Below are 229,765 nucleotides of genomic sequence, written 5' to 3' on the forward strand. Positions count from 1 at the left end.
TAATAATATAACATTAACAGTAGATGAAACTGAAGGAGTGGATTCTCCAGCAGATGATAATGGAGATAGATCTTCAAAAGCAGATTTCTCAAGCCTATTCTCAACAGTTTTAGTTGGTGGAGTATCAACAGCAAACTATGGAACAGATGGAGCAGGAAGTGTATCTTATTCATTAAGCTTAACTAACTCAGCAGGAACAATTTTAACACTTGGGTCAGGATTATATGCACTAGATGCAACTGATACAGTTACTACAGATGGTGATGAAATCGGACAAGGTGATGAAATCATTATGTCTGTAAATGCATCAGGAGTTATCGAAGGTAAAGCAAATGGTGAAGTTTATTTTACAATCAGTACAGATGCAAATGGAGTAGTAACATTTACTCAAACTAAAAATATTTGGCATGATGATACAAGTGATCATAATGATGCAGAAGGTATTGCATTATCTAAATTAGCTAATGAAGATGTATCAATAGTATTAACACAAACAGTAACAGATGCAGATGGAGATACAGATACAGCATCAGTTAAATTAGTGTCAAGTGAAGATACAGAAGATGTAGCACAATTTAATATCTTAGATGATGGACCAAGTGCAAATATGTTAAAAGGTGATGACTCAAAAGTTATTTTAAAAACAGATGATATAGATACAAAAGGTGCTGCTTCTGATACAGATGTAACAACAGCTAGCTTTAGTGGAGTATTCAGTGTTTCTCCAACTTCTGGTTATGGAACAGATGGGGCAGGTAAAACTGAGATAGAATATAAATTAGAAGCTGTAGACGGAACAGATTCAGGATTAACAAGTCAAGGTGTAGCAATTACTCTTAGTCTTGTAAATGGGGAAGTAGTAGGAACTGCTGGTTCAATAGAAGTATTTACAGTTTCTGTAAATAAAACTACAGGACAAGTAACACTTACTCAAAATGAACCAATTGATCATGTAGATGAAAATGCAGATGGTGATGCAACAAACAACGATGCGAATCTTGCAACATTAACTGATAACTTAATTAAACTTAGTGCAACAGTTGAAATTACAGATGCAGATGGAGATACTGCAAGTGATACAGAAACAGTAAATATTGGATCAAATCTTAAATTTACAGATGATACACCAAGTGCGAGTGACACTGATTTAGATGTGAAATTAGATGTAGATCCAGTAATTACAAACTTAACAATCGTACTTGATATTTCAGGAAGTATGTCAGGACAAAAACTTGAGATTCAAAAAACAGCTGCACAAAATTTAATTGAAGAGTATTCAAAACTTGGACAAGTAAATGTTAAAATTGTAACATTTAATGCAGGTTCTTCAAGTGAAGCTTGGATAACAAATGATGTTCAAGGTGCAAAAGATGCAATCACAAATATTACAACTGCAAGTGGAAATACAAACTATGAAGCAGCTTTAGATGAAGTAATGACTAGTTATGATACGGTAGGCGATCCAGAGCCATCTTCAACTCAAGATGTATTCTACTTCTTATCAGATGGAGTACCAACAGTAGGTGATGCTGATAATAATATTAATGCTTGGAAAGATTTTGCAAATGCAGAGTTTGATGATGTATTTGTAATTGGAATGGGTGCAAATGCTGATTTAGATGGAAATGATAGAGGGAGTTTAGAAGATATTACAAATGTAGTTGGTGATGCAGATACTACAGGACATCCAGCTGTAAAAGTAATTGACTTCTCTGATTTATCAGATACATTAATTTCAACAGTAAATACAAATGTAACAGTTATTCACACTGGTGGAACAAATACATTAGATTATGATTTTGGAGCTGATGGACCAGCTGATGGAACAGGAATTAATCCAGATGCAGATAAGTTATCATTTGTATGGGGAACAGCAACTGGAACAGATTCAAATGGAGCTGCTTTAACATTAACATGGGAAGTTTCTTCAGATGGTAAAACATTAATTGGTAAAGATGGAACAGATACAGTTATTAAGATAGAAGCAAACTTAAGTACTAAAACTTATGATATTGTAGAGATTTCTCCTACTTTAGATATTGCGACATTAGAGATTCCATTTACTGTAACAGATGCAGATGGAGATAGTACTACTTCAAAAGTTACTATTGATATCGTACCTGATGGTAATCCAGAAATTATTGGAGATAAAAATACAGTATATGAAAAAGGATTAGATGATCCAATTGATAATAGTGAAAAAGATACAGGAGTAGTTAAAGTTAAATCTCCAGATGGTATTGCAACTATTACAATCGGTGGAGTTGTATTCACAGAAGCAGAACTTCTTGCTACAAATACAACGCCATCAAGTCCAATTGATACTGTTGAAGGTCTAATGGTTATTACTGGTTATGACAAAGCATTAGGTGAAGTTTCTTATGAATATACATTAAAAGATAATTTACCTCATACAACTGCACCAGGACAAATAATTGTAGATACTATTAGTTTAGAAATAAAAGATCCAGATGGAGATACAAGTACTGGAACAGTTATTGTTGATATTATAGATGATGTACCTACAGTAGATGTGACTAAAACAAATGCAATAGAGCCAACATTAACAGTAGATGAGACAGACTTAACAGTAGATGCTAAAGCAAGTTTTGCAGGAATGTTTACTTCAACAGAAGATGCAGGAGCAGATGGAAAAGATGCTTCAAAATCAAGTACTGAATATACATTAGATGTAAAAGCAGTAAATGCAGATACAGGATTAGTAGATATTGCAACAGGTGAAAAAGTTGTATTAACAGAAAATGCATCAGGAGTAGTAGAAGGTAGAACAGAAACTACAGGTGAATTAGTATTTACAGTATCTGTAAATGAAACAACTGGTGAAGTTACACTTGATCAAAAAAGAGCATTAACTCATCCAGATGCAACAAATCCAGATGATGAAGTAAGTTTAACAGCAGATGATTTAGTTACATTAACAAGAACAGATGTATTAACAGATAATGATGGTGATAAAGCTACAGATTCTGAAAGTATTGATATTGGTAAGAACTTATTATTTAAAGATGATGGACCAGCAGTAGATGTGACTAAAACAAATGCAATAGAGCCAACATTAACAGTAGATGAGACAGACTTAACAGTAGATGCTAAAGCTAATTTTGCAGCAATGTTTACTTCAACAGAAGATGCAGGAGCAGATGGAAAAGATGCTTCAAAATCAAGTACTGAATATACATTAGATGTAAAAGCAGCAAATGCAGATACAGGATTAGTAGATATTGCAACAGGTGAAAAAGTATTATTAACTGAAACAGTATCAGGAGTAGTAGAAGGAAGAACAGAAACTACAGGTGAATTAGTATTTACAGTGTCTGTAGATGCTACAACTGGTGAAGTAACACTTGATCAAAAAAGAGCATTAACTCATCCAGATGCAACAAATCCAGATGATGAAGTAAGTTTAACAGCAGATGATTTAGTTACATTAACAAGAACAGATGTATTAACAGATAATGATGGTGATAAAGCTACAGATTCTGAAAGTATTGATATTGGTAAGAACTTATTATTTAAAGATGATGGACCAGCAGTAGATGTTAAGAAAACAAATATTACTGAACCAACATTAACAGTAGATGAGACAAACTTAACAGTAGATGCTAAAGCTAATTTTGCAGGAATGTTTACTGTAATGAGTTCTGATGCAGGAGCTGATGGTGAAGATACATCAAAATCAAGTACTAAATATACACTAGATGTTAAAGCAAATGGAGCAGATAGTGGATTAGTCGATGTTGCAACAGGTGAAAAAGTTGTATTAACAGAAAATGCATCAGGAGTAATTGAAGGTAGAACAGAAACTGGTGGTGTATTAGTATTTACTGTATCTGTAAATGAAACTACAGCAGAAGTAACACTTGATCAACAAAGAGCATTAAAACATCCAGATGCAACAAATCCAGATGATGAAGTAAGTTTACAAGCAGATGATTTAGTAACATTAACTAGAACAGATGTATTAACAGATAATGATGGTGATAAAGCAGAAGATAGTGCTACATTAGACATTGGTAAAAATCTAGTATTTAAAGATGATGGACCAACAGTAGATATTTATTCTAAAAATGAAGAACAAGTTATTTTAAGAACAGATGATGTAGATACTAAAGGTACTGCTTCTGATACTGCTTCATCAACATATAATTTTGGTGCAACGTTTATCCAAACTTTACCTTCAGGTCAAACTGCGGGAGAAGATGGATTAGCAAAAGCAGAAACAGAATATAAATTAGAAGCTGTAAATGGAACAGATTCAGGATTAACAAGTCAAGGTGTAGCAATTACTCTTAGTCTTGTGAATGGTGAAGTAATAGGAACTGCTGGTTCAACAGAAGTATTTAAAGTATCTGTTGATGCAAATGGTGTTGTAACACTTAAACAAAGTGAAACAATTGACCATGTAGATGAAAATGCAGATGGTGATGCAACAAACAATGATGCGAATCTTGCAACATTAGTTGATGACTTAATTAAATTAAGTGCGACAGTAACTATTACAGATAAAGATGGTGATACAGCTAGTGATACAGAAACAATAAATATAGGTAGTAATCTTCAATTTACTGATGATACACCTGATGCAAGTTCTACAGATTTAGATGTTAAAGTAAATGTAGATCCAATTATTACAAACTTAACAGTAGTATTAGATATTTCAGGAAGTATGCAGGGGCAAAATCTTGAAATCCAAAAAACTGCAGCACAAAATTTAATAGAAGAGTATTCGAAACTTGGACAAGTAAATGTTAAAATTGTAACATTTAATGCAGGTTCATCAAGTGAAGCTTGGATTTCAAACGATGTTCAAGGTGCTAAAGATGCAATTGATAATATTACAACTGCAAGTGGAAGTACAAACTATGAAGCAGCATTACAAGAAGTAATGGATACATATGATACAGCAGGTGATCCAGAGCCATCATCAACTCAAGATGTATTCTATTTCTTATCTGATGGAGTTCCAACTTCAGGAGATGCTGATAATAATATCAATGCTTGGAAAGATTTTGCAAATGCAGAATTTGATGATGTATTTGTAATTGGAATGGGAGCAAATGCAGATCTAGATGGAAATGATAGAGGAAGTTTAGAAGATATTACAAATGTAGTTGGTGATGCTGATACTACAGGACATCCAGCTCAAAAAGTGATTGACTTCTCTGATTTATCAGATACATTGATTTCAACAGTAAATACAAATGTAACGGTAACACATACTGGTGGAACAAATACACTAGATTATGACTTTGGTGCAGATGGTCCAGCTGATGGAACGGGCATTAACCCAGATGCAGATAAATTATCATTTGTATGGGGAACAGCAACTGGTACAGATTCAAATGGAGCTGCTTTAACTTTAACTTGGGAAGTTTCTTCTGATGGTAAAACATTAATTGGTAAAGATGGAACAGATGTAGTCATTAAAATAGAAGCGGATTTAACTACTAAAACTTATGATATCACTGAGATTTCTCCTACTTTAGATGTAGCAACATTGGATATTCCATTTACTGTAACTGATGCAGATGGAGATAGTACTTCTTCAAATGTTACTATTGATATTACAACAGATAGTAACCCAACAGTTCTTGGTGATACAAACACTGTATATGAAAAAGGTTTAGATAATCCAAGTGATGATAGTGAAATTGCAATAGGTAAGTTTAAAGTTACTTCTCCTGATGGTATAGCAACTGTTACAATAGGTACAGTTGTATTTACAGAAGCAGAACTTCTTGCTACAAATACAACACCATCAAGCCCAATAGATACAGTTGAAGGTAATCTTGTAATTACAGGATATGATCAAACAACAGGTGAGGTAAGTTATGAATATACATTAAAAGATAACTTAGATCATACAACGGCACCAGGTGTTGAAATCATTGATAATATTAATTTAGAATTGAAAGATTCTGATGGAGATATTACTAATGGTTCATTAAAAATTAAAATTATTGATGATACGCCAGATGCTAAAGCAGATGAAAATTCTATAGATGAAAATAGCTTAACTGTAAGTGGTAATGTAGTTACTGGTGGTTCTGCAAATGATGTTGCAGATGACAGTGGTGCTGATAAACATGGTGTAAATGATACTGTGGTTGTTGGTGTAGAATTTGGAGGTACTGCTGGTACAGTTGGAAGTGAAATTCAAGGTTTATATGGAAAGCTTATCTTAAATGATGATGGTAGTTATACATATGAATTAGATAATACGAACCCAACTGTGGATGCATTAACTGATGGAGATAAACTAGAAGAAGTATTTAACTATACAATTGAAGATAAAGATGGAGACCAAGATAGTACAACTTTAAAAATTACTATTAATGGTAAAACAGATGCTTTATCTATTGATGTTGAGAATACACAAGTAGATGAAGACTTTATCCCTAATGTAGGAAATCAAACTGACCCAGATACTGATGCTGTAGCAAATCAAAATGTTGATACAGGAGATATTACTACTGTAGGTGCAGATACTATTACATTTAAAGACGGACAAACTACGACTTTAACTTCTGAAGGTGATTCAATAGATTTAGTTTATAGTAACTCTGACAAAACTATAACTGGTATGGCAAATGGTGAAGCAGTATTTGTAGCAACAATCGCTGCTGATGGGAAATCTTATACTTTTGAACTAAAAGGACAAGTTGATCATCCAGTAATGAACTCAGAAGATACAGTTAATCTTCCATTAGTAATTGAAGTATCAAATTCTGAAAAAACAATTACTGATACATTGAATGTAACAATTGCAGATGATATTCCTTCTGCAGCTGATGCTTCTGCAACTATTGATTTAAACCCAGATCCTGTAAATCTTGTATTTACATTAGATGTATCTGGAAGTATGGGTGAAGAAGTAAGTGGTACTGGTAAAGATAGATTAACTATAGCAAAAGAAGCAATGGAAGATCTAGTTGCTGAATATAAAAACTTAGGACATGATGTTTTAGTTCAAGTTAATACATTTAGTACGACTGCAAGTGGAACTGGTGCTTGGATGACTGCATCTGAATTAGAAACATTCTTAAATACATTATCTGATGGTGGATGGACAAACTATGAAGATGCTCTTCAAACAACAGAAGCAAACTATAGTGTTTCTCCAAATGGTGGAAAAACTTATGCATACTTCTTATCTGATGGAAACCCAACAGTAGAAATGGATGATTCAACTACAACTCCTGATGATGTAACAGCTGGTGATACGCAAGATGGCATTGATGACTTTATTGATACTTCATATGAAAATAGTTGGAATGCATTTGTTAATAATCCAACAAATAACATTGCAGGTACATATGCTGTAGGAATTGGTACAAATGTAAGTACAACTTATCTTTCACAAGTTTCTTCAAATGTAATTGAAGTTGATAATCCAGCAGATCTTTCTGCTACATTACAAAATACAGTTGTATTTGAAACTGGAAGTTTAGACTTTGACTTTGGTGCAGATGGAGCAGCAGATGGAACTAATGTAAAACTTGATGGTGATAAATTAGCATTTACTTGGGAAACTCCAACAGCAACTGATGCAAACGGTGCTACAGTAGCTGTAGTATGGGTAGTTTCTTCAAATGGTAAAGTATTAACAGGTACGATTGCAGGTGAAACAGTAGTTAAACTAGAAGCAAAAGATATCTTATCAGATAATCCAAAATATGAAATTACACAATTAGATAAAGATAGTGGAATTGAAGATATTAAAGTACCATATACTGTAACTGATGGTGATGGTGATAGTGTAACAGCAAATCTAAATATTGATGTAGTTGTTCCTGTAAATGATACTCCAACAATTGATATTGCTGGACCAGTAGAAGTTGATGAAGATAAATTAATTGATACAGCTGATACTGATGGATATGCAAATAATGAAGTTGTTACTAAATCTTTAAATGTAGACTTTGGTAATGATGGAGCTGGAACTGTAGAATTTGTTTCAGGTCAAACAACTGATTTAACATCTCAAGGTAAAGATATAACTATCGAGTTAAGTAACAATGGTCAAACTATGACAGGTGTTTCTTCTGATGGTAGAGATGTATTTACTATTGAATTAGATGTTGCAAATGATACATATACTTATACATTACTAGATGTAGTTGATCATCCTCAAATGGATGTTGAAGATAGAATTGACAATAACACATTTGATATGCATTATGAAGTAAAAGTAACAGATTCAAATGGTGATTTTGAAACTGATTCTATAAAAGTTAAAATTGCTGATGATATTGCCGAATCTGATGATACTTGTTTAACTATTCATACAACTGCACTTGAAAATCCAGTTAATCTTGTATTTACAATAGATGTATCAGGAAGTATGGATAGCAATGTATCTAATGGAAATAGTAGATTAGATATTGCAACAGATGCAACTATAGATTTAATTAACGAATATGTAAATAACAACCAAGATGTTATGGTTCAAATTAACACATTTAGCACATCAGCAGAAAGTATCAATATTGCAGGTAATGCTGATGGTTGGATGACAGCTTCTCAAGCAATTACTTATTTAAATAGTTTAAATGATGGAGATGGATATACAAACTTTGAACATGCATTAGCTATTACAGAAGATAACTATGAAACAGGAACTGTTCCAAATCCAGGTGCAGAATCGTATATGTACTTCTTAACAGATGGTAATCCAAATAGAGGTATTAATCTAAATGGTGACGATGTAGAAGTTGATAGTAATGGAAATCCTGTTATTGTTAATCAAGGACCAATTGATGCAGCATCTCAAGCTAAATGGGAAGCATTTGCATCAACATTTGATGATGTATATGCAATTGATATTGGTGGAAGCATTGATACTGATAAGTTATCGCCAATAACATTAACTGATGATGCAGACCATATTTTAGATGTATCAGATATTAATAACTTACCTCAAGTTTTAGTTAATACTGCAACTCCAAAAGTATTTGAAGGTCAATTAGACTTTACATTTGGTGCAGATGGAGCAGCTGATGGTACAGGTGTAAAACTTGATGGCGATAAATTAGCATTTACTTGGAATACAAATGATATCAAAGTAAATGGTGTAACAAATGCAGCAATTATTTGGACTGTATCTGCAAATGGATTAGAAATTGTTGGTAAAGATGCATCAAATAAAGTTGTTGCTAAATTAGAAGCTCAAGATATTGAGACTAATAATCCAACTTATGAGATTAGTAAGTTAGCACCAAATTCAGGAATTGATAGTATTGAATTACCATTTACAGTAAGTGATGCTGATGGAGATACTGCAACTTCAAATGTAAAAGTTGTAATAGTAGAAACTGATTCATTATCTATTGATATTGAAATTGGTAATCCAACAGTTTGCCCTTCAAATTGTCCAGATCCATTAGGTATTTGGAAACTTGGAGATACAGTTGGCTCTACTAAATTAGATGACATCTCTACAAATGATAATGATGGTACATATTATGGTGGTTATAAATTAAATCAAGCGGGAATAGATGGAAGTAGTACAGCTACTCACTTCTGGAAATCAGGACAAGGGTATGGTGTAATTGACCATGATAATGCTTATGAAGTAGATAATGGTACTGTTTCATTTTGGTTTAGAGATACAGGACATATTGGTGATGCTGGATTGTTCTCAAAAGATTCATCAGGATATGATGATGGTGGACATTTAAATATTAAAACTTTAAGTGATGGAAGAATTGAAGTAAGATTACAAAGTGATAATAATGAATACTATGTAAGAACTGATGCAAATTCATTCCAATTAAATGAATGGCACCATGTATCATTTAGTTTTGGTTCAGAAGGAATGAAATTATACTTTGATGGTGTTTTAGTTGATACTAACTCTTATACTGGTGGTATTGCAAATAATGAAGAACCTATTACTTTAGGAATTGCACAAAATCAAAGTGGAGATCAAGTTGCAAATAACTTAACAAATCCATATTCTGGTGATATGGATGATGTATCATTATATGGTTGTGAATTAAGTGCAGATCAAATCCATACAATGTACACAACTAAAAATGATATCATTCAAAATACTGGTTCAACAGGATATACGTACCCTGTTACTATTGACGTTGATTTAATTGATACTGACAATAGTAGTGCAAATACTGTTTCTGATATTACATTATCAAATGTACCAAATGATGGTATTTTAAGTGCAGGTACTAAAAATGTAGATGGAACTTGGACATTAGATGATACACAGTTAACGGATTTAACATTAACTATGCCAGATGCAACTACGCCAGACTTTGATATTACTGCAACAGTTTCATTTACTAATAGTACAACAGGTGAAGATGTTATCGCTGTTGATAATTCAATTATCGAAAACTATGCAGCATCTGATGATGATACTATTGATTTAACATCTGCAATTAACAATAACAAAGCGGATGTAATTGATATGACAAACGGTGAATCAAATACACTTAAACTTGATCTTCAAGATATTGTAGATTTAGATGATAGTGCAAATGCAGAGAAAGAATTAAAAATCTTCGGTGAAGATGGAGATGAAATTGTTCTTGAAGGTGGAGATGCAGCTTGGGATAAAGCTGGAACAGAAACTATAAATGGTGAAACATTTAATGTTTACAAAGGTGGAACAGCTGGAACTTCAAATATCAAGGTATTAATTGATGAAGATGTTTCTGTAGACCCAGACCTTTAATATTTAATTTAAGAAGAAAAGGAGTTTTTCCTTTTCTCTTAAAATCTTTCTAATTTACTTCAAAAACTATTTAACAATTTTTAGCTATAATCGCAACAATATATAACACACACAATCCACAATAATTAGGAAAATTATGTCAAAACAACTTCTTCAAAAACAAGCAGATACAATTAGGTTTCTAGCTGCTGATATGGTTCAAAAAGCAAACTCAGGACATCCGGGTGCACCAATGGGAATGGCTGATATTGCAACAGTATTAAGTTCTCATTTAAACTTAAACCCTGCAAATGAAAAATGGCTAAATAGAGATAGACTTGTATTTAGTGGTGGACATGCTACTGGTTTAGTTTATTCTTTATTACATCTTTGGGGATTTAATGTAAGTTTACCTGATATGAGAGAATTTAGACAATTAAATTCTAAAACTCCAGGTCATCCTGAATATGGACATACTCATGGTATTGAAATTACAACTGGACCTTTAGGTCAAGGTATCTCAAATGCAGTTGGTTTTGCAATGGCTGCAAAATATGCACAAAACACTTTAGGTAAAGATGTTATCAATCACAAGGTATATTGTTTATGTGGAGATGGAGATTTACAAGAGGGAATCTCATATGAAGCTTGTGCAACAGCAGGGCATTTAAAATTAGATAACTTAGTAGTAATTTATGATTCTAATAATATTACAATTGAAGGTGATACATCTATTGCATGGAGCGAAAATGTTAAGAAAAGATTCCAAGCAATTGATTTTGAAGTATTTGAAATTGATGGACATAATTTTGATCAAATTGATAAAGCAATAGTTGCAGCAAAAGCTTCTTCTAAACCAGCACTAATTATTGCAAATACTGCAATTGGAAAAGGTGCTGCAAGTATGGAAGGAAGTCATCATACTCATGGTGCGCCATTAGGTGAAGATGAAATTAAAGCTTCGAAAATCAAAGCTGGTTTTGACCCTGAAGAAACATTTGCAGTTCCTTATGACATAAAAGGTGCATTTGATAAATTAATCAAAGGTGTTGAAGCAGAAAATGCATGGACAAATTCTTTAAGTGCTGAGTCAAAAGCAAAAATTGAAGAGTTACAAAACCCTGATTTTGACTCTATTGTTTATCCAGAGTTTGAAGCAGATTCATCTGTTGCAACAAGAGATTCAAATCATAAAATCTTAAATGCAATTGCAACTGCAATTCCTGGTTTCTTAGGTGGTTCAGCGGACCTTGCTCCATCAAATAAAACAGAACTAAAAGGTATGGGTGATTTTCCAAATGGAAAAAATATCCATTTTGGTATCAAAGAGCATGCAATGGCAGCAATGACAAATGCGATGAACTTATATGGACTATATAGAGTATTCTCTGCTACATTTTTTGTATTCTCAGATTATTTAAAACCAAGTGCAAGAATTGCAGCCTTAGCTTCTATTCCACAACATTTTGTTTGGACACATGATTCTATTGGTGTTGGTGAAGATGGACCAACTCATCAACCAATTGAACACTTATCTCAATTTAGAGCATTACCAAATTTCTATACATTTAGACCAGCTGATGCGACTGAAAATGTAGAGTCATGGAAAGTTGCATTAAAATTAAATGCTCCTTCTGCTTTTGTATGTTCTAGACAAGGTCTTAGAGTATTAAAAGATACTAAAGAAGTAGGAACTGTTGCAAATGGTGGATATTTAATTAAGAAAAGAGAAGGTGCTACAGTTACAATTATGGCATCTGGTTCTGAACTTATGTTAGCTATGCAATCAGCTTGTAAATTAGAAGATGCAGGAATTAAAGCAAATATTGTTTCTGTTCCTTGTTTTGACTTACTTGTTGAACAAGATAGAGAGTATATTGATTCTATTATTGATCCAAATACAAAAGTATTTGCAGTTGAAGCAGCACGTGGTATGGAATATTATAAATTTGCAGATGTAGTTTATGGTATGGATACATTTGGAGCTTCAGGTCCTGCTGGAGACTTATTTAAAGAGTTTGGATTTACTATTGAATCATTAGTAGAAAGAATTAAAAACGATTTATAGAATTAAAAATAAAAAAAGTAGAATAGAGTTTTCTTATTCTACTTTTTTTATAAATTATATATCAATATATCTTGATATATAAAAAGTATTCTGCTATACTTTTAAAAATCAAAGGAAAAATTATGGATATTTTTTTAAAATCTGTTTCTGCATTGAATGATGAGACTAGAGTAAAATTACTAAAATTTATAAATATTCATGGTAAATGTTGTGTATGTGATTTAGAACACTCTTTTGATATGATTCAATCAAGATTATCTAGACATCTAAAGATTTTAAAAGAAGCTGGGTTTTTAAGAGTTGATAGGGAAGGTCGTTGGGCTTATTATTCTGTTAGAACTCCTCTTGATGAATTTAGAACAGTATCAATTAAAGAAATTATGACTCTTGATATAGAGTTACCAAATATAATAAAGGCTTGTACTACAAAATGACAGAAACACTTTTTGTTTATGGAACATTAATGCCAAATTGTCCAAATGGACATGTTTTGGAAGAGGTTGTAGGTAAATTTGTACCAGCAACAGTAAAAGGAAAGCTTGTTCCAGTAGGTTGGTCAGCTTCTATGGGATATCCTGGAATAAAACTTGATGGAGAAGATACTGTACATGGTTATCTTTTTTATTCATCAAATTTGATAAATCATTGGGATAGATTAGATGAATTTGAAGGTGCTGAATTTCAACGATATCCAGTTACAGTAGAGCGTTATGATGAGCTTGATGTTGATACTTATATATATGTATTAAAAGCAAGTGTAGAAGAAGTAGAAGAGTAAGCAATAGCTTTCTCTTTTTTTGAAAGATATATCAATATATCTTGATTTATTAAAATGTAAAAGGAAAATATAGAATGATTTTAGCAAGTGGAATTTTTATTATTACACTTATTTTTGTGATTTGGCAACCACGAGATTTACAAATAGGAACAACAGCAGTAATTGGAGCAATTGTTGCGCTAATTGCTGGAGTTGTAAGTTTTTCAGATGTCCTGATTGTAACAGATATAGTTTGGGATGCAACTCTATCTTTTATAGGAATTATTATTTTATCTATGGTTTTAGATGAAATAGGCTTTTTTGAATGGGCAGCTCTTAAAATGGCAAAGTTCTCAAATGGTGATGGTTTGAGGATGTTTGTTTATTCTATTTTATTAGGAGCGTTTGTTTCAGCTTTATTTGCAAATGATGGTGCAGCACTAATATTAACACCAATTTTACTTGCTAAAATGAGAATATTAAATTTAAATATGAAGTCAATTATTGCTTTTTTATTAGCAGGTGGTTTTATTTCTGATAGTGCATCTTTACCACTTGTATTTTCAAATCTTACAAATATTGTAACTGCAAACTATTTTAATATAGGATTTGCAGATTATATTTCAAATATGATTATTCCATATATTGTTAGTGTATTTGCATCAATTGTTTTTTTATGGCTAATATTAAGAAAAGACATTCCAAAAAAAGTTGATATTTCTTTATTAAAAGAGCCAGAAAGTGCAATTAAAAATAAAACACTGTTTAATATATCTTGGGTATTTTTAGCTGTACTACTTGCCGGATATTTTGTAGGAGATGCATATGATTTACCTGTTGCTGTATTTGCACTTGGTGGTGGAGTTTTATTTTTAGTTATTGCAACACTATTTAAAACAGTAGAGCCTGTACATATTATAAAAGAGGCACCTTGGCAAGTTGTTTGGTTTAGTATTGGATTATATATAGTTGTATATGGATTAAAAAATGCAGGACTTACAGACTATTTAACAATTATATTAAAAGATCTAGCTACACGTGGGGATACAGTTGCAATAATTGGAACAGGATTCTTATCAGCCTTTTTATCAGCAATTATGAATAATATGCCAACAGTTATGATTATGGATATTGCTCTTGATAATATGGGTGATATACCAAATCAAACCTTAGCTTATGCAAATATTATTGGATGTAACTTAGGTCCTAAAATGACGCCATTTGGTTCTTTAGCAACTCTTCTATGGCTTCATGTTTTAGCTAAGAAAGGTGTAAATATTTCATTTGCACAATATAGTAAATTTGGTTTAATTATAACACCGCCTGTGTTATTAATTGTGTTATTAGCATTATAAAAAATTAAAAAGGAAAAAAATTATGAATGAAAATGGAATTTTACCTGAAGATAAAAAAGTTTTAATTTTATGTACAGGGAATAGTTGTAGAAGTATTATCGCTGAAGCTCAAATCAATGCTTTTATTGATGGTGTAAGTAGCCATAGTAGTGGTGTAAAAGCTAGTGGAAGAGTAAATTTAAATGCTAAAAAACTATTAGAACAAAAAAAGATTTGGAAAGATGAATATCATTCAAAAACTATTGATAAAGTAATAGATAATGAATATGATTTAGTAATAACAGTTTGTGATAATGCTAATGAAACTTGTCCAATGTTTCCTAAAGCTACAAAGGTTATTCACGTAGGTTTTGAAGATCCTGATGGAAAAGAGTTTGATGCATTTTTAAATACATATGATGAAATATATGAAACTTTATTACCAAGAGTTAAAGAAGAATTAGGTTTATAATGTTTATCTATTGGGAAAAATTTGTTGACTATTTGATTTACAGTTTAATAGGGCTAGATAAAACAACTCACTTAGCACAATCAATTCATTTTTTTATTTATGACACTGTAAAAATCTTTATTTTACTTATTGGTATTATTTATTTAGTAACATTTTTAAGAAGTTATTTCCCTGTTGAAAAAATAAGAGATTACTTGCAAGGGAAACATAAACTTTTAGGACATATCTTTGCGGCATTTTTTGGTATTCTAACACCTTTTTGTTCATGTAGTGCTATTCCACTTTTCTTAGGGTTTTTACAAGCTAGAATTCCTTTAGGAGTAACTTTTTCTTATTTAATATCTGCACCTTTAAGTGATGCAGTTGTAATTGCACTTCTTTTTTCTCTTTTTGGATATAAAATTACTTTATTATACATAGGGTGTACATTATTAATAGCAATTGTTGCAGGTTTAATAATAGGAAGTTTAGATCTAGAAAAAGAAGTATTAATAGATATAAAACCATCTTCTTGTTGTGGAAATAATACAAATGAAAAGAATAGTTTTAAAAATCATTTAAACGAAGCGTGGGAAGGAACAAAAGATATCTTTAATAAGATTTACCTTTATGTAATTGTAGGTATTGCAATAGGTGCATTTATTCATGGATATGTCCCTGCTGAAACGATTGCACATTATGCAGGAGGTAACTCTTGGTATGCACCTTTAATCGGTGTAGTTATGGGAATACCAATGTATTCAAGTGCCGCAGGAATGATTCCTCTTATAGAAGTACTTACTTCAAAAGGAATGTTATTAGGAACTGCTTTATCATTTATGATGGCAGTAGTAGCCCTAAGTTTACCAGAAGCTATGATTTTAAAAAGGGTAATGTCTTTAAAATTAATAAGTATATTTTTTGGTATAGTAGGAAGTGCTATTTTATTAGTAGGTTATATTTTTAACGCAATTTTATAAAAGGGTAAATTTATGAAAATAGAGATTTTAGGAACAGGTTGTAAAAAATGTGAAGCATTAACTGCAAATGCAAAAAAAGCTGTTGCCAATGCGGGTGTTTTTGCACAAGTTGAAAAAGTAGAAGATATGGTAAAGATTATGGAATATGGTGTTATGAATACTCCTGGTTTGGTAATAAATGGAGAAGTAAAATCTACAGGAAAACTTTTAAATAGTGAAGAAATAAAAGCATTTTTTTAATTTTAAAAAAGTAATTTTATTGCTCAAATTTTGCTACTTTTAGATATAGTTCGAGAAACATTATAAAGAGAAAATTTGAGTGAAAATAGATTAGGCCAAATATACGCAGTTTTAGCATTTTTATTTTGGGGAGCAATTGCCCCAATATATTTCAAACAAGTAGCATCAGTTGATCCTGTTGAAGTGTTGATTCATAGAATTATTTGGTCATGTATAATTTTAATACCACTTGTATTTATTACAAAACAATTTGATATTTTTAAGACTCTTATAAAAGATAGTAAAAAACTAAAATATTTAGCACTTTCAACTTTTTTTATCTCTATAAATTGGCTCGTATTTATCTGGGCTGTTGCAAATAATAGGATTATGGAAACTGCACTTGGATATTATATAAATCCCTTAGTAAATGTATTACTAGGATTTTTATTTTTTAGTGAAAGAATGACTAAAAACCAATATCTAGCTATTTTTATAGCTTTTCTAGCAGTTTTTTATCAGCTTATAACAATTGGTTCGATTCCTATTATTTCACTTATTTTGGCTTTTTCATTTGGTTTTTACGGAATGATTAGAAAAAAAATAAATGTAGGTTCAATTGTAGGCTTATTTGTAGAAACACTAATCTTGCTTCCTTTTGGATTAATCTATTTATATTATATTGTTTCAAATAATACAATCTCATTTTTAAACTCTACAGAATATATAAGTATTATGTTAAGTCTTGGTGGATTAATAACTATTATTCCTCTTCTTTTATTTAATGGTGCTGCAACTAGGATGAAACTAACTACTTTAGGCTTTTTCCAGTATATTGGACCTACTTGTGCTTTTTTACTAGCAGTGTTTATTTATAATGAAGAGTTTAATATGGACAAATTAATTACATTTTCGCTTATATGGATTGCTTTAGTGATTTTTTCACTTGATTCTTTACGAAAAAAAACTTCTAAATAATTACCAAATAGTTACAAAATTAAAAAGTAAAGAGTTGTACTCTTGACTTTTATTTATTTTTATTCTATAATTTCAAAAGTAAAGAGTTTGACTCTGTACTTTTAGTAAAAATTAGGAATTAAAAATGAAAATTATTGATGAAAAACCATATTATAAAATGAGTGAGTTAGTAGAAGAAACACAACTAAGTAACCACACAATTTCTTTTTATCATAAAAAAGGCTTACTTCCAAATACAGTAAATACTTCAAGAAATATGAAGTATTATCCAGAGATTACAATTACTGTATTAAATCTTATTAAATATTTCAAAGACAATCTTAGCTTTTCAATTGATTATATAAAAGAACTTTTTGATTATTATAAAATTGATTTTGATGATAGAGCTGAGCTTATTTTACAATCAATTCAAATGATTTCAAGTGAAATAAAAAATCCAGTATTTAAAAAAGATTTAGAAAAAGAACTTTTAGATGAAGCAATTAGACTTGATTTAGTAGATGATAGAGAAATATATTTTAAAACTGAAGTTGAAGTTTTAAAGGTATATAAAGAACTTAGAGCTTATGAAATTTCATCACAATTAATTGAAGAGTATGTACAAACAAGTAAAAAGCTTGCTTTATTAGAAAGAGAATTAAGTACAAAGGTTATTGAAAAAACTGGATACTTACCAGAAGTTTTAGTTCTTGATATTTTAAATTCTTTTAAACCTTATATTTTCAATCGTCATACGATTGAAGAATTTAAGAAGGATATATAATGCAAACTATAGATTTTCACTCTCATTTATTAAGTCCAAATGTCTCTTTTTCAAGACTATATGACAAAGTGGCACTTTCAATTTTTGCAAAAAAACTTGGGGTTGATAAAGATGATTTATTAAATAGAAAATACGATGCTTTTGTTGATGCTTATATAAATAATATTAAAACATCTAATTATGTAAAAAAATCTGTTGTTCTTCCTGTTGATGCAAAAATTGACTTAAGAGGAAAAGAGATTTCAAGAGATAAAACTGTTTGTTCTTCAAATGAAGATGTTTTAAGAGAGTACAAAAAATATCCAAATGAAATTATTCCATTTTTTTCAGTTAACCCAAATAGAGAGGATGCTTTAGATTTAATTGATAAATATGCACAAGAAGGTTTTAAAGGCGCAAAATTTTTACAAAACTATTGGGATATTGATATAAATGATAAAAGATATGTTCCTTATTTTGAGAAAATAAAATCTTATGATTTACCTATTATTATCCATACAGGAGGAGAACATGCTATTGAATCAAATCCAATGTATGAAAAAGTTGAAGTTGCAAATGGTGCAATAGAAGTTGGATGTAAAGTTGTTCTTGCACATTTTGGTGTAAATATGATTATGAATCAAGAGTTATCAAAACTTCATCATAATTTCTCTTTTGAAACTTCAAAGTTTGGAGAGGATTATTTCAAAACTATTGAGTATTTAGAAAAACACGAAAATGTATATGCTGACCTTTCAGCAATTGTTGCATTTTTTAGAACAAAGGTTGTAGAGGATTTAGCCAAAAATCAAAAACATATACATGATAAACTTTTGTTTGGTACAGATTATCCTGTTCCCTTTTCAATTATGTTTTCATACAATTCTTTAGGGTTAAAGAAAAGATTAGAGTTAGAAAAAATAGAAAACCCACTTGATAGATATATTGCCTTCTTTAATGAATACTTTGAAGAAGATTCACCTATTTATACAAACTGGCAAAAATTAATAAAGGAATAAAAGATGGAAAAGTTATCAAATTTATTAGTAATAAAATTAGCATTTTTATTTGTAGTGTTTTGTAATGCAGTTGTAGATGTATCTCATAAAGTACTTTTACAAAATATTGCATTTAAAATTTTTGATGGAAGTGAACAAGTAGTATGGATATCTATTATCAATGCAATGATAATTATTCCTTTTTTACTGTTATTTACTGTAAGTGGATATTTATCAGATAAATATAATAAAAAAGATATTTTAGTTTATGGTGCTGTGTCATCATTTATTTTATCTGTTCTTATGATATTTTCATATCTTTCTGGAAACTTCTATTTAACAATGTTTAACTTAATATTACTTGCTGTTCAAAGTGCTATATATTCTCCTGCAAAATTTGGAATTATTTTAGATGTTTGGGGGAAAAAGAATTTAGCAAAGGGAAATTCAGCACTTCAATCCGTATCTATTATTGCAATTTTATTTGCAATTGCAAGTGGATCTTTAATTTTTGAAAATTTTTATGATGCAAATAATTTAAGTGTTTTAACTACAAAAGAGGCTTTACTTGATGCAATATTACCTTTGACATATTATATTGTTCCTGTGGCATTTTTAGAAATGTTAGTTTCTATTTTTGTTTTAAAGAAATTAAAAACTTCATATAACTCAAACGATAAGCTTGAATTAGATAAAAAAGAATTAATGAAAGGAAAACTTTTAGGTAAAAATATTAAAACAATTTATTCAAATAATATCATCTTTTTATCTGTAATTGGCTTATCAGTTTTTTGGGCAATATCTCAAGGTCTTATGGCAGTTTTTCCATCTTTTGCAAAACAGTATTTAGGAATAAATGATGTCTTTGTTATAAATGGTGTGATTGCAGCTTCAGGTATTGGTATTGCTATTGGTTCAATTATTTATTCAAGAATATCAAAACACTATATAGAAATAGGAACTATTCCTTTAGCAGCTATTGGTATGGCAGTTATGATTTATATCTCGACAGTAGTACAGAGTGCATTTTTACTTGGAGCTACATTTTTAGTCTTTGGTATTTTTGGTGGTTTATTTGTAGTTCCCTTGAATTCACTTATTCAATTTAATGCAAAGAAAAAGATACTAGGTACAGTTTTAGCAGGAAATAATTGGTTTCATTCTTTAGCAATGTTTGCTATGCTAATGCTTACAACTGTTGTTTCTCTTTTAAACTTAGACCCACAAAATACAATTTATTTAATTTTGTTAATAACTCTTGGAGGAACTTTATATACGATTTATAAACTTCCTCAATCTTTGATTTTATTATTTTTAAAGTTTGTTGTTGGAATGAAATATAATTTAGAAGTTCAAGGAGTAAAAAATATCCCAACTTCTGGCGGAGTGTTATTACTTGGGAATCACGTATCTTGGATTGATTGGGCAGTAATTTTAATGAGTAGTCCCAGAGAAGTTAAATTTGTAATGCATAAACCAATATATGATAAATGGTTTTTAACTTGGATTTTAAAAATATTTAAAGCAATTCCCATATCAAATGCTTCAAGTAAGTCAACACTTCAAACTATTGCTAAAGAGTTGGATGAAGGTAATATGGTTGTATTATTTCCAGAAGGAAGTATTACAAGAAATGGTCATATGGGTGAGTTTAAAAAAGGTTTTGAGAAGATTTTAGAACTTACTAACAATGATGTTAAAGTTGTATCTTTTTATATCAGAGGCTTATGGGAATCTATGTTTAGCAGGGCTAATAAAAAATTTAAACAATCGTATAGAACAAACAGTGTTACTGTATCTTTTTCAAAACCGATTAATAAACAAAAAGCAAATACATTTGTTGTGAAAAATGAAGTAGTAAGATTATCAACCGAGTCTTGGAATGAACATATTAAAAATTTAGATACATTGAGTAATACAATTTTTGATAGACTAAAAGAGGTTGGTACAAATTTTATATTTGCAGATTCAACAGGTTTAGAACTATCAGGAAATAAGTTTTTAACAGTATCTATTTTATTTAAAAATTTATTGAAATCAAGGGTTAAGGGTCAAAATGTAGGATTGTTACTTCCTTCAACCGCAGCAGGAGCTTTTATAAATTATTCAGTACTTATGATGGGAAAAACAGCTGTAAATTTAAATTATACAGCTGAGATAAACTCTTTAAAAATGGCAGTAGAAAAGGCTGAAATAAAAACGATTGTAGCTTCTAAAAAATTTATTGATAAACTTGAAGGAAAAGGAATAAATATAGATGAACTTTTACAAAAAGTTGATGTGATATATGTGGAAGACTTAAAACCACTTATATCAAAAGTATCAGGGTTATTAACTTTATTAAGTGTTAAATTTATTCCTAGTTTTTTATTAAAAACTATTCATATAAAGAAAATAAAAAAAGATGATACAGTGCTTATTTTATTTTCTTCTGGAAGTGAAGGGACTCCTAAAGGTGTGGAACTTACAAGTGATAATATCTTAGGAAACACTCAACAAATAGCAGGTGTTTTAAATGCTAATGAAAATGATATTATAGTTGGTTCTCTTCCTATTTTTCATGCTTTTGGTATTACTGTTACTACTTTTTTACCTTTAATTGAAGGAATTAAATGTGTTGCTCATCCAGACCCAACTGATGGAGTTGGACTTGGGAAACTTGTTTCAAAATATAAAGCGACTATTATGTGTGGGACATCTACATTTTTTAGACTGTATACAAAAAATTCTAAGGTTCACCCTTTGATGTTTGAATCACTTAGATTTACAGTTGCAGGGGCTGAAAAATTAAGAGAAGATGTAAGAGCAGAATTTAAAAAGAAGTTTGGAAAAGATATTTTAGAAGGGTATGGAGTTACTGAGACTACTCCTGTTGCTTCTTGTAATTTACCAAATATGCTAGCTCCTGATTTTACAGTTCAAGTTGGAAGCAAGCAAGGTACAATTGGTATGCCTCTTCCTGGAACTATTGTAAAGATTGTAGACCCTGAAACTTTTGATGAACTTGAATCAGGACAAGAAGGAATGATAGTTGTTTCGGGAATTCAAGTTATGAAAGGTTACTTAAAAGATGACGAAAAGACTAAATCTGTTTTAAAAGAGATTGATGGACATACTTTTTATATAACAGGAGATAAAGGAAGAGTTGATAGTGATGGTTTTATTACTATTGTAGATAGATATTCAAGATTTGCAAAACTTGGTGGAGAAATGGTGAGTCTTGGTGCAATTGAAGAGAAGATTACGAAACTTATTTTAAATGATGAAGAGAGTGAAGTCGATTTTGTAGCTACATCATTACCTGATGAAAAAAAAGGTGAAAAAGTAATTTTACTTATTTCTGGAGCAAATGAAGAGTTTATTGAAAATCTAAAAAATGAGATGGTAAAAACTTTTGATAATAAATTGATGATTCCAAGTTTAATTAAAATAGTTGATGAGGTTCCCAAACTTGGAACTGGTAAAAAGGATTTTAAAGGAGCTAAAGCTTTAGCTCAAAGTTTATAGAAGAGAAAGCAGAGTTATTCTGCTTCTTCTTGTACACATAGTAAATTTGTTACTTCTTCTTGATTTATACAAAAGTTTCCATTTTTCTCAATTAGAATTAAATCTTTTGCAATTCCTTTTTTTACAGTAAGTTTTGCACTCTCAACTTCAACGCCAAAATCATCAAATACTTTTGCTATATGTGCAAATAAACCTTTTTGATCTTTTGCTGTAATATGCATAGAAGCTAGATATGCAGTATGGTTACAGTTAATCTCAATATTTTCTTTTTTGATAATTGGAGTTTTAACTTTTGTTGTTTTAGTCATATCAAAAGAGTTATGAATCACTTCTTCTATATATGGAATATCTTCTTCATGAACTTTTTCAGAAAAAGAGATATAAAATGCCTTTTTATCGTCATATAGTTTAAAGATATTCATAGAGGCAATGTTTAAAAACTCTAATTTTCCAAGTAAAAAACCAAGATTTAGAGGGGCTTTTCTAATAATTCTAATTGTTAAATGCGTTTCATTTACAATTTTATAAATGTAATTATTTACATTTTTTGCATGAATTGCAATGTCTAAAATATCTTCTGCTTTTAATTGTAAGAACATTTGATTTGAAGAAATATACATAATTTTTTTCTTCAATAAATTAGGTATTTCTTTATATCTTTTTAATTTTTTTATTGCTTCTTGTTTTGCAAGTCTTCGTGAGTTTTCATTTAAAAGTTCTTTGTGCTCAAATGCTGGACGAGATTGATTGAAAAGAGTTTTAAGTAATTGTGCGGTTGAACTTTTGTAAACGGTTTCTCCTACAGCAGAAATATCTGCATATGTTACAACGTAAAGCATTTTTAAATTTAGTTCATCTTTTACTAATGCCGTAAATTTCAATATAACTTTTTCAGAATAGATATCTTCGTTACTAGCAACAATACTCATTTTATTGTGATTTCTTACAAGTAAAGAACCTCTTTGAATGTGATTTTCATCAAATCCGAAAGATACAGCCATATTTTTGAATAGTTTTTCTCCTGAAATATGATGATCTACTATTCTTCCTTTTCCTACATCGTGGAAAAGAGATACAAGTCTTACTAGTGCTTTATCTTTTTCTTCTAAATTATCATAAACAGCTTTTACACTTTCATCTTTTATATCATTAACTTTTTTTAATGTTTTTATTGAATGTATATCAACTGGATGTTGATGATAGCCATCAAATTGAGGCTGATTTAAAATTTTTTTAGTAATAGGAAGTACTGCTTGAAATAGTCCTGCATTATATAAAAGTTTCATAACTGGATGTAAACTCTTTTTGTATAAAAGTGATTTTATTGATTTTTTTAGTTCTTTAGTTTGTTTGTTTGGTAATTTAGCTCTATTTGCAAAGTAAACATATGACCTATCAAAATATTTTGCCTCTTTAGGAAGTTCTATAAGTTCCTTTAATAGGCTATTTAAAGGTAAAGGTTTTCTATTAAAAGATGTAAATACTTTATCTTCACAGATATATAAATTTTTCTTAATTCTATGTTGTCTAAGTAAAGATATATTCTCTTTTTGGAAAATTGTAGATCTTGTAAATTTTTTCACCATAGAAGAAGAGAAAAAATGCACATTGTGCAATGACTCTAATAATTTAGCCATACATTGTCTCTCTTTGGTATGTCTTGGTTTATGTTTAAATCCAAGTTTTGAACTAACTTCAGGAAGAATATCAAAATTAAGAATATCAAGTTTTTTCTTTGCAGTATTATGTAGAGCATTTCTTACTTGAAAAATATATTCTAAGGAACCTCTATATTTTTTATATTCTTCTTCTGTAAACTCTTTTCCCATAAGATGTTTAATATCAGAGACCCCATAAATAACAGTTGCCATCCAAAAAATCATATTTGATTCTCTCATCCCTCCATAGCCATCTTTTATATTTGGTTCCATTTTAAGTGGGTTTTTTAAAAGTCTTTGTTTGTGTTCTTCTAGTTTTTCATAAATGAATTCTTTTTGATTTGTTTTTCTAATTTTATGAAGAACATTTTGATATCCATACCATAAATGTTTTGACCCATAAATCATTCTAGATTCTAAAATTGATGACTTAATTGTGATATCTTCTTTTACTTCTTCTTCAATTTCTTTAAGTTCATGTACTCTTGAACCAAGTTTTAAGCCACAATCCCATGCAAGAGTAATGAACTCTTCCATAATTTCTTTTAAGTTATAGCCTTTAATATCTTCAAATAAAATCATTAAATCAACATCTGAATAGATACATAATTGTTCTCTTCCATAAGACCCTAGTGCAATAAGTGTAATGGGAATTGAAGTACTCATAGGTTGATAATCTCCAAAATGTTTACGTAAAATATATTTATATAGAGATATTAGAAACTTATCAGTATGTTTGGTATGTTTTACAAAAAAATCTTTTCCTATTGTCGTATCAAGCGTTTCATCAATTGATTTTACGTAATCTTTAAAAGAGTTTCTAAATACTTTTGATATTTCAAAATCTTTTGCATTATTTGAAATAAGTTCTTCAACCTTTAGATTTACTTCAGTCATTTAAGAAGTCCTTATGCAAGTCAAGTTTTTTTCTAAGTGTTATTCTATTTAATCCTAAATGTTTAGCCATTTGTACTTGTGATTTATATTTTTTTGATGCAGCTTTTAAAATAGGTACTTCAAGAAGATATAAAAAATCTTTATAAGAATCTTCTCCTTGCATATTTGAGAACATATAATTTTCCATAAACATTAATATTTCATCTTCTCCAATTGTTTCGAAAAGATATGAAAAGTATATCGATTTTCTTAAACTATGTGCATTATTAGATATATTAATCATTAATTTAGAAGGTATAATTTGCTCTAAATCTAAAGTTGTACTAGCTTCTTTTGAGAATTTAGCAGTTAATGCTTTTACATCTTCTTCCCTATCTTTTAGTGGAGGAAGTTCTATTGTAATAGAGAATTGTTCACCTATTTTTGAATTTAGCTCTTCTTTTAATGTTGTTGCAATTACTCTAATTGAGTTTTCATTTATCCAATTTATAAGTAAATCAATATTTGTAATATTTTCTATTTTATCAATAATAATTGAACAGTCTTTTAAATCTATTACATTATCTATAATATCTTGTTGTAAACTTTTTGCTTTAAATACGGGTGCATTTGGAACAATATATTGTGATAATGATTTTTTACCAACTCCTGCTTCTCCAGATATTAATGCATTAACTTCAACACTTTGTAAAAGATGTGCAGAGTTTAAAATCTCTTTAGAGTTTTTTGAAATAGCTATGTAATCTTTCATTTTATACCTTGTTTTTAGTTAGTTTGATAAATACTGCTAGTGCAATAAGTATTAAAGAAATACCTGTAATTAAATATAAAGCATTTATCATTTTGTCGTAATCGTTTATGGCAATTTTAAATACAACAATAAGTGCTTCAATAGATAGAGCAATTATAATTGTAATTAAAAATTTTGTAATCATTTTTGTTTCAACTCTTGAATTTTTAGAATATGATTTAAAAAATACTTCTTGTTCTAAAATAGTTTTTGCTAAATCAAATATGGCTATACCTAGGGTTAACGCGATAATTGGTTTAAATATTATTTCTAATTCTATGCCGTCTTTAAATAGAACAAAAATTATAAAGTCATATAAAGAGTAAAGAATAATAAAAGTTGATAAAGCAATCATAGAAAATCCAGCTAACATATAAAAAAGCTTGGTAGCTTTATGGAAGGGTTTATGCAATTCTATAAGATTTAGTCTTTCAAGTAAAACATCAATTCTAAAATCTAAAAATATGATTGAATCATTTTCTTTTATTGTAACAGTTATACAGTTACTTCTAGTAGCACTACTAATATATGGAGTTGAAAAGGCTATATTAGTATCTTTAAACTCCAGTTTAGAGATTAGATGACTTCTATCTTTATTTTTAGCTTTATCATCTATTTTATTTTTATAAATATTAGGGGATATTTGATTTTTTGTAGTTTTATTCACTAAATATACAAGCTCAAGTGAAGGGAAAATATCAAATACTTCAGCAAATTTATTTTTTTCATAAATACTAATACTTCCAATATTCTTTAAACTTTCTTGTATAAAAAATTCAATTTTATCACGATTTTGGTCATAAATTTCCAAAAATTCTTTCATCTTATCTCCTAAAATTTTATTATATCACACTGTATATAAAATGTATGTATAAAAAATATACAAATAGTTAAAAAATAAAAATTTGTAAAATAAATATAAAAATAGGTAAAAATTAGAACATTTAAGCAAATAGCTTTAAAGTACTATATAATCGAAAGTAAAGATCTTTTAAAAATAAAAATAATAAAAAATATGTATAAAAAATATACAAATAAATAGAGCATTTAGTTTCTTATTTCTGATAAAATTTCACCATAATTATTTTTAAAAGGAAAAATATGGAAAATTTTAATGACTTAAAATACATATTAGATGGATTCTTATTTGTATTTTCTGGTGTATTAGTAATGTGGATGGCAGCAGGGTTTGCCATGTTAGAAGCTGGTCTTACAAGATCAAAAAATAATGCTACTGTATTAACAAAAAATATTGCACTATTTGCAATCTCTTGTATTATGTATTACTTTGTAGGTTATAACTTAATGTATGGTGATGGTTCATCTTTTATGGGTTCATTTTCAACTATTAGTATGGAAAGTGCAGCTGATGCAGCTTATCCTGCTGCTGCTGATTTCTTCTTCCAGGTTATGTTTGTTGCAACTGCAGCATCTGTAATCTCTGGAACAATTGCAGAGAGAATGAAATTATGGCCATTTTTAATATTTGTTGTTTTATTAAGTGGTGTTATTTATCCAATTCAAGGTCATTGGACTTGGGGTGGAACTGAACTTGGTGGTTTAATTGCAGGTTTCTCTGATTTTGCTGGTTCGACAATTGTTCACTCTGTTGGTGGATGGGCTGCATTAGCTGGTGTATTAATTCTAGGAGCTAGAAAAGGTAAATATACTAAAGATGGTAAAGTAAGACCAATCCCTGGTTCTAACTTAACTCTTGCAACACTTGGTACATTCATTTTATGGATGGGTTGGTTTGGATTTAATGGTGGTTCTCAATTAGCATTAGGTTCTAAAGCTGATATTGATGGAATTGCTTTAGTTGTTGCTGATACAAATATGGCAGCTTGTGCAGGTGCAATTATGGCAGCTTTATTAACTCAACTTTTATATAAGAAAGTGGATTTAACGATGGTTCTAAATGGTGCTTTAGCTGGTCTAGTATCTGTAACAGCAGGTCCTGATTTAGGAATGGTTGTTTCATTTATTGAAGGTTTAGTTGGTGGTGCATTAGTTGTATTTGCAGTTCCTTTATGGGATAAGTTAAAAATTGATGATCCTGTTGGTGCTTTATCTGTTCACTTAGTTGCAGGTATCTGGGGAACGATTGCTGTTGGTATCTTCAATCCAGAAGTTACAATCTTAGCACAACTTAAAGGTATAGTTGTAATTGGTGCATTTGTATTTATTACTTCATTTATCATTTGGAAAGTTCTTGATTTAATTATTGGATTAAGAGTTGATGAAGAAACAGAAATTACTGGTCTTGATATTCATGAAACTGGTCTTGAATGTTACCCAGAATTCAAAAAAGCATAATAGGATTTAAAAATGAAAAAAATTGAAGCGATAATTAAACCGTTTAAACTTGAAGATGTAAAAGAAGCATTAGTTGAAAATGGTATTGCTGGTATGACAGTATCAGATGTAAAAGGTTACGGAAGACAACAAGGTCACTCTGAATTATACAGAGGGGCTGAGTATGTAGTTGACTTTTTAGCAAAAATAAAAGTAGAAGTTATAGTTAATGACGAAGATGTTGATTCTACGATAGGTGTAATTGTAGAAGCTGCAAAAACTGGAAAAATTGGTGATGGTAAAATATTTGTTACATCAATTGATGAAGTTGTTAGAATTAGAACTGAACAAAGAGGTTCAGAAGCGGTATAGCCGTACTTCCATTGAAGGAGAATTTTTCTCCTTCAATATAAAATTTATCATTCTGTATATTTTATATACAGATGAATACTATCTTAAACTCTCAAAAGAATATATAATGCTCGTTAATTAAAAAAGGCGAGGGTTTAAATATGGATTTACAATCAGTTAGTTATGTAATAGATACGTTTTTTGCAATATTTGCAATGACGTTAATTATTTTTATGGTACCAGGTTTTGCTATGTTAGAAGCAGGACTTGTTAGAACTAAAAATGTTTCTGCAGTATTAATGGTTAATACAATGATTTATGCAGTTGCATCAATTTCATTTTTATTAATGGGATACTCAATTGCATTTGGTGATTTTGGAAGTGATACAATGTCTGGATGGGCAGCATTTTTATTCCAAATGGCATTTGTTGGTAAAGTAATTAATATCATGTCTGGTGGTGTATCAGAAAGAGCAAAAGTTTTACCTTTAGCATTCTTTACAGTTATTATGGGTGGAATTCTTTATCCAACAGTTGTTAACTGGTCTTGGGGAGCTGATATGCTTGATGGAACAATGTTTGATATTTCAATGTATGATTTAGCAGGTTCAACAGTTATTCACTCAACAGGTGGTTGGGCTTTATTAGCAGCTATTTTAATTATTGGTGCGAGACGTGGAAGATATACAAAAGATGGTGGAGTTAGAGTAATTCCTGCTTCAAATATTCCTTTAGTTACACTTGGTGCTTTTCTTTTATGGATTGGTTGGTTTGGATTTAATGGTGGTTCAGTAGGATCAATTGCATCTAAAGAGTCAGCAGATGCTGTTGCTTTAACTATTATGAATACAAATACAGCTGGACTTGCTGGAGCTATTTGTGTGGGTGCATTTATGTATTTCAGATATAAAAAACTGGATATAACTATGGTACTAAATGGTGCCTTAGGTGGATTAGTTGCAATTACTGCAGGACCAGATTTATATGATATTTATACTCCAATTTTAATTGGTGCGATTGGTGGTGCATTAGTTGTATTTGGTGTATCTTTCTTTGATAAATTAAAACTTGATGATCCTGTAGGGGCTTTATCTGTACACCTATTAAATGGTATTTGGGGAACATTAGCAGTTGGAATATTTGCTGCAAATGGTGAAGATATAACATTTATGGGACAATTAAAAGGTGTAGTTGTTGTTGGAATGTTTGCTTTTGTTACTTCATATGTAGTTTTATTTATTATCAATAAAGTAGCACCTTTAAGAGCTGACAAAGATGAAGAGATGCAAGGTTTAGATGTAGAAGAGTGTGGTTTAGAAGCATACCCAGAGTTCAAAAGAGCTTTTTAATATAGCGTATAAACTAAATAATAAAAAAAATTAGATAGAATAAAATACTTAAAAAAAGGATGAAATTTGAAAAAGATTGAAGCTGTAATTAAACCGTTTAAATTAGAAGATGTAAAAGATGCCTTAACAGAAGCAGGAATTACTGGTATGACAGTATCTGATGTAAAAGGGTACGGAAGACAACAAGGTCACTCAGAGTTATATAGAGGTGCTGAATATGTTGTAGATTTTTTACCAAAAATTAAATTAGAATTAATTGTTGCAGAAGAAGATGTTGATTCAACAATTGAATTGATTATCAACTCAGCAAAAACTGGAAAAATTGGAGATGGTAAAATATTTGTTTCTTCAATTGAAAAAACAGTAAGAATTAGAACAGGGGAAGAAGACGAGGACGCAATTTAGTATGCAAAACTTCATCATTAACTCAGCTTTAGACATGCATCTTCATTTACGTGATGATGACATGCTAAAGCTTGTAGGTCCACTAACGTCAAATACTTTTTCTGGTGCTTTAATTATGCCAAATTTAGTTCCTCCTATTACTACAAAAGAGGCACTATTAGGATATAAAGAAAGAATAAAAGAAGCATGTAAAGAAGATGAATTTGATGCTTACGTAACTTTATTCTTTAAAAATGATTATTCATATGAATTTTTAGAAGATATAAAAGATGAGATTATTGCTATAAAACTTTATCCAGCAGGAATTACAACAAATTCTGAAACAGGTGTTGCATCTATGGATGTGGAAGTTTTAAGACCTACTTTAGAGTCTATGAGTAAATTAGGTATCCCTCTTTGTATCCATGGTGAAACAAATGGTTTTGTTATGGATAGAGAAGCAGAGTTTATGCCAATTTACGAATCAATTGCTAAGGCTTTCCCTGATTTAAAAATCATAATGGAGCATATTACAACAAAAGAGGCTATTGAGTTATTAGATAAGTATGATAATCTTCATGCAACTGTAACTTTACATCATTTATTAATTACTTTAGATGATGTTGCAGGTGGTATGCTAAATCCACATCTATTTTGTAAACCTATTGCAAAAAGACCTAGAGATAGAAAAGCCTTATTAAAAGCAGCATTAAAAGCTCATCCTAAATTAATGTTTGGAAGTGATTCTGCTCCTCATCCTAAACATAAAAAAGAATCTTGTGGTTGTGCAGCTGGTGTATTTACATCACCTATTGCACTACAAGTGTTAACTCAACTTTTTGAAGAACATAATTGTTTAGATAATTTAAATGCATTTGTATCATTAAATGCACAAAGAGTTTATAATATTCATCCTAAACCAAAGACTATTAAATTAGTAAAAAAAGATTTTGTAGTTCCTTCAATATATAAATATAAAAATGAAAATGTAGTTCCTATGTATGCGGGAGAAACAATTTCATGGAGTATTGAAGACTAAAAAACGAAAGAAGAGATGACTTAGTAGTTATCTCTTTCTTGAAGTAGTCTTTTGATATTTTCGTTAGACTCTTTAGCTTTAACAATTCTTTCTTCTCTCATAACTCTTAATGTTTCAAGTGTTTCTTGTTTTTCATGGTCAATATTAGATTTAACTTGAATAGCTTTTCTATTATTAGATATTCCAGATACTCCAACAAATTTTTCAGTATTGTTAACGTATATTTTTGAAGAAGATGAGGTAGCATTTTTATTAAATACAATGATATCATCTTTATTTAGTTTAAGAAGGTCTGCAACTGATAGTTCAGTTTCCGCCATAATTGCTTCAATATTCATTTTTGCACCAGAAATAAGAGCTGAAATGTCTCTTTTTCTACTTGCTTTTTTGTTTTTTCCTTCATTAAACATTTTTTCAACAATTTTATTTAAAAGTGTCTCTATGTATGAAATAGGATAACAAATTGATAAAAACCCAGATTCTTCGTCGATAGTAATTTCAAGAACTACAAGTAGTACAATTTCATGATCAGAAATAATTTGAATTGCATTTGCATTTGTATCTCTTGATTCTATTTTGAAGTTTAAAGTTGTTACTTCATCCCAAGCTTTAAATAAATGTTTAACAAACATTTTATAAAAATGGTCAAATATTTCAACTTCAATTTCAGTTAATTCTCTATCTAAATTATCACTTGCAGCAACGGCTCCACTTCCTAAAAGTTCAGCAATAATTTTATGTGAAATTCCAGGGTTACATTCTATTACAATTCTTCCTTCTAAAGGTTTAATTGATAAGGTATTTAATGATGTAAGTTGTGGAATAGAAAGAATAAATTCTCCATATGTCATTTGTTCAATAGAGTATAATTTAATATCAACAATCTTTCTAAGCATTGCTGAAAGGTCAGTAATTAAATCCCTTAACATTTTGTCATGCAATGTAGAAAATGCTTTAAATTGTTCGTTTGAAATTCTATTAGGTTTTTTAAAGTCATATATAGAGTAGTTTTTTTCTTTTGATATTATCTGCTCTTCTGCAGAAGTTTCAATTTCTTCTCCTGCTTCTGCTATATCTAATAAAGCATCGATTTCATCTTGACTTAAAAATTCTGCCATATTATCCTCTTATTTCCAATTCAACATCTAAAGCACCCATGTCTTTTATCATTTTAATAGTATCAATAATATCTGTCATTGGTAACTTCATAACTTTCATAGCTCTCACTAAATCAGAAACTGTTGGCGTCTCTTTGCTGTTCATTAAAGTATTATCAATATTTACTGCAACTGGTTTATTTTCAAGTTTAACATTGTCACCAATATCTTTGCCTTTATTGATTCTTTTATCATCCCATTCAAAATCACTAAGAGTAGATTTTTTAATTCTTATAGTAAAATTATCTCTTGCAACTGTTATTGGCTCAATTGGGATATCAGCTCCTGCAACTATAGCCTCTCGATTTATATCAATTATTATTTTCTTCTTAAAACTAGAGTCAAGTTCTATATCTTGTATATCTGAAATAAATTTTACAATAGAGATGTTATTAGGTTTTCTGATTTCTACAGTTCTTGTATCCATTGCTGTTGCAAGCTTTACTCCAAAGTGTTCATTTATTTTTTTCTCTATTAAATAAGCTTGCTTTGCATCATTTTTAAATAAGCTAAGCTTTACTGAATCTTCATTTTTAAGTGAATAATCTACTTCATTTTCAATAGTAGCACCCTCATAAATAAAACCAGTTGTAGCATTTTTACTATCTGCAACGATAGTTCCTTGTGCTAAAGCGTAAACTTCTCCATCTACTGCTTTTAATTGTGTTAATAAGAGTTGACCATGGTCAATAGATTTTGAATCACCAATTGCTGATATTTTAATTTGTATTTTATCACCTTGTCTAGAAAATGCTGGAAGCTCTGCTGTTACCATAACTGCAGCAATATTTTTTGACTTTATCGATGATGTAGGGATTTTAATATATGAATTTCTTAATAAGTTTTGTAAGCTTTGCATAGTAAACTCTGATTTATCACCAGTACCTGCTAATCCTACAACTAATCCGTATCCTATTAATTGGTTATCTCTTATTCCAACAATATTGGAAATATCTTTTATAGTTTGAGCATATATTGAATAACATACAAAAAAAAGAAGTAATAAAAATCTCAATAGAACACCTTATGCTTAATTGCAGATATTTTATCTAAAATTTTATAAAAAAAAGGTATAATCTTTGTAAAAAATAATTTTAAGGTTATCTTTTGATTATATATATTTATGGAAGCGATAGTTTTAAAAAAGATATTCATGATGTTTTAAATCACTCAAATATCAAGTTTAGATTAGATGAGCATGGTGAGATAATTGATTTAAAAACATTAGGTGAATTAAAAAATGCTATTGAAGCTAATCCAAATAACATTTATTTAATTGATGATTCAAAAATTATAAAAAAGAATGCATTAAATCAAAAAATAAAGTTTTTAAAACCAAAAGATGGAATTGAACAAGAGTATTTATTAGATAATGGTATTGGTGATATTTCTGTAGATTCTATTGATGAATTATCTAAACATATTATTAAGAGATTAGAAGCTGTAATAGATGATAAAGAATCGGATGAGATTCAAGAATCAATTATAGAAATTGTTGAAGATGCTTATGAAAATAATGATGAAAAAGAGGAAAAAGAATATATTCAATTGGATGATGAATTAAGTTCCCTTTTAGCTCATGTTGAAGAAAAAGATATTGATGTATTTGAAAAAGATAATTCTTTAGAAATAGATTTGATAGTGGATGATAAAGAAGAAAAATCACCTTTAGAAGATTTGAGTTTTGAAGAAGATTTTGATAAGATAGAGATAGATAAAGAAAAAATAGATATAAATTTAGATGAATTAAATAAAAATATTGAAGAAAGTATTCAAGGAGACGAAATGGCAGATGAATTCTCAGAATTTGATACCTTAAATGAGGATGAAATTTTAGCAGCCTTAGATGGTGTAGGTAGTGATGTATCAACTACAACTAGTAATAAAGTTTCTTCAATAACTTCAAATGACAATGAGAGTATAAATATTTCTGGTGCTTCTAATGTTGATGAAATAGCTCAATTAATTTCTAAACTACTTAATAATAAGACGTTGGAGATAACAGTTAAAGTAAAAGATTAGTATGGATTTAATTGGAATTGCTGAAAATACAGTAAAAATCATTTTAATCTTAGGTTTACCATCTTTAATGGTAAGTATGGTAATTGGTCTTATTATCTCTGTGTTTCAAGCTGTGACACAAGTAAGTGATGCTTCCTTATCTTTTGTACCTAAAGTAATCTTTGTTTCTGTATTTGTTTTAATATCATTACCGTGGATTGGTGATAATATAGAGACTTATACAAAAGATTTATGGGATATGATTTTAATTTTTGGTCAACAGTAATGATTGAAAAACTACATAAATTAAAAAAAAGTCAAACGGATCAAAAACTTATGCAAAAAGGCCAAATAATGGCTAGAATAAATCATATAGATACAGAAATTTTATTTACAGAAGAGAAAATTAATACAACAAGTGTGGAAAAACATGGGGCAATATCAGATTTTGCTGTTTTGGCAATACACAGAAATACAATGAAAATGCATATATCTAAACTTGAAGTTGAAAAAAACAGTTTAAATACACAATTAGAAGTTATAATTGAAGAGATTATAGAATTACAAAAAGAGACAGAACAATTTGCTTATATGTTAGAAGAACAAAAGCAAGAAGAGATTAAAAGATTGTTATTAGTTGATGAAGAAGCATCAAGTGAATATATTCAAAGTAGATATATAAATGGATAAAGGGGATTTTTTGATAAAATTTATATTAATGTTTTTTTTATTTTTTAGCTTTTTGGAAGCACAAGAAGAACGTGTTAGTAGTGCAGCTTTAATAAAACAGAAAATAGAAATAAAAGAGCTAAAAAAAGATTTAAATATTTTTTATAATAAAAAAGAAAAAGAGTATCAAAAAAGAAAAAAAGAGTTAGAAACTATTTTAACAAAAATAGAAAAAGAAAAAAAAGACATTCAATCTTTACATGAAAGTAATGAACAAATGTTATTAGATATAAAAGGAGCAGTTGATAGTAAAACTGCCAAAATTTATAATAAAATGAAACCTAAAATTGCTGCTAGTATATTTAATCAAATGATTAATGAGGGTAAAGTTGAAGATGTTTTTGATATAATCTTAAAATTAAAAGAGAATAATGTCACGTCGTTGATGAAGTTTCTAAGTCCAAAAAACGCATCTATGTTAACACAAATGCTAATAGACTATAAAATAGATAATCAAAATGAAGGGTAATCATGGCTGAAGAAGAAAATAATGAAGAAGTAAAACAATCAAGTGGTGGTGGAAAAGCGATGATGATAGTCCTTATCGCATTAATAGTTATATTATTGTTAGTTGTTGGTGGACTTGGTTATTTCCTTTACGCAAAAGGTATTTTTTCTGATCAACCAATGGGTGGGAACCAAGAGCAAATGCAAAAAGAAGAAGCAAGTGACTCTAAACAAACATATAAAGCAGCAATAAATGATTTAGTATTAAATATTACAAATGCAAAAGGTCGAGAAAAATTAATGAAATTATCATTTTCATTAAAAAGCACAGAACCTACAATTGAAGGGATTGTTGAAGAGTATAAACCAGAAATTGTAGATGTTGTTATTGCTCAAATTAGTTCAAGAAGCTCAGAAGAGTTATTAACTGTTGGTGGAAAAGCATTATTAAAAGAAGAATTACTAGAAGATATAAATAGTATAATAAATGAAGTAACATCTAGTAATGAAGATATAAAAGAAAATAATGTTAAAAAGATTTTATTCACTACTTTTGTAATTAAGTAAAATGATAGTTGCAGTTAAAACTAATAGTAAGAAAAAACTTTTTATTAGAATAGCATCATTGCTAGCAGTAGTAGTGATGTTTGTTTTTTATTATTTTTATATGAGTAATGAATTTACATCTAAACAAGATACTGATGCAAATGAAAAGATTCAAGCAATAAATAAAAATGCAAAACTAGAGAAAAGTAAAAAATTAGAAAGAATTATTTACCGTGAGATTGAAACTGCAGTAGATTTAATAGATCAAAGAAATATTTTGAATGTTAAAATTATTTCAAATAGGGCATTGATTGTTGTTGACCCTGATACAAACTTAGATGCATTGAAAGTTAGATATGGAAGTATGGCTTTAATAAAAAAAGGTATTAAAGATATTAAAATAGCTATTGATTTAAAATATATAATAGAAAGTAAATATAATGAAAAATAGTTTTCTTTTATTAATTATTATTCCTATAATTTTTACAGCTTGCGTAAATGAACAAAATATAGAGTTTAAAAAACCTGAACTTCAAGTTCCAAAACCAATACCAGTTGTAAAAAAGAAAAAAGGCTCTTTATATTCATTAAAAGGTCCTTCATTATTTGCAGATAAAAAAGACTTACAAGTTGGAGATATTATTCAAGTACAAATTAGTGAATCTTTATCTTCAAATACAAATAACAAAAGAGAAGTGAGTGCAGATAGAACTAATAGTTTAGGAGGAGGGTTATTAACTCCTACAACAGGTAATACTCTTGGTGGTATAACAAAAAATGCAGCTAATAAACTTAATCCATTATTAGGTGTAAATTTTGGTTCAACTACAAATACTGCAAATAATGGAGAGGTAAAAACTAAGTTAAGTGAAACTTTTTCTACGAATGTATCTGCAATTATAGAAGAGACTTACCAAAATGGTAATTATTATATCAAAGGTTTCAAAGAGATGTTAATTGATGGACAGAAACAATCTTTGATGTTAACAGGGGTAATTAGACCTTATGATATTACGTCAGATAACGCTATTTCATCATCTCAAATTGCTAATTTAAAAATAATGTATAGAAAAGATGGAGAGGAACAAGATGTAATGCATGTCCCTTGGGGATTAAGTATTATACAGAAGTTTTGGCCTTTTTAATCTAATTTTAAGAATTGTAATGTAATAATTAGTCATATTATATCCAAAGGAGTGCATATGCTAAAGTCATTAAATGTAGCACAAAGTGGTCTTAATGCAGCAAAAATAGCTGTTGAAAATGTTTCAAACAATATAGCAAATGAAAATACTCCTGGGTACAAAAAAAGAGTAGTTCAATTAAGTGAATTAGCTTTAACAGATTCTAGGTTTACTGGACGTGGTGTACGTGCTGATGAAGCCTATAGAATAACCTCTCAATACATGTATGATAACATGATGAATGAGAATACTAAATCAAATTATTTTAATGAAGTATCTTCAATGGTTGGTAATATTGAAGCTATGTTTCAAGAGACTGATTCTAGTGGATTTTCAACTGATTTAGATAGATATTTTCAAGCAGTTGAAAACTTAAGATCTAATCCAAATTCAGAAATTTATAGAACAACTTATAAAACACAAGGAAAGGTTGTTGTAGATTCTTTACAGAATCTATATTCAAATATTGAAAAACAAGAAGAATTAACACGAAAATCTTTAGAAGATAATGTTGAAAAAGTTAATAGTTTAATTAATGAAATAGGCTCAATTAATCAACAGTTAGGTCAACATAAAGTTGCCTCAAATGATTTACTTGATAAAAGAGATCAATTAGAAAATGAATTATCTGAATATGTAGATATAGAAGTAAATAGAAGTAATGATGAATATGAATTAAAAATTGGTGGTGCAATTGCTGTTCGATACAATACTAATATTCGTGAAGTAGAACTTGTAGAGGATGATAGTAGTCAAATTGATAGATTTGCAACAACTGACGCTTTAGGAAATCCAATTGATAATATTACAGATAAAGTTGCTTTAGATGCTGATGATGTAATTACTTATAAACTTAATAATGAATTTGAAGTATCAGTTACTATAGGGCAACAAATCTTTGAAGCAGATGGAGTAACTCCTGTAGATTTTGATCCAAGTACTCCTGGTGCAGATACTGTAGATAGTACTAATTATCTTCGAGCTTTAACATACAAGATTAATCATGATGCAAATATTTCTCAGACAGTAGATGCCTATAATGGTAATTATGCAGTTGATGCAAATGGAAATAAAGTTGATAGTACTACTGAAGATAAGTTTTTAGTAATAGAAAGTAGAGTCTCGGGAGAAGAAGGTTCTTTTCAAGGAAGAATTTCTGTTACAAAAATGACAGGAACTACAGTTGATAGTCGTGACGTTTTATTTAAAGATGAGTATCAAAGTGCAGAGGCTAAAAATAATGTTTATCTTTCAGTATTTGATAGTGAAGTTAAAATTAGTTCTGGAATTATAAAAGCGCAAACAGAAAATCTTACAACAGATTCAGTTAATAATAAAATTGTTGATTACAAAAATAAGTTAGATAATTTTGCTAGGTCATTAAGTGATTTATATGATAAGTATGTAAAAACAGGTGAAGAAGAGTATTTATATGGACATGTTGCGACTGATGACTATGATGGAACAGCGAACATAAAAGAAATAAATTTATTTAGTGGAACAGATGTAAAAACTCTTAAGTTTGACCAAGATGCTGTAAATGATTTACTTCAAAGTGATTTAGATTATATGGCTACAATTCAATGGAAAAAAGATGTAGAATTTGATGGATTTGCACAAGATGGATCTAGTGTTTATGCAACATCATTTTCTGAGTTTTATCAAGAGATAAGAGTAAATATTTCATCTGATAAAGAAAATAATGATTTTTTACTTGAAGCGCAAGAGGCTGTCGAACAATCGCTTCAATTTAGTTATGATCAATTAACAAAAGTTGATAATGACGAAGAAATGGTAAATTTAATTAAATTTCAAGCAGCATATACAGCAAATGCTAAAATTATTACAGTTGTAGATGAAATGCTACAAACAATCCTAGGTATTAGGTAATTAGGAGGCTATTATGGCTGAAGGCGTATTAGGTTTAGGAGCAGGAGCTTCATCTCTAAATAATGAACTAATTGAAAAATTAAAAGAAGCAGAACGAGCTTCAACTGTTGCTCCTTTAGAAACTTATATTGAAGATATAAGTGGAGAAGGTGGTGAATCAGAAAAGATAAAAGAAATTATTGCAAAAGCAAATGAACTTCTTGAGACAATTAAACCTTTTGATCTTTTTGTAACAGGTGGACAAACTGCATTTGATAATAAAACTGCAAATGTAACAGGTACTTCTGTAATTTTTGATGCTGTAGATGCAGCTTCAATTAATGAAGGTTCAACAAAAGTTAATATATCGCAATTAGCTCAAAGAGATGTTTTCCAAACAAATACTTTTTCTGATTCAAGTGAAAAAATTCGTTCAAGTATAGTTCTTGATGGACAAACTTATACAACTTCGGGTGAAGACTTTTCATTACTTGCAACTGAAATTGATAATGGAACATTTACTGCATCTTACGACTCAGTAAATAATGAAATAACTATTAATAATAATACAGGTAGTGGAGATAAAGTTTTTTCTACGGATGGAAAATCTTATGCAGACTTAATAACTGATATTACAGCAGATGCTACTTTTACAGCTTCTGCTCTAAGCGAGCCAGATTCTGAAGGTATTATAACATTAGCTCAATCAGGAAGACCTGTTTATCAAAGTGATATTACTGTTACAGCAGATGAGGTTGTTGATGCTTCTGGTACAGGAACAATAACTATAAATGCTGGAGGAACAGATAAAATATTTACGGTTACTGATACTATGACATATTCAGAGTTGGTTGACTTGATTAGTGCAGATGATGATTTAAATGCAAAATTAACAACAGCTGGAAGATTATCAATTACTCATGCTGATGAAAAAACTTCTCTAACTATAACTGAGTCATTAACTACAAGTTCTGGCTTATCATTAGGTGAAAAATATTCAACAGAAGGACAAACTTATGCTGAACTAGCAGAAAGTATAAATGCTAATAGTAATTATACTGCTAGTATTGAAACTGTTGGTACTGATACAAATCGAATTGTAATTAAAAGTGTTGAAACAGGATTAGACAATGCTATTAATATTACTCAAAATGGAGTAGATTTAGGTTTAGGTGATGTGGGAAACCACACAGTAACAGCGCAAAATTTATTGGCTGAAGTAGATGGTATAGATTATAATGTTTCTTCAAATATTTTAATTGTAGATGGTGGATTAAAAATTACCGCAGTAGAAGAGAATGAAGTAGGAGAATATTCTTCAATATCTGTAAATAAAGATACTACTACTATTGAACCTGCATTACAAAACTTTGTAACAATTTATAACGAGCTAGTTTCTTTAGTTGAAGAAGAATTATATTCATCAGAAAGTAAAATTGAAGATAAATCTACTTTAAGAAGTATGATGACTGATATAAAAGATAAATTATTTGGATCTTATGGAACTGATGATGATTTAAATATTTTTAATTTTGGTTTTGAGATTGATAAGAGTGGTCTTTTATCTTTAGATTCGACAAAATTTAATGAAGCAACAGAAACAGATATTGAAAGTCTAAAATCTTTATTCGTAGGTGTTGCAGAAGATAGAGGTCTTGGAACACAATTAAAAGATTATGTAGATTCTTTAGATGGATTTGAAGGATTATTAAGTACATATGAAGCTAATATGGATTCTAGAAAAGAGTCTTTAGAAGAAGAAAAAGATAAAGCTATTGAAACTTTAGATAATAAATATGCTTTATTAGCTCAACAGTTTGCTGCATATAATGCGATAATAAATCAATTTGAAACACAATTTTCAGGTTTAAAATTAATGATTGATCAGTCTGTAGCTTCAGGCTAAAATTATAAAGGTAATATAGTTAAATAATATTGCCAACTACTTTAATAACTTTTTTTAAGTAAATATATAATATACTTTACTCCTAATAAGAATTTTGGAGTAAATGTATGGGAATTGAAGCATACCAACAACAAAATGCGGTCTCTGATGATCCGTATTTATTGATACTTAAACTTTACGAAGGTTTATTAAAATATCTTTCTTTTGTTAAAAGTGCAATGGAAAATGGTGATGTAGAAGAAAAGTTTACATATATAAATAAATCTGTTGCAATCTTCGATGAATTAAGAAATGTTCTTGATTTTGATGGTGGTGATGTATCTTATTATTTAGATGGTTTATATCTATACCAAATTGAAATACTATTTTCATCAGGAATTGATGATAATGTAAATTCTATTAACCAAGTTATGAAAGTTGTTCAAGGTTTAATTGACGCATGGAAAGACGAGACAGGTCTTTAAAAGCCCTAGAGGAATTAATTTATATTGATTCTCTAGATTCTTATGAGAGAGCAGATGCCCTTGTAAGATGGTATAATAAATATCTCTCATCTGCAGATATAACTGAGTTTGATTTAGAAAAAAATGACTTAGAAAGACTTCTTGAACTATTTTACAAAAATATTAGCTTTCTAAAAGAACATAAAGAACAAACTAGAAAAGACATGGTTGATAACAAAAAAATGCAAAGATTTCTAGGTAATTAATTCTTTATTATTTTATAAGTATCTTCAAATAAATTTTCATTAAAAATATATGGTCTTATATTTTTAGGTAATTTAATTACTCTACATTTTTCTTTAAACTTTTTCGTCATAGTAGTATTTATAAAAGGTGAAATAAAAATATATTTTTTAGTTAGGTTTATACAAATTTTATGAGAAATTACAATTTCTTTTTGTTTTAAAATCTCATCTCTTTGAAGTTTAGAGAGTAAAATACCTCTTTTTTTTAGATTTTTATCTATTATTCTAAGGTTTAAATTATTATCCTCAAAACTATTGAAAATAGTTAATTCTTTTTTTTCTAAGATTGGCGATTGATTAATACTTAAAGAGTTTAAATCTTTTTGTAAATAATCAAAACTGTTTTTAACTCCAAGTTCAAATTCATCTAAAAACTTATTGGCATAATTTTTTCTAAAATAGTTTCTTTTATATTTTCCCTCAAAGTTACTTTGATCTGTAAAATATTTTATATTATTTTCATCTAAATATTTTAAAAGAACATTTTTAGAAGTATTTACTAGAGGTTTGAATATATTGTACGAACCGTTATTTTTATACTCTTCAAAAGAGATAAGTTCAGCTAGCCCAGCTCCTTTTGATAACTGCATAAAAAACCATTCTAATTTATCATTTAATTGATGAGCAGTAATGAGTGTTTCATATGAAAACTGTTCAATAATTTCTTCAAAAAAATCATATCTAATATCTCTAGCTTTTTTTTCAAAGTTTGATAAATTTTCAAGTTGAACATTTTTTATGTAGATTTCTTTATTATATTTCTTTGCTAATTTTTCTGCATATTGTATTTCTTCTTGTGATTGTTCTCTAATATTATAGTTAACAATTGCCATATCAAAAGGGATATTATTTTCTAAGAGAATAAAAAAAAGTGCAGTAGAATCAACACCAGCTGAAAATGCTAAAAGATTTTTATTGGTATTAATTCTAGTAATTTGTGGAGTCATTTTATTTTATTACTGTTGCAAGAAGCTTATCTCCCACAACTTCAGTAACCTTTACTGTATAAATTTGCCCAAATTTTAGTTGTTCTGGATTATTTTCATCATATAGTTCATTGTCATTAATATAAATTTCTCCATCAATATCTGGAGCCCAAGTAGTTTTTCTAGCACTTAGTAAATATTCATGTTCATCACTTTCACCATCTATATAAACTTCAAAAGTCTTTCCTCTTTCATTTTCTAAAGAGATTTGTGTTGTTTCTGAGATAATTTCTCCTAAAATTTCTGCTCTTGCATCAATAATTTCTTGAGGAACTTTATCTAATCTATCAAAAGCAGTTGTACCTTCTTCATCTGAATAAGAGAATACATTTGCCCTATCAAATTTATACTCTTTTAAATAGTCACATAATTCATCAAAATCATCTTGTGTTTCACCTGGATGTCCTACTATAAATGTAGATCTAACAAAAGAATTTGGAACATTTCTCATTGCATCCATAAGTTCTTTTAGTTTTTCTACTCCTTTTCCTCTTTTCATAATTTTTAAAAGGTTAGAAGAGATATGTTGAAGAGGCATATCAAAGTAGTTTTCAAATATATTTGAGTTTTTGATTTTTTCAATTAAAAATAACTCTGTTGTTGATGGGTATAGATATAAAATTCTAGCAGTTTTAATTCCATCAATCTTCTCTACTTCTTCTACAAGTTTTTCTAAACCATTTTTAATATCTAAGTCTCTTAAATATGAAGATGAATCTTGCGATACAAATGAAAAATCTGTATATCCATTTTTTACAAGATTGGTAACTTCTTTAACTAATGATTCTAAAGTACGAGAATGAAGCTTACCTTTAAAAGCTGGAATTGCACAGAAAGAACAAACTTGATTACATCCTTCGCTTAATTTGATATATGCATGATAAGATGAACCTGTGATAACTCTATCATTTTGTTCACTTAATAAAAATACTTCATTTGTAAAAGCACTTCTTTTTTCATTTACAAGAGTATCAATCTTGTCATAATCCCCAACACCAGTAAAAATATCAATTTCAGGTAACTCTTTTTGAAGTTCCTCTTGATATCGTTCACTTAAACAACCAGCCATTACAAGTACCGATTCTTCTTTTCTTTCATCATGGAGATTTAAAATAGTATTGATACTTTCTTCTTTAGCACTATCAATAAATCCACAGGTATTCACAATGATTACATCTGCAATTTCTGGATTATCAATAATCTCGTAATCTTTTAATTTTCCTAACATAATCTCTGAATCAACAAGGTTTTTTGTACAACCAAGACTTACTAGGTGTAAAGATTTTGTAGGTTTATTTTCACTAAATTTCATTTATATCTTATCTTTCTATTCTATTTTTGCGAATTCTAGCATAATCTACTAGAATTGTAAAACAGTTTTTTAAATTAATTTTATAACCAAATGTTATCAAGAAGCCTTGTTTGTCCAAACTTTGCAACTACTAGAATAATAGTATTATTTAATTCAATTTTTTTAATCTCATTAAATTCCCTATCCACAATAGCAACATATTCTAGATCAAGAGTTTGCATCACTTCATGGATTTTTTCTTTTATCACTTTTACATCTTTTTCTTCTTTTGCTACAAGTGTTGCTGCTGCATAAAGAGATTTTGAGATGAGTAAAGAGTCTTTTCTTTGTTTCTCATCTAAATAGATATTTCTTGAACTTAAAGCTAGACCATCAGATTCTCTTATTATTTCACATGCAACTATATTTATTGGTAAGAAAAAGTCTTTTACCATCTGAGTTATAAGTGATAATTGTTGAGCATCTTTTTTCCCAAAGTAAGCGTTTGTAGGTTGTGTTATTCCAAAAAGTTTCAATACAACTTGTAATACTCCATCAAAATGTCCAGGTCTTGTTTTCCCTTCTAATATATAGCTTTTATTAGGAGCTTTTAGTAAAACTTCTTCTTTTGTATACATAGTCTTTATTTCTGGCATAAATAGATAATCAACTTGGCACATTTCACATATTTTTTTATCTGCTTCATCTTTTCTTGGATAAGCATCTAAATCTTCCCCTGGTAAGAACTGTGTAGGGTTTACGAAAATAGAAACAATAACTACATCGTTTTCAATTCTAGCTTTTTTTATAAGAGAAATATGTCCATCGTGTAATGCACCCATTGTTGGTACAAAACCTACATTTGAAGTTATATTTTTTCTTATATTTTGTAGTTCTTCAATAGTTTTTAATATTTTCAAATATTTTCCTTATTCAAATCTTATATTTTATTTTGCATCATAGTTTGGATTTAGTTTGAGTAGAATTAAATCGGCAAGTAAGTTACCAATTAATGTCAACATTGCACCTATAATAAGTATTCCCATAATAACTGGATAATCATGGCTTAATGCACTATGAAAAAAAAGTAATCCCATTCCATCAATTGAAAATATTTTCTCTAAGATAACTGAACCACCGATTATCCCAGGTAGTGAAAGTCCAAGCATTGTTATAATAGGTGGATATAAATTAGGTAAAATATAATATCTTAGAATTTTTTTATCATCCAATCCACGAGAACGTGCAAAGAATATATAATCGGATTTCAGTATTTCAATTGTAAGCGATCTTATATATAAAGTTAAACTACCAATACCTAGAAAAGTCATTACGGTAATTGGCAAAATTAAATGCCAAGCAAAATCTAAATAGTAAGCTAAACTTCCATCATCAGGAACAGAATGTAGTCCAGCAATTGGAAGTATATTTAAGTTCATTGAAAATATAAGTACAAGTAAAAGTGCTAAATAAAATGAGGGCATCGAAAAACTTAAAAGGGATAATTGTCCTGTAAATCTATCAAAAAATGAATTTTTATTTAAAGCTGCTTTTATACCTAAATATAAAGAAATTACAAAAATTAAAAACATAGAAATAATATTTATTGTAAGTGTAATTGGTATTCTATCAAGGATTTCATTTTTAACCATTTCTCCACTTGCAAAAGAGATTCCAAAGTCAAGTTGAATAATAGCTGTAACCCAAGAAAAAAACTGTATATATAATGGTCTATCTAAACCATAAATAGCTTTTAATTGTGCAATAGATTCTTCAGTGATATTAGGATTTAATTCTCCACTTGCAAAAAAAGAATTAGGTGCAGCATTTATTGCTATAAAAGAGATAAGGCTTATAATAAATAACATGATAATAAGATATAATACTTTATTCAAAAATAATTTCATGGTTGGAATTATACACTAATTAGGTTTTAAAAATGATAGGTATAGATGTAACATCAGTAAATAGAATAAAAAATATGTATGAAAAATTTGGAAGACGTGCTTATGAACGTTTTTTAGATGATGAAGAAATAGCCTTAATTAAGCGCCCTGAGACTGCTGCAGGATTCTGGGCAGCAAAAGAAGCTGCGAGTAAAGCAATTGGTACAGGTATTGGAAAAGAGTGTTCTTTTCATGATTTAAAGATTAAAAAAAGTAAAAAAGGTGCTCCTAAATTAAAATATTCAAAATCTATACGTAAAAAATATAAAATTGATAAGACATTACTTTCTATAACTCATGACCAAGGAGTTGCTATTGCAGTTGTTCACAATATTCAAAAATAGAACTTGTAATATGTCTAACAATGAGAGTTATTTAAGAATAGTACTCTCTTTATTATTGTTAGTTTTAGCATTTATAAATAGCTGGATGCTTTTATTTATGATGTCTTTGATGCTTTTTTATACTGGTATTTCAAAAGTTTGTTTTTTATATCAATTATTTGATATTAATAAAATGATTAAGTTAGAAACACTATATTTAAGATATTTGCCAAAATATAATCCTGACCCAGTTTTTATTTTAGATGAAGAGGGAAAAGCAGTTTTTAAAAACGAACCTGCAAAAGAAAAACTTACTATTGATGATTTTCAAACTATCTTAGGTAAAGATACTCCTAAGGAGATTATAGAAGAAGAAAAGCTTATATCTATTCAATATGAGTGTGATGTAAGTAGAGTTTATCTGATAAATTTTAAAGGGGTTAAAAGTATTAATTTTATTTTAGCTTACACTACAGATATTACAGCTGCAATTGAAGCTGAACAAGAGATAATTAATACTCAAAAAGATGTTGTTTATACTATGGGTGCTATTGGTGAAACAAGAAGTAAAGAGACAGGAAATCATGTAAAAAGAGTTGCTATTTATTCTGAAATACTTGCATTAAAATATGGTTTGCCAAAAGAAGAGGCTGAACTTTTAAAGTTAGCAAGTCCTATGCATGATATTGGAAAAGTTGGGATAAAAGATGAAATATTAAATAAACCTGGAAAACTAACTGATGATGAGTTTAAGATTATGAAAACACACTCAACTCTTGGATATAATATGCTTAAAAATTCTGATAAACCTATTTTAAAAGCAGCTGCAATTGTAGCACAACAACATCATGAAAAATGGGATGGTACAGGTTATCCAAAAAAACTAAGTGGAGAGAATATTCATATTTTTGGTAGGATTACTGCTGTTGCAGATGTTTTTGATGCACTTGGTAGCAATAGGGTTTATAAAAAAGCTTGGGAGCTTGATAGAATTTTTGAACTATTTAAAGAAGAGAGAGGGAAACATTTTGATCCAAAGTTAGTGGATCTTTTTTTTGAACATTTTGAAGAAATAAATAAGATTAGAATAAAATATAAAGATAAATAGAACTAAATAGATTTTACTCTATTTAGTCTCTAGGTTTGTTATTAGAGTTTGCCCTAAGTTTATATTTGTTTGAGAACCTTCAATTGCTTTTCTTGTATCCTCAACTACACCATTAATTTTATTTTTAATTGTATCAGAACTTTCAAGTTGTCTATTTACATTACAAGAGATGCTATTTGAATTCTCACTATTTTGATTAGATACTTCAATTAAATTCTTTAATTTTTCTATAGCTTCTTTAGATATTTCTACACTATTTTTTACTAATGATTGAACAGCTTCATTTTTACTTGTAACTGAACTTGTCATTTGGCTAATTGTATCAATTTCACTACCAATATTTAAAGTAGATTGTTTTGATGAAGCTGCAAGTTTTTTTACTTCAGATGCAACAATAGCAAAGCCTCTACCATATTCTTTTGCTTTTGAAGCTTCGATTGCGGCATTTATTGCAAGTAAGTTTGTCTGCATAGATATTTTATCATTTACTTGAACTAATTCTGTTATAGAACTATTTTTTTCATTTAGTTCAGAGATAGTTTTTGAAAATTCATCTATTGCATCTGACATATTGTTTATTAAATCAAATAATTTTTGAACTAATTCAATAACATTTGTACTTTCATTTGATGCAAGTTTTGCAGAATTTAGAGAGTCACTTGACATAGCTTGTATTTCATTTGAGTGATTTATAAAATTATTAACTAGTTTTTCAATGTTTTCAATTTCTGTTAATCTGGTTTTTGAGGCGCTATTTACATTTATTGCATTGTTAGTAATATTTTGTGCTATATTCAATGAATCATTTAGATTTAATTTATCAAAAAGTGTTGCTTTTTGTTTTAAAATTTCTAGCTCATTTGAGTCTATTTCTTGTGTTGACACTTTTTATCCTTAATTGATGATATTTTCCATTGAGTTTTTTCATTACAATTATCACAAAATGGTATAACTTGCTCTTTTTTTACTTCTAAACAGCTATTACAACTAGTACATCTTAGTATTGCATTATCAACTGCTTTCTCACCTACATGGAATTTTAATTTCATAGTAATTGCTGTATACATTGAAACACAAAAGGGCACTGTAAATGTTAGAAAAAATTTAAAAAGATTTATATTTTGAAAATCTAATATAATTAGTTTTTCACCTTGGTTGATAAAATTAAGTATTATACCTACAACTAAAGCAATTTTTAATGCTCTAATAATAAGTTGTTTAGTACTTGCAATGGATAAAATAAGTTGTAGGTTTTGCAATGTTTTCCTTCTTATATATCAATGAAAAAACATTGTATCATATAATTTGTTTATTGTCTGTTTATATATCTTTCCAAAATTATTTTTGCAGCTAAGGAGTCAATCCTTCCATCTCTCTTGTATTTTATTTCACCTTTTATTAAATCTTCCGCTTCAATAGAACTCATATTTTCTTCTTGAAATACAACTTCTTTTTCAAAATCAAGTAGTTTTACAAAATGATTAATTCTTTTTTGCATATCATCACTTGCACTAGGAAATCCAACAACAAGTTTTTCTATTTCCCATTCTTTTAAAACTGTTAAGACATCATTTGAAGCTTGGTTTCTATTTTTGCGTAAAATTGCCGGAAGAGGCGTTACTATGTCACTTTGTAAGGATATTGCCATTCCTATTCTTTTTAGACCAATATCAATGCAAGCTAATTTCAATCAGTTTCCTTTAGTATATTTTAGATACTATTATATCCTTAAAAGAATAAAACTAGGAAAATATAAATGAAATTAGCTGTTTTTGATTTTGATTCAACACTTATGGATGGTGAGACTATTGACTTTTTAGCCAAGCCTCTAGGTTTAGAAGAAAAAGTTGCAGGAATTACTGAAAAAGCTATGGCTGGAGAGCTTGATTTTTTTGAATCTTTAGTAGAGAGAGTATCTTTGTTAAAAGGTTTAGAGTATTCAAAAGCTGTTGAGATCTGTAAAGATTTACCACTTATGCCGGGTGCTTATGAATTAATAAGTGAACTAAAAAAACAAGATTATAAAGTAGTGTGTTTTTCAGGTGGATTTAGAATTGGAACAACTCCTGCAAAGGAAAAACTTGGGCTTGATGCAGATTTTTCAAATATTTTACATGAAAAAGATGGGGTTTTAACAGGTCTTGTTGGTGGTGATATGATGTTTGGATTTTCAAAAGGTGATATGATTCAAAGAGTTCAGTCAATGCTTGGAGTTTCGAAAGAGAATACTTTAGTTGCAGGAGATGGAGCAAATGACGTTTCTATGTTTCCCTATGCAGGTAAAAGAGTTGCATTTTGTGCAAGAGATATTCTAAAAAAAGAGGCTAATATTATTGTTGATACAAAAGATTTAACAAAAATATTAGACCATATATAAAATAAGAAACATTCTTGTTTCTCTTTAGAGTTTGTTTCTTTAACAATTTTTTATAAATTGTGTTAAAAGAAATTTAAAAATAATAGGTACCTAAAAAAAGGAACCTTTTTTAAGGAATAAATAATGAGTTTAAAAGAAGATATTAATTTTTCATTGTGGTGTGATTTTATTGAAAGAGATTTTTTAGAAAATAAGTTTCAAGATATCATAAAGGATGAAATAATTCATGGAGCTACTTCAAACCCAGCAATTTTTGAATCATCAATTTCTAACTCAGTTGCATATGCACAACAACTTCAAATGTTACAAGCAAATGAAGCAAAGACTATTTATGAAGAATTAGCAATTACAGATATAAAAAGAGCTGCAGAACTTTTAGATGATTTACATCTTGAAGATTTAAATGATGGATTTATCTCTATTGAAGTTGACCCTTTATTATGTGATGATACGCAAGGGACTATTGAAGAGGGTATTAGATTAAATTCACAAATTGGTTCAGATAATGTTATGATTAAAGTACCTGCAACAGAGGCAGGATACGAAGCTATGAAAGAGCTTACTTCAAATGGTATTCATGTAAATGCAACTTTAATTTTCTCTCCTGAGCAGGCTATAAAATGTGCAAAAGCATTAGATGAAGGAATAAAAGCATCAAATAAAGATATTAAAGCAGTAGTTTCTGTATTTGTTTCAAGATTTGATAGAATGTGTGATTTAGAATTTAAAGAAAAAGGTCTAGAAACTGGTAAACTTGGAATTATGAATGCTACAAAATGTTACCATGAAGTTGAAAAAATAGCTAACAAAAATATTAGAACACTTTTTGCAAGTACTGGCGTAAAAGGTGATGACTTACCTCAAAGTTATTATGTAGATACACTAATTTATCCAAACTCTGTAAATACTGCACCTTTAGCTACTATAGAAGACTGGTTAGAAAATGGTAAAAAAGAAGAATCAGAAATCATTTCAGAAGTAGATTGTGACAAATATTTTGAAATATTAATGTCAAATAAAATAGATGTAAATAGAGTGTACGATGAGCTTTTAAATGATGGATTGGAGTCTTTTAAAGATTCATTTAAAGTACTTCTTTCAAAATTACAAAAAAATTAAATTTATAAAAAAGTAACCTAGAAGTAACTTTCTAGGTTATATATAAACTACTTAAGTCAAATTTCGATAAAATCCCTAACTATTTAAAAACAAGGTAAGATTATGAATAACTGGAATCCTAGTAGTTGGAGAGATTTTCCAATAAAACAACAACCAACATACACAGATTTAGAAAAATTAAAAAAAGTAGAGAAAGAATTATCATCTTATCCTCCTTTGATTTTTGCAGGTGAAGCAGAAAGATTAAAAGGACAATTAGCAAATGTAGCAGCAGGGAAAGCTTTCCTTTTACAAGGTGGAGATTGTGCTGAGTCATTTGATGCTTTTAATGCAAATAATATTAAAGACTTATTTAAAGTAATGATGCAAATGGCAGTAGTTTTAACTTTTTCAGGTGGATGTCCTGTTGTAAAAGTTGGACGAGTTGCTGGACAGTTTGCAAAGCCAAGATCTGCTGATTTTGAAGAAGTAAATGGAATTTCATTGCCTTCTTATAGAGGTGATATTATTAATACTGCTGGTTTTTCAGAAAAAGAGAGAACACCAAAAGCAAAAAGACTTTTAAAAGCTTATAACCAAAGTGCATCAACTCTAAACTTACTTAGAGCATTTGCTAGAGGTGGAATGGCAGATTTACATCAAGTTCACGCATGGAATTTAGATTTTGTTAAAGACAATGCTTTAGGTGAAAAATATGATCAACTAGCAGCAAAAATTTCTGAAACAATGAAGTTTATGGAAGCCTGTGGAATTACTGGTGATAATACAGTACAACTTAAAGAAACAGTACTTTATACTTCACATGAAGCACTATTACTTAATTATGAAGAAGCTTTAACTAGACAAGATTCGTTAAGTGGAAAATGGTATGACTGTTCTGCTCATATGTTATGGATTGGTGATAGAACTAGAGATTTAGATGGTGCACACTTAGAGTATTTTAGAGGTATTAATAACCCAATTGGTTGTAAAGTTGGACCTTCTATGAAAGAAGATGAATTACTTAAACTTATTGATGCTTTAAATCCAGAAAATGAAGCTGGTAGACTTAACTTAATAGTTAGAATGGGACATGATAAAGTATCTGATATTTTCCCTAAGCTTTTAAAAAGAGTTGAGAGTGAAGGAAAAAATATCGTATGGTCTTGTGATCCTATGCATGGAAATGTAGAAAAAGCTCCAAATGGATATAAAACAAGAGATTTTGCAAATATTTTATCTGAGGTAAAACAGTTCTTCCAAATCCATAAAGCACAAGGAAGTGTTGCAGGTGGTATTCACTTAGAAATGACTGGACAAAATGTAACAGAATGTACAGGAAGTACAAGTTCAGCAATTACAGCTGATGGACTTGCAAGTAGATATCATACTCAATGTGATCCACGATTAAATGCAGACCAATCTTTAGAGCTAGCATTTATGATTGCTGATACTTTAAAAGAGGCTAGAAATTAATTTTAATTTATAGGCATAAAAAAAGGGAGAATAGAAAATCTATTCTCCCTTTTTTATTTTAAACTTTATAAAAAAGTCTCTTTATAAATCTCTTCTTTAAATCCTACAAGAACTTTATCATCATATTCAACAATTGGTCTTTTAAGAAGCATTGGCTCTTTACAAAGCCATTCAAATTTACCATTATCATCTAAGTTTAGTTCTTTTAGTTTTAAACTTCTGTATTTTGTTCCACGAGAATTAAATACTACGTCAATACCTGCTTTTTCAATCCAAGACTTGATAGAAGTTGAAGCTGGTGTCTCTTTTTTTAAATCAAAAAAGTCAGCTTCTATATTGTTATCCTTAAAAAACCTTAAGGCTTTTCTAACAGAGTCTCAGGTTTTTATTCCAATTACCTGAATCATCATTATTCCTTAAAAATGTCCCATTTTGAAGGGATCTATTCATATTTGTCTACTTTTTAACAGAATTTATAAAAAATCCTTAAAAGTAGGAAAACTCTAAAGGACTTTACGCGTAAAGCCTATTCTATAATTTTTGGTACGATAAAGTACCCTTCTTCACTTTTTGGAGCGTGTTTTAAAATATGATTTGAAAGCTCTAAGTCTTGACTTGCCACATCTTCTCTTAAAGGTGTTCCACCTTCAATAGTACTAAATGTTGCTTCAATATTAGATACATCAATTTCATTTAAATTTTCAACAAAGTTAATAATATCAGCAAGCTCAGACTTTAAGTTTTCTTTTTTTGCATCTTCAATCTCTAAAGAAGAAAGCTTTGCTAACTTATTAATTAGTTTATCATCAACTGTCATTTTTTTCCTTCATACATTTTATGTGAGTATTTACCTCTTTTGTATAATCTTTTAACCAAAGATTTACAACAGTTCCTTTTAGTGGAGTCGAGTCTCCTTTAACTCCATAAATAAATACTGACATTGTAAAATAGGTATTATTATACCTAAAAAGAGTTTGTTCTGGAGTTAACTGCATTTCATATGCATCTTCTAAATAATCATTCCAAAAATTTTCAAAGTCATCATTTATTGTGTTTGCAATATCTGTATCTGCAAACCTATAAATTTCAGCACGTGCAAGATTTACTTCATCAATTTTATTGTTCATTTTTTTATATTTCCAAAAGCCTGATTTTATAGGATATATATACTCTTTATCTTTTACAAAATAATCTTTTTTTAATACTTTATCATTTATTTTAATTTCATTATCAAACTTTGTATCTATAAAAATTCCATTTGGAAAGTTTTCATCCAAAAGTTCTGATAATGCTTCTGGTGTTTCATAGAATTTTTCAGGGTTAAAATATGGGCTACATTCATTTGCATTTAAAATATTAAAGCAGAGAAGAAAAAGTAATACTTTTATCAAAATAACAATCCTATTTTCTTTTCTCGTAGAAATCTTTTTTAAACTCAATCCAGTTGTCAGATAATATTGCTTCTCTTGCCTGTTTCATAAGATTTAAATAGTAGTGAATATTATGCATAGAACCCAGTCTAAAATATGTCATTTCACCGGCTCTATATAAATGATTTAAATATGCTCTAGAGAAGTTTTTACAAGTGTAACAATCACACTCTTCATCAATTGGTTTTGCATCTTCTTTGAATTTTGCACCTCTTATATTTAATCTTCCAAAAGAAGTAAATAGAGTTCCATTTCTAGCATTTCTAGTTGGCATAACACAGTCAAACATATCTACCCCACGTTCTATATTTTCAATTAAATCTTCAGGTGTTCCAACTCCCATAAGATATCTGGGTTTATCTTTTGGCATAAAATCAGTTGTCCACTCAACTGTTTCATACATATCAGCATTTGGTTCTCCAACACTAAGTCCACCAATTGCAAAGCCATCAAAATCATTAAGTGCACAAAGTTGCTCTGCACTCATTTTTCTAAACTCTTTATCTGTTCCACCTTGAATGATTGCAAAAATATTTTGTTTAGTTCCTATACCTTTTTCTTTTTGAGACATATGATATGTGATGGCTTCTTTTGCCCAAGCAGTTGTTCTTTCAATAGATTTCTGAATTCTCTCTTTTGTATTTGGAAGTGCTACTAAATCATCTAAAATCATCATGATATCAGAGCCTAATTCATATTGTGTATCAAGTACGCCTTTAGGTGTAAAATAGTGTTTACTTCCATCAATATGAGATTTAAACATAATACCATTTTCATCTGGTTTTGAAGTATCACTCAATGAGAATGCTTGAAAGCCTCCTGAATCAGTTAAAAAAGAGTTTGGAAATTTTGAAAAGCCGTGCAATCCTCCAAATTTTTTAATAAGTTTACTTCCTGGTCTTAAATATAAGTGATAAGTATTTCCTAAAATTATTTTCGCACCCATGCTTAACATATCATTTGCATCAAGTGCTTTTACAGTAGCTTGTGTTCCAACAGGCATAAAAACAGGTGTTTGAATTGTACTATGTTCAGTTTCAATTGTACAAGCTCTTGTTTTATGTGTTGATGTAGCATCTATTTTAAATTTCATTTATTTTTCATTTCCTTTTACTAAAATAAGATTATATCTAAGAAATGATTGATATATAATTTCACAAGCATAAAATAATTAAATAAAGTTATTTATTTTTGACTTTATAAATCTAATATATAAAAAGTGTTACAATTTCAGTTAAGGATTAATAAATGAAAAGAATATTATTTGTTATTTTTATACTATCTTCAACTGTCTTTTCTAGAGAGTTAGTACTTACCTTAGATGAAGCCATAGACTTAGCTCTAAAAAATAATGCTTTAAATAGAATCTCAAAACTTAATTTAGAAATTGCAAATGCTCAATATCAACAAGCTCTTAGTTCAAATTATCCAAGTTTAGATGCAGTTTTTTATGCTTCAAGAGATAAAAATGATACAATTTTTCAACAAAGAGGAGTTTTTACTTTATCTTCTGATTTGACAAAAACTTTGGCTTTAGCAAATACTTTAAATATTCCAGAAGATGCTCCCGGTATATTGACTACTAGAACAGCTACTCAGGCTGTAATTTCAGGAACACCATCTAGTTCTTTTCCTAGTGGTGAAATCAGTGCAGATATTGATACCAAAGCAAAAGGCCGAGATACTGCAAGAGGTCAATTAGAATTAAATTATCCTATTTACACAGGTGGAAAGTTATCTGCAATAATTGAGCAAGCTAGATTAAACAAAAGCATTATGAAACAATCAATTGTAAGAGATGAAAATAGTATAGTATTTGATGTTAAAAAGTATTATTATGGGTATGTTTTAACAAGTGAATTATCAAAATTAGTAAATAAAATTTATGATAATATGAAATTTAGTACTGAACTAGCAAAAGAATTTTTAGAAAATGGTAGTGATTTGAAAATCAATAAAACAGATTATTTAAATGCAAAATTAACTACTTCTCTTATTCAATCTACATTAGCCAAGATTGAATTAAATAAAAAAATGCTTGAAGGTGCAATTTCAAATTTAGTAGGTTTAAAATATAGTGATAATTTGAAAATAGTTTATGATAATCAAAGTATTTTAAAGCAAAATAAGTCATTGCAAGAGTTAATTAAAAAGTCATATGATTTAAACCCTGATATGAATAGTATAAATCTTGCATTAAAAATTAAAAAGCAACAAATCAAAGAGGCAGATTCAAATAACTATCCTATGGTAAATTTATTTGGAAATGTAAGTAAGACTTATAATTCATATGAGTATGGATACTTAAATGAAGACAATGAAAACTCGTGGAGTATCGGTGTCGCATTGAAATTGTCTCTTTTTGATGGTTTTAAAACGAAAAATAAAGTTATAGAGAAAAAGATAGATAAAAAAATTGTTGAAGAGCAAAAGGTTCTTTTAGAAGAGGGATTAGCTCTACAGCTTAAAAATGAGTTTATAAAAAGTTCAATTGGATATAAACAAATTGAAATATTAAAAGATGCAGTTAAAACAGCTAGTGAAAATAGTAGAATGAATTTTAAAGGATTTCAGTATGAAATGATTGAAGCAAAAGAGTTAATTCAATCACAACTTATTGAAGTATATGTGAAAGCAGATCATTTAAAATATATTCATGATTATTTAGTATCTTTAGCTACCATTGATAAATTAGTTGGTACCAAAATAGATGAGAAATTTTAAATATTTATATATCATATTATTTTTAGCTCTTTCTTTAAATGCCGTGAATAAGGATTTAACAAAAGAGTATTACTTTGGTGTAGCAATAAATAAATTTAATAAAGCCAATCAAAATCGAATAAAATATTTACTTCTTAGACTTACGAATGAAATGCAAAGTTTGTATAAAGCAAAGATAAACATTGTATTTATAGAAAATGACAAGGATTTGTTAAAAGATTTTCAATCATTTAATAAAATGAATGCAATGGTAGTTTATACAAACTTTTATTTACAAAATAAAGAAGAGTTAAAAAAAGTATCAATGAATCCATTTTTATTTAATAGTGCTAGCCAAGAGAAAAACCAATACTATTTAATAGCAAATAAAGAATCAAATATAAAAACAGTAAAAGATTTAAAAAATAAGACCTATGCAGGCTATGTTGCAGATGATGGATATGAGGTATGGTTAGATTATATAGTTAGAAAAGAATTAAACACTTCTATTGAAAATATTATTAAAGAAAAAAATATAAAACAAAAAAACAAAAAGCTACTTTTAGATGTCTACTTTAATAAATCAGATTTTACAGTTGTATCAAAAGTAGTATATAACGATATGCTTTTATTAAATCCTGCAATAGAAAAAAATACAGTAATAATAGAAAAGTCAGAACCAATTTTCTTTTTTGGTTTAGGTTTATTTCATAAAAATACTCCTAAAGAGCTTGTTGAAGACTTCTTTAAAATAGTAGATAATGGGGATTTTAATAGAAAGTTTAAAGAATTATTTCTAATATTAAATTTATACGGCTTACAAAAAACATCTTTTGAAGATTTAAGAAGTTTAGATACTTACTATGATGAATATAATAGATTAAAAAAGAGTAACTAAAATGTTTTTTAATAGGGATACGATTTTTGGGAAAATATTTAAAGTTTTATTTCTTGCGATAATCTCATTCTCAACAATATTTGCAGTCTATTTTATCTCTAATCAAAAAGATCAGATTTTAAGATCTCTTAAATTAGAAGCCCATAGTATTGCAAAAATGCTTACATATGCTTCTTCTGATGCTATTGTTTTAGATGATGGTGCTTTTTTAGTGGAATTTAATTATGAGTTTATGAAAGAAAATGATAGTTTAAAAGCTTTAATTATTTCTAAGCTTGATAAAACCAGTTACATAATAAGAAAAGATGGTTGGGCTTTTGAAAATAAGATAGATAAAATATTTTTAAATGGAGAAAAAAAAGAGGTTACGTCACGAATAATTTTATCTCCAATTAGTAATGAAAATATTTTTCATTATGTTTTCCCTATTGAGTTTTCTGGAACACATTGGGGTTGGCTACATTTAAATATGTCTTTAGATAATTATAATAAAAAGATTTCTAATATGTATCTAGAGTTTTTTACATTTTTTATAATTTTATTATTGTTATCTATGATTGTATCTTATATTGTTGCGAAGAATTTTTCAAATCCTATTATAAGATTGAATAAAGTTGCAAATAGGATATCAAGAGGACATTTAGAATTAAGAAGTGATTACAAAAGTAGTGATGAAATAGGTCAACTTTCGGACTCTTTTAATAAAATGATTTCTAAAATTGAAGAATCTCAAGCTGAGTTAAGAACTTCCCATGAAGACCTTGAACAAAGAGTTAAAGAGAGAACTTTAGAATTATATGAAGCAAATAGAAAATTACAAGATAATAGTGTTGAGTTAGAAGAATTGAATATAAATCTTGATAAAAAGGTTAAAGACGAAGTAGAGAAAAGAACTAAACAAGAAGGGCTTTTAATTCAACAATCAAGACTTGCAGCCATGGGTGAAATGCTTGGAAATATTGCACATCAATGGAGACAACCACTTTCTGTAGTAACAACAGCTGCCACAGGTATAAAAGTAGAAAAAGAGTTTGGCTTATCAAATGAAAAAGCTGAGGTTGAAAAATTAGATACTATTATTAAAACATCTAACTTTTTATCAAATACTATAGAAGATTTTAGTAACTTTTTTAAACCAAATAAAAATAAAGTTGATTTTAGTATAGAAGAGAGAGTTGAACAATCTTTAGAATTAGTAAGTGCAAGTTTAAATTTCAATCATATATGTGTAAAAAGAGAATATAGTGAAATTGATAAAGTTTATGGTTTTCCAAATGAATATTCACAAGCAATTTTAAATATTTTAACAAATGCAAAAGATGTAATTGTTGAAAATAGAATTAAAGAACCTCTAATAAAAATAAAAACATATAAAAAGAACAAAAAAGGCTATTTAGAGATTGAAGATAATGCAGGTGGAATAAAAAGTAAAGTTTTAGAAAAAATATTTGATCCTTATTTTACAACAAAACATCAAAGTCAAGGTACAGGGATTGGTTTATATATGTCAAAGATGATTATTGAACAAAATATGAATGGAAAACTAGAAGCTAAAAACGGAAAAAATGGAGCGATATTTATTATATCTATTCCTATTATTTAAGAAGAGAAATGAATTATAAATTATTTTTTATTGTATTTTTATTTACTGTTAGTGTTTTTGCTGATGACAAAAAAGTAAATATTGGTGTTTTATATGAAAAAATATTTACTACAAAAAAAGAAGCTCAAATAGGGGCAAAAATTTGGCTTAAATATATGGAAAAAAAGCCTTACTTTGAAGGTGTAAATGTAATACTCTATGAAGATGAAAAACTTATTATTGATGATTATATTAATAATAAAATAGGAGGAATGATATCAAATCTTACTCTTTATTTTAAAAATAAAAATGATTTAGATAAAGCAAGTAGAAGAAGATGGATTCCTTCAACTACAAAAGAGATATATGAACAGTATTATTTAATAAAACATAAAGATTCATCTGTAACTTTAGATAATCTAGAACAAAAAAGTGTTTTTTATAAAAATGATATAGGTAAAGTATGGCTAGAGTCTGTAATCTTAAAAAAATATAAGAAACCCTTAGAAAAAGTTTTTAAAAAAGTTCTTGAGATAAAAAAGCCTCAACAGTTAATTTTTAATGTGTTTTTTAATAAAAATGAGTTGTCTGTAATTCCTAAAAAACTTTATGATTCTATGCTTGAGTTAAATCCTCAAATAAGACAAAAAATCAAAATAATATCAAAATCAGAACCTATATTTTTTTCTGGAATAGGTTTTACACATAATAAACTAGATGAAAAATATTTTTTAATGTTAGATGAAATGACAAATGATATTAATAGTTCAGAAAACGGTTTAGAACTGATTTCTCTTATTGATTTAGTTAGGGTTAAAGTTGTCAATAATAAGGATTTTGAAGATTTAACAATTTTTTATGAAGAGTATTTTAGATTAAAAGAACTATATGGTAAAAAGGAACAAAAATGAAACTATTTATAGTATTTATTCTTTTTATTGTTTCTTCAATATCTTTATTTGCAAATGAAGAGAAATTAAAAATTGGGATTATGTATGAAAAGTTGTTTACAACAAAAAAAGAGGCAAAAATAGGCTCAGAACTTTGGTTGAAACAAATGCAAGAAAAAGATAAAAACTTTAAACTAGAGATGATATTTTATAAAGATGAGAAGAGATTGCTTGATGATTATATAAATAAAAAGATTTCTGTTATAGTTTCTAATGCTATTTCATATTATGAAAATAAAAAAATTATAGATAGTTTTTCAAATCATAAATGGGTAATGAGCCTATCTGAAGGAATATTTGATAAGTTTTATTTAATAAAAAATAGAGAGTTGAAATTTGATTTAGAAAGTTTGAAAAACAAAAAAATATATTATAAAAATGAAATGGCTAAAATTTGGCTTGATTCTTTGATATTTAAAGAAAAAAAGAAATCTATTATTAAAAAGTATACAAAAATTGAAAAAGCAAATAAGTTGATTTTCAATATATTCTTTAATAAAAATGAGTTATCTATAATTTCAAAAGATACTTATGAATCAATGCTAGAATTAAATCCCCAAATTAAACAAAAAATTGAAATAGTGAGTGAATCTGAAGCAATGTTTTTTGATGGCATTGGATTTACGAGAAAAGATATATGTTCTGAGTTTGAAAAGATGTTAGAATTAATGAGAATAAAACTTGTAAAAAAAGAGAAAGAGTTTGATGTATTATCTTTTGTAGATATTCAAAAAGTGTATATTTTAAAAAATAATGATTTAGATAAATTAGATAGATTTTATAAAGATTATTCTAATCTTAAAAAGATTTACAAATAAGGAGGAAAATATGAGGTTATTAAATATTATTATCATTTTTTTCCTTTTTTCTAATATTTTAAATGCAAAAGAAAATAGTAGTTATATAGGAATACTATCTGAAAAAATTTTTACTACTCAAAAAGAAGCTAAGATTGCTGCAAAAATTTGGACAAAGTATATGTCTGAAATAGGTTATGAAAATGTTTTTATCAAATTTTATGATGATGAAAATGTATTGATTGCTGACTACCTTAACAATAAAGTAAGCACAATATTAGGTACATATCAAATGTATTATAAAAATAAAAGTATTATAGATAATGTTTCAAAAAGGAGATGGATACCAACTATTTCTAAAAATACATTTGAGCAATTTTATTTGATTAAAAATGTAGATTCTGAAATAACTATTAATAATTTAAATAATAAGATATTAAATTACAAAGATAATATTGGAAAAATTTGGCTTGATTCTATTATTATGAGTAAATATAAGAAAAGTGTATCTAAGGTATTTAGCGAAATTATTGATATAAAGAAACCCCAGAAACTTATATTTAATGTATTTTTTAATAAAAATCAACTCTCTGTAGTCTCTAAAAAACTTTATGATGATATGATTGAATTGAATCCTCAAATAAAAAATAAAATAGAGATATTAGAAAAATCTAAAATTACATTTATTTCAGGAATAGGTTTTACTAGTAAAAAAATTAATCCATACTATGATGATATGCTTAAAAATATAAGAAAAGATATAGACAAAAAAGGGATTATTAAACTATCTCCTTCTATAAATATTTATGAGTTTTATGATATATCAAATGAAGAGTTAAAACCACTAGATAGTTTTTTTAGTTTCTATTTAAATTTAAAAAGAAAATATAATTAATGTAATTTTTTAGTGAATATAAAATTTAGTACTTTTAGATATAATACCCTATGAAAAAAATATTAGTTATTCTTGATGGTATAGTTGCAAAAAAACTAATGCAGAGAATTGTTGAATCAAATACAAGAGAAAACAATTACGATGTAGTTTATATGAATGATGTAGTTTTACCTGAACAAAAAGCATCAAACTTTACATTTTATAAATTTGACCCAACTTCTGAATCTAAACTTGGTATGGTTTTGGATAAAAATGTTCACTCTGAAGTATTAATTGCTTTAAACTCAAAAGATGAGATGTTAAATGTAATTAAGAACATAAAAGAGAGAAAGAAAAATCTACAAATTACAATATTAGATTATTGGGGAATTGAGTTAGAAGACCCTTATGTAAATATATATAAAGGTATTGAAGTTCTGGCAAATGGTATGGTAGAAAGACTACCAAATATACCAGTAATGGCTCAAAATATTGGACTAAAACAAGGTGAAATTATGGAAATCCATATACCTTTTGGAAGTTCATATGCATATAGATATATTGGTTCAATTGAGCAAACAGAGTGGAAAATTTTTGGTTTGTATAGAAATCAACAACTTATAAATATAAAACCTTCTTTGATTTTAAAACCAAATGATGTGATATTAGTTATTGGAAAACCAACAGTACTAATGCAAGTTTACAATGCTATTGGTAAATCACAAGGGCAATTTCCTATGCCTTTTGGACACAATATTTATTTATATTTAGACCTTTATTTACAAAATAAAAAAAGAGTTCAAGATGTAATTGAAGAGGTTAAATATTTAAATAAGAAGTTTAAAAACCAAAAATTAATTGTAAGAGTTACAAGACCAACTACAGTTGGGCTTATGAACTTGATAAAACAGAGTTTTGAAGAAGATGAAACCGTAGAAATAAAAATGGATTATCATAATTTAGGAATGATTAAACTTCTAAAAAATGATACAAAAGCTTTTGATATAGGAATGGTTATCTTAACAAATGAGATGTTTAGAAATAAAAAACATATTAAAGATATTTTAGATTTAAGAGTACCTATTTTTAAACTAGGTGATGAATTAACAGGTGGTATTAAAAAGACAGTAGTTTTAATCAATGATGTTAACTCTTATGAACAAATATCTCCAGTTGTTTTTGATGTTTCAAGTCAATTAAGAACCAAAACTAGAATTTTTGATATGGATCCAATTGGTGAACATGAAGATAAAACTAGATTACTTGATCATTTTGAAAATTTAGCAAAAATATTTAATCAAAAAATTGAAATTATATCAAATGAAAAAAATCCAATTAGAGAGTTGAAAAAGCAGACAAATACGCTACAAATACTACCTTTAAAAGAAGATATGTTTAATCAAAGATTCTCATGGAAGTTTTTATATACGAATCCAGATTTAATATCTTTTGATATGAAAAAATATAGCCAATTATTAATACCTGTAATAGAAGAATAAGGAAGAGAATGAATTTTGAAAAATATCCATTTGAAAAATTAAATGAATTATTAGTAAATGTAAAACCAAATGAAAAATATGAATTATCAGCTTTAACAATAGGTGAGCCAAAATTTGAAACACCTGAGTTTATACAAAAAAGTTTAAAAGAAAATACATCTTTTTTACAAAAATATCCAGCTAGTGCAGGTTTGCCTGAGCTTAAAGAGTCTATGATAAATTTTGTACAAAAAAGATTTAGTGTTACACTAGAAATGGAACAAATTATTCCTACTTTTGGAACAAGAGAAGCTCTTTTCAACTTTCCTCAATTTGCACTATTTGAGAAAGAAAACCCAACTATTGCTTTTACTAATCCTTTTTATCAAATTTATGAAGGTGCAGCACGTGCAAGTAGAGCTGAAGTTATTCATATTGATTTAACGAAAGAGAATGATTTTAAAGCAAAGTTATCTAATGAAGAGATGAAAAAATGTGACCTAGTGATTTTAAATTATCCTAATAATCCTACATCAGCAGAAATGACAAAATCAGAATTAGGTGATTGGGTTAAAAAAGCTTTAGAGTTTAATTTTATATTAGTAAATGATGAGTGTTATTCTGAAATATATTTTGATGAAAAAGAAAAACCAGCATCTTTATTAGAAGCAAGTATTGAAGTTGGAAATAGGCAGTTTAAAAATGTATTAGTTATGAACTCTATTTCAAAGAGAAGTTCAGCACCTGGTTTAAGAAGTGGTTTTATAGCTGGAGATGCTTCAATTTTAAAAGATTATATGAAGTATAGAACTTATGTGGGATGTGCTTCTCCTGTACCTTTGCAAAAGGCAGCAGCTGACGCATGGAATGAAGAGTCTCATGTTGAAGGTTTTAGAAAAATTTATAGAGAAAATTTTAAAATTGCACAAGAAATTTTAGGAGTAAATCCTCCTAAGGCTACATTCTATATCTGGCTTGAAGTTGAAGATGAATTAGAATTTACAAAAAAACTTTTTGAAGAGAAACATATTAAGGTATTACCAGGAAGTTTTTTAGGTAGAGAAGGTATTGGAAAAGGCTATGTAAGAATTGCCTTAGTCGAAAATGCAGAAAAAACAAAAGAAGTATTAACAAGATTAAAGGATTTTATTGATGGATAAAGAGCAACTTCATGATGCAAGAACAAACCCCGACTTTATAAAATATTTAGAAGAGACAAGGGAAGATGCAATTGCAACAAAGAATATTTCAGCACTCTATGAGGTTTTAGACTCTTTACTTATTTTAGACTTGGATGAAGAAAAAGTAAATTCTGTTTATCAAAATATTTTAAAAATAGCTTTTGATGAGGTTCAAAATATAATCAATGATAATCGAAAACTTACATTAGAAGGTGATGACCTTTTTTATGTAAGAGCTTTTTATGAACACGCAATTGAAAAGTGGAGTTATGAAAATTTTGAAGGTGCAAGAGAATTAATATTTGTTTTATCAAATATTCTTGAAGATGAACTTTTAGAAGATGCTCTAAAAGCTCATATTATTGCCCTTGCAGTAAATACAAATTTGGATAGTTTTTATGAAGATGATGTAAATTTAGAATCTGCAAATGAAGATGAAAAATATGGATATTTTATTACAGAATTTAATTATGATTTAAAAGAGTATTTAGAGTTAAATAAAAAGACTCTTAGTGAAGAGTATGAAAAACTAAAACATTTATTGGAAAATTAATGAAAGTACATTTTATTGGAATTGGTGGAATTGGACTTTCTGCCTTAGCAAGATTTTTAAGTAATGATGGACATGAAGTTTGTGGTTCGGATATGAAAAGTTCTCCTATTACAAGAGAACTTGAAAATGAAGGTATAAAAGTTTCTTGTCCTCAAGATGCTTCAAATATTAATGATGACCTTGATTTAGTAGTCTATTCTGCTGCTGTTACTGATGAAAATCCTGAATTAATAGAAGCAAGAATTAAACAAATTAAAACATTATCGAGAAAAGAAGCTTTACCTATTATTTTAGGTGATAAGAAAAATTATTGTGTTGCAGGAGCTCATGGTAAATCAACTACGACAGCAATATTAGCTTCTATTTTACAAAGCTCAGCACTTATTGGCGCAATATCAAAAGATTTTGGTTCAAATTTTAGATATGTAAATGATTTAGTCGCTTTTGAAGCAGATGAATCTGATGCGAGTTTTCTTTTATCAAGTCCTTATTGTTCAATTGTGACAAATGCAGAACCAGAGCACATGGAATATTATCATTATGATTATGATAAGTTTTTTGGTGCTTATGAAAAGTTTATAGAACTTGGAACAAAAAAAGTTGTTAATGGAGAAGATGAATATATAAAAAAATTAAATATTGAAAATGCAGATTTTTTATACCCAAGTGTTGATATTAAAAATCTATCTTATCTTTTAAAAGATGGTGAACCATTTACAAAATTTGATTTAAAAGATTTAGGTTCTTTTGAAGTTTGGGGATTTGGATACCATATTGCAATAGATGCCTCTTTAGCAATACTTGCAGCTTTAAATGAATTGTCTGTAGATGAGATAAGAGAAAATCTAAAGAATTACAAAGGCATCAAAAAAAGATTTGATGTGGTTCAAAAAAATGACAAAATGGTTGTAGTTGATGATTATGCACATCATCCAACTGAAATTGAAGCAACTATGAGATCTGTTGAGTTGTATGATAATTTAACAAATATGAATAGAAGAATTGTAATCTGGCAGCCACATAAATATTCAAGAACTAGTGATAATCTTGAAGGCTTTAAAAAATGTTTTAGACGTTGTGATGAGCTTGTAATTTTACCAATTTGGACAATTCCTGGTGAACAAATAATTGAAATAGATTTCAAAAAAGAGTTTGCTCAATATAATCCAATATTTGCTGATAGTTTAAAAGCTAGTCAAGATAGAGTTGAGCTAGTAAAAGATGGAAAAGTATTCCATACTTTCGAAGATGGAATTGTTTTAGGTGTTGGTGCAGGAGACATAACTTATCAATTAAGACATTAACTAACTTTAATATTTTTATATTAAAATATAGTAGACCTTTAAAAGGGAGAGATGTATGAAAGTATTAGTTAGAAAGTTTTTAAAAAAAGAGTCAACATCTGGCTTGATTTTAATGGCTGTGACTGTAATAGCTTTAATATTTAGTAATACATTTCTATCTGAATTTTATACAAACATCTTACATACAAAAATTGAGTTGAAAGTTGGAGATTTTTTAGAAATCTCCAAACCTGTAATTTTATGGGTAAACGATGGATTGATGGCTATTTTCTTTTTATTAATAGGCTTAGAGATAAAAAGAGAATTGATTATGGGGCATTTATCCTCTTTCTCTAAAATAGCACTTCCTGCAATAGCCGCAGTTGGGGGCATGCTTTTCCCTGCTTTAGTTTTTATTTTTTTTAATCATGGAAATGATTTTGCAATGAGAGGTTGGGCAATTCCCACTGCGACTGATATTGCATTTGCTTTAGGTATAGTCTCTTTACTTGGTAAAAGAGTTCCTACTTCTTTAAAAATATTTTTAATGGCGCTGGCTATTTTTGATGATTTAGGAGCAATTATAATTATTGCACTTTTTTACACTTCTCAGCTTTCATTTACAGCAATTGCAGGAGCTTTATTTTGTATAATTGCTCTTTATTTATTAAATAAATTAGAAGTTACTTTAGTAGGTGTATATGCAATTGTAGGTTCAATTCTTTGGATATTTGTATTGAAATCAGGAATTCATGCAACACTTGCAGGGATTATTATTGCTTTTTCAATTCCATTAAATGCAATTAATGAAAAGCATAAAAGGATCTCTCCTGTAAGAACATTACAGCATTATATTCACTTTTGGGTAGCCTTTTATATTCTTCCTATTTTTGCTTTTGTAAATGCAGGTATTGATCTAAGAGATATGTCTTTAGAAAAGGTACTAAATCCAGTCTCATTAGGAATAATATTAGGTCTATTTTTAGGTAAACAAATAGGTGTATTTCTTTTTACTTTTTTAGCAGTAAAGTTTAAATTGGCAAAACTTCCAAGATGTACAACTTGGGTGCAAATTTATGGTATATCAGTTCTAACAGGAATAGGTTTTACCATGAGTCTTTTTATAGACTCTTTAGCTTATCAAGATACTAATATGTTTTTTTACACTGATAAACTAGGAATATTAATAGGTTCTTTTCTGTCTGGTATATTTGGATATTTAATATTAAGATATATGAAGAATAAAAAGAATTGTAATATTTAAATAGGTTTTATATAACCATTCTCTATAATAATTCTTTCTTCTAATTCAAGTTCAAAAATCTTTTCTTTATATTTTTTCAATGCTTCTTCATATAGAGGAAAACTATTTATATAAGTATCTAGTTCACTATCATTTTTATTTATGGTTCCAAAAGTATCTAAAAACTTATCTAAATTGTATATAGGTTCAATCAATCCTTCCTCAACTAGTTTCTGTGTTCCTAAACTTTCATTTAATCTGTGAGGTATAGTATAAACTTTTTTACCCATTTCAAGAGCATAATTAATAGAAGTTAATGTTCCACTTTTTTCATCAGCTTGTGTGACAATAAGAATTTCTCCTAAGGCAACTACTAGCTCATTTCTATGTACAAAAGTATAATTCCTTGGTTTCTCTCCATCTTTATAAGTACTTAATATGAGACCTTCTTTTTCAATAGAATCAATAAGTTTTGAATTGATTGCAGGATATTTTATATCAAGTCCATTTGCAATAACTGCAATTGTATTTAAACTTCCTGCAGCATTATGAGATATTGCATCTACTCCTATTGCAGCACCACTTACAATGATAATTTCTCTTTTTGATAATTCGTTTGCAAGTTTATGTGTAATTTGTTTTGTGTATGAATTTGGTTTTCTAGTGCCAACTATTGAGATTTTTCTTTTTCTAAGAAGTGAAGTATTACCTTTATAAAAGATCTCATTTGGATATTTTTTCATGCTGTCTAGTTCTTTTATATGAAAGTTTAATTGTTTTGTCATGAATACTCTATAATAATTTTTATTATTATAAGTAAAGTAATCTTAGTTTATAATAAAATATATTATTTATTTAAAAAAGGAAGCTGATTTAAGTAGATAAGCTCTAAATCCTTTAATAAATGCTTTGATTGTTTTAATACTTTTATAGTAATTGAATGAGGGTGGCAGATAGCTATTGCATGACCATTCTTTTTAGCAATTTTAATTGCTTTCTTTAGTTGGTTTTGTATATATGAAAAATCTTGTTCATTATCTAAAAATACATTTCTCACTATATATGGCATATTGTATTTTTTTGCCATTTTTTTCCCTAGAGTTTTACTTGTTGTTCTACTATCCATAAATATAAAATCATGTTTTTTAAGTGCTCGAAATAGGTTATCCATACCTTCTTCATTTTCTGTAAATTTACTACCTGTATGATTATTGGTATATTTTGCATTTGGATACCATTTTCTAATTTGTGCAACTCTATTTTCTATTGTTTCATAAGAATCACCTACATGTAAAGTATGTTTTTCTTCACCTCTATATGTAGTTGCTTCCATAGGAAAATGAATCATATAAAAAGGCAAGTCTTGTGCAATTTTTGCAGAATTTTTATGATCTGGAGTTGGTGGCATTACAGATATAGTTGTTCTGTATCCTATAGAATTTATTTGATTTATTTGATATTGTGTTGTTACATCATCTATTACTATTGCAAGTTTTGGTTTATTTGTTTGTATTGGTAATGTTTCATGCTCTTTAATTTTTTTTACAATAATTTTTTCTTCTATTTGTTCTTTTTTATCTTTTTGTTTTACTTGATTTGTTTCTTCTATCTGTTCTTTTTTATCTTCAATTTTCTTTTTTGTAGTGTCTATGATATCTTTGTCGATATATTCTTCATATAAATCTTTTGTATATTCTTCAAATTGATCTTTTTTTATCTCTATATTGTCTACGTATTTATTTATTTGTTCTTCGCTTTTTTCTTCTACTTCAGTAATTTTTTTTTCAATAGTCTTTTGTATGTTTTTTGTAGTAGTTTTTGCTTTTTTTAATTCTTGAGTATCATATGTATATAAAATATATGCAATAACTAAAATAAGTGCAACAATAATTGCTAATAGTGAATTCAAAAGTTTAAAATTTGTATTTTTACTTTTGCGAGTTTTTCTTTTATGATGTTTTTTTTTAATTTTTCGTTTTGTCATTAAAATAATAGGAAGACTTTAAAGTAAGGGGATATTTAAATCTTACCTTACTTTAAAATATAATTAGTTTTTGTCTAAATCAACGATTTTGCTTGAAGAAATCCAAGGCATCATTTCTCTTAATTTATTACCAGTTTGTTCAATTAATGAAGCTTTAGCGTTAGCTCTTTCAGCGTTCATTCTTGGGTATCCTGATTGACCTTCTAAGATAAAGTCTTTTGCGAATCTACCATCTTGAATCTCTTTTAAAATTTCTTTCATAGCTTCTTTTGATTCTTTATTGATAACTCTTTTTCCAGATACGTAATCACCGTATTCAGCAGTATTAGAAATAGAATATCTCATATCAGAAATTCCACCCTCATACATTAAGTCAACAATTAATTTTAATTCATGTAAACACTCGAAGTATGCCATTTCTGGAGCATAACCAGCTTCAGTTAATGTTTCGAATCCAGCTTGAACTAAAGATACAGCTCCACCACATAATACAGCTTGCTCTCCGAATAAGTCAGTTTCAGTTTCATCTTTAAAAGTAGTTTCAATAATCCCTGTTCTTCCACCACCAATTGCAGATGCATATGCTAATGCAACTTCTTTAGTATCACCTGAAGCATCTTGAGCAACAGCGATTAAGTCAGGAATTCCTCCACCTTTAGTGAATTCATTTCTTACTGTGTGACCTGGTGCTTTTGGAGCAACCATCATAACATTTCCATTAGCTTCTGGAGTAATTCTTCCATAGTGAATATTAAATCCGTGTCCGAATGCTAAGTAAGCACCATCTTTAAGGTTTGGTTGAATTTCATTGTAGTAGATTTCAGATTGATTTTCATCTGGTAATAAAATCATTACAACATCTGCACCAACAGTTGCATCTGCAACAGTTTTAACTTCAAAACCTTTAGCTTCAGCTTTTGCCCAAGAAGAACCACCTTTTCTTAATCCAACAACAACTTCAACACCAGAGTCTCTTAAGTTCTCAGCGTGTGCGTGCCCTTGTGATCCAAAACCGATCATTGCAACTTTTTTAGATTTAATTAATTCGATATTACAATCTTTGTCGTAGTAAACATTTAATGCCATTATTATTCCTCACGTAAATTTTTGTTGGATTATATCGAAATAAAACTAATTTTTAGATAATATGTATTCAAATTATATAAGGACTATATCTTGTTAAAAGAGTTATTTACAAAATTACAATGTCATGAAAAAGAGTTTAACTCTAATGAAATTGAAAAATTAAAAGAGTTTATGAAAGATGATATTGTGATATTTGATAATGGAGAGTATCATCTAAATTCAAAATATAAAGTAGGAACTGTAAAAGTTAATAAAAACAGAGCTATTTTACATGATTTATTAAATGAGCATAAAGATATTGCTTTGGATTTTGAGCATTTAAATGGTGCATATGATGGAGATTTAGTCTTAGCAAAAAGAGTTTTTAATCCAAGAAGTAAAATAAAAGCAAAAATAATCAGTGTTTTTGCTGGTAAAAAAAGTGATATTCTAGTTTATGTAAAAGATAAAAAATATTTTACAGTAAAAGAGAATATTTTATTGCAAAATCAAAAAAGCGTAGAATCAAAAGAGGGTGATGTTCTTTTAGTAGATAGTAAAAGTTTTGAAATCTCAAAAAATCTTGGAAATATTGAAGATGCATATGTAGATGAAAAAATATCATTACATTTATATAATGAAGAGTTTAGGTTAAATCCTAAGATTGAAGTTGATGCAAAGATGGATGATAAAAAAGAACGAGTTGATTTAACCAACCTTCCTTTTTGTACTATTGATCCAAATTCTGCAAAAGATCATGATGATGCTATTTATTTTGATTGGCTAAATGCAGTATTATATGTAGCTATTGCGGATGTATCTTATTTTGTGGAAGAGGGAAGTAAATTAGATATTGAAGCATTTAAAAAATCTACTTCTGCATATTTACCTTCAAAAGTTTTACCAATGCTTCCAAATGAACTTAGTGAAGATATGTGTTCTTTAAAAGAGGGAGTTGATAGATACTCTTATGTGTTTAAAATTCATTTAGATTTAGAAAAATTAGAAGTAAAAAAATCAGAACTTTTTGAAGCAGTTATAAATTCTCATAGAAAATTTTCTTATGGAAGAATTGATAGGGTTTTAGATGATAAGCTAGATACATATACCCAAGTAGAAAAAGAGATATTTGATTATCTTGTACCTTTATATGAAGTTACAAAAAGTTTTAGAGCAAAAAGATTAAAAATAGGATATGACTTTAGAAGTAGTGAATTTAGGTTAAGACTAAATAGAAATAATGAAATTCAAAATATAGAGGTTGAAAAGTCTACAGCCTCACATCAATTAGTTGAAGAGTGTATGTTATTTGCAAATATAGAGGCAAGTAAAAAAGTAAATAGTGTAGGTATTTTTAGGATACATGAAGAACCACCTTTTAAAGCTATTTCAAAACTTGTAGATGATGTAAATGCTTTGGGTATAAAAGTAAAACTACAAAATGACGTACATGATACTATTACTCATATTCAAAGTAAAGCAAAGACTTCAGTCATAAGAGAAGAGATTGATGAACTAATTATTCATGCTCAAACTCAAGCTAAATACTCTTCTAAAAACTTAGGACACTTTGGTTTAGGATTTAAATCATATTCTCATTTTACAAGTCCTATTAGAAGATACTCTGATTTAGTTCTTCATAGAATTCTAAAATCAAAACAAACTCCAAAAAATATTGATGAAATATGTGAGCATATTTCTATTCAAGAGAGAAAAATAGATCAAATGGTTTGGGACTATGAAGATAGAAAATATGCAAGATGGGCTATGAAAAATATAGGAGCTGAAGTAAAAGCTAGAATTACAGATAATGAAAGAGGCTATGCAGTTACTTTTGGTGAAATGCCAGGAGCTAAAATACATCTTGATAATTATAAGGGGCAAGTCTTATTTAGTAAAGTTAAAGTTGTGATAAAATCTTCTGATATTATCACTAAACAAATAGTTGGTTCAGTAAAATATTAGTGTCTTTTTAGACACTAATAATAGTTTCTCCTGATTTTATCCAATCACTTAAAAATTCACCAGTATAAAATACATCTATATTACAAGAGTCTAGTCCTCCTTTGATTTCCATATCATCAGCACATTTTAAGCAGGCTACAACTTTTACACCATCTTTTATCATAGCTTTTACTTTTTCTTGAATCTCTTTATCTTCATTGATTAATCTCTGAGCTGCACCCCAAACTAAAACAGTCACTTCTTCCATCCAACCTTTCAGTTTTGCATTGTGAGCATATAAAAGTACCATGTGTTCTGCTGTTTCTTTGTTATTCGTTGTCCATAAGATTTTTGCTTCTCTTTGCATAATTATCCTTTTGTATAAAAATATTATTATAACAAAGATTTTGATACTATTTCGTATGTACAAAAATGAATTCGATAACTTACTTAGACAAGAAAAAAAATTTAATGCTTATATGTTTTATGGGCAATCAAATTTCTTAATAGAATATTACACATCACTTGTGGCAAACCAATTAGGTACACCTGATGAAATAGAAAAGCTATATTTTGATGATTTTGATTTTAAATATTCAAAAGATAAGTTATTACAATCTTCTTTATTTGCAGCAAATAATATTCTTGTAATAAAACTTGATAAAAAACTTCCTAAAAAAGAGGTTGTTGAACTAATCCAAGCTTGTAATACAAACTCTGATTCGAAAGTTGTTTTCGCATGCATGGGTGATGCTGATTTTAAGACAATGGGTGGATATTTTACTCAAAAATTAAATGCAGTTAGTGTAAGAATGTTTTCTCCTTTTGCAAATGAAGCTGTTAGACTTTTAGAAGCACAAGCTAAAGATTTAGGAATAAATTGCGAAATGTCTGCGTTAAACCACTTGTATTTTATGCATAGGCAAGATTTATCTTTATGTGTAAATGATTTGAAAAAACTTAGTATTTTAGATGAAAGAATTACCCCTGATATTGTAAGTAAACATTGTTTTGGTATTGGAGCTGTTGATTTTGAGGATTTTTTACATAATCTTTTAAGTGGACAAGATATTGGTGATGATTTGGATTTACTGCTAGAAGAGGGTATGAATGAAATTTATTTACTTAATCAAATAACTTCTTTTGTTCAACAATTATTTATGATAAGTTCTTATGCAAGAGTTCATGGAGCTCCAAATGCAAAAGAGATTTTAGGTTTTATTCCTCCTAAAAATGTTTGGGAAAAAAAGTCTAGATTGGCTATAAATATTAAACCAGATTTATTTTTAGAAATACTAAACTATCTTTTAAAAGTGGAGTTAGAGTTAAAATCTTCAAAGATAGATAATCAAAATCTATATTTACAAGCTTGTCTCAGAAAAATATCAGTTTTAATTAGATAAAATCACAGACTTTACAAAAAACCTTGCTGATATTTGTAAAGATACCGGCACAAACTATAAGGAGATTAGATGTCAAAATTAAAACATTATGAAACAATGTTTATTTTAAAGCCTACACTTACTGAAGAAGAAACTGTAGCACAAATTGATTTAGTGAAAGCTACAATCGAGAAAAATGGTGGAGAAATCGTAGCTTGCGATGATATGGGTTCAAGAAATCTTGCATATGAGATTGAAAAGAACAAAAGAGGTTACTATTTTGTAGCATACTTCAAAGGTGCACCTGCAGGAATCCTTGAAATCGAAAGAAATTACAGAATTAACGAAAATATTTTAAGATTTATCTTCATTAAATATGAAAACAAAAAAGAAATCGCTGCATGGACTAAAATGAGCGAAGAAGCGGCTAAAAAAGCTAACTAATTTAAAAATATAGGAACAACTTATGTATAATAAAGTAGTAATGGTAGGAAACTTAACAAGAGATATTGAATTAAGATATATGCCAAATGGTGCAGCTTTAGCAAAAAGTGCTATTGCAACAAGCCATAAGTATAAGACACAAACTGGAGAACAAAAAGATGAAGTTTGTTTTTTAGATTTTAATATGTTTGGTAGAAGTGCTGAAGTTGCGAATCAATACTTAAGAAAAGGTTCTAAAGTTTTATTAGAGGGTAGATTAGTATTTGAACAATGGACTGCACAAGATGGTTCTAACAGAAGTAGACATGCTCTAAGAGTTGATACTATGAAAATGTTAGATTCAAAAGCAGATTCTCAAAATATGAGTAATGATAACCAAGGTGGAGGATATAATCAAAATTATAATCAACCACAAGGTAATCAATATAATAACAATCAAAATGCTGCTCCTCAAAATAATCAACAAAACAGTTATGGTGGTATGAATAATCAAGCGCAACAACCTGCACAAGAACATAAAATACCTGAAATCGACATCGATAACGATGAGATACCTTTCTAGAATACAAGGATAAAAAGATGGCTGAAAGAAGAAAATACGGAAAAAAATTTTGTAAATATACTGAAATGAAAATTGATTTCATTGATTACAAAAATACAGATTTATTAAAATTATCAATGAGTGAAAGAGGTAAAATCATGCCTAGAAGACTTACTGGTAACTCTAAAAACTCTCAAGAGATGGTAGAGAATGCAATTAAAAGAGCTAGACATATGGCTTTAGTTCCATATATTGTAAATACACAAAATGTTACGGATGCAGCATTTATTAGATAATTAAATATTAACTAATTTGAAAAGAGAGGGAGATAGTTTTGCTATCTTCCTTTTTTTTTGCCTAATCATATTATGATAATCATTCTTATTATTAAGCTTAAACTAAGAATTATTTAATTATAGTTTCAATAACAATTATCATTAATAAAAAATTAAGAAGGATTTATATGTTAAAAAAATTAGCATTAGGAACATTAGTATTAGCAAGTTCAGTATTTGCAGCTAGTGAAGTAAATGTTTATTCTGTTAGACATTATGATACAGATAAAAAACTATTTAAAATGTTTGAAGAAAAAACGGGGATTAAAGTAAATGTTGTTAAGGCAAAAGGTGGAGCTTTAATTAAAAGATTAAAAAGTGAAGGTAAAAATTCACCTGCAGATATTTTAATTACTGTTGATGCTGGAAACTTATATAAAGCAAAAAGTGCTGATTTATTACAATCTATAGAATCAGATTATTTAGCTAAAAACATTCCTACAAACTTAAAAGATAAAGATAACACATGGTTTGCTTTAACAAAAAGATCAAGAGTTACTTTATATAAAATTGGTTCTGGTACTGAAAAAATGCTATCAACTTATGAAGATTTAGCTGATCCAAAATTTAAAGGTAAGATTGTAGTAAGATCTTCAAGTAATATTTATAACCAATCTTTATTAGCAGCAATGATTGAACATCACGGTGAAGCAAAGGCTTTAGAGTGGGCTAAGGGTGTAGTTGCAAATATGGCTAGAGATCCTAAAGGAAATGATAGAGCTCAAGTTAAAGCTGTAGCAAATGGAATTGGTGCAGTTGCAATTGCAAATACTTATTATGTAGGTAAAATGGTAAATAATAAAGATGCATCACAAAGAGATGCTATTGCTAAAATGAAAGTTTTCTTTCCAACATTTAAAAATGGTGGAACTCATGTAAATGTTTCTGGAGCAGGTGTTACTAAATATTCTCCTAATAAAGCAAATGCAATTAAGTTTATTGAATTTTTAGCTTCAACTGATGCGCAAGAATTATTTGCAAAAGCAAATTATGAGTATCCAGTATTAGCAGGTGTAAAATCGTCTGATTTAGTATCATCTTGGGGAACTTTTAAAGAAGATACAATTTCTGTTGATAGATTAGGTGAAAATAATGCAAAAGCTGTTAAAATATTCGATAAGGCTGGATGGAAATAATTCATTCGTTTTTAATAAATTAACGGAAATTAATATTTGAAATACTTTAATAAATTGACAATAAGTAGTGTTTTTTTAACACTACTTATTTCAATTCCTGCATTACTCATTTTAGTAAATATCTTTGCACCTGAAACAGAAAATTGGCAGCATTTAAAAGATACAGTACTTTTAGAATATGTATTCAATTCTTTATATATCATGGTTGGTGTTGCTTTTTTAACGACTATTATTGGCTTCTCAACAGCTTATATTACCACTATGTATAGTTTTACTTTTTCTTCTTTTTATCATTATGCTTTGATATTGCCTTTTGCAATTCCTACATATATAGTTTCTTATGTTTATGCTGGAATGTTTGATATGACAGGTTCTATCACACTTTTTATTTTAGATTTAATGGGAAAAGAAAACGTAAGTGAAGTATTTTTTATGGACATTATGTCTATAGAAGGTGCTATTATTGTTATGTCTTTAGTTTTATATCCATATGTATATTTGATTTGTAAAACATATTTAATATCAGAATCTTCATCAATTATTGATGCTTCTAGAACTATGGGATTAAATTCTTGGCAAATATTTACTAGAGTTATTATACCTATTTCAAGACCAGCAATTGTTGCAGGAACTATTCTTGCTGTTATGGAAGCTGTTTCTGACTTTGGTGTGGTTGATTACTATGGAGTATCTACTTTTGTAACTGGTATTTTTAGAACTTGGCAAGGTATGGGTTCTCTTGAAGATGCCTCAAAATTAGCTTCAATGTTGATGATGTTTATATTCATTTTAATACTATTAGAGAGATTTCAAAGAAGAAATAAAAGATATAGAAGTTCTGGAAAAGATTTTGCCCCAATATCAAAAATAAAACTTACTGGTAGAAAAAATGTATTGGCAAATATTTTATGTTTTTTACCTGTATTTTTTGGTTTTATTTTACCCTTTGTACAAATGTCTTATTGGTTTATCTTATCTTATGAAGATGTAATAGATGAAGATTTTATTACTTTACTTTTGCAGACATTAGGTCTTGGAGTAGGTGGTAGTATATTGATAACTATATTAGCTTTTATTTTTGTATATACTGTAAGAATTCATAAAAATAAGTTGTCTGATACTTTAACTCAAACTGTAAAATTGGGATATTCAATTCCTGGGGCTGTTGTTGCAGTTGGGGTGCTTAGCTTTTTTTCAATTATTGACAGAACTTTAGATATTTTTATTACTGGTTCAATATTAGCAATACTTTTTGGATATTGCGTTAGATTTTTAGCTATTTCAATAAATAACTATGAATCAGGTTTTCTAAAAGTACCACAATCATATGATGATGCCTGTAAAACTATGAACATCTCAGAATTTACTAAATTGACAAAGGTTGTAATTCCTTTGATTAAGAATTCAGCTATGGCATCTTTTATAGTTGTATTTATTGAAATAATTAAAGAATTACCTTTAACTATGATATTAAGACCTTTTAACTTTGATACCTTAGCTGTTTATTCTCATGAGCTTGTAGGTCAAGCTGAAGTTTTTGAGTCAAGTGTTCCAGCAATGTTTATTGTGCTTTTAGGAACAATATCTGTGCTATTATTAGCAAGAAAAATGATTAAGGATTAAAATGCTAGGAATTAGTGTAAAAAATTTTTCAATAGCTTTTGGTGAAACTCAAATTTTAGAAAATGTTTCTTTTGATGTAGAAGCTGGAGAAATTGTAACTATTTTAGGACCTAGTGGATGTGGTAAGAGTACAATTTTAAGGGCAATTGCTTCTTTGCAAGATAATTACAAAGGTGAAATTTATCTAAATGAAACATGTTTGATAAATAATTCTAATGAGTGTAATAAAGATATTGGATATATATTCCAAGATTATGCACTTTTCCCCCATTTAAATGTAAAAGAAAATATTGAATTTGCACTTTATAGACTTAATAATATTGAAAAACAAAGAAGGGTTGATAAACTTTTAAAGCAGTTTGATTTGACTGAACATAGACATAAACAAATACATGAATTAAGTGGTGGACAACAACAAAGAGTTTCCATTGCTAGAGTAGTTGCTTATGAGCCAAAAGTAATACTTCTTGATGAACCTTTTGCTAATTTAGATACGATATTAAGAAATAAGACAAAAGTATGGTTAAAGAAGATTATTAAGGATTTAGGACTTAGTGCTATTCTTGTAACACATGATCAAAAAGAAGCTCTTTCTATGTCTGATAAGATTGCGATTATAAATAATAAAAGAATAGAGCAATTTGGCACTCCAAAAGAACTTTTTGAAAAACCAAAGTCATTATATATTGCAAATTTTTTAAATCGAATTAATGAATTACCAAATAAACTACTTGAGGATTTAGAAATAGTTATAAGTAATGAAAATGTAGGAGTGATTTCTATAGATAATATAAAGGTTACTAACAATATAAATATGATTAAAGCTTCTATTTTAGATATATCTTTTTGTGGTGATTATTATGAATTACACGTTAGTTTAGATGATTATGATAAAAAAGAAATTATTGTTAAAACATCTTGTATAGATTGTTTAGAAAACAATGATAAAGAGTGTTTTTTAGATTTAGATTTAAAAAACATTAAAATAGTAAGAAGAGAGAGTTTTAATAAATAATTTTGATCAGATATCTTTGAAGTTGTCTCTTATTTTTAAAAATTCATTAAGATTCTTGAAAAATAGATTTATTAGTATTGGATCAAAATGTTTACCTGCTTCTTCACGGAAAAATTCAAAAATCTCTTTATCTTTCCAAGCTTTTTTATAAACTCTACTACTTCCTAAAGCATCAAAAACATCTGCAATTGCAGTAATTCTACCATAAATATGGATTTCTTCACCTTTTAAGCCTCTAGGGTATCCTGAGCCATCATATTTTTCTTGGTGTTCATATGCAATTATTGCAGCAGCTTTAAGAATTTTTTTATTTGAATCTTTTAGCATATCATAACCAATTTTAGAATGGGTTTTCATCACTTCAAATTCATCTTTTGTGAAAGGTCCAGGTTTATTTAAAATTGCATCTGGAATAGCAATTTTCCCTATGTCGTGCATAGGACTTGCCATCTTTACTATTTCTGATTCATTTTTTGATAAACCATAATAAAGTGCTAATAACTTAGAATATTCAGCAACTCTTTTAACATGCATTCCTGTCTCTTTACTTCTAGCTTCAGCAATTGCTCCTAGTCTAAATATAATCTCTTTTTGTGTTGATGTAATATCCTCATTAAGCAATTCAATTTCTTGATTTGCTTTTTGTATAAGTTTTTGCGCAGTTATATCTTGGGATATGGCAGTATAGTTTAAAAATTCACCGTTTTTATCGTATTCAGGAGTTATAATAGTATGTAAAGTATATATTTCACCATTTTTCTTTTTATTTACTATTTCCCCTAACCATATTTTTTTCTCACATATTGTTTGCCATAAATCTTCATATAAAGAATCATTGTTAATTCCACTTTTAAGAACATTATGGGTTTTCCCTAAAAGTTCTTTTTCTCTATATCCCGATACTTTAATAAATGCTTCACTAACATAAATAAGTTTTCCATTGATATCTGTTTTTGAAGCAATGACATTTTTATCAAAAGATGATAATAATCTATTTAATTCATAGTTCAAAGAATTTCTTTCTGTAATATCAAAAATAGCACCTACAATACCCGCAATTTCTCCATCTTCAAAAAACACATTTTTGTAATAAATTAAATCTTTTCTCGTACCATCTTTTAGTGTTAAATTCCCATCGTATTCCTGTACTTCACGACTTCTTAAAAGTTCACTATCTTTTTCATAGAAAATTTTTGCAGAGTCATTATCTATTAGGTTATATGCAGTTTTATTAAGAATATCATTTTTTTCTACTTGCATTAATTCTAAAAATGCTTTATTACATCCTATATATTCTCTATTTATATTTTTATAATAAATTGGAGTATTAACATTATCAATTAAATTTTGTTGAAATACCAATTGTTTATTAATTCTTTTTTCTGCTAGTTTTCTTTTCGTGATATTTATTAGAAGAGTTATAATAAATAAAATCATTAGAATAAATATAATTGTGAGTGCTACAATTTCTTTAAAATATAAATCCATCAAAGAATCTTTTTTATTGATAAAAATACTTCCAAAAGGAATATTACTTTCATCTACTTTATATTTTTTTATTTGTTTATAATCAAATATATATTCATTAGGGCTTTTTTCTAGTATAGGAATAGATTTTACATCTCTTCCATCTAATATTTTACTTGCAATTTTTCCTGCTGCTTGACCTTGAAAATATCCACTTGTTAGGTACCCTCCTATTATTCCATGGTTCAAAGTAAAGTCCCAAAGTCCATAAATTGGAATATTAGAATTTTTATCAACTCCTTCTATTGCCTTATAATATTCTAAAAACTTATTGTCTTTTGTTCTAAAAAAGAAAGTAAATAAAATTACACTATCTTTTTGAAATTTTTGTACTTTTTTAATTAGTTCAGGAAATGTAACATCATCAATTATAGGAAATTCTATTTTTTTATCTTTATATTTTTTTGTAACAGTTTTTACTTCATTTTTTATAAGTTGACCGGTTTTAGTAGTATCTGTAATTGTATAGATTTTTTTTGTATTTGGATGAAGTTTTAATATCAAGTTATAATTTTCTTCTAAATCAGCTTTTTCATTTACTCCTGTGAAATTTGGAAAACCTTTTAAAGATTCTTCTTTTAGATAATTAGTTCCACAAAATACAACAGGACTATTTTTAAAAAGAGTAAAATTATGTTTTTTTAAAAAGTTAAAAGCATTATCATCTGATGAAATAATTAAATCAAATTTTATATTACTATATTTCTTTTTATATATCTCTGTCAAAATGTTATAATAAGATTCATCTATATATTTTTTTGTATCCATATATTCAACATATAAATCAATTTTTGTTAAGTCATTAAATATACTATGGATACCATTATTTATGTCACTAGTCCATTTGTAGGATTGATGATAAGAGTGTAAGATTAGTATTTTTGGTTTATCTTTTGCTAAAGTATTAGTAGTGAATAATACTAAGATAATAAAAATACAAAATTGTTTAAAATTTCTATACATATTGAATTTCTCCAAAGTATAATAATAAAAAATTATATACTACCTTAGTTAAACCATAACATAGTTATTTTATAAATTAAATTATTTTATTTAAATTTCAGTTTTAAATATTTTTTTCTAATATAATTCTTTTTAATTCTTGTATTTCTTCTTTTAAAGATTTGATTTCTGTTTTTAGTTCATTTTCAGAAACTTGAACCTCTTTTATCATATCTTTTTCTTCTTCTTTTAAAATAGCCATAGCATCTACTATAATTGCTACAACTAAATTTATCATTACAAATGTTGCAACAAATATAAAAGGAACAAAAAATACCCAAGCATATGGATGAACTTCCATTATAGGCCTTACAATTCCCATAGACCAAGATTCTAGGGTCATTATTTGAAATAGAGTATAAAATGATTCTCCTAATGTTCCAAACCATTGAGGAAAAGTATTTGCATAAAGGTTTGTAGCCATGATGGCAAAAACATAAAAAATTAAACTCATAAGTCCTACAATTGATAGCATTCCCGGAATTACACTAATTAGTGCAGCAACAATTTTTCTCATTTGTGGAACTACTGTTATTAGTCTAAAAAGTCTTAGAACTCTTAATATTCTTAAAACAGAGAAACCTCCACTTGATGGAATAAGAGAGATTGTAACAACAAAAAAGTCAAATAGTGACCAAGGGTCTTTGAAGAAAGATAATCTATGTGCATAGATTCTTAGTAATACTTCTATTGTAAATATTGTAATAACAAATTTATCAAAGGTATTTATTAGACTTCCGTAAGATTGAGTAACAGATTTAGAAGTTTCTAAACCCATAGTAATACCATTTAGTATAATTAATATAATGATAAAGTTTTGAAATTTTTTTGATTCGACTAATATTTTTATTTTGTTCAAGTTTTTTCCTAAGTTTTTTTGGATTATACAAAAAAACTTATTTTTTTTCTATATTTAATTGTATAAGATTTTTTAATTTAACATAATTTAAAAGGAATAAAAGAATTTTTAGAAGAATTTATTTTATATAAAAAGAAGTCATAAATTTAAATTTATAACTTCTCCCAAACAACACCATTTGGTGTATCCATAATTGAAACTCCAAGTTTTGAAATGTCTTCTCTAATCTTATCTGCCATTTCAAAATCTTTATTTTTTTTAGCTTCATTTCTTTTTTCAATTAGAAATTCGATATTTAATATATCTTCTTGTGAAATTCCAAACTGAAAATATTTATATGCATCATTAAAACCTATTCCAAATATTTCATTAATAAATTCAAAAGTAGATACAAGTTCTTTTTTAAAGCTTTTATTTTTTGGCTCTTTATCTAAAGTTTCATTTGCTTTATTTATATATTCATCAATAATTGAAATTGCTTTTGCTGAGTTTAAATCGTCATTTAGTGCTTCAAGAAGCTCTTCTTTAAATTTTTTATTTACGGCAGATTTACCTAATCCATAAACTCTTTTTTTAACTCTATAAAACTTATCAAGTCTTTTTTTAGATGATATTAAATCTTCTTCATTAAAGTTAAAATTAGCTCTATATTGAGCAGTTAGAAGATAGAATCTTACAACTTCCCCTGAATATGATTTTAAAATATCTTTTAAGAAAAATGAGTTACCAAGTGATTTGCTCATTTTTTCACCATCTATATTTACAAATCCATTATGCATCCAGTATTTGGCTAGATTTGCTTTTGATGAACATCTAGTTTGTGCAGCTTCATTTTCATGATGTGGAAATAGAAGGTCAGCTCCACCACCATGAATATCTATTTGATAATCTTCATCTTTATATGCAAGATGTTTATTAATCATAGCCGAACACTCTATATGCCAACCAGGACGACCTTTTCCAAATGGTGAATCATATGCTACATCATCAGCTTTTTCAAATTTCCAGAGTGCAAAATCTGAAGGGTTTCTTTTTTCTTGATTTGATTCAACTCTAGCAATTGAGTTTTCATCACTTGCTCTATTTGATAATGAACCATAGTTTTTATCTTTTGAAACATCAAAATAAACGCCATCTGAAATAGAGTATGCAATATCTTTTGACATTAAATCACTAATCATATCAATCATAATTTCTACATTTTGGGTAGCTTTTGGTTCAAAAGTATTAGGTAAAATATTTAAGATTTCCATATCATTTTTATATGCATTGATATATTCTGTAGTTACATCTTCTAAAGTTCTATTTGTTTCATTCATTTTTTTGATAATTTTATCATCGATATCAGTGAAGTTTTTCGTCATAGTAACGTTATAGTTATTTGCTTTTAAAACTCTATGCAGTAGGTCAAAAGCTATTGCAGAACGAGCGTGACCTAAGTGTGAATCATCGTACACTGTAGGACCACAAACGTATATTTTTACATCATTGTTTTTTATAGGTTCAAAAGGAACTTTTTCTTTTTTAACTGAATCAAAAACTGATATTTTAGCCATTATTTAAATAATGCCTCTAAACTTGCTGTATCAGTTGTTCTTTCTTCTTTTTCTTTATTAGTAGTTCCAACTGTAGCTCCACCAATCTCTTTTAACTCAATATCATATTTTGTTAACATTGAAGCAAGTCTGATATTTAAACCAGCTTTTCCAATTGCTTTTGATTTTTGGTCATCTGGAATAGTTACAACAGCTTTTCCTTTTTCACCATGTTCTGCATATTTTTCAATTTTTACACTTGAAATAATTGCAGGAGATAATGCTCTTGAGATGAACATTTCTGGCATATCTGAGTATTCTACACAATCAATATTTTCACCATGAAGTTGTGCTGAAACTGCCATAACTCTAACACCTTTTACTCCAACAATTGAACCAATAGGATCAACTTGTGCATCAGTTGTTGAAAGTGCAATTTTAGCTCTGCTTCCTGGGATTCTAGCACTAGCTTCGATTGCAATAATTTCATCTTTTAATTCAGGAACTTCAAGTCTTAAAAGAGATTCTAAAAATTTTGGAGATGTTCTTGAAATTTCAACAATTAGACCATTTGTTTTATCAATATTTACAGATTTTACAACAGCCTTAACTGTGTCTCCAACTTTGAAAGATTCACCTTTTATTCTACTTTTTCTAGGTAGCATTCCTCTTACTTCACCAATTTCTACAAAAGTATTTTCTTGTCTATCAACTCTTGTAACACTTCCACTTATAGTTTTACCAATTTTATTTTTATATTTACTAAGAAGTGTTTCTTCTAAAAATCTTTGAATTCTATATTCGAAATTATTATGTAAGATAGTAGCTGCATTTCTTCCCATGTTTTCAAATTCTAAATCATAATTTACGAAGTCACCAATTTCTAAATCTGTGTCTATTTTTTTTGCTTCGTCAAATGAAATAAAATTCTCTTTACTAATAATGTTTTCGTATTCGTCAACACCATCTTCTAATAATTTTTCGTCTTCATTTTCAACTACTTCGATTTTTTGAAATAGTTCTAGTTTTTTATTTTCTCTATCAATTTCTGCATCGAATCTTAGTGTTGGGTCAACCATTTTTTCGGCTGTTTTGATTAATGCTTCTTTTAAAGCATTTTCAACATCTTCTATTTTTAAACCTTTTTCATAGGCAATAGAATCTAAAATATCTATAATTTTATCCATTAAATAACCTTCTTGTTTGACATTGAAATGTAATGTTTTTGATTTCCAATGTAGAGTAGGTCAATATTATAGCATAAACTCCTTTTATAGAAATTAAAGCAATTTTAAGATATATTATCTAGCTAATTAAAAAAGAACAAAAGGCTAATTAATATGGAATTATTATTTGCAAGAAATGAACTTACGGAAAAACCAAAAAAAGTTCAACTTGATAAAGTAAAAGAAGAGTTACAAAAAGATGGTGAAAAGATATTTTATTTTGATAGAGATAACTCTCACAAAGACATGATGGCATTAGTAGATGCTTTAGAAGATGAAGGTTACAATGTATACTTTAGAGAAGTAAAATATGGTTTAGCTGATGAAGAGTATATGTATGAGGTTCATGCTCTGTAAGAATTACAAGAAGCAAATGAATTAATGAGTAAAGAAGAAAATAAAAAACTATTTATAGAAACGCTTGGTTGTCAGATGAACGATACTGATAGCCAGCATATTATTGCTGAACTAAAAGAACATAAAAATTATTCTACTACGAGGAATATGGAAGAAGCAGATTTAATTATAATTAATACCTGTTCAGTAAGAGAGAAACCTGTTCAAAAACTTTTTTCAGAAATTGGACAGTTTAATAAAAAGAAAAAAGATAGTGCTAAGATTGGTGTTTGTGGTTGTACTGCATCTCATCTTGGTGATGATATTATGAAAAGAGCACCTTATGTAGATTTTGTATTAGGTGCTAGAAATATTTCAAAAATTAAAGATGTTGTTGATAAAAAAGGTGCAGTTGAGATTGATATAGATTATGATGATTCAACTTACCAATTTGCTGCATCTGGAATGAATATGTATAAAACTTCTGTAAATATCTCTATTGGATGTGATAAAGAGTGTACGTATTGTATTGTTCCTGCAACTAGAGGTGAAGAAATTTCAATTCCTCTTGAAATGATTGTAGAGCAAGTGCAAAAAGATGTGGCAAATGGTGCAGTTGAAGTTACGCTTTTAGGTCAAAATGTAAACTCTTATGGAAGAAGATTCTCTGATGGAAGAGAAAAAACATCTTTTACAAAACTTTTACAAGAAGTTTCAAAAATTGATGGTTTAGAAAGAATTAGATTTACATCTCCACACCCACTACATATGGATGATGAGTTTATTGAAGAGTTTGCAAAAAATCCTAAAATTTCTAAATGTATTCATATGCCATTACAAAGTGGTTCATCTTCTATTTTAAAAGCTATGAAAAGAGGATACTCAAAAGAAGGTTTTCTTAAAAGAGCTAAAAAGATTAGAGACTTAATTCCTGAAGTAAGAATTACAACGGATATTATTGTAGCTTTCCCTGGTGAAACACAAGAAGATTTTGAAGATACAATTGATGTAATAAAACAAGTTAGATTTGATCAAATTTTTAATTTTAAATATTCTGCTAGACCAAATACACAAGCTTTAGAACTTGAAGATAAAGAAATACCTGATGAGATTGGTAGTGCTAGATTAACTGAAGTAATTGAGTTACATAAACTCCATCAAAGTGAGCATATGGATTCAAATATTGGTAAAACAGTAAATGTACTTTTTGAGTCTTTAAAACCAAATGGAGAAGTATCAGGATTTACAGACAATTACTGTCAAGTATTTGTAAAAGGAAGTGATGAACTTTTAGGACGTTTTGTTGATGTAAAAATTACAGGTGCAACAAGAACAGCTTTAAAAGGTGAAGTGATAAATTAAATGAAATCTTTTTTAATCACAAAAGTTGTTCCTTTTATTTTACAACTTTTTGTAAGATTTATTTATATTACAAGTAAAAAAGTTTTTCATCATCCTAAGATTGATGAAAATGAAGCTCATGTTATTGCCTTTTGGCATGGGGAGCTTTTGATGCAACCTTTTAATTATCAGAAATTAAAGCCAAAAGGTAAAGTAAGTGCAATGATAAGCCAACATAAAGATGGTGAAGCAATTACTAAAACTGTGGAGTATTTAGGGATACATTCTGTAAGGGGTTCAAGTTCAAGAGGTGCTGCAAAGGTTTTAATCTCTGCAATTAAAGAGATTAAAGGTGGAGATGATATTGCAATTACTCCTGATGGTCCTAGAGGACCTAGACACTCAGTTGCAGATGGAATAGTTGCAATTTCAAAGAAGACAAATGCTAAAATATTAGTATTTAATTGTAAACCGAGTAAATATTGGCAGTTTAAGTCTTGGGATAAGTTTATTGTTCCTAAGCCTTTTGGTACTTTGGAGTTTTTTATTCAAGAGCCTTTAGATATAAGTGAACTTGAAATGGAAGATGCAAAAGAATTAATTAAAGAAAAAATGCTTATAAATGCAATGAAATAAGGTGTTAAACTACGATGTTTTCTAAAGAATCTTTATATATCAATGCTATAAAATATAAAGCACAACTAAAGATTAATTATAAAAAATTAAATAATGATGATATTATTGAAACAAATAGTTCCGTATTTATTGCAAAAGATGATATTTTAGGTAGAGATATTGCATCAAAGTTAAATGCTCAAGCATCTCTTATAAATAATACATTTATTTCAACACTACTTCTTCAAGATGAAACTAAACTAGTAAAGAAAAAAGATTTAAAGTCAAAAGATTTTACTTATACTTCTTTAAATAATGACTATGATATATCAGTTTCAAAAAATACTCTTTTTGAAACAAAAAATTATTTTGAAAAATGTGGAGTAGATTATATTTTTTCTGCATATCATATACTAAATTTACATATTGAACAAAATCCTTGTAATAATAATCTTGTAGTATTGTTATTCAATAATCAAGCTTTTTGTGTAATTCTTAATTCTAAAGGAGAGATAGTATTTAATAGAAAATTAGAGTTAACTTCTTTTGAGAAAATTAAAGAGAGTGAATTTTATGAAAATGATATTTTAGGGCAAAAACTTTTTGATGAGATATATTTTTTAGAGTTGAATGAAGCTATTAAAAATACAATAGAAGAGTTTTATAAAATTACAAAAAATGTCTTTATTGAGAAAGTTTCACTTTTATATAATTTAAAACAGATTTCTGAAGAACAAATATCTTCTATGAATGAAAACTTTATGATTGATGTAACTTATCATCCAATTTCTGTAGATGAAGAGTTATTTGAGTTATCAAAAGATTCACATATTCATAAAAGCTTTATTAAACCTAGAAATAAGCCAAACAATGGTTTTTCAAGTTTAATTAGTACACTATTGATACTTGCCTTAATTTTAGGTGTTGGGTACGTCTATCTTCCTTATGATAAATTATTTAATAAAGAAATAAAAAAAGAAGTAGTAGTAAAAAAAGAAGAAGTTATTGAACGAGTAGTTCAACTTCCTGATCATTCTTTTAAAAATGGTGTTATTGAAACTAGAATTTTAAAACTATTAGAAATGGTTCCCTATGATGTGGTATTAAAAGAGTTATTAGTTGAAAAGAATTCGATTAAAATAGATGCTGATTTATTAAATAAAGATACGTATATAAAAGTTATTCAACCTCAATTATTAGAAAGTTATAAAGTAACTAATATTAATTTTAAAGACGAAAAATCGCATATTTTAGAGGGTGTTATTTTAGCTGAGAACTTAAAAGAGAAAAGTATTACTAAATTTAGAGATTATAAAGATACATATATTTCAAATGAATTTATGCCAATAATAACAGTAACAGAACAGATTAAAATACTTTTTCCTAAAGATACTATTGTAACTTTTAAATCAAGTTTTAAATCAGAGGTTGTTACTTTTAATTATTTAGTAAATGTAATTATTAAAAGACCTTTAGAGTTTTTTGAAATTATAAATACAATTAGTAATGAGTTATATTCTATTAATATTTCATATCCAGTTAGTTTTGTAAAAACTGAAGCTGGAATTGAAGTAGAATTTATTTTACAGTTTCATCAGCCAAAATAATTTTTAATCAATCCATGTACTAAGTGCTCTTGGCTTACCTAAATAATAACCTTGTCCATATGTTACTCCAATAGCTGTTAGCTCTTCAACATCCTCTTTTGTCTCAACATATTCAGCAACTGTCTCTTGTCCTTTTAAATGTGCAATTTCTTGAATATATTTAATTACTGCTTTGTCTGTTGGATCTACATGCATATCTTTTACAAAGCTTCCATCTATTTTTACAACGTCAAATGGTAAACTTTTTAAATATTCAAAAGAAGCCATTCCTGTTCCAAAATCATCTAAAGCTAAACCAATTTTTTGAGTTTTTAACCATGAGATAAATTCATTTGCTTGGTTAATATTTCCAATTGCAGAACTCTCTGTAATTTCTAGTTCTAATTTCTCCCAAGGAAAATCAAAATGCTTAATTGCTTTTTTTACTTTCTTTTGGAAGTCTGGATTATTTAATGTTGAACCTGCAAGGTTTATATGTACTGAATGTAGGCCTTCAATATGTTTTGGTTTTTTTGATACTGTTTCTAAATAAGTCCAAAGTACGTGCATATCAATTTCTGCCATAAGTTGATATCTTTCTGCTGCTGGAAGAAAATCACCTGGAGATATGAAGTTATTGTTTTTATCCCACATTCTAATTAAAATTTCATAACTAACTTTATCACTTTTTTCTTGTAAGGGAACAATGTCTTGTGCAAAAAGTTCAAACCTTGATGGCCCATCTTTTAACGCTTCTTTTATCTGTGCTGCTGTTTCTAGTTCAGTATTAAATCTTTTTGTTAAATCATCACTTGGATCATAAATATGTGACTTATTTCTCCCTTTAGCTTTTGCAGTATAAAGAGTTGAATTTGTTGCTTTTAGAAGTTCTTTTAATGTATATTGAAATGGTTTAAAATAAACTAGTGCTATAGAAGCAGATATTGTATATGTTTCACCTTTCCATACAAATCTAAAGTCTCTGAGTTTTTCTAAACTTTTTTCTAGAAAACTTATTCCCGTTTTAGGTGTACAATCTTTTAAAAGTACCATAAAACCATCTCCATCTACTCTTGCAAAAATAGAATCTTTTGATAGAGTAGTTGAATATTCTTTAGTAATCATTTTTAAGAGTTCATCTCCTGCTTGATAACCAGCAGAGTCATTGATAAATTTGAATTGGTCTAAGTCTATATATAATAAATTGTATCCTAAATCTTTTTCATTTTTTAAAGCATTCTGTAGTTGTTCTTCCATGTAGAATCGGTTATATATTCCTGTTAATTGGTCATGGCTTGCTTGAAATTTTAGTTTCTTTGAAGATTTATATATTTGTTTCATTTGTAAGTTAAAACCATTAAACAACTCTTTAATTTCATTATTCGCAGTTGTTTTTACAGTAGTGATTTTATTATTTGTAGGGTCACTATCTTTCATAGCATGTAATAAATCAATAAATGGTTTAGTATAACTTTTACTTAAAAATAAACTCATAATAAACCCAAATAACAATGCAAATGGGAATATTGCTAATAAAGTTTGAGTAATCTGTTTCTCTTTTTGTTTGAATGATGATAAGTCTACATCAATTAATTGAAAACCTAATGTATATCCATCTGCTGATATATCTTTTTTTACAAAGAGATGTTCATTGTCAAAGATAGTTTTTTCTTTGAATACAGTTAGTTGTCTTTTTGTTAATTCTTTTGTATCTCCATATTGGAATATTGCTTTATTGTTTTCATCATATAGAATAACTCCTCTAATCTCTTTAAAGGCTGATAGTCTAAATGTTATATCTGATAGTACATCAGCATTTGGGTTTAATATGAAATTTAAAAGGTCATTATTTAATGATTGAGTAATCGCTTCAGTTTGAGTAATGGCATTTTGACGATTCTCTTTTTTTTGTATATTTAATATAAAAAATAGAGTGCTTGCTTCTACTACTATTACAATTAAAGTCATAAAGACTATTAATTGTGTTTTTATTCTAAAACGATTCCACATTTAGTTTGAAACTTTTGATTTATTTATTATTGGTAAATTATTGTCATTCCCCCATTCTTTCCATGAGGCATCATAATTTGATACATTATAACCTAGTTCTCTCAATGCAAAGTAATTTGTAGATGCAACTCTTCCAATTGCACAATATAGGACAATTTTTTTATCTTTGTTAACGTTTTTATATAATTCTTTTAAATCATTAATTTGCTTTAATTGTGTTGTATTGTCTTTTTCTTCTAAGTTATGCACAGCAGGTATATGAATAGCTTTTGGAATATGTCCAAATCTTTTTGCTAAAGATTCTTTTCCTATATATGAGTTATAACCTCTAGCATCAATAATAACTTGATTTGGGTTTTTTGTCGCAATTTGAGTTGTAAATTTTGTAGATAATCTTTTGTTATTGATTGAAGCTACATAATTACTTTGTTTAACTTTTAGAACTTTTGTTGAAATAGGATAATCTTCTGATTCCCATTTGTTAAAACCACCATTTAATAATTTTACTTTTTTGAAACCATAAACTTCTAGTGTCCAAAAAACTCTTGATGCATCATAAAAAATTCCACTATCATACACTATAATCTCATCATTTATATCTAAACCTAAATTTCTTATTACTCCTTGAATCTTATTGGGTTTTACTATTTTCCCATCAATTCTCTGATTATCATAAGTTAAATTTACTGGTAGATTTATAGAGCCTTTTATATGCCCATTTAAAAAACTTTCTGCATTTCTAACATCAATTATTTTATACTTTGATATGTTTTTAGATAGTTCATTTATACTAATTCTTAATTCTTCTGCATTTAATGAAATAGAACTTAAAAATAAAATTAATACTAGACAAAGTTTATTTTTCATAATAAATACTCCTGTTTTTTTATAAAGTCACTTATTTTACCACAAATACCATAAAATATAATATTATTATATCTTATTTTTATAAATTGATAATATTACTATAGTTTAAATACCTACCTACTTATAGGAGTTATAAATATTTTATATACATTTATATTAAATGTAGACAAATTATTTTTATAGATTATGAAAAATTATTTATATAATAGTTGACTAAGTAGTAAAAAGTAAAGCTTTTGCTTTACTTTTAAATAAATAAGTAATTTATTACCAAACTTTTATTTCGTTGTATACAGAATCTCTCTCAACAGGTTCAAATCCAGAGTTTTTAATTAAGTCTACAAAGTTTTGTAAAGGTATTCCTTGTGCACTAGCAGCTCCAGCAGCACTTTGGATTGATTCTTTTTCTATTGTTCCATCTAAGTCATTAGCTCCAAATTCTTGAGCAAGAAGTGCTAATTTAACAGTTGATGTAACCCAGTAAGCTTTTATATGTGGAATATTATCTAGTAAAATTCTAGCAATAGCTATAGTCTTTAAAATTTCTTGTCCTGTTAAGAAGTCTTTTACTTTTAAAAAGTTGTTTTCTTTTTGATATACAAGAGGTATGAAGGCATTAAAACCATTTGTTTCATCTTGTAAATCTCTTAGTCTTAACATATGGTCAATTCGATGTTCTCTTGTTTCAATATGTCCAAAAAGCATTGTTGCATTACTTTGATGTCCTGATTTATGCCAAAGTTTGTGAATGTCTAACCATTGTTGTGAAGTTACTTTTCCTCCACAAATCTTTTTTCGTACTTTTTCATCAAAAATTTCTGCTCCACCACCTGGCATTGAGTCAACACCACTTTCAATCATTTTTGAAATAATTTCCTCATATGTTAAATTATACTCTTTTGAAAGAAAATGAATTTCTGCTGCTGTTAATGCTTTTATATGAATATGAGGATATTTTTCTTTAATTTTTTTAAATATATCTAAATACCACTCTAGTCCTGTATCTGGATTATGAGCAGATACAATATGTACTTCTTTGATATTCTTTTTAGAAGAGTTTTCAACAATATCCATAATTTCTTCATGTTTTAATGTATATGGTTTTGGATTTTTTCTACTTGCACTATATGCACAAAACTGACAAACATCTTTACAAATATTTGTTGGATTGATATGTCTATTTATATTAAAATATGTTTTTTTATTGTGTTTTTCTTCTCTAACTCTATTTGCATAAGATGCTAAGGTAAATAAATCTAAATCATATAGTTTTATCGCATCTTCATATGTAAGTCTTTCATTCTTATCTAATTTCTCTATAATACTCATTTACTCTTCTTAATTTTTTTGATTTATTTACAGTCAATGTCTTTACTGTATTTTCCTTTATTACTTCTATGTACAAATCCAATACAATCTTTATTTAAATCTATATCTTTAAAAGCTATTTTGTATACAGTACTTTTTATTTTTGTTTCTTTATCTTCTACACTTAGTTTATTTATAACTTTTATATCTATAATATTTTTATGTCCCAATGAAGATAGAACTTCTTCCATCTTCATGCTTTTAGTTGTTGTTATAAATATAAAGCCTGCAAGTGCAATTAGCGTCATTATTGAAATTAAGACAATTGTCTTTTTAGGCATTTTTCTTATTTCAACTTCGTTACTCATAGAATCATATCTTTTAGGGGTTTAAAACTATCATTTTCTTTATCATAAAAATCCATATTTCCTGATTCGATATCATAGTACCAACCATGAATTTGAAGTTCACCTGTTTTTAATAATCTTACAATATCAGGATATGTTAATAGATTATCTAATTGATGTCTTATAGAGTTTCTTTCCGTTGCTCTATACATTTCTTCTTCAGTATTAAATTTTTTATTTTTTAATGTTCTTTCTTTAGCTTGTTTACCTAAATTTAACCAAGTTTTTACATGAATAAAAGAGTCATTGCTTGGAATTTCCTCATATAAACTTTTACAAGCACCACAATGAGAATGTCCACAGATAATGATATGTTTTACTTTTAAAACAGCTATTGCATATTCAATTGCTGCGGCACTTCCATGAAAATCTTCATCATGTTTAAATGGAGGAACAAAGTTACCTACATTTCTTAAAATGAACATATCACCAGGTCTTGTATTTAACATTAAGTCAGGTGTTACTCTACTATCAGAACAGCCTATAAACATAACTTCTGGACGTTGCCCATGTTCAACTAATTCTTTTAATTCAGATTCAATTCTTGGAAAATTAAATTTTCTGAAGTCCTCATGTCCTTTGATTAAATTTTTTAAAACCATTTTATTTCCCTATACTTTTTATTATTCTTTGATCTTTTGTTGTTACTGCTGTAATTTTTTTGATTGTATCTTTTTCTTCATCATCTACATTTCTATATTCTATTAAATAATCAATCCTATGGCAGGAAACTAAAACTGTATATTGTGAAAGTTTTATATTTTCACAGTTTTTCATATTTATATAGTTTTCATTTGCGAATGAAAATATACTAAACAATGCTAATAGTAAAATTTTTTTCATTTTAATTCCTTTAATATTTTACATACATTTGTCAAGTCTTCAGAACTTACATCAATTTTTGCAATTAACCTAATAATTGCACTTTTTACAGTGGGCTGTCTAATTGCACCAACTAAATATCCCTTTTGTTTTAATACTTCTTGAATTTGTAGAACTTTTTTATTATCAGAAATATTTATAGGAATAATTAAACTATCTGACTTTATACCTAAATTATCATTTATAATCTGTAAATTGGAAGCAATTTTACCTTTTATTTTTTCAGTATTTTCTAAAATATATTTTAAAGATTCTAAACCTAAGGAAATATCAAATAAAGAGGGTGCTGTTGTATATATTATTGCTTTAGCTCGATTTAGTAAAAATTCGATTATATGAGCACTTGCTAAAATATATGCTCCATAGCTTCCATAGGCTTTTCCTAAGGTTCCCATTTTGATATGATTCTCTTTTGGAGTTATATTATAATAATCAAAAATACCCAGTAAGTTCTCTCCTATTACACCAGAAGAATGTGCTTCATCTACTATTAGTAGAGCATTTTTTTTATCAGCAAAATCAAAAATTTCTCGTGGTGCAATATCACCTTCCATAGAGTAGACACCTTCAATGGCAATAAGCTTTCGTCCTTTGTTTTCACAAGTATTGAATTTCTCTTCTAAATCTTTATAATCATTATGATTGAATATTACAATTTGATTTTTATTTAATAGTTTAGTTGCTAGCATCCCACTTGCATGGTACTCTTCATCTATAAAAAGTGTATCACCTTTTCTAACAAGAGCTTCAATCATGGATATATTTGCTAAAAAACCACTACCTACAACCACAGCATCTTCAAAATCATTTGCTTTTTTTAATGCATCTTCAAAATTTTTATGAATTTTACTATAACCGTTTACAAGTATAGAAGCTTTAGGGGAAGTATATTTTTCTTTAGAGACTCTTTTATAAGCATTTTCAAAAATCTCTTTATTTCCAGATAAGCCAAGATAATCGTTTGATGCTAAATCTATCAGATTTTCATCATAAATTTCTCTAGTTCTTAAACGATTTGATTTTTTGATGGTATTTAGTTCTTTAGAGTACAAGAAATGCTCCTAATAATTTGGATATTGTATTAAAATGTGTATTAAAAATTGGTAAATTTTTTCAATGCTACTGTTTTGCTATAGTCCTAGGTTACAATTTCTCTACCTACTAATTAAACGTCCTTCATAGTAGAAAAAAGAGCAGAGATTTTATCTTTGGCTCTTTTTTTTATTAAAAAAATAAATTTATAGTTAAATTTGATTTACAATTAGATTTGCAGTTTCTAAATTTGAGTGGACAAAACTTTTTATATTTAAATCTTTTAATTCTCTTTTTTCTTTTAAAGAATCGATTTTTACTATTAGGTTTATATCTTCTTTAAATTTTAACAATGCCTCACAAATTAGTCTTTTTTCGTTTAAATCTCTAAGAGTAATTACAATACTTGAAGCTTCATCTACTTTAAGAGATTCAATTACAGGAAGTTTTTCAAGGTGTCCAAAATAAGCCATATATCCATTTTTTCTTGCAAGGAGTACATGTTTTAGATTATCAGAAATTATTACAAAAGATTCTTCTTTTTGTTCTAGTTTATGAGCAATTATTCTTCCTAGCATTGAATACCCACAAATAATAGTATGATTTTTTTTATCAATTGGTGTGATTTTATCTGACTCATAAAATTCAGTTACAAAAATAGAAGCTATTTTATAAATATTGTTAACAATAAATGGTGTAACCATCATTGATAAAACAGTAACTAAAATTAAAAACGTACCAAGAGTTTCATCTAAAATATTGTTAGCAGAGGCTAGGGCAAAAACTGCAAAAGAAAATTCACCTATTTGGCAAAGTGAAATGGCTGTTTTTATGGAATCACTTTTATTTGATTTTCTTTTAATGAGAAAATATATTACAAAAGCTTTTATTATCATGACAGTAATAAAAACTAAAAGAATATAATGAATATTACTTATAAAAAAAGATACATCAATTTTTGTTCCAACTGAAAAAAAGAAAGTTCCTAAAAGTAAATCTTTATATGAAGCAATATCCGACTCAACTTTAATATGATATTTTGATTCAGCTATAATCATACCTGCAATAAACGCTCCTAAAGAGTAAGTAAATCCTAGTTCATGTGCAAGAATTGATGTTCCTATTACTATTGATAAGACTGAACCTAAAAAGAGTTCTTCTAGTTTTGAGTTTGCTGAAAAATGTAAAAACCAGTTCATAAGTTTTTTCCCTAGAGTAAACATAAAAACGATAATTAATAGTGCAGAAAAAAATGTTTTCAATAAAATTTCATTTAAACTTAATGTGTCATTTGATAGAAATGAAATAAGTAATAATATAGGAATCACAGCTAAATCTTGGAATACTAAAATAGCTGTTGCTTTTTCTCCATAAGGAGTATAAATATCTTTTGATTGTTTTAGATATGTTAATACAATTGCCGTAGAAGATAAAGAGAATGCAAGAGATATTATAATAGATGAACTTGTATCTATTTGAAAAACATATTTTGAAACTAAATATATAATGGTTGCACTAATAGCCACTTGAAAAAAACCATTTACAAAAAGTATTTCTTTCATTTTTTTTAGTTTTTCTATTGGCATTTCAAGTCCAATTGTAAACATAAGAAATACGATACCAAATTCAGCTATTAATTCTAAGGCATGTAAATCAGCTTCCATATTTAAATTAAAAATAAATGTAACAATAGTACCTGTTAGGATATAGCCAATAATATGCGAAATAGATAACTTTTTAAAGATGATATTTAAAATGGTTGATAAGGCTAGAGATGTGAAAATTATTATTAGTGTAGTTTCCATTTTGATATATTATCAAAAACTAAGTAGTGCTTTGTATTTTTTATGTATATTAAACACGCAGGTTAAAAAATATCAATATATATTCTAAAAAAAATTATTAATCTGATATAATATTTTATCAAAAATAAGGTTTATCATGTTTCAAAAAATAAAAGAGTATTTAAGTTATGGGAAAAATCATATAGTAACAGTTATATTAAAAGGACTTTTTTGGCTAGCACCAATTGCAGCTATTACTATTATTGTACTTTGGATTTATGAAAAAGTTGATCTTCTAACTGGAAACTTATTTAAATTAGTAGGATTTGAGCCTGCAAACTTTCCAATTCTTTGGACATTTATTGGTGTTGCATTATTAGGTTTTTTAGCTTATGTTTTAGGTGTTTTTGTTGAAACAGGACTTGTAAACTTTGTTCAAAAAATTTATTCTAAGATACCTGGTTATGGGACAATTAAAGAGTTAATTAATATTTTTAATACTTCAAAATCTGGTGAGAAAAAAGTATTAGTTGTCCTAGTAGGTGGATTTGCAAAAGATGATTATAATATTGGACTGATGTATTCAACAAAAGAGTCAGTTGTAAAAGACCATTATACGGTAACCTTATCCATGACTCCAATCCCAAATGGTGGATATATGTTTGAAACACATAAAGATAAAATTTATGTAATAGAAGAAGCAACCTTTGATTCAAACTTACAATATTTACTTTCAATGGGTGTAAAATCAATGGCAGAGATTTTGAATATCGAACCTAAACCTATTGAGGAATATAAAACGATATCTCAGTATTTAGATGAAAAAGAAAATAAAGAGATTAAAGAATAAAATTTAATTTATTTTGTAGGTATTTAAATATTTTTCTAAATGAGATATACAATTTTCATAAAGTCTTTTTTTCTGAGATTTTTTTGCAGTTGAGATACAACCTTCAATTGAAGATACAATATAGATTGATAAATCTTTTGTATCTGTGATAGAGATCTCTTTTTTTTCTATTGCTTTATTTAAAACTATTTCAAATATATTTTCAAATCTAAGATAAATTTTTTCTAATTCATTTTTAAAATCTTTATCTTGGGCTGATAGTTCTTGTACTAAATTATTAAGCTTACATCCATTGTTAAAATCAAAATCATCTCTATGTCTAAGCACTTTCATCACTTCTTCAATAAAATTTTCTTCTATAGATAAAAGAGGAGCATATTTTCTTTCTATGTAAAATAATACTTTTTCTTTTATAACAGTAAGAACTAACTCTTTTTTAGATTTAAAAAAATAATACATAGAACTTTTACTTGCATTTGCTTTCTTTAATATATTATCAATTGATGTTGCATGGTATCCGTTATAATATATTTCATCAAAAGTTATATCTAAAAGTAGTTCTCTTTTTTTACTCATTTTTTACCTTAGCTAAAGTAGTTTGACTATTATATCAAATTGAACTATTAATTACATTTTAAAAATTTTATATCATAAGTCTTGACTAAGTAGTCAAATCTATGATATGATACAGAATTAATTAACCAACCAGTTGGTTTGTTAAGTTGAATAATAAATTTTAAGGAGCTAAAATGATAGGGAAAATAGTTTTTATGGTTAGAGTTAAACATCTGGTATTTCCTTTTTTATTTGTATTATTATATGGAAGTGGTTTTGTTGGTGCAAAATATGGATTACCAGATTCAACACCTTTAAGTTTTTTAACATTAAGATTTTTTATTGCTGGTGCAATACTTTTTTTAATAGCAAAAATATTGAAAGAGTCTTTTCCTTTATTAAAAGATATCTTTCATATTAGTGTTGCAGGTTCTTTGACTGTTGCAACGTTTTCTATAGGTGTTTTTATATCTATTGATATGGGTTTGTCTCCTTCTTTATCCGCAATTATTATTGCTCTGCAGCCTATTTTAGTGGCAATACTTGCAAAAAGTTTTGTAAATGAACAAATTATTTTAAGACAATGGTTAGGATTAATTGCAGGTTTACTTGGTGTATTATTAGTTGTATTTCATAATATAGATTTTAGTACTGCTGGCTTGTATTCTGTTCTTTTATCAGTAGTAGGTCTCTTAGGATTAACATTTGGTAATTTATATCAGAAAAAATATTGTTCAGATATGAGTTTATTTACTGGTGGTTCTATTCAATCTTTGAGTTCAGGATTTATATGTTTAGTACTTTTATTACTTTTTGATACTTATAAAATTGTTTGGACAAATGAATTTGTTTATGCTCTATCTTTTATGTCAATAGGAGTTTCTATTGGTGCATTAAGTTTATTATATATCATGATACAAAGATCAGAAGTTAGTAAAGTAGCAAGTCTATTTTATCTTGTCCCTGTATCTGCTGCTATTACTGGATATTTTATTTATGACGAAGTATTTGATTTATTGACTGGTTTAGGTATTTTTATTGTTGCTATTGGAGTATATTTAACAAATAAAAAATAATTCTTTTAGTGCAAAATATGATTTTTATATCTTGCACTAAAAAAGATACTAAAGCATCTCTAATAAGAAAGTTAATGTGATAATAGTAATTAGTAAGGAGATTATAATTGCAATGGAACTCTCTTCTTTATAATAGTCATATTTGTTTGCAAATACGTATACACCTGCTCCAATAGGAAGTGCTGACATGATAATCGCAACTTTGAAATATATATCATCCGAATTCATATTTAACAAATAGAATCCTACAAAAAATGTAATAAGTGGTTGAATTAATATTTTAATAAATACAATAGGAAACAATTTAGAAAATATTTTAATTTTAAAGTGTTTTTTATTTTCTAGTTTTGCAAGTCCAATTCCTAATGCAAACAATGCAGTCGGCCCTGCAGCAACTCCTAAAAAGTTTGTAAAGTTAACTATTACCTCAGGAAGTTCGATACTAAAAGCAGGGAAAAATAAACCTATTAAAACAGATAAACTTAATGGGTTTTTTACTATTGTTAGAAGAGCATTTTTTATTATAATTAATTTTGACTGTTTTTTTTCCTGATTCATTATTCCAAAGGTAATGATTACTGCCATTATTGCTGGTATATTATGCAGTATTGTAGCTAAAGCAGCAGGTAATGTCGCAACTGTTCCAAAAGCAATTATAACCAGAGGTATACCCATATAGCCTGTTGTTCCATAACAAGATGCCATAGCAATGATAGCAGATTTTGGAGATTTGATATTTGTAAAAATTGAATATATCAACCCAAAAATATATGCAAATATAATTCCACTTAAAGTCATAAGTAAAAATTTCCAGTTTAAAAGTTCTTCTATATTAGCATTTGCAACAGATAAAAATAGTAATGCTGGTAGCGCAACATTTAAAACATAACTATTTATTAGATGTTCAGCTTCGCTTGAAAACTTTTCTTTTTTTGCAAAAATAAAACCAGTTAAAATTACTAAAAATATTGGTAGTACTGTAGTTATCACGATAAACCTTTTTTGTTATTTATGGACTAGTCAGTCCATAAAAAGAATCATAGCATATTGTGGACTAGTTAGTCCATAAAATAAAATAAATTTTGAAATTTATATGATTAAAAGATTTAGTATTAAAGTAGATAATTTTGAGTTTGATTGAATTTTATGGTTAAAGAGTAATATTTTCTAAAAATTCAATATCTTCATCTACTACAATTATAACGTCAATACAAAAATTGACATCTAGTTTTTTAGTTTGTAAATAGTAATCGATACTTCTTTTTAGTTTTGATAATTTTGTGGGTGTTATATTATTTACTGCAACTTCATAGTTATTTGCAGATTTTACTTCTATAAAGTGATATGTTTTTTCTTTAGTGGCAATAATATCTATTTCGCCTAGCTTTTTAGCATAGAAATTTTGTTCGATGATTTTAAAGCCTGAGGAGTTTAAAAACTCACAGGCCTTAGTTTCTGCAATATCACCTTTACTGCGGCTCAATATCCACTCTTACAGATTTGAATCTTGCTGTTAAGATTAGTTCATCTGCTTCATCTCCAAAGATAAAATTAACTTTTGATTCTGGATGATGAAATGTTGTAAAAAGAGTCCCCGTTTTTATGTTTTTTGTATATCTTACTGGCATAATGGCAGTTTCACCATATTCAGTTCTCATGATGATTTGATTACTTCCAATTCTTTTTTCATCTTCTTTTGAAGCAAGAACAACATCTTTTTCATATCTAGAGTTTAAAGGTTCACATCTTGCAGTTTGAGCTACATTGTTATAATGAACAATAGTTCTTCCTGTAGTTAGATAGAATTCATTTTTTGGAATATCTATTTTTTTAACAAGTTTTTCTATTTGTTCTCTTAATTTATATTGGTGATATTGAAAATATCCTTTTCCATCAGGTGTTCTAAATTCTTCTAAATGAAGTACTGGAGTATCTTCTTTTTGTATAGGCCATTGCATACCTCTATTTCTATTTTTTGATAGTTTATGATATGTTGCTCCAAAAAATCTACTCTTCACGGCTTCTTTAGTTTCATTCCAAACATCTTCGCTGGTTTCATAAGTAAACTCACCATTGATTTTATTTTCAATATCTCTTAATACTTCCCAGTCATCAGGCATTTGGGCTTCAACTAAAGGTTGTGATAAGTGAAGTCTTCTCATGGCATTTACATAAACACCAGTTTTTTCATAAGCAGATTTAACTCCAAATACAATATCAGCTTTTTTTGTAACTTCATTCATAAATAGTTCATTTGAAATAATTAAGTCAAGTTTATCTAAGGCTTTATGTACTTTATTTTGATTTGGATGAATATGGGCAATATCTTCACCCATTACGTACATAGCTTTAATTTTATCTTCTAGCATCTCATCAATTAACTCAGGAGTCATAAGACCAATTTCTTTTGGAGTTTGATAATCTGGGTCAAAGTATGGTAAACAACCAGTATCACAGGCTCCTTGAACATTGTTTTGTCCTCTTAAAGGCATAAGCCCAGTGCCTGTTTTTCCAATGTTACCAGTTAAAAGTGCAAGATGAACAACTGCCATTACGGCATATGAACCATCAAGATGTTCAGTAATTCCAAGTCCCCAAAAGAACATAGATTGTTTTGTTGCATATTGTCTTGCAATATTTGGAATTTGCTCTGCAAGAACTTCATATCCTTCAATATTTTTCATATATTCAGGATTTGCAAATGGGTCATTTAAGATTGATTCTTTATATTCTTCAAATCCAACACATCTAGCATCGATGAATTCATTGTCATAAAGTTTTTCATTTAAGATTACATATGCCATCATATTTAAAACAAGTAAGTTTGCTTCATATGGAATTACAAGTTCTTCACCATATTTTCCTAATTGAATTCTTCTTACATCAATAACAGAAAGTGTAGCAGTTTTTGATTTTGCAGCTTTTAGAATCCTATTTGCAACAATTGGATGGGCTTCAGTTGTATTTGAACCCATAACTATGATATTTTCAGTTTTATAAATATCATCAAATGGATTAGTAGCAGCTCCTTCTCCAATAAGAGGTTTCATTCCTTTTAAAGATGGCGAGTGACAAACTCTTGCACAGCAATCCACATGGGGAGAGTTCATTCCTTCTCTTACAAATTTTTGGAACATATAAGAACTTTCACATGAAGTTCTAGCTCCACCCATTCCACAGAAAGCATGACGCCCATACTTTTCTTTTATTTCTGATAGTTTCCATGCTGCAAGTGAAGTTGTAAATTCATAAGGAGTTTCATAATATTCCTCATCAAAATCTTTTAAGGTTTTAGCTCTTGCTTTTAATTCTCTTGGCAGTTGCTCAAGATTTTTTTCAATAAATGATTTTTTTACTCTTGTATTTCTAATTCTATCTTCTGCATCAACAAATCCAAATCCTTTTGAACCTTTAATACAAAGCTTTCCTTGAGACACATATCCATCATTTTGCGCATAGATTTTTAAGATTTTATTGTCTTTAACTTGTCCTGTGATATCACACCCAACACCACAGTATGTACAGACTGAATTTATATCTGCAATCATAATCAACCACCACCAACAAATTGTAATAATTCTAATTTATCGTCATTTTTAACAACGTAATTATTCCAGTCATCTTTTTTTACAATTTCCATATTAACTGCTGCTGCCATAACTTTATCTTCTACTTGTAATTCACTAATTACTGCTTGAAGTGTAGAGTTTTCATTAAACTCTTTTTTTTCGCCATTTACAATTAGATTCATCCCGTGCCTTTATATATTTAAGTCTTAAGATTTTATCTAATTTTTCTTTTATCTTTATCAAAAAGCTTGATAGAATTTAGTCTATTAGTTAGGACGTTCTACCATGTAACCAATTCCTCTAATATTGATAATAAAATCTTCTTTTAAAACTTTTTTGACACGATTTACTTCAGCTCTTATTGTTGCATTATCAATTTCATCTCCATCATAGGCATATTCTCTAAACATATCATAGTTTACAACCAAGCTTCTATTTTGAGATAGGAGGGCAATAATTAGAAGTTGTCTTTTGGGTAAAATATGTGGTTCATTATTAAAATATAAAGTTGTAGTTTCATGGTCAAAACTATAAGATTTTGAGAGCCTTTTATGTTCCTGTGGAACGACTCTTGTTTTTAGTATTTTATTTATTCTAAGATTTAACTCTTTTAAGTGAAATGGTTTTTTTAGATAATCATGGCAACCTATGTCAAAGGCTCTTGAAATTTCTTCAATATCAATAAGTGCCGAGATAAAAATAGTTGGAACCATTCTTTTTTGTTCATGAAGTTTTTCTAAAATAGTTAAACCATCAATATCAGGTAAGTTTATATCTAAAATTAACATATCAAATTTTTGTTCTTCTAATGTATTTAAGCAAGTTTCACCATCTTTTGTAGAAACTATTGCATGTCCTACAGATTCAAGATATTGGGTGATTGCATCATTTAACATTGAATCATCTTCTAATAAGAGTATTTTCATTGTTCATTCCTTTTAAAAGTATAAGTAAAAGTTGTAAATTCTTCATTTGATTTTAATTCAATTTTTACATCTTCTTCATCGCATATTTTTTTTACTAGATTAAGTCCTAATCCAAAACCATCATGAGTTTTTTGCTCTCTATAGTATTCTTCAAATATTTTTTCTGGTTCTTGAATTACACTTGAATGACTTGAAACTAAAAATTTATAAGAGTTGTCATATTCAAATAAAGAGATAAAAATATCTTCATTTTCTAAAGTATATCTAATAGCATTTGTTAGATTATTATCAACTATTCTTTGTAATTTTGTTTCATTAAAGTATATAGTTTTTTCTGTTTTTGTAGTTTCAAATAAAATTTTAGAATTTACTTTTAGTGCAACTTGTGTAAAAAAATCAATTCTACTTCTTATATAGTCTACTAATTCTATTTTTTGTTTTCTATACTCTATTTGATCTTTTTTTACCAAGAAACTCAAATCATCATATATTGCAAAAACATTTTTCATAGCAACTTCAATATTAGATAGATATTTGTTTTTACCAAACTCCATTTCATATAACTCTATATTCCCCATAATAACAGAAAGAGGAGTATTTGTTTCATGTACTGCGTGACGTAAAAATTGTTTTTGAGAGGCTAATAGATTATTTGAATAGCTCTTTTCTATATTTAATTTTTTTGTTTGTTCATCATAATCTTTTGAAGATTGTTGAATAAGATGGGTTAGTGCTTGAATGGTTCTTGCGTATTCAGATGTTTCATTTATATTATCAATATTTTTAACAGTAGTAGTTTCTTTATTATTTGAACTATTTTCACTTAATGCAACAACTGTTAGAGTTTGATTTAATAGTTGATTTGCACCATTGTTATGATAAAACTCTGCATAGGTGAAAAACCCTGATGTTGGAGCAATTGACGCAAAAGGTTCAACTTCTACTTTTATGAAATCTGGCATATATCTACGTCTTGCCATACAAGAGTATAAAAAGAATGTTTCTGGTTTTCCCGATGAAAGTTTAGGAAGAGTTTCTATTGGGTTTTGCATTATCATTTCTGCATTTCCAAATCCTAATTTTACTATATCCCCTTCTTGTAAGTTTCCTGCAAAACTTAGACTTCCATCATTATGTTTTGCGATTACTGCACGGGCTGTTAAAATAGAATCTCTTTCAACTATAAGTGGAAATTCGATACCTGTTGCAGGAAGCGCATCAGCAACATCTTCTCCTAAGTATTTTGCATAAAAATCTACTGGAGTCATACCATGAATACTATAAACTCTATTGTTTTCAATTTTATCAATCTTATGTTCTATTCCAATTGGAGACCAGTTAAATCTATAATCATTGTGAATTAGTAAAATATCTGAATTTAAAGAGACTCCCACCGCACCTTTTTTTAACACTTTATTTTGACATGATATATAAGTTTGTGTAAATGCGCCATTATCTCCTGCCATTCCCCCACAAATAACAACATCTTTGTTAAAAGATTGAACGCCTTTTAAAAAGTTTTCACCGTTGGTTGTTGTTCCATCTGTAAAAAGAATAAGAAGTTTCGTGTTTTGTGTTACTAAATCTTTTGCAAGGCTGAAACCATTTTGAAATGATTCCTCATATTCAGAATAAGAGGTCTTTATTTGTGTATTTTCAAAAGTAGAAATAGAGATTATAGTATTAGATGTTGAAATATTTTTATCTTGAATTTCTCCATCGGTTGTAGTACCTATACAAATAGAATTTGGTAAATAGTTTAAAATTTTATCAACTAGATTTTTTAGAGTTATATTGCCCTGTCCACAAAATATTTGAATTAGAGTATTTTTTTGATTTTTGAACTCTTCAAAATTTATAATATCTTCTATTTTTCTATTTTTTAAACTGTAGTTATATGTTTTCATAAGAAAATTGTATCATAAAAAAAGCTTTTTTTTATAAAAATTTTCATAATAAAACGTCGTTTTTATGGGTATTTATCCAATTATTTTATTTCGCTATATTCACGCTATATTCAAGCTAAATTCAGGCTATATTTCTCATGTAAGATTTCATCAATGGAAAAATTAATATCTTTTGTATATCTAGTTTTTCACAAAAAATATAATCTAAAAGGAAAAAATATGTCAACAGAAGAAAAAGTACAAGCCTTAGTAAAACCAACTTATAAAGCTCAATATGAGAATTTTATTGGTGGTGAATGGGTTGCTCCAAAAAGTGGTCAATATTTTGAAAATGTATCTCCAGTTGATGGAGAAGTGTTAACAAAAATTCCAAGATCTAATGAAGAAGATGTTGAGTTAGCAATTCAAGCTGCAAATAAAGCATTTGAATCATTTAAACATACTTCAGTAGTTGAAAGAAGTACAATGTTAAATAAAGTTGCAGATGCAATTGAAGCTAACTTAGAAGCTCTTGCAATTGCAGAAACTTTAGATAATGGAAAAGCAGTTAGGGAAACTATGGCAGCGGATGTTCCTTTAGTAGTTGACCATTTTAGATATTTTGCATCAGTAATTAGAGCTGAATCTGGTACTGTTTCTGATTTAGATGAAAATACAATTTCTCAAGAAGTTCATGAGCCATATGGTGTTGTTGCTCAAATTATTCCATGGAACTTCCCACTATTAATGGCAGCTTGGAAATTAGCTCCTGCTTTAGCAGCTGGAAATTGTATTGTTATGAAACCAGCATCGGCTACTCCGATGTCTATTTTACTTATGATGGAAGCAATTGCTGATGTTCTTCCAGCAGGTACTGTTAATATTATAAATGGAGCAGGTGGAAAAATTGGTAAGTGTTTATCTACTCATCCAGATATTAAAAAAGTTGGATTTACTGGTGAGACTACTACTGGACAGTTAATTATGCAATATGCAACTGAAAATATTATCCCTTCTACACTAGAACTTGGTGGTAAATCTCCAAACATTTTCTTAGAATCTATCATGGATGCTGATGATGAGTTTTTTGATAAAGCAATTGAAGGTTTAGTATTATTTGCATTTAACTCAGGAGAAGTTTGTACTTGTCCTTCAAGAGCATTAATCCAAGAGTCAATTTATGAACCATTTATGGAAAGAGTACTTGAAAGAGTTAAAGCTATTAAATTAGGTAATCCATTAGACCCTTCTTGTATGATGGGTGCACAGTGTTCAACTTCTCAACAAGAAAAGATTTTAGATTATATTAAAATTGGAAAAGAAGAGGGTGCTGAAGTTCTTATTGGTGGAGATGCATATTCTAGTGAAGACCATCCAAATGGTAACTATATACAACCAACACTTTTTAAAGGTCACAATAAAATGAGAATCTTCCAAGAAGAGATTTTTGGACCAGTTCTTGCTGTTACTACATTTAAAGATGAAGATGAAGCATTAGAAATTGCAAATGATACAATCTATGGATTAGGTGCAGGTGTTTGGTCAAGGGATGCACATCAACTGCATAAATTTTCAAGAGGAATTGAAGCTGGTCGTGTATGGGTTAATTGTTATCATTTATATCCATCTCATGCCTCATTTGGTGGATACAAAAAATCAGGTATTGGTAGAGAAACTCATATGATGATGTTAAATTCTTATAGACATACAAAAAATATTTTAACTTCTTATTCTAAAGATGCTTTAGGTTTCTTCTAGGCCGATTGTTAAAATAAAGATTATAAATGCATAGGAGATTTTCTTCTATGCATTGCATTCAAATAAAAGGATAAATATGAGTACTGAAAGATTAGCTGTAACACCTGCTGCAATAGAAGTTATAGAAAAATTAAAAGAAGAAAATGGTGAGTTAGTTTTTAATCAAAGTGGTGGATGTTGTGATGGTACTGCTCCTATGTGTTATGCAAAAAGTGATTTTTATGTACCTTCTAGAAATGTAAAATTAGGTGAAATAGCAGGGTGTGAATTTTTTATGGATAAAGACCAGTTTGAATATTTTAAACATTCTCATATAACTATAGATGTAAAAGAAGAAAAAGGTGCTTTTGGAAATTCCTTTTCTTTAGAGATAGATTTAGGTTATCAGTTTTTGACAAAATCTAGAATATTTACTGATGAAGAGTATAAAAATTTAGAAGAGCTTTAAAATGCTTCTTGTTAGGAAAATTTTTTAACATGAAGCATTTTAAATCTATCGCCCATTCCTGTAGGTTCTACTAAAGTTTTTATTTTTTGAGATTCCCTTAGATAAGTGTTTTCATCACTATTTTCTTTTAATATTTCTAATAAATCTATAATTCCAAACTCTACTAGAGCTTGCATTTGAGTTTTAAAGATGACATTTTTTACTCCAAAATCTTTAAAACAATCTTCTATATGTGTAAAATATACATCATATGTAATATCTGTTTTTGCAAAATATTTTTCTAAATCTAGATTTTCTTTAAAGATTGGAAAAACTTCATGTTTTTCATAAATACGGCTTGAGAAGTCATTTCTAGGAACTTTATCTCCATAATCAAAAGTTACAAATTCAAACTTTTTGATATTAGAAGTTATATTTTCAATAAATTCTTCATATCCAATACCAACTTCCCCTTTTGTAATTTTATATTTTTTACAATGATCTATTATCTTTACATCTTTACAATTTTCAAATTCTATTTTATGATTTTTTACATATGCCATTTGAAGATTTTCTTCTTTATTTGTATAAACTAATTCACAAGAAAATGCATCAAAAATTTCATTTGCTACTATAAATGCATGGGGTAATTTAACTTCACTAATGTCATTGTAGTGTTTTATTTTTATAACATCTCCAAAACACTCTTGTAAATATTTTGTTTGCTGTTTTTGTAAATTATCAAATCTTTCAACAATTGCGAAGTTCAAACTCTCTAAAAGTTTTGGATTTAAAGTATATATAAATTGGATTATATCAGCTAATAAATATCCGTGATGTGCACCTACTTCTAGAATAGTAGTGTTTTTTGGAAGGTTTCCTTCTTTTATAGAATCAACTATTCTTTTTCCAATACTTCCACCAAAAAAAGAAGAAGTAGAAACAGAAGTATAAAAATCACCTTCTTTTCCTATTTGTTTGTAGTTTGAATAATATCCATCTTTACTGTATAGCCATTTGTTAAAATAATCGCTGAATTTTAATTTTTCTGTGTTCATCAGATAAGTTTATCTAAAAAAAGGTTAGTCTATTCCTCTATAGAATTTTCATAAAAACAGAATATTTCTTTGTTAAAACAATGATATATGTAACTTTGACATTTTTTTGCTCTTTTTTTACTCTTTTTTTACTTCTTTTTATCCATAATATATAATATACTTTCGAATACTAACAAAGGAGTTACTTATGGCAAGAAGTAAACTTAAAGATTTTAAAGTTCTTTTCGTTGAAGATGAAGAAAAAATTCGACAACATATTGCAAATTCTCTTAGTTATTTAGTAGAAGAAGTTAAAGAGGCTTCTAATGGGGTGGAAGCATTAGATGTATTAGAAAGTTTTACTCCAGATATAATAATCACTGATTTAGAAATGCCCCTTATGAATGGTGTTGACTTTATAAAACATGTAAGAGAAGAAGATAAAGATGTTTGTATTATTGTCCTTACAGCACATACAAATAATCAGTATTTATTAGAATTAATTGATATGCATATTGAGCATTTTATTGTAAAACCAATGAATTTTGAAAAGCTTTTAACTATACTTCAAAAATGTGAAAAGTCAGTTCTTGAACAAAAAAGTGTAAAACATGTATTGCCTTTAGACTACTCTTATGATGAAGATAAAAAAAGTCTATCATACAAAAATGATGAAATAAGATTGACAAGAAAAGAGATTTTATTTCTTGAACTTCTATTTAAAAATTCATTTAGAATTGTTTCGTATGATGAAATAGATAGTTATGTATGGGAAGATTCTGTTATGACAGAGAGTTCTATAAGATCATTAGTTAAAAATCTAAGAAAAAAACTACCTGTAAATTTAATAGAAAATCTTTCGGGAGTTGGTTACAAACTTGTTTAGATGTTTTTTTTTAATTCTTTTTATAACAACATTTTTATTATCAAATGACGTAAAATATAAACCAATAAAATATAAACTTGATGATGCAAGTAAAATAGCTTTAAATAAAAAAATCTCTAATTCTCATATAAAAATATATTTACCTTCTATTCCATATTCTCATATTATGCGTTTGATTAATGGTACTTTAGTAAGATTAAATGACTCTTCAAAAGGTTGGGAATATTTTATAGCTTTTAAACATGAAAAGATAGATTCTCTTACTTATGATTTTTGGTTAAGAAAAGATGTGAAATTTCAAGATGGTACAGTATTGAATGCAGACTCTGTAATTGAAAATTTCAAAATTTTTAAAAAAGGTGCTTTTACTTATACAGATATTCATAATAAGTTAAAAAGTGTAGAGAAAATAAATGACTATAAAGTAAGAATTTATTTAAACAAACCATATGGAATGCTTTTAAATGACCTTGCTAGAATAAATCTTTATACTTCTGAATACTTAAAAAAATACTCTTGGTCAAAAAATATAGTTGCAGAAAATACAAAAGCACCAGGTCCTTATGGAAGTGGTCCTTATATACTAACTTCTGGACATGCAGTTGGACTTAAACAGAGTGAAAAAATAGTTTTAAAAGCTAATCCTTTTTATTTTGAAAAAGAGAAACCCTTTATAAAAACTATTACAATTTTTACAAAACTACCAATAGATAAAGTAATACATGAAATAAGTGAAAAAGAGGGAGAGCTTGATATAGCTGTTATTCCTTTTAATAAAAAAACGGAGATAGTAAATTCAAAATTTGCAAAACTAGTTAGTACGAAATCAACTTTTAATTTAAGTATTCATATGAATTTAATGAATAAAAAATCAAAACTTCAAAATCAAAAAATAAGACAAGCACTAAATCAAGCTTTAAATCAACAAAAACTTGTAAAGTTTGCATATAAAAATGAAGGTACGATATCTCCTTTTTCAATCTCTTCAAATTCTCACTATGTAAAAAAATTATCAAATGAGTATATAAAAAATCCAAGACTCTTTTTTAACGAAGATGAGCTTACTAAGTTACTTGATGGATTGACTTTAAAGGTTGTTACACAAGATAGATTTATTTCTTTATGGAAAGGTATAGAGTATCAGTTAAACAAGTACAATGTGAAATTGGATTATGACGTTACAACTGATGAATCATATGTCTTAAATAAACTATTGACAAATAGAGATAAAATTTATGATTGGGATTTAATTATTTGGGGAAATAATGATTGGTATGGTCACCCTTGGGCATCATTTTTTACTCTTTATACAAAAAATCAATGGTCCGCAGTAAACTCTGATGAGGTATTAGATAATAAATTTAGAGAACTCTTTGAGATAGAAAATAGTGATTATAGATTTCAACCTTTAGTAAATGATATCTTGAAATATACTTATGAAAAAGCTTATATGCTGAGTATCCCTTCTCCAAATTTTTTATTAGCAATGAACAAAGAGATTTCATTTACTCCCTCTTCTGTAGCAATTTTAAGATTATGGGAAGCAAAACTGACACCATACCACTGGTCTATAAGGGAAGAGAAAGAACTTCCAAAATCAAGAAAAGAATTTATATTACCTAAAAGGATAAATCATGATGAGTAGTATTAAAATACGATTAAAATTTTTTATATTAGGTATGTTAGCTTTTTTATCACTTTTATTTTTAGGATTATTGGCCTTTAATATAAATAATCAAGGTTTTGTAAATTTAAGTCAAGTATTTACAGATTTTAAGAAAGTACAAAAACTACAGTCAGATTATATTGAACCTTTATTTACTTTAAGAGAAAGAAACTTAACTCTTGTAATGTCTCCAAATGAGGATTTTAAAAAAGAGGCAGATAAAAGATTAATAGAAGAGTTAGAAAAACTTGATAAAACTTTTAATGATGCACCAAAAGAGATTTATAAAAAATGGGAAAACTATAGAGTTCTTCTTTTTACAACCAGAGTATATTCTCTAGAAGGCTTTGATGAAGGCTCTTTTATGAATGCGACATCTTCTGAAAGAGAGCAGTTTTATGATTTGATAAGTGATTTAAAACAATTACAAACGCAAAAACTAGAGGACTCAGAGAATACTTTTATTGAAGCAAAAGACAATACTTTAAAAAGTAAATATTATATTATTTTAGGATTTTTATTTGTAGGAATCACTACATTTTTATTTGATATGACTGTAATAAGAAAGATTGTTGATTCTATAGAAAAGGTTCAAACCGGACTTTTTGGTTTTTTTACATATCTTTCAAATCCTAAAAAAGAAGAAACTGAAGCATATATAAAATTAGATAGTAAAGATGAATTAGGACTTATGGCCAAAGGAATTAATAGCCAAGTAAAATTAATCAAATCTGCACTTAAAAATGATTATAAACTAATTGAAGAAGCAACAAATACTTTACATGAATTAAAAGAAGGAAGATTTGGTAAAAGGCTTACTTCAGATGCAAGTTCAGAAGAGCTGAATACCTTAAAAAATGTAATGAATGAAATGATAGACAATCTTGAAAATAAGATTCAAGAAGAGATTACAAATAGAAGTAATCAAGAAAAGCTTTTAGTACAACAATCAAAGCTTGCTGCTATGGGTAATATGTTAGGAAATATTGCACATCAGTGGAGACAACCAATTAGTGAAATAAACGCAATACTTATGGAAGTAGAAGCCATAGCTAGATTTGATACTTTAAAGACTGATTTTCTTTTAAAAAGTATATCGAGTTGTTCGGATGTTACAGAGCATATGTCTTCAACTATTAGTGATTTTCAAAATTTCTTTCAACCTTCAAAAGAGAAAGAGTATTTTAATGTACATGAAGTATGTTTAAGTGCAATTTCTATTATAAATGCTTCCTTGAAATTTCATAATATTGAACTAAAATTTAATATAAATGAAAATTGTGAAGTTTACGGTTATCCAAGAGAATTTGCCCATGCAATTTTAAATATACTTTCAAATTCAAAAGATGTATTAGTAGAAAGAAAAATAGAAAATCCTAAAATTATTCTTAGTATTAAAACTGGAAAACAATTTACAATTATTAGAATTGAAGATAATGCCGGTGGAATAAAAGAAGAAAATATTGATAAAATTTTTGAACCATATTTCACAACAAAACATGCCACACAAGGTACTGGTATTGGATTATATATGACAAAGATGATTATTGAGAATAATATGAATGGTTTTGTAAACGTAGAAAATAGCCAAGAAGGGGCACTTTTTACTATCAAACTTCAGAAATAAAGAATAAAATTTAAAACTTCATTTTTTTACCACTATTTCACTCTTTTAACGCTTAGTTCCTTTTTTATAATTTAAATATAAAAAATAAAAAAGGATTTATCATGAAGAAAAGATATCTATTTCTTAGCTTGTTTTTACTTGCCTCTTTTGTGCAAGCAAAAACTCAATATGTAACAAAAACTTTGCCTACTTATTCAACTACTGAAGATGCAAAAGCTAGTGGGAAAATACTTCCTACGACACCTTTAGAAGTTATAAAAACACAAGATGGAAAAGCATTTGTTAAGTTAACTGGTTGGAATAAAGGAAAAATGACACGAATCCTTTATTTTTCAAAAGGTGAAAGAATTATTTCAGCAGCATTTTCTAAAAAAGCGAAATATGAAGTAAAAGTATTAAAAACAGAAGAAGTTGGAACTAAAAAAGATCAATGGAGTAATGTAACTATAACTACATGGATAGATAATAAAGAACTGACAGATGATTTAAATGCTTTATATTCAAAAGCTGCAAATTTATATGAAAAAAATTGTGGTCTTTGTCATGCAAAACATCCAACAAAAGAATTTTCAGCAAATCAATGGCCAGCAGTTATTAAAGGGATGATTCCTAGAACACCTTTAAGTAAAGAAGAAGGGTTATTAGTAACTCAATATGCTCAAAAGCATGCAAAAAAATAAAAAATAAAAGAAGGAGAAAATTATGAGAACTTTAAATAGAAGAACTTTTTTACAAGGTACAGCTGCATTAGCTTTAATGCCTGCTGTTTCAGCTTGTGCTAAAAATGTTGAAGCAATGAATAAAATCGGAGCAATGGGAGGCAAAGGTAAATTTGTACAAAATGGCTCAGTAAATACTGCTGCACACTGGGGAGGATTAAAAGTTACTGTTGAAGATGGAAAAGTTGTAAATAGTACAAATGTATTAAAAAACTTTCAATATAATTCTTTACAATCAACAGTAGAAGATTTAGTATATGCTGAAGATAGAATTAAATATCCAATGGTTAGAAAGTCTTATTTAAAAGATCCAGATAATTCAAAACCTGAATTAAGAGGTAGTGAAGAGTGGGTTAGAGTTTCTTGGGAAGAGGGACTTAAATTAGCTGCTGATCAAATGAAAAAAACAAGAGAAACAAAAGGTTCTAGTGGAATCTTCTCTGGATGTTATGGATGGAAAAGTTCAGGTAACTTCCATAATGCTAGAACTTTAGCATATAGATTTATGAGAACTACTGGTGGATTTGTTGGTCATAAAGGTGATTATTCTACAGGAGCATCTCAAGTTATTATGCCACATGTTATGGGTAGTATTGAAGTATATGAACAACAAACTTCTTGGGAAGTTGTATTAGAAAGTACTGATGTTGTTGTAGTTTGGGGTGCAAATCCAATGGCAACGCTTAAAATTGCTTGGAGTAGTTCTGATTCAGAAGGTTTAGAGTACTTTAAAAAGTTAAGAGACAGTGGTAAAAAAATTATTTGTATTGATCCAGTTTATAGTGAAACTTGTCAATTCTTAAATCCAACAAAATGGGTAACTCCAAAACCAAATACTGATGTTGCAATGATGATTGGTATGTGTCATACTTTATATACTAAGAAAAAACACAACCAAGATTTCTTAGATGAGTATACTGAAGGTTTTGATAAATTTAGAGATTACTTTATGGGTAAAGCTGATGGAGTAGTAAGAGATTCTAAATGGGCTGCAAAAATTTCTGGTGTTGATGCAAAAACTATTGATGAATTAGCTTTATTATTTGCAGCAAATAGAACTATGCTAATGAGTGGTTGGGCTCTTCAAAGACAACATTTAGGTGAACAAAGACACTGGGCTCTTGTTTCTTTAGCTTCTATGATTGGTCAAATTGGACTTCCAGGTGGTGGTTTTGGTTTATCTTATCATTATGCAAACGGTGGAGCACCAACTGCAACTGGTGGGAAAATTGGTGGTATTAGTTCAAAATCTAACTGGGGTATGAAAACAAAAACAGCTGGTGGTTTAGGACATAGTTATAATGCAAAAGATACAAATATTGCAATTCCTGTTGCAAGAATTTCTGATATGTTATTAAATCCTGGAAAAACTATTGATTATAATGGTACAAGAATTACATATCCAGAAATTGAAACAATTTATTGGGCAGGGGGAAATCCTTTCCATCACCAACAAGATACAAATAAACTTATTAAAGGTTGGAAAACAGTTAAAAATGTATTTGTAAATGAAATTTATTGGACTGCAACTGCAAGAATGGCAGATATTGTATTCCCTGTTACAACAACATTTGAGAGAAATGATATTACGATGGCGGGTGATTATTCAAATAAATATATTTACCCTATGAAACAAGTTATTCCTACTCAACATGAAGCTCAAAGTGATTACTGGATTTTTACAGAATTAGCTAAACACTTTGGAAAAGAAAAAGAGTTTACTGAAGAAAAAACAGAAATGGAATGGGTATCAGAGTTTTATGAAATTGCACGATCAGGAGCTGCTAAAAAAGGTGTTAAAATGCCAATGTTTAGAAAGTTCTGGGCAGATAATAAACCATTTGAATTCAAAGTATCAGAAGCTTCAAAAAAATGGGTTAGACACGCAGATTATAGAGAAGATCCATTATTAAATCCTCTTGGAACACCATCTGGAAGAATTGAGCTTTATTCTCAAAAGATTGCAGATATGAAATATGATGATTGTAAAGGACATGTAACTTGGATGGAACCTATTGAAAGATATGGTATGAAAAATCAACCAGCACCATTAGCGTTAGTAAGTCCACATCCATCTGAAAGACTTCACTCTCAACAAAATAATACTTCACTAAGACATAATTATGAAGTACAAGGAAGAGAACCTATTTGGATTAGTATTGAAGATGCTAAAGCAAGAGGTATTAATGATGGTGATTTAGTTAGAGTATTTAATAAAAGAGGTCAAACTTTAGCTGGTGCTGTTGTTACTAAAAATATCTCTAAAGGTGTAGTAAGAATGCAAGAAGGTGGTTGGTATGATCCACTAGAACCAGGTAAAGAAGGTACTTTATGTAAACATGGAAATGTAAATACATTAACAGTAGATATTCCTACTTCAAAATTAGCAAGTGGTAATAGTGCTCACACTGCACTTGTAGATGTAGAGAAATACAAAGGAAAAGTTCCAAATATTTCTTTATTTAAACAGCCTAAAATGGCTTAATTTAGGTAGTTAGTTGTTGAGTTTTTACTCCTTATTTGAGCTTAGCAACTAATTAAAATGTAAAGAGGAGAAAGTCTCCTCTTTATTAACTATTGTTTACAAGCATCAACAATAGCTTCTTGGTTTGCATATAAATAGATCTCAACTCTTCTATTTAGCGCCATATTTTCTTTGTTTGTATTAGGTGCTACTGGTTTGTTATAAGAACATCCTTTTGAAAATATTTGATTTTTTATACCGCTATTATAAATAGTATTTCCAACATTTGATGCTCTTTGTTCAGATAGTTTTTGATTATATTCGTATGAACCTCTACTATCAGTAAAACCAACAACTTGAATTATAGTGTTTGGATAGCTTGTTAAAACATCTGAAATTTTAGCAATTTTTCTTGAAGCTTCTTGTGTTGGTACAGCAGAATTAGTTTCAAAAACCATACTATCTCTTAGCATAATTTTCACGTATTTATCAGTATTTGATACAATTAAATCATTATTCGGATCTAAAGCTGCATTTGGGTTATTATTTACATCTGTATTTAATTTATCTGCAACTTCTTTTGCTTGTTGATCCATTGAATAACCAATTCCACCTCCAATAGCCGCACCAATAGCACCACCGATTAGAACTCTTTTCCCTTTACTACTTCCTTTTGTAGTTCCACCAATTACTGCACCTAAAATACCCCCAATAAGTGCACCTTGTTGAGTTTTTGACATACCTGTATTATTTGAGTTTGGTTGTGGGTTATTACCTTGTGTTGCACAACCTGCAAGCATAGCAGCTACTAAAGATGTAGCAGCAATTTGTTTTAAAAAATTTCTTTTCATATTCTAATCCTCTCTATTCGTATGTGTAATTATACCACTTCTTGGTGAAATAATTGTGTAATTTATTAATTAGATATGTAACTATTTTGTAAATGATTTTCGCTATAATAACAACTTAAGATAATAAAATTAAGGAGAAGCCCATGGAAAAAAGAACAAAGATTTTAGCAACATTAGGGCCAGCAAGTGATACTGTAGAAGTTATTGAAGGGCTAATTCGTGCTGGTGCAAATATGTTTAGACTAAATTTTTCACATGGAAGTCATGAATATCATTTAAATACATTAAAAAATATAAGATGTGCAATGGAGAATTTAAATACAACTGTTGCGATTTTGCAAGATATTTCTGGACCAAAAGTGAGAGTTGGAGATTTAAAAGAACCTTTTGAATTAAGAAAAGGCGATACTATTACATTTTTAAAAGATGAAATAATTGGATATAAAGAAGATGAAAAGAAATATGTAGTTTCTATAAATTATCCAGAGTTACTTGATAAAGTAAAAAAGAATGAATATATTTATTTGTATGATGGAACAATTAGAGCAAAAGTTATTGAAACTGGTGATGAGATAAAAGCATTGATTGAAAATCATGGAACACTTAGTTCAAGAAAAGGTGTTAACTTCCCAAATACAGTAATTGATATAGATGTTATTACAAAAAAAGATAAAAAAGATATTGCATGGGGAATTGAAAATAAAGTAGATTATTTTGCGATTTCATTTGTACAAAATGAAAGAGATATGTTACATGCTAAGGATTTACTTGGAGATTATAAAGGTAAATTAATTGCAAAAATTGAAAAATTTGATGCTGTAGAAAATATAGATGAAATTATTAGTGCAAGTGATGGATTAATGGTTGCAAGGGGAGATTTAGGAATTGAAGTTCCATATTATGAAGTTCCAACAATTCAAAAAAGACTTATCAAAAAAGCAAATGCAGCTTGTATCCCTGTAATTACTGCAACACAAATGCTTTTATCTATGACTGAAAATGAGAGAGCTACAAGAGCTGAGATTTCTGATGTTGCAAATGCTGTGTTAGATGGAACTGATGTTGTAATGCTTAGTGAAGAGAGTGCTATTGGAGAAAATCCAATTAATGTTGTAGATACAATGAGCAATATTATTGCAAAAACTGAAGAGATATATGCTTTTGATAAACAAGACAAATTAGATTACCAAGATAAGTTTGATGTAATTCAAGCAACAGTAACTAAACTTGCAGATGATATAGATGCAAAAGGTATTCTTTCTCTTACAAGTTCAGGTAAGTCTGCAATGAAAATATCTAGATATAGACCAAAAACACCAATTTTTACTTTTACACATAAAAGAAAAGTGTTAAATAGTTTATGTGCTATTTGGGGTGTTAGACCAATAGGTGTAATCAAAGAATCTTTAGCTTCTAAAATGTTTCAAAAAATGTTAATGCAACTTGATGAAAAAGGCTTACTTGATAGAAAAGGTCCATATGTAGCAACAGTTGGATATCCTGTAGGAATGCCTGGAAGCACTAATACAATTAAGATTTTAACTGAATCTGAAATTGAATACTATTTAGGTTTAGCTGAAAAAAAGAAATAACTAATTCAAAGGGAGTTTTATAGTAAATAAAGCTCCTTTATATTTTTTTTCTTGATAAGTAAACTCTATATTCTCAACTTTTATTTTACCTTTTAAACTTGATTCAATTATATTTTTAGTCATATAAAGACCTATTCCTGTCCCTTGTGACTTAAATTTAGTTGTGAAGTATGGTTCGTATATTCTATGTATGATTTCTTTTTTTATTCCACCAGCGTTGTCATAGATTTTAATTTCTAAAGAATCATCTTTTTTCAGAGTTTTTACAAAAATATATTTTTCTTCTTTTGTCTCTAATAAGGCATCTTTAGCATTATTTAATACATTTAAAATCACTTGAATAAGTTCATTTTCGTAAGAGTTTAATTTTATACTTTTAATATCAAGTATTAATTCTATATTTTTATTTTTAATATTTGCAAAAATTAGATTGAGTACTTGTTGTATTGTATTATCTATAGTGAATGTGTTTTTAATTTTATCTTGTGAATAGAAGTTTCTAAAATCATCAATTGTGTTTGAAAGAGTTAAAGTACTTTTTACTATACCTTCTAAATCTTTATCTAGTTGTTGGTCATTTACTTCTATACCCATCTCTTTTTGAATACGAATTCCACTTGCTATTGTACTAATAGCTGATAAGGGTTGTCTCCATTGGTGGGCAATATTACCTAACATCTCCCCCATGGCAGCTAATTTAGATTGTTGATTTAGAATTATATCTTTTTCTCTTACTGTAGATACTTGCTCTTTTACTTGTTTTTCTAATTCATTATTTAAATTTTTTAGTTTTAAATTATTATCTTCAAGTTTTTGAGAGTAAAATTGAAAAAGATTTTTTATTCTTTTTGATAAAAGTATTAAAAGTACAATGATAAAAAAAGTTACTATAGAAGAGACAAACATTATTGTTTTAATATCTTTTTCAAGAACTAATTCTAGTTGTAAGTATTTTTTCTCAATTTGCTTATCTAAATCATTTGTATATAAACCTGTACCAATAATCCAATCTAATATAGGAATACGTTTTACATAAGAAATTTTTCTAGATTGTGAAAAATCTTTAAAAAGTGCTTCTGATTGAAGGTATTCTAAAAAATCTCCATTGGAACCTTTGGCTTTATTTATGATTTCTAATACATTTTTTTGAATACTCTCATTTAGTTTAGAAAGGGGTACATTTACTATAGATTCATTCTTGTGAACTAAAGCTTTCCCTTGCGTATCCATAATAAATATATAACTCTTATCATCATAAGTAAGGGATTTTACAAAGTTTTTTGTAGTATTTGCAATTTTCTCTTTGATATCTTCTATATATATTGCTGAACCTATAAATATGTTTAAAGGCTCAAATTTTTTTAAATATCCAATTTTTTTTATTTTTTTATCACTATTTGGTTTATTCCAATACCATTGAGTAAATCCTTCACCATCTTTTTCTAGTGTTTTTTTAAAGTTTTTAAATAAAACATTACCATTCTTATCTAAAAGATCACTAATATCTTTTCCTACTAAATGAGGATTTGCAGGAAGTGATATTGTTATACCTGTTTTTAAATTTTGAATAAAAAAGTATCCAGTATCATTATCAAAAAATCTTAATTCTCTCATCTTTTCATCTATAATTTTATATAGCTTTTCTTCTGAAAGGTTTTTATTATTTTTATAAATATTTTTTAATAGGGTATAACCTATATTTACGACGTCTTTTACTGTTTCTTTGGACTCTATTAACTGATTCTGATAGTTGTTATTTAATAAAATTGAAACGTATTCTATTCTCTCTTTAATAGTCTCTTTTAAGTTTATGATATGTTCTTTTCTAAGATTTTTAATCTCTTCTTCATGAGCTTTATGTTTTGAGGAAATAAATATATTTGTTAGTATAAATGAAGTTAAAATTACCCCAATAATTGGGAGTAATATAATCCATTTAATAATTTTTGTTTCATTTACCATTTTTTTCATAATGGATTATTCTATCATAATTACTTAATATAATAATAAGTTAATCAAATTTAAATAATATTTTTAATTAACTGATTTTTGAATAAATTTCTAAAAGTTCTATCTGTTCTTCTAATTTAAATATATTAAGTTCAATTGATTTAATTTTTTGAGAATTTTGTAATGTATCTACATCACTTTGCGTTTTTAGCTCAGCATTTTTTTCTTCAACTATTATTTCTAGAAGTGAGTTATACAATTCATAATCATCTTTAGCAATTTTTTTCTTTTGATTTAACATCTTGATTTTTGATATTTTTGTTTTATAAAAATTTTCTTCTTCAAGTATTTTATTTTTTAAATCAAGTTTAGCTTTTAGATATTCAATTTTTTGTGTTTCAATATCGTTAAAAGTTCTTACATCAATAGGCATAGTTACTGATAAACCATAGTTTTGCACAGTAGTATCTGTAATTGATGGATTATTATCAGTATCATGATATTTTGTATAATCAAGATTTGCATTAAAAGTTGGAAGATATTTTGCTACAGTAATATCTTTTAAATAATCTTTTTGATTTATATCTGCTTTTGTTTTTGTAAGTTCTATATTCTTTTCTATGAAAGTCTTTTCATCTGCTAATTCTAAAGTTGGAAGGTCAAAACTTTTGTAATCACCACTTGCAATATTTAAAAAATTGTTATTTATTTCTTCTTTTTGATATTGTAATTCAACAATCGTATTTTTAACTTTATTAGCATCTAAAATTGCGTTATCTAAATATGAAGTATCTAAAAATCCGTTTAAAACTTGTTCTTTTTTTCTTATAATATCTATATTTGCATTTTTTAAAAGAAGTTCATTTTTTTGAATATTTAAATCTATTATGTGTAAATTAAAAAGTAAAGTTGTTGCAGTTTTAATTAACTCTTTTTTTTGTATTTCAATATCAATATTATTATATTCAAATGAAGCATTTGCATATTTAATGGCTTTATATATACCACCACTTTTGAAAATAGGTTGATTAATATTAATCATACTTTTTGTTGAATCGTATGTTTCTCCATAATTTTTTGAGTAAGTTAAGTTTATTGGATTTATCCAATCTTTCTTTAATTTTTGACTATTTTCTTCATTTTGTTTTTCAGAATATTTAAAAAGATTTAATCTATCTTCAGAAAGAATACTTTTATCTTCAGCCTCTAAAAATAAAGGTAAAGATAAAAGTGATATTAAAAAAAATCTAGCTGATTTTTGCAAGTGCATTTGCTAACCTTTTGAATCCTTCATTAATCTCTTCTTTTGAAATTGTAAGAGGAGGCAATAATCTTAATGTATTTTTACCAGCTTTTAATACTAAAACACCTTCTTCAAATGCTGTTGGTATTATTTTTGCAAGTGTATCTGCATCTTTTACTCTTAGACCCTTCATCAAACCTAATCCAACTTTATTTGTAAAAATATTTGTATTATTTTCAAAAAGTTCAGTAAGTTTCTTATCAAAATAGATTATAGTTTCATCTAATTTTCCAGAATTTTTATAATTATCCAAAATATCTAAAACTTTATTTGCAGCAGATGTACTTAAATAATTTCCACCAAAAGTTGAACCATGATCCCCTGGTTCAAAAATATCTTTATGCGTCGTAATAACTGCACCAATTGGAACACCTCCACCAAGACCTTTTGCCATAGTGATAATATCTGGTTGTATTTCGTAAAGATTAGAAGCTAAAAATTCACCTGTTCTATATGCTCCTGTTTGAACTTCATCAATGATTAATAAGATACCTTGCTTTTTTAGAAACTTTGCAAGTTCTTGAATATCTTCTTTTTTAAATGGTTGAACTCCACCTTCACCTTGAACAAGTTCAATCATAACTGCAACTGTTTCATTATCAATTGAATTATAGATATCATCTATTTTATTATCATAAGAAAAGCCATCAGGATAGGGTGCAAAGTTTGGACTATGCATAGAACTTTGTCCTGTTGCTTTTACTGTCGTAATTGTTCTTCCATGAAAAGAGTGTTCTAGTGTAATTACTTTATATCTTTTATTATCAAATTTTGTTTCACCATATTTTCTTGCTATTTTAATAGCTCCCTCATTTGCTTCAGCTCCTGAGTTTGAAAAAAATGTAGCTACATCCATTTCTGATAATTTTGCAATTTTTTCACCTAGTTTTGCCTGTGGCTCAATTGCGTAAAGATTTGAAATATGAGTTATGTTATTTACTTGCGTGCAAATAGTATCTGCTACTTCTTTATTTCCATGACCAACTGAAACTACTCCAATACCTGATGTAAAATCTATATAATCTTTTTGCATATCATCAAATAGTGTTGCGTTAATTCCTTTTTTAAAATTAACATAGTTTCTTGGGTATGTATGTAAAACATACTCTTTATCTAATTGTTCTAACATAAATTGTTTCCTATTTTTAAGTGTTGAAATTATAGCTTATTTTCTTAAACAAAATATTAACAACTGTATAGTTTGTAATATTAAAAGTAAATAAAATAATTCAATATATTTTTTATTTAGCTAAGAAAATATATAAAATTATTTTTTGTTATTTAATTTATAAAATAACCTAAAAATATATATAAAATAATGTGTTTATATTGTATAATATAGCTCTTTAAAGGATTTAGATGTTTAGAATTAGAATTAGACCAACAATATTATTTATTTTTTCATTAGTTGTGTTTTTTGCAGTAGTAATGACTTTAGGTTTACAATATTATTTTTCTAAGCAATTAGCCACTGATATGGTTATAAAAAATGTTAAAAATCTTTCTGTTAATACTGATGAGAGATTGGAAAATATGGATAACTATAGTAGTGAATTAATATCTATCCTAGAACTTTCTTCAGGGATTGATGATTTATCAAATAAATTTAATTCATCTAAAATTTTGAAAAAAATGGCAATTTCAATGAAAAATAAAGAGTATATTTATGCGATATATTTCGGGTTTTCAAATGGAGATTTTTTTGAATTGATAAACCTTCCTAATGATAATTCAAATTTAAAGAATAGATTTGAAGCTAAAGATAATGAAAGATGGCTTGGAATAAATATAATAAATATAGATAATAAAACTACAGAGATAAAAACATTTTTTGAAAAAGATTTTAAGATAAGTAGAAAAATTGTTGGGACTACTGAATATAATCCTACTAAAAGACCTTGGTATATAAATGCATTAAAGAGTAATACCCTTATAAAAACAAGACCTTATATGTTTGCAAACTTAAAAAGTAATGGAATAACATATGCAAAAAAAATACCTGATCTTAATGATGAAGTGGTTATTGGTATAGATATATCTTTAAAGAACTTATCTAACTTTTTAAAAAGTCAAATAGATATAGAAGGAAGTTATATTTATTTGGTTAATGATGAAGGTAAAGTTATTGTATCAAGTACAGAGGAAAATAAACTAGATAAAAAATTGACAACGCTTTTAAAATCATTAAATTCAGAAAAATTAAATGAAATTGAGATTAATGGCAATGATTATTTTGTAGTTCAATCTACAATAAATTCTAAGTTTTATAATAAAGAACATTTATATATGCTTATCCCTAGAGATAAGATAATGGATCCTATAAATCTAAAGATTTTATATGCTATTGGGTTAAATGCAATCTTTATGAGTATCTTTACTCCTATTTTATGGTATTCATCTAAACCTATTGTTAATCCAATTTATGAGTTAGAAAAAGAAAATGAAAAAATTCGTGATAGAAAATTTGATGAGGTTAAATTAGTAAAAACACGAATTAAAGAAGTTTATCATTTATCCAAATCTTTACTTACAATGTCTGATTCAATTAAAGAGTATCAAGATTCTCAAATAAAACTAATGGATTCTTTTATAGCTTTGATTGCAAGTGCAATTGATTCTAAGTCGGAATATACAGGCGGACATTGTAATAGAGTTCCTATTTTAACTCTTATGTTAGCTCAAGCTGCATCGGATAATAATGATGGTATTTTTAAAGAATTTAAACTAAAAAATGAAGATGAGAAAAGAGAATTAAGTATTGCTGCATGGTTACATGATTGTGGAAAGATTACAACTCCAGAATATATAGTAGATAAAGCTACAAAGCTAGAAACTATTTATAATAGAATACATGAAATAAGAACTCGTTTTGAAGTGATTTATAGAGATTTAATTATTGAATCATATAAAAAGCTTGAAGATGGAGAAGGAAAACCAGAGGTAGCAAAATGGCTTGAATCTGAACAAAAACAACTTATCTCTGATTTTGAATTTATTGCTAATACAAATATAGGTTCTGAATTTATGAAAGAGGAAGATAAAAACAGAATAGTAGAAATATCAAAAAGAACATGGGCAAGATACTTTGATGATACTTTAGGTCTTTCAAAAGATGAAAAACTTAGATATAAAAAAGAAGATAGTAGTATTGAAAATTTATTAAGTGATAAACAAAGACATATTATAAAAAGAAATAACTTTAATGAAGAAGAGTATTTAGAAAAAGGATTTAAATTAGCAGTTCCAGAAAATATGTATAATTTAGGTGAGGTATATAATTTATCTATATCTAAAGGAACTCTAACAGATGAAGAAAGATTTAAAATTAATGAGCATATTATTATGACTATTAAAATGTTGGAACATCTTCCTTTTCCTGAACATTTAAAAAAAGTTCCAGAATATGCAGGAGCTCATCATGAAACACTAATTGGTACAGGTTATCCTAAAAAACTCACAAAAGAAGATATGTCAATCCCTGCTAGAATAATGGCAGTTGCAGATATTTTTGAAGCTTTAACTGCAAAAGATAGGCCTTATAAAGATGCAAAAACATTATCAGAATCTATAAAAATATTAAGTTTTATGGTAAAAGATAAACATATTGATGAGGATGTATTTAAACTATTCTTAGAAAGTAAAGTATATTTGGATTATGCGAAAGAATATTTATCTTCCGAACAAATTGATAGTGTTGATATAAAGAAATATATTTAATTAGTTTTTGTCATATATAAAGAGTTGAAATATTAATAATTAATTTTCATTTAGCTAAAATACAAACTAAAATCAAAGGAAAAAAATGCAGCACTTGATTACTACCGCAGACTTTACAAAAGAAGAAATTCTTAATATTTTTGATGATGCTAGAATATTTTTAGATATGGAATCTAGTGAGGTTTTAAAAGGTAAAATTATTGTAAACCTGTTTTTTGAGAACTCAACAAGAACAAGAGGTGCTTTTGAAATGGCTGCAAAAAGACTTGGTGCTCAAGTAATCTCTTTAGATGTTGGAACTTCTTCAACAAAAAAAGGTGAGACTATCTTTGATACAGTAACAAATATTAACGCCATGGGACCAGATGCAATTGTTATAAGACACTCTGATTGTAATTTTCATAAAACTTTAATTGATTATGTAGATTGTCCAATTTTAAACGCAGGTGCAGGTAAAAATGCTCATCCTACACAAGCTTTATTAGATTTATTTACTATTGTAGAGCACTATAATGGTGATACAGAAGGTAAAAAAGTTGCGATTATTGGAGATATAAGAACTTCAAGAGTTGCTGGTTCTAATAAAAAACTTCTTCCACGATTTGGTATGGATGTAAGTTTTGTTGCTCCTGATTGTTTTAAATCAGAAGATCCTGAGTTCAAACAGTATGATAATATTTCTGAAATTATTGATGAGGTAGATGTTGTTATGAGTTTAAGAACTCAACTTGAACGTCACAATGAAATGTATTTTTCCTCACTTCATGAATATGCAAAAGATTACTGTATTACAAAAGATACTTTTGGAGATAGAGATATTCTTTTATTACACCCAGGACCAGTAAATAGAAATGTTGATATTTCTGACGAGATGTTAGTTGACCCAAGAAATAAAATTTTAGAACAAGTTAGAAATGGTGTTGCAGTTAGAATGGCAATTCTTAAAAAACTTGTTAAAGACCAATAATCTAAGATTAATTTGAACGAAGAATTAAAAAATATATTAAATAAATATGGCTCTTTTAAAGAGCCATTTTTTTTTACTATCTCATATGACCTATCAAAATTTTATGTAAAACCTTTAAAAAATTTACCAGCAGAGATTAGTTACGAGATAAATGATAAAGTCTCTTCAAAACTTACTAAAAAGCAAAGAATAAAAAAATATCCTATATCTTTTAAAGAGTATAAAAAGAAATTTGATTATATTCAAGAGCAAATAAAAGCCGGAAATTCTTATCTTTTAAATCTAACTTCTAAAACACAAATTGATTCAGAACTTACACTCGAAGAAATTTATGAAAAAGCAAATGCAAAATTCAAGTTGAAATTTTTTGATGAATTTGTATGCTTTTCTCCTGAAAAGTTTATAGAGATAAAAAAAAATAAAATCTATACCTATCCTATGAAAGGAACTATTGATTCTAAAATACCAAATGCTGAAGCTAAAATTTTAGGTGATACAAAAGAGATGGCAGAACATACTATGGTTGTAGATTTACTTAGAAATGATTTAGGAATTGTTTCAAATAAAATTAGGGTTGATAAATTTAGATATATTGATAAAATAAATGCTGGAGATAAAAAGCTTTTACAAGTAAGTTCAAAAATCTCAGGTCATTTAGAAGAAAATTGGCATGAAAAAATTGGAGACATCTTAACTTCAATATTACCAGCAGGTTCAATTACAGGAACACCAAAGAAGAAAACTGTTGAAATTCTTAAAGATATAGAAGATTATGATAGAGGTTACTATACGGGTATCTTTGGAGTATATGATGGAACTTCACTTGATTCAGGTGTAATGATAAGATTTATTGAAAAAGATAAAAATGGAAAGATTTACTATAAAAGTGGAGGAGGAATTACTTGTGATTCCGATACAAATTTAGAATACTTAGAGCTACTTGATAAAATTTATTTACCTATTTAAGATTATTTTTTTATAATTTATAATTGGATAACTTATAAAAAAGGATATGCTATGAATTATCAAGATGAGAGAGAATTTAACCAAGATTTAGACTTAGCAAAAAATACAAGAGATGTAAATATCCAAAAAAGATTTTTAAAATCTTATAGTCTCGGGATTAGAAAGGCCTTGGCAAAAAACCCTTTTCTAAATTCTGATATTGCAAATAATTTATTGTTTGATACAAGTTCAAATGTGTCTTTTCAAGCTTCAAAAAATAATAACTGTACGAAGCAAAGAGATTTTATTAGTGAAATATTAGATAATAAATGTGTTGTTTGTGATTTGGATCTTATTCCTTTAAATTGTGATAACTGTAAATAATCAAAATTTTTTACAGCAATTTTTAAATAACATTTAATTACTTATAATTAACTATAACTTTAATTAGCTCAATGGCTAAAAAAAGTTATTGAAAAAATATAAATAAAATTCTTACTATAAGAATGCCAAAAAAATTCTTTCTAATTTAGGACTTACTTTAAAGTATAAAAAGTTTATTGTCTAAATTTATTTGCCTTTCTAATTAAGCTACAAAAAAACAAAAAAATACTTAAATTTTATAAATTTTTCTTGTAACCAAGAGATAACTTTTCACAGATAGAATAATGTAAATAAAATGTAATGAATATGTATTCACTTAAAGAAAACTTAGAAAAAAGAAAAACCTTAATTATTGCGTAAAAAAACTTAAAAAAAAATTTATTTTTAAATTTATTTTAATTTTTCTTTGATTATAATGCGCCAAATTTATTTAAGGAGAAAAAATGAAAAACACTGTTTTTGTTATTGAATATGCAAAAGGAACTGACAAAGGATTTGATGGATTTAGACCAGATACTAAACCAATTTTAGATGCGATTGAAGAGGTAACTAGTTATAAGACTGAAATTGTTTTCTATAGACCAAATAGAAAATATGACTTACTAGAGTATTTAAAAGAGAAAGCTGTTGCAGTTATTAGTAGAATCAATCCAGGTAATTTAAAAGAAGTTGATGAGTATTTTCAATTTTTAAAAGCTTTAGGAAATGCAGGTGTTGAAGTTCATACTCATCCAGATGTTATGATTAACTTAGATTTTAAAGATATCCTAGCTAAGTTAAAAGGGACACCTCTAGGTGACGATGAAACTTACTTTTATCATACATATACAGACTTTGCTACAAAATTTCCTGCAGATTTAGACAAGTATGGAATTAGAGTATTAAAAACAAACTATGGATCAACAGGTGAGGGTGTATATCTTGTATCTAAAAAAGATGATGGTTCTATTTTCTCAGTTGAAGCTGTAAATAATCAAAAATACTATTATGATGATATTGATGAGTTTTTACATAAGTTTGAGCCAAACTTTGATGAAACTGTATCAGAATATGCAGCATACTTTCAAGGTAAAACAGGATTTGTTGGATGTAGATATTTAGAAAGAATTGCAGAAGGTGAAATTAGAGTTTTACTTGTAAATGATAAAGCAATTTCTGTTGTACATAAAAAACCTCAAGAAGGTGAATTTTCAGCAACACTATTTAGTGGAGCAAAATATAAATATGAATCACCAGAAGATCCAAAATGGAAAGATGTTATTAATTTAACAATGAATGGATTAAAAGACTTAAAAGCATATTTAAATGGGAAAAACTATCCATTATTATGGACTATGGATTATATCTTAGATTATAATGAAGATGGAAGTGACAAATATGTTCTTTCTGAAATTAATTGTTCTTGTGTTGGTATTACAACAGAATTACAATATGCAAAAGATGTAGCTGCAGTTTTTGTTCCAAAAAAAGATAAAAAGAAAAAATAATTTGAAGTAGGGATTAATCCCTACTCCAAAATTTTAAGAAGTGGATAATATCTTTTTTTACATATATATTTGTAGTAATATCATGTTTTGTTTGAGGTAGTATAATTACTTTTGCATTTTTGTATTTCATCAATGCTTTTGTACAATGTCCTTTTATTTCATGATTTTCATTTGGTTTTGAATTTTTACCAAAATATTCATCATGTGTTCCGATAATATTTAAAAAAGGTTCATTTTTTTTAGCACCTATTTTAAAATCTTTTGAGTAGTATCCATTTTCACAAGAATAAGCAGTGATAATCCTTGCTTTAAATTCTCTTCCTTTAAAAGCAGCAGCTGCTAACCCACCTTCTGAGTTTCCCATTAGAAAAAGATGCTCTTCATCAATAAAACTCACACTTTTCAGTTTTTCAAGATTAAAATGAATCTCAGCTTGTCTTACTTTATGAACAGCTTCATAAGCACTCATTTTTGCAGGAGTATTATAAGTTGGTCTATTTTCAATTTTAAATGAATTTGGTGCAAAAAATATAAAACCAGCTTCTTCAACTATCCATTTTCTGTAAATTTTTCCTTTTGTAAGTCCTTTAGAACCGTGCATAAAGAGTAGAGTGGGGATTTTTTTATCTGCTATAAAATTAGGATATTTTTTTTTAAATTTATTTAATGTCCCATAATATGCTTTTTCTAATCCACCATAACCTTTTGGAATACCTATATATGCATATTTATACGTATCTTCAAAATTATTATATTTTAAAAGTGTTTTGTTTATATCTGTCAAACCTATATTTCCTAAAATTTTTTCGCTATTATAACGAAATTAAAAAATACTGGAATTAATATATATATGTACTATTTTGAAACTATAAAATGTGAAGACTTTGAAGTGTTAAATTTAGATTATCATAATAAAAGAGTTGCAAATACAATTGGTTTAAATATAAATCTTCAAGAGTATATTTACCCACCTTCAAACGAGCTTCTTAGATGTAAGGTTATTTATGATGAAGAAGGTATTACTGATGTTGAATACTTTAAATATAAAAAGAGAGAAATCAAATCATTTAAAATAATAGTTGAAGATAAAATTAATTATTCAAAAAAGTATGTAAATAGAACAGCTCTAGATAACTTATTTAATCAAAGAGAAAATGCAGATGAAATTATCATTATAAAAAATGATTTTGTAACGGATACTTCAATTGCTAATATTGCAATACATGATGGAAGTTCTTGGATAACTCCCAAAACCCCACTTTTATATGGTACGACAAGAGCAAGATTAATTGAAGAAAAAAGAATTTTTGAAAAAGAAATAACTATTGATATGTTAAAAAATGCAAAAAAATTTGCTTTGATGAATGCTATGATTGATTTTGATATTTTAGAAGACTATTCATTTTTTTTATAAACTCTATTTAATAGAAGACTCCATTTATCAACTTTCCCCCAGTTGATTTTAACTTTCTTATGTATTTTTTTATTTTTTAGAATATATGCAGCTTTTTCATTAAATATAAATTGAGGTTCTAGTTTCTTTCTTATATCAAAAGGAACTACTTTAAAACTTAGGTTATCAAGTACTAAAGGCATGGCTTTTTTATTTTCTATATAAAGTAATATCATGTGATAACTTGCTTCACCTCTTACTTTTACAACACTTAAAAATAGTTTTTCTTTTGGAATACCAGTTTCTAAAAGTGTAAAGTATTTTGCAATAGCATAATCTTCACAATCACCTTTTCCATTTATTAAGAACTCTTTTGGAGTTGCCCAATGATCGTCTACTTTGTATTTTGTTGCATCATTAATTGGTAATATTTTATTATAAAAAGCATTTACATGAGAGAGTTTTTTTAATAATCTAAAATCTTTTATTTTCTTTTTTAATTCGAGATATTTTATTAATCTAATAGTAATAGCTTTTTCTTTTGTTGAGGATTTTATAATTCTTAAATCATCATTGCTTAAAGTTATACTTTTAGCTGATAAAGAAATTGTAGATATTAAAATAAGTAAAATTAATTGTTTCATAGGCTATAATACACAAGTTAAATTGAACTTAGGATTAAAAATGATTAATAATATTATAGAGAATGTAGAGTATAAAGATTTAGTAAGTTCACAAATAAAAGATACTATGGGATTTTTATTAAAACAAAATGAAGAGTTTGCAATTACTGCAAATATTGATGCAGTTACTTTTGACCCAGAATTACCAAAAGCAACCCTTGAACAGCTTTCAAAATTTTCACTTTTTATTTTATCAAATTATACTTATTCAACTGTAAAACTAGATGAGTCTGCGATTTATTTCGAAGCAGGATTTGGGAGTGAAAATTTTGGTTCAACTGTTAAAGTGCCTTTTTATGCGGTATTTCAAATTGTTGTTGAAGAATCAATTCTTTTTGTAAATTCTGTTGCTACAGTTGATAAATTTAATAAAGATGCAAAAGAAAAATCTTTCAATGTATTTAAAAATAACCCAAATAATAAGAAATTAATAAAATAAGAATATATATATTTACTTTAGTGTCACTTTTATGCTACACTTTAAAATATAAGGAGTAAATATTATTGGATATATTAGTTTTTGATAAAAATTATGAAGATGAAAGATCTGATTATTTAACTGTAATACAGAATAATTTAGATGGCTATAATATTAATTTATTTACTAATTATAATGAAGCCATCATTTCTTATAAGAAAAATCTTTTTCATATTGTTCTAATTGATTTTACAACAGATGAAGGAAAAGCTTTTTTGCAAGATGTAAATAAGTTGAATTCTTTGCAACGAATCATTACTATGGGATTTACTCTTAGTTGTAGTTCTGAAATGGGATGTTTATATTGTATAGATAACTTTTATAAAAGAAGACTTCTTAAGCCTATTGATGCAATCGATTTATATAAAACTATAAAAGACTTTAATGGGATATTTTGTAAATATGCAAATAGATTTAATTCTCCAAAATTGCTACTTGATGAACTTATAAAAAGATATAAATATTTTTCATATGATGAAAAGAATGAAATAATTTCTTCAGATAAAAATGATCTATATGAGCTGAAAGAACTACTAAATCTTATGGTAGATTTAAAAAATTATGGAATAAAATATGAAGTAATTGATGATAAAAGTTTAAAGGTATTATAGCTTTTTATCAATAGGAAGTTTTATAGTAAATTGCACACCTTTTTGCAGTTTATTATCAATCTCAAATTCTATATTTTGTGCAAAAATTTCTCCATTTAGATGTTTAACTATAATTTCTTCTGTCATGTATAATCCAATACCAGTTCCTTGTGATTGATGTTTTGTAGTAAAATATGGGTCAAAAATTTTTTCAAGAATATCTTTATCTATTCCTCCTGCATTATCTTTTATTTTTATTATGATTTCATTATCTGTAGATTCAGATTGAATTATTAAATATCTTTTTTCTTTTATTTCTGAGAGTGCATCAATTGAATTATTGATTATATTCATAAAAATTTGTATAAATTCATTTTTAAAACTTTTTATATTTGGCGTATGGATTTCTTTAATAATATTAATACTATTATTTCTTATTCTCATATAGATTAAATTTATTGTTTCATTCCAAGCATCTTCTATATTAAAGTTTATAACTTTTTTATCTTTCTGAAAATAGTTTCTAAAACCATCAATAGTTTCTGAAAGATGTTGTGTAGATAAATTTATTTTTTCTAAAGTGTTATTTAATTCTTCTTTTTCAAGAACACCTAATTCATTTTGTAATTTTGCACCTGTTGCAGCTGTTGATATCATTGATAATGGTTGTCTCCATTGATGGGCTATATTAGAAATCATTTCTCCCATTGCGGCCATTTTAGATTGCTGAAAAAGAAGTTTTTCTTTTTTTATAAGTTCCTCATTTTTGTTTGTTAATTCTGTTATATCATTTGCAAGAACTAAAATAAAATTTTCACCATCTTTATTTTTAAAAGGCTTTTTTATAGACATAAAATGTTTTACTTTATTTGTTTCTACATCTATTGAATCTTCATAAACAATTCTTGTTTTACCTTCATTCATTATTTCTTGAACATTTTTTCTAAAGAAGTCTGCCATTTCTTTATCTGGTATATAATCTCCATCATCTTTCCCTATCATTTCATCTGGATTTGATTTATAGAGTTTAGCAGTAGCCTCATTTACTAAAACGAATTTTGCATTATAGTTTTTTAAGACAATGGGGTAAGGAGTTTCATTAATTACCGTTTTTAGTAGTGTAGATTGTTCTATTAATTGTTCTTGAATTTTATATGTTTCTGTAATATCTACAATTGTCCATAAAATATGCTCTTGATGCTTTATTGGATCGCCAGATATTTTAGCCCAAAATAGTGTTCCATCTTTCTTTTTTACTTGAAAGTTTACACTCATTGGTTTTTTATCAAGTACATGTTTGAAAGCAACTTCTCCGAATTTTAAATATTCATCATTATTTAAATGAAAAATTGAAGAGTTTTTCCCTATAAGTTCATCTTCTTGATATCCAAATAATTCATAACATCTTTTGTTTGTAAGAATGATATTTCTATTTGAATCAACTACTAATATACCTACATAAGTGTTATCAAATAAGTCATTAAAAATAGTAGATTTATCTATCTTTTTATCGTTCTTCATATATTGCCCTTATAATAATTTTATCAGGAGCAAGATAATAAATTTCTTAATAGATTATTTAAGCTTTAGAGCAAGAGCTCTAAAGAAATATATATTTATTTATTTGGTGAAAAAGGGAATAAAGCACTCCCCCAAGTAAGACCAGCACCAAAAGCATCAAATAATACAGTATCACCTGCTTTTATTCTTCCTTGCTCATATGCATAGTTCATTGCCATAGGAATAGATGCTGCTGAAGTGTTCCCATATTTATCAACAGTAACAACTGTTTGTTCATCTGTTAATTTTAAAGCTTTTCCAACCGCACTAATAATTCTATAGTTTGCTTGGTGAGGAATAAAATGATTAATATCTTCATTTGTAATATTGTGTTTTTTCATCATTACTTCAACATCTGCTGTCAAAGTTTTAACTGCTAGTTTGAAAGTTTCATTACCTTTCATTTTAATACAAGCCATTTTTTGATCAAGTACTTCTTGTGAACATGGATGTTTACTTCCTCCACCTGGAGTTTTAATTAAATCATCATAGTTTCCATCACTTGAACAATTTACATCAACAATAGCTTCTTCTTTATTGTCAGTTGCAGAGATAATTGCAGCACCTGCACCATCTCCAAAAATAAAACAAGTACCTCTATCAGTATAATCTAAAATTGATGTATAAGTTTCTGCACCGATAATTAATACATTTTTTTTCATACCAGATTCAATAAATGCTTTTGCAACTGATGTTGCATAAACAAATCCAGTACATGCTGCACTAATATCATAAGCCATAACAGGAGGAAGTCCAAGTTTTGATGCAATAAGACATGCCGTTGATGGCATACATAAATAATCAGGTGTAACAGTAGCACAAATAACTAAATCAATATCTTCTTTAGCTATTCCAGCACGTTCGATAGCTTGTTCTGCTGCTTTTGCCCCTAAATCAGATGAAGCTTCATTTTCTTCAGATATTCGTCTTTCTTTAATACCTGTTCTTTTTGTAATCCATTCATCTGTAGTATCTATAATTTTTTCAAAATCTGCATTTGTCATAATTTTTGGTGGAATGTAAGCACCAATAGATCTAAAAGCCGCATATGCCATAAAAAAATCCTTAATTATTTATATAAATTTAACTTTTGTTCAATATCTTCATTTAAGTTTGAACTTGCTGCATTAATAGCTTGAAAAATTGCATTCTTAATAGCTTTAGGGTTTGATTTACCGTGTGCAATAATCACAGGTGATTTTACACCAAGAAGTGGTGCTCCACCATATTCGGCATAATCAACTCTAACTTTTAGGCTTTTAAATACTTTTCTCATTAAAACTGCACCTGCAATTGAAATAAGTGATCTTTTAAGATTTTTCTTTAAAATTTGTCCTATAGTATCTGCAACACCTTCTGCTGTTTTTAATAAAATATTACCAATAAATCCATCACAAACAACAACATCTACTGTTCCTTTGAAAATATCACTACCTTCAACATTTCCAGCAAAGTTTGGTATTTTTGAGATTAGTTCATATGCTTCTTTTGTAACTTCGTTACCTTTAGATTCTTCTTCTCCATTGCTTAATAAACCAACGATTGGATCATCTAGTTGAAGAACATCTTTTGCATATGCTTGTCCCATAATTGCAAACTCAAATAAGTTTTTTGCATCACAATCAACATTTGCACCAACATCTAATACTAAAGTATTTTGATTTTCACTAGTAGGCATTAAAGTTGCAATAGCAGGTCTGCTTACACCTTTAATTCTTCCAATTCTAAGAGTTGCTAAAGACATAGAAGCACCAGAATGTCCCGCGGATACAATTGCATCTGCTGTGCCTTCTTTTACTAATTCTATTGCTTTATATATTGTTGATTCTTTTCTTTTTAGAGCATCTGTAGCTGAATCATGCATACTAATTATATCATCAGTATGAACAATTTCGATTCTGTGTTCAAATTGTTGAGGGATTAAAGCTTTAAGTTCGCTTTCATCTCCGACTGCTATTGCAGTAAAGTTGTTATTGTTTTGTAACGCTGCAATAAGGCCATCTATAATAGGCTCAGGACCGAAGTCCCCACCCATTGCATCTATTGCTATTTTAAGCATTAGTTTTTATATTCACCAGTGTTTGGGTTAACCATATGAGGCATCTTCCAAGTTCCGTCACTATCTTTTACTGGTTTTTTTAAAGTAATTTTATAGTGAGTTCTTCTTTTAGCTGCTCTAGTATGAGATACTCGTCTCTTAGGTACTGCCATGTTTTCTCCTTAATTAATATTCTTGTTCGACAAAGTCATTATTTGCACAGTTTGCACAAATATGATAGTCACTGTATATAGATGATACTTCACTTTGAATAATCTCATCAAAATCAATTATATTATCATCTACTTCTATTATTAAATCTTCAGACTCTGAAGATTCATTTTTATAAATACCATCACTTATTAAAAAATTTAACTTCTCATTTAAAGTAATCGTATCATTTTCACCGCATCTACAACACTCAACAGATGTTTCACCTGTTAAATTTGCATCAACTTTGACTAAAGATGGCGATATTTTACAAAAAGTACCTTCAATTTTAACTGAATTGAACTCAGTATTAAGCTCTCTAGGAGTTTGAGGTACTTTTTTAAATTCTATTTTCATTTGAAAATTTTATAATTCTTAACAAATTTCTCTTGCTGCAAAGAAAAAGTTAATTTCAACTGCTGCATTTTCTAATGAATCTGAACCATGTACTGCATTAGCATCAATAGATTCAGCGAAATCAGCTCTGATTGTACCAGCTGCTGCTTCTTTTGGGTTAGTTGCTCCCATTAAGTCTCTATTTTTAGTCATTGCGTCTTCACCTTCTAATACAGTTACTACAACTGGACCAGAAATCATGAATTCTACTAGCTCACCAAAGAAAGGTCTTTCTGCATGAACAGCATAGAATGCTTCAGCGTCAGCTTTACTTAATTGGATTTTTTTTGTAGCTGCGATTCTTAAATCTGCTGCTTCAAATCTAGATAAGATTTGACCAACAACATTCTTAGCAACTGCATCAGGTTTGATGATTGATAACGTTTGTTCCATAGGTATTTTTCCTCTTTTTATTTTAAGTCGCGGATTATACCTAAAAAATAAAAAAAAGGCAAGTAGTTTTTACTACTTGCCTTTTTATAGATAGTTAATTAATATTTAAATATTAGTCTTCAACTACTGGTTGTCCGTCAACAGCACCTTCAGTTGTTGGGTTATCCCATACAATACAACCTTCAGTTGGACATGCTTCAGCACATGCTGGTTCATCATTATCACCAACACACTCAGTACAAGTTTCAGCATTTACATAATAAATATCCTCACCTGTTGGGTTCTCATCATTATCAACGATTGACTCAGTTGGACACTCATCTAAACATGCGTCACAATTAATACAAATATCTGTAATTTTAACTGCCATTCTAACTCCTTGTTAAATTTAAGAAACTTTAGCACACAAAAAATAAATTTAACTTTAAATGAGAATGTTATTAACAAACGATAAGAAGGGGCTTTGCTTAATGAAAATAATAACGATTATCATAGAACTTTTTCTTATTGAGGAAAATTTTTTTCCTAAAATAAAATTTGTCTTAATTTTTTAAATTTATATAAAAAGCAATATTTTTTTTAAAAAATTTATATTATAATTACATCACAAAAATTTATATTAATAAAAGGAAATTACATGTTAGTAACAAAAAAAGCTCCAGATTTCACAGCAACAGCTGTACTTGCAGATGGTCAAATCGTTGAGGATTTTAATTTATATGATAATATTGGTGAAAAAGGTGCGGTTTTATTTTTCTACCCACTAGACTTTACTTTTGTTTGTCCATCAGAAATCATTGCATTCTCTAAAAGAATTGAAGAGTTTGAATCAAGAGGAGTTTCTGTAATTGGTGTGTCTGTTGATTCTCAATTCTCTCACTTTGCATGGAGAGAAACTGCTGTTGAAAATGGTGGAATTGGAAGAATTAAATATCCATTAGTTGCTGACCTTTCTAAGCAAATCTCTAAAGACTATGATGTATTATTTGGTGAAGCAGTTGCATTAAGAGGTTCTTTCTTAATTGACAAAGATGGTACAGTTAGACATGCAACAATCAATGATTTACCATTAGGAAGAAACATTGATGAAATGATTAGAATGGTAGATACTATGTTATTTACAAATGAGCATGGTGAAGTTTGTCCTGCAGGTTGGGCAAAAGGTGATGAAGGTATGAAAGCTTCTACTGAAGGTGTTGCAGAATACTTAGGTAAACACGAGGGTGATTTATAAGAATTAACTTATAATAACTTTTAAAAGGTGCCAAACTTTGGCACCTTTTTTTATGTATAAAATCTCATTTATTGACAAATTACAAAATAAAGACTAAAATTACATCACTTAAAAAAATTACTATATAAAAAACTACAAAAAACTACATAACTTATATGTAAATCAAAAAAGGCAAACATACTCATGGAAGAGTCAAAACCTCAAACAAAACCTAGAAATTCTAAAAACTCAAATAATAGAAAAGCTAGAACTCATGTACCAGTAGAAGGTTACAAAATTGAACAACTAAGGGAACTTCCTTTAGAAGAACTTTTAAAAATAGCAAAAGAACTAGAAGTTGAAAACCCTCAAGAACTTAAACGACAAGATTTAATGTTTAATATTTTAAAATCTCAGATTGATCAAGGTGGATTTATTTTATTTACTGGAATTTTAGAGATTAAAGATGGAGGATTTGGTTTCTTAAGAGCAATTGATGGAAATTTTTCTGATACATCAAATGATTCTTATGTATCTGCAACACAGATAAGAAAGTTTGCACTTAGAACTGGTGATATTGTTTCAGGACAAGTTAGGCCTCCAAACAAAGAGAGTGAAAAATATAATGCACTTTTAAAAATTGAAGCTATTAATTATCTTCCAATTAACGAATCAAAAAATAGACCATTATTTGATAACTTAACTCCTTTATATTCTACTGAAAGATTTACATTTGAATATGACCAAAATAGAATGACAGGTAGAATGCTTGATTTATTCGCTCCAATGGGAAAAGGGCAAAGGGGTTTAATCGTTGCTCAACCAAAAACTGGTAAGACTGAATTATTAAAAGAATTAGCTCATGGTATAACTAGAAATCATCCTGAATCACACTTAATGGTTCTGTTAATTGATGAAAGACCAGAAGAAGTTACTGATATGCAAAGAAGTGTAAAAGGTGAAGTTTACTCTTCTACTTTTGACTTACCGGCACAAAACCATGTTAGAGTTGCTGAAATCGTTATTGAAAAAGCAAAAAGACTTGTTGAGATGAAAAAAGATGTAGTTATCTTACTTGATTCTATTACAAGACTTGCACGTGCTTATAATACTGTAACACCAAGTTCTGGAAAAGTTCTTTCAGGTGGGGTTGATGCAAATGCATTACATAAACCAAAAAGATTTTTTGGAGCTGCTAGAAATATAGAAGAGGGTGGTTCTTTAACTATTATCTCAACTGCGCTTATTGAAACTGGTTCAAAAATGGATGAAGTTATTTTTGAAGAGTTTAAAGGTACAGGTAACTCAGAAGTTGTATTATCTAGAAATGCAGCAAATAGAAGAATTTATCCAGCTCTTGATATTATCAAATCTGGTACAAGAAAAGAAGAGTTACTTCTTTCTCCAGACATTTTACAAAAAACTTGGATACTTAGAAATGCAATTGCTTCTATGGATGAAGTTGAAGCTCTTAAATTTTTATATTCAAAAATGCAAAAAACAAAAGATAATGAGACATTCTTTGCTTCAATGAATGAATAATAAAATTTAAAATAAACTAAAAAAGGGAACTTGAATTTTCAAGTTCCCTTTTTTTATTTAAAGTGATTTATTAAAATATTAATTTTTAACAAATAAACCAATTGTTGCACTAACTGCTGTAAATGCAACTAAGCCTACAACTACGAATAAAAGAATTTCCGTAATAAACATTTCATTTCCTTTGCATATCTTTTATGAATGAATATTCATTTTTTATTAAAAGTATAGAGAAATTAGAATTAGCAAACTCTTAAAGAGTTAAATAAAGTTTACTTTTTTAGAGAGATTTAAAAACTTTTTCATATTGTTCAACTCTAAAATCAAAGGTTGTGTAGTTTTTATTTTTTTGTTTTTGCTCTTTATAATAAGGATTTGCACCAATACTTCTATTTGCTGCATTTGAGGGAGAAGTTAGACTTATAGTTTTAAATATTCTATTATCATATTCAAATTTATGAACTTTTGGAATATTTTCATCTACAATTTCAAATTTAATATTTTTTTCTTTTAAAACTTTTCGTAAAAAGTATTCTGGCGAGTTTTTACAATACCCACCAGTAAAAATTATAGTATCAATCATCTGATATTTTTTAAGATAAGCTAGAATATCTCTGAGTAATACATCTTTCATACCAATATCACTTGCATCGACTTTTTCTCTTTGGCATGAATCAACTATATCACATATACCAAGTCTGTTTTTTATTAAAAAATCTTTTCTTTGATCAATTGCAAAATCTGAACGATTATAAACAAGTTTTAAATCGAATATTTTATCTAGTGCTTGCCATAAAAGTCCATCTTGTGAACCATAGCAGAAAAGAACGTCTTTTTCTTTATATTCTTTAGTACAAAATCTAGGAGGAGGAAGAGTTCCTACTATGATTCTTTTTGTATATTTATTTAAAAAAGGTTTATATGGATGAAAGTGATGAAACATATTTGTCTTTATTTTGTTAAATCTATTATAATAGTAAACTTCGCACCATTATAAGTATTATTTTTATAAGTATACTCAGTATTTTTTACATAAAGTTCACCTCTTAAATGTTTTGTAACAATCTCTTCACTCATATAAAGACCAATACCTGTACCTAATGATTTTTCTTTTGTAGTAAAATATGGTTCAAAAATTCTATTTAGTATTTCTTCATCAATTCCTTCCCCATTGTCAGTTATTTCAACATATATTTTATTATTTTTAATGTATGCATCAATAAATATGAGTTTTTTATCTATATTTGTTTTTATTAGCTGATCTCTTGCATTATTTAAAAGATTGATTATTACTTGTAAAAGTTCATTTTCGTAACTATTTATTTCAATTTTATCAATATTTATAATGATTTCAATTTTATCATTTTCAAAACGCTTTCTTAATAGATTTAGAGTTTTTTCTATTAAACTATCTAATTCAAATATGCTTTTTTCTTTGTTTGGAGAATAGAAATTTCTAAAGTCTTCAATTGTGTCGGATAAGTATTGAGTAGATTCAGTAATTTGATTCATGGTATCAATTAGAAACTTATCATCTAAGTCATTTATCATTTTTTTAACTAAAACTCCAGAAGAAGCTGTACTTATTATACTAAGAGGTTGTCTCCATTGGTGTGCTATATTTGCAGTCATCTCTCCAATTGCTGCCATTTTTGATTGTTGGTAAATTAAATTTGATTTATCTTTTAGCTCCGTTATATCATGGGCTGCTGCGTAAATCAAACCATTTTCAGGAATTGAGTTTGCAGACCATGCAAGGGTTTTATAAGAACCGTTTTTATGTTTATATCTATTTTCAAAATAAAATGTAGTAACACCTTTTGCTAAGTTTAAAAATTCATCCAAGGTCTTTTCTTTATCAGCAGAATGGATTAAGTCTATAAAATTTGCATCAATGAGTTCTTCTTTTTTATAGCCTAATATTTTACTCCAACCAGAGTTTATTTGTAGTATTTTACCCTCAAGGTTGGTAACAACAAGTAAGTTTATAGGTAGCTCAAAAAATTTGTTTAAATTGGTTTGTGCATCTTTTAGTTTTTCTTCTAGTTTATTATTTAATTTTTTGTTTTCTTCCAATGTTTCATTTAGTTTTTTTCTTAGAAAAAATAGAATAATAATAAATAGAATAACAATTACTATTCTAAAAGAGTACATATCGACAATATGTTTGTCATAATCTTTTTTTAATTTTTCATGTTTTGTTAAGATGTCTTTATTTAGTGAATTTAAAGGGATACCTGTAGCAATAATCCAATTTAATTTTTTATATAGTTTTGCATAAGAGAGTTTTCCTGTGATTTCATCACTATTTAACTGTTTAAAAAAGTAAGTGAAAAATATTTCCTCATTTTTCTTTACTCCTTCTAATTCTTCAAAGTATGGAAAATTTCCTTTTATGTCTTTTGTTTTTGTAGAGAGAAGTTTACCTTCTGTTTTTTTTAAATTAGGATGAATTAATCTAATCGCATAGTTCTCTCCTCCTTCAAAATTGATAACCTTGTTAACCCAAGTATATCTAGTCTTATCAAAAACATTATGATATAAATAATTTTTAACATCAATGATAAATAGTTCTTCAAATTTAGGAGTTAATTTTTCTTTTTTTTCATTTGTTAGATTTTCTTGCATTTTTAAATAGTGAGTATAAGTTGAATCAACAAATCCAATTGTATGTATAATCGATTCTTTTAATCTTTTTTTATACTCTTCTTTTATAGAGTCTTCAAGATTTTTAGTTTGTATTTTAAATAGTCTTTCTTCATACTTCGTATCTAAGATAGTTGCACTTAGAAATAATAGGATAACAAGAAGTACTGATGAAAATATAATAACATTTAATCTATTTGACATACCCCTTCCTTAATAAATAGTAATTATATCTTAAAATAAAATAATTGGCTAATATGAGTATTTATTTTAAAATATGATTCTATATATAATAATTCATTTATTTGATAAGTAATATTGTAATGTTTTGATGACTCTTTTAAAAATATTTTGCTAAGTTATATTTTGATAATATTTTTATAAATATATAGATTGGAAATAAGATGTCAGACATACAATTATTACATGATAACCCATTGAAATTTCAACAAAATGAAAAAGAATATATTGAAGATGGATTGAATTTTAAAACCTATGCAAAAGTAATTTCCAATGCAATTTTAAATACTAAAACACCATTTACAGTTGGAATATTTGGAGAATGGGGGTAAAGGTAAAACTTCTTTTTTGGAAATAATTAAACAAAAAGTTGAAAATGAAAAATATAAAAATAAATATTTAACTGTTTGGTTTAATGCATGGCAATATGAAAAAGAGGAACATCCTATAGTTCCCTTAATAGCTGTTATAATAAAAGCTTTACAAAATGAAAAAGGTGAAATTAAAAAAGGCTTTGAAAAGTTTGTAGATGTCTTAAGGAGTGTGGCATATGGCTTTTCTATGGAGACAACAAATAAAGATGTTTTAGGAAATGAATTAAAAATGCAATTAAATTCAAAAGATATGATGGATAAATATGAACAATTAGTTGCATCTGCTTTACTTGATAAAAGCTTATATTTTAATGCTTTTGAAAAATTAGAAACTCTTGATGAATTAGGAAATAAAAGAATAATTGTATTTATAGATGATTTAGATCGGTGCTTACCTCCCAATGCGATTAAATTACTCGAGAGTATAAAACTTGTTTTATCTCAAAAAGGATTTGTATTTATTTTGGGTGTAGCAAAAGAAGTTTTAGAAGGACATTTAAATCATAAATATGCAAAAGAGTTTGGTATAGAAGGAGGAAATCATGGAAAAGCGTATTTAGAAAAAATGATACAACTTCCTTTTACTCTTCCGAAGTTTACTCAAAAAGTTGATAGTTTAGTTGATAGTTTGTTTGCTAAAGTTGAACATAAAGATGATGTAAGCAATATAAAGGAAGTTATAACTGCAATTGCTATACATAGTAAAGTAACTCCTAGACTTTTAGTGAGGCTTATAAATCAAGCAAAAATACATGCTGAAATAGATAAAGAATTAGAAAATCTAGAAATATATAATGATATGTATGCTGCTTTTGTATTTGTACTTTTATTTGATACATTATATGAAAATGAATATAAAATATTTTCTGTATTAACAGAAGAATCATTAAGTAAGGTTTTAAAAGAAGTAAAATTTCATAAAAAAACTTATGATTTGTCAAAAAATATATCAAATATTGCAAATAAAACGTTTAAATCGTTTAGTGGTATAGATTTTGAAACTACGCAAAAAGAAGAAGATTTAAATGATGATTTATCTATTGCTGTAAAAGCGATAAAAGATAATTCTTGTTTAGAAAAATTATTGTTAAGTAAGATAGGACAAGATTGGTTAGGAAATATTGATTTACGAGAGAGAACTATTGAATTTGTTGATATAGCAACAAATACTAGTGATGAAGAAATTAAAAAGCAAGAGGAAAAAAGACTAAAAAATCAAAGTTTAGAAGATATAAAAAATGAACAAGAAAGGCTTTTTGAAAAAGTAGTTGATGATAAAACTTTTAACAAAGAGATTTTGAATATTGATAGTAATGAACCTTTATATAAAACTTTATTTGTAAAAGTTACTGATGAAGAGGGAAAAGAATTTGAAATATCAAAGTTTTTAGTGACAAATAAATGGTTTAGAGAATTTATCCCAAATCATAATCTTGAGAATAAACATGATTATAAACCAGTAGGAAAGGTTTCATATAATGAAGCAATAAAATTTTGTGAATGGTTAGAAGATGAATATTATAGTTATTCTATTCCTTCAAAGACTCAATTAGAATATTTAATGAAAAGTGCAAATAAATATGTAAAGTATCCTTGGGGAGATAAATTTGATAGCAAGAAATGTAATAATGGTAATATAGGTTTAGAAAGTACATCAATAGTTGGAGCTTTCTCTAGATATGGAGGAGACAGTCAAATTGAAGGTATAAAAAATCAAATATGTGATTTAACAGGAAATGTTTTAAAGTGGACGAGTACTAATTTAAAAAATGAAGAAAAAATAAAAATTCTAAAAGGTGGTTCTTGTACATTATTTAGAGAAGAATATTTCTCAGCCTTATGTAATGGTAATCAAGAAATTGATACTAAATATAATGGTATAGGTTTTTATATTATCAGAACTAAAAAATAGCTTGCTTAATATTTATGATTAAAAAGCTCAATATATACTTTAACAAGTAGTTATAACTTTTTAGATATAATCTTAAAAATTAAATATAAGGCTTTGATTGAGAGTTGGTGTTTTTGATTCTGGACTTGGTGGATTGACGGTTATTCAAGCGATAACCAAAACTTTCAAAGGTGCGCAGATTTTTTATATTGCAGATACTTTATTTGCACCTTATGGAGAAAAATCAGAAGAACAAATTTTAAAGCATAGTTTAGATGTAACAAATCATTTGTTAAGAAATCATCAGATTGATGTTTTAATTGTTGCTTGTAATACAGCAACTTCGGCAGCTATAAAATATTTAAGAGAAAAATTTCCTAGTCTTATTCTTATTGGTACAGAACCTGGGATAAAACCAGCTATGCAAAATACTTTAACAAAAAAAGTTGGAGTTTTAGCAACAGCTGTTACCTTAGGTGGAAATAAATATCAAGAACTTTTAAATAAGCTTTCAAAAGAGCATGATGTAGAAATTTTTGAGCAAGCGTGTATCGGTTTGGTTGAACAGATTGAAAATGGAAAAATAAATCATCCCGAAACAGTTTCGATGTTAAGAGATTGGTTAAAACCTATGCATGAAAGTAGTGTTGATACAATAGTACTTGGCTGTACCCATTATCCACTAGTTAGTGAAGTTATAAAAGATGTAATGGGTGCAAATATTAGTTTGATAGAGACGGGAACAGCTATTGCAAAAAGATTAGAGGATTTAAGTTCTCAAAGTGGACATATCAATGATGGAGAACTTATGATAAAAGTTTTTTATACAGGTGATATAAAAATAGATATGATAAACATGATTTTAGATACTTGGCAAAATGGTGGTAAAATCGTAGTAAGGGATACAAATGAGTGAAGAACAAAGTATAGAGAAAAAAGTTTTAGCGTTAAAATATAGACCAAAAAGATTTGAAGATTTAGTAGGACAAAGTACTATCTCACAAACTTTATCTTTAGCCCTTGATTCAAATAGATTATCCCATGCATATCTTTTTTCAGGACTTAGAGGAAGTGGTAAAACTTCAACTGCTAGAATTATGGCAAAAGCATTACTTTGTTCAAATGGTCCTACTTCTAGACCTTGTGAAACTTGTGAAAACTGTGAAAGTGCAAATACAAATAGACACTTAGATATTATAGAAATGGATGCTGCTTCAAATAGAGGTATTGATGATATTAAAGATTTAATTGAACATACAAAGTATAAACCAAGTTCTGCTAGGTTTAAAGTATTTATCATCGATGAAGTTCATATGCTTACAACACAAGCTTTCAACGCTTTACTTAAGACACTAGAAGAGCCTCCTGGCTTTGTAAAATTTATACTTGCAACTACTGATCCACTTAAATTACCTGCAACTATTTTAAGTAGAACACAACATTTTAGATTTAATAAGATTGCTAGTTCTGATGTTATTCATCATTTATCACATATTTTAAATGAAGAAAATATTGATTTTGAAACACCAGCTTTAGAGATATTAAGTAGAAGTGGGCAAGGAAGTTTAAGAGATACTCTAACTTTACTAGACCAAGCTATTATTTTCTCAAAAGGAAAAATTACAACAACTGCTGTTGTTGATATGTTAGGTTTAATTGAACCAGAACTTATGGAAAAACTTTTTGATGTGATATTAAAAAAAGAAGATATTGTTTCCCTAGTTAAAGAGCTTGAAAATTATGAGATTTCTCAAGTATGTGATGAGATGACAATTTATTTAAAACAAAAAATGCTTGAAAAAGATACAAAGTTTGATTTACTTCTTTTTGATAGATTTTTTAGAATTTTAAGTGATGCGAAACATCTTTTAGCTTTAAATTCAGATGGAGGATTTGTATTAATTCTTACTTTATCAAAAATGATGGAAGCAACAAATTTAAAAACTATTGAAGATATTATTAATCAAGTAGAACAAGTAGAAGTGAAGCCTATTATAAAAGAAGCTATCTCTACACAAAAAGTTATGGAACATGCTAAAAATGATGTTAACCATGCTTACGATGATGAGCTTGTTCCTTTAAATAAAGAGTACCATCAAAATAAACAACAAGTAAATCAAGTAGTTGCTGAAGAGCTTGTCCAAGAAGAACAAGAAACAACTATTTCTATAGATAGTGTAAATGCAATTCCTACTGTACAACCAATTGAAACTGTTGAAGAAGAAGGGTTTTCAACTCCATTTGATGAAGTGCCATCTTCTGTAGTAGAAGAAAAAGTTGAAAATACGCAAGTTATTGAAGAAACAGAAAAAGAAGAAATACCAGAGGTTCAAGAAGTAGAAGAAACACCAGTAGAAGTACCGGAAAAAATAGAACCCAAAGATCCAAATAAAGAAATATATGAAAAGCTAACAGCAAAAGTTTATGAAAGAGATTATGAATTAGGTGAGCTTTTTGAGAAGAATTTTATTTATAAAAGTTTTGATGACAAACTTTTACGTATTAGTTCCTATGCACAAGATGAAGAAAGAAAAATTCTGTTTAAACATTTTGGGGTTATAAAAACATTCATTTATGATGTTTTTGGCAATGATATAGAACTAGATTTTATAAAGGAAGATTCCTCCACAAGAGAATAAACAAGAATCCAAAAAAGAAGAGATAGTAAAAACTGAGGATAATTCTACTAAAGAAGAAAACTCAGAAATTGATGCAGGTTCAATGATTGAAGATATAGAATTAGGTTCTGGATGTGTAGCGGATATGCAGAAAACTGCTAATCCTACTCCTTCTCAACAAGAACTTCAAATAAATGATGTATTAAATTCTCCTATGTTAAATCGAGCGAAAGAGCTATTTGATATTAAAAAAATTACGGTAAAAACGAAAACATAGTCTTAGATTTTTTAATTAAGTCTATGTAGAATATAATGTTAAACTTTTTAAGATATTTAAAAATTTATAAGGAGATTTAAATGTTATCAGTAACAAAAGTATTGATGATAGGGACACTATTAATTAGCACTTCAATATATGCAAATAGTGTAGATGATAAAGTAATAAAATTTGAAAAAGATAGATTTTCAAAAAATAAAAGAATTGAGATAAAAGATATTTCAGTAAATACAAAAAAAGAACTTCATATAAAAGGTTGGTCTGGGTTTATTATTGATGTTAATGCAGTAATGGCGGGAAATCCTATCAAAGTAAAAGATATTGTATTTTCAAATGGTGATGTAATTGCACCTGAACTTTATGATGTAAATACAGGGGATTCATTAAAAGATTTAATGACACCAAAATTAGATACTAAATACCATGATAAAAACAAATTAATTGCAGGTTCTGCTGATGCAAAAGATAAAATCGTAATTTTCTCTGATCCTTTATGTCCTTTCTGTATGGATTATGTTCCAGATGTAATTAATCATGTAAATAAAAATTCAAAAGATATTGCATTGTATTATTATCATTTTCCATTATTACAGTTGCATCCAGCTGCTAAAACTTTAGTAAGATTAATGAATGCTGCTAAAGCAGAAGGAATAAAAGATATTGAACTTAAAGTTTATAAAGCTGATTGGGATAAATATTTTTCTGAAAAAGAGAAAAACACTCAGAAGATTATAGATGGATTTAATAAAGAGTTTAATACTTCAATTACTTTCATGGATATAAACAATAAAAAGATGACTGATGAAATACTTCATGATGTAAGTATGGGTGAAGAAGCTATGGTTCAAGGAACACCAACAATTTTTATTAATGGTGAAAAAGATAAATCAAAATTAAAATATGAAACATTAGGAAAATAGAAGAATGGATAAATTAGTAATTGCAACAAGAAGAAGTCAATTAGCTTTATGGCAGAGTGAATATATCAAAGCAGAATTAAAAAAGTTTTACCCTGATATGGAAGTTGAACTTCAAGAGTTTGTAACAAAAGGTGATAAGATTTTAGATGTACCTTTAGCAAAGATTGGTGGAAAAGGTCTTTTTACTAAAGAGCTTGAAGTTGCTATGTTAAATGGAGAGGCACATTTAGCTGTTCACTCTTTAAAAGATGTACCAACACAATTTGAAGATGGTTTACAACTTGCAGCAGTTACAAAAAGATTTGATCCAAGAGATGCCTTTTTAAGTAATGATTATATTTCTTTAGATGAATTACCCCAAGGTGCTGTAGTAGGTACTACAAGTCTAAGAAGAAGAATGGCTCTAAAGCTTTTAAGACCTGATATTGAGTTAAAAGATTTAAGAGGAAATATTAATACTAGAATTGCAAAACTTAATGCAGGTGAATATGATGCAATTATTCTAGCTGCAACAGGTATTCAAAAACTTGGAATTGAAAAAGAAGTAAAACATTTTTCTCCAATAAATACTGATGTAATGATTCCATCAATGGGGCAAGCTACCCTTGGTATAGAAACAACAACAGACCCAAAAATAGTTGAGATAGTGTCTGTTTTAAATGATAAAGATGCACATATAGAATCAACTATTGAAAGAAGTTTTGTTGATAAACTTCAAGGTGGTTGTCAAGTTCCAATTGGTGTGAAAGCAACAATTATTGATGAGAATTCTATTAGAGTCCAAGCAATCGTTGGAATGCCAGATGGTAGTGAATATATTGAAGAAGATATTACTGCTGATATAGAAGACTTTGAAGTAGTAGGACAAAATTTAGCACAAACTTTTATTGATCAAGGAGCTAAAGAGCTTCTAGAACGTGCTGAAAAAGTAGCTTTCAAATAACAAAAAAGAAAGGGTTTCCCCTTTCTTCATAACTTAACTTCTCAACTTTTAAAAACATTTCAAAAAATCTAAAATTATACTAGACTTTTATACTAGACTTTTGTATTATAAATATATTATTTTAAGGAGTTTATATGAAAATCAAAGCAGAAAATTGTGTATTTGTTCAAGTAGATGTTCAAGAAAGACTTTTCCCATTTATATCAAACAAAGAAGAATTAGAAAAAAATTTAATTACTTTAGTAAAAGGTTTACAGTTACATGAAATACCTTTTATTATTAATGAACAGTATAAAAAAGGTATTGGAGAAACAATTCCTAGTTTAAGAGAACTTGTTGATGAATATCCTCATTTTGAAAAAACAACTTTTTCTTGTTGTGGAAATGAAGATGGCTTAGCTGCAATTAAAGCAACTGGTAAAAAGTTTGTAATCTTAGCTGGAATAGAAACTCATGTATGTGTTCTTCAAACTGCACTTGATTTATTAGAAGAGGGTTTACAACCAGTACTTGTTACAGATTGTGTTAATTCAAGAAAACAGAGTGATAAAGATATGGCAATTCAAAGACTTATTCAAGCTGGTGTTATTCCAACTACATATGAGTCACTTCTTTTTGAACTAACAGTAAATGCAAAACATCCTGTATTTAAAGAGATTTCAAAACTTGTAAAATAGGGAAACCTATTTTACAAGTTTTTTAAAAGTATAGATTCTCCATTAGGAAGTTTTATTTTTATATCAATTATTTTAAGATTTGTATCTTGTAATAAAAGGTTTAATAATAAAATTTCTTTTTCTAAATCAATAGTATTCATATAGTTTTAAACCTTATTGTAATTTCACTATATAAATTTGAAGTAGAATTCTTATCTATTGGTCTTGCAATAACTCTTGTATTTGGAATAGTTATCGTTGATATATCCTGTTTTTTTATTTCATCTTTATTTATAATCAACACTTTTTCATTTGTATCAGAATCTGTATACTCTTTGATATAAGTTTTTTCTTCAAGAGTGATTTCTTCTTTTTTAGATAAAAGTTTCTTTGAAAGAATTTTTTTATTTTCTATTTTTTCTTCATTATCAATATACATATTAGATAATTCAATTTTTGCTTTTATCTCACCAGATTCAATTGCAATATTTGAGGATTCATATTTATTTAGCATAAAAGATAAATAATCTTTTTTTTCTTGAATAAGTAAATCTAAGGAATACTCTTTTAAAAAAGTAAATCCTTTTTCAGTTAGTTTTTTATTCTTAACATATAGATTGATATCCTCAGTGATATTATCTTCTATAGCTTCATATATTGACTCTGTAATTATAGATTTTTTTGATAAAACAGAGGAAAATAATTCTTCCTCTTTATTTAAAACTTCATTTTGAGATAAATACAAATTTGCAAATTCTTCATTTGAAAGTTTTATCATTCTTTCTAATTCCATGTATTTTTCAAACTGGTGATTTTGTGCATCAATAGCAGCATCAAAAACATCATGGAGTAAAGTAGAGACAAACTCTGCAAAACCTAAACTAACTTTCTGAAACCCTGACATAGTTTTAACCGTTTAATGGTGCATAATCAGTTTTTAAATTAAGTACAATTTCACCAAATATATCTACTTTTGTACCACTTGTATCTCTTTGATATGATTTTGCAGTATTTACAGTAATAAGTCTTTTCTTCTCTTTATTTTTTCTTTTTTTACCAAATAGTCCACCTAAAGAAAAACGTTTTTTATCTTTATATTTTGATTTGATTTTATTATCTATTTTATTTGATGTTGAACCAGAAGTTGTACTTGTATTCCATGTAGAAAAAGTTATTCTTGCAGTGATTCTCCCTGTATCAACTACTGTTCTTGACGCTCCTTGTTTTAAAATAGTCATTAACATTCCATATTTATTAGAAACAAGTAATGCTGCAATTGCGTCATGAATTTGCTTATAAGATGGTATTGTGTCAAGTACTCCATTGTTATAATCAGTCAAGGCTTCTAAATATGTATGCTGATTAGGATCATCAATTTTATCCACTAATCCAGCAACAGACGGAGCCAATGAAGTGATTAAACTACTCCACCAAGTACTATTATCTGAACTTCCTGTAGGAATTGGTTCTTCAGTTGGAGTTTCTAAAGCCTCAAGAATTGAATCTAAATCAGATACTTGTGGTAACTGATAGTTAAGTACAAAATCTGTAATATCTTCAAAGTCTACATCCCCTGAAGTATTGTTGATATAAGTTGATAAACTTACTGATAAACTTGTGGCTAAATTTGAATAAGCTTCCATTTGTTCAATGTTGGACTCAACAATAGTGTGAAACATTCCTGAAACTAAACCTTCTGCAAATTCATTAAATGGGATTTCTCCAAATCTTGATGCTGTATCAATTGCATAATCACTCATAATTATTTCCTTTATTAAGATATATAATCATCATAGTTATATTATAGTTTGATATTTATTAATGATATTTATTATTTTTTTATTTTACAAAATATTAAGAAAAGTATAAAAAATGATTATTTTTTATACTTTAAATCAATAATATTTTTCTTATTTTTTTATAAATCATCGTTTTTTTGATATAATAGTGTATTATTTATAACTAGGAATACATTATGAAAAATATATATTTTAGATTTATTTTAATAGTATTCTTCTCAAGTTTTCTTTTTGGGAATTCAAAAGATTATTATCAAATTGATGAATATATATCTTATTCGAAACAAGAAAGAATAAGTGAAAATTTTATTAAGATTATTCAAGAAAAATCAAAAGCAATCACAAAACAAAATCAAAAAATCAAAATTGTAATGGTTTATCCAGGTAATCAAATATCAGACTATTGGAGAAAAAGTAAGCTATCTTTTGAAAAAAGAATGATAGAACTGAATATAAACTATGAATTAATTGATTTTTTTACTAAACCTGCTGTTGAGATTAAAGAGCAATCTAAACATTTATTGAAAGCATTTAAACAGAATGCTGATTATCTTATTTTTACACTTGATGCGAAAAAGCATACAAAATTTATAGAACGTATTATAAGTAAAAAACGTACAAAGTTGATTCTTCAAAATATTACTACTCCTCTTAAAAAATGGAAAAATAGACAACCTTTTTTATATGTAGGATTTGATCATTCTACAGGAAGTAAAATGCTTGCAGATTATTATATAAAAGAGACGAAGGCAGAAGGTAACTATGCTGTGCTTTATGGTTCAAAGGGTTATGTAAGTTTTATGAGAGGAGTAAACTTTATAGATTATATTTCTTCCAAATCAAATTTGAAGTTAATTCATGAATATTATACAGATTTTAATAAGCAAAAAGCGAAAAATGCAACTTTAGATTTATTGGCAATTAATAGTGATATTAAATTTATATATGCTTGTTCAACAGATATTGCTTTAGGAGTAATTGAAGCATTAAAAGAAAAAGATTTATTGGGAAAAATAAAGGTAAATGGCTGGGGTGGAGGAAATAGTGAGTTAGATGCTATTGAAAAAGGTTTAATGGATATTACTGTTATGCGTATGAATGATGATAATGGTGTTGCTATGGCAGAAGCAATAAAATATGACTTAATAAATAAAAATGATGAAATACCAACAATTTATTCTGGAGAGTTTAAAATTGTAAAAAAAGGTATAAAAAAAGAAGAGTTAGAAAAATATAAGATGAAAGCATTTAGGTATACATTTGATGATAAATAATAAAAAATATTCATTAACTTTAATTAATAGTGTTTTATTAGTTGTTTTTTTATTATTTATAATTTTTGCAATTTCAATATCTTCTTATTTTAGTACTCAAAAAGTGATTGACTATAATATAAATGAATATTTTAAACAAACAACAAATATTACGCATATAATCATAGATACTGAACAAAAAGATCTTAATAATATTGCTTTTGATATTAGTAAAATTATAAAAAAAGAAAAAACTGAAGAGCTTGAATTGGGTATTAATAGTTTAACAGCTGTAGATCAAATAGACATACTTTTTTTAAAAACTGATGATGAGATTATCAACTATAGTAATTCTTTATTTGATACTGAATTATTAATCAAAGAGATTAGCAAAAGACAGATTCTTTATGACAATACCATTTTATCTGCATCTATTGATGATGAAAAGTTTATTATTCTTTTAAGTAGAAAAAAAATTATTGATAAAGTAACTGGGCGAGTAAGTTCTATATTATATGTTGGAAAAATATTAAATGATAACTTTACAATAATTAATAAAATCAAACAGAAAGCATTGTTAGAAGATATTTATATATTTTTTAAAGAAGAATTAATTGCAACAACTTCACATAAAGAATTAATAGATCTCTCTTTTTTTAATAAAAATAAAGTTATTAAAAAAGGTGATTTATTATATTTTAATAAAAAAATAAATATTTATGAGAAACAGCATCTTGATATTGTATTTATAACAAAAAATTCTACTTTTGAATTATTAAAAGAAGATTTTATTAGAGCAGGGTCTTTATTATTAATTTTTATTTTGATAAGTTTTGCAATTTTATATATTACTTCAAATAAGTATATTATTAAACCTTTTTCAAAACTTCTAAAGTTTGCTAAAAGAGCTAAAGATAATGAAAACGTCGAGTATATAGCTACTAATGTTTTAGAATTTGATAATTTTGCAGTGGATTTGAAATCTATTATTGATGAGCTTAGGGAATTAAAAGAACATTATTCTCGGGCAATTGAAGGTGTACAAGATGGTTTATGGGATTTAGATTTGAAAACAAAAAAGCTATTTTGTTCAAATAGATATTCTAATATGTTAGGTTACAGTGATAAAGACAAAATAAATAGTATTAGTTTTTGGAAAAATAGTATTCATAAAGATGACTATTTTAAAACTTTAAAGAAAATAGTAAATCATGTAAATGGAAAATCAAATTTATATGAAGATGATTATAGAGTTCGGTGCAAAGATGGGTCTTATAAATGGATAAAAGTTAGAGGGAAAATATTTTTTGATGAAAATAAAAAAGCATTAAGAATGACAGGCTTTCATACCGATATAGACGATATTATAAGATTACAAAATGACAATTTGAAAAAAGAAAAAATGCTTTATCAACAATCAAAATTAGCTTCTATGGGTGAAATGATTGGTAATATAGCTCATCAGTGGAGACAACCATTAAATGTTATAAGTACAATTGCATCAAGTCAAATTATGCAATTAGAATTAGGGTTAACTAAAAAAGAAGAGACAATAAAAGATTTAAATAAATTAATAGATACAGTACAATATCTTTCTAATATAATTGATAAGTTTAGATATTTTTTCAATCCAGATAAAGAGTTAGAAACTTTTTATATAGATGAATTAATTATGGACAATCTTGAAATCTTTGAATCATCATATAAATTAAATGATATTGATTTGATAATGAATCTTCAACATATTGAAATCTCTGGGTATAAATTTGAATTAATGCAAGTTATTATAAATCTAATAAATAATTCTAGAGATGCTTTATTAGAAAGATATAGTATTGATGATCCAAAACTTATTTTTATGGAAAATAGTGTTAAAGATAAATTTCTTGAGATTAGAGTATATGACAATGCTTGTGGTATAAAAGAGACAATAAAAGAAAAAATTTATGAACCATATTTTACAACGAAACATCAATCTCAAGGAACAGGATTAGGACTATATATGTCAAATGAAATTGTTAAAAAACATTTAAAAGGTAAATTAATGAATGAAACAATTTCTTTTTCATATAAAGGGAAAGAATATATCGGTGAGGAGTTTAGAATTATACTTCCTTTGTAAAGTTTTTATAATTCAAATATAAAAAAAGGGGGAAGAGACTAAAAGCTCTTCCCCCTTTTTATTTATAAATGTTCTAACTATCTTAAAATTATTTAAATTTTAATCCATTGTTCCAGCTGGAACATGTACATTCCCATCCATAATAATTCTAGCACTTCTAGACATAGAAGCTTTTTCAACTACATATTTACCATCATTTTGAGATAAAGCAGCTCCAACTTTGATAGCCCCTGAAGGATGTCCAAAAGTAACAGTTTCTTTTTCTCCACCACCTGAAGCAATATTTACTAATGTTCCAGGAATACAAGCAGCAACACCAATAGCAACAGAAGCTGTTCCCATCATAGCGTGGTGAAGTTGTTGCATAGATAATGCTCTAACATGTAAATCCATTTCACTAGCTTTTACTTCTTTACCAGAAGAAGTAGTGAAATCTTGTGCTGGGCTAACAAATGCAATTTTTGGAGTATGTTGTTGAGTTAGTGCATCAGAAGCATCTTTCATTACACCCATTTTTAAAGCCCCTGCAATTCTGATTTTTTCAAATCTTGCTAAGGCTTCAGTGTCAGAGTTAATATCTCCTTGTAGTTCAGTACCTTTGTATCCAATTTCATCTGCATTTACAAATACAGTTGGAATACCAGCAGTAATCATAGTAGCTTTAAATGTACCAACACCTTCAACTTCTAAATCATCTACTAAGTTCCCAGTTGGGAATAGTTCTTCACTTGGGTCAACAGGCTCAACAAACTCTAATTTTATTTCCTCTGCAGGGAAGGCAACACCATCAATTTCGTAATCACCCATCTCTTTAACTACACCATTTTCCATAGTTACATAACAAAGAATAGTTTTTTTGATATTTGCTTGCCAAATTCTTACACAACAAACTCCATTTTCAGGAACATTGTCTACTAAACCTTCAGTAATGGCAAAAGGACCAACTGCACTTGATAAGTTTCCACAGTTTCCACTCATATCAACAAAATCTTTATCAATGGCAACTTGACAGAAGTAGTAATCTACATCATGACCTTCAACATCAGATTTTCCAACTAAAATAGCTTTTGATGTAGAAGATGATGCTCCTCCCATTCCATCCATTTGTTTTTTATAAACATCAGGAGAACCTACAATTCTTTGAAGTAATTTATCTCTTTTTGCACCGTCTTCTTGTGCTTCTTTTGGTAAATCTGCAATATTAAAGAAAGTACCTTTTGAAGTACCACCTCTCATATAAGTTGCTTTTACTTTAAATTGTGGTTGATAAGCCATATTATATTCCTTAGTATTTATTTATATTTAAGTTCTTGTAAAAAGGACTGAAAAAAAATCTTTTGATTTCTTTTAAATCCTTTTAGGGCAGGTGCCCTAAAAGATTTTGATGTTTAAAAGAAGGTTTTATTTACCTTCAGCAATAACATCTTTAGCGAATTTTTGTAAGATTCCACCATTTGTGTAAACATCAACTTCAGCAGAAGTATCTAATCTACATAATACAGGGAATTTAACAACTTCACCATTTGCTCTAGTCATAACTACAGTTAAGTCACATCTAGGAGTAATTTCACCTTCAATATCAAAAGTTTCAGAACCATCAATAGCGTAAGTATGTCTAGTATCACCTTCTTTAAATTGTAATGGTAAAACACCCATTCCAACTAAGTTAGTTCTGTGAATTCTTTCAATTGATTCAGCAATTAATACTTCAACACCTGCAAGTCTAACACCTTTTGCAGCCCAGTCTCTTGATGAACCTTGACCGTAGTTAGTACCAGCTACAATGATTAGTGGTTGCTTTCTTTGAGTATAAGTTTCAATTGCTTCCCACATTCTAGACTCAGTACCTTCTGGCATGATTTTAGTTAATGAACCTTGTTTTGTTTCACCATTTTCATCTTTAACCATTTCATTGTATAGTTTTGGATTTGCTAATGTAGCTCTTGAAGCTGTATGGTGATCTCCTCTGTGTGTTGCATAAGAGTTTAAGTCTTCAACAGGAAGACCTTTTTCTAAACAATACTCACCAGAAGCAGAACTTGGTAAGATAGCATTTGACGGAGATAAATGATCCGTTGTAATATTATCAGGGAATACACCTAATGGTCTCATACCTTTAAGTGCTGGCATTTGCATATATTCATCTTCCCAGTAAGGAGGTTTATTAATATATGTAGAGTTTGTATTCCACTTATAGAATGGATCAATTTTAATATCACCTAAAGCTTCTCTTGCAAACATTGGATCATAAATGTCATTGTACATTTCAGGTCTTACACATGATTTTTCAACAGCATTAATCTCTTCATCTGATGGCCATAAATCTTTTAATTTAATATCATTTCCATCTTTATCTTGTCCAAGAACATCATTTTCAATATCAAATCTAACAGTACCAGCTAATGCATATGCAATAACTAATGCAGGAGATGCTAAGAATGCTTCTTTTACGTATGGGTGGATTCTTCCATCAAAGTTTCTGTTTCCAGAAAGTACAGCAGTTGAATAAATATCTCTATCTACAACTTCTTGTTGAATTTTTGGATCTAATGCACCTGACATACCGTTACAAGTAGTACAAGCAAAACCAACAACACCGAATCCTAGTTTTTCCATTTCAGGTAATAATCCAGCTTCTTTTAAATAAACTTCAATTACTTTAGAACCTGGTGCTAATGAAGACTTAACCCATGGCTTTCTTTCTAATCCAAGCTCGTTTGCTTTCTTAGCTAATAAACCAGCAGCGATAACATTTCTTGGGTTTGAAGTATTTGTACATGAAGTAATAGCAGCGATTAAAATACCACCATCAGGAATTAAATCACCTTCTTGAGTCCACTCTTTTACAATTCCTTCATCTTTTAAAGTTGAAGTTGGAACTAATTTATGAGGTTTAGAAGGACCAGCTAATGATCTTTCAACTTTTGATAAATCAAATTCAATTGTTCTAGCATATGTAGCATTCTCGAATTGGTCTGCCCATAATCCATTAGCTTTAGCATAAGCTTCAACTAATTTAACTTGCTCAGAATCTCTACCTGTTACAGTTAAGTAATCAATAGTTTGAGAATCAATAGCGAACATACCAGCAGATGCACCATATTCAGGAGTCATATTTGCAATAGTAGCTCTATCACCTAAGTTAAGGTACTGGATTCCAGAACCGAAGAATTCTAAATATGCAGAGATAACATTGTTTTCTCTTAAGAATGAAGTCATAGCAAGTGCAATATCAGTTGCAGTAATACCTTCTGATCTAACACCAGTGATTTCAACACCAATGATTTCTGGAACTCTCATATAAGATGGGTTACCTAACATTACGTTTTCAGCTTCTAATCCACCAACACCAACAGCGATAACACCAAGTGCATCAACGTGAGGAGTATGTGAGTCAGTACCAACTAATGTATCAGGAGATGCAATACCATCGATATTGTGAACAACTGGAGACATTTTTTCAAGGTTGATTTGGTGCATAATACCATTCCCTGGAGGAATAACATCAACGTTATTGAATGCTTCTTTAGTCCAGTTAATGAAGTGGAATCTATCTGCATTTCTTCTATCTTCAATATCTCTATTTTTTTGGAATGCATCTGGATCAAATCCACCACACTCTACTGCTAATGAATGGTCAACGATTAATTGAGTAGGAACAACTGGGTTAACTTTATCAGGGTTTCCACCTTTTGAAGCTACAGCTTCTCTTAAACCTGCAAGGTCAACGAATGCAGTTAATCCTAAGATATCGTGACAGATAACTCTTGATGGAAACCAAGGGAAATCTTTGTCAGTTCTTTTTTCTATTAATTGAACTAGTGAATCTTTTAAGTCTGCACTAGGACATTTTCTAATTAAGTTTTCTGCTAATACTCTTGAAGTATAGTTAAGTTTTTCAAAAGAACCAGGAGTGATATCTTCTACAGCTGCTTTTACATCATAAAAGCTTGTATCGAAACCTTCTAGTTTTTTTAGATATTTTTCGTTTGTCATATTATTTATACCTATTAGTTTATTTGTTTTGAATTTATAGTAGTCTATAAAAAATAAAAGCCATCAAATACTTGATGGCTTTTAAGTCTTGAATAATCTGTGATTATCCTCTTTCTGAGATAGGAACGAATTTTAAATCTTCTGGACCAGTGTAAGTAGCAGAAGGTCTAATGATTTTACCATCTTCTCTTTGCTCAATTACGTGTGCACCCCATCCAGTAACTCTTGAGATAATGAAAATTGGTGTAAACATATCTGTTGGAATTCCCATTTGGTTATAAGAAACTGCTGAGAACCAGTCAAGGTTAGGGAACATTTTTTTGTTATCCCACATGATTGTTTCAATTCTTTCAGCAACATCATACATTAATGTGTCGTTATTTTCGTTTGATAAATCTTCAGCAACTTTTTTAATTACTACGTTTCTTGGATCACAAGATGTGTAAACTGGGTGTCCAAATCCGATAATAATTTCTTTTTTAGCCATTCTTTCTAAGATATCTTTTTCTGCTTCATCTGCTGAAGAGTATCTTTCTTGAATGTAGAATGCAACTTCATTTGCTCCACCATGCTTAGGACCTCTTAATGCTCCAATTGAACCAGTAATACAAGAGAACATATCTGAATTAGTTCCAGCAATAACTCTTCCTGTAAATGTAGATGCATTAAACTCATGCTCTGCATATAAAATTAAAGATGTATGCATTGCTTTAACCCAAGATTCTCTTGGTTTTTCACCATGTAATAAGTGTAAGAAGTGACCACCAACTGAATCATCATCAGTTACAACATCAATTCTCTTTCCATTATATGCATAGTGATACCAGTAACATAACATAGAAGCAAATGATGCCATTAATTTATCAACAATAGCTTGTGCTTCATCTTTTGGATGAGACTCATCTTCAGACATAATTGCTCCAAGAACTGAACAACCTGTTCTCATAACATCCATTGGGTGAGCTGTTTTTGGTAATTGCTCTAAAGCAATTTTAACACCTTCAGGAAGGTCTCTTAATCCTTGAAGTTTTGTTTTGTATGCATCTAATTCTGCTTGAGTTGGTAATTTACCATAAACGATTAAATATGCAATTTCTTCAAATTCTGACTTGTCAGCAAATTCTAGAATATCATAACCTCTATAGTGTAGGTCATTTCCGCTTTTACCAACTGTACAGATAGCAGTATTTCCTGCTGAATGTCCTGATAATGCAACTGATTTCTTTGGTTTAAATCCTGTAGTAGTACTCATAATAATCTCCTTTTCCCTAGTTAATTAAATTTTTTATTTTACAGTTTTGTTTATTTTGATTTTCCCTGTGCAAACAGAGAATCCATTTTTTGCTCATAATCGTGGTAACCTAACATATCGTAAAGTTCCATTCTTGTTTGCATTAATTCTAAAGTACCTTCTTGTGTACCTTTTTCTCTTAAGTCTTGGTATACAGTTAAAGCAGCTTTGTTCATTGCTCTAAATGCTGATAATGGATAAAGAACCATTTCAATTCCAACTTGACCTAATTCTTCAGTTGTAAACATTGGAGTTGCACCGAACTCAGTAATATTTGCTAATACTGGAACACTCATTTGGTCAGTAAATTCTTTATACTCTTTTAATGTATGAACTGCTTCAGCAAAAATTGCATCAGCTCCAGCTTCAACATATGCAAGTGCTCTTGCAACTGCAGCTTCTTGACCTTCAGATGCATGTGCATCAGTTCTAGCAATGATATAGAAATCAGGGTCTAATTGATTTTTAGCATCAACTGCAGCTCTAATTCTGTCACACATTTCTTCTGTAGATACTAACTCTTTATTTGGTCTGTGCCCACATCTTTTAGCAGCAACTTGATCTTCAATATGTAATCCAGCTGCTCCAGATCTAATAAATTCTTTAACAGTTCTAGCAACATTAAACGCATGTCCCCAACCTGTATCAGCATCTACGATTAGCGGTGTATCACAAATAGAAGTAACTCTTCTAATATCAATACATACATCTTCAATCATAGTCATACCTAAATCTGGTAAACCATATGATGCATTTGCAATTCCTCCACCTGATAGGTAGATTGCTTTATATCCAACTTTTGTAGCTTGTAATGCTTGATAAGCATTAATTGTTCCTACAATTTGTAAAGGAGTTTCTTCAGCTAATGCTTCTCTAAATTTTTTACCTGCGCTCATATATATCCTTCGTATTTTTTAGTGGTTTTTATTATACATGAGTTTGATATAGTTGTATTGTATAGTTTTTGTTTTAGAAAATACAACTTTTTCTATCTTTGGTTTAATATGTACAATATTTGTTCTTATGTATTAAAATGGTACAATTCTTTTGAAAATATTAGTTAAGGCAGATACATGACATATAAAAATGGTATAGAGAAGTTTATAGAAATCTTTAAAAGATCTAATTTAAGTATATCAAAATTTGCATCATTAATACAAAAAGATAGAAGAACAGTGACATCATGGATAGATAATATATCTGATATCGAACCAAATGATGATGTAAAAGATAAAATTTGTAATATCTTTAGATATCCTGATTTTATTTGGGAAGATGGCTGTAGCGGGGAAGAGTTTATAAAATCAATTACTCAAATTCCTCAAAAAGAAGTTCGTATTATTGATGAAGATTATTATGGACGTTTAAAATATATTATGGAACTTGAAAAAAATAGAAGATTTGTAATTCAAGCACAATTTCCTGGTCCAATGTATAGAGATACAGCGGTAAAAAGAGTCTATAGAACAAAAACTTCCTCAGATATTGAAGAGTTAAAACAAGCAAGAATTGAGCAAATGCTTAGATACGATTATGATACAACGGAGTGGTATTCTATAAAATCTGTATTATCTTTCTGTTTTGCAACAATTGGTAACTTTTATACAAAAGAAGAGAAAATAAAAATTTTAGAATTGATATATGAATTGTTTAATAACAACTATAATAAAAAGTTATTTTTGTTTGATTCATTTTCAAGGAAAATTTATGGAATGGAAACGACATACATATCTATTAATGTTAAGCAGAAGATCTTATTTTTTAAATCTCCAATAGAATCGGTGTTTATTGAAATAAGAAATAAAAATTTAGTTGAGAGAATGCATAAATACTACTCTTCTCCAGTTGAAGCTCCATCACATGTAAATTTTTTAGAATCAGTAAAAATTATAAAAATTTTACAAGATGCTGTTATGTATAACAATAGTATACTTCAAACATATGAAACAATAAATCGAACTACAGATTATGGAGAACTTTTCTATCATAACCTAAGTATAGATTTACAAAAAGAAGTTTCTCAACCAAAACCTGGACAGAAAAGGAACTAGTGTATGGATTATACATTATATATAAATGAATTTTTGATTTTAGCTTCTGCACTTTTTTTAGCCCTTCTTGCTCCTGGCCCTGATTTTGCAATGATTTTAAAACAGAGTATTACATATGGGAAAAGAGCATCAATAGTTTCAAGTATAGGAATAGGCTTAGGAATTTCTGTTCATGTTATTTATACAATACTTGGAATAGGACTTGTTATTTCTAAGTCTATTGTCTTATTTAATATAATCAAATATTTAGGTGCTATGTACCTAATATATATAGGTTATAAAAGTTTAAGATCTAAAGGAATGCAGTTACAAACTGATAGCTTTTTGATTAAAAATGAAATAAGTGATACTAAATCTTTTATGATAGGTTTTTTATGTAATGCTCTAAATCCTAAAGCAACACTTTTCTTTTTATCTATGTTTACAGTTGTTGTTAGTATTGATACTCCTATTTATATTCAATCACTTTATGGATTGTTTTGTATTTTTGCTACTATGTTTTGGTTTATAGGAACATCATTGATATTAAGTCAAAGAAAAGTTAGAGAGTTTTTTAACTCATTTGGAAAATGGTTTGATAGGGTAGTTGGAGTAGTATTAATTACTCTTGGGATAAAAGTTGCTTTAAGTAAATAAGGAAAATAATGACAACAAAAGAAAAGTTATTAGCAGTAACATTTGAAGAAATATATGAAAATGGATATTACTCAACATCTGTTGATAAAATACTAAAAAAAGCAAAAATGAATAAAGGTTCTATGTATCATTATTTTAAATCAAAAAAAGAATTAGTATTAGCAGTAATTGATGCACATGTTTATGGGTATATTGATAAAAAGTATAGTGCTATATTAGATACTAAAGGAAGCTATATAGATTCTATGTTTAAAGTTTTAAAAAACCATGATAGTTTTAATTTCACTTTAGGATGTAGATTAAACTCACTAGTTCAAGAACTTTCACATCATGATAAGGATTTTAAAGAAGCTTTAGAAAAGGTTTATATACATTTTGAACAAATTATAGAAAAAGTTTTAGAAAAAGCAAAAGAGAATAAAGAAATAAATCATCCAGATGTAAAGGCTTTATCAATATATGTTGTAGCCTCTATTGAAGGGTGTTTATCAACTGCTAAAAAATCTCAAGATGGTATTGTATTTGTTAGTTGTATGGAACAATTAGAGTTCTATTTTCAACAAATTAAAGTAAAAAATTAAATTTTTTCAAAAACCCTTGACTAATTAGTCAAAAATTGTTATAATACTTTTGACTGATTAGTCAAGATCTTCTTTCGTCTCAAAAAGTTGACTGATTAGTCAAAAATTTTAAAGGATACAAAATGAAAAAAATTATTGGAATAGTTGTTTTTGGTTTTTCTATGGCAACATTAGTAGTTATGATGTATACTCCTGGTTCAATATTTTATTCTTAAGATTGATTAAAATATAAAAAGTTTAATAGCTTTTATACTTTGCTAAGTAAAAAAGCTAGATGTAAAGCTATTCAATATAGAACCAGATACTTAATATTCGCTCACATAATAAATTTGTAATACCCACTTCTTAGTATAAATAGATACATGCTTGTTTTTTTCTATATATTACTTTAATTTCATTGTTTTTAATGTTATCATTTTGATAAGCAAATAATAAGTTATAAAATAAAGGTAAAAGATGAAAATAGTAATTTTAGACAGAGCAACATTAGGATTTGATATTGATGTTGATATTTTTAATAAACTAGGAGATGTAACTTCTTATGATGTTACATTTGAAAATCAAACTAAAAATAGAGTAAAAGATGCAGACATTGTAATTACAAATAAAGTTGTAATTTCAAGAGAAGTTATGGAAGATTCAAATTTAAAACTTATTTGTATAACTGCAACAGGTATGAATAATGTAGATTTAGAAGCTGCAAAAGAAAAGAATATTAAAGTTAAAAATGTAGCTGGTTATTCTAGTTCAAGTGTTGCTCAACTATCTTTTGCGATGATTTTTCATTTTGTAGAAAAACTAAATTATTATAAAAACTATGTAGATGAAGGCAACTGGCAAAAGTCAGCAATCTTTACGCATATAGATAAACCTTTTTATGAACTTGATGGTAAAAGAGTTGGAGTAATTGGACTTGGTGATATAGGTTCAAACTTTGCAAAAAAAGCAGATGCTTTTGATTGTGAAGTAGTATATTATTCTACAAGTGGAAAAAACAATAATTCATCTTATAAAAGAGTTGAACTTGATGAGTTGTTAAGTACTAGTGATATTATAAGTATACACTGCCCATTAAATGAAAATACACAAAATTTATTAAATTATGAAAATATGAATAAAATGAAAGATGGAGCAATTTTATTAAACCTTGGTCGTGGTGGGATTATCAATGAAGAAGATTTAGCAAAAATTATTGATGAAAAAGAAATTTATGCAGGAATTGATGTAGTTGAAAAAGAACCAATAGAAGAATCAAATCCATTATTAAAAGTAAAAAATAAAGAGCAATTAGTTTTAACACCACATATTGGATGGGCTTCAATTGAAGCTAGGACTAGACTTATAAATTTGGTTGCTCAAAATATAAGAGATTTTATTGCTAAATAAATGAAGAATTTATTTTTTATAAATGATATAAATTTATATATATATTATAATATAATTATTTATATTTAAAAGGAAAGAAATGTCGAATTATGATGATTTTACAGCTAATGATATTTTTCAAAAAGATAAAGATCATAATACTATTTATTTAAGAAAAGATACTGCTTATATAATAAATGACAATTTGAAGAAAAAAAGATTACAAGATTTAGAAGGGTATCGATATTTTTTTCAAAAAAAGGTAAGCTTTTTTCTTTCATATATATTTGTAGGGATACCTCTTGGTGGATTTATACACAGTTATTACTTTAAAGAGATAAATGAGTTTCTTATTTATTTTATAATTGGATTAATATTACATTTATTATTGTTATATATGTATAATAATAAACTAACTACGGTGTTAAAAGATTGCGAAATTATAAATGATCATTCTCTTATTAAAGAAATTGTTTTTAATGACATAGAAAAGAACAAAGTAAAAAAAGAACCTTTTCTAAAAAAAGTTAAGGATAGTACTCCTGATATGAATGTTTTCCATATTGTAGTCTTTTTGCTTATTGCTTTACCTTTTATTCTTTTTGTCCTATCATTGATTCTATAATATAATTTTTATTAATTCAATCTATGTTAAAATCCCCAATGAACAATAAAAAAACAATCCTAAAAGATATATTTGGACATGAAGACTTTAGAAGTTTTCAAGAAGAAGTAGTTGATTCAATTTTAAATAAACAAGATGTGTTAACGATATTACCAACTGGTGGTGGAAAATCACTTTGTTATCAACTTCCAGCCTTACTACTTGAGGGGGTTACTGTTGTAATCTCACCTTTAATTGCACTTATGCAAGATCAAATAAAAGCTTTAAATGATTTAGATATTAAAGCTTCTATGATAAGTTCTTTACAATCAAATGATGAAAATAACAGAACTTTACAGGCTTTATTAAATAAAGAATTAAAATTTATATATGTTGCTCCTGAAAGATTTACTTCCAATGATTTTGTAGGAGTTTTACAAAGAGTTGATATAAACTATTTTGTAATAGATGAAGCACATTGTGTATCTGCTTGGGGACATGAGTTTAGAGCTGAATATAGGAACTTAGATAGATTAAAACAATTTTTTCCTAATACTACTATTGCAGCATTTACAGCAACTGCTACAAAAAAAGTTGAAGCTGATATTTCTTCATCTTTAAGATTAGAAAATCCAAAACATTTTAGAGCAAAAACAAAAAGAGATAATCTTGATATAAAAGTAGAACCTAGAATTTCAAATGGTAAGAAACAGATATTAAATTTTTTAAAATCACATAAAGGTCTTTGTGGGATTATTTATACTTTTACGAGAAAAGAAGCCGAATCAATTGCAAAGTTTTTACAAGATGAAAACTATAGTGCAAAAGCTTATCATGCAGGATTAAGTACCCAGATTAAAAATGAAGTATTTGATGATTTTGTATATGAAAAGATTGATATAGTTGTTGCAACTATTGCCTTTGGTATGGGGATTGATAAATCAAATATTAGATTTGTAATACACACTTCTTTACCTAAAACTTTAGAAAACTATTATCAAGAAATAGGAAGAGCAGGACGTGATGGTGAGATGTCTTATACTTATTTACTGTATTCAAAAGCTGATGAGGTGAAAAGAAAAATCCAAATTGAAGAAGCAATTGACAATGCATATAAACAAACAGGTCTTGATAAACTAGAGTTTATGTATAGATATTGTGTTTCAAATAATTGTAGGCATAAAATTATTGCTTCATATTTTGAAGATGAGATTGATGAGTGTCAAACTATTTGTGATAATTGTACAAAAGGTGAGGTTGCACAAGTTGATGTGAGTGTTGATGCTCAAAAACTTTTATCTGCTATTTATCGTACTGAACAAAGATTTGGAATAAATCATATAGTGGATGTTTTAAGAGGTTCAAAAAATCAGAAGCTTTTAGACTTTGGTCATGATAAGTTAAGTGTTTATAATATAGGATATGAAAAGAGTAAAAATGAGTGGGTTGCAATTTGTGATAAATTAATTGATGACGAAGCTCTTACTCTTGGAGAGTTTAGAGCTTTAAAAATCTCTTCTTTTGGTATGAATATTTTAAAAGGAGATACAAAAGTTTTAATAGATAGTGATAAGTTAGGTCTTTTAGTAAAACAAGAACAAGAAGAAGTTGAATTAACTTTTGATGAAAAACTCTTTGAAGAGTTTAAAACTTTAAGAAGAAAAATAGCACTTGAACATGAAGTTCCAGCCTATGTAATATTTGGAGATAAAACTTTAAAAGAAGTATCTTCTAAACTTCCAACTTCTAAAGAAGATTTTTTAGAGATAAATGGTGTAGGAAAAGTTAGGTTTGAGAAATATGGAAATGATTTTTTAGAATTATGTAAAAGTATAAAAGAAGAACATAAAGAGAAAATTGAAGAGAGAGTTCCTTTGAAGAAATTAACAAAGACATATTTAGATACTTTTGAATTAATTGAAAATGAAAAATCTTTAGAAGAAATAGCTCAGATACGTGATTTAGGTATTACATCCATTCTTAGCCATATCTCACTTTTATTTGAATATAATAAAATTTCAAAAAATAAAAAAGAAGAGCTTTTAGAACCTTTAAAAATACCCTATGAAATAAAACAATGGATAGAACAAGGTTTAGAGTATGAAAGCCTAAAAGAATTAAGACAATACTTGTACTTATATGAGTATATGAAGAAGGAAAGTAATTGAAACAGTATTTAGATTTATTAGAGTATATTTTAACAAAAGGTGTTAAAAAAGAAGATAGAACAGGAACTGGTACAACTTCAGTTTTTGGATATCAAATGAGATTTGATTTAAGTGAAGGCTTTCCTTTAGTAACTACTAAAAAAACTTTTTTAAAGGCTATTATTTCTGAGCTATTGTGGTTTATTGAAGGTAGTACAGACGAGAGAAGACTTGCTGAAATCAATTATGGTGATAAAGCAGAAAACTTAATAGGTAAAAATACTGTATGGACTGCAAATGCTGATGCTCAAGGAAAAGATTTAGGATATACAAATACAGATACTATAAAAGAATTAGGACCTGTATATGGAGCTCAATGGAGATCTTGGAAAGGTACTGATGGAAAAGCAATTGACCAGTTATCAGAACTTATCAAGCAAATCAAAACAAATCCTGATTCAAGAAGAATGATTCTATCTGCTTGGAATGTAGGAGAGTTAGAAAAGATGGCTTTACCACCTTGTCATACCTTTTTCCAATTTTATGTAGCAGATGGAAAACTTTCTTGTCAACTATATCAAAGAAGTGCAGATGTATTTCTAGGAGTTCCTTTTAATATAGCTTCCTATGCATTACTTACTATGATGATTGCACAAGTTTGTGATTTAGAAGTAGGGGATTTTGTACATACATTTGGTGATGCACATATTTACTCAAATCATTATGAACAAGTTAATTTACAACTTACACGTGAGCCATATGAGAAACCTACAATGAAAATTAATCCAAATATTAAAAATATAGAAGATTTTAAAATGGAAGATTTTGAATTAGTTGGATATAAATCACATGAATCAATAAAAGCTAAAATGGCAGTGTAGAAAAGGCAAAAAAATGACAATATCAATGATAGTAGCATACGGAAAAAATTGGGAAATAGGTTTAAACAACCAAATGTTATGGCATATATCTGAGGACTTTAAAAACTTTAAAACAATAACTTCTGGTCATCATATTTTAATGGGAAGAAAAACATTTGAATCTATTGGAAAACCACTTCCAAATAGAACTTCTTTAGTTTTAACAAGAGGTGATTTTGAACATGAAGGTGTTCATACTTTCAGTGATGTTCAAGAAGCTTTTAATTTTGCAAGACAAAATGCGGAAGAAGAGTTATTTATAATTGGTGGAGCAAATATATATGAAACACTATTTCCTTATGTTGATAAAATGTATTTAAGTGAAGTGGATTATGAAGGTGAAGCTGATGCATATCTAAAAGAGATTGATTTTTCTACTTGGGATTTAGCACAGCAAAAAGATTATGCAGCAGTTATCTCAAATGATGAGGTAGTAAGTCCTGCTTGGAAATTTAAAGTATGGGTGAAAAAAGATTAATATGAAATTTGATGATATAGATTTTAATGAACTATATGTAAAACAAAAACAAGATTCTACTTTTAAAATGAAGTCCCAAGATGCTTGGGATAAAAAAGCACCTTCAATGAATAAAAAAGTTCATAATTCTATTTATAACGACGAATTATTAGCTTTAGTAAATACAAATGATTGTGAAAGCTTACTTGATGTAGGTTGTGGTGTTGGGAATTTATCTTTAAAATTAGCTACAAAATTAAAAGAAGTGAACTCTTTGGATTATTCATCTGGTATGCTTGATATTTTAAAAGAAAATGCAAATGAACAAAATCTTACAAATATAAAAACAATAAACAAATCATGGTATGACTCTTGGGAAGAAGTTCCTAAATGTGATATTGTTATTGCTTCAAGGTCAATGGAAGTTGTAGATATGAAAGAGGCTTTGAGTAAATTAGACTCACAAGCTAAAAAAAGAGTCTATTTATCTTATAAAGTAGGTGGTTCTTTTCTTTCTAATGATATTTTAAATGCAATGAAAAGAGAAATTATAAAAAAACCAGATTATATTTATTTGATAAATATTCTATACTCTATGAAAATAAATGCTTCTGTAAACTTTGTTAGAAGCGAAGGACGAAGTACAGTTTATACTTCACAAGAAGATTTTATAAAATCTGTTTCTTGGAGTATTGGAGATATTTCAGATATTGAAAAAGAACGATTAATAACTTACTACAATGAAAAAATAAAAGATAAAGAAGAGTCTATTGATTATGTAAAATGGGCTGTTATATCTTGGGAGAAATAAAATAAAAAGGGTTAAGCCCTTTTTATTTTTATAATAAATTTAAAGTCTCTGCTAATTTCCCAGCAATGATTTTATAGTTTCTAATTTCTAATAATCTATCTTGACCTTTAACACCTACTTTAGCAACATCGTCTTTTGAAAGACTAATTATGTATTCAATTTTAGCTTGTATTGATGCTTTGTCAAATGTACAAAACCATGCATCAAAATCATCAGTAAATAGTGTATTGTTATTTGCATTATTAGTCATAATACAAGGTACAGCAGACGAATAGTAATCTATAATTTTAACAGGTGTTGATGTGTTAAATAATGGAATTTCTGGTAAGATTGAAACACCAATATCTGCATTTGCAATTAACTCTAATAGTTCAGATTTATTTTTTGCATTATGGATTTCAACACTATCTCCTAAGCTACTATATGAGTTTACAACTTCTTGTGCATACTCAGGATCTTTTGTAGATATAGTTAATTTCCAATTACCTTTTTTTACATTGTTAAATGCTTCTAATACTGTTTCAAATTCTCTTAATTTATCTAAAGTTCCTGCATAGAAGAATCTTTTTTCTTCACCTTCATGCTGAATATTATCATGTAAAGTATCTGGATCAATTGCTGGAGGACAAATAAAAGTTTTAGTTGTAACTCCTTCAAAGTATTCATCATGCATTTGTTGTGATGTTGGCATAAAAATATCACATTGGTTGATAAGCTTAGTTTCTGAGTAAGTTGTTAAAGTGTTATTTAAATGTTTTAAAAAACTTGCTTTGTTATTTGCTTGGTCTACTTGCATTTGAGCACGTCTTTTTGGAAATGATAATCTATAACCAACTTTATAATCATACATACCACTCATAGAGATAACATGTTTTAATATATCACCACTATTTCTTACTACAACATATGAATATGAAGAAATATCAATACCAGTTCTATCCAATTCTTGAATCGCCTTATTTTTATCAGCTACAGGTAGAATAAATCTATGTTCATCTTTTTTTTCAAACTCAGCTTTAAATTCACTAAAATAAACAATGTCTACTTCAAAATATTCTTTTAAATATTTTTCAAAAAGTGGGCCTATAAAACTATGATCTGTATATTCATTTTGGTCAGTGATATATAAAAATTTTTTCATCGATTATGTCCTTCATTTATAATATAATCAAATTATATATACTTATAGTTGCAAAAGCAAAGCATTTAGTAAAAAAGATTACTCTTTTTTAAATTTTATTTCAGCTAGTAACACTGCGAAGAGAATTAAGACTGCTCCATAAATTTGAACAGGTGTAAGAATTTCATTTCCTATAAAATAACCAAAAATACCAGCACTTACTGGTTCCATTGCAAATATAATTGCAGTTTTTGTTGGCGTAGTGAATTGTTGCATATAAGTTTGGATTAAAAAAGCATATACTGTTGCAAAAATTGAAGTAACAATCACAGCTTTTAGAAAAATATAATCAAAATCTAATTTGAAAGTAACATCATCTAGACTTAATGAAAATACTAAAGAAAGAATAGTCACTGTTAAAAACTGAAAAAGTACTAATATAAATACATTTACTTTTTTTGAATATATATCTGTAAACATAATTTGAAGTGCAAAAAATGCGGCACAAATAAGTCCTAGAGTCTCTCCTAAACCAATTGTTAGTTTTCCACTCATTGTAAGCAGATATAAACCCACTACAGCTAAAAGTGAACCTACAAAAACCATACGCCTTACATGTTGTTTAAATATTACAAAAGCTAAAAAAGGAACAATAATTACATTTAATCCAGTCAAGAAAGCTATAATAGAACTTTTTGTGTAGGATAAGCCAAAGGTCTGAGTTGCAAAGCCTGAAAAAAGGAAAACACCTAGAATAATTCCATAAATGATAGATTGTTTATTTAATTCATCAAAATATTTATAAGAAATAATTGCCATTAGAATTGTTGCAATTGCAAAACGCCAAAAAAGAAAAGCATAAACCGGAACTGTTTTGATTGCGTCTTGAACCATTAAAAAGGTTACACCCCAAGCTATTGCAACTGTTAAAAGTAAAAAGTCAGCTCTTAATTCAAGTAATTTTTTTTTATTCAATTCTATCCTTTTAATAAGATGCGAATTATATAAAAATGTTAATTAAAGTTTAAAAATTTCAAGAAAATTGTACAATTGTTATACATTTATATCTAGCTTTAAATTTTTTTATTATATTATAATTACCTTAGACTAATAAAAGAGAGATGATGAGCAGCAATATTATTAATATGGATAAAATCAATAAATTCTACGATGACTTTCACGTTCTTAAGAATATAAATTTTTATGTGAAAAAAGGTGAGATAGTTGTAGTATGTGGACCATCAGGTTCTGGTAAATCAACACTAATTAGATGTATTAATGGTTTAGAAGATATTGATGATGGGCAAATTATTGTTGATGAAATTAATATCCATGCTAGTAAAAAAAACTTACAATCTATTAGAGGTGAAGTTGGAATGGTTTTCCAACATTTTAATCTTTTCCCTCATTTAACAATCTTAGAAAATATTACTTTAGCTCCTGGTTTAGTTAAAAATGTTAAAAAAAGTGAATCAAAAAAAGTTGCTATGGAGTTATTAGAAAAAGTAAAACTTGCAGATAAAGCAGACTCATACCCTGGTGATTTATCAGGTGGACAAAAACAAAGAGTAGCAATAGCAAGAAGTCTTGCAATGAAACCAAAAGTAATGCTTTTTGATGAACCAACTTCCGCTCTTGACCCAGAAACAATTGGTGATGTTCTTTCTGTTATGAAAGATTTAGCAAAAGAGAATTTTACTATTGTATGTGTTACCCACGAAATGGGATTCGCAAAAGAAGTAGGAGATAGAATCGTTTTTATGGATGAAGGTGTAATAGTTGAAGAAAACTCACCTGAAGAATTTTTTGATAATCCAAGAAGCGATAGAGCAAAGAAATTTTTAAAAGAAATACTAACACACTAAATACAAGGAGAAAATGTGAAAAGAATAGTTTTAGCACTAATGGTTTTTGCAACATTAAATATGTTTGCAGATGACATAAATTTATGGAAAAAGTCTACTTTAAATAAAGTATTACAAAAGGGTCAATTAGAGGTTTGTATGGAACCTGGATATATGCCTTTTGAGATGAAAGATAAAAAAGGTAGAATTATAGGTTATGATGTAGATATGGCTAAAAAAATGGCTAAAGAAATGGGTGTAAAATTAAAATTACTTCCAACTGCATGGGATGGTATTATTGCTGCATTAGTAACTGGAAAATGTGATATTATTATGTCTGGTATGACAATTACACAACAAAGAAATTTAAAAATTAATTTTGCTAACCCTTATGTAGTTGTTGGACAAACAATTATGATGAGAAAAGGTTTAGAAGGAAAAATTAAATCAGCAAAAGATTTAGATAAACCTGAATATACTGTAGTTACAAAACTTGGAGTTACTGGTGAAGTAGCAACAAGAAAATTCTTCAAAAAAGCAAAAATTGTTACTTTTGAAACTGAATCAGATGGAGCAGCAGAAGTATTAAATGGTAAAGCTGATGCCTTTGTATATGACCAACCATACAATATTTTATTTATGTCTGATAAAGGTAAAGATAAATTAATTCATTTAGATACACCACTTACTTATGAACCATTAGGATGGGCTATTAGAAAAGGTGATCCTGATTTCCTTAACTGGTTAAACAACTTCTTAAGACAAATGAAAGAAGATAAAGTTGTTGATTTCCATGAAAAATTGAATAACAAATGGCTAAGAGATACTTCTTGGTTAAAAAGAGTTCAATAATAGATGGGCAAGAAACATCAAAGTTTAGCACAAAATAAAAACTTAGGGCATTTTATCGCCCTAATGTTTTATGTTTTAGTAGGATATTCTTTATATATAGCTGCTTCAAATATGAACTATGTTTGGAAATGGAATTCTATACCAGACTATTTTATGTATACAGAAACAACAAGTATTGAAGCCCCTACAGATGGTAAATTAATTCAAGAAGATGGTATTTACTATATTCAAAAAATTGATGAGAGAGTAAAATTAGATTTAGATAGTAGTTACAAATTTGATTACACTGTAGGTGAAGAAGTTTATGAGGGTGATTTTATTGCCTCTAAAGATGAAACTAAAACAGGTCCTATATTGAATGGACTTTGGGTAACGTTAAAAATTTCCTTTCTTTCTGCGATACTAACATTCTTTATTGGTATATTTGTTGCATTAATGAAGTTATCTTCTTATCAGTTTTTAAAAGATATTGCTACGGTTTATATTACCGTTGTTAGAGGGACACCTCTTCTTGTTCAAATATTTTTATTTTATTTTATTGTTGCGAATATATTTGAACTTGAAAGATTTGTAGCTGGTGTTTTAGCCTTAGGAATTTTCTTTGGTGCATATATGGCAGAGATTTTAAGAGGAGCTATTCAATCAATAGATAAAGGACAACTAGAAGCTGCTAATTCTTTAGGAATTTCAAACTTTCAAGCTATGAGATATATTATTTTACCTCAGGCATTTAAGAGAGCTTTACCTACACTTGTAGGAGAAATGATTGCCTTAGTTAAAGATTCATCTTTAGTTTCTGTTATTTCTATTACAGATTTAACAAAAGTTGGTAAAGAGATTGTAGCTAATACCTTCTCCCCCTTTGAAACCTGGATAGTCGTTGCTTTAGTGTACTTAACTATTACATCAACGCTGAGTTATATAGGACATAGAATAGAAAAAAATATGGCAGAAAAAGGTGGGATGAGTTAATTGGAATTCATCTCTTCTTTCCTTCAGCAAGCAATCACTTTTTTTGCTATTATGGATCCTATTGGTATTAGTGCTTTAGCTTTATCTTTATTAAGCACTAATATTACAAAAACAGAAATTACTACTGTTGCAAGAAAATCTACCTTAACTATAATAATTGCTTTTTTCGTTGTTTTAATAACTGGGGATTTAATCTTAAAAATTTTTGGTATTGATGAAAATTCTTTAAAAGTAATGGGTGGAATTGTATTAATTTTAATGGCAATATCAATGGTAAATGGTTCTGCTGAAAAAAATCAAAAACAGATTGGCAAAAATAATGAAGAGTTATCTGTAATTCCAATAGGTATTCCTATTGCTTTTGGTACAGGACTTTTTACTACTATTATCATTTTTAAACATCAAGCAGAAACTTTTTTAGATATTTTATCAATAACTTTTGCTTTTTGTATAAATGCTTTAATTTTCTTTTTGATTTTAAAAAACTCTATTTATATTAAAAAATATTTAGGATTAACAGGTCAAAATATTATTACAAAGCTTATGGGATTGATTGTTGGGGCAATAGCTGTTCAATTTATAGTCTCAGGAATAGTAACACTAGCTAAAGGTTATATCTAGTGGAATTGGATGTCTTTTTAAAAGCATTTTTAATTTCACTTTCTTTAATAGTTGCAATAGGCGCACAGAATGCATATATATTAAAACTTGGATTACTTAAGCAGCATGTATTAAAAGCAGTTTTATTTTGTGTTATTACTGATTCTTTACTTATTACAGCAGGTGTTTTAGGTTTAGGATTGTTTATAAAAGGTAATCAGCTACTTATAAATGGTATTGCAATTTTTGGAATAGTTTTTTTAACTGTCTATGCTTTTCTTTCTTTTAAAGCTGCTCTAAAAAATGAGAGTCTAAAAATTGATGATGAAGTAAAGACTAATCCTATTAAACAAGTTTTTTCACTTTTATTTATGTTTACATTCTTAAATCCTCATGTCTACTTAGATACAGTACTTCTAATTGGTGGTATTGGTGCAAATGTAGAAGAGAGTTATAGAAGTTATTTTTTACTTGGCGCAATCTCAGCATCATTTTTTTGGTTTTTTAGTCTTGGTTTTGGTGCAAGATTTTTAATTCCTTTATTTAAAAAACCTATTACATGGAAAATATTAGATATATCAATTGGTTTTTTAATGCTTTATATTGCTTATTCTCTTATTCCTTTAATTCAATAAAGATATACATACTTATTATTTCTAATAAAAATGTTAAATTTATTACCTATTCTATAAATTAAATTCTTACATAATATAAATAAATTATAATTCGCGTTTACTTTAAAATAAGTCCATAGAATAAGTCTTTAAAGAAAAGAAAATAAGTTATTTTAAATTTTGAATCATAAAAAAACTTAATTGTATATGGAAGAAAAGTTGTATAATAGGAGCAATATGTCTTTAGATAAATTATCTATATCTTATAGGTGCCATAATTCTATAGGGAATAGTTTAGATATAAGTGACATGCTTACAGAAGTTATAGAAACTTTTGCTGAGGAAACAGATGCCTTACATGGGTCATTTTACATAATAGAAGAAAATACAATCTATAAAAATATAATTTCTATTGGTAAGAAGATTTCATTAGATATATTTTCAATAAAATCAAAATTAGCAAAGAGTGAAATTTTTATTGAAAAATATGATGAAAAAATTAATATTTTAGCCTGTAAACTAGAAGAAGGTTGTATGTTTTTTGCATATGATTTTAAAGATGATGTAGATTTTATAACTTCAATTTATGAAAGTTTTAAGAGCAAGTTGAATATTAGTATTAATTCATGTCTTAGTGTACAAAAATTAAAAGAGAGTAATATCAAGTTATTAGAACAAAAAAGACAGTTAGAAGTACTTACTAATAGTTTAAAAGATGAAATAGAATTAGCAACAAAACTAAGTATAGAAAAAGAAAAACAAATATTTGAACAGATAAAAATGGCTCAAATGGGCGAGTTGATTGGAAATATTGCTCATCAATGGAGAGAACCATTAAGTGTTATTTCAACTGCTGCAAGTGGTATGAAAATAAAAAAAGAACATAACATGCTAACAGATCCTGATTTTTCTAATTATACGCAAAGTATTGTTGATAATTCACTATATCTTTCAAATACTATAGATGAATTTAGAGATTATATAAAAGAGAGTCATCGAGAAAAAGAGATTGTTATTCAAGAAAGATTAAAAATGGCAATTACTCTTGTCGAATCGTCGTTTAGTCTTGAAAATATACAAATAATTCAAGGTTTTATAGAAGAAAAAGATATTCATTTTAAGTTAATACTTGGAGATTTATTACAAGTTTTAATATCTATTTTAAATAATTCAAAAGATGCGCTTATTATAAATAAAGTGGAAAATAGATGGATTAAATATGAGTTAATAAAAAAAGAAAATATAATATTGATTACAATTGAAGATAATGCAGGTGGAATTGAGAAAAATATTTTAGATAAAATATTTAATCCATATTTTACTACTAAACACCAGTTTGAGGGAACTGGAGTAGGTTTATATTCTGGATATGATATTATTGTAAATAAACTAAAGGGTAATTTATATGTGAAAAATACTCAACATGGGGCTAAGTTTTATATTGAATTACCTATCTCTTCAAACTATGTTATATAAATAATCAATAAGTCTTAAACTTATTGATTATGTTACGAACATTAATTTTGCTAAAATTATAATTACTATTCCACATACTAAAACAAATTTATGAAAATGCTTCATTATTGGGTGAGGTTGTTTTTTAAATAGTTTTCTAGAAAGCGAATATAAAATACCTGCTACAATTACTAAAGCAATAATTACTTTTAACATTAATAATTGTTGTAATGTTGTATTAAAAGCCCCTAGGTCTGAATTCACATATTTTGATAACATAAATCCACCAGAAAGTATAAGTATTAGAACAGAGACTGGAAATATAGCTCTTGCTCTATTTGATATGGCATTCATAACTTTTTGATGCTCTTCTTCATTTAAAACTTTTTTCATAGCAGGAAGTACTATAACGTCTGCAAAAACAAATCCTATAAAAATTATTGCACAAAATAAATGTATAATAAGTACTATTGTATATGACATTTGGATATCCTTTAAGTAATTTTTTGATAATTATAATCAATATTTAAATAAATGATGTTGATTTCTGTCAATATTCTTTTAAAGTTAGTCCAACTCTTTGTTTTTCTAAATCTACACTTAGAACTCTTATCTTTTCCAAGTTTTGATTAATACTTAGAATTTCACTTGGGTGATTTATTCTTTTTGTTGATATTTGAGAAATATGAAGTAGGGCATCATTTTTAAGTCCTATATCTACAAAAGCTCCAAAATCTGTAATATTTCTTACTATTCCACTTAATATATAGCCTTCTTTTAGGTCTTCTATTTTTGTTATATCTTGGGCAAATTTTACTTGATTGAACTCATTTCTTACATCATATCCTGGCTTTTTTAGCTCTTGTATAATATCTTTTAGTTTAAATGGTGTTGTGTTTATTTCCTTTGCAATTTGTTCTATTTGATTATCTTTTACATCTTCTATATTGTATTTTTCTTGTAGATTTTTCGTTGCTGCATAATCTTCTGGATGGATTGCAGTATTATCAAGAATAGATTTTCCATCTTTTATTCTTAAAAATCCTACTGCTTGTTCATATGCTTTTGTACCAAGACCTTTTACTTTTAATAATTCATTTTTACTGTTGAACTTTTTTATATTAGTTCTATGTGCTATAATATTCTTAGCTAATTTTTCCGAAATACCTGAGATAAAAGAAAGTAATTTGTATGATGTGGAATTTAAATCAACTCCAACTTTATTTACTAAATCTACAGTTGTATTTTTTAGCTTAGCTTCTAACTCTTTTTGGTTTACATCATGTTGATATTGACCTATTCCAAGTGATTTAGGATCAATTTTTACAAGTGTTGCCATAGGATCTCGAAGTCTTCCAGCTATTGAAATTGCTCCTCTTATTGTTACATCTAGGTTTGGATATTCTTCTCCAGCTATTTTTGAAGCTGAATATACACTTGCACCTATTTCACTTACTATTGCATAATTTACCTCTAGATTGGCATCTTTTATTAGATTTGATATAAACTGGGCTGTTTCTCTTGAAGCAGTTCCATTTCCAATTGCAATAGATGTTATATTGTATTTTTTAATTAGATTTAATACTGTCTTAGTTGAAGCTTCTATATTTTGTTTTGGTTTTGTAGGATAGATAACATCTGAGTCTAAATATATTCCATCTTTATCTATTACTGCAAGCTTACATCCTGATACAAAGCCTGGATCCATACCCAAAATCACTTGATTTACTAAGGGTGCGGTTTGAAGTAGCTCTTTTAAGTTTTTTCCAAAAAGCTCGATTGCTTCAGCACTTGCTTTTTCTTTAAGAGTATTTATAGCTTCTCTTTTTAGACTTGGCAGTAGTAATCTTTTTAATCCATCTTTATATGCATCAAACACTATATCTTTTGAAGAATTTGCCCATGATGGAATTTTATATTTTTTTATATTTTCTAAAATATGCTTTTCATCTATATTAACTTTTATACTTAACTGTTTTTCGTTTACAGCTCTTAAAATTGCTAAAACTCTATGGGATTTTATATATTTTATTTTCTCATTTTGATTTGCAAAATTTGAGTAAACTCCAGTTTTATCAAATTGTTTACCTTCTTTGATTTGTATCTCACCCCAGTTTGAAATTATATTTCTTATAATCTCTTTTGATTTAAAATCATCTGCATATCTTTGAGCTATGATGTCTTTTGCACCTAATATTGCATCATCTGTAGATAAAACTTTGTTATTTAAGAAAGTCCTTGCTTTTTGACTAATTTCATTATTTGAATACTTCAAACTTTGAATAATATTTGCAAGTGGTTCAAGACCATTTTCTATTGCAGAGCTAGTTCTTGATGATTTTTTATCTTTAAATGGTGCGTAAATATCTTCACATATTTGCATAGATTTTGCTTCTTCAATACTCTTTTTGATTTTTTCATTTAAAAAGTTTTTCTCTTCAAGTAAGTTTAGTATCTCTTCTTTTCTTTGAAGAAGTTTTTGACTGTAAGTAAAAACTTGTTCAAAAGCTCTTAAATCTTCATCACTAGCATTCCCTGTTAAGTCTTTTCTATATCTTGCTATGAAAGGAACAGTACAACCTTCATCAAGTAAGTTAATTATATTTTGTATATGTTTATTTGATAGAGTTGTTTGTTCTTTTATTAAATTAATTAAATCATTAGTCAAGAGTAACTTCTTTAAAATCGCTTCTTGTATTTTTTAATGGCTTATTGTTTTTAGCACGTACTGTATATACAAATGATATTTTTGCAGTATTACTTGTATTTTTACTTGCATGATGAAGTGTTTTACAATGAAACAATACAATATCACCTTTAGATAAATTTTGATGAACTTTTGTTTCTATAAGTTTTTGGTTTTCTTTATTTTCATCTAAAAAATTAGAGTTTTCATCAAATCTATCTTTTGAGAAATTTATTTTGTGAGATTTAGGAATAAACTCTAGAAGACCATTTTCTAAAAATTCATCTCCTAAACTTAGCCAGATTGAAATCAAATTGTCATTTTCAAAATGCCAATACCTTCTGTCTTGATGCCAGAAAGTTCTAGTACTTTCATGGGGAAGTTTTGTCATGATTGAATTATGATGTGCTAAAGTTAAGACTGGCTCATCATTTAATAATTGTTTTAAAATAGGTCTTATTTTATTGCTTGTCATCCAATCTTTAAAAACAGTTTCTCTATCATATACTTGTCTTAGGCGTCTAACGGTAATATCCTTGTTATCAAGTTGCATATACTCTTGTTCACTTTCAATAGGAGCTTGTTTTTTTTCTAAATGTTTTTTGGCTTTTTCTAAAATTTCATCACAAAAATCATCTTCTATAAAATTTTTTATTATTAGAAAACCATTTTTATTAAATTGGTCTATTTGTTCATTTGTTAGTGTCATTTATTCTCACATAATTTGAAGTTTGTAATTTTACTTTAGTTTTTATATTACAAAGGTTAATTTCATTTATATTAGATAAATAAACATTCATTAGTTTAAGTTTAATATGCATATAATTATAAGTTTTAATAATATAATTTATATAAGGAAAAATAATATGAAAAAACTTATTTCTACAATGTTACTTGGTACTTTTCTTTTTACGTCAAGTGCTATGGCAGGACAAAAAGAAGGTTTAAATGTAGTTCTTACTTCTGGTGATACTCAAACTCAAATGATGGCTATGGTTTTATCTATGATGACAGTAAAAGCAAAAAAGAAAGTAAATATTACAATGTGTGCAGCTGGTGGAGAATTAGCCTTAAAGGAGACAAAAACACCTGTTTTTGAACCTGCTAAAAAATCTCCAACTATGCTTTTAAATGCACTTATTAAAAAAGGTGTAAATGTTCAAGTTTGTCCTTTATATTTACCAAGTGTAAATAAAGACAAGAGTGCTTTAATTGATGGTATTACTATTGCAAAACCACCTAAAATTGCAGCACAATTACTTAATGATGAGTATACAACATTAAGTTATTAAAAAATTAAGAGGAAGTTCCTCTTAATTTTATGGATGTACTTCTTTTAAAGCATCTCCAATTGCAGTAATAGTTCTAACTGTTGAAACTCCAGCTCTTTCAAGCGCAGCGTATTTATCTTCAGCAGTACCTTTCCCTCCATCAATGATTGCTCCTGCATGACCCATTCTTTTCCCTTTAGGAGCTGTAACTCCTGCAATGTATGAAACTACAGGTTTTGTCACATATTCTTTAATAAATTCAGCCGCAGCTTCTTCTTTTGCTCCACCAATTTCACCAATCATTACAATAGCTTTTGTCTCATCATCATCTTGGAATTTTTTTAGAATATCAATAAAATCAGAACCAGGTACAGGATCACCACCAATACCTACACAAGTACTTTGACCAAATCCTGCAAGAGTTGATTGATTTACTGCTTCATATGTAAGTGTTCCTGATCTTGAAACAATACCTACACTTCCTGGCATATGAATTGATTCTGGCATAATTCCCATTTTACATTGACCTGGAGTTATAATACCTGGACAATTTGGACCAATAAGTGTTGAACCATTTAAATCAATTGCAGCTTTTACATCTAGCATATCAATTGTAGGTATTCCTTCTGTAATACATACAATAGTTTCAATACCATTTTCACTAGCTTCTATAATAGAATCTTTACAAAATGGAGCTGGTACATAGATAATAGAAGCAGTAGCTCCTGTAAGTCTTTTTGCACATTCAACAGTGTTGTAAATTGGAAGGTCTAAATGAGTTTGTCCTCTACGACCTGGGACTACACCACTTACTACATTTGTTCCATATGCAATTGCACGTTGTGTATGAAAACTTGCTTGAGAACCTGTTAAACCTTGTACTAATACTTTTGTATTTTTATCAATTAAAATAGCCATTAGTTAACTCCTCCCGTAAGTTCAATAATCTTTTGTGCAGCTTTATCTAAATTTGCTTCTTCATAAACTGAAACTTTAGAATTTCTAATAAGTTCAAGACCTTCTTTTGCATTTGTTCCTTCAAGTCTTACAACAATTGGAATATCAATATTCATAGCTTCTACAGCAGATATAATACCAGAGGCAATAATATCACATCTTACGATACCACCAAAAATATTTACTAAAATACCTTTTACTTTACTATCAGATAAAATAATTCCAAAGGCTTCAATAACTCTTTTTTCATTTACACTTCCACCAACATCTAAAAAGTTTGCTGGTTGTGCCCCATGAGTTTGAATTAAATCCATAGTTGCCATTGCTAAACCTGCACCATTTACCATACATCCAATATTTCCATCAAGTGATACATAATTTAAGTCAAGCTTTTCAGCTTTTAATTCTCTTTCATCTTCTTGAGATTCATCTCTAATTTCATTCATTTTTGGCTGTCTGTAAAGTGCTGAATTATCAACTTGTACTTTTCCATCAAGACACATTAAGTATCCTTGTTTTGTAATAACAAGTGGATTTACTTCTATAAGTGAAAGGTCATTTTCTACAAACATCTTATACATTTTTTGCATCAGGTCAATCATTTGTGCAGAAAGTGTTTTATCTAAACCTAAATCATCACAAATCTGTCTACATTGTGCAGGCATAATTCCAACAATGGGATTAATAGGGTTTCTTAAAATCTTTTCTGGAGTATTTTCTGCAACTTCTTCAATCTCCATTCCACCTTCACTAGATGTGATGATGATGATTCTTTGAGTTGTTCTATCTACAGCAAAAGCTAAATAGATTTCATCTACAATATCACATGGTTCTTCAACAAAAATAGAGTTGATAGGTTGACCATCTCCTGTTGTTTGATGAGTTACTAATCTACTTCCAAGAAGACGTCTAACTTCTTCATTTGCTTCGTATTTTGAGTCAACAAGTACAACTCCACCAGCTTTTCCACGTCCACCTGCGTGAACTTGTGCTTTTACAACCCATTTATCTTTTCCAATTGTTCTTAATATATCATCTAATTGAGAAGGATGAGTTAATAATTTCCCTTTTGTTGTAGGAATATCATATTTTCTATATAAATTTTTTGCTTGGTATTCATGAAGATTCATAAAATATCCTTTTAATATTATCTTTGTTTCAAAAAGGAACTTATACCAAAAAACTCATACGAGAGTGCTTAAAATACATACTTTTAAAGTAGTATTAAGAATAAAAATAGACATGAAAATTTGAAATAAGTTTATTTTTCATAATCATTTCATTTTTATTATATATATTTATATTAGAATCAAATTGTTTTAGAATAAAAAGGATTAATATAGAATGAAAATACTTATAATTGAGGATGATGAAAATATAGTCTCTTTTTTAAAAAGGGGATTTAAGGAGGCTGGATATATTACAGAAAGCTCAACTTCAGGTGAAGAAGGAGAATACTTAGCATTGGTTAATAAGTATGATATTATTATTTTAGATTGGATGCTCCCGCATAAAAGTGGTATTGATATAATTCAAACGTTAAGAGAGAAAAAAATAAAAACACCAATACTATTCCTTACGGCAAAAGATACATTAGAAAATAAGATTGTCGGTTTTAGAAGAGGAGCAGATGATTACTTGACTAAACCATTTGCATATAAAGAACTTCTTGTCAGAATGGAAGCAATTTATCGAAGAACCTTATTAAATAGTACTAAAAATATAATTGAAATAAAAAATATTCAAATTGATTTGAATGCCAAGATAATGAAAAAAGATGGAAAAAAAATATCTTTGAGTCAGAAGGAATATGAGCTATTAATATTTCTAATTAAAAATAAAAATTCAATGGTCTCAAATTCTATGATTGAATCACAACTATGGAATAATGAAGAGTTTATTAATAGCAATGTTATTCAGGTAACAATTTATAATTTAAGAAAGAAAATAGGAAAGTCTCTTATTACAAACTTTAGAGGTTTAGGTTATAAAATTGATACCTAGAAAACTTAAGTATCGTATTTTATTTTGGTTTATTACGATTATATCTACTGTTGTGATTTTATTTAGTATTTTACTTTATTTTATTTTAGAAACTACTATAAATAAAGAAGTTCATAAACGTCTTTCAAATCAAGCTATTTATATACACGAACATATATTAGATAAAGAAGAAAAACTAAAAAATATAAAAAAACATGTACATTTTGATGTAGAAATATTAATACGAAAAGAAGAAGAAATTATTCAAAAAACAAAAGGTTTTAGTTTTGATAATATTGAGTCTCTATATGATTTAGAAAAGCCATTTAAGATAATTGAAAAAGATAATTTTATTGAAGATGCTGTCTATATAAAAAAGATTTCGGAACCTTTTAATGGAGTAGTTTTAATTTTAAAAAAGAATGTACATCTAGAAGCAGAAAAAATTAAAGAAATTTTATGGATACTTAATCCTATTCTCTTATTATTTATTTTATTTATTTCATACAAGTTTATAGATAAAATTTTTATCTCAATACGAGATGTTTCTAGAGTAGCTAAAGATATTAGTATTACTAATTTTTCTAAAACTATACCACTTCCAAAAGATGATGATGACGATGAAATAAAAGAATTAATTGAATCTTTTAATAATATGATAGAGAGGCTAAAAAAAGGTATTGATAATTTAGATCGGTTTAATAGTGATGTTTCACATGAGCTAAAAACTCCTCTTACTGTAATAAGAGGTGAGGTAGAAGTTACACTAAAAAATAAAAGAAGTTCTAAAGAGTATATTAACTCTTTAAAAACTATTTTATTTGAAACTATGCAATTAGAAGAGATAGTTGAAAATCTACTTTTACTTACAAAGTATTCAAAAGAGAGTATTCAAGAAACATTTAATACTTGTAATTTAGATGGTTTACTTTTAGATGTAATATATAAATACAAAAGAGATTTAACTAAAAAAAGTATTAGTTTAAATATTTCTCAATTAGAGAATATCGTCTATAAAGGTAATTGTCAACTTCTTAGTAGTATTTTTCTTAATTTATTAGATAATGCAATAAAGTACTCAGAAGTAAATACTAATATAACAATTGAACTTTATAAGGATGAGAATATTCATTTTATTATAAAAGATGAAGGAATAGGTATACCAAAATCTGAATTAGAAAATATCTTGGATAGATTTTATAGAGTTGAAAAATCAAGAAATAAGAAAATTAAAGGTTTTGGTCTTGGGCTTTCTATTGTAAAAAATGGAGTTGAATTACACTCTGGAGAATTAGAAATATTTTCAATTGAAAATAAAGGGACAACAATTCATATAGTTTTATAATAATGCATCTTCATTTTCATTTCATTTTCATGTTTTAGAATTTGTCAATTTAAAATTTGGGAGTTTTTTTATAAACAAGATAACTAGTAATATTGTATTTACCTTTTTTTTTAGAATTACAATCGTAATGTTTATTGTTTTTCTCTTATGGGGAGGGATAGTTCTTTATTATAATAAATATAATATGTCTCGCAAAATTGAACAGGAAGTAAAAAAACTAGAAATATTAGATACGTTAATAGAAAATAATACTAATAGTTCTGTCATAAAAAAAGATATAAAAACTAAAGCAAACATTTTTGGAATAAAATTTCTTCAAGTTTTTATTGATGATGAACTAATTTTAGAAAATAGAAATTTATATTCAAAAAAACTTGAAGAAAGAATATCAAAGCTTGATAAAATTTCAGAAGATATTTGTACAGAAATTATTGATATTGATGATGGAGATATATATTTTTATTATCAATCAAGAATAAATGTTGGGAATAAGAATATATATGTAAATATACTTCAAAAATATGATATAGAAATAGTTCAGTTAATTAAAAATGAATTATATTTTCTTTTATTTATTATTTTTAGTAATATGATTATATTAATATTTGCAATTTTTCCTTTAATATATAATCAATATAAAAAAGTTATTTCTTCTAATAATAACTTATTATTATCTTACTTTAATACAATAACCTCATTAGGTACAGCAATTTCTAAAAGAGATGGGGATACAAGTGAGCATAATTATAGAGTAACTTATTATAGTTATAAAATTGCAAAGAAAATAAATATTGAAAAAGAAAGAATGGGTGGTCTTTTAATTGGCTCATTTCTACATGATATTGGGGAAATTGCTATTCAAGATAATATTTTGTTAAAAAAAGATAAATTAACGAAAGATGAATTTGAAATTATGAAAACACATGTTTTTCATGGTATGGATATTATTAAAGATATAGAATGGTTAAATGAAGCAAATTCAATTATAAAATTTCATCATGAAAAAATTGATGGGACAGGTTATCCTTTTGGACTAAAAGATAAAAATATTCCTCTAGAAGCTAGAGTTTTTGCTATAGTTGATGTTTTTGATGCATTAACTTCAAAACGTCCATACAAAGAAGCAATAAATATTTATGATAGTTTTGAAATTATTAAAAATGATATAGGAACACATTTTGACAAAGAAATTGTAAAAGTATTTGAAGAAATTTATGAAGATTCTTTTTTATATATCACGCAAAAAAACGAAAAAGAATTAAAAGAGATATTTTATAAACAATTAAAACCATATTTTTTTATCTAATACGAATTTTATAAAAAAAGGTGAGAAAGTATTTATTTTCTCACCTTTTTAATTTATATGTTAATAGATATATTATAGAACCGGTGATTTAATAACCATCATTTTTTCATTTGAACACTCTTCCATAGAGTGGTGAATTCCACCAAGTCCAAGTCCTGAAGCTTTTGCTCCTCCAAATGGCATCCAGTCAACTCTAAATGCAGTATGGTCATTTACCATTACAGCAGTGCCATTTAATCTTTTTACAGCTCTTAAGGCAGTGTCAATATTTTTTGTAAATACAGCTGCTTGGAAAGATACCTCTAATTGGTTTGCTCTATCAAATGCTTCTTCAATATTAGAATATGAATAAACACAAACAACTGGTCCAAATACTTCTTTTGTAGAAACTAAAGCATCATCAGCAGGGTTAAGAATTACAGTAGGCTCATAACAAGATGCAGAAATTCTATTTCCACCAGTTAAGATTTTCCCACCTTTTTCTTTTGCTTCGTTAACCCATTCTTCAACTCTATTTACTTCGTTATTATTAATTAATGGTCCAACTTCAGTTTTAGGGTCTAATTGATTACCCACAACTAATTTAGATGCATAAGAAGAAAGTTTAGCTGCTACTTCATCAACAATTGATTCATGTACAAATACTCTTTGAACAGATACACAAACTTGACCAGCGTGGTAGAAACCACCTTTTCCAATAGAAGGAATTAAGTCATCAATATCTGCATCAGGCTCAACAATAACTGGTGCAACTCCACCATGCTCTAATGCAACTCTCGTACCTTGAGCAACTTTTGAGTTTAAGTACCAACCAACAGCACCAGAACCAATAAATGTTAAAGCATTTACTTTTGGTGATGTAGCTAATAATTCTCCACCTTTTCTATCACAAACTACAGCTTGAGCCCAACCTTTAGGAAGCCCAGCTTCTTCTAAAATTTCAACTAATCTAATAGCTGACATTGGAGTTTGAGTAGCAGGTTTAATAATAACAGAACAACCAACAGCAATTGCAGGAATTACTTGGTGTACTGCTAAGTTAAATGGGTGATTAAATGCAGAAACTGCAGCAACAACACCAATAGGTTCTTTGAAAGTATAAGCCATTCTATTAGCTGATGATGCTGTATGACCCATAGCAACTTCTTTACCTTCTTGAGCTCCTAAAGCTTCAATAGCAAGCTTAACACCATTGATTGCACGTGCAACTTCAACTTGAGAATCAATCCAAGGTTTTCCACCTTCAGATGCACAAAGTTTTGTTAATTCATCAACTTGTGATGACATAATTTCAACAACTTTTTCTAAAATCTCAACTCTTTTGTATTTAGGAAGAGCATTTTTATGATTATCGAAAGTTGTTCTAGCTAAATCTAAAGCTGTTTCTACTTCAGCTACTGATCCAAATGGAACTTCTCCAACAACACTATCATCAAATGGTGATGTTACTTCAATTGTACTCATTATTATCCTTCTTTTTAAAATTTTTTCTTATTATATCATACAAGCTTTTTTAGCTAGTAATTCATTTAAAATTGTATGGTTAAGTGAATAATCAACTGCAAGGTCGATTAAGTGAACACCTTTTGAGTTAACACATTTTTCTAAAGTTTCTTCAAAATCTTCACAAGAAGTTGGTCTATATCCATTTGCTCCAAATGATTCAGCAAATTTAACGAAATCAGGGTTACCTAAATCAAGTCCAAAGTTATCGAATCCCATACCAGATTGTTTCCATTTAATCATACCGTAAGCATTATCATTAAGAATAACTACTGTTAAGTCAAGTCCAAGTCTTACAGCTGTTTCCATCTCTTGGTCATTCATCATGAATCCACCATCACCACATACAGCAACAACTTTTGAATCAGGTTTTACCATTTTTGCAGCCATTCCAGATGGAAGTCCAGCTCCCATAGTTGCAAGTGCATTATCTAAAAGAAGAGTGTTTGGTTGTGCACATCTGTAGTTTCTTGCAAACCAGATTTTATATACACCATTATCTAAAGTAACAATATCTTTATCATCTAAAGTTTGTCTAATTGTTCTAACTGCCTTTTGAGGTAAGATTGGGAATCTTGTGTCACCAAAGTATTTTGCAAGTCTAGTTCTAATTTCTTCAGCAAGTCTAATGTAATAATCAAAATCCCAGTGCTCTTGTTTAGAAATAGCATTTGTCATTGACTCAATATTTCCTGCAATGTCTCCTAATATATCTAGTTGTGGGAAGTAAGTATCATCAACTTCTGATGGGAAGAAATTAACATGTAAAACTTTTGTAGCTCCCTCTTCATTTTCCATAAAGAATGGTGGTTTTTCAATTACGTCGTGACCAACATTGATAATTAAGTCAGCTCTTTCAATTGCACAATGAATAAAATCATCTTTTGATAGTGCCGCAGTTGATAAACATAACTTATGATTTTCATCAATTACACCTTTACCCATTTGAGTAGAAAAGAATGGAATTCCTGTTTCATTAACGAAGTCAGCTAAAGCAGAACCAATTCTTGTTCTATTTGCTCCACCACCAACACACAATAATGGTCTTTTTGCTTTTTCAATCATTTTAACAGCTTCTGCTACAGATGATTTATCTGCTTTTGGATACTTGTAGCTGTGAACTGGATATATATTATCTTCTACATCTTCTTCTGCTGAAATATCTTCAGGGAATTCAATATGAACTGCACCAGGTCTTTCAGTTGTGGCAATTTTAAATGCTTCTCTAATCATTGAAGGTACATTATTACCATTTACAACTTGTTTAGCGTATTTTGTCATAGGTTTCATCATTCCTACGATATCAACGATTTGGAATCTACCTTGTTTAGATTTTTTAATTGGTTTTTGCCCTGTAATCATAAGCATTGGCATACCACCAAGTTGTGCATATGCTGCTGCTGTTGCAAAGTTAGTAGCTCCAGGTCCAAGTGTTGAAATACATACTCCAACTTTTCCTGTTAATCTTCCATAAGTTGCAGCCATAAACCCTGCACCTTGTTCATGTCTTGTTAAAATCAGTTTGATTTTATCTGATTTTCTAAGAGCTTCTAGTAAGTCTAGATTTTCTTCCCCTGGAATACCAAAAATATACTCAACACCTTCATTTTCTAACGCTTTTATAAATAAGTCTGATGCGTTCATTGTCTCTCCATTTTTTTTTATAAATTATATATCGCAGTTTCCCACAATTTCTTTTAAAAGTTGTTAAAAGTTCTAAAAATGTTACCAAGCTGTAACATTTTTTAAATAAGTGCGAATAAACGACACAGTCGTACTTTTAATATTATATCTAGTTTAAATTAAATTAGTAAAATGACTTATTAATATTAGAAAAATTGTTATAAAAATTGTATATTATTTATAGTTGTGAATATTAAATAATATCTATTTAGAGCTCTTGTTTTGTAATACTTTTAAAATAGGTTCGTCTGTTTTTTTAGTTTGGATTGTAAATTCATCATTTTCATATCGTAGGGAAATATAAGCTTCTTCATTTTCTTCATTTTTTAAAATAAAAGCATTTTCTCTATCATATGCAATATCTGTAAAACCAATTTTGTGATATTGTTCTTCTAACTCTTTTTTTAATGATTTAAAAGTAACTTTTTGTTTATCATGAATGATTATTTTATATAGGTCTTTTTGCTTTTTTTCAATTATATTTCTTACTGTTTCAGGTTCATTTTTAATGACTTTATTTAAAGGTCTAGGTTTAATATACAAGTATGCACTTGATAGAGCACTTATTGAGAAAACTGTTATAAATACATTTAATAATGAATAAAGAATATTAAGATTTGGTGAAATAAGTTTTATTAAAAATTCAATTAATAGAGAATAAACTAATCCTACACTAACAGAAAAAATTAATGGAAATAAAATTATTGTAAATAATATTAAGAGAGTATGTCCTTTTGTATTTTTCCAAGAATTATAAAAAGAAGAATCTTCATCACAGGCAATTGCTGGATATATAAAAGATAATCGTGCTGTTAATATAATCGCTATAAATATTGCTATAAATACTCCTACAGAAGGTATAAATACAAGAAGCATTACGGGTATCGCAATAATTATCATCATTAGTATACTTTTAAATAAAAATTTAAATTCTCTTAATCCAAAAATGTATGAGCCAAATTTAGGAACAGATGAAGACCCTAAAATTGCAATTCTGTGTGTGGTAATTGCTATAGAAAGGTTTGTCATTATTAATATAAAAACTAATACTAAAGATAGAATAGACTCATTTGTAGATAAATCTATGTTTTCTACATCTATATCTGTAGGGGTAATAAATTGTGGTAAATAAAAATTTATAATAGATATCAATATTATAGGTATAAGTAATTTTTGTAAAAGTGATTGGCTATTTTTAAAAACAGTATCAAAAGTATTTACAATAATTTTTTTATACAAGACTTTAATCCATAAGATAATTTCTAGGATTATAACTGAAATAATTTTAATTTTTATTTAAACTAAAAACTAAAATAAAATGCGTAATTTATTTGTAATTTTGAAAACTAGAAGATGAAATTATCTTAAATCTCATCTTTTATTTGGTTTAAATCTTCAATTTTCTTTATATATTGACCTTTTTTAGATTCTACAAAATCAATTCTATCTTTGTTTATTTCAAGATATTGGTTTTTTGAATATTGAATAATTTTAAATAAGTAGTTTCTTTTTGATGTTAAAAAGTCCTCAATTTTTTCAAATCCAAAATTTGTTTTTAATTTTGTAAGAACTTCATCTTCTCTTGGATGATAAACTGAGAATTTTGTTGGTTCTTTTTCATATAATAAAACTGATTCAGCTATTTGTTGTTCAAAATGAGCAATTGTAGCTTGTGTAGTTTGGATATATGAATAAGAGAGTGCTCCATTAAAATAAGCAAACTTTTTTCTAAGAGCTGAAATATTTTCTAAAATAGCTCTATGGTAAGATCTTAAAACATTTTCATATACTTTTGCTGCAAAGTGTCTTGTTGTAGAGAACTCTGCATCTGATGCAATTTCTCTATGTTTTTTTATTAACTCATAAGGTTCTTGCCATCGGTGAACTCTATTTTTTACATTTCTATAAACATTTCTAAATGCTTCATCAGAATTAAGCTCTATTTCTTTTAGTTGCTTAATTGCACGTTTAAACATTTTATCTACTGTTTGATCATCATAAAATAAGTTTTTATATACATTATCAGAATCAATCCAGTAAGTATCATATTCTATTTTTTCAAAATTGTCTTTACTTAAAAAACCAGCCTTTTTTTCATATCTAAATGCTTTTTGTTTTTTAACACTTTTATATGTTTCGTGTGCCATTTTTTCCATAATTGCTTCAAGAGAGTTATATATTCCAAATAACTCTTTAGAGTAGGTTTTATGAATATTTTCGAAGTCAGCTAAAATATCTTCTTCTGAATTTTTTAGGATTTCACATAAAGAATCATATACTCCAATAATTGTTTCATTTTCTTTTATTAAAATATCACAAATACCTTTTAAATCTTTTTTGATTGCAAATTCTTTAGACTCTTCTGCTTGCGGTCGTATAGTATTATTAATAAAGTTTAGGATTTCTTGTATATTTGATTCTTCAAACATTTTATCATTGTTTGATGTATCTAAATTATTAATTTTTTCTAAATCACCATAGTATTCATCAAGGTCTTTTGCAATAGAAGCTATATTACCACTTAGTGCATTTCTTATATTTTGTAAAAGTTTATCTTGTTTATCTTTTATTAAAACATCTTGATGATGCGCTCTTGATTCTAATGCCATTTTAGCTGATATAGGAGTAACTTGTGCAAAGTATTGAGAAAATTTTTCACTTACATATTTAGTTGTTGTATCTATTTGTTCTTGTGAAAATTTATCTTTTTGATTTAGGACACAAAGAGATTTATTTTTAAAGTGTTCCATATATTCTTCTAATACTTCTGCTTCTGACATTTTCCCTGCATTATCAATTAAAGTTAACCAGATAATTCCTCCAACATCTCTTAGAACTCTTCTTGTCGTATCTGTATCACTTTGTGATTGAGAGTTTAGACCTGGAGTATCAACAAAAGAGATATCTTTTAAAATATCCATAGGTGCATAAAGTGTAAGATATTTAATATCACTCATTTCATTTTGTCTTTGATCTGTAAAATCAGAAATTGCATCAATCGGAGCATATTCTTGCGCACCTGAATAATATGTGATTTTTAATTTATATTCTTCTCCATAATTTATAAAATTTACTTTAGAAGTAACCGGAGTAATTCCTGTTGGTAAGATATTACGTGATAATAAAGCATTTAAAAATGTAGATTTCCCTGAAGAAAATTGTCCAGTAATTGCGATTTCCATTGGATATCTTGCACGTCTAATTTGTTTATCTAAAATAGATTTTAATTGCATTGATGGTAAAAATTTAGATTCAAGAAGTTTATCACTAATTTTTTTTATCTCTCCAACTAATCCTTCTTCATAAAGTGTTTCTTGTTCAGTAAATTTATCATTGTATTCTTTTACAAAACTACTTAAAATACTCATGATTTAAGTCCTTTGTTGATTAATTCAAGTTTTTTAATTTTTTTATGAATATTAATTGTCATTTCATCCTTATTTACTTCATTTTCTTCAAATGTTGCAATTCTATCTTGAAGTGACTTTTCATCTTTTTTTAGTTTATGTTCAAAAACTTTTAGAGGTTCAGCAATTTCTTTAAAGAAATTTTCTATTAATATTTGAGAGACTGAATTTGCTTTTTCTTTTATATTATTTTCAATAGGATTAAATTCGTCTTTTATATAAATTTCAATATTTCTATCAAGTTCAGGAAGTTTATTTGCCTTACTTTTTGATACTTCATTTACAATTTTTGAAATTAATACTTCATTTGATGAAGTTAAAAAACCTGCTTTAAAATCATCTTGAAAAAATCCTCTAGCATCAAAGTTGTCATTTTTATGACCAATTACAAATCCTAAGTCTTGATATTTTTGTTCACAAATCTCACCAATACTTTGAGATTTTTTAATGAATTTATATCTATAATCTCTGATAATATCAATTATTCCATCTTTTATTGCTGTTTCTACTATAGTTTTTATTCTTGCGTTTTCTGGTTTCTTTTTTGTTTTTTCAAAAGAGTATTTTACATCAGAGAAAACTCTTTGCTTAATTATATTTTTTAAGTCAATAAGTTCTGTACTTAAAAAAGTTTCTAATGTTTGAATATAGTTTTTTGCATCATTTTTATATATATTAATATCTTCATTCATAGCTTTGAAGATTTTTTCATTTGCATCTTTTTTCTTATTAAAATCTGCTAAATCAGCTTCTAACTCATCTTTTGATTTTGATAATAAAATTAATTCATAGTTAAAAGATTTTAACTCTTTTTCAATAGTTTTTACTAATTGAGTTTTTGCACCTTTAATAATCAAGTCAGATTTTGAAGAATCAATTCCAAAAAGTGTTTCATCAAGATATTCTTCAATTTCTAAGATACCTGTGTCTTCTAAATTATATCCAGCGTCTATTGCTTCTTTACTTTTTCCAGTTCGGTGAAGTAAAGCCATTTTTCCAGAAATTGGAATAAATTTAATACTATTTAGAATGTAATCTAGTTTACTATCTTTGTTTTGTGCTTTTAATTGTCTTTGGATTGAAGATTTTGTATAGTTAATTACTTCTTCTAATTGCTCTTTTGAAACTGTATCTGCTCTTGTAATTACAACAAGTAGTTTTGTAATATTTTGATAAAGTAGGGCATCAATTATAAACTCAACATCTTTAAGTGTTGCACTTTGAGATACATTCATTAAGTGAAGCATTAAGTCACATTGTGCTAGATATTCTTTTGTAATTTCTTCTCTTTGTATAACTGGATCATCTAATCCTGGTGTATCAACTATTTCTATACCATCACTTAAAAAATTTAAATCGGATTTTAATTCTACATATTTTATTAAATTACATTTTTTACCACTTGCTTCTGCTGAGGTATAAGCTGCAAGATTGTTTATATCAACATTTTCACTATGAGATTCTTCTTTTATTAAAGTTGTTAACTCCTCACCAAAAATATTTTTTGTTTCATTTACAAACTCTTTTATAGAATCAATTTCATTTGCCGTGTTTTCAATTCTATTCCATTCATCTTTATTCCAATAAAAAACATTTGCTTCTGGTTTTCCATGTTTCACAATTGTTAAATTTGCTGTCTCAGGAACAACTGCACTACCAAGTATCTCTTGTCCCATTAAGGCATTTAACATGGTAGATTTACCAGCATTCATAACACCTGTAATTCCTATAGAGAACTTTTGATTATCTAAATAGTTTGATGTTTGTATTAGTTCTTCTTTGAAATCTTTTGAATTAAATACATCTCGTAGTTCAAGTATTAAATCATCTAATTCTAATCTTGCTTCTTTAAAGGGTTTTCTGTCTTCAATTATTAGCTCATCTTCAACGTCCATTTCATCATTACAAACTGCTAATTCTTCAGGGTCAAATAATGAAACAAGTTTTTTATAATCAGAGTTTTTAATTATATTTTCTTTTTTTAAATATTCAAAGCTTTCATGCATTTTTTCTATTTGGCAATTTTTAGTATCATTTTCAATTGCATCAATAATACAATATTGAAGTTGATATAGTTCATCTAGATTTTTAACATCTTTATTTGTGATTTTTGTAACAAGTTTTTTAAAACTATTTAAAGTAATAAATTTCTCGTAGTCTTTTCTTGTTGCACAAAGTATAAGTGATGCAATATCAAAAAATTCTTCTTTATCTTTATTTTCTGTTGTTCCATATGTTGTAGTTTGTTCTACATTCATACCATGATATAATAAGAAATAGTCATTAGCTAAGCTCAAAGTATGCCTCCACTATTTGAAGTTTAAAAATTATTTAAATTTTTTTATTAATTTTGTATAGTATATAAATACAAAAAGTTAATCACCCTTCAAAATTTAGGGTAATTAACTTTTTTTACTTTTGTTTATATGAGAGGAGTTTCCTCTCATATAATTATCTTAGAGCTACTAATTTTCTTCTTAAGTAAGCAATTTTATTTTGTAATGGTAAGTGTTTTGGACAATGATCTTCACAAGCAAGTAAAGACATACAACCAAAGATTCCATCGTCATCTCCGATTAATTCATAGAAGTCTTCTGCTGTTCTCTTATCATGAGGATCAACTTCAAATCTTGCAACTCTGTTCATTCCAACAGGTCCAACGAAATTTGGTCTCATTAACATAGTACCACAAGAAGCAACACAAATACCACACTCAATACATCTATCTAATTCAAATGTTTGGTCAGCAATATCTGGATCAACTCTCTCTTCCATTTTTGCAATATCAGTTTCTTCACCATTATCAACAATCCATGATTCAACTCTTTTAGACATTGCATCCATCCATTTACCAGTATTTACTGATAAATCTTTGATTAATTCAAATGCTGGCATAGGAAGAAGTGTTAATTTTCCTTCTGGATAATTAGCAATAAGTGTTCTACACGCAAGTGCTGGTTTACCATTTACTACCATACCACAAGAACCACAGATTCCTGCTCTACATACGAAGTCAAAAGATAAGTCAGGGTCATATTCTTCTCTAATTTTCATTAAAGCAATGAAAAGAGTCATACCTGGAGTCTCTTCTAATTTATAATCCACGTAGTGAGGTTTAGAAACCGCACTTCTTGGATTAAACTTAAGTACTGATATCGTTATTTCTCTACCTTTTTCTACGCTCATTACTTATCTCCTGCTCTTTCATTTTTCTCTTTGTAGTTCATTGGTAAACTAAATGGCATTAATGCATCTTGGATTTCGTGTCTATCTTTTCCTTCTGCTTCCATTTTTTCTTTTAAAGTATCAACTTCTTCTTGTCTCTTAGCTGATAATTCATTTTCTATAATCATACCTTTAGCACCATAACCTCTAAATGCTGGAGGCATTTCCATAGTCATGATATCTAGGTCTTCGTATGTTACAGTTGGTTGAGTATCATCTTCACTTGGCCAAGAAGTAAGTGTTCTATTTAACCAATTTGCATCATCTCTTTTTAGGTAATCTTCTCTATAATGAGCACCTCTAGATTCTGTTCGCTCACGTCCACCTTTAGCAACACAAAGTGCAACTTTAAGCATTCTTGGAACTCTATATGCTTCTTCTAATTCAGGGTTACCAACTCTTTCTTTAGATTTAACATTAATTTGTTTTGTTTTCTTTAACAGTTCTTCTAATTCATCAACAGCTTCAGCTAGTCCAGTACCATCTCTAAAAATACCAACTTTTTGATCCATTAGGTTTTGCATTCTATTTTTGATTCTGAAAATATCTTCAGTACCATTATATGCTAGAATTTCATCAAGATATGCATCTTGTTTATCAAGTGCTTTTTGTACTGTTGCAGTTGGAATTGTTACATCATTTGCTAAACAATAATCAGCAAAATAGTTACCAATAATCATACCAGCAACAACTGTTTCAGAAACTGAGTTTCCTCCAAGTCTGTTAAATCCATGCATATCCCAACAAGCAGCTTCACCACAAGCGAATAATCCACTTAAATTTTGAGATTCACCAGTTGGTTTAGTTCTGATACCACCCATAGAGTAATGTTGCATAGGAAGAACTGGTGCCCATCCTTTTTTACCTTCATCTGCTGGATCAATACCATTAAAGATTTGACAAATTTCTTGAACATCTCTTAAGTTCTTTTCAATATGTTCTCTTCCTAAGATTGATATATCTAACCAAATGTGATCACCATATGGAGAAGGTACACCTTTACCATTTCTAATGTGTTCAATCATTCTTCTAGATACAACGTCTCTTGAAGCAAGCTCTTTTTTCTCTGGCTCATAATCTGGCATAAATCTGTGACCGTCAACATCTCTTAAGATTCCACCATCACCTCTACAACCTTCAGTTAATAAAATACCTGATGGTACAATTGGTGTTGGGTGAAATTGAACTGCTTCCATGTTTCCTAAAGTTGCAACACCAGTTTCAAGTGCAATTGCAGCTCCAATACCTTCACAGATAACAGCATTTGTTGTTTGTTTAAATACTCTTCCATATCCACCAGTTGCAATACAAGTACCTTTTGCAACGTAAGCTTCTAATTCACCAGTAATTAAATCTCTTACAATAGAACCATAACATCTTCCATCTTCATGAATTAGTGATAAAGCTTCTTTTCTATCTCTAATATCTACATCATGTTTTAAAGCTTCATTTGCAACACCAAATAACATAGTATGTCCAGTTGCATCTGCTGTGTAACATGTTCTCCATTTTTTAGTACCACCAAAGTCTCTTGACATAATTAAACCATGTCTATCAGCATCTTCAGTAATAGTTGTTTTCTTAGCATTAATAACTGCTTCTCTTGAACCTTCTCTAACTCTAGTCCAAGGCACACCCCAAGATGCTAATTCTCTAATAGCTTTTGGTGCAGTGTGTACGAACATTCTAGCAACATCTTGATCACATCCCCAGTCAGAACCTTTTACAGTATCTGCAAAGTGTAAATCTTCGTTATCACCATCTGACATTTTAGAGTTACCTAAAGATGCTTGCATACCACCTTGTGCAGCAGCACTATGTGATCTTTTTACAGGAACTAATGATAAAACGATAGTGCTTAAGCCTTTTTTCTGTGCAGCAACTCCAGCTCTTAAACCAGCAAGTCCTCCACCAATAACTAGTGCATCACAATAATTAATTTTCATTACGCAACTCTCCCATCATTAATTTTATATTCTAAATATGCTGTTGGTTGATATCTTTCTCCTACTTTTCCAGCAGCAGCATTATCCATACCGATTTTCATATATGCAGCAAGTGTTGTAAAGCCTAAGATTAAGAAGAACCAAGTTAATGCTTTTTTCCATGTTTTTAGTTTTGCTCTTGCAGCTTTTGGATCATTTCCATCAAACCATCCCCATTTTACAGCTAATCTATAAAGACCTATTGTTCCATGGAATTCAACTGCTAATAATAAAAGAATATATAAAGGCCACATCCATTCAGACCATACTCTATCAGCAGATGCATAAGGACCAATTGCATCAGAGTTTGTCATAATAATGTAAAGGTGAATAGAACCTAAGAAGAACATCGCAAAACCAGTAAATGCTTGGATAAACCAAAGTTTTGTATCTTCATGATCCATATTATCTGCATGTGCTTTCATTACTTGGTATTGTTTAAAATTACCTGGAAGTTTTCTCATTCCCATTGCAGCATGTGTAATAAAAATTACAAAAATTACGAATGCAACGATAGATACTAAAATTGGACTTCCTCCATCGAATATAAAACTAGCTTCTAGAAGTTTTGTAACAGCGTACATAAAATCTTTACTAATTAAAATAGACGATACTAATAACATATGTCCCCACATAAAAAGACCTAAAAATAATCCAGTCGCACTTTGAATATAATCAAGCTTTGCTGGCATTCTACTCTTTTTTCTCTCTACAGTCTTCCCTAAATAACCTTCTATTAGGTCACTCATTTGACATCCTTTCCTGTGAATTTGTTTATGATTTTAATAGCACGAGTATAGCGAAAAAGTGCTTATAAATGGGAGCGGAATTATGTAAAAGTTATGTACAATTGTTGTGCATGATGTACATTTGTAAATTAAAAAAGCCCTATTACTAGGGCTTTTTGAAGTATGCATAAAATATAGAGAATTTTAAAAAATTATGCACATATGTTACTAATCAACTCATCAATTATTTTAGAAATAATGATTGAATTGACATTTGTGTAATATTGATTAAAGTATCAATATTTAATACTGGAATAAAGAATACAATAGCACTACCAATACCACCAAGTACAGTAATTATTGCTAAAAATGCAATCGCGTAAGTAGATATTCTTTTATCATTAAAATCATTAACAACACATTCTTCTTTTGTTGGATAAAAATACATCATAGCAATAAGCTTGAAGTAATAGTAAACTGAAACAAAAGTTGCAATGATTGCTAATACTGCAAGGGCTGCATATCCAGCATTTATTGCTTCAGTAAATACATAGAATTTACCAATAAATCCAATAGTTGAAGGAATTCCTGCAAGTGAGAATAAGAAAATTGTCATCATAGCAGCTAAGAAAGGTCTCTCTTTTGCTAAACCTTTAAAGTCATCATATGTAACTCTTACTTTTGTTTCAGAGATGATATGCGAAATAATACCAAATGAACCAAGAGCAGATAAAAGATATGCAATTAAATAAAATACAGTTGAATAGGCACTATGGATATTTTGTCCTAAAGATATAAATGCTAATAATAAATACCCTGTGTGAACAATCGATGATGCTGCAAGCATTCTTTTTACAATATTTTGTGTAATTGCTAACCAAGTACCAAATACTAAAGTAAATATAGTAATTACATAGATAATTGAATCCCAGAAGTCAATCATTGGTTGTAAATCTTGTAATATTGCTCTTAAGAAAAATGAGAAAATTGCAATTTTAAATGTTGATGCCATATATGCAGTAATAATCATTGGTGCACCACGATAAACATCTAATACCCATGATTGGAATGGAAATGCTGCAACTTTAAATAAGAATGTAAATAAAATTAATGTAAATCCAATATATACAAGTGCTAAATCAGAATTACTATGTGTTGAAACAAATGTTGCAATTTCACTTAAGTTTGTAGTTTGAGTTGCTCCATAAACTAGTACAACCCCTAATAAATAGAAGGCACCAATAAATGATCCTAAAACTAAGTATTTAAATATTGCTTCAATTCTTTTACTATCTTCTGAGTTATAACCAACCATGATATAAACTGCAAATGAAGCAACTTCTAATGCAATATATGCAGTAACTAACTCATTTGCATTTGCTAATAACATCATACCAAACAGTGCAAACATTAAAATTGAGAAGAACTCACCTTTAAAGTATGATCTTGCTTGGAAATAGTGTTCCCCAATAAGTAGTGTTAATAAAGTACCAATAATTAATAAAATATTAAAAAAGTTTGAAAAAGTATCAAATATAACTACATCATTGAATATTGAAGTATATGGTTTTACTGAATATAATTCTCCAAATGGAATAAATGCTAAAATTAAAGCTAACACTAATACAATAGAAGAAACGGTAATATATGTTTTTGTACTGAATTTATCTTCGTACATACTCATAAACATTAAACCAACTGCTGATATTAATATTAATACAGCAGGTAATATATGTATCATTTCACTCATTTTGTTGCTCCGATTTGTAAAATATCATTTAAATAATGAGTAACTGTTGGCTCAAATTTATCTATAAATACATCTGGATAAATACCCATTAAGAATACAAGAAAAACCCAAGGTGCTAATCCAACAATTTCTTTAATTTTTAAGTCTCTAAATTTAAGTGGTTCACCAACTCTATCTTGTAAAATTGCTCTTTGGAACATCCATAACATATATGAAGCACCAATAATAACTGTAAGAGCTGAAATATATCCTAGAGTGTGGTTAAATTCATAAATACCAAAGATAATTAATAATTCAGAAACAAAACCATTTGTTCCTGGTAATCCAACATTTGCAAAAAGCATAATTGCAAAAATTGTAGTAAATATTGGTGCACCTTTAGCAAGTCCACCTAAATCTTTAATAGTTTTATATCCTGTTTCATCATGAATTAAACCAACTAGTAAGAATAAAGCACCAGTTGCAATTGCATGAGCAATAATTAAATATAAAGCTCCATTAATACCAAAGGCATTAAGTGAGAAGATACCTGCTGCTATAAAACTTAAATGCGATGCAGAAGAATAAGCAAACATTCTTTTAATATCATCTTGCATAAGTGCAGCAATACCAAAGTAAATAAGACCAAATAATCCAATAAATACAAACCATGTTGAGAATTCTATATAAATCTCAGGAAAAATTGGAATTAAGAATCTAACTATTGCATATACCCCAAGTTTTGCCATAATAGAAGATAATAAGAAAACAGCACCAGTTGGAGCATTTTTATACGTTTCCATAATCCATGTATGTAATGGGAATATTGGAATCTTAATAGCAAATGCCGAAAGGAATGCTAAAAATAACCACATTTTTTCACTATAAGTTAAGATAGTTATATTAGTTAAGTTATCATATTGGAAAGACCAAATTCCAAACTCATTATGATAAGCAACTCCTAGGTATAAAATAGCTACGAACATTAATAAAGAACCAGCCATTGTATATACAGTTACTTTAATTGTTGTAAAGATTTTTTCACCAAATCCATAGATACCAATCATTAAGAATACAGGTAAAAGCATTACTTCCCAGAAGAAATAGAATAGAATAACATCTAATGCTAATAGTGTTCCTGTAACACCAGTTTGAACAAGAAGCATATTAATCCAATATCCTTTTGTTCTACCTTCCCATAATAATAGATATGCAGTAGGAATTAATATTGCAATCATCATTAAAATAGTTAATGAGAAACCATCAACACCAATATAATAATTAATACCATATGAAGCAATCCATGGTACATTTGTAACAAATTGCATACCTGCACTTGGTTCAAAATCAATGTAAATTTTAAGTACAAGTGCTAATATAACTGTTGTAGTTAAAAATGCAATATTTCTAACTGTCTCTACGTGTTTCGTAGTAATCATTAAACCAAAAGCAATAACTGCTGGTATAAAGATAATAAATGATAAAATATTTGCACTCATCTTATAGTCCTAAAGAAATATATAAATAAACAAATACACAACTCATACCAACTAACATGAAGGTTGCGTAAAATCTTACGTTTGCATTTTGTAATGCTGCAACTTTTTTACCAAAAGTGATAAACTGGTTACAAGTTCCCATAATAAAGCCATCAATAATTTTATCATCTAAAGTTTTATCAATAAAAGTTGAAACTTTTTTAGAAAATTGAACAAATATTCTGTCGTATAATTCATCAACATAGAATTTGTTTCCAATTAGACCGGTCTCTTCTTCTGGTTTAAATACATCAAATTCAGAGTATTTCTTGTATGCAACAAATATACCTGCTGATGCTACGGCTACAGATAAAATCATCAGAATCCATTCTGTTAAATGTGACATATGAATTTTATTTGAATTTAACATTGCTAACCAAGTATCAACCATATGCTCTCCACCTAATACTGTAGGCAGATTTAAATAACCAGCTCCTATTGCTCCCATTGCAAGAATTACAAGTGGAAAAGTAATAGTTTTAGATGTATATACATAATTTTCTAAGTGTTTATTTGGTGCAATAAATAAAATAAAGAACATTCTAAACATATAAAATGCAGTTAAAAATGCAGTGAACATTGCAATAATCCAGATTAGATATTGTCCTTCTTGGAATGCTGCTGCTAAGATTGCATCTTTAGAGAAGAAACCAGAAAGGAATGGAACACCTGAAATTGCTAATACACCAATAAAGAATGTAGCTTTAATAATAGGTAATTGTGCTCTGTGTTGTGCCATTTTAAAAATATTTTGTTCATGATGTAAGGCAATAATCATACCCCCTGCACCCATGAATAGCATCGCTTTAAAGAATGCATGTGTAAATACATGGAATAAACCAGATGAATAAAAACCAAGTCCAACAGCTATAAACATATAACCTAATTGAGACATAGTTGAATATGCAAGAATTTTTTTAATATCTGTTTGTCTTGTTGCAATAACTGCTGCTAATAATGCTGAAAATGCACCAATATATGCAATAAATGTACCAATTTCTTCAATCCCTGAATATAAGAAATGAAATCTTGCGACCATATATACACCGGCTGTTACCATTGTTGCAGCATGAATAAGTGCTGAAATTGGCGTAGGTCCAGCCATTGCATCTGGAAGCCACACATATAATGGAATTTGTGCTGATTTTCCCATCGCTCCTACAAATAGTAAGAAGCCTGATAATAGAAGTAATCCTGTTGAGGCATTAGATATATTTGCTTCAAGTGACGTAAAACTTAAGTTTACTTCTCCTAAAGCAAAGAATAATGTGATAATACCTAAAATGAATCCAAAGTCGCCAACTCTATTTGCAATAAATGCTTTGTTTCCAGCAATTACATTATCTTTATTATTGTAATAAAAAGCAATTAGTAAATAAGAACAAACTCCAACACCTTCCCATCCAATAAATAAAATTACAGGATTATCGGCTAATACTAAAATTAACATAGATGATAAAAATAGGTTAAAGTAAGCAAAGAATTTACCAAATCCATTATCTCCTGTCATATATCCAATTGCATAAATATGAATTAACCATCCTACAAAAGTTACAAACATAGACATGAAAATAGCTAAGTTATCTCCTAAGAATCCCATAGTAATATGTAAACTATCAATACTTAACCAAGTAAAAAGTTCTTGTTTATATGTAATCCCACCTTCTACCATATTTAAAAACAGACTAAGTGTAATTAAAAAAGCAATAAGAGGAGTCCCTGTACCAATAATAGAGAATACTAATTGGGGAACAGGTTTTTTCTTAATATGATAAAAATAAATTCCACCATTTAATATAGCACCTAATAAAGGAGCTAAGATAATCCATACTAACAGTGAAGTATCTATCATGCTTTCTCTCCTTGTGATAATGATGTAAAGATATCCGTATCAAGTGATTTTTTAGATCTGTATAAAAGAATAATTACAGAAAGAAAAATTGCAGCTTCCGCAGCAGCAATTGAAATTACCATAATAGTTATAATCTGTGGATCCATATTAAAATGATATCTTGCAAATGTTACTAAAAATAGATTAACTCCGTTTAACATTAATTCTATTGACATATAAATTACAAAAATATTTCTTCTTGCAATAACTCCTATAACTCCAATAGAAAAAAGAATCATAGAAACAAAAGCATATGATGTTAAACTAATCATGAATTTTCCTTATTTGTTTTTTTTCTTTTTGCTAATACTATTGAACCTACAAGTGCAACTAGCAATAAAATTGAAACAAGTTCAAATGATAAAATCCAGTCATTGTATAATTGAAGTCCAATTGGCTTAATATCTCCAAAATCACCTTCTTTAATATTCATATCTGCATTTGGTAAGTTTGAAACAGCTTTTAATATTACAACATTAAAAGGAATCATTACTAGTGCTCCAATACCAATTAAGAAGTATTTTTTGGGCTCTTTAGGAAGATTTTCTTCTTTAATATTAAGAAACATTAGTAAAAATAAAATCAATGTCATAATCGCACCAGCATATACAATAATTTGAACCATAAAAAGGAAAGTTGCATTTAATAGTGCAAATAGTCCCGCTACTGCTAAAATAGATACTAATAATCCCAGTGCTGAATACATTGGGTTTTTATATACTAACATCATAATTCCACCCATTATTGCTAAAAAACTAAGGGCAATAAAAATTAAATTACTCATTATCAAAATCCTTTGAACGTTCATTTGCCATTAAGTGTTTTTTATCTAATACAAAATCTTCTCTTTTACTAGCTGTAAAACTAAAGATACCAGTATCCATTCTAATTGCATCACATGGACAAGCTTCTACACAATATCCACAAAATACACACTCAAGTAAATCAATTTTGAACTCTTTAGGTCTTTTTTCTGCTACTTCATCAAATCTTTCTTCAGCTTCAATAAAAATACATTGAGCTGGACAAGCTGTTGCACACATATAGCACGCAACACATTTTTCACTTTCATCTTCCCATTTAGTTAGACGATGAACTCCCCTATATCTATCTGTAATATCATCAGGTTGAACTTCTGGATATTGCATAGTTTTTAGTTTTGATACATCACCTAAATTTTCTTTGAAGTGAGTGAAAGTTGTTTTCATTCCTCCAAAAATTGCTGGGATATATAATCTATCTTTTAACGACTTTCCATGTCTTGGTACAATTTTAATTCCCATATTAACTTCCTGTTGCTACAACGAATATAGCAGTAATTACGATATTTAAAATAGATAATGGAATTAATACTTTCCAACCTAACATTTGTAATTGGTCATATCTAAATCTTAGTAATGTCCATCTAATCCAAATGAATACTAAACTCATCATAAAGAATTTTGCAATAAATGTTCCAATTTGAATAATTGCTACAGCTATGTTAGTTCCATTTTCTCCAAGTCCAGCAACTAAGATCAAAACCATTCCAATCATTAATATTGCAGTGATTCCTAAAAATCCTTTTACAAGAATGTTCTTTTCTCTTTGTCTTTTATCATTTGCATCTAACCAATCGTAGTTTTTATTCATCCATTTAGTTAAAAAATATGCTTTTATTGGTAGTAAAACTAATAAAACAATTGCAACGATATTCATGTTATCTTTTAACATTACCGTATCAATCCATGGTAAGTTATAACCACCAAAGAATAGTGTTACAATAATTGCAGAGGAAGCTGACATTGCCGCATATTCACCTACTTGGAATAAACCAAATCTCATAGCTGAGTATTCAGTGTGATAACCTGCAACAATTTCTGATTCACCTTCAGCAATATCAAATGGAGTTCTATTTGTTTCAGCAAAAGCAGTAACAATAAAAATTAATGCAGCTAATGGTTGCATAAAAATTCCCCATGCTGGAATAAATCCAAAAATAACTCCACTTTGTGCATGTACCATATCACCTAAATGAATTGAACCATAAGTTAGTAATATTGAAATAATTGATAGTGCCATAGCAGCCTCATATGAAATAACTTGAGCTGATGCTCTAATTCCACCTAGTAAACCATATTTATTTTCAGATGAATAACCACCTAAAATAATACCAAATACTGAAAGACCAGCAAATGCTAAAAACCACATAATTCCAAGTGTTGTAGGAATAGCTTGCATCATTTGACTCTGTCCGTCAATAACAAGATCATCAGCAAATGGAATAACCGCAAATGTTAAAAATGATGCAATAAAAACAATTGCTGGTGCAATTGTATATAGAAATTTATATTTAATATGTGAAGGAGTAAAGTCCTCTTTAAAAACAAGTTTTAACATATCTGCAATTGCTTGAATTAAACCACCAAGTCTAATCCCACCAATATCACATCTGTTTGGCCCAGTTCTATCTTGGATAAAACCTGCGACTCTTCTTTCCCACCAAACCATAATTGGAGTAGTTCCAACAGCTAGGATTTTGGCAAGAAGTATATTTACAATAATAATTACTATTGAAGCTGTATTCATAGATTACCTTTATCTACCATAGTTTTAATGTGTTCTATAATTGAAGTAATAGATTCCATAGGTCTATTTTTCTTCATTTTTGAAATTACTTTTTGTTTTGTTCCTCCAAAGTTTATATATGTTCCACTTTTTTCATAAAACGATGCAGTTGGAATTGCAACATCAGATTTATTAATAGTTTCACATTTATGAGAGAAACAGCTTATTACTTTTTTATTTTCTAATAAATTTAAGTTGTTATCAAAATAATTATTGTTTAAAATAACTACTAATGATGCTTTATCAACAAATGCATTGAAATCTTTTTCATCTTCACTTATATCTAATTCTTTAAATGCAGCTCTATTTGCACTTCTATCATTTTTCTTTAAATAGTCATCACCAAAAGATTCATCAATATGTTGTGGTGAATATCCTGTTATATTAGCATTTAATACTTTTGCTAAATTTTTTGTATTTTGCATCTCTTCTAGAGAAAGACCTGGGTCTAATACAAATAAAATGTTTTTTTCTTCAGTTAATAGTTTAAATGTTTTTGTAACTGTGTTATCAAAAACAGTTTCCGTTGAATTTATTAAAGGCGTAACAAATCTATTTTCACCTTCATTTTTGTATGACAATCTTCCCTCATCACACATAAACCATCCATTAACTTCTTTATTTGCTCTTGGCTTAAATCTAAAGATTTGATCATCTTTATATTTTTCTTTTCTATGGTCTACTGTAATATTACATCCTCTTGAACAACCATTACAAATTGCATCAAAAGTTTCTAAAAACCATACTCTTTGTTTAAATCTAAAATCTTGAGATGTAAGTGCTCCAACTGGACATAAATCTACAACGTTCATCGCATATGGATTACTTAATGGACGTCCTGGGAAAATACCAATTGTAGAGTGGTCAGCTCTATTAATAACACCTAACTCATTTGTTCCTGTAATATCTGAACAAAATCTTACACATCTTGTACAAAGAACACATCTTTCTTGGTCAAGCATAACATTGCTTCCAAGTTCGATTCTTTTTCTTGCAGTAACTTTATCATCAACTTCTACTCTAGAATCATAAAAACCTGATTCCATATAGTAATCTTGCAGTTTACATTCACCTGCTTGATCACATGTAGGACAGTCAATAGGATGATTAATAAGTTCCAGTTCTAAAATATCTCTTCTAACTTTTTCGATATTTTCACCTACTGTTCTTACAATCATTCCTTCTTTAATAGGAGTATCACACGCAATTTGTGGTCTTTTTTGACCTTCGATTTCAACCATACACATTCTACAGTTTCCATCTTTTCCTAATGCTTGGTGATAGCAAAAATGAGGAATGTGTACTTCTCTGTCCAGAAGGGCATCTATTAATAGACTACCCTTTTCTGCCTCAGTTTCATTCCCATTTATTGATAGTTTAACAAGTTCACTCATATTGTGTCATCTCCTTTTTTTGACCGCTTTATTTTTTATTTACCTGTATATAATTGTCTAGGTCTTGCAATTTTTGCAGTTGGATCTTGTTTTAACTCAGACCATTGAGTAATCCATCCTACTGTTCTACCTATAACAAAGATTGGTGTAAACATCTCTACTGGAATTTTAAGAGCTGTTAAAATAACACCTGAATAGAAGTCAATATTTGGGTATAAACCTCTATCTTTAAAATAATCATCACTTAATGCTGCTTTTTCAACTGCTGCTGCTACATCTAATAATTGAGAATCAAGATTTAATTCTTCTCTTAATTTATCTTGTAAACCTTTTAATGACTCAGCTCTTGGATCTCTGTTTTTATAAACTCTATGTCCAAATCCCATAAGTCTAAATGGGTCATTTCTATCTTTAGCTTTCGCAATATAAGTTGGTACGTTTTTAACATCACCAATTAATTTTAATTGATCCATTACTTTTTCATTAGCTCCACCATGAGCAGAACCCCATAATGCAGCAATACCAGATGCAATTGATACATATGGATGTGCTTCAGTTGAACCAACAGCTCTAACTGTTGTAGTAGAAGCATTTTGTTCATGATCAGCATGTAAAGTAAAGATAGCATCTAACGCATCAACTTCTACTTGTTTGATTTCATCATTTAATCCATCTCCAAGATTTTTCATCTTACCACCTGGATAAGCTCTCATCATGTATAAGAAGTTTTCAGTGAAGTATCTATCTACATCTGGATAAATCATTGGAACACCAATTGAGTTTCTATAAGCCATCGCCGCAATTGTTGGCATTTTTGCAACAATTCTTCTTCTCATTTCTTTAAATTGGTCTTCGTCTTCTAAGTTTAAGTGCTCTTTGTAAAATGTTGATAATGCCATAACTGCCGCACCAAGTGTTGCCATTGGATGTGCATGGTCAGGAAATGCATCAAAAATTCTAATTAAACCTTCATGTACAAAAGATCTATGTCTAATCTCTAAATCAAAACCTTTTGACTCTTCAGGATTTGGTAATCTACCTCTCATTAATAAATAACAAACATCTAAGTAAGAGTGTTTACCTGCTAAATCCGCAATATCAATACCTCTGTATCTAAGTTCAGAGTTTTCTCCATCAATAAATGTGATTTTAGAATCACAAGAAGCAGTAGAAGTATAACCAGGGTCGTAAGTAAACATACCTGAATCTTTGTAGAAAGATCTGATATCTACAACATCAGGACCTCTTGTTCCACTAATAATATCGTACTCATACGATTTACCATCTCTGTTATCTGTTAACGTAAAAGTATTTTTCGCCATATTTTCTCCTTTTTTAAATTAGTTTTTGAATTGTGCTTCAAATTCATGTCTGTACTTTTGTACAATACTCTTGATGATATCTTTCACAGCCGGCGCGAATACACAAACAGTTTTACCATTCATTGTTTCACAAACATCAAGAATTGTCTCTAAGTCAGCAGTTGAACCATCTCCATTTAAAACTTTTTCGATAATTTTATCAATCCACCCTGTACCTTCTCTACAAGGTGTACATTGTCCACAAGACTCGTGGTGATAAAACTCAATTAAGTTTTTAGCAACATCAACCATAGAAACACCTTCTGGAATGATCATCATTCCTCCTGTTCCTAGTGTTGAACCAATATCCCACATAGATTCGTAATCTAAGTAAGCCTTCTCAACTTCTTCGGCGGTTAAAATAGGGCATGATGCACCACCAGGGATTACAGCTTTTAGCTTTAATCCATCTTTCATACCCCCTCCGATTTCATTGATAACATCAATCATCTTGTTTCCGTAAGGCATTTCATAAACACCTGGGTTCTTAACAGGACCACTCATCGCAAAAAGCATAGTTCCTGGAGCTTTTTCGGTTCCATATTTTGTATATGATTCATAACCATTTTGTACGATATTTGGAACAGATGCAATTGTTTCAACATTGTTTACAGTTGCTGGCATATCATAGAACCACTCACACTCTTTACCATGAGGCTTAAGTCTTGGGTGTCCTCTTTTACCTTCGATTGATTCAATAAGTGCTGATTTTTCACCACAAATATATGCTCCACCACCTCTATGTACAGTGATGTCAATTGGATAATCATATTTACCCATTACTTTTTTACCAATGATTCCAGCTTCATAAGCTTCATCAATAGCATTGTTTAATTGGTCAATAAAAAATTTATACTCACCTCTAATGTATATGAATGACTCATGTGCACCTATTGCATAACATGAACAGATGATACCTTCGATTAAAAGATGTGGGTCATATTGGAAAATTTGTCTATCTTTAAAAGTTCCAGGTTCTGATTCATCTCCATTACAGATTAAATATCTAGGTCTTTCATCAATTGGAGGCATAAGTTTCCATTTTGGTCCACAAGCAGCACCACCACCACCTTTTCCTCGTAACCCACTTTTACAAACTTCTTCTGTAACATCTTCTGGTTTCATAGTAAAAAGTTTATCAATCGATTCATATGCACCATGTTTTAATGCAACTTCTAATTTATGAGAATCTGGGATGTCAAATTTTTTACTTACAATTTTTACAATATCAGCAGCCATTATTTACATCCTTCTATGATATTTTTTAATTTATCTACAGTTAGATTTTCATGATATGTATGATTTAATGCAATCATTGGAGCACCACCACAAGCACCTTGACATTCAACTTCACTTAAATGAAATCTTCCATCTTCACTTGTTTGTCCAGGTTCTATACCAATAGTTTCTTTTATGAATTTTTTAAGCTCTGGTGCTCCCATAAGCATACAAGATAGAGTTTTACAAAGCTCAATATGATATGTTCCAATTGGTTTTAAGTTGAACATTGTATAAAATGTTGCAAATTCATATACTTCAATTGGTGTTTTATTTAATTTATCTGCAACAAAAATCATTGCATCTGGGCTTACCCATCCTTCTTGTTCTTGGACTAACCATAATGCAGGAAGCATCATCGCATCAATTTTTGGATATTTTTTTGCGATTCTTTGGAACTCTTGTTCTTTTTCTTCAGTATATTTAAATTTACTCATTATCTATCAAACTCCCCTGCAATAAAGTTCATACTTGCCATTGTTACAACAGCATCTGCTAACATATTACCTTCTACAATTCTTGCATACGCACCTAATGAATAATAACAAGGTGGTCTACATTTAACTTTATATGGTGTTCCACTTCCATCACTAGTTATGTGGAATCCTAACTCTCCATTTCCACCTTCAGTTGCAGAATAAAATTCACCTTTAGGAACTTTAATTCCTTCAAATGTAAGTTTAAATTGATTCATTAACCCTTCAATATTTCCATAAACATCATTTTTAGATGGTAAGAAAATTGCTGGATGTTGAACGTTAATTTCACCATCTGGCATCTCTTTCATTGCTTGTCTTATGATTTTCATAGATTGTCTCATTTCTTCAAATCTGCACATGATTCTGTCATAAACATCACCATGTGATCCAACAACTACATCAAAATCAAAATTTTCATATCCATAATAAGGTGCATCTTTTCTTAAGTCAAAAGGAACACCTGCTGCTCTTAAGTTAACACCTGTAATACCAGCATCAAGGGCAAAATCAGCTTTTATAACACCAACATCCTGTGTTCTATCATGGAATATTCTATTATGCTCAACTAAAGACAATGAGTCTTCAATAGCTTTTTCAACATCTTTTAAAACATCTTCTAAATCTTCTTCAAAACCATCATATAAATCAAATTCTAATCCACCAACTCTTGTATAACTATTAGTAAGTCTAGCCCCTGTCAATTTTGAGAATAAATCATATGCTTTATCTCTTGGTGCAAAAATATACCAGAAGTTAGTAAGTCCACCTAAGTCAACCATATTTGCTGCATTACAAACAATATGATCAGTAAGTCTGCTTAATTCACCTATAACAATTCTAATCATTTTAGCTCTAGGAGTTATATCAACATCTAACATATCTTCTACTGCTTTACAATAACCAATATTATTTAACATTGCAGAACAATAATTTAATCTATCAGTATAAGGAATGATTTGAGAGTAAGAGTGATTTTCACATGATTTTTCAAAACCTCTATGTAAGTAACCAATTTCAGTAACACAAGCTGTAATTGTTTCACCTTCCATTGCTACGAAGTTTCTAATTGTACCATGAGAAGCAGGGTGTGAAGGTCCAACGTTTAACATCATTAAATCTTCTAAATCAGTCTCTTTATAACCTTTTGATTTTAATAAAGGGATCATTTCATCCATTAAATCTTCAGTTTCTGTACAAATTTGACCTTTTGTAATTTCATAATCTTTTCTTAAAGGATGACCTACAAATTGGTGGTGATTAAGAACTCTTTTTAAATTTGGATGTCCTTTAAATCTTACACCATATTGATCAAATACTTCTCTTTCTGCCCAATCAGCAGCAAAGAAAAGATCAGTAATAGAGTCTACTTCTAAAGTATTATCGTCTACATAAGTTTTGATTGTTAAATGTTTTTTAAAGTTGCTTGTTCTTAAAATATAAATTACTGCAAACCTAGATGGTGTGATATCTGGATATTCTGAAAAGTCAATTGCTGTAACATCTAATAATAAGGTATAATCTTCTTCATTTTTTAGTCTTGATATTGTTGATTTTATTTCACTTGCATCAATTAGCATATCAGCTTTAAGCATCTAGAATCCCCTTGAAGTTTGTAGCTCTTTCTTTAATAATTGACTCATCGAAAGATTTTTCTTGAATTCTCATAATTGCATCTAAAACAGCTTCAGGTCTTGGTGGACAACCTGCTACATATTCATCTACTGGAATTACTTCATCAATTCCTTGTAGGGTTGTGTAGTTATCATAAAAACCTCCAGAAGAAGCACATGCACCCATAGAAATAACCCATTTAGGTTCACACATTTGATCCCAAATTTTCTTTAGAACAGGAGCTTGTTTATATGAAATTGTTCCTGCTACAATAAGTAAGTCTGCTTGCCTTGGAGAAAATCTTACAACTTCTGCTCCAAATCTAGAAATATCATATTTTGCTGCTGCAACTGACATAAATTCAATACCACAACATGCAGTACCAAATGCCATTGGCCACATAGAGTATGATCTAGCCCAGTTAATTGCTTGGTCAAGTTTTGTAGTGACTATTGAGTCACCTAAATTAGCTTCTGCGCCTAATCCCATGATAATGCCTTTTTCTTATACATATAAATTAGTCCTGCAAAAAGAAGTCCAATAAAGATAAACATTTTAACAAGACCTGCGTATCCTAGGTCCAAAATATTAACAGCCCAAGGAAACATAAAAATAATTTCTACATCAAATAATAAGAAACCAATAGCTACTAAGTAGAACTTAACAGAGAATCTTATATTAGTGTTTCCAATTGGATTGGTTACACCACTTTCGTATACAGTGTTTTTTAATTTGTCGTCAGTATTATTTGGCCCAAGATATTTAGTAAGTAAGAATACTCCTACTAAAATAAATGCAATTGAAACAAAAATTACAGACGAAAGAATTAGATGTGTTGACATAATCTATCCCATATATTTAATTGTTTTGATGATTATACAACAGTTTGAGTTATGAAATGGTCATATGTGATATTAAAGTGACACATTATTTTTAAGTTGAGAAGAATTGTAATACTCTTCTTTTTTGTTTTTAAAAATGTGTAACAATTTTACACAATGCATTTTCTAAATCAGCTTTTGGCAAAGCAGAATTTAGTCTGAAAAATCCCTTGCCTTCGGGGCCAAACGATGTACCATCATTCAGTGCAACTTTAGATTCTTTTAGTAACTTTTGTTTGACTTTTGCATGTGAAATAGAATAATTTTTAAAGCTAAACCAAAGTAAATATGTTGATTCTGGCTCTAAAAAAATAATTTTTGAATTATTATTTTTTAAATATTCTTTAGTAAAATTTATATTTAAGTTTAAATATCCTAATAATTCTTCTAGCCATTCTTCACCAAATTCATATGCTGCTTCTAACGCTGTAAATCCAAAAACATTTATTGAATGTAGTTCTCTTTTTTTTACAATATTTTCATATTTTTCTAATATTTCTTTATTTTCACAAATTGCATATGCGCAATTTAATCCTGCAATATTAAATGTTTTTCCAGGAGAGTTTAGTGTTAATGTAATATTTGAAATCTCTTTTGATATAGATGCAAGAGGAGTAAATTTTTTAAATACAATATCTGCATGAATTTCATCAGAAATAATTGTAATATTGTTTTCAATACATATTTGCGCAAGTTTTTCTAATTCATCTTTATTCCAAACTCTTCCAACTGGATTGTGAGGAGAACATAAAGTTAAGATTTTTGTTTTTGGAGTAATTTTTGATTTTAAATCTTCAAAATCCATTGTGTAGTAGCCATCTTTTTCTTTTAATGGATTTGTAACTAGAACTCTTTTATTTTCTTTTATACTTTTAAATAATGGAAAATATACTGGTGTTTGTACAATAATTTCATCACCTTCATTACTAAGTGCTTCAATAGCGGCAGAGTATGCAGGAACAACACCATTTACAAATGAAATCCAATCAGTTTTTATTTCCCAATCATGCCTTTTTTTCATCCATTCTTGTACTAACGAATAAGTTTTTTTTGTTGCTTTTGCATAACCGTAGATTCCATGTTGAGCTCTTTTTATTATTGCATTATTTATTACTTCTGGTGTTTTAAAATCCATATCGGCAACCCATAAAGGCTGTAAGTCTTCTTCTCCAAAATAAATATCTAAAGCATCATATTTCACACAGTTTGTATTTTTTCTATTAATAGTTTCATCAAAGTTATACATATTATTACTCTTCATTATAAAAATTGTTATATGATATTTAAATTAATATTGCAAAAATATAAAATAAGATAGAATATCAAATATTTTAAGCATAATAAAAATTTGGGATAGATAATGAAAGAAGCTATAGAACTATTAAAAAAACATGATTTACTAAGAGTTATTGATAATGAATTAGATATTTATTTAGAAATACCTCATATAGCCTATGTTGAAGTTAAAAAAGAAGATTCAAAAGCAATTTTATTTACAAATGTTGTAGATAAGAAAACTGGTAAGAAATTTAAAGAACCAGTTTTGATGAATGTATTTTGTAATGAAAAAGCAGTAAAGCTATTTATTGGTGATGGTGATAAAATTGGAGCTGAGATAGAAAGCCTTCTTAAAATGAAACCGCCAACAACTTTAAGTGAAAAGCTTTCAACTTTTGGGAAACTCTTTAGTTTAAAAAATACAATTCCTAAAAAATTAAAAGGAAAAGGTGAATGTCAACAAGTTATTAAATTAGGAAAAGATGCAAAGCTTTCTGACTTGCCTGTGTTAACTACTTGGGAACAAGATGGTGGACCTTTTATTACTATGGGGCAAGTTTATACAACTTCACTTAATGGTGAGATGAAAAATTTAGGTATGTATAGACTTCAGGTTTATGATGATCATACTCTTGGAATGCATTGGCAAATTCATAAAGATTCAAATCACTTTTTCCATGAATATAAAAAAGCTGGTAAAAAAATGCCAGTATCAATTGGTATTGGTGGAGACCCCATGTATATTTGGTGTGGACAAGCTCCTTTACCAATAGGTATTTTTGAACTTATGTTGTATGGTTTTGTTAAAAATAAAAACGCTCAACTGGTAAAATCTATTACAAATGATATTTATGTTCCAAAAGATAATGACTATATTATTGAAGGTTTTGTTGACCCTAGTAAATTAAGAATTGAAGGTCCTTTCGGTGATCATACTGGTTATTATACTCTTGAAGAAGAGTATCCATTTATGGAAGTAAGTGCAATTACTACAAAAGAAGATCCAGTTTACTTAGCAACAGTTGTGGGTAAACCACCTTTAGAAGATAAATATATGGGACATGCAACAGAAAGAATTTTCTTACCACTACTAAAAACAACTGCTCCTGATTTAATAGATTATTATATGCCAGAAAATGGAGTTTTTCATAATCTAATTTTAGCAAAAATAAAAACTCTTTATCCTGGACATGCACAACAGATGATGCATGCCTTTTGGGGAGTAGGGCAAATGTCCTTTGTAAAACATGCAATTTTTGTAAATGAAGATGCACCAGATTTAACCGAGCATGAGGCAGTTACAGAATATATATTAAATAGAATAGATATAGACGATTTAATGATCACAAGAGGTGTTGTTGATGCGCTTGATCATTCATCTCCTAAATTTGCTGTTGGTGGAAAGCTTGGTCTTGATTGTACAGGTGATGAGATTGCTGAAGTAGGTATAAACTTATTATCTGATGCTGAATTATTATCTAAAATGCAAACTATTACTTCTGAAGTAAAAGATTTAAAACAATACTTTACGAATACAAAAAATCCAGTTACAGTTATCACTGTAGATAAAACTAGAAGCCAAAAAGATTTATTTGAGGATTTAAAACCTCTATATGAAAATATAAAAATATTAATCATTGTAGATGCAGCAAATCAAAATGATGTTGAGAATACATATATGTTAGTTTGGAGAGTTGTTAATAATATAGACTCAAATAGAGATATTTATATAAATTCTAATACTCTTTGTTTAGATGGTACAAATAAAAATAGTTTTGATAACTTTGAAAGAAGATGGCCTGATGATGTTGATTGTACAAAAGAGGTTCTTCAAAGTCTTAGAGATAGAAATATTTTAGATGTAAGTGATGAACTTATAAAACAGTATCAACTATAATTGTAAAAGTAGTATTTTATACTACTTTTACATTGTTTTTCCCATTTCTTTTTACATAATACATTGCATCATCTGCTCTAGTTAATAAGGAGTCTCCTGAATCAGTCTCTTCGAACTGAGAAACTCCAAAACTACAAGTAACTTCTTTCTCGATATTAAAATCAGTTGCAGAAATTTTTTCTTTTAGTATATGAGCAACATTTGTTGCTTTAATTTTATTAGTTTCAGGTAAGATAATTACAAATTCTTCTCCACCCCATCTTCCAAAAAAGTCTGTGGAACGTATATTATTTTTTACTACTGTACTAAGTTTGATTAGAACTTCATCGCCAATTGCATGACCTAGTTGGTCATTTATTAGTTTAAAATCATCGATGTCAAAGAAAATTATTGATAATTCTCTTTGATATCTTTTTACTCTAATTAATTCTCTATTATATAAAGATTCTATTTTTCTTCTATTATAGACATTTGTTAATGCATCTACATTTGCAACTTTATGTAGCTTTTCTTCTATTATTTTACGCTTTTTTACTTCTTTATTTAATTTCCTATTACTTATTATTACAATAATTATAATTATTAACAAAGGAACAACTATTTTATAAAGCCATGAATAATCTATTGTTGTTTGATATATAACTGAATAATATTTATTTTTTATTTTATATTTTTCTTCATCTTTAATTGTATATATTGCTTTATTTAAAATATTTTTTAAAATTTCATTTTCATTATTTAGAAGAAGTTTCATTTTAAATTTTTCATCAAAGGTACCAGAAATTTTCATATTTGTTAAGCTTTTTTGAGTTATAGCATAAGACAAACTAGGTAGTTTGCCAATCAATCCAAAAACTTTTTTCTGAGAAGTTAGTTTTAAGCCTTCTTCAAAATCATCAACTTCTACATAATTAATATTTGGGTATTTATTTTTAAATAGGCTATATAAAGTTGAATATTTTGAAATTGCAATTCTTTTATTGTCTAATTCACTTATATCAGAAATAAATGGCTTATTTATTAAAGTGGCTAATCCAATTTTTATATTTGTTATAGACTTAGTAGTAGTGGTATTTTTAGTATAATCATTACTAGAATAGGCAAATTTTATATAATTAACATTATTTTTTATCTCTTTAACTGCTTCATAGCTTTCTTCAATGATATTAATATTCTTTTTTATATTTAGTTTCTTTGTAATTATATTCCAATAATCTAATTCTATACCACTAATTATCTTATCATTTTTTATTGTGAATGGAGGAAAATTAGAGTTACTTAAAAGTGTGATAGGATTATCTTTTAAATAGTCTTTTTCTTCTTTACTTAGAGCTATTTTGTTTACGTCATAAATTAAATCATCTAACCTAAAATTTATTGCATCTTTTTTTAATCCTAATAATAAATATAATCTTTTTATTTCTTCTATTTTTTCAAGATCTATTTTTCCTAATAATCCCTTGTCATATTGAGCTAGCTTTTTTAGAGCGTAACCTTCATAAATTAAAGAGTCTAAAGATTTTTTTTGAGTATTAAATTTTTCAAAAATTAATTTTGAAGTTTCTTCTATGTTATTAAAAGCATATTCCCAACCTTTTAGTGTTGCTTTATAAATACCTTTTACTCGTGATGGATGATTATTTAATTCATCTTTTGATGTAAATAGCAATCCTCCATAAAAATCAAATCCATAATCACTTGGATTATGTATTGTAAAATCTATATTTTTTTTACTTAGGATATATGGTTCATTAGAAATATAACAACCCATTGCATCTGTTGTTCCATTTATTAAATCTTCTAATTTAAAAGAGTGAGGCTGAAAATTTATATCTTTAAGTTTTAAACCTTGAGATATAATCATAGAGTTAATACTCGCAGTAGATCTTGCATCAGGAGTTAACATCACTTTTTTATTTTTTAAATCAGTAGGCTTATTAATATTTGAGTTTTTAAGTGAAATTAATACCATAGGTGATTCTTGATAAATAGCAGATAATAATACAACTTGCTTACCTTCTAATCTATCAATTATTAATGATGATTTTCCTATTGCATATTCGCTTTTAAAATTTAAAACATCGTCTAATAAATTCACATTGAAGTTAAATTCTTTTATATTTACATCTAAACCTTCATCTTCGAAATAGCCTTTCTCTTTTGCTATGTAATAACCTGCAAATTGAAATTGATGAAGCCAATCTAATTGAATAGAAACTTTTTCTAGATTTTTTGCTGTAATATTTGACATTAATAAAATAAGAATAATTAACAGTTTAGATAAATTCATTCAGCAAGTATATCTTAAGTTTTATAAAATTATTTAAGTTTTTTAATATAAAATTAAAAAACTTAACATCGCTTATTTAATGGTATTTCTATAGGTTATTCTAAATAATTTATAAAGTTATTAGAGATAAAAAATACAATTTAATTGTAATATTGCTATAATAACTTTTTTAAAATTTAAAGGTGTTTTTATGAGTGTTATATTTGAAGCTAGAATAAAAAATAGAGGAGAAGGTCCTCACGATTGGTTTATTGAATTGACAGATACTGTAGATAATAGAGTAGAAGTTTGTAATAATTTAGAAGAGTTTTCTGAGAAGATTGAAAAATTAGGTGCAGACTATGGGGGACAAATCGATGAAGTTAAGTGGTTTCAAGATGAAACTATTACTTCAGAACAATATTCGGAAATTAATGCAGGAATGAGGAAGTTTGAAGAGGAATTAAATAATGATTCTAATGATAGATAATTATGACTCCTTTACTTATAATATTGTTCAATATTGTTTAGAATTAGGAGCTGATTTAAAAGTTATTAGAAATGATGAATTAACTGTAGAAGAAATTGAAAAGTTAAATCCTGAGAAGATTATAATTTCTCCTGGTCCAGCAACTCCTGATGATGCAGGAATTTGTTTAGATGTTATTAAACATTTTGCAGATAAAAAACCAATATTTGGTATCTGTTTAGGTCATCAAAGTATCGCGCAGGTATTTGGGGGTGAAGTAATTCGTGCAAAAAATATGATGCATGGAAAAACTTCAAAAATTAAAATTACGAATGATACAACTCTATTTAATGAATTGCCAAAAGAGTTTACTCAAACAAGATATCATTCTTTAACGGTTAAAAAGGAGAACTTACCAAGTTGTATTGTTCCCACTTCAGTAAGTATGGATGATAATGAGATAATGTCTTTAGAAATAAAAGATAAAGATATTTACGGTGTTCAATTTCATCCTGAATCTATCATGAGTGAGCATGGGTTTAAAATTATTGATAATTTTTTAAAGTTATGAAACTAACAGATAATATATATAAATATTTATTTCCTAGTATACTATTTATAGTATTATCTATTTTACTATACACAGCAAATAATCTTAGTATTTCTTATAAAGAAGCACTTAATGTGTTTGTGAATAATTCATTATTAACGATTCTTACAAATAGTTCAATATATATTTTTGGTCAAAATGATATTGCTTTAAGACTGCCATTTATAATATTTTATACTCTATCAGTAATTTTAATGTATAAAATTACTGAAGATTTTTTTAAAAAAGAGAGTGATAGATTAATATCCATAAGTATATTTATGGTTTTACCTGGACTTTTAAGTGCCTCTATTTTAGTAAATAGTGCTATAGTAGTTACCTTTTTTACTTTATTATATATATACTATTATAAAAGTGTTAAAAAACATTCTTACATATTACTCGTTTTATTTTTGTTTATAGATAATTCTTTTGCAATTTTCTTTTTATCTTTGTTCTTTTATTCATTAAATAAAAAGGATAATAAACTATTAGTTATATCTTTAGTTCTTTTTGGTCTATCAATGGGAATCTATGGATTTGATACAGGAGGTAAACCAAGAGGATTTTTAGTTGATACTTTTGCTATATACGCTTCAATTTTTTCTCCTTTATTATTCATATACTTTTTTTACTCTATATATAGGAGTGGAATAAAAAATGATAGAACAATAGTTTGGTACATATCTACTACATCATTAATATTTTCTCTTTTATTTTCTTTTAGACAACGTATTTATATTGAGGACTATGCGCCTTTTGTAGTTATATTCTTACCTTATATGGTAAAAATATTTTTTCATACAGTTCGAGTTCGGCTTCCACAATTTAGATATAGACATAATAACATTGCTATATTGGTCATTTTTGTTTTATTTGTAAATGTTCTTCTTACAATTGTAAATAAACCTTTATATTTAATATTAGAAAATCCAAAAAAACATTTTGCTTATAAATATAATTTGGTGAAAGAATTATCTGTTGAATTAAAAATGAATAATATCAATGAAGTAAACAGTGAAGATGAAAAATTAATATTAAGATTAAAGTTTTATGGAATTGATGAAGGTAATAAATATTACATTAGTACAAAAGAACAGTATTTTTATGATTTAAAATTACCAATATCCTATTATGGAAAAATAATACAAACAGCTTACATTATAAAAAACTAATGAAAAAAGCCTTTTTTCTTATTGAATTAATATTTGTAATTTTAATATTAACAATAATAGGAAGCTACATAAACATTAAAATCCAAAACAACAAACTCAATGACGCGACAAATAGACTACTACTTTATTTGAAAGAAACAAGATATCAAGCTTTAATAGATAATAAATATGAATCAAATGATAATTTATGGCACAAAAGTAGATGGACATTGAAGTTTTTTAGATGTAATAAAGATATTGGAGGCATATATTACTCTATATATAGTGATATTAATCAAACTGGCCATCCAAATTTTAATGAAACATTAAAAGATCCATTAACAAATAAAAGAATTTATTCAACAAATAGATGTGAAGATAAAGAAAACAGAAGTAAATATGTATTGCTAACAAAAGAGTATGAGATAAAAGAGATAAAGATAAGCTGTAATAGAAGAAAAAGTATAGGACAAATATCATTTGGAAATGAAGGGAAAGTATATTCAAGATTAAGTGCATATGAAAATGAATATAAAGAGTATGAAATAGAAAATAGGTGTAAAATCAAGTTAATCTCGGAAAACAAGGACTTTAAAGAGATAATAATAGAAGCAAATAATGGATTTACATATATAAATAAATAGTAAAAGCAAAAGAAATTAAGAATTTAAGCCAGTACTAAGAAAAAACCCTTGACAAGAGAGAAAAAATCTATTATAATTCCCGTCCAAAAACAGAGGAACGACATCAAAAGTGATTGATGAAGAGCCGATGGGATTGATGTTCTTTAACAACTTAAGGTTTGTAAGAGTAATCTTTATAAACCGAATATGAGATACTATTTAACTACTTATAATATGTAAGTAGTAAATAAAACATATTGATAAATTATTAACAAGAATATGGTAAAACATATCCTTGTCTATTAAGCTCTAGTCTATTAAAAGATTAGAAACTTTTGAGTGATGATTTTGTAGAAATACAAAAATTGTCAGTTTCAAACAATTCATTTATGGAGAGTTTGATCCTGGCTCAGAGTGAACGCTGGCGGCGTGCTTAACACATGCAAGTCGAACGAGAACGGACTATAGCTTGCTATAGTTGTCAGCTAAGTGGCGCACGGGTGAGTAATATATAGTTAATCTGCCCTAGAGAAGGGGATAACGTTTGGAAACGAACGCTAATACCCTATATGCCTTTAAAACATAAGTTTGCAAGGGAAATATTTATAGCTCTAGGATGAGACTGTACGGTATCAGCTAGTTGGTGAGGTAATGGCTCACCAAGGCAATGACACCTAACTGGTTTGAGAGGATGATCAGTCACACTGGAACTGAGACACGGTCCAGACTCCTACGGGAGGCAGCAGTGGGGAATATTGCACAATGGAGGAAACTCTGATGCAGCAACGCCGCGTGGAGGATGACACTTTTCGGAGCGTAAACTCCTTTTATATAGGAAGATAATGACGGTACTATATGAATAAGCACCGGCTAACTCCGTGCCAGCAGCCGCGGTAATACGGAGGGTGCAAGCGTTACTCGGAATCACTGGGCGTAAAGAGCGTGTAGGCGGGTTAATAAGTCAGATGTGAAAGCCAATGGCTCAACCATTGAACTGCATTTGAAACTGTTAATCTAGAATATGGGAGAGGTAGATGGAATTTCTGGTGTAGGGGTAAAATCCGTAGAGATCAGAAGGAATACCGATTGCGAAGGCGATCTACTGGAACATTATTGACGCTGAGACGCGAAAGCGTGGGGAGCAAACAGGATTAGATACCCTGGTAGTCCACGCCCTAAACGATGTACACTAGTTGTTGCTATGCTAGACATAGCAGTAATGCAGTTAACACATTAAGTGTACCGCCTGGGGAGTACGGTCGCAAGATTAAAACTCAAAGGAATAGACGGGGACCCGCACAAGCGGTGGAGCATGTGGTTTAATTCGACGATACGCGAAGAACCTTACCTGGACTTGACATAGTAAGAACTTTCTAGAGATAGATTGGTGTCTGCTTGCAGAAACTTATATACAGGTGCTGCACGGCTGTCGTCAGCTCGTGTCGTGAGATGTTGGGTTAAGTCCCGCAACGAGCGCAACCCACGTCATTAGTTGCTAACACTTCGGGTGAGAACTCTAATGAGACTGCCTGGGCAACCAGGAGGAAGGTGTGGACGACGTCAAGTCATCATGGCCCTTACGTCCAGGGCTACACACGTGCTACAATGGGGCATACAAAGAGCAGCAATACCGCGAGGTGGAGCAAATCTCAAAAATGCCTCCCAGTTCGGATAGCACTCTGCAACTCGAGTGCTTGAAGTTGGAATCGCTAGTAATCGTAGATCAGCAATGCTACGGTGAATACGTTCCCGGGTCTTGTACTCACCGCCCGTCACACCATGGGAGTTGAACTCATTCGAAGCGGGGATGCTAAAGTAGCTACCCTCCACAGTGGATTCAGCGACTGGGGTGAAGTCGTAACAAGGTAACCGTAGGAGAACCTGCGGTTGGATCACCTCCTTTCAGAGAAGAGAGTAACTATTCGTTTAGTTACTCCAAAGCTAACAAAGTTAGCAAATAATTTAAATAGTAAGTTCATGTTCGGTTTATAAAGATTATTTAAAAAATAGGTGAAAAATGGGCCTATAGCTCAGCTGGCTAGAGCGCTCGACTGATAATCGTGAGGTCCCAGGTTCAAGTCCTGGTAGGCCCACCATGATTTAGATAATCTTATATGAAAGATTAATTCGTGGGGATATAGCTCAGCTGGGAGAGCGCCTGCCTTGCACGCAGGAGGTCAGCGGTTCGATCCCGCTTATCTCCACCATCTAAAAACAAATCAAAGAAAAGAACAAATAAAAAATCAAATATAAGTACTAAAGAAATAGTATTTATATTTGGTTTTCGAATCAAAATGTTATTTAAAAATTTATTGTTAAAGTCTTTAATTTTTTCGTAAAATTATTTTTCGTATGAAAATAATTTACAAAACAAAAAAATTTTATATCATATTAATGTTTAAAACGAAAGTTTTAAATAAAAGTATAGATAGACACAACTATGTTATTGAATCTTTGTATTTAATAAGATAGTAGCCAAGGAATAATTATTCAAAAACAAGGTTAAATACAGAGATGTATTTATTCTCAAAGGTAGGATAACGAGAGTTATCTTATTAAAATAAGCTATTAAGGGCTAATGGTGGATGCCTAGACTGTAAGAGGCGATGAAGGACGTACTAGACTGCGATAAGTCTTGGGGAGCTGTCAAGAAGCTTTGATCCAGGAATTTCCGAATGGGACAACCCAGCATATAGCGATATATGTTACCCGCAAGGGGGCGAACTCGGTGAAGTGAAACATCTCAGTAACCGAAGGAAGAGAAATCAAATGAGATTCCGTTAGTAGCGGCGAGCGAACGCGGATTAGGACAAACCCTATGCTTGCATAGGGGGTTGTAGGACCAAGATATGAGACTAGAGAAAATAGATGAATTACCTGGAAAGGTAAAGCATAGAAGGTGATACTCCTGTAATCGAAATTTTCAATAGCTCTATTGGTATCCTGAGTAGGACGGAACACGTGATATTTTGTCTGAATCTAGGGGGACCACCCTCTAATCCTAAATACTACTTACAGATCGATAGTGAACAAGTACCGTGAGGGAAAGGTGAAAAGTACCCCAGTGAGGGGAGTGAAATAGAACCTGAAACCATTAGCTTACAATCATTCGGAGCCCTATGATTTATCAGGGTGACGGACTGCCTTTTGCATAATGAGCCTGCGAGTTGTGGTGTCTGGCAAGGTTAAGCCAAGTGCGAAGCCGTAGCGAAAGCGAGTCTTAATAGGGCGAATTAGTCAGATGCTGCAGACCCGAAACGAAGTGATCTATCCATGAGCAGGTTGAAGCTGGTGTAAGAACTAGTGGAGGACCGAACCGGTGTGCGTTGAAAAGTGCTCGGATGACTTGTGGATAGGGGTGAAAGGCCAATCAAACTTCGTGATAGCTGGTTCTCTCCGAAATATATTTAGGTATAGCCTTATGTAGTAACATATAGGGGTAGAGCACTGAATGGGCTAGGGCTGCTTACCGCGGTACCAAACCCTATCAAACTTCGAATACTATATGCGTAATCATAGGAGTCAGGCGTAGGGTGATAAAATCCTATGTCGAGAGGGGAACAACCCAGACTAACAGCTAAGGTCCCTAAGTTACATCTAAGTGGAAAACGATGTGGAGTTACTGTGACAACCAGGAGGTTGGCTTAGAAGCAGCCATCCTTTAAAGAAAGCGTAACAGCTCACTGGTCTAGTGATTCTGCGCGGAAAATATAACGGGGCTAAGATGTACACCGAAGCTTTAGACTCAATTTATTGAGTGGTAGGAGAGCGTTCTATTCAGCGTTGAAGATGTACCGGTAAGGAGCGTTGGAGCGGATAGAAGTGAGCATGCAGGCATGAGTAGCGAGAAAAGAGGTGAGAATCCTCTTCGCCGAAAACCCAAGGTTTCCTACGCGATGCTCGTCATCGTAGGGTTAGTCGGGTCCTAAGTCGAGTCCGAAAGGGGTAGACGATGGCAAATTGATTAATATTTCAATACCAACAAATAAGCGCGATGTGGGGACGCATAGAGTTAATCGAGCTCACTGATGGAATAGTGGGTCGAAGGACGTAGGTCGTATCTTAGGCAAATCCGGGATACACGAGACCGAGATCTTACAGGCTATTGACACTCTTCGGAGGAGATTTAGAATCGATGATACTGTCGTGCCAAGAAAAGCCACTAAGTTTATTATTTGTTGCCCGTACCGTAAACCGACACAGGTGGGTGGGATGAGTATTCTAAGGCGCGTGGAAGAACCCTGGTTAAGGAACTCTGCAAACTAGCACCGTATCTTCGGTATAAGGTGTGCCTACTTCTGTATAGAGATTTACTCTCAAAAGCGGACGAGGTTGCAACAAAGAGTCCCTCCCGACTGTTTACCAAAAACACAGCACTTTGCTAACACGTAAGTGGATGTATAAGGTGTGACGCCTGCCCGGTGCTCGAAGGTTAACTGATGATGTTAGATTTATCGAAGCATTTGATTGAAGCCCGAGTAAACGGCGGCCGTAACTATAACGGTCCTAAGGTAGCGAAATTCCTTGTCGGTTAAATACCGACCTGCATGAATGGCGTAACGAGATGGGAGCTGTCTCAACCAGGGATCCAGTGAAATTGTAGTGGAGGTGAAAATTCCTCCTACCCGCGGAAAGACGGAAAGACCCCGTGCACCTTTACTACAGCTTGACACTGTAGCTTGGATATTCTTGTGCAGGATAGGTGGGAGGCTTTGAAACGTAAACGCTAGTGGACGTGGAGCCATCCTTGAGATACCACCCTTGAATATTTGAGTTACTAACTACGTAGAGTTATCCTCTACTAGGACAATGTCTGGTGGGTAGTTTGACTGGGGCGGTCGCCTCCTAAAAAGTAACGGAGGCTTACAAAGGTTAGTTCATGGCGGATGGAAATCGCCAGTTGAGTATAATGGCATAAACTAGCTTGACTGTGAGACATACAAGTCGAACAGAGACGAAAGTCGGTCATAGTGATCCGGTGGTTCTGTGTGGAAGGGCCATCGCTCAAAGGATAAAAGGTACGCCGGGGATAACAGGCTGATCTCCCCCAAGAGCTCACATCGACGGGGAGGTTTGGCACCTCGATGTCGGCTCATCGCATCCTGGGGCTGAAGCAGGTCCCAAGGGTATGGCTGTTCGCCATTTAAAGCGGTACGCGAGCTGGGTTCAGAACGTCGTGAGACAGTTCGGTCCCTATCTTCCGTGGGCGTAGGAAAGTTGAAGAGATTTGTCCCTAGTACGAGAGGACCGGGATGAACGTACCACTAGTGTACCAATTGTTCTGCCAAGAGCATCGTTGGGTAGCTACGTACGGATGAGATAAGCGCTGAAAGCATCTAAGCACGAAGCCAACTCTAAGATGAACTTTCCCTGAAGATCCCAGCAAGACTAGCTGGTTGATAGGCTAGATGTGTAAGCGTTGTAAGACGTTTAGCTGACTAGTACTAATAGATCGTTTGGCTTATTTTTATTACTTGGTTTACTATCTTATTAAGTACACCATTCAAAACATATTGTGAAAGACTTTAACATATATTTAACTCAATCAATGAGTTGAGTACAAAGCAAACTTTTTTAAGTTTGTTTGATACTCAATTTTGCTGGTGGTTATAGCGAGATGGAAATACCCAGTCCCATTCCGAACCTGGAAGTCAAGCATCTCTGCGCTGATAATACTGCAGGTTTCACTTGTGGAAACGTAAGCCGCTGCCAGCTTTGAGTATTGTTTCTCAAAAAGATTATATCTTTTTAAGGCACAGTTTTTAAACTTAGCTTTTATCTTTATTCAGTTTTACTGGATTAGGATAAGAGCTTTTTTTTTAGCTATATTTTTTAGAATATTATCCATATACTTTTTTTATTATTTTTATTTATGGAGTTTTTATTCTATTTCTATTCTTTATTTTAGGATTATTTCTTCTTATTTGCTTGCATAGCTCCAATGGTAGAGCAATTCCATGGTAAGGAAGAGGTTATCGGTTCAACTCCGATTGTGAGCTCCATCT

The 229,765-nt window shown here is 28.5% G+C and carries 202 protein-coding genes, 3 tRNA genes, 3 rRNA genes and 1 pseudogene; 116 read left to right on the forward strand and 93 right to left on the reverse strand.

Features of this window, described 5'->3' with window-relative positions; all coding sequences use genetic code 11:
* Positions 1-7 precede the first annotated feature (7 nt).
* From BT997_RS04900 to BT997_RS04955, 12 genes are all read left to right on the forward strand, one after another.
* The gene (locus BT997_RS04900; RefSeq protein ID WP_258239434.1) at positions 8-10,717 is read left to right on the forward strand and encodes a DUF5801 repeats-in-toxin domain-containing protein; all 10,710 of its coding nucleotides are present in this window, start codon (positions 8-10) and stop codon (positions 10,715-10,717) included.
* 136 nt (positions 10,718-10,853) lie between these two features.
* A complete protein-coding gene (gene tkt / locus BT997_RS04905) occupies positions 10,854-12,764 on the forward strand; it encodes a transketolase (protein ID WP_072680340.1) in 1,911 nt (636 codons plus the stop codon).
* A gap of 122 nt (positions 12,765-12,886) precedes the next feature.
* A complete protein-coding gene (locus BT997_RS04910) occupies positions 12,887-13,198 on the forward strand; it encodes a metalloregulator ArsR/SmtB family transcription factor (protein WP_072680341.1) in 312 nt (103 codons plus the stop codon).
* Positions 13,195-13,542 carry a gamma-glutamylcyclotransferase gene (locus BT997_RS04915; RefSeq protein ID WP_072680342.1) on the forward strand — a complete coding sequence of 116 codons (348 nt, stop codon included), beginning with the start codon at positions 13,195-13,197 and terminating at the stop codon, positions 13,540-13,542. The genes BT997_RS04910 and BT997_RS04915 overlap by 4 nt, the downstream gene beginning before the upstream one ends.
* A gap of 74 nt (positions 13,543-13,616) precedes the next feature.
* Entirely contained in the window at positions 13,617-14,876 is a 1,260-nt protein-coding gene (locus BT997_RS04920) for an arsenic transporter (RefSeq protein ID WP_072680343.1), read from the forward strand.
* A gap of 22 nt (positions 14,877-14,898) precedes the next feature.
* Complete coding sequence (locus tag BT997_RS04925) at positions 14,899-15,327, forward strand: arsenate reductase ArsC (RefSeq protein WP_072680344.1); 429 nt, start codon at positions 14,899-14,901, stop codon at positions 15,325-15,327.
* Entirely contained in the window at positions 15,327-16,286 is a 960-nt protein-coding gene (locus BT997_RS04930; RefSeq protein ID WP_072680345.1) for a permease, read from the forward strand. Before BT997_RS04925 ends, BT997_RS04930 begins: the two co-directional genes overlap by 1 nt.
* A 12-nt stretch (positions 16,287-16,298) precedes the next feature.
* Positions 16,299-16,526, forward strand: coding sequence for a thioredoxin family protein (locus BT997_RS04935; RefSeq protein ID WP_072680346.1), 228 nt, complete (start codon positions 16,299-16,301; stop codon positions 16,524-16,526).
* Positions 16,527-16,601: 75 nt separating this feature from the next.
* The gene (rarD, locus tag BT997_RS04940; protein ID WP_072680347.1) at positions 16,602-17,483 is read left to right on the forward strand and encodes an EamA family transporter RarD; all 882 of its coding nucleotides are present in this window, start codon (positions 16,602-16,604) and stop codon (positions 17,481-17,483) included.
* 124 nt (positions 17,484-17,607) lie between these two features.
* The gene (locus tag BT997_RS04945; protein ID WP_072680348.1) at positions 17,608-18,246 is read left to right on the forward strand and encodes a MerR family transcriptional regulator; all 639 of its coding nucleotides are present in this window, start codon (positions 17,608-17,610) and stop codon (positions 18,244-18,246) included.
* Positions 18,246-19,244, forward strand: coding sequence for an amidohydrolase family protein (locus BT997_RS04950; protein WP_072680349.1), 999 nt, complete (start codon positions 18,246-18,248; stop codon positions 19,242-19,244). Before BT997_RS04945 ends, BT997_RS04950 begins: the two co-directional genes overlap by 1 nt.
* Before the next feature lie 3 nt (positions 19,245-19,247).
* Entirely contained in the window at positions 19,248-22,730 is a 3,483-nt protein-coding gene (locus BT997_RS04955; RefSeq protein ID WP_072680350.1) for an acyl-[ACP]--phospholipid O-acyltransferase, read from the forward strand.
* 14 nt (positions 22,731-22,744) lie between these two features.
* Here the strand turns inward: BT997_RS04955 and BT997_RS04960 are convergent, their stop codons facing one another.
* Genes BT997_RS04960 through BT997_RS04970 form a run of 3 tightly spaced genes read right to left on the reverse strand, consistent with a single transcriptional unit; the run spans position 22,745 to position 26,898 of the window.
* Entirely contained in the window at positions 22,745-25,285 is a 2,541-nt protein-coding gene (locus tag BT997_RS04960; protein ID WP_072680351.1) for an HD domain-containing protein, read from the reverse strand.
* Entirely contained in the window at positions 25,278-26,036 is a 759-nt protein-coding gene (locus tag BT997_RS04965) for a Fis family transcriptional regulator (protein ID WP_072680352.1), read from the reverse strand. The genes BT997_RS04960 and BT997_RS04965 overlap by 8 nt, the downstream gene beginning before the upstream one ends.
* Position 26,037: 1 nt before the next feature.
* Complete coding sequence (locus BT997_RS04970) at positions 26,038-26,898, reverse strand: hypothetical protein (protein WP_072680353.1); 861 nt, start codon at positions 26,896-26,898, stop codon at positions 26,038-26,040.
* Between the two features lie 278 nt (positions 26,899-27,176).
* Between BT997_RS04970 and amt the strand changes: the two genes are divergently transcribed.
* From amt to pyrC, 5 genes are all read left to right on the forward strand, one after another.
* On the forward strand, positions 27,177-28,391 hold the full coding sequence (gene amt / locus BT997_RS04975) for an ammonium transporter (RefSeq protein WP_072680354.1): 1,215 nt from the start codon (positions 27,177-27,179) through the stop codon (positions 28,389-28,391).
* 12 nt (positions 28,392-28,403) lie between these two features.
* Entirely contained in the window at positions 28,404-28,742 is a 339-nt protein-coding gene (locus tag BT997_RS04980; RefSeq protein WP_072680355.1) for a P-II family nitrogen regulator, read from the forward strand.
* A gap of 140 nt (positions 28,743-28,882) precedes the next feature.
* Positions 28,883-30,070, forward strand: a complete 1,188-nt coding sequence (locus tag BT997_RS04985) for an ammonium transporter (RefSeq protein WP_072680356.1) — start codon at positions 28,883-28,885, stop codon at positions 30,068-30,070.
* Positions 30,071-30,136: 66 nt separating this feature from the next.
* Positions 30,137-30,475 (forward strand): P-II family nitrogen regulator, encoded by a 339-nt coding sequence (locus BT997_RS04990; protein ID WP_072680357.1) that lies wholly within the window; start codon positions 30,137-30,139, stop codon positions 30,473-30,475.
* A gap of 1 nt (position 30,476) precedes the next feature.
* The gene (gene pyrC, locus BT997_RS04995; RefSeq protein WP_072680358.1) at positions 30,477-31,493 is read left to right on the forward strand and encodes a dihydroorotase; all 1,017 of its coding nucleotides are present in this window, start codon (positions 30,477-30,479) and stop codon (positions 31,491-31,493) included.
* Between the two features lie 20 nt (positions 31,494-31,513).
* Here the strand turns inward: pyrC and fliM are convergent, their stop codons facing one another.
* The gene (gene fliM, locus BT997_RS05000; RefSeq protein WP_072680359.1) at positions 31,514-32,611 is read right to left on the reverse strand and encodes a flagellar motor switch protein FliM; all 1,098 of its coding nucleotides are present in this window, start codon (positions 32,609-32,611) and stop codon (positions 31,514-31,516) included.
* 1 nt (position 32,612) lies between these two features.
* Positions 32,613-33,665, reverse strand: coding sequence for a flagellar basal body P-ring protein FlgI (locus BT997_RS05005; protein WP_072680360.1), 1,053 nt, complete (start codon positions 33,663-33,665; stop codon positions 32,613-32,615).
* Positions 33,666-33,757: 92 nt separating this feature from the next.
* On the opposite strand from BT997_RS05005, the gene BT997_RS05010 reads away from it, so the two are divergent.
* The 11 genes from BT997_RS05010 (at position 33,758) to BT997_RS05060 (ending at position 42,041) form a co-directional block, all read left to right on the forward strand.
* On the forward strand, positions 33,758-34,672 hold the full coding sequence (locus BT997_RS05010) for a hypothetical protein (protein WP_072680361.1): 915 nt from the start codon (positions 33,758-33,760) through the stop codon (positions 34,670-34,672).
* 1 nt (position 34,673) lies between these two features.
* Positions 34,674-34,937 (forward strand): flagellar biosynthetic protein FliQ, encoded by a 264-nt coding sequence (locus BT997_RS05015; RefSeq protein WP_072680362.1) that lies wholly within the window; start codon positions 34,674-34,676, stop codon positions 34,935-34,937.
* Positions 34,938-35,005: 68 nt separating this feature from the next.
* Complete coding sequence (locus BT997_RS05020) at positions 35,006-35,341, forward strand: hypothetical protein (protein ID WP_258239425.1); 336 nt, start codon at positions 35,006-35,008, stop codon at positions 35,339-35,341.
* Positions 35,342-35,351: 10 nt separating this feature from the next.
* Complete coding sequence (locus tag BT997_RS05025) at positions 35,352-35,849, forward strand: hypothetical protein (protein ID WP_258239426.1); 498 nt, start codon at positions 35,352-35,354, stop codon at positions 35,847-35,849.
* A 2-nt stretch (positions 35,850-35,851) separates the two neighbouring features.
* Entirely contained in the window at positions 35,852-36,394 is a 543-nt protein-coding gene (gene fliL, locus BT997_RS05030) for a flagellar basal body-associated protein FliL (protein WP_072680364.1), read from the forward strand.
* A gap of 1 nt (position 36,395) precedes the next feature.
* The gene (locus tag BT997_RS05035) at positions 36,396-36,824 is read left to right on the forward strand and encodes a hypothetical protein (protein ID WP_072680365.1); all 429 of its coding nucleotides are present in this window, start codon (positions 36,396-36,398) and stop codon (positions 36,822-36,824) included.
* A complete protein-coding gene (locus tag BT997_RS05040) occupies positions 36,814-37,518 on the forward strand; it encodes a flagellar basal body L-ring protein FlgH (RefSeq protein ID WP_072680366.1) in 705 nt (234 codons plus the stop codon). Before BT997_RS05035 ends, BT997_RS05040 begins: the two co-directional genes overlap by 11 nt.
* Positions 37,519-37,575: 57 nt before the next feature.
* Complete coding sequence (locus BT997_RS05045) at positions 37,576-39,447, forward strand: flagellar hook-associated protein FlgK (protein ID WP_083568472.1); 1,872 nt, start codon at positions 37,576-37,578, stop codon at positions 39,445-39,447.
* 13 nt (positions 39,448-39,460) lie between these two features.
* A complete protein-coding gene (gene fliD / locus BT997_RS05050) occupies positions 39,461-41,332 on the forward strand; it encodes a flagellar filament capping protein FliD (protein WP_072680368.1) in 1,872 nt (623 codons plus the stop codon).
* Between the two features lie 107 nt (positions 41,333-41,439).
* Positions 41,440-41,796, forward strand: a complete 357-nt coding sequence (fliS, locus tag BT997_RS05055) for a flagellar export chaperone FliS (protein ID WP_072680369.1) — start codon at positions 41,440-41,442, stop codon at positions 41,794-41,796.
* Positions 41,772-42,041: a hypothetical protein gene (locus tag BT997_RS05060; RefSeq protein ID WP_072680370.1), complete on the forward strand. Its 270-nt coding sequence runs from the start codon at positions 41,772-41,774 to the stop codon at positions 42,039-42,041. The genes fliS and BT997_RS05060 overlap by 25 nt, the downstream gene beginning before the upstream one ends.
* On the opposite strand, the gene tilS is transcribed toward BT997_RS05060, so the two are convergent.
* From tilS to BT997_RS05080, 4 genes are all read right to left on the reverse strand, one after another.
* Positions 42,038-43,027 (reverse strand): tRNA lysidine(34) synthetase TilS, encoded by a 990-nt coding sequence (gene tilS / locus BT997_RS05065; protein ID WP_072680371.1) that lies wholly within the window; start codon positions 43,025-43,027, stop codon positions 42,038-42,040. The two genes, BT997_RS05060 and tilS, sit on opposite strands and share 4 nt — an antisense overlap.
* A 1-nt stretch (position 43,028) precedes the next feature.
* Complete coding sequence (rimO, locus tag BT997_RS05070) at positions 43,029-44,378, reverse strand: 30S ribosomal protein S12 methylthiotransferase RimO (protein WP_072680372.1); 1,350 nt, start codon at positions 44,376-44,378, stop codon at positions 43,029-43,031.
* Positions 44,379-44,458: 80 nt separating this feature from the next.
* Entirely contained in the window at positions 44,459-45,277 is an 819-nt protein-coding gene (gene panC / locus BT997_RS05075) for a pantoate--beta-alanine ligase (RefSeq protein WP_072680373.1), read from the reverse strand.
* A 27-nt stretch (positions 45,278-45,304) separates the two neighbouring features.
* A complete protein-coding gene (locus BT997_RS05080; protein ID WP_072680374.1) occupies positions 45,305-46,264 on the reverse strand; it encodes an ABC transporter permease in 960 nt (319 codons plus the stop codon).
* 32 nt (positions 46,265-46,296) lie between these two features.
* On the opposite strand from BT997_RS05080, the gene acpS reads away from it, so the two are divergent.
* The gene (acpS, locus tag BT997_RS05085; protein ID WP_072680375.1) at positions 46,297-46,647 is read left to right on the forward strand and encodes a holo-ACP synthase; all 351 of its coding nucleotides are present in this window, start codon (positions 46,297-46,299) and stop codon (positions 46,645-46,647) included.
* Entirely contained in the window at positions 46,619-47,734 is a 1,116-nt protein-coding gene (locus BT997_RS15770) for an HD domain-containing phosphohydrolase (protein ID WP_258239427.1), read from the forward strand. Before acpS ends, BT997_RS15770 begins: the two co-directional genes overlap by 29 nt.
* Before the next feature lie 18 nt (positions 47,735-47,752).
* On the opposite strand, the gene BT997_RS05095 is transcribed toward BT997_RS15770, so the two are convergent.
* The 3 genes from BT997_RS05095 to ruvX are packed head-to-tail and all read right to left on the reverse strand — an operon-like array spanning position 47,753 to position 49,424.
* Positions 47,753-48,619: a methyl-accepting chemotaxis protein gene (locus BT997_RS05095; protein WP_072680377.1), complete on the reverse strand. Its 867-nt coding sequence runs from the start codon at positions 48,617-48,619 to the stop codon at positions 47,753-47,755.
* Entirely contained in the window at positions 48,601-48,993 is a 393-nt protein-coding gene (gene nrtS / locus BT997_RS15415; protein ID WP_143145159.1) for a nitrate/nitrite transporter NrtS, read from the reverse strand. The genes BT997_RS05095 and nrtS overlap by 19 nt, the downstream gene beginning before the upstream one ends.
* 50 nt (positions 48,994-49,043) lie before the next feature.
* Positions 49,044-49,424, reverse strand: a complete 381-nt coding sequence (gene ruvX / locus BT997_RS05105; protein ID WP_072680379.1) for a Holliday junction resolvase RuvX — start codon at positions 49,422-49,424, stop codon at positions 49,044-49,046.
* A gap of 66 nt (positions 49,425-49,490) precedes the next feature.
* Here ruvX and serB point away from each other — a divergent pair, with 66 nt between their 5' ends.
* The 3 genes from serB to BT997_RS05120 all read left to right on the forward strand — a co-directional run bounded on the left by serB (position 49,491) and on the right by BT997_RS05120 (position 52,685).
* Positions 49,491-50,111 (forward strand): phosphoserine phosphatase SerB, encoded by a 621-nt coding sequence (serB, locus tag BT997_RS05110; RefSeq protein ID WP_072680380.1) that lies wholly within the window; start codon positions 49,491-49,493, stop codon positions 50,109-50,111.
* 123 nt (positions 50,112-50,234) lie between these two features.
* Positions 50,235-51,230: a transaldolase gene (locus BT997_RS05115; RefSeq protein ID WP_072680381.1), complete on the forward strand. Its 996-nt coding sequence runs from the start codon at positions 50,235-50,237 to the stop codon at positions 51,228-51,230.
* 102 nt (positions 51,231-51,332) lie between these two features.
* Positions 51,333-52,685: a class II 3-deoxy-7-phosphoheptulonate synthase gene (locus tag BT997_RS05120; RefSeq protein ID WP_072680382.1), complete on the forward strand. Its 1,353-nt coding sequence runs from the start codon at positions 51,333-51,335 to the stop codon at positions 52,683-52,685.
* Between the two features lie 65 nt (positions 52,686-52,750).
* Here the strand turns inward: BT997_RS05120 and BT997_RS05125 are convergent.
* From BT997_RS05125 to tgt, 4 genes and pseudogenes are all read right to left on the reverse strand, one after another.
* Positions 52,751-53,050: pseudogene (locus BT997_RS05125) on the reverse strand (arsenate reductase family protein); the annotation flags it as partial.
* 161 nt (positions 53,051-53,211) lie between these two features.
* Complete coding sequence (gatC, locus tag BT997_RS05130) at positions 53,212-53,502, reverse strand: Asp-tRNA(Asn)/Glu-tRNA(Gln) amidotransferase subunit GatC (protein ID WP_072680383.1); 291 nt, start codon at positions 53,500-53,502, stop codon at positions 53,212-53,214.
* Complete coding sequence (locus BT997_RS05135) at positions 53,492-54,076, reverse strand: hypothetical protein (RefSeq protein WP_072680384.1); 585 nt, start codon at positions 54,074-54,076, stop codon at positions 53,492-53,494. The genes gatC and BT997_RS05135 overlap by 11 nt, the downstream gene beginning before the upstream one ends.
* A gap of 10 nt (positions 54,077-54,086) precedes the next feature.
* Positions 54,087-55,208, reverse strand: coding sequence for a tRNA guanosine(34) transglycosylase Tgt (tgt, locus tag BT997_RS05140; RefSeq protein ID WP_072680385.1), 1,122 nt, complete (start codon positions 55,206-55,208; stop codon positions 54,087-54,089).
* Between the two features lie 155 nt (positions 55,209-55,363).
* Here tgt and BT997_RS05145 point away from each other — a divergent pair, with 155 nt between their 5' ends.
* The 11 genes from BT997_RS05145 to nhaA are packed head-to-tail and all read left to right on the forward strand — an operon-like array spanning position 55,364 to position 67,678.
* Entirely contained in the window at positions 55,364-56,839 is a 1,476-nt protein-coding gene (locus tag BT997_RS05145; protein ID WP_072680386.1) for a TolC family protein, read from the forward strand.
* The gene (locus tag BT997_RS05150) at positions 56,826-57,716 is read left to right on the forward strand and encodes a PhnD/SsuA/transferrin family substrate-binding protein (protein ID WP_072680387.1); all 891 of its coding nucleotides are present in this window, start codon (positions 56,826-56,828) and stop codon (positions 57,714-57,716) included. Before BT997_RS05145 ends, BT997_RS05150 begins: the two co-directional genes overlap by 14 nt.
* 1 nt (position 57,717) lies before the next feature.
* On the forward strand, positions 57,718-59,319 hold the full coding sequence (locus tag BT997_RS05155) for an ATP-binding protein (RefSeq protein ID WP_072680388.1): 1,602 nt from the start codon (positions 57,718-57,720) through the stop codon (positions 59,317-59,319).
* An 8-nt stretch (positions 59,320-59,327) separates the two neighbouring features.
* Positions 59,328-60,209 (forward strand): PhnD/SsuA/transferrin family substrate-binding protein, encoded by an 882-nt coding sequence (locus tag BT997_RS05160; RefSeq protein ID WP_072680389.1) that lies wholly within the window; start codon positions 59,328-59,330, stop codon positions 60,207-60,209.
* Positions 60,206-61,066, forward strand: a complete 861-nt coding sequence (locus BT997_RS05165) for a hypothetical protein (protein ID WP_072680390.1) — start codon at positions 60,206-60,208, stop codon at positions 61,064-61,066. Before BT997_RS05160 ends, BT997_RS05165 begins: the two co-directional genes overlap by 4 nt.
* A gap of 10 nt (positions 61,067-61,076) precedes the next feature.
* Entirely contained in the window at positions 61,077-61,940 is an 864-nt protein-coding gene (locus BT997_RS05170; protein WP_072680391.1) for a hypothetical protein, read from the forward strand.
* Between the two features lie 50 nt (positions 61,941-61,990).
* A complete protein-coding gene (locus BT997_RS05175; protein WP_072680392.1) occupies positions 61,991-63,418 on the forward strand; it encodes a COG3400 family protein in 1,428 nt (475 codons plus the stop codon).
* A gap of 8 nt (positions 63,419-63,426) precedes the next feature.
* Positions 63,427-64,557 (forward strand): succinyldiaminopimelate transaminase, encoded by a 1,131-nt coding sequence (locus BT997_RS05180; protein WP_072680393.1) that lies wholly within the window; start codon positions 63,427-63,429, stop codon positions 64,555-64,557.
* Positions 64,550-65,131, forward strand: a complete 582-nt coding sequence (locus BT997_RS05185) for a hypothetical protein (protein WP_072680394.1) — start codon at positions 64,550-64,552, stop codon at positions 65,129-65,131. The genes BT997_RS05180 and BT997_RS05185 overlap by 8 nt, the downstream gene beginning before the upstream one ends.
* A complete protein-coding gene (murC, locus tag BT997_RS05190) occupies positions 65,131-66,435 on the forward strand; it encodes a UDP-N-acetylmuramate--L-alanine ligase (protein WP_072680395.1) in 1,305 nt (434 codons plus the stop codon). The genes BT997_RS05185 and murC overlap by 1 nt, the downstream gene beginning before the upstream one ends.
* Positions 66,436-66,490: 55 nt before the next feature.
* Positions 66,491-67,678 carry a Na+/H+ antiporter NhaA gene (nhaA, locus tag BT997_RS05195; protein WP_072680396.1) on the forward strand — a complete coding sequence of 396 codons (1,188 nt, stop codon included), beginning with the start codon at positions 66,491-66,493 and terminating at the stop codon, positions 67,676-67,678.
* Here nhaA and BT997_RS05200 read toward each other — a convergent pair.
* The 3 genes from BT997_RS05200 to ilvC all read right to left on the reverse strand — a co-directional run bounded on the left by BT997_RS05200 (position 67,675) and on the right by ilvC (position 70,727).
* The gene (locus BT997_RS05200) at positions 67,675-68,442 is read right to left on the reverse strand and encodes a DNA-processing protein DprA (RefSeq protein WP_072680397.1); all 768 of its coding nucleotides are present in this window, start codon (positions 68,440-68,442) and stop codon (positions 67,675-67,677) included. The two genes, nhaA and BT997_RS05200, sit on opposite strands and share 4 nt — an antisense overlap.
* 62 nt (positions 68,443-68,504) lie before the next feature.
* Positions 68,505-69,566: a divergent polysaccharide deacetylase family protein gene (locus tag BT997_RS05205; RefSeq protein ID WP_174247198.1), complete on the reverse strand. Its 1,062-nt coding sequence runs from the start codon at positions 69,564-69,566 to the stop codon at positions 68,505-68,507.
* Positions 69,567-69,704: 138 nt separating this feature from the next.
* A complete protein-coding gene (gene ilvC / locus BT997_RS05210; RefSeq protein WP_072680399.1) occupies positions 69,705-70,727 on the reverse strand; it encodes a ketol-acid reductoisomerase in 1,023 nt (340 codons plus the stop codon).
* A 90-nt stretch (positions 70,728-70,817) separates the two neighbouring features.
* On the opposite strand from ilvC, the gene BT997_RS05215 reads away from it, so the two are divergent.
* Entirely contained in the window at positions 70,818-72,671 is a 1,854-nt protein-coding gene (locus BT997_RS05215; protein ID WP_072680400.1) for a ribonuclease R family protein, read from the forward strand.
* Positions 72,672-72,678: 7 nt separating this feature from the next.
* On the opposite strand, the gene BT997_RS05220 is transcribed toward BT997_RS05215, so the two are convergent.
* The gene (locus BT997_RS05220; RefSeq protein ID WP_072680401.1) at positions 72,679-73,017 is read right to left on the reverse strand and encodes a DsrE family protein; all 339 of its coding nucleotides are present in this window, start codon (positions 73,015-73,017) and stop codon (positions 72,679-72,681) included.
* Between the two features lie 55 nt (positions 73,018-73,072).
* Between BT997_RS05220 and holA the strand changes: the two genes are divergently transcribed.
* The 7 genes from holA to BT997_RS05255 all read left to right on the forward strand — a co-directional run bounded on the left by holA (position 73,073) and on the right by BT997_RS05255 (position 79,126).
* On the forward strand, positions 73,073-74,053 hold the full coding sequence (gene holA / locus BT997_RS05225) for a DNA polymerase III subunit delta (protein ID WP_072680402.1): 981 nt from the start codon (positions 73,073-73,075) through the stop codon (positions 74,051-74,053).
* A gap of 69 nt (positions 74,054-74,122) precedes the next feature.
* Positions 74,123-74,476 carry a 30S ribosomal protein S6 gene (gene rpsF / locus BT997_RS05230; protein WP_072680403.1) on the forward strand — a complete coding sequence of 118 codons (354 nt, stop codon included), beginning with the start codon at positions 74,123-74,125 and terminating at the stop codon, positions 74,474-74,476.
* Positions 74,477-74,498: 22 nt separating this feature from the next.
* Entirely contained in the window at positions 74,499-75,038 is a 540-nt protein-coding gene (locus BT997_RS05235) for a single-stranded DNA-binding protein (RefSeq protein WP_072680404.1), read from the forward strand.
* A 17-nt stretch (positions 75,039-75,055) separates the two neighbouring features.
* Complete coding sequence (gene rpsR / locus BT997_RS05240) at positions 75,056-75,313, forward strand: 30S ribosomal protein S18 (protein WP_072680405.1); 258 nt, start codon at positions 75,056-75,058, stop codon at positions 75,311-75,313.
* Between the two features lie 167 nt (positions 75,314-75,480).
* Positions 75,481-76,488: a Fe(3+) ABC transporter substrate-binding protein gene (locus tag BT997_RS05245; RefSeq protein WP_072680406.1), complete on the forward strand. Its 1,008-nt coding sequence runs from the start codon at positions 75,481-75,483 to the stop codon at positions 76,486-76,488.
* Positions 76,489-76,524: 36 nt separating this feature from the next.
* Positions 76,525-78,111, forward strand: a complete 1,587-nt coding sequence (locus BT997_RS05250; RefSeq protein WP_072680407.1) for an iron ABC transporter permease — start codon at positions 76,525-76,527, stop codon at positions 78,109-78,111.
* A 1-nt stretch (position 78,112) separates the two neighbouring features.
* Complete coding sequence (locus tag BT997_RS05255) at positions 78,113-79,126, forward strand: ABC transporter ATP-binding protein (protein WP_072680408.1); 1,014 nt, start codon at positions 78,113-78,115, stop codon at positions 79,124-79,126.
* Between the two features lie 6 nt (positions 79,127-79,132).
* On the opposite strand, the gene BT997_RS05260 is transcribed toward BT997_RS05255, so the two are convergent.
* The 4 genes from BT997_RS05260 to nusA form a co-directional block, all read right to left on the reverse strand.
* Entirely contained in the window at positions 79,133-81,616 is a 2,484-nt protein-coding gene (locus BT997_RS05260; RefSeq protein ID WP_072680409.1) for an ABC transporter substrate binding protein, read from the reverse strand.
* Between the two features lie 103 nt (positions 81,617-81,719).
* Positions 81,720-82,514 carry an ion transporter gene (locus BT997_RS05265; protein WP_258239428.1) on the reverse strand — a complete coding sequence of 265 codons (795 nt, stop codon included), beginning with the start codon at positions 82,512-82,514 and terminating at the stop codon, positions 81,720-81,722.
* Between the two features lie 152 nt (positions 82,515-82,666).
* Positions 82,667-84,061 (reverse strand): cysteine--tRNA ligase, encoded by a 1,395-nt coding sequence (gene cysS, locus BT997_RS05270; RefSeq protein WP_258239435.1) that lies wholly within the window; start codon positions 84,059-84,061, stop codon positions 82,667-82,669.
* An 8-nt stretch (positions 84,062-84,069) separates the two neighbouring features.
* Positions 84,070-85,236, reverse strand: a complete 1,167-nt coding sequence (nusA, locus tag BT997_RS05275) for a transcription termination factor NusA (RefSeq protein ID WP_072680412.1) — start codon at positions 85,234-85,236, stop codon at positions 84,070-84,072.
* Between the two features lie 153 nt (positions 85,237-85,389).
* Here nusA and BT997_RS05280 point away from each other — a divergent pair, with 153 nt between their 5' ends.
* Genes BT997_RS05280 through BT997_RS05295 form a run of 4 tightly spaced genes read left to right on the forward strand, consistent with a single transcriptional unit; the run spans position 85,390 to position 89,174 of the window.
* A complete protein-coding gene (locus BT997_RS05280; RefSeq protein ID WP_072680413.1) occupies positions 85,390-85,632 on the forward strand; it encodes an HP0268 family nuclease in 243 nt (80 codons plus the stop codon).
* A 24-nt stretch (positions 85,633-85,656) separates the two neighbouring features.
* Complete coding sequence (miaB, locus tag BT997_RS05285; protein ID WP_072680414.1) at positions 85,657-86,973, forward strand: tRNA (N6-isopentenyl adenosine(37)-C2)-methylthiotransferase MiaB; 1,317 nt, start codon at positions 85,657-85,659, stop codon at positions 86,971-86,973.
* Positions 86,974-87,588, forward strand: a complete 615-nt coding sequence (locus BT997_RS05290) for a lysophospholipid acyltransferase family protein (protein WP_072680415.1) — start codon at positions 86,974-86,976, stop codon at positions 87,586-87,588.
* A gap of 14 nt (positions 87,589-87,602) precedes the next feature.
* On the forward strand, positions 87,603-89,174 hold the full coding sequence (locus BT997_RS05295) for a hypothetical protein (RefSeq protein ID WP_072680416.1): 1,572 nt from the start codon (positions 87,603-87,605) through the stop codon (positions 89,172-89,174).
* A gap of 3 nt (positions 89,175-89,177) precedes the next feature.
* Here BT997_RS05295 and BT997_RS05300 read toward each other — a convergent pair whose 3' ends face one another.
* From BT997_RS05300 to BT997_RS05335, 8 genes are all read right to left on the reverse strand, one after another.
* A complete protein-coding gene (locus BT997_RS05300; protein ID WP_258239429.1) occupies positions 89,178-91,121 on the reverse strand; it encodes an EAL domain-containing protein in 1,944 nt (647 codons plus the stop codon).
* Positions 91,122-91,163: 42 nt separating this feature from the next.
* Positions 91,164-92,030, reverse strand: a complete 867-nt coding sequence (locus BT997_RS05305) for a sulfurtransferase (protein ID WP_072680418.1) — start codon at positions 92,028-92,030, stop codon at positions 91,164-91,166.
* Positions 92,031-92,297: 267 nt separating this feature from the next.
* Positions 92,298-93,359, reverse strand: a complete 1,062-nt coding sequence (gene mqnE / locus BT997_RS05310; protein WP_072680419.1) for an aminofutalosine synthase MqnE — start codon at positions 93,357-93,359, stop codon at positions 92,298-92,300.
* A gap of 23 nt (positions 93,360-93,382) precedes the next feature.
* Positions 93,383-93,706, reverse strand: coding sequence for a hypothetical protein (locus tag BT997_RS05315; RefSeq protein WP_072680420.1), 324 nt, complete (start codon positions 93,704-93,706; stop codon positions 93,383-93,385).
* Positions 93,703-94,347: a carbonic anhydrase gene (locus BT997_RS05320; protein ID WP_072680421.1), complete on the reverse strand. Its 645-nt coding sequence runs from the start codon at positions 94,345-94,347 to the stop codon at positions 93,703-93,705. The genes BT997_RS05315 and BT997_RS05320 overlap by 4 nt, the downstream gene beginning before the upstream one ends.
* Before the next feature lies 1 nt (position 94,348).
* Entirely contained in the window at positions 94,349-94,588 is a 240-nt protein-coding gene (locus BT997_RS05325) for a hypothetical protein (protein WP_072680422.1), read from the reverse strand.
* Positions 94,585-95,679, reverse strand: coding sequence for a pyridoxal phosphate-dependent aminotransferase family protein (locus BT997_RS05330; RefSeq protein WP_072680423.1), 1,095 nt, complete (start codon positions 95,677-95,679; stop codon positions 94,585-94,587). Before BT997_RS05330 ends, BT997_RS05325 begins: the two co-directional genes overlap by 4 nt.
* 192 nt (positions 95,680-95,871) lie before the next feature.
* Entirely contained in the window at positions 95,872-97,464 is a 1,593-nt protein-coding gene (locus BT997_RS05335; RefSeq protein ID WP_072680424.1) for a cation:proton antiporter, read from the reverse strand.
* Positions 97,465-97,600: 136 nt separating this feature from the next.
* Between BT997_RS05335 and BT997_RS05340 the strand changes: the two genes are divergently transcribed.
* Positions 97,601-98,293 carry a DUF502 domain-containing protein gene (locus tag BT997_RS05340; RefSeq protein ID WP_072680425.1) on the forward strand — a complete coding sequence of 231 codons (693 nt, stop codon included), beginning with the start codon at positions 97,601-97,603 and terminating at the stop codon, positions 98,291-98,293.
* A 3-nt stretch (positions 98,294-98,296) separates the two neighbouring features.
* Here the strand turns inward: BT997_RS05340 and BT997_RS05345 are convergent, their stop codons facing one another.
* On the reverse strand, positions 98,297-98,869 hold the full coding sequence (locus BT997_RS05345) for a TetR/AcrR family transcriptional regulator (protein WP_072680426.1): 573 nt from the start codon (positions 98,867-98,869) through the stop codon (positions 98,297-98,299).
* Positions 98,870-99,042: 173 nt separating this feature from the next.
* Here BT997_RS05345 and BT997_RS05350 point away from each other — a divergent pair, with 173 nt between their 5' ends.
* A complete protein-coding gene (locus tag BT997_RS05350; protein ID WP_174247199.1) occupies positions 99,043-99,924 on the forward strand; it encodes a DMT family transporter in 882 nt (293 codons plus the stop codon).
* Between the two features lie 48 nt (positions 99,925-99,972).
* Here BT997_RS05350 and BT997_RS05355 read toward each other — a convergent pair whose 3' ends face one another.
* The 6 genes from BT997_RS05355 to BT997_RS05380 form a co-directional block, all read right to left on the reverse strand.
* On the reverse strand, positions 99,973-100,914 hold the full coding sequence (locus BT997_RS05355) for an AEC family transporter (RefSeq protein ID WP_072680427.1): 942 nt from the start codon (positions 100,912-100,914) through the stop codon (positions 99,973-99,975).
* A 160-nt stretch (positions 100,915-101,074) separates the two neighbouring features.
* Positions 101,075-101,407 carry a YraN family protein gene (locus tag BT997_RS05360; protein ID WP_072680428.1) on the reverse strand — a complete coding sequence of 111 codons (333 nt, stop codon included), beginning with the start codon at positions 101,405-101,407 and terminating at the stop codon, positions 101,075-101,077.
* Positions 101,394-103,472 (reverse strand): molybdopterin oxidoreductase family protein, encoded by a 2,079-nt coding sequence (locus tag BT997_RS05365; protein ID WP_072680531.1) that lies wholly within the window; start codon positions 103,470-103,472, stop codon positions 101,394-101,396. Before BT997_RS05365 ends, BT997_RS05360 begins: the two co-directional genes overlap by 14 nt.
* 2 nt (positions 103,473-103,474) lie before the next feature.
* Positions 103,475-103,675 (reverse strand): sulfur carrier protein ThiS, encoded by a 201-nt coding sequence (thiS, locus tag BT997_RS05370; RefSeq protein ID WP_072680429.1) that lies wholly within the window; start codon positions 103,673-103,675, stop codon positions 103,475-103,477.
* Positions 103,676-103,759: 84 nt separating this feature from the next.
* Positions 103,760-104,419: a response regulator transcription factor gene (locus BT997_RS05375; RefSeq protein ID WP_072680430.1), complete on the reverse strand. Its 660-nt coding sequence runs from the start codon at positions 104,417-104,419 to the stop codon at positions 103,760-103,762.
* Positions 104,416-106,326, reverse strand: coding sequence for an FIST N-terminal domain-containing protein (locus BT997_RS05380; protein WP_072680431.1), 1,911 nt, complete (start codon positions 106,324-106,326; stop codon positions 104,416-104,418). Before BT997_RS05380 ends, BT997_RS05375 begins: the two co-directional genes overlap by 4 nt.
* A gap of 219 nt (positions 106,327-106,545) precedes the next feature.
* On the opposite strand from BT997_RS05380, the gene BT997_RS05385 reads away from it, so the two are divergent.
* The gene (locus BT997_RS05385) at positions 106,546-108,063 is read left to right on the forward strand and encodes an aldehyde dehydrogenase family protein (RefSeq protein ID WP_072680532.1); all 1,518 of its coding nucleotides are present in this window, start codon (positions 106,546-106,548) and stop codon (positions 108,061-108,063) included.
* Positions 108,064-108,139: 76 nt separating this feature from the next.
* Positions 108,140-108,511 (forward strand): DUF779 domain-containing protein, encoded by a 372-nt coding sequence (locus tag BT997_RS05390; RefSeq protein WP_072680432.1) that lies wholly within the window; start codon positions 108,140-108,142, stop codon positions 108,509-108,511.
* Positions 108,512-108,522: 11 nt separating this feature from the next.
* On the opposite strand, the gene BT997_RS05395 is transcribed toward BT997_RS05390, so the two are convergent.
* Entirely contained in the window at positions 108,523-109,548 is a 1,026-nt protein-coding gene (locus BT997_RS05395; RefSeq protein ID WP_072680433.1) for an SAM-dependent methyltransferase, read from the reverse strand.
* Between the two features lie 187 nt (positions 109,549-109,735).
* On the opposite strand from BT997_RS05395, the gene BT997_RS05400 reads away from it, so the two are divergent.
* The 5 genes from BT997_RS05400 to BT997_RS05420 all read left to right on the forward strand — a co-directional run bounded on the left by BT997_RS05400 (position 109,736) and on the right by BT997_RS05420 (position 116,910).
* Entirely contained in the window at positions 109,736-110,413 is a 678-nt protein-coding gene (locus tag BT997_RS05400) for a response regulator transcription factor (protein WP_072680434.1), read from the forward strand.
* Entirely contained in the window at positions 110,406-112,058 is a 1,653-nt protein-coding gene (locus BT997_RS05405; RefSeq protein WP_072680435.1) for an ABC transporter substrate-binding protein, read from the forward strand. The genes BT997_RS05400 and BT997_RS05405 overlap by 8 nt, the downstream gene beginning before the upstream one ends.
* On the forward strand, positions 112,051-113,706 hold the full coding sequence (locus BT997_RS05410) for a sensor histidine kinase (RefSeq protein WP_072680533.1): 1,656 nt from the start codon (positions 112,051-112,053) through the stop codon (positions 113,704-113,706). The genes BT997_RS05405 and BT997_RS05410 overlap by 8 nt, the downstream gene beginning before the upstream one ends.
* Before the next feature lie 101 nt (positions 113,707-113,807).
* Positions 113,808-114,386, forward strand: a complete 579-nt coding sequence (locus BT997_RS05415; RefSeq protein WP_072680436.1) for a hypothetical protein — start codon at positions 113,808-113,810, stop codon at positions 114,384-114,386.
* Between the two features lie 22 nt (positions 114,387-114,408).
* The gene (locus tag BT997_RS05420) at positions 114,409-116,910 is read left to right on the forward strand and encodes a molybdopterin guanine dinucleotide-containing S/N-oxide reductase (RefSeq protein WP_072680437.1); all 2,502 of its coding nucleotides are present in this window, start codon (positions 114,409-114,411) and stop codon (positions 116,908-116,910) included.
* An 89-nt stretch (positions 116,911-116,999) separates the two neighbouring features.
* On the opposite strand, the gene BT997_RS05425 is transcribed toward BT997_RS05420, so the two are convergent.
* Positions 117,000-117,740 (reverse strand): OmpA family protein, encoded by a 741-nt coding sequence (locus tag BT997_RS05425; protein WP_072680438.1) that lies wholly within the window; start codon positions 117,738-117,740, stop codon positions 117,000-117,002.
* A 143-nt stretch (positions 117,741-117,883) separates the two neighbouring features.
* Here BT997_RS05425 and pyk point away from each other — a divergent pair, with 143 nt between their 5' ends.
* Positions 117,884-119,332, forward strand: coding sequence for a pyruvate kinase (gene pyk / locus BT997_RS05430; RefSeq protein WP_072680439.1), 1,449 nt, complete (start codon positions 117,884-117,886; stop codon positions 119,330-119,332).
* Here the strand turns inward: pyk and BT997_RS05435 are convergent, their stop codons facing one another.
* The 3 genes from BT997_RS05435 to BT997_RS05445 form a co-directional block, all read right to left on the reverse strand.
* Positions 119,333-121,303, reverse strand: coding sequence for a cache domain-containing protein (locus tag BT997_RS05435; protein ID WP_072680440.1), 1,971 nt, complete (start codon positions 121,301-121,303; stop codon positions 119,333-119,335).
* 67 nt (positions 121,304-121,370) lie between these two features.
* Positions 121,371-122,552 (reverse strand): TolC family protein, encoded by a 1,182-nt coding sequence (locus tag BT997_RS05440; RefSeq protein WP_072680441.1) that lies wholly within the window; start codon positions 122,550-122,552, stop codon positions 121,371-121,373.
* The gene (locus tag BT997_RS05445) at positions 122,530-123,714 is read right to left on the reverse strand and encodes an aspartate aminotransferase family protein (RefSeq protein ID WP_072680442.1); all 1,185 of its coding nucleotides are present in this window, start codon (positions 123,712-123,714) and stop codon (positions 122,530-122,532) included. The genes BT997_RS05440 and BT997_RS05445 overlap by 23 nt, the downstream gene beginning before the upstream one ends.
* Positions 123,715-123,944: 230 nt before the next feature.
* On the opposite strand from BT997_RS05445, the gene BT997_RS05450 reads away from it, so the two are divergent.
* The 5 genes from BT997_RS05450 (at position 123,945) to BT997_RS05470 (ending at position 130,085) form a co-directional block, all read left to right on the forward strand.
* Positions 123,945-126,302 (forward strand): HD domain-containing phosphohydrolase, encoded by a 2,358-nt coding sequence (locus BT997_RS05450; protein WP_072680443.1) that lies wholly within the window; start codon positions 123,945-123,947, stop codon positions 126,300-126,302.
* 85 nt (positions 126,303-126,387) lie between these two features.
* The gene (locus BT997_RS05455) at positions 126,388-127,269 is read left to right on the forward strand and encodes an aspartate carbamoyltransferase catalytic subunit (RefSeq protein ID WP_072680444.1); all 882 of its coding nucleotides are present in this window, start codon (positions 126,388-126,390) and stop codon (positions 127,267-127,269) included.
* Positions 127,270-127,281: 12 nt separating this feature from the next.
* Positions 127,282-128,235 carry an aminodeoxychorismate synthase component I gene (locus tag BT997_RS05460; RefSeq protein WP_072680445.1) on the forward strand — a complete coding sequence of 318 codons (954 nt, stop codon included), beginning with the start codon at positions 127,282-127,284 and terminating at the stop codon, positions 128,233-128,235.
* Positions 128,236-128,286: 51 nt separating this feature from the next.
* On the forward strand, positions 128,287-128,598 hold the full coding sequence (locus BT997_RS05465; protein WP_072680446.1) for a hypothetical protein: 312 nt from the start codon (positions 128,287-128,289) through the stop codon (positions 128,596-128,598).
* Positions 128,599-129,041: 443 nt separating this feature from the next.
* Positions 129,042-130,085 (forward strand): Cj0069 family protein, encoded by a 1,044-nt coding sequence (locus tag BT997_RS05470; RefSeq protein WP_072680447.1) that lies wholly within the window; start codon positions 129,042-129,044, stop codon positions 130,083-130,085.
* 13 nt (positions 130,086-130,098) lie between these two features.
* Here the strand turns inward: BT997_RS05470 and BT997_RS05475 are convergent, their stop codons facing one another.
* Positions 130,099-130,869, reverse strand: coding sequence for a S9 family peptidase (locus tag BT997_RS05475; RefSeq protein ID WP_072680448.1), 771 nt, complete (start codon positions 130,867-130,869; stop codon positions 130,099-130,101).
* Positions 130,870-130,935: 66 nt separating this feature from the next.
* Here BT997_RS05475 and BT997_RS05480 point away from each other — a divergent pair, with 66 nt between their 5' ends.
* Positions 130,936-131,499, forward strand: a complete 564-nt coding sequence (locus tag BT997_RS05480; RefSeq protein ID WP_072680449.1) for an aminotransferase class IV family protein — start codon at positions 130,936-130,938, stop codon at positions 131,497-131,499.
* Here BT997_RS05480 and BT997_RS05485 read toward each other — a convergent pair.
* Positions 131,481-132,122 (reverse strand): transglutaminase-like cysteine peptidase, encoded by a 642-nt coding sequence (locus tag BT997_RS05485; RefSeq protein WP_072680450.1) that lies wholly within the window; start codon positions 132,120-132,122, stop codon positions 131,481-131,483. The two genes, BT997_RS05480 and BT997_RS05485, sit on opposite strands and share 19 nt — an antisense overlap.
* Positions 132,123-132,162: 40 nt before the next feature.
* On the opposite strand from BT997_RS05485, the gene BT997_RS05490 reads away from it, so the two are divergent.
* Positions 132,163-132,600, forward strand: a complete 438-nt coding sequence (locus tag BT997_RS05490) for a hypothetical protein (RefSeq protein ID WP_072680534.1) — start codon at positions 132,163-132,165, stop codon at positions 132,598-132,600.
* 65 nt (positions 132,601-132,665) lie between these two features.
* The gene (locus tag BT997_RS05495) at positions 132,666-133,250 is read left to right on the forward strand and encodes a hypothetical protein (protein WP_072680451.1); all 585 of its coding nucleotides are present in this window, start codon (positions 132,666-132,668) and stop codon (positions 133,248-133,250) included.
* Here the strand turns inward: BT997_RS05495 and BT997_RS05500 are convergent.
* The 7 genes from BT997_RS05500 to BT997_RS05530 all read right to left on the reverse strand — a co-directional run bounded on the left by BT997_RS05500 (position 133,245) and on the right by BT997_RS05530 (position 138,196).
* Positions 133,245-134,750 carry a PAS domain S-box protein gene (locus BT997_RS05500; protein ID WP_072680452.1) on the reverse strand — a complete coding sequence of 502 codons (1,506 nt, stop codon included), beginning with the start codon at positions 134,748-134,750 and terminating at the stop codon, positions 133,245-133,247. The genes BT997_RS05495 and BT997_RS05500 overlap by 6 nt on opposite strands.
* A gap of 95 nt (positions 134,751-134,845) precedes the next feature.
* Positions 134,846-135,844, reverse strand: a complete 999-nt coding sequence (locus tag BT997_RS05505) for a beta-ketoacyl-ACP synthase III (protein WP_072680453.1) — start codon at positions 135,842-135,844, stop codon at positions 134,846-134,848.
* Positions 135,845-135,858: 14 nt separating this feature from the next.
* On the reverse strand, positions 135,859-136,848 hold the full coding sequence (gene plsX / locus BT997_RS05510; RefSeq protein WP_072680454.1) for a phosphate acyltransferase PlsX: 990 nt from the start codon (positions 136,846-136,848) through the stop codon (positions 135,859-135,861).
* On the reverse strand, positions 136,848-137,000 hold the full coding sequence (gene rpmF, locus BT997_RS05515; protein WP_072680455.1) for a 50S ribosomal protein L32: 153 nt from the start codon (positions 136,998-137,000) through the stop codon (positions 136,848-136,850). The genes plsX and rpmF overlap by 1 nt, the downstream gene beginning before the upstream one ends.
* A gap of 13 nt (positions 137,001-137,013) precedes the next feature.
* Positions 137,014-137,394, reverse strand: a complete 381-nt coding sequence (locus BT997_RS05520; protein WP_072680456.1) for a hypothetical protein — start codon at positions 137,392-137,394, stop codon at positions 137,014-137,016.
* Between the two features lie 18 nt (positions 137,395-137,412).
* The gene (gene ndk, locus BT997_RS05525; protein WP_072680457.1) at positions 137,413-137,826 is read right to left on the reverse strand and encodes a nucleoside-diphosphate kinase; all 414 of its coding nucleotides are present in this window, start codon (positions 137,824-137,826) and stop codon (positions 137,413-137,415) included.
* A gap of 112 nt (positions 137,827-137,938) precedes the next feature.
* The gene (locus BT997_RS05530) at positions 137,939-138,196 is read right to left on the reverse strand and encodes a 4Fe-4S dicluster domain-containing protein (protein WP_072680458.1); all 258 of its coding nucleotides are present in this window, start codon (positions 138,194-138,196) and stop codon (positions 137,939-137,941) included.
* A 267-nt stretch (positions 138,197-138,463) separates the two neighbouring features.
* Between BT997_RS05530 and BT997_RS05535 the strand changes: the two genes are divergently transcribed.
* Positions 138,464-139,060 carry a peroxiredoxin gene (locus BT997_RS05535; protein WP_072680459.1) on the forward strand — a complete coding sequence of 199 codons (597 nt, stop codon included), beginning with the start codon at positions 138,464-138,466 and terminating at the stop codon, positions 139,058-139,060.
* Between the two features lie 183 nt (positions 139,061-139,243).
* Positions 139,244-140,581, forward strand: a complete 1,338-nt coding sequence (gene rho, locus BT997_RS05540) for a transcription termination factor Rho (RefSeq protein ID WP_072680460.1) — start codon at positions 139,244-139,246, stop codon at positions 140,579-140,581.
* 277 nt (positions 140,582-140,858) lie between these two features.
* Here rho and BT997_RS05545 read toward each other — a convergent pair whose 3' ends face one another.
* Together BT997_RS05545 and BT997_RS05550 are read right to left on the reverse strand one after the other, a co-directional pair.
* Entirely contained in the window at positions 140,859-141,521 is a 663-nt protein-coding gene (locus BT997_RS05545) for a uracil-DNA glycosylase family protein (protein ID WP_072680461.1), read from the reverse strand.
* Between the two features lie 8 nt (positions 141,522-141,529).
* On the reverse strand, positions 141,530-143,428 hold the full coding sequence (locus BT997_RS05550) for an ATP-binding protein (protein ID WP_072680462.1): 1,899 nt from the start codon (positions 143,426-143,428) through the stop codon (positions 141,530-141,532).
* Positions 143,429-143,628: 200 nt separating this feature from the next.
* Between BT997_RS05550 and BT997_RS15520 the strand changes: the two genes are divergently transcribed.
* The 8 genes from BT997_RS15520 to BT997_RS05580 all read left to right on the forward strand — a co-directional run bounded on the left by BT997_RS15520 (position 143,629) and on the right by BT997_RS05580 (position 151,164).
* On the forward strand, positions 143,629-143,796 hold the full coding sequence (locus BT997_RS15520; RefSeq protein ID WP_174247200.1) for a hypothetical protein: 168 nt from the start codon (positions 143,629-143,631) through the stop codon (positions 143,794-143,796).
* A gap of 16 nt (positions 143,797-143,812) precedes the next feature.
* Complete coding sequence (locus tag BT997_RS05555; RefSeq protein WP_143145160.1) at positions 143,813-145,750, forward strand: P-loop NTPase fold protein; 1,938 nt, start codon at positions 143,813-143,815, stop codon at positions 145,748-145,750.
* 97 nt (positions 145,751-145,847) lie between these two features.
* Entirely contained in the window at positions 145,848-146,645 is a 798-nt protein-coding gene (gene murI / locus BT997_RS05560) for a glutamate racemase (RefSeq protein WP_072680464.1), read from the forward strand.
* Entirely contained in the window at positions 146,638-148,368 is a 1,731-nt protein-coding gene (locus BT997_RS05565; RefSeq protein ID WP_072680465.1) for a DNA polymerase III subunit gamma/tau, read from the forward strand. Before murI ends, BT997_RS05565 begins: the two co-directional genes overlap by 8 nt.
* An 82-nt stretch (positions 148,369-148,450) precedes the next feature.
* On the forward strand, positions 148,451-148,624 hold the full coding sequence (locus BT997_RS15525) for a hypothetical protein (protein WP_174247201.1): 174 nt from the start codon (positions 148,451-148,453) through the stop codon (positions 148,622-148,624).
* 80 nt (positions 148,625-148,704) lie between these two features.
* Positions 148,705-149,544, forward strand: coding sequence for a thioredoxin domain-containing protein (locus BT997_RS05570; protein ID WP_072680466.1), 840 nt, complete (start codon positions 148,705-148,707; stop codon positions 149,542-149,544).
* A gap of 4 nt (positions 149,545-149,548) precedes the next feature.
* The gene (gene hemC, locus BT997_RS05575) at positions 149,549-150,487 is read left to right on the forward strand and encodes a hydroxymethylbilane synthase (RefSeq protein ID WP_072680467.1); all 939 of its coding nucleotides are present in this window, start codon (positions 149,549-149,551) and stop codon (positions 150,485-150,487) included.
* A 134-nt stretch (positions 150,488-150,621) separates the two neighbouring features.
* The gene (locus tag BT997_RS05580) at positions 150,622-151,164 is read left to right on the forward strand and encodes a hydrolase (RefSeq protein ID WP_072680468.1); all 543 of its coding nucleotides are present in this window, start codon (positions 150,622-150,624) and stop codon (positions 151,162-151,164) included.
* An 11-nt stretch (positions 151,165-151,175) separates the two neighbouring features.
* Here BT997_RS05580 and BT997_RS15675 read toward each other — a convergent pair whose 3' ends face one another.
* From BT997_RS15675 to BT997_RS05590, 3 genes are read right to left on the reverse strand one after another with little or no spacing between them, the layout of a single operon-like run.
* Positions 151,176-151,304 carry a hypothetical protein gene (locus BT997_RS15675; RefSeq protein ID WP_258239430.1) on the reverse strand — a complete coding sequence of 43 codons (129 nt, stop codon included), beginning with the start codon at positions 151,302-151,304 and terminating at the stop codon, positions 151,176-151,178.
* On the reverse strand, positions 151,301-152,047 hold the full coding sequence (locus BT997_RS05585; protein ID WP_072680469.1) for a hypothetical protein: 747 nt from the start codon (positions 152,045-152,047) through the stop codon (positions 151,301-151,303). The genes BT997_RS15675 and BT997_RS05585 overlap by 4 nt, the downstream gene beginning before the upstream one ends.
* Before the next feature lie 4 nt (positions 152,048-152,051).
* Positions 152,052-152,903 carry a hypothetical protein gene (locus BT997_RS05590; RefSeq protein WP_072680470.1) on the reverse strand — a complete coding sequence of 284 codons (852 nt, stop codon included), beginning with the start codon at positions 152,901-152,903 and terminating at the stop codon, positions 152,052-152,054.
* Between the two features lie 215 nt (positions 152,904-153,118).
* On the opposite strand from BT997_RS05590, the gene BT997_RS05595 reads away from it, so the two are divergent.
* Together BT997_RS05595 and BT997_RS05600 are read left to right on the forward strand one after the other, a co-directional pair.
* On the forward strand, positions 153,119-154,216 hold the full coding sequence (locus tag BT997_RS05595) for a substrate-binding domain-containing protein (protein WP_083568482.1): 1,098 nt from the start codon (positions 153,119-153,121) through the stop codon (positions 154,214-154,216).
* Positions 154,206-156,317 carry a PAS domain-containing protein gene (locus BT997_RS05600; RefSeq protein ID WP_072680472.1) on the forward strand — a complete coding sequence of 704 codons (2,112 nt, stop codon included), beginning with the start codon at positions 154,206-154,208 and terminating at the stop codon, positions 156,315-156,317. Before BT997_RS05595 ends, BT997_RS05600 begins: the two co-directional genes overlap by 11 nt.
* A gap of 99 nt (positions 156,318-156,416) precedes the next feature.
* Here the strand turns inward: BT997_RS05600 and prpF are convergent, their stop codons facing one another.
* From prpF to prpB, 4 genes are all read right to left on the reverse strand, one after another.
* A complete protein-coding gene (gene prpF / locus BT997_RS05605; protein ID WP_072680473.1) occupies positions 156,417-157,592 on the reverse strand; it encodes a 2-methylaconitate cis-trans isomerase PrpF in 1,176 nt (391 codons plus the stop codon).
* A gap of 126 nt (positions 157,593-157,718) precedes the next feature.
* Positions 157,719-160,313 (reverse strand): Fe/S-dependent 2-methylisocitrate dehydratase AcnD, encoded by a 2,595-nt coding sequence (gene acnD, locus BT997_RS05610; protein WP_072680474.1) that lies wholly within the window; start codon positions 160,311-160,313, stop codon positions 157,719-157,721.
* Between the two features lie 103 nt (positions 160,314-160,416).
* Complete coding sequence (gene prpC, locus BT997_RS05615) at positions 160,417-161,565, reverse strand: 2-methylcitrate synthase (protein ID WP_072680475.1); 1,149 nt, start codon at positions 161,563-161,565, stop codon at positions 160,417-160,419.
* 50 nt (positions 161,566-161,615) lie between these two features.
* Positions 161,616-162,500: a methylisocitrate lyase gene (gene prpB, locus BT997_RS05620; RefSeq protein ID WP_072680476.1), complete on the reverse strand. Its 885-nt coding sequence runs from the start codon at positions 162,498-162,500 to the stop codon at positions 161,616-161,618.
* Positions 162,501-162,677: 177 nt separating this feature from the next.
* On the opposite strand from prpB, the gene BT997_RS05625 reads away from it, so the two are divergent.
* The 9 genes from BT997_RS05625 (at position 162,678) to BT997_RS05665 (ending at position 171,176) form a co-directional block, all read left to right on the forward strand.
* On the forward strand, positions 162,678-163,655 hold the full coding sequence (locus tag BT997_RS05625) for a hypothetical protein (RefSeq protein WP_072680477.1): 978 nt from the start codon (positions 162,678-162,680) through the stop codon (positions 163,653-163,655).
* 3 nt (positions 163,656-163,658) lie between these two features.
* Entirely contained in the window at positions 163,659-164,291 is a 633-nt protein-coding gene (locus BT997_RS05630) for a LysE family translocator (RefSeq protein ID WP_072680478.1), read from the forward strand.
* A gap of 8 nt (positions 164,292-164,299) precedes the next feature.
* Positions 164,300-164,872: a TetR/AcrR family transcriptional regulator gene (locus BT997_RS05635; RefSeq protein ID WP_072680479.1), complete on the forward strand. Its 573-nt coding sequence runs from the start codon at positions 164,300-164,302 to the stop codon at positions 164,870-164,872.
* A gap of 456 nt (positions 164,873-165,328) precedes the next feature.
* Complete coding sequence (locus BT997_RS05640; RefSeq protein WP_072680480.1) at positions 165,329-166,258, forward strand: D-2-hydroxyacid dehydrogenase; 930 nt, start codon at positions 165,329-165,331, stop codon at positions 166,256-166,258.
* 79 nt (positions 166,259-166,337) lie between these two features.
* Complete coding sequence (locus tag BT997_RS05645) at positions 166,338-166,862, forward strand: hypothetical protein (protein ID WP_072680481.1); 525 nt, start codon at positions 166,338-166,340, stop codon at positions 166,860-166,862.
* A gap of 38 nt (positions 166,863-166,900) precedes the next feature.
* On the forward strand, positions 166,901-169,009 hold the full coding sequence (gene recQ / locus BT997_RS05650) for a DNA helicase RecQ (RefSeq protein ID WP_072680535.1): 2,109 nt from the start codon (positions 166,901-166,903) through the stop codon (positions 169,007-169,009).
* Entirely contained in the window at positions 169,006-169,869 is an 864-nt protein-coding gene (locus BT997_RS05655; RefSeq protein ID WP_072680482.1) for a thymidylate synthase, read from the forward strand. Before recQ ends, BT997_RS05655 begins: the two co-directional genes overlap by 4 nt.
* Positions 169,870-169,882: 13 nt before the next feature.
* Positions 169,883-170,386 carry a dihydrofolate reductase gene (locus tag BT997_RS05660; protein WP_072680483.1) on the forward strand — a complete coding sequence of 168 codons (504 nt, stop codon included), beginning with the start codon at positions 169,883-169,885 and terminating at the stop codon, positions 170,384-170,386.
* Between the two features lies 1 nt (position 170,387).
* Positions 170,388-171,176 (forward strand): bifunctional 2-polyprenyl-6-hydroxyphenol methylase/3-demethylubiquinol 3-O-methyltransferase UbiG, encoded by a 789-nt coding sequence (locus BT997_RS05665; protein ID WP_072680484.1) that lies wholly within the window; start codon positions 170,388-170,390, stop codon positions 171,174-171,176.
* Between the two features lie 28 nt (positions 171,177-171,204).
* Here BT997_RS05665 and BT997_RS05670 read toward each other — a convergent pair whose 3' ends face one another.
* Positions 171,205-172,317: a glycosyltransferase gene (locus tag BT997_RS05670; RefSeq protein ID WP_072680485.1), complete on the reverse strand. Its 1,113-nt coding sequence runs from the start codon at positions 172,315-172,317 to the stop codon at positions 171,205-171,207.
* A gap of 78 nt (positions 172,318-172,395) precedes the next feature.
* A complete protein-coding gene (locus tag BT997_RS05675; protein ID WP_072680486.1) occupies positions 172,396-173,271 on the reverse strand; it encodes a DMT family transporter in 876 nt (291 codons plus the stop codon).
* 161 nt (positions 173,272-173,432) lie between these two features.
* On the opposite strand from BT997_RS05675, the gene BT997_RS05680 reads away from it, so the two are divergent.
* The 6 genes from BT997_RS05680 to BT997_RS05705 all read left to right on the forward strand — a co-directional run bounded on the left by BT997_RS05680 (position 173,433) and on the right by BT997_RS05705 (position 178,654).
* Positions 173,433-174,161 carry an amino acid ABC transporter ATP-binding protein gene (locus BT997_RS05680; RefSeq protein WP_072680536.1) on the forward strand — a complete coding sequence of 243 codons (729 nt, stop codon included), beginning with the start codon at positions 173,433-173,435 and terminating at the stop codon, positions 174,159-174,161.
* 15 nt (positions 174,162-174,176) lie between these two features.
* Positions 174,177-174,992, forward strand: a complete 816-nt coding sequence (locus tag BT997_RS05685; protein ID WP_072680487.1) for a transporter substrate-binding domain-containing protein — start codon at positions 174,177-174,179, stop codon at positions 174,990-174,992.
* A 3-nt stretch (positions 174,993-174,995) separates the two neighbouring features.
* A complete protein-coding gene (locus BT997_RS05690; RefSeq protein WP_072680488.1) occupies positions 174,996-175,964 on the forward strand; it encodes an amino acid ABC transporter permease in 969 nt (322 codons plus the stop codon).
* Positions 175,965-176,585 (forward strand): MarC family protein, encoded by a 621-nt coding sequence (locus BT997_RS05695; protein ID WP_072680489.1) that lies wholly within the window; start codon positions 175,965-175,967, stop codon positions 176,583-176,585. It abuts the gene before it with no gap.
* Positions 176,585-177,199: a LysE/ArgO family amino acid transporter gene (locus BT997_RS05700; RefSeq protein ID WP_258239431.1), complete on the forward strand. Its 615-nt coding sequence runs from the start codon at positions 176,585-176,587 to the stop codon at positions 177,197-177,199. The genes BT997_RS05695 and BT997_RS05700 overlap by 1 nt, the downstream gene beginning before the upstream one ends.
* A 216-nt stretch (positions 177,200-177,415) precedes the next feature.
* Positions 177,416-178,654 carry a sensor histidine kinase gene (locus BT997_RS05705; protein ID WP_072680490.1) on the forward strand — a complete coding sequence of 413 codons (1,239 nt, stop codon included), beginning with the start codon at positions 177,416-177,418 and terminating at the stop codon, positions 178,652-178,654.
* Between the two features lie 27 nt (positions 178,655-178,681).
* Here the strand turns inward: BT997_RS05705 and BT997_RS05710 are convergent, their stop codons facing one another.
* From BT997_RS05710 to BT997_RS05720, 3 genes are all read right to left on the reverse strand, one after another.
* Complete coding sequence (locus BT997_RS05710; RefSeq protein WP_072680491.1) at positions 178,682-179,116, reverse strand: hypothetical protein; 435 nt, start codon at positions 179,114-179,116, stop codon at positions 178,682-178,684.
* Positions 179,117-179,183: 67 nt separating this feature from the next.
* Positions 179,184-181,301 (reverse strand): Tex-like N-terminal domain-containing protein, encoded by a 2,118-nt coding sequence (locus BT997_RS05715; RefSeq protein ID WP_072680492.1) that lies wholly within the window; start codon positions 181,299-181,301, stop codon positions 179,184-179,186.
* Positions 181,294-182,028 (reverse strand): phytanoyl-CoA dioxygenase family protein, encoded by a 735-nt coding sequence (locus BT997_RS05720; protein WP_072680493.1) that lies wholly within the window; start codon positions 182,026-182,028, stop codon positions 181,294-181,296. The genes BT997_RS05715 and BT997_RS05720 overlap by 8 nt, the downstream gene beginning before the upstream one ends.
* 157 nt (positions 182,029-182,185) lie before the next feature.
* Here BT997_RS05720 and BT997_RS05725 point away from each other — a divergent pair, with 157 nt between their 5' ends.
* On the forward strand, positions 182,186-182,611 hold the full coding sequence (locus BT997_RS05725; RefSeq protein WP_072680494.1) for a hypothetical protein: 426 nt from the start codon (positions 182,186-182,188) through the stop codon (positions 182,609-182,611).
* A 27-nt stretch (positions 182,612-182,638) separates the two neighbouring features.
* On the opposite strand, the gene sucD is transcribed toward BT997_RS05725, so the two are convergent.
* Positions 182,639-183,508: a succinate--CoA ligase subunit alpha gene (sucD, locus tag BT997_RS05730; RefSeq protein ID WP_072680495.1), complete on the reverse strand. Its 870-nt coding sequence runs from the start codon at positions 183,506-183,508 to the stop codon at positions 182,639-182,641.
* Positions 183,508-184,677 carry an ADP-forming succinate--CoA ligase subunit beta gene (gene sucC / locus BT997_RS05735; protein WP_072680496.1) on the reverse strand — a complete coding sequence of 390 codons (1,170 nt, stop codon included), beginning with the start codon at positions 184,675-184,677 and terminating at the stop codon, positions 183,508-183,510. Before sucC ends, sucD begins: the two co-directional genes overlap by 1 nt.
* 214 nt (positions 184,678-184,891) lie before the next feature.
* On the opposite strand from sucC, the gene BT997_RS05740 reads away from it, so the two are divergent.
* From BT997_RS05740 to BT997_RS05750, 3 genes are all read left to right on the forward strand, one after another.
* The gene (locus BT997_RS05740; RefSeq protein WP_072680497.1) at positions 184,892-185,551 is read left to right on the forward strand and encodes a response regulator transcription factor; all 660 of its coding nucleotides are present in this window, start codon (positions 184,892-184,894) and stop codon (positions 185,549-185,551) included.
* Positions 185,541-186,875, forward strand: a complete 1,335-nt coding sequence (locus tag BT997_RS05745; RefSeq protein ID WP_072680498.1) for a cell wall metabolism sensor histidine kinase WalK — start codon at positions 185,541-185,543, stop codon at positions 186,873-186,875. The genes BT997_RS05740 and BT997_RS05745 overlap by 11 nt, the downstream gene beginning before the upstream one ends.
* Before the next feature lie 184 nt (positions 186,876-187,059).
* On the forward strand, positions 187,060-188,181 hold the full coding sequence (locus BT997_RS05750) for an HD-GYP domain-containing protein (protein WP_072680499.1): 1,122 nt from the start codon (positions 187,060-187,062) through the stop codon (positions 188,179-188,181).
* A gap of 72 nt (positions 188,182-188,253) precedes the next feature.
* On the opposite strand, the gene BT997_RS05755 is transcribed toward BT997_RS05750, so the two are convergent.
* From BT997_RS05755 to BT997_RS05865, 23 genes are all read right to left on the reverse strand, one after another.
* Entirely contained in the window at positions 188,254-189,645 is a 1,392-nt protein-coding gene (locus BT997_RS05755; protein WP_072680500.1) for an aldehyde dehydrogenase family protein, read from the reverse strand.
* Between the two features lie 30 nt (positions 189,646-189,675).
* Positions 189,676-191,328 (reverse strand): acetolactate synthase large subunit, encoded by a 1,653-nt coding sequence (locus BT997_RS05760; protein ID WP_072680501.1) that lies wholly within the window; start codon positions 191,326-191,328, stop codon positions 189,676-189,678.
* 243 nt (positions 191,329-191,571) lie between these two features.
* Positions 191,572-192,606, reverse strand: coding sequence for a hypothetical protein (locus tag BT997_RS05765; RefSeq protein WP_072680502.1), 1,035 nt, complete (start codon positions 192,604-192,606; stop codon positions 191,572-191,574).
* Positions 192,607-192,731: 125 nt separating this feature from the next.
* Positions 192,732-194,735: a dynamin family protein gene (locus BT997_RS05770; protein WP_072680503.1), complete on the reverse strand. Its 2,004-nt coding sequence runs from the start codon at positions 194,733-194,735 to the stop codon at positions 192,732-192,734.
* Positions 194,732-197,071 carry a dynamin family protein gene (locus BT997_RS05775; RefSeq protein ID WP_072680504.1) on the reverse strand — a complete coding sequence of 780 codons (2,340 nt, stop codon included), beginning with the start codon at positions 197,069-197,071 and terminating at the stop codon, positions 194,732-194,734. Before BT997_RS05775 ends, BT997_RS05770 begins: the two co-directional genes overlap by 4 nt.
* A gap of 154 nt (positions 197,072-197,225) precedes the next feature.
* The gene (locus tag BT997_RS05780) at positions 197,226-197,960 is read right to left on the reverse strand and encodes a fumarate reductase iron-sulfur subunit (protein ID WP_072680505.1); all 735 of its coding nucleotides are present in this window, start codon (positions 197,958-197,960) and stop codon (positions 197,226-197,228) included.
* Positions 197,960-199,945, reverse strand: a complete 1,986-nt coding sequence (locus BT997_RS05785) for a fumarate reductase flavoprotein subunit (protein WP_072680506.1) — start codon at positions 199,943-199,945, stop codon at positions 197,960-197,962. The genes BT997_RS05780 and BT997_RS05785 overlap by 1 nt, the downstream gene beginning before the upstream one ends.
* Positions 199,945-200,733 (reverse strand): fumarate reductase cytochrome b subunit, encoded by a 789-nt coding sequence (locus BT997_RS05790; RefSeq protein WP_072680507.1) that lies wholly within the window; start codon positions 200,731-200,733, stop codon positions 199,945-199,947. Before BT997_RS05790 ends, BT997_RS05785 begins: the two co-directional genes overlap by 1 nt.
* A 223-nt stretch (positions 200,734-200,956) precedes the next feature.
* Positions 200,957-202,462, reverse strand: a complete 1,506-nt coding sequence (locus tag BT997_RS05795) for an NADH-quinone oxidoreductase subunit N (protein WP_072680508.1) — start codon at positions 202,460-202,462, stop codon at positions 200,957-200,959.
* Complete coding sequence (locus BT997_RS05800; RefSeq protein WP_072680509.1) at positions 202,459-203,940, reverse strand: NuoM family protein; 1,482 nt, start codon at positions 203,938-203,940, stop codon at positions 202,459-202,461. Before BT997_RS05800 ends, BT997_RS05795 begins: the two co-directional genes overlap by 4 nt.
* A gap of 1 nt (position 203,941) precedes the next feature.
* Entirely contained in the window at positions 203,942-205,831 is a 1,890-nt protein-coding gene (gene nuoL, locus BT997_RS05805) for an NADH-quinone oxidoreductase subunit L (RefSeq protein WP_072680510.1), read from the reverse strand.
* Positions 205,828-206,142: an NADH-quinone oxidoreductase subunit NuoK gene (nuoK, locus tag BT997_RS05810; RefSeq protein ID WP_072680511.1), complete on the reverse strand. Its 315-nt coding sequence runs from the start codon at positions 206,140-206,142 to the stop codon at positions 205,828-205,830. Before nuoK ends, nuoL begins: the two co-directional genes overlap by 4 nt.
* The gene (locus tag BT997_RS05815) at positions 206,139-206,654 is read right to left on the reverse strand and encodes an NADH-quinone oxidoreductase subunit J (RefSeq protein ID WP_072680512.1); all 516 of its coding nucleotides are present in this window, start codon (positions 206,652-206,654) and stop codon (positions 206,139-206,141) included. Before BT997_RS05815 ends, nuoK begins: the two co-directional genes overlap by 4 nt.
* The gene (locus BT997_RS05820; protein ID WP_072680513.1) at positions 206,647-207,153 is read right to left on the reverse strand and encodes an NADH-quinone oxidoreductase subunit I; all 507 of its coding nucleotides are present in this window, start codon (positions 207,151-207,153) and stop codon (positions 206,647-206,649) included. Before BT997_RS05820 ends, BT997_RS05815 begins: the two co-directional genes overlap by 8 nt.
* A 1-nt stretch (position 207,154) precedes the next feature.
* Positions 207,155-208,438 (reverse strand): complex I subunit 1 family protein, encoded by a 1,284-nt coding sequence (locus BT997_RS05825; RefSeq protein ID WP_072680514.1) that lies wholly within the window; start codon positions 208,436-208,438, stop codon positions 207,155-207,157.
* Positions 208,435-209,871 carry a 2Fe-2S iron-sulfur cluster-binding protein gene (locus BT997_RS05830; protein WP_072680515.1) on the reverse strand — a complete coding sequence of 479 codons (1,437 nt, stop codon included), beginning with the start codon at positions 209,869-209,871 and terminating at the stop codon, positions 208,435-208,437. The genes BT997_RS05825 and BT997_RS05830 overlap by 4 nt, the downstream gene beginning before the upstream one ends.
* 35 nt (positions 209,872-209,906) lie before the next feature.
* Positions 209,907-211,193 carry a citrate synthase gene (locus BT997_RS05835; protein WP_072680516.1) on the reverse strand — a complete coding sequence of 429 codons (1,287 nt, stop codon included), beginning with the start codon at positions 211,191-211,193 and terminating at the stop codon, positions 209,907-209,909.
* 18 nt (positions 211,194-211,211) lie between these two features.
* A complete protein-coding gene (gene nuoF, locus BT997_RS05840; RefSeq protein ID WP_072680517.1) occupies positions 211,212-212,471 on the reverse strand; it encodes an NADH-quinone oxidoreductase subunit NuoF in 1,260 nt (419 codons plus the stop codon).
* Entirely contained in the window at positions 212,471-212,947 is a 477-nt protein-coding gene (nuoE, locus tag BT997_RS05845) for an NAD(P)H-dependent oxidoreductase subunit E (protein ID WP_072680518.1), read from the reverse strand. Before nuoE ends, nuoF begins: the two co-directional genes overlap by 1 nt.
* Entirely contained in the window at positions 212,947-214,581 is a 1,635-nt protein-coding gene (locus tag BT997_RS05850) for an NADH-quinone oxidoreductase subunit D (RefSeq protein WP_072680519.1), read from the reverse strand. The genes nuoE and BT997_RS05850 overlap by 1 nt, the downstream gene beginning before the upstream one ends.
* On the reverse strand, positions 214,574-215,089 hold the full coding sequence (locus BT997_RS05855; protein WP_072680520.1) for an NADH-quinone oxidoreductase subunit B: 516 nt from the start codon (positions 215,087-215,089) through the stop codon (positions 214,574-214,576). Before BT997_RS05855 ends, BT997_RS05850 begins: the two co-directional genes overlap by 8 nt.
* On the reverse strand, positions 215,080-215,442 hold the full coding sequence (locus tag BT997_RS05860; protein ID WP_072680521.1) for an NADH-quinone oxidoreductase subunit A: 363 nt from the start codon (positions 215,440-215,442) through the stop codon (positions 215,080-215,082). The genes BT997_RS05855 and BT997_RS05860 overlap by 10 nt, the downstream gene beginning before the upstream one ends.
* A gap of 130 nt (positions 215,443-215,572) precedes the next feature.
* Complete coding sequence (locus BT997_RS05865) at positions 215,573-216,727, reverse strand: MalY/PatB family protein (protein WP_072680522.1); 1,155 nt, start codon at positions 216,725-216,727, stop codon at positions 215,573-215,575.
* Between the two features lie 114 nt (positions 216,728-216,841).
* Here BT997_RS05865 and BT997_RS05870 point away from each other — a divergent pair, with 114 nt between their 5' ends.
* A complete protein-coding gene (locus BT997_RS05870) occupies positions 216,842-218,656 on the forward strand; it encodes a menaquinone biosynthesis decarboxylase (RefSeq protein WP_072680523.1) in 1,815 nt (604 codons plus the stop codon).
* A 16-nt stretch (positions 218,657-218,672) separates the two neighbouring features.
* On the opposite strand, the gene BT997_RS05875 is transcribed toward BT997_RS05870, so the two are convergent.
* Complete coding sequence (locus BT997_RS05875; RefSeq protein WP_072680524.1) at positions 218,673-220,946, reverse strand: diguanylate cyclase; 2,274 nt, start codon at positions 220,944-220,946, stop codon at positions 218,673-218,675.
* 190 nt (positions 220,947-221,136) lie between these two features.
* Between BT997_RS05875 and BT997_RS05880 the strand changes: the two genes are divergently transcribed.
* From BT997_RS05880 to BT997_RS05925, 10 genes are all read left to right on the forward strand, one after another.
* Positions 221,137-221,415 (forward strand): hypothetical protein, encoded by a 279-nt coding sequence (locus BT997_RS05880; RefSeq protein WP_072680525.1) that lies wholly within the window; start codon positions 221,137-221,139, stop codon positions 221,413-221,415.
* Positions 221,396-221,965, forward strand: a complete 570-nt coding sequence (locus tag BT997_RS05885) for an aminodeoxychorismate/anthranilate synthase component II (protein ID WP_072680526.1) — start codon at positions 221,396-221,398, stop codon at positions 221,963-221,965. The genes BT997_RS05880 and BT997_RS05885 overlap by 20 nt, the downstream gene beginning before the upstream one ends.
* A gap of 119 nt (positions 221,966-222,084) precedes the next feature.
* The gene (locus BT997_RS05890) at positions 222,085-223,158 is read left to right on the forward strand and encodes a glycosyltransferase family 39 protein (protein ID WP_258239432.1); all 1,074 of its coding nucleotides are present in this window, start codon (positions 222,085-222,087) and stop codon (positions 223,156-223,158) included.
* A gap of 128 nt (positions 223,159-223,286) precedes the next feature.
* Positions 223,287-223,781, forward strand: a complete 495-nt coding sequence (locus tag BT997_RS05895) for a type II secretion system protein (RefSeq protein ID WP_258239433.1) — start codon at positions 223,287-223,289, stop codon at positions 223,779-223,781.
* Between the two features lie 365 nt (positions 223,782-224,146).
* Positions 224,147-225,663 (forward strand): 16S ribosomal RNA (locus BT997_RS05900).
* 116 nt (positions 225,664-225,779) lie between these two features.
* Positions 225,780-225,856, forward strand: a tRNA-Ile gene (locus BT997_RS05905).
* Between the two features lie 35 nt (positions 225,857-225,891).
* Positions 225,892-225,967, forward strand: a tRNA-Ala gene (locus tag BT997_RS05910).
* Positions 225,968-226,318: 351 nt separating this feature from the next.
* A 23S ribosomal RNA gene (locus BT997_RS05915) occupies positions 226,319-229,229 on the forward strand.
* Between the two features lie 130 nt (positions 229,230-229,359).
* Positions 229,360-229,475, forward strand: a 5S ribosomal RNA gene (gene rrf, locus BT997_RS05920).
* Together the 16S, 23S and 5S rRNA genes with 3 tRNA genes alongside form the textbook arrangement of a ribosomal RNA operon.
* A 211-nt stretch (positions 229,476-229,686) precedes the next feature.
* Positions 229,687-229,762 (forward strand) — tRNA-Thr (locus BT997_RS05925).
* Positions 229,763-229,765 lie beyond the last annotated feature (3 nt).

Source organism: Arcobacter sp. LA11, from assembly GCF_001895145.1.
Taxonomy (GTDB): domain Bacteria; phylum Campylobacterota; class Campylobacteria; order Campylobacterales; family Arcobacteraceae; genus Halarcobacter.

What these genes read in the sequence shown, in the direction of transcription:
- BT997_RS05865 (WP_072680522.1), bottom strand. Translation starts at nt 216,727, where the DNA reads ATGTATAACTTTGATGAAACTATTAATAGAAAAAATACAAACTGTGTG.
- BT997_RS05175 (WP_072680392.1), top strand. Translation starts at nt 61,991, where the DNA reads ATGAAAAAAATATTAGTTATTCTTGATGGTATAGTTGCAAAAAAACTA.
- BT997_RS15675 (WP_258239430.1), bottom strand. Translation starts at nt 151,304, where the DNA reads ATGAATACTATTGATTTAGAAAAAGAAATTTTATTATTAAACCTTTTA.
- BT997_RS05570 (WP_072680466.1), top strand. Translation starts at nt 148,705, where the DNA reads ATGTTATCAGTAACAAAAGTATTGATGATAGGGACACTATTAATTAGC.
- BT997_RS05340 (WP_072680425.1), top strand. Translation starts at nt 97,601, where the DNA reads ATGTTTCAAAAAATAAAAGAGTATTTAAGTTATGGGAAAAATCATATA.
- BT997_RS05080 (WP_072680374.1), bottom strand. Translation starts at nt 46,264, where the DNA reads ATGAAATTATTTTTGAATAAAGTATTATATCTTATTATCATGTTATTT.
- BT997_RS05315 (WP_072680420.1), bottom strand. Translation starts at nt 93,706, where the DNA reads ATGAGTAACGAAGTTGAAATAAGAAAAATGCCTAAAAAGACAATTGTC.
- BT997_RS05705 (WP_072680490.1), top strand. Translation starts at nt 177,416, where the DNA reads ATGTCTTTAGATAAATTATCTATATCTTATAGGTGCCATAATTCTATA.
- BT997_RS05015 (WP_072680362.1), top strand. Translation starts at nt 34,674, where the DNA reads ATGGATTTAATTGGAATTGCTGAAAATACAGTAAAAATCATTTTAATC.
- BT997_RS05040 (WP_072680366.1), top strand. Translation starts at nt 36,814, where the DNA reads ATGAAAAATAGTTTTCTTTTATTAATTATTATTCCTATAATTTTTACA.
- BT997_RS05590 (WP_072680470.1), bottom strand. Translation starts at nt 152,903, where the DNA reads ATGAGTGATTATGCAATTGATACAGCATCAAGATTTGGAGAAATCCCA.
- BT997_RS05815 (WP_072680512.1), bottom strand. Translation starts at nt 206,654, where the DNA reads ATGAGTAATTTAATTTTTATTGCCCTTAGTTTTTTAGCAATAATGGGT.
- BT997_RS05640 (WP_072680480.1), top strand. Translation starts at nt 165,329, where the DNA reads ATGAAAATAGTAATTTTAGACAGAGCAACATTAGGATTTGATATTGAT.
- BT997_RS05245 (WP_072680406.1), top strand. Translation starts at nt 75,481, where the DNA reads ATGTTAAAAAAATTAGCATTAGGAACATTAGTATTAGCAAGTTCAGTA.
- BT997_RS04980 (WP_072680355.1), top strand. Translation starts at nt 28,404, where the DNA reads ATGAAAAAAATTGAAGCGATAATTAAACCGTTTAAACTTGAAGATGTA.
- BT997_RS04970 (WP_072680353.1), bottom strand. Translation starts at nt 26,898, where the DNA reads ATGAAAGAATTTTTGGAAATTTATGACCAAAATCGTGATAAAATTGAA.
- fliS (WP_072680369.1), top strand. Translation starts at nt 41,440, where the DNA reads ATGGGAATTGAAGCATACCAACAACAAAATGCGGTCTCTGATGATCCG.
- BT997_RS05115 (WP_072680381.1), top strand. Translation starts at nt 50,235, where the DNA reads ATGAGTTTAAAAGAAGATATTAATTTTTCATTGTGGTGTGATTTTATT.
- BT997_RS05550 (WP_072680462.1), bottom strand. Translation starts at nt 143,428, where the DNA reads ATGTCAAATAGATTAAATGTTATTATATTTTCATCAGTACTTCTTGTT.
- BT997_RS05750 (WP_072680499.1), top strand. Translation starts at nt 187,060, where the DNA reads ATGTCTCGCAAAATTGAACAGGAAGTAAAAAAACTAGAAATATTAGAT.
- BT997_RS05395 (WP_072680433.1), bottom strand. Translation starts at nt 109,548, where the DNA reads ATGAACACAGAAAAATTAAAATTCAGCGATTATTTTAACAAATGGCTA.
- BT997_RS05170 (WP_072680391.1), top strand. Translation starts at nt 61,077, where the DNA reads ATGAGGTTATTAAATATTATTATCATTTTTTTCCTTTTTTCTAATATT.
- BT997_RS05755 (WP_072680500.1), bottom strand. Translation starts at nt 189,645, where the DNA reads ATGAGTACAATTGAAGTAACATCACCATTTGATGATAGTGTTGTTGGA.
- rho (WP_072680460.1), top strand. Translation starts at nt 139,244, where the DNA reads ATGGAAGAGTCAAAACCTCAAACAAAACCTAGAAATTCTAAAAACTCA.
- BT997_RS05220 (WP_072680401.1), bottom strand. Translation starts at nt 73,017, where the DNA reads ATGCAAAGAGAAGCAAAAATCTTATGGACAACGAATAACAAAGAAACA.
- BT997_RS15525 (WP_174247201.1), top strand. Translation starts at nt 148,451, where the DNA reads ATGATTGAAGATATAGAATTAGGTTCTGGATGTGTAGCGGATATGCAG.
- BT997_RS05180 (WP_072680393.1), top strand. Translation starts at nt 63,427, where the DNA reads ATGAATTTTGAAAAATATCCATTTGAAAAATTAAATGAATTATTAGTA.
- BT997_RS04930 (WP_072680345.1), top strand. Translation starts at nt 15,327, where the DNA reads ATGTTTATCTATTGGGAAAAATTTGTTGACTATTTGATTTACAGTTTA.
- BT997_RS04925 (WP_072680344.1), top strand. Translation starts at nt 14,899, where the DNA reads ATGAATGAAAATGGAATTTTACCTGAAGATAAAAAAGTTTTAATTTTA.
- BT997_RS05670 (WP_072680485.1), bottom strand. Translation starts at nt 172,317, where the DNA reads ATGAAAAAATTTTTATATATCACTGACCAAAATGAATATACAGATCAT.
- nuoE (WP_072680518.1), bottom strand. Translation starts at nt 212,947, where the DNA reads ATGAGTAAATTTAAATATACTGAAGAAAAAGAACAAGAGTTCCAAAGA.
- BT997_RS05385 (WP_072680532.1), top strand. Translation starts at nt 106,546, where the DNA reads ATGTCAACAGAAGAAAAAGTACAAGCCTTAGTAAAACCAACTTATAAA.
- BT997_RS05260 (WP_072680409.1), bottom strand. Translation starts at nt 81,616, where the DNA reads ATGTATAGAAATTTTAAACAATTTTGTATTTTTATTATCTTAGTATTA.
- BT997_RS05490 (WP_072680534.1), top strand. Translation starts at nt 132,163, where the DNA reads ATGATTAATAATATTATAGAGAATGTAGAGTATAAAGATTTAGTAAGT.
- BT997_RS05335 (WP_072680424.1), bottom strand. Translation starts at nt 97,464, where the DNA reads ATGGAAACTACACTAATAATAATTTTCACATCTCTAGCCTTATCAACC.
- BT997_RS05020 (WP_258239425.1), top strand. Translation starts at nt 35,006, where the DNA reads ATGGCTAGAATAAATCATATAGATACAGAAATTTTATTTACAGAAGAG.
- BT997_RS05400 (WP_072680434.1), top strand. Translation starts at nt 109,736, where the DNA reads ATGGCAAGAAGTAAACTTAAAGATTTTAAAGTTCTTTTCGTTGAAGAT.
- BT997_RS05375 (WP_072680430.1), bottom strand. Translation starts at nt 104,419, where the DNA reads ATGAAAATACTCTTATTAGAAGATGATTCAATGTTAAATGATGCAATC.
- nuoL (WP_072680510.1), bottom strand. Translation starts at nt 205,831, where the DNA reads ATGATAGATACTTCACTGTTAGTATGGATTATCTTAGCTCCTTTATTA.
- pyk (WP_072680439.1), top strand. Translation starts at nt 117,884, where the DNA reads ATGGAAAAAAGAACAAAGATTTTAGCAACATTAGGGCCAGCAAGTGAT.
- BT997_RS05295 (WP_072680416.1), top strand. Translation starts at nt 87,603, where the DNA reads ATGTTTTCTAAAGAATCTTTATATATCAATGCTATAAAATATAAAGCA.
- BT997_RS05565 (WP_072680465.1), top strand. Translation starts at nt 146,638, where the DNA reads ATGAGTGAAGAACAAAGTATAGAGAAAAAAGTTTTAGCGTTAAAATAT.
- BT997_RS05880 (WP_072680525.1), top strand. Translation starts at nt 221,137, where the DNA reads ATGAGTGTTATATTTGAAGCTAGAATAAAAAATAGAGGAGAAGGTCCT.
- BT997_RS05470 (WP_072680447.1), top strand. Translation starts at nt 129,042, where the DNA reads ATGAAAAACACTGTTTTTGTTATTGAATATGCAAAAGGAACTGACAAA.
- BT997_RS05625 (WP_072680477.1), top strand. Translation starts at nt 162,678, where the DNA reads ATGACATATAAAAATGGTATAGAGAAGTTTATAGAAATCTTTAAAAGA.
- rimO (WP_072680372.1), bottom strand. Translation starts at nt 44,378, where the DNA reads ATGAAATTTAGTGAAAATAAACCTACAAAATCTTTACACCTAGTAAGT.
- BT997_RS05860 (WP_072680521.1), bottom strand. Translation starts at nt 215,442, where the DNA reads ATGTCAACACATCTAATTCTTTCGTCTGTAATTTTTGTTTCAATTGCA.
- BT997_RS05410 (WP_072680533.1), top strand. Translation starts at nt 112,051, where the DNA reads ATGAGTAGTATTAAAATACGATTAAAATTTTTTATATTAGGTATGTTA.
- BT997_RS05450 (WP_072680443.1), top strand. Translation starts at nt 123,945, where the DNA reads ATGTTTAGAATTAGAATTAGACCAACAATATTATTTATTTTTTCATTA.
- BT997_RS05325 (WP_072680422.1), bottom strand. Translation starts at nt 94,588, where the DNA reads ATGAAAAAAATTTTACTATTAGCATTGTTTAGTATATTTTCATTCGCA.
- BT997_RS05440 (WP_072680441.1), bottom strand. Translation starts at nt 122,552, where the DNA reads ATGCACTTGCAAAAATCAGCTAGATTTTTTTTAATATCACTTTTATCT.
- BT997_RS05435 (WP_072680440.1), bottom strand. Translation starts at nt 121,303, where the DNA reads ATGAAAAAAATGGTAAATGAAACAAAAATTATTAAATGGATTATATTA.
- prpF (WP_072680473.1), bottom strand. Translation starts at nt 157,592, where the DNA reads ATGGCTTATCAACCACAATTTAAAGTAAAAGCAACTTATATGAGAGGT.
- BT997_RS04915 (WP_072680342.1), top strand. Translation starts at nt 13,195, where the DNA reads ATGACAGAAACACTTTTTGTTTATGGAACATTAATGCCAAATTGTCCA.
- BT997_RS05320 (WP_072680421.1), bottom strand. Translation starts at nt 94,347, where the DNA reads ATGGTTTTAAAAAATTTAATCAAAGGACATGAGGACTTCAGAAAATTT.
- BT997_RS04960 (WP_072680351.1), bottom strand. Translation starts at nt 25,285, where the DNA reads ATGACTGAAGTAAATCTAAAGGTTGAAGAACTTATTTCAAATAATGCA.
- BT997_RS05035 (WP_072680365.1), top strand. Translation starts at nt 36,396, where the DNA reads ATGATAGTTGCAGTTAAAACTAATAGTAAGAAAAAACTTTTTATTAGA.
- recQ (WP_072680535.1), top strand. Translation starts at nt 166,901, where the DNA reads ATGAACAATAAAAAAACAATCCTAAAAGATATATTTGGACATGAAGAC.
- BT997_RS05045 (WP_083568472.1), top strand. Translation starts at nt 37,576, where the DNA reads ATGCTAAAGTCATTAAATGTAGCACAAAGTGGTCTTAATGCAGCAAAA.
- BT997_RS05290 (WP_072680415.1), top strand. Translation starts at nt 86,974, where the DNA reads ATGAAATCTTTTTTAATCACAAAAGTTGTTCCTTTTATTTTACAACTT.
- BT997_RS05780 (WP_072680505.1), bottom strand. Translation starts at nt 197,960, where the DNA reads ATGAGCGTAGAAAAAGGTAGAGAAATAACGATATCAGTACTTAAGTTT.
- BT997_RS05280 (WP_072680413.1), top strand. Translation starts at nt 85,390, where the DNA reads ATGGAATTATTATTTGCAAGAAATGAACTTACGGAAAAACCAAAAAAA.
- BT997_RS05350 (WP_174247199.1), top strand. Translation starts at nt 99,043, where the DNA reads ATGATAGGGAAAATAGTTTTTATGGTTAGAGTTAAACATCTGGTATTT.
- BT997_RS05660 (WP_072680483.1), top strand. Translation starts at nt 169,883, where the DNA reads ATGACAATATCAATGATAGTAGCATACGGAAAAAATTGGGAAATAGGT.
- BT997_RS05725 (WP_072680494.1), top strand. Translation starts at nt 182,186, where the DNA reads ATGAAAAAACTTATTTCTACAATGTTACTTGGTACTTTTCTTTTTACG.
- BT997_RS05665 (WP_072680484.1), top strand. Translation starts at nt 170,388, where the DNA reads ATGAAATTTGATGATATAGATTTTAATGAACTATATGTAAAACAAAAA.
- nuoF (WP_072680517.1), bottom strand. Translation starts at nt 212,471, where the DNA reads ATGGCTGCTGATATTGTAAAAATTGTAAGTAAAAAATTTGACATCCCA.
- prpC (WP_072680475.1), bottom strand. Translation starts at nt 161,565, where the DNA reads ATGAGTACTACTACAGGATTTAAACCAAAGAAATCAGTTGCATTATCA.
- BT997_RS05720 (WP_072680493.1), bottom strand. Translation starts at nt 182,028, where the DNA reads ATGACACTAACAAATGAACAAATAGACCAATTTAATAAAAATGGTTTT.
- sucD (WP_072680495.1), bottom strand. Translation starts at nt 183,508, where the DNA reads ATGGCTATTTTAATTGATAAAAATACAAAAGTATTAGTACAAGGTTTA.
- sucC (WP_072680496.1), bottom strand. Translation starts at nt 184,677, where the DNA reads ATGAATCTTCATGAATACCAAGCAAAAAATTTATATAGAAAATATGAT.
- BT997_RS05390 (WP_072680432.1), top strand. Translation starts at nt 108,140, where the DNA reads ATGAGTACTGAAAGATTAGCTGTAACACCTGCTGCAATAGAAGTTATA.
- BT997_RS05520 (WP_072680456.1), bottom strand. Translation starts at nt 137,394, where the DNA reads ATGAAAATAGAATTTAAAAAAGTACCTCAAACTCCTAGAGAGCTTAAT.
- BT997_RS05580 (WP_072680468.1), top strand. Translation starts at nt 150,622, where the DNA reads ATGAAAATCAAAGCAGAAAATTGTGTATTTGTTCAAGTAGATGTTCAA.
- BT997_RS05060 (WP_072680370.1), top strand. Translation starts at nt 41,772, where the DNA reads ATGGAAAGACGAGACAGGTCTTTAAAAGCCCTAGAGGAATTAATTTAT.
- BT997_RS05155 (WP_072680388.1), top strand. Translation starts at nt 57,718, where the DNA reads ATGTTTTTTAATAGGGATACGATTTTTGGGAAAATATTTAAAGTTTTA.
- BT997_RS05120 (WP_072680382.1), top strand. Translation starts at nt 51,333, where the DNA reads ATGAATAACTGGAATCCTAGTAGTTGGAGAGATTTTCCAATAAAACAA.
- tkt (WP_072680340.1), top strand. Translation starts at nt 10,854, where the DNA reads ATGTCAAAACAACTTCTTCAAAAACAAGCAGATACAATTAGGTTTCTA.
- amt (WP_072680354.1), top strand. Translation starts at nt 27,177, where the DNA reads ATGGAAAATTTTAATGACTTAAAATACATATTAGATGGATTCTTATTT.
- BT997_RS05790 (WP_072680507.1), bottom strand. Translation starts at nt 200,733, where the DNA reads ATGAGTGACCTAATAGAAGGTTATTTAGGGAAGACTGTAGAGAGAAAA.
- rpsF (WP_072680403.1), top strand. Translation starts at nt 74,123, where the DNA reads ATGTCAAAATTAAAACATTATGAAACAATGTTTATTTTAAAGCCTACA.
- acpS (WP_072680375.1), top strand. Translation starts at nt 46,297, where the DNA reads ATGATAGGTATAGATGTAACATCAGTAAATAGAATAAAAAATATGTAT.
- BT997_RS05535 (WP_072680459.1), top strand. Translation starts at nt 138,464, where the DNA reads ATGTTAGTAACAAAAAAAGCTCCAGATTTCACAGCAACAGCTGTACTT.
- BT997_RS05800 (WP_072680509.1), bottom strand. Translation starts at nt 203,940, where the DNA reads ATGAGTGCAAATATTTTATCATTTATTATCTTTATACCAGCAGTTATT.
- BT997_RS05505 (WP_072680453.1), bottom strand. Translation starts at nt 135,844, where the DNA reads ATGGCATATGCGGCTTTTAGATCTATTGGTGCTTACATTCCACCAAAA.
- fliD (WP_072680368.1), top strand. Translation starts at nt 39,461, where the DNA reads ATGGCTGAAGGCGTATTAGGTTTAGGAGCAGGAGCTTCATCTCTAAAT.
- BT997_RS05185 (WP_072680394.1), top strand. Translation starts at nt 64,550, where the DNA reads ATGGATAAAGAGCAACTTCATGATGCAAGAACAAACCCCGACTTTATA.
- rpmF (WP_072680455.1), bottom strand. Translation starts at nt 137,000, where the DNA reads ATGGCAGTACCTAAGAGACGAGTATCTCATACTAGAGCAGCTAAAAGA.
- BT997_RS05585 (WP_072680469.1), bottom strand. Translation starts at nt 152,047, where the DNA reads ATGTCAGGGTTTCAGAAAGTTAGTTTAGGTTTTGCAGAGTTTGTCTCT.
- BT997_RS05710 (WP_072680491.1), bottom strand. Translation starts at nt 179,116, where the DNA reads ATGTCATATACAATAGTACTTATTATACATTTATTTTGTGCAATAATT.
- BT997_RS05760 (WP_072680501.1), bottom strand. Translation starts at nt 191,328, where the DNA reads ATGAACGCATCAGACTTATTTATAAAAGCGTTAGAAAATGAAGGTGTT.
- BT997_RS05795 (WP_072680508.1), bottom strand. Translation starts at nt 202,462, where the DNA reads ATGAGTGAAATGATACATATATTACCTGCTGTATTAATATTAATATCA.
- BT997_RS15520 (WP_174247200.1), top strand. Translation starts at nt 143,629, where the DNA reads ATGTCAGACATACAATTATTACATGATAACCCATTGAAATTTCAACAA.
- BT997_RS05785 (WP_072680506.1), bottom strand. Translation starts at nt 199,945, where the DNA reads ATGAAAATTAATTATTGTGATGCACTAGTTATTGGTGGAGGACTTGCT.
- BT997_RS05145 (WP_072680386.1), top strand. Translation starts at nt 55,364, where the DNA reads ATGAAAAGAATATTATTTGTTATTTTTATACTATCTTCAACTGTCTTT.
- BT997_RS05825 (WP_072680514.1), bottom strand. Translation starts at nt 208,438, where the DNA reads ATGAATACAGCTTCAATAGTAATTATTATTGTAAATATACTTCTTGCC.
- BT997_RS05415 (WP_072680436.1), top strand. Translation starts at nt 113,808, where the DNA reads ATGAAGAAAAGATATCTATTTCTTAGCTTGTTTTTACTTGCCTCTTTT.
- BT997_RS05630 (WP_072680478.1), top strand. Translation starts at nt 163,659, where the DNA reads ATGGATTATACATTATATATAAATGAATTTTTGATTTTAGCTTCTGCA.
- BT997_RS05480 (WP_072680449.1), top strand. Translation starts at nt 130,936, where the DNA reads ATGTACTATTTTGAAACTATAAAATGTGAAGACTTTGAAGTGTTAAAT.
- BT997_RS05420 (WP_072680437.1), top strand. Translation starts at nt 114,409, where the DNA reads ATGAGAACTTTAAATAGAAGAACTTTTTTACAAGGTACAGCTGCATTA.
- BT997_RS04920 (WP_072680343.1), top strand. Translation starts at nt 13,617, where the DNA reads ATGATTTTAGCAAGTGGAATTTTTATTATTACACTTATTTTTGTGATT.
- BT997_RS05835 (WP_072680516.1), bottom strand. Translation starts at nt 211,193, where the DNA reads ATGGCGAAAAATACTTTTACGTTAACAGATAACAGAGATGGTAAATCG.
- acnD (WP_072680474.1), bottom strand. Translation starts at nt 160,313, where the DNA reads ATGACAAACGAAAAATATCTAAAAAAACTAGAAGGTTTCGATACAAGC.
- ndk (WP_072680457.1), bottom strand. Translation starts at nt 137,826, where the DNA reads ATGGAACAAACGTTATCAATCATCAAACCTGATGCAGTTGCTAAGAAT.
- BT997_RS04945 (WP_072680348.1), top strand. Translation starts at nt 17,608, where the DNA reads ATGAAAATTATTGATGAAAAACCATATTATAAAATGAGTGAGTTAGTA.
- BT997_RS05235 (WP_072680404.1), top strand. Translation starts at nt 74,499, where the DNA reads ATGTATAATAAAGTAGTAATGGTAGGAAACTTAACAAGAGATATTGAA.
- BT997_RS05595 (WP_083568482.1), top strand. Translation starts at nt 153,119, where the DNA reads ATGAAAAATATATATTTTAGATTTATTTTAATAGTATTCTTCTCAAGT.
- BT997_RS05200 (WP_072680397.1), bottom strand. Translation starts at nt 68,442, where the DNA reads ATGACAAAACAATTAAACTTTCATATAAAAGAACTAGACAGCATGAAA.
- miaB (WP_072680414.1), top strand. Translation starts at nt 85,657, where the DNA reads ATGAGTAAAGAAGAAAATAAAAAACTATTTATAGAAACGCTTGGTTGT.
- BT997_RS04965 (WP_072680352.1), bottom strand. Translation starts at nt 26,036, where the DNA reads ATGAAAGATTACATAGCTATTTCAAAAAACTCTAAAGAGATTTTAAAC.
- BT997_RS05850 (WP_072680519.1), bottom strand. Translation starts at nt 214,581, where the DNA reads ATGCTTAAAGCTGATATGCTAATTGATGCAAGTGAAATAAAATCAACA.
- BT997_RS04955 (WP_072680350.1), top strand. Translation starts at nt 19,248, where the DNA reads ATGGAAAAGTTATCAAATTTATTAGTAATAAAATTAGCATTTTTATTT.
- plsX (WP_072680454.1), bottom strand. Translation starts at nt 136,848, where the DNA reads ATGCTTAAAATAGCAATAGATGCAATGGGTGGGGACTTCGGTCCTGAG.
- pyrC (WP_072680358.1), top strand. Translation starts at nt 30,477, where the DNA reads ATGCAAAACTTCATCATTAACTCAGCTTTAGACATGCATCTTCATTTA.
- BT997_RS05875 (WP_072680524.1), bottom strand. Translation starts at nt 220,946, where the DNA reads ATGAATTTATCTAAACTGTTAATTATTCTTATTTTATTAATGTCAAAT.
- BT997_RS05380 (WP_072680431.1), bottom strand. Translation starts at nt 106,326, where the DNA reads ATGAAAACATATAACTACAGTTTAAAAAATAGAAAAATAGAAGATATT.
- BT997_RS04910 (WP_072680341.1), top strand. Translation starts at nt 12,887, where the DNA reads ATGGATATTTTTTTAAAATCTGTTTCTGCATTGAATGATGAGACTAGA.
- fliL (WP_072680364.1), top strand. Translation starts at nt 35,852, where the DNA reads ATGGCTGAAGAAGAAAATAATGAAGAAGTAAAACAATCAAGTGGTGGT.
- BT997_RS05150 (WP_072680387.1), top strand. Translation starts at nt 56,826, where the DNA reads ATGAGAAATTTTAAATATTTATATATCATATTATTTTTAGCTCTTTCT.
- BT997_RS05740 (WP_072680497.1), top strand. Translation starts at nt 184,892, where the DNA reads ATGAAAATACTTATAATTGAGGATGATGAAAATATAGTCTCTTTTTTA.
- BT997_RS04935 (WP_072680346.1), top strand. Translation starts at nt 16,299, where the DNA reads ATGAAAATAGAGATTTTAGGAACAGGTTGTAAAAAATGTGAAGCATTA.
- BT997_RS05770 (WP_072680503.1), bottom strand. Translation starts at nt 194,735, where the DNA reads ATGAGTATTTTAAGTAGTTTTGTAAAAGAATACAATGATAAATTTACT.
- BT997_RS05885 (WP_072680526.1), top strand. Translation starts at nt 221,396, where the DNA reads ATGATTCTAATGATAGATAATTATGACTCCTTTACTTATAATATTGTT.
- murC (WP_072680395.1), top strand. Translation starts at nt 65,131, where the DNA reads ATGAAAGTACATTTTATTGGAATTGGTGGAATTGGACTTTCTGCCTTA.
- BT997_RS05345 (WP_072680426.1), bottom strand. Translation starts at nt 98,869, where the DNA reads ATGAGTAAAAAAAGAGAACTACTTTTAGATATAACTTTTGATGAAATA.
- thiS (WP_072680429.1), bottom strand. Translation starts at nt 103,675, where the DNA reads ATGAATCTAATTGTAAATGGCGAAAAAAAAGAGTTTAATGAAAACTCT.
- BT997_RS05635 (WP_072680479.1), top strand. Translation starts at nt 164,300, where the DNA reads ATGACAACAAAAGAAAAGTTATTAGCAGTAACATTTGAAGAAATATAT.
- BT997_RS05820 (WP_072680513.1), bottom strand. Translation starts at nt 207,153, where the DNA reads ATGGGAATTAAAATTGTACCAAGACATGGAAAGTCGTTAAAAGATAGA.
- BT997_RS05545 (WP_072680461.1), bottom strand. Translation starts at nt 141,521, where the DNA reads ATGTTTCATCACTTTCATCCATATAAACCTTTTTTAAATAAATATACA.
- BT997_RS05165 (WP_072680390.1), top strand. Translation starts at nt 60,206, where the DNA reads ATGAAACTATTTATAGTATTTATTCTTTTTATTGTTTCTTCAATATCT.
- tgt (WP_072680385.1), bottom strand. Translation starts at nt 55,208, where the DNA reads ATGAAATTTAAAATAGATGCTACATCAACACATAAAACAAGAGCTTGT.
- nuoK (WP_072680511.1), bottom strand. Translation starts at nt 206,142, where the DNA reads ATGATTAGTTTAACATCATATGCTTTTGTTTCTATGATTCTTTTTTCT.
- rpsR (WP_072680405.1), top strand. Translation starts at nt 75,056, where the DNA reads ATGGCTGAAAGAAGAAAATACGGAAAAAAATTTTGTAAATATACTGAA.
- hemC (WP_072680467.1), top strand. Translation starts at nt 149,549, where the DNA reads ATGGATAAATTAGTAATTGCAACAAGAAGAAGTCAATTAGCTTTATGG.
- BT997_RS05465 (WP_072680446.1), top strand. Translation starts at nt 128,287, where the DNA reads ATGAATTATCAAGATGAGAGAGAATTTAACCAAGATTTAGACTTAGCA.
- BT997_RS05645 (WP_072680481.1), top strand. Translation starts at nt 166,338, where the DNA reads ATGTCGAATTATGATGATTTTACAGCTAATGATATTTTTCAAAAAGAT.
- BT997_RS05485 (WP_072680450.1), bottom strand. Translation starts at nt 132,122, where the DNA reads ATGAAACAATTAATTTTACTTATTTTAATATCTACAATTTCTTTATCA.
- nhaA (WP_072680396.1), top strand. Translation starts at nt 66,491, where the DNA reads ATGAAAGTATTAGTTAGAAAGTTTTTAAAAAAAGAGTCAACATCTGGC.
- BT997_RS05690 (WP_072680488.1), top strand. Translation starts at nt 174,996, where the DNA reads ATGGGCAAGAAACATCAAAGTTTAGCACAAAATAAAAACTTAGGGCAT.
- BT997_RS05870 (WP_072680523.1), top strand. Translation starts at nt 216,842, where the DNA reads ATGAAAGAAGCTATAGAACTATTAAAAAAACATGATTTACTAAGAGTT.
- BT997_RS05600 (WP_072680472.1), top strand. Translation starts at nt 154,206, where the DNA reads ATGATAAATAATAAAAAATATTCATTAACTTTAATTAATAGTGTTTTA.
- BT997_RS05855 (WP_072680520.1), bottom strand. Translation starts at nt 215,089, where the DNA reads ATGGGATTAGGCGCAGAAGCTAATTTAGGTGACTCAATAGTCACTACA.
- holA (WP_072680402.1), top strand. Translation starts at nt 73,073, where the DNA reads ATGTACAAAAATGAATTCGATAACTTACTTAGACAAGAAAAAAAATTT.
- BT997_RS05455 (WP_072680444.1), top strand. Translation starts at nt 126,388, where the DNA reads ATGCAGCACTTGATTACTACCGCAGACTTTACAAAAGAAGAAATTCTT.
- BT997_RS05305 (WP_072680418.1), bottom strand. Translation starts at nt 92,030, where the DNA reads ATGAAAAATAAACTTTGTCTAGTATTAATTTTATTTTTAAGTTCTATT.
- gatC (WP_072680383.1), bottom strand. Translation starts at nt 53,502, where the DNA reads ATGACAGTTGATGATAAACTAATTAATAAGTTAGCAAAGCTTTCTTCT.
- BT997_RS05425 (WP_072680438.1), bottom strand. Translation starts at nt 117,740, where the DNA reads ATGAAAAGAAATTTTTTAAAACAAATTGCTGCTACATCTTTAGTAGCT.
- mqnE (WP_072680419.1), bottom strand. Translation starts at nt 93,359, where the DNA reads ATGAGTATTATAGAGAAATTAGATAAGAATGAAAGACTTACATATGAA.
- BT997_RS05300 (WP_258239429.1), bottom strand. Translation starts at nt 91,121, where the DNA reads ATGACTTTAATTGTAATAGTAGTAGAAGCAAGCACTCTATTTTTTATA.
- nusA (WP_072680412.1), bottom strand. Translation starts at nt 85,236, where the DNA reads ATGGATAAAATTATAGATATTTTAGATTCTATTGCCTATGAAAAAGGT.
- BT997_RS05830 (WP_072680515.1), bottom strand. Translation starts at nt 209,871, where the DNA reads ATGAGTGAACTTGTTAAACTATCAATAAATGGGAATGAAACTGAGGCA.
- BT997_RS04985 (WP_072680356.1), top strand. Translation starts at nt 28,883, where the DNA reads ATGGATTTACAATCAGTTAGTTATGTAATAGATACGTTTTTTGCAATA.
- ilvC (WP_072680399.1), bottom strand. Translation starts at nt 70,727, where the DNA reads ATGGCATTAAATGTTTACTACGACAAAGATTGTAATATCGAATTAATT.
- BT997_RS04950 (WP_072680349.1), top strand. Translation starts at nt 18,246, where the DNA reads ATGCAAACTATAGATTTTCACTCTCATTTATTAAGTCCAAATGTCTCT.
- BT997_RS05160 (WP_072680389.1), top strand. Translation starts at nt 59,328, where the DNA reads ATGAATTATAAATTATTTTTTATTGTATTTTTATTTACTGTTAGTGTT.
- fliM (WP_072680359.1), bottom strand. Translation starts at nt 32,611, where the DNA reads ATGGCAGAATTTTTAAGTCAAGATGAAATCGATGCTTTATTAGATATA.
- tilS (WP_072680371.1), bottom strand. Translation starts at nt 43,027, where the DNA reads ATGACTCCACAAATTACTAGAATTAATACCAATAAAAATCTTTTAGCA.
- BT997_RS05530 (WP_072680458.1), bottom strand. Translation starts at nt 138,196, where the DNA reads ATGGCAGTTAAAATTACAGATATTTGTATTAATTGTGACGCATGTTTA.
- prpB (WP_072680476.1), bottom strand. Translation starts at nt 162,500, where the DNA reads ATGAGCGCAGGTAAAAAATTTAGAGAAGCATTAGCTGAAGAAACTCCT.
- BT997_RS05445 (WP_072680442.1), bottom strand. Translation starts at nt 123,714, where the DNA reads ATGTTAGAACAATTAGATAAAGAGTATGTTTTACATACATACCCAAGA.
- BT997_RS05365 (WP_072680531.1), bottom strand. Translation starts at nt 103,472, where the DNA reads ATGATTGCAGATATAAATTCAGTCTGTACATACTGTGGTGTTGGGTGT.
- BT997_RS05500 (WP_072680452.1), bottom strand. Translation starts at nt 134,750, where the DNA reads ATGAAGAACGATAAAAAGATAGATAAATCTACTATTTTTAATGACTTA.
- serB (WP_072680380.1), top strand. Translation starts at nt 49,491, where the DNA reads ATGAAATTAGCTGTTTTTGATTTTGATTCAACACTTATGGATGGTGAG.
- BT997_RS05255 (WP_072680408.1), top strand. Translation starts at nt 78,113, where the DNA reads ATGCTAGGAATTAGTGTAAAAAATTTTTCAATAGCTTTTGGTGAAACT.